This is a genomic window from Pseudomonas mangiferae (genome assembly GCF_007109405.1).
GTDB classification, from domain to species: Bacteria; Pseudomonadota; Gammaproteobacteria; order Pseudomonadales; family Pseudomonadaceae; genus Pseudomonas_T; species Pseudomonas_T mangiferae.
Window position 1 is genome coordinate 1 of the sequence record NZ_VJOY01000002.1, and the last position, 224,271, is coordinate 224,271.

Genomic DNA, 224,271 nt, shown 5'->3' on the forward strand with positions numbered 1-224,271 from the left:
GGGCGGGCGGGGGCGCCTAGCTTCGGTCGCCGACGCCCATCCTGCAAGTTGTGGCGATCAGCCCACCTGGTGCCAGTTGCCGCTCAAGTAGGGCACTTCGTCGGCACCATGCAGGGCGAACTGGCCGTGGGGCGCCGGGGCACTGGCGAACAGCACCGCTTCTCCCGGCAGCAACAGCGGCTTCTGGAAGCGCACGTCCACCACGTAGCCGGCCCGGGGCAGGCGGTCGTTGAGCACCGCCAGGCTGCGGGCCTTGCTCCACAGGCCGTGGGCGATGGCGCGGGGGAAACCGAACAATCGCGCGGTAAGGGCCGAAAGGTGGATCGGGTTGTAGTCGCCGGAGACCCGGGCATAGGCGCGGCCGGTGTCGGCGGGCGCCTGCCAGCGGTCGATCTCGGTGAGTTCCAGCGGGTCTTCGGGGGCCTTCTCCAGGGGCGTGCCGGGGACCTTGGCACCGCGGCAGAGCAGGCGGCTCTCGCCTTCCCAGAGCAGCCCCAGCTGGTCCTCCAGGCGCAGCACCAGGGTGAACAAGGCACCTTTCTCGTGGGGCTGCAGGTGGGCGGCGTGGACGCTGCCGACGAAGGGACCTTCGCCCCCCAGGGGGCGCACCACCCGGATACGGTTGCCCAGGTGCACCAGGCCCACCGGCGGGAACGGGAAGGCCGGGTCGGTGAGCAGCGCCATCTGCAATGGGAACAGCAGCACGTGGGGGTAGGTGGGTGGCAGCAGGCCGTTGTCCGGGTAGCCGCAGACCTTGCGGTAGCGCGCCAATTGCTCGGCCTCCACCCGCACCCGGCTGCGCACGCCGAAGGCCGGCAGCGTGGAGCCGCGGATACCGCGGCGCAGCGCGGCCTGGGCGAACAGGCCGGGGAGGGCGGGTGGGGAAGGCAGGTCGTGCCAATCGGTGGCCATGATCGAACTCCTTGAATACCGCGCCGGCGTCACCGGCGCGCTGAATGCCGAGGGGGCGGAAGGCGAACCGGGTCTGCAACGGCGCCTGGGGCGGTCGCCGGACCGGCAGGCCGCGCGGAGAACGGCCTGCACCGGGATAGGAAGGTCCCTCCGGTGAAGAACGTACTGGCGCCCGCCAGGTGACGGTCGGCCATGGGCTCAGGCGCCGATCAGGCTCTGGCCGCAGACCCGCAGGACCTGGCCGGTCACCGCCCCGGAGGTGGGCTGGGACAGCCAGGCGATGGCCTCGGCCACGTCCTGGGGCAGGCCGCCCTGGCCCATGGCGTTCATCCGCCGCCCGGCTTCCCGCACGGTGAAGGGCATGGCCGCGGTCATGTGGCTCTCGATGAAGCCGGGCGCCACCGCATTGATGGTGATGGCGCGCTTGGCCAGTTCCAGCTCCCAGGCCTGCACCAGGCCGATCAGCCCGGCCTTGCTCACCGCGTAGTTGGTCTGGCCGAAATTGCCGGCGATGCCGCTGGTGGAGGACACCAGCACCACCCGGCCGCCGTCCCGCAGGCGGCCGCTGTCCAGCAGCGCCTGGGTCAGCACCTGGGGCGCCTTGAGGTTGACGTCGATCACCGCGCTCCACTGGGCCTCGCTCATCTTGGCCAGGGTCTTGTCGCGGGTGATGCCGGCGTTGTGCACGACGATGTCGATGCCGTCGGCGAGGGCGTCCACCAGTTGCTGCGGGGCGTCGTCGGTGGAGATGTCCAGGGCCAGCCCGCGCCCGCCCAGGCGCGCCGCCAATGCCTCCAGGTTTTCCTGGGCCTGGGGCACGTCCAGCAGCACCACCTCGGCGCCATCCCGGGCCAGGGTCTCGGCAATGGCCGCGCCGATGCCGCGGGAGGCGCCGGTGACCAGGGCACGGCGGCCCGCCAGGGGCCGGGTCCAGTCGTTCACCTGACTGTCGTCGGCGGCCAGGCGCACCACCTGGCCGGACACATAGGCGCTCTTCGGCGAGAGGAAGAAGCGCAGCGCGCCCTCCAGGCGGTCCTCGGCGCCTTCGCCCACGTACAGCAGCTGCACGCCGCCGCCATGGCGGATTTCCCGGCCCAGGGAGCGGGTGAAGCCCTCCAGGCTGCGCTGGGCGCTGGCGGCGAAGGGATCGGCGAGGGTTTCCGGCGGGCGGCCCAGTACCACCACTCGCGGGCAGGAGGACAGCGCCTTGAGGGTCGGCTGGAAGAAGGTGCGCAACTGGACCAGTTGCTCGACGTCGGTGATGTCGCTGGCGTCGAAGATCATCGCCTTGAGCTTCGGCCCGTGCTCGGCGGTCCAGCGCGGCAGCCCGAAGCGGCCGTCCTCGTCGGCGTAGCTGGCGTCGGTGAGGCGGTTGAGCAGGCCGCTGGCGGCCTTGGCCAGGATGCCGCTGCCGCCGATCAGCAGGGCGCCTTCCACCGGCCGCGTGCGGCCGGCCATCCAGCGTTCGAGGTGGATCGGCGCGGGCAGGCCCAGCGCGCTCACCAGGCGATGGCCGACGGGGGAGGTGGCGAATGCGATGTAGCGATCGGAGGACATGGAACGAGGCTCCCGGGGATAGGCTCCAAGGATTGACCACGCCACGCCGCCACTCGTTTCATGCCGCGGTCCGCCTCGTCGGCGGCCGCGTCCCTGGACGAGGGGCGCGAGGGCCCACCCCCTTCGCGAGGATTCCCCATGACCCCGTTGCGCCGGGTCGCCATCGTCGGCGGCAACCGCATCCCCTTCGCCCGTTCCAACACCGTCTACGCCACCAGCAGCAACCAGGAAATGCTCACCGCGGCCCTGGAGGGCCTGATCGAGCGCTATAACCTGCACGGCCTGCGGCTCGGCGAGGTGGCCGCCGGCGCGGTGCTCAAGCACGCCCGGGACTTCAACCTCACCCGTGAATGCGTGCTGGGTTCGCGACTGGCCCCGGAGACCCCGGCCTACGACATCCAGCAGGCCTGTGGCACCGGCCTGGAGGCGACGCTGCTGGTGGCCAACAAGATCGCCCTGGGGCAGATTGAGTGCGGCATTGCCGGCGGTGTCGACACCGCGTCTGATGCGCCCATCGCGGTCAACGAAGGGCTGCGGCGCATCCTCCTAGAGGCCAACCGTGCCAAGACGCTGCCGGACAAGCTCAAGGTCTTCGCCAAGCTGCGCCCCCACCACTTGGCGCCGGAGCTGCCGCGCAACGGCGAGCCGCGCACCGGTCTGTCCATGGGCCAGCACTGCGAGCGCATGGCGCAGACCTGGGAAATCCCCCGGGACGAGCAGGACCGCCTGGCCTGGGAAAGCCACCGCAAGCTGGCGGCGGCCTATGCCGAAGGCTGGCAGGACGACCTGCTGACCCCCTACCGCGGCCTGACCCGCGACCAGAACCTACGCCCGGACATCGACCTGGAGAAACTCGCCACCCTCAAGCCGGTGTTCGAGAAGGGCGCCCGCGGCACCCTCACCGCGGGCAACTCCACCCCCCTCACCGACGGCGCCTCGGTGGTGCTGCTGGCCAGCGAGGCGTGGGCGCAGGAACGCGGCCTGCCGGTGCTGGCCTACCTGCGGGACGGCGAGACCGCCGCGGTGGACTTCGTCCAGGGCAAGGAGGGCCTGCTGATGGCGCCGGTCTATGCAGTGCCGCGGCTGCTGGCTCGCAACGGCCTGACCCTGCAGGACTTCGACTACTACGAGATCCACGAGGCGTTCGCCGCCCAGGTGCTGTGCACCCTAAAGGCCTGGGAGGACGCCGACTACTGCCGTGAGCGCCTCGGCCTCAGTGCGCCCCTGGGGTCCCTCGATCGCAGCCGGCTGAACGTCAAGGGCAGTTCCCTGGCGGCCGGCCACCCGTTCGCCGCCACGGGGGGGCGCATCGTCGCCAATCTGGCCAAGCTGCTGGACGTGGCCGGCAGCGGCCGTGGGCTGATTTCCATCTGCGCCGCTGGTGGCCAGGGGGTGACGGCAATCCTCGAACGCTGAGGCGGTAGGCGCCGCCGCCCGGGATCGGGCAGACTGCGGCGACCGCCCCCGGAGCGCCCTGGCATGCCGCCGACCGGCCCGTCCACCCTGCAACGTGCGATCCCCGCGCTGACGCGCCTGCCCGGGCCCCTCTACGCCCGGGCGGAGAGCCTGCGCGCTGGCTCCTGGACCGCTCGCCACCGGCACCCCTGGGGCCAGCTGTCCCATGCCATCAGCGGCGTGCTGGGCGTGCACACCGCCGCCGGCAGCTTCTTCGCCCCGCCCCACTGGGCGGTGTGGGTGCCGCCGGGGCTGGAGCACGAGGTGGCCACCTCCACCCAGGCAGAGATGCGCAGCCTCTATGTGCGTGCCGACGCCAGCGCCTGGGCGCCGCCCCGCTGCCAGGTGCTGGAGGTGAGCCCCCTGACCCGCGAGCTGATCAAGCAGTTTTGCCGGCTACCGGCCGACTACCCCCAGGAGGACGGTCCGGCCATGCGCCTGGTGGCGGTGTTGCTGGACCAGTTGGCGGCGGCGCCGGAAGCGGCGTTCTCCCTGCCGATGCCAGCGGAGGCGCGCCTGCGCAGCCTGTGCGGCGAGCTGCTGCAGCAGCCGGACCTGGCCCATACCCTGGGCGACTGGGCGCGGCGCCTGAACACCTCGGAAAAGACCTTGAGCCGTGGCTTCCGCCGGGAGACCGGGCTGACCTTCCGCCACTGGCGCCAGCGCCTGCGGCTGCTGTCGGCCCTGCAGCCCCTGGAGCGCGGTGACAGCGTGACTCAGGTGGCCCTGGCCAGCGGCTATGACTCGCCGTCGGCGTTCATCGCCGCGTTTCGCGGGCTGTTCGGGGTCACCCCGGGCGACCTGTTCCGCTGAATGGCGCGACGCTTCGTCGAAGGATGTACGGCGCCCACCCGCGTAGCCGGCGCGCCGGCTACGCTTCAGGGATCGCCTCGCGCCGGGCGCGGCCCGGGTGTGGGGCGCAGGACCGGCAACGCCGACGGATGGGATCGGGAATGGGCATGAAAACCATCGGCAGGCGCATGCTTGTCGCCCTGTGGCTGTATGCGGGGGTGGTGGCCGCGGACGCCCTGCAGCCACCCCTGAGCGACGGCGAGCGAGCCTTGCTGGCGCGCCAGCCGGTGCTGCGGGTGGGGGTGGTGCAGGACGGCTGGCCGCCGTTCGAGTTCTACCGCGACGGCCGCTTCCAGGGCATCGGTGCCGACTACCTGGCACGCCTCGGCGAGCGCCTGGGCCTGCGTTTCGACGCGGTGCCGGTGGCCGACTGGCAGGCCGCCCAGCAGGCGATGCTGGATGGCCGCCTGGACTTGCTGCCGTCCACCGCCCGGGCGCCGGCACGGGAAGCCTCCTTCGTCTTCAGCGCGCCGTACCTGGTCAGCAGCAACGTGATCTTCGCCCGCCGCGACACCGAGGTGCAGAGCCTTGCCGACCTGGCCGGGCTGCGGGTGGCGGTGGAGCGCGGCTACGCGCTGCGCGAGGTGCTGGCGGTACGGGTGCCGCGCATCCGCCTGGTGACCCGCGAGGACACCGAAGCGGCCTTGCGCGCCCTGGCCGCCGGCGAGGCGGACGCCTACGTCGGCGATGCCATCGTCGCCCGCTACCTGATCGGCGAGTTCAACCTGGGCAACCTGGAAATCCGCGGCGAGAGCGGCTTCGGCCCCAGCGAGCTGCGCTTCGCCCTGCGCCGCGACCTGGCGCCGCTGCTGCCGCTGATCGACCGTGCTCTGCAGAGTCTCGGCCGCGACGAGCGCCAGGCGATCCAGGAGCGCTGGCTGCCGCCCCTCACCGAGTTCAACTGGGGCAAGGCCGCCGAGGTGGCCTGGCCCTACGCGTTGCTGTTGCTGGCGGTGCTGGCGGTGGTGCTGATCTGGAACCGCTGGCTCACCGAGCAGGTGATCGAGCGGCGTCGCGCCGAGGCCGAGGCGCAGCGCCAGCGCAGCATCCTCCTGGCGCTGCTGGACGCGATTCCCGACCCCATCTGGTACAAGGACCCCCAAGGGCGTTACCTGGGGATGAACCAGGCCTTCGCCGAGCTGCTGGGGCGGCCCATCGAGACCCTCATCGGCTGCGACGATCGCCAGCTGTTCGGCGGCTGGCGCGCCCAGGAAGCCATGGCCCGGGACCTGACCGCGATGTCCGCCAGCGCGCCGCTGGAGAACGAGGTGTGGCTGAGCTACCCCAACGGCCGCCGGGTGCTGTTCGACAGCCTGCGCAGCGCCTTCCACGACGAGGGCGGGCGACTCCTGGGCACGGTGGGGGTGAGCCGCGACATCACCGCCCGCAAGCAGAGCGAGGAGGCCATGGAGCAGGCCAAGGAGTTGGCCGAAGAGGCGGCCCGGGTGAAGTCCAACTTCCTCGCCAACATGAGCCATGAGATCCGCACCCCCCTCAACGCCATCCTCGGCATGTCCCACCTGGCCCAGCAGACCGCCTGCGACCCGCGCCAGCGCGACTACCTGGACAAGGTGCGGCAGGCCGGCCAGCACCTGCTGGGCATTCTCGACAACGTGCTGGACTTCTCCCGCATCGAAGCCGGCCGGCTGGCGGTGGAGCGCGTCGAGTTCGACCTCCACGCGGTGCTGGAGAACCTCGTCGGGGTGATCGGCGAGCGAGCGACGGCCAAGGGCCTGGAGCTGCACTTCGACGTCGACCCGCAGCTGCCGCTGCACCTGATCGGCGACCCGTTGCGCCTGGGGCAGATCCTCATCAACTACGTCAACAACGCGGTGAAGTTCACCCCCCGCGGGCAGATCGACGTGATCGCCCGCAGCGAGGGGCGCAACGGTGAACGGCTGCTGCTGTACCTGGCGGTGCGCGACACCGGCATCGGCCTGGACCCGGCGCGGGTGGCGCGGCTGTTCGAGCCGTTCCGCCAGGCGGACAACTCCACCACCCGCCAGTACGGCGGCACCGGGCTGGGCCTGGCCATCTGCCGCAGCCTTGCCGAGGCCATGGGCGGCACGGTTGGCGCCGACGGCCGGCCCGGCGAGGGCAGCCTGTTCTGGTGCCGGCTGCCCCTGGGGGTGGCGCGCCTGCAACCCCGCGAGCGGCCCCTGGCCGACCTGCGCGGGCGCCGCGCCCTGGCGGTGGGGGAGCGCGGCCCGGGCGCCTCGGCGCAGGACCTGCTGGACGCCCTGGGCCTGCGCGCCGACGCGGTCGCCAGCGGCGCCGAGGCGCTGCGGGACACCTGGCAGTCGATCCTGCGGGGCGAGCCCTACCATTTCATCGTGCTGGACCGGCGCATGGCCGACATGGACGGCATCGAGCTGGCGCGACGTATCCGCTCCTTGGAAAGCTACCCACCGCCGTTCCTGTTGCTGGCGGCCGAGGATGGCGAGGACTACACGCCGCTGCGCCAGGCCGAGGTGGACGACATCCTGGCCAAGCCGCTGCGCCCGGCGGCCCTGCGCGCCGCGCTGCTGCGCTGCCTGGGCACGCCGCCCGAGGCGGACGTCCCGGCGGCGGCCGCTCCCGCGGAACGCGGACCGGAGGCCGCCGCGAGCCTGGAGGGTGCCCGCGTCCTGCTGGTGGAGGACAACCCCCTCAACCGCGAAGTGGCCTGCGAGCTGCTGCAGCAACTGGGGCTGGAGGTGGACTGCGCGGAAGACGGCGAACAGGCCTTGGAGCGCCTGCGGGCCGCGCCGGAGGGGGCGTTCGGCGTGGTCCTGATGGACATGCAGATGCCGCGCCTGGACGGCCTCGGTGCCACCCGGGCGCTGCGCCGCGACCCGCGGTTCCGCACCGTGCCGATCATTGCCATGACCGCCAACGCCGGGGTGGCCGACCGCGAGCGCTGCCTGACCGCCGGCATGAACGATCACCTGGCCAAGCCCATCGAGCCGGACCTGCTGCGGCGCACCCTGGCCCGCTGGCTGGCCATGCCCGCCACGCCGTCTGCCCGGTCGGACGCGATGCCCGAGTGGACCCTGCCGGGGGTGGACATCGCCGGGGGCCTGCGCCGCGCCCTGGGTCGCGTGCCGTCCTACCAGCGCCAGTTGCAGCGATTCGCCGCCAGCCACCGGGATTTCCCCGAATGCCTGCGAGCCGCCCTGGCCGCCGACGACCGTGGCAGCGCGGAGCGGCTGGCCCATGGCTTCCGTGGCCTCGCCGGCACCCTGGGCGCGACCGTGCTGCAAGAGCAGGCCGAGGCCCTGGAGCAGGCGCTGAGGGCCGGGGCCGACGCGGCGGCGCTGGAAACCTTGCTGCAGGCGCTGAGTCCTACCCTTCAGGCCCTGTCGCAGGCGATCGACGCCCAGTTCGAGGCGCCGCCGGTACGGCCCGAAGCGGTGGACGAGGCCAGCCTGGCATCCCTGGTGGAGCGCCTGCTGGCGCTGCTGGAGGACGACGACCCGCGGGCCGCCCGCCTGTTCGACACCGAGGCCGGCGCCCTGCGCGGGGCGTTCCCCGCCGACTACCCGGCCCTGGCCGCCGCCGTCCAGGGCTTCGAGTTCCAGGCCGCCCTGGTGCTGCTGCGGACCGCCGCCGAGCACCGCCGGGAGCGGTCGCCAGGCGAGGACGAGGGTGACGGCCAGAGCGGGCGAAGGATGTAGCGACGGACCCGGTTTCGGCCGGGCCCGGTTTTTCAACGTGACGAGGCGCCACGACGGGACATGGACGAAATGCTCGACAGACCCGACCAGCCAGTGATCCTGGTGGTCGACGACACCCCCGAGAACCTGGAGCTGATGAGCGAACTGCTCCTGCTCGACGAGTACCGGGTGAAAGTGGCCAGCAACGGTACCCACGCGTTGCGCATCGCCCTGGACACGCCGCCGCCGGACCTGATCCTGCTGGACATCATGATGCCGGGCATGGATGGCTACGAGGTCTGCCGGATGCTCAAGGGCAACCCGGCCACGGCCGGCATCCCGGTGATCTTCCTCACCGCCAAGAGCTCGGCGGAAGACGAGCAGCTGGGCCTGGACGTGGGCGCGGTGGACTACATCGCCAAGCCCATCAGCCCGCCGGTGGTGCTGGCGCGGGTGAAGAACCACCTGCAGCTCAAGGCCACCGCCGATTTCCTGCGGGACAAGAGCGAGTACCTGGAGCTGGAGGTGAAGCGCCGCACCCGGGAGAACCAGCGCCTGCACGACGCCACCATCGAGGCCATGGCCGCCCTGGTGGACCTGCGGGACAGCCCTGGCGGCCGGCGCCTGCTGCGCATCGAGCGCTACGTCTGCCTGCTGGCCGAGGCGCTGATCCGCCAGGACACCGCGGACGACCTGAGCCTGGAAGACGTGGAGGTGCTGGGCAAGTCGGCGCTGCTCCACGACATCGGCAAGGTGATCCTGCCGGATCGGGTGCTGCTCAACCCCGGCGCCCTGGACGCCGAGGACCTGGCGATCCTGCATCGTCACCCGGTGGCTGGGCGCGATGCGCTGGCCATGGCGGAGCGTCGCTTCGGCGGCTCGGCGGACTTCCTCCACTACGCCAAGGAAATCGCCTACAGTCACCACGAGCACTGGGATGGCAGTGGGTTCCCCGAGGGCTTGAAAGGCGAGGCGATTCCCTTGTCGGCGCGCATCGTCAGCATCGCCTACCACTACGACCGGCTCACCAGCCGCCACCCCTACCACACGCCCCTCACCCCGGAGGAAGCCTCGCTGCAGATCCAGGCCGGCGCCGGCCGCCTGTTCGACCCACAGCTGGTGCAGGTCTTCACCGACGTGGCGGAGCCGTTCGCCGCCATCGCCCGGCGCCTGGCGGATACCGACCGCGCCCTCAGCGGCGAGCTGGAGCGCCTGGAGCAGTCCCTGGCAGAGACCATCGAGCTGGAGCCGCCACCGCCCTCGGAATGACGGCCGAGTGGCGGCGCAGACGCGTCACGCCGCCTGCCAGTTCAGGGTCAGCGCCTCCTGCCAGGCGAAGCGCTCGAAATGGCTGGCCAGGACCTCCTTCAACCGGTCCAGGTCCTCCTCGCGGGCCGCCTCGGCCCGCAGCACCAGGCCATCCTCCTGGGCCTCCAGGGTACCGACGCCAAAGGCAAATTCGATGCGCCCCTGGCGCTCGTCGTAGCGGACCGGGATCTTGTGGGCGAAGTGTTTGCACAGGCGGCCGATGTAGCGGCCGGGGGTGTCGGTGAGGACCTTGGCGCTGGCGCGTATGCTCATGACGTGTTCTCCGGGAAGAAGGGATCGGGCGGTCGGATAGGGCATCCGACCGCGGCTCCGGGCGGACGACTCAGTAGCCGACCGTGAAGCGGCGCCGGCTGTGCTGCGGCCGCTCGGCTTCGTCCAGCAGGGCGACCGCCAGGTCGGCGACGGAAATGTGGGCGGGCGTGTCGCCGTTCATCAGCACCTGGTCCTGGCTCAGGCGGAAGCGTCCGGTGCGTTCGCCCGGCTGCAGCAGCGCCGGCGGCGAGAGGAAGCTCCAGTCCAGTTCGGTTTCCGCCTGCAGCAGGTTCAGCGCCTGGCGCGCGCCCTCGGCGCCTTCCTTGTAGGCGGCCGGGAAGCCCTCGGTGTCGATCAGTTGCAGGCCGGGTGCCACGTACAGGCTGCCGGCGCCGCCGACGCTGAGCAGGCGCACGCCGGCGCGCTTGCTGGCGGCGATGATGGCCTGGCTGCCGCGCACGAACAGCGCGCGGATGTCCGCTTCCTTCCAGCCGGGGTTGAAGGCGTTGAGCAGTACGTCGTGGCCGGCCAGGGCCCGTGCCAGGCCATCGGCCTCGTAGGCGTCGGCCTGCACGGCGGTCAGGCGGTCCCGGGCCGGGAGTTTCTCGGGATGGCGGACCAGGGCGGTCACCTGGTGGCCACGGTTCAGGGCTTCTTCCAACAGGGCGGAACCGACGAAGCCGGTGGCGCCGATCAGGGCGATACGCATGGGATGCTCCTTTGGAGTAGGGTGCGGGGTACGGTGGCGTGCATGATCGCCGCGCCCCGGAGGCGGAAAAAGGGGCTTTGGTGCCTTGCACTCTTAAGCGGAGCTTCACAATGCAGCAGTTGAACCGCATGGTGGTGTTCGCCACGGTGGTGGAGAAGGGCACCATGGCCGCGGCCGCCGAGGCCCTGGGCATGAGCGCCTCGGCGGTGAGCCAGCAGATCCGCCGGCTGGAGGCGGGCACCCAGGTCAGCCTGCTGCACCGCACCACCCGCAAGCTGACCCTGACCGAGGCCGGCGCGGCGTTCTACCGCAGCTGTGCCCAGGTGCTGGAGCTGGCGCGCCAGGCCGAGCAACGCCTGGCGGAGCTGCGGGACGCGCCAGTGGGAGAACTGCGCATCGCGGCGCCGGTGGGCTTCTCCGGGCGGCCGCTGACGGATGCCCTGGCGCCGCTGCTGCAGGCCCATCCGGGCCTGAGCCTGCGGCTGTTCTTCCACGACGAGTCCATCGACCTGATCGAGCAGCGCATCGACCTGGCGATCCGCGTCGGCCACCTGGAAGACTCCAGCCTGGTGGCCCGCCACCTGGGGGATTCGCCGTTGCTGCTGTGCGCGGCGCCGGCCTACCTGGCGCGCCGGGCGCCGCTGCGCCGCCCCGAGCAGCTGCTGGAACTGGACTGGCTGAGCCTGAGCCAGGAGCGCTTCCATACCCTCGACCTGCGCCATGCCGGCAGCGGCGAGCAGCAGCGGCTGCGCATGGAGAGCCGGGTGGTGTGCAACAACATCGTCTCCCTGCGCCACTTCACCCAGGCGGGCATGGGCATCTCGGTGCAGCCGGAGGCCGAGGTCCGCGCGGAGCTGGCGGACGGCCGCCTGCAGGTGCTGCTGCCGGAGTGGAAGCTGCCGCCCCTGGGCATCTACATCGTCACGCCGCGCCGCGACGCGCAACCGAAGGTGCGCTACGCCATCGAGGCACTGCGTCACACGTTGCTGCGGGATTGACCGCGCTGCCGTGCGACGGCCGGCGGATTCCCGTATAAAGACCCCATGAGCCGCCACGAGGACAGCGACGTACACGCATGAAGACACCCAGACGCATCGAACCCCTGGTGGAAGACGGCTTGGTCGACGAGGTCGTGCGGCCGCTGATGAGCGGCAAGGAGGCGGCAGTCTACGTGGTGCGCTGCGGCAGCCAGTTGCGCTGCGCGAAGGTCTACAAGGAGGCCGACAAGCGCGGCTTTCGCCAGGCCGCCGAGTACCAGGAGGGCCGCAAGGTCCGCAACAGCCGCGATGCCCGCGCCATGGCCAAGGGCTCCAAGCATGGCCGCAAGGAGCGCGAGGAAGCCTGGCAGAACGCCGAAGTGGCGGCGCTGTTCCGCCTGGCCGGCGCCGGGGTCAGGGTGCCCAAGCCCTACGACTTCCTCGACGGCGTGCTGCTGATGGAACTGGTCACCGATGGCGACGGCGATGTGGCGCCGCGCCTCAACGACGTGGCGCTGACCCCCGAGGATGCGCGGGAATTCCATGGCTTCATGATCGGCGAGATCGTCAAGATGCTCTGTGCCGGCCTGGTCCATGGCGACCTGTCGGAATTCAATGTGCTGTTGGGGCCGGACGGGCCGGTGATCATCGACCTGCCCCAGGCGGTGGACGCCGCCGGCAACAACCACGCGTTCCGCATGCTGGAACGGGACGTCGGCAACATGGCCGCCTACTTCGGCCAGTTCGCTCCGGAGTTGCTCTATACCCGCTACGCCAAGGAAATGTGGGCGCTCTTCGAGGCCGGCGACCTGACCCCCGACAGCGTACTCACCGGCGAGTACGACGAGCCGGAAGAGGACGCGGACGTCGACGCGGTGATGCGCGAGATCAAGGCCGCCCTGGCCGACCAGGCCCGCCGCGAGGCGGCCCGCGCCGAGGCCGAGGAGGACGCGCCGCCCCGCGAACCGGAGCCGCCCTGGCAGCGCTCCTGACCACCAGCGGACGGGTGGCGCCTGGGTCTATCGGGACCGGGGTGCCCCGCCGTCCCGCGGCCCCGCGGTTTTCCGCTCGCCCGAAGCGCCCGCGGCAGCGTTGCCCATCACGCCCGGCGCTTGACCCGTGTCAGCATGCGCAGGATGCTTTCGCCGTTGAATGATCTTTTTCCCCTTCGAAGGAATCTCCCATGCAAGGCCAGGCGGACGTCGTCGAATACCTCAAGGACCTCCTGCGCGGCGAACTGGCCGCGCGTGACCAGTATTTCCTGCACTCGCGGATGTACGCCGACTGGGGCTTCGAGAAGCTCTACGAGCGGATCAACCACGAGATGGAGGAGGAGACCCAGCACGCCGACGCGCTGTTGCAACGCATCCTGTTCCTGGAAAGCACCCCGGACATGACCCCCAAGGCGCTCAATGCCGGTCGCACGGTGCCGGAGATGCTGCGCAACGACCTGATGCTGGAATACGAGGTGCGCGCCGCCCTGAGCAAGGGCATCGCCCTGTGCGAGCAGCATGGCGACTACCAGAGCCGCGAGATCCTCCGGGTCCAGCTGGAAGACACCGAGGAAGATCACGCCTACTGGCTGGAGCAGCAGCTCGGCCTGATCGACCGCATCGGCCTGGAAAACTACCTGCAATCCCAGGCCTGAGGCCGTCCAACCTTCCCGCACTGCGCGTCCGGTGTCCGCCGGACGCGTCGGCGACGGGCGCGCCGCGCCTGGCGGCATGCCCCGAGGTCCCGTCGTCCGGCCTTGCTGTCGACGACTGTTACTCCCCAGCTGTATCCATTTGTTTCGGCGCCAGCCTGATAGGGTGACCCGGTCATTTCAACCGGGGAGTCTTCGCCGTGCCCGTGCCGCATATCCTTCTAGCCCTGCTGGTCACCCTCATCTGGGGGGTGAACTTCGTCGTCATCAAGGTGGGGTTGCATGACTTCCCTCCGCTGCTGTTCTGCGCCCTGCGCTTCGCCCTGGCGGCGCTGCCGCTGTTGATATTGCGTGGTCCGATGCCGGCGCCGTTCTGGCGCATCGTGCAGATCGGCGTGCTGCTGGGGGTGGTGAAGTTCGGCCTGCTGTTCGTCGGCATGCACCTGGGGATGCCCGCCGGCCTGTCGTCCCTGGTGCTGCAGAGCCAGGTGTTCTTCACCGTGCTGATCGCCGCCGCCCTGCTGGGTGAACGGCCCAGCCCGCGTGCCCTGGCGGGCCTGGCCCTGGCCGCGGCGGGGCTGGTGCTGATCGCCAGCGAGCGACCGATGGGCGACAGCCTGCTGGCGTTCGGGCTGGTGATCGTGGCGGCGCTGGCCTGGGCGTTCGCCAACATCGCCACCAAGCGCTCTGGCGCCCACGACATGCTGCGGCTGATCAGCTGGGTCAGCCTGATCCCGCCCCTGCCGTTGCTGCTGCTGTCGTGGATCTTCGAGGGGCCCGAGGCCATCGGCGCCGCGCTGCACGGGATCACCTGGGGCGGCGTCGGCGCCCTGGCCTACATCGCCTTCCTCGCCACCACCGTGGGCTTCGCCCTGTGGAGCTTCCTGCTGCGGCGCTACCCGGCCAGCCTGGTGACGCCGTTCGCCCTGGCGGTGCCGATCTCCGGCCTGCTGGCGGGCTGGCTGTTCCTCGACGAGAGCCTGAGCGGCCGGGCGTTGTGGGCCTGCGTGCTGGTCTTCGGCGGCCTGGCGGTGACGGTACTGCCGGCACGCCTGTGGCGTCGGCGGGCCGCGGTCGCCTGAGACCGCCGGCGGCCTGAAACCCGGGAACTGCCTGGGCGGCGGGGACGGGGACGGTGGGCGTCGCGCCCATCGTTCCCGCACCGGACCCGCAGGGGGCCGGGAGAGGGGCAGACGGTTCCGAGTGGGTCGTCGCCGTCTCGATGCCGCAGCCGGCATCGCCAGGAAGCGGAACGGCCCGTGCCGGCCGCTCCGCTGTGCGCTACCGGCCGCTTACAGCGACCACTTCACCGTCAGCATGGCGTTGCGCGGTTCGCCATAGATCACGTTGGTGGTGCTGCCGATGCCGGTGTAGTAACGCTTGTCGAACACGTTGTTGAAGTTCAGGCGGGTGTCGACGTGCTCGCTGAGCTTGTAGCCCACCAGCAGGTCCACCAAGGTGTAGGCGTCCTGCTCGATACGCCAGGCGCTGGCGCCGCTGCCCCCTTCGTTGTAGATGGCGTTCTGGGTGTTCAGGCTGCCGCCGACCCGCCAGCGGTTGTAGTCGCCGGGCAGGGTGTAGGTGGTGGCCAGCTTGAACAGATGGCGCGGCTGGTCGGTGTCGAACAGCTTGCCTTCGTTGGCCTTGTTGGTGTCCTTCTTGTACTTGGCTTCCACGTAGGTGTAGCCGGCGCTCAACTGCCAGTCCGGGGTGATGGCGCCGGTCAGCTCCAGGTCGATGCCCTGGCTGCGCACCTTGCCCGCCGCCTCGTAGCAGCTCACGGCCGGGTAGCTGGGGCAGGTGTTCTGGTCGTTGAGCAGCTTGGCGCGGTTCTCCTGGTCCACCTGGAACAGCGCCGCGCTGGCGTTCAGGGCGCCGTCGAAGTAGGCGGCCTTCATGCCGATCTCGTAGTTCTTGCCGGTCATGGGCTGGATCACGGCGCCGCTGGTGTCCTGGTTGTTCTGCGGCTTGAAGATGTCGGTGTAGCTGGCATAGACCGAGTAGGTCTCGTTCAGGTCGTAGATCGCGCCGGCGTACTTGGTCACGTTGCGGGTGATGCTGTACCCGTTCTGCGGCTTGACCACGTTGTTGCTCATGTTCTCGCCTTCGTAGTCGTACCAGTCCAGGCGACCGCCGAGGATCACCTTCAGCGGGTCGGTGACGCTGATGCGCGTGGTGGCGTACACGGCGTTCTGCTCGCTATCGGTCTTCAGGCCCCAGTTGCGCAGGTAATAGTTGGGCTTGGCGACGCTGCCGGAATCCCAGGTGAAGGGGTCGAGGCGGTTCGCGGTGGTGCCCCAGCCGCCGTGGCCATCGAAGGATTCCTCGCGGTTGCTGGCGCCCACCACCAGTTCGTGGGTGCGGCCCAGCAGATGGAACGGGCCGTTGGCGTAGACGTCGTAGCTGTCGTGGTCGTCAGTGTAGATGTAGCGACCGCTGCCCTGGCTCAGGGTGCTGCCGGAGTAGCTCAGGTAGGAACCGAGCATGTCGATCCGACCCCACAGCTTGCTGCCGGCGGCGTGCAGTTTCCAGCCATTGTCGAAGCGGTGCTCCAGCTCGCTGAAGAGGAAGGTGTTGGTGGTGTCCCAGTAGGCCCAGTCGTTGCCCAGGTAGGTGGAGCGCGACAGGTGCAGGTCCCGGCCGTCCGGCGCGGTGGGCAGGCCGCCCCAGTCGGAATTCTTGTTGTCGTTCTGGTACGAGGCGCCGACGGTGAGGGTGGTGTCGTCGGTCAGGTCGGCTTCGCCGATGGCGTAGAACACGCCGCGCTCGGTGCCGGTGACGTCCTGGTAGCTGTCCTTGTCCTGGTAGGCGGTGACCACCCGGCCACGCAGGGTGCCGCTGTCGTTCAGCGCGCTGGAGGCATCCAGCTCGGCGCGGTAGGAATCCCAGCTGCCGGCGCTGCCGGTCAGGCTCACCTGGGGCGTGGCGGTGGGGCGCTTGCGCACCAGGTTGATGGCCGCCGACGGGCTGCCCGCGCCCTGCATCATGCCGGTGGCGCCGCGCACCACTTCCACCCGATCGAAGATCGCCATGTCGGCCGCGGAGATCACGTCCTGGGTGTAGGTGGACAGGGTGATGGGCAGGCCGTCGTACATGATGTTGTCGACGGTGAAGCCGCGGGCGACGAAGCGCTGCCGCTCCGGGCCGTACTTCTGCAGGGTCACCCCGGTGGTGTTCTTCACCACGTCGTTGATGGTGTTGACGCCCTGGTCGTCCATCCGCTGGCGGGTCACCACGGTGACCGATTGCGGGGTCTCGCGGCCGGACAGGTTCAGCTTGGTGGCGGTGTGCATGGCGCCGGTGGTGTAGGACTGGGTGCCCTCGGTGACGCTGCTGCCGGCGACGTCCGCCTGGCTGGTGACGTTCACGCTGTCCAGTTGCAGGGAGCCGGCGGGCGCCGTGCCGGAGACGCTGGCCAGGTTGCCCTGGACGCTGCCGCTGAGCCCGGAACCGGCCAGCAGGCGCGCCAGCGCCTGGTCCGGCTCGAGCTCGCCGCGGACCGCGGCGGAGCGCTTGCCGGCGACGTCGGCGGGGGAGTAGGCGACCTTGACTCCGGTGGCTTCGGCGAAGCGCGACAGCGCGTCGGCCAGGGGCTGGGCCGGCAGGTCGAGGGCCACCGGGGCGGCGAGAACACGGGTGGAAAGGCCGAGGGCGAGGGCGACCGCGACGGAAAGGGAATGAATACGCATGGGGGGTCCTGGGTGTGGGCAGCGCATCCCTGTCATGTCCGGGCCGGCGATCCGCGTCGGCGTGGGGTTCGCTGCGTTTGCTACCAGGAAGAGGGCATCGCCGGAGGAGGGCGTGCCGGGTGTTCGCTCGATGCGCAACCGCAGGGGTGCGCAGAGTAAGGTCTAGGTAAAGGGAAGTAAATAAGAATCTATATCACTTGATATGGAATTCTATCCGTATTGGCTTCTCGTTCGTTTTCAGTCCGATGGTGGCTGCGAGGCGGGTGTGGCGGCGGTGCAGTAGCCGCCGCTTTCCAGGTCCCGCAGGATCGGGCAGTCCGGGCGGTCGTCGCCTTGGCAATGGCCCACCAGCTCGGCCAGGGTGTCCCGCAGGCCGCTGAGTTCGGCGATGCGCTTGTCCAGGGCCTGGATGTGGGCGCCGGCCAGGGCCTTCACGTCGGCGCTGGCGCGCTGGCGGTCCTGCCACAGGGCCAGCAGCCGGCCCACTTCCTCCAGGGCGAAGCCCAGGTCACGGGCGCGCTTGATGAACCCCAGGGTGTGCAGGTCGCGCTCGCCGTACTGGCGGTAGCCGCTATCGCTGCGCCCGGCGGCGGGCAGCAGGCCGATGGCTTCGTAGTAGCGGATCATCTTGGCGCTGAGGCCGGAGCGCCGCGCCGCCTGGCCGATGTTCACGCGACCTCCTCGGGTTTCCAGGTCTTCAGCAGCAGGGCGTTGCTGACCACGCTGACGCTGGACAGCGCCATCGCCGCGCCGGCCAGCACCGGGTCGAGGACGCCGAACGCCGCCAGGGGCAGGCCCACCAGGTTGTAGATGAACGCCCAGAACAGGTTCTGGCGGATCTTGCCGTAGGTGCGCCGGCTGATGTCCAGGGCGGCTGGCACCAGCCGCGGGTCGCCGCGCATCAGGGTGATCCCGGCGGCGTGCATGGCTACGTCGGTGCCGCCGCCCATGGCGATGCCGACGTCGGCGGAGGCCAGGGCCGGTGCGTCGTTCAGGCCGTCGCCCACCATCGCCACGCGACGTCCCGCGGCCTTCAACGCCGCCACCGTGGCCGCCTTGTCGGCGGGCAGCACTTCGGCATGGACATCGTCGATGTGCAGGGCGGACGCCACCACGCCGGCGCTGCCGCGGTTGTCGCCGGTGATCAGGTGGCTGCGGATGCCGCGGGCCTCCAGGGCGGCGACGGCCTCGGCGGCGCCGGGCTTGAGGGAGTCGCCGAAGGCGAACAGCCCCAGCACCCGCGGGGGCGCCAGGTCCAGCAGCCAGGAGAGCGTACGGCCCTCGGCTTCCCAGGCGCGGGCCTGCTCCTCCAGGGCGCCGGGCGCCAGGCCCTGCTCGTCCAGCAGGCGGCGGTTGCCCAGGGCCAGGCTGCGCTCCCCCACCTGCCCGCGGATGCCGCGCCCGGCCAGGGCCTGGCTGTCCGTCACGGTGGCCGGGTGCAGGCCGCGGGCGGCGCAGGCATCCAATACTGCCCGGGCCAGCGGGTGCTCGCTGCCCTGCTGCAACGCACCGGCCAGGGCCAGGGCTTGTTCTTCGTCGGCGGGCGCCGCCAGGTGCACCAGGCGCGGCTCGCCCGAGGTGAGGGTGCCGGTCTTGTCGAAGGCCACGTCGGTCACCCCGTGGGCGATTTCCAGGGCGCTGGCGTCCTTGATGAGGATGCCGTGGCGGGCCGCCACGCCGGTGCCGGCCATGATCGCCGTCGGCGTGGCCAGGCCCAGGGCACAGGGGCAGGCGATCACCAGCACGCTCACGGCGTTGATCATCGCCTGCTCCAGGCCGGCGCCGGCGAACAGCCAGCCGGCCAGGGTCGCCAGGGCGATGAGCAGGACCGCCGGGACGAACACCTCGCTGACCCGGTCCACCAGCTTCTGGATCGGTGCCTTGGCCGCCTGGGCGTCTTCCACCAGGCGGATGATCCGCGCCAGGACGCTTTCCGCGCCCAGGGCGGTGGCCCGCACCAGCAAGCGGCCCTCGCCGTTCAGCGCGCCGCCGGTCACCGCATCGCCCGGCGCCTTCGGCACCGGCAGGCTCTCGCCGCTGATCAGCGCCTCGTCGGCATGGCTCTGGCCGTCCACCACCTCGCCGTCCACCGGGATGCGCTCGCCGGGCTTGACCCGCAGCAGGTCGCCGACCTGCAGGGCGGCGATGGCCACTTCTTCCTCACGGCCATCCACCACCCGCACCGCCCGCTCCGGGCGCAGGGCTTGCAGGGCGCGGATGGCGTCGCCGGTCTGGCGTTTGGCGCGGCTTTCCAGGTATTTGCCCAGGCGTACCAGGGCGATGACCACCGCCGACGCCTCGAAATACAGGTGCGGCATGTCCCCCGGGGCGGCGCGCCACCACAGGTAGAGGCTCAGGCCGTAGCCGGCGCTGGTGCCCAGCGCCACCAGCAGGTCCATGTTGCCGGTGCCGGCGCGCACCGCCTTCCAGGCCGACACGTAGAAGCGCGCGCCGAACACGAACTGCACTGGGGTGGCCAGCAGGAATTGCAGCCAGGCTGGCAGCATCAGGTGTCCGCCGAACCAGCCGGCGATCATCGGCAGCACCAGGGGCGCCGCCAGCAATACCGCGCCGGCCAGGGGCAGGCGCTCGTCCCGGGGCGCCGGCACCGGGGTGTCGCCCGCGACGGGGCGGGCGTCGTAGCCGGCCGCGCGCACCGCCGCCAGCAGCGCCTCGCCCTCGACGCCTTCCAGGGTCTCGACCTGGGCGCGCTCGCTGGCCAGGTTGACGCTGGCCGACAGCACCCCGTCCACCTTGCCCAGGGCACGCTCTACCCGGCCCACGCAGCTGGCGCAGGTCATGCCCTCGATGGCCAGTTCCACCGTCTGCCGCGGCACGTCGTAGCCGGCCTTCTCCACCGCCTGCAACAACGCCGTGGGCTCCGCCTGGCCTTCCACCCGGGCCCGCTCGCTGGCCAGGTTGACGGTGGCGGCGGTGACCCCCGGCACCTGGCGCAGCGCGCGCTCCACGCGCCCCGCGCAGGAGGCGCAGGTCATGCCGCGGATCGGCAGGTCCAGGTCATGGGGGGATGCGGTGAGGGTCGGCATAGGGCGTCCTCCTGGAAGAAGTGCACCCTATGCTCGGGTTTGCCACGGTGGCAAGGTCAAGCCCGCGTGGCCCAACGACGTATCAGTGGCGTGCCGCCGGCAGCATGCCGCGGAGCACGCCGTCGCGGCGCACGTAGTGGTGCCAGAGGGCGATGGCGGCATGACCGAGGATCAAGGCGTAGAGGACGTACTGGGCGGTGAGGTGAAATTGCTTGGCCAGGGCGCGGGTGTCGTCCGACAGCGGCAGCGGGGCGATCTCCACCAGCCAGAACAGGTTCACCGGGCGCTTGCCGAACAGCAGCCCAGTCAGCGGCATCGCCAGCAGCAGGAGGTACAGCAGCGCATGGCCGGCCTTGGCGGCGACCTGCTGGAAGCGGTCTTCGGGCGGCAGCAGCTGCGGCGCGCCATGGCGGGCGCGGACCACCAGGCGCAGCAGGGTGAGCGCCAGCACCGTCAGCCCGATGGACTTGTGCAGGGTGAAGACACCGCCGTCGCCGCCGAGGAACTGGCCGAAGAAGTCGTGGCCGTAGGGCAGGGCGATGTTGGTGAGTACCAGCAGCGCGGTCAGCCAGTGCAGGGCGATCTGTGGGGTCGAGTAACGGTTCATTCCTTGGAACTCCTCATCGGTCTTCAGGCGAATGGCTGACGTGGCGCGGGCGCGCCCGTCGGCTCGTGGGTGGCACAGTGACTGCAACCCGGCGGGCGGAGTTCCATGTCCGCCCGCCGGGTCTCAGGATAGGGGTCAGAGGCTGGCCGGCACCAGGTACAGCCCGGCGGTGTTGGCGGCGATCCGGTACTTGCGGATTTCCCCGGCGCGCAGGGTGATGGTTTCCTGGTTGTACTGCTCGAAGCCCGAGTTGCAGGCGCCCTGGCCGACGATCCCCAGGCGGATCAGGGTTTCCCCCGGCGGCAGGTTGAAGGACACCGACTGGCCCTGGTAGAGGCGGGCGGCCAGGCGGTCCTGCACGTACAGGCCGATTTCGCAGCTGGTGGAGACTTCCAGGCGATCGCGGGTCACCATCACCACGCCGTAGTCGAACGCTCCGGGCGTGTTGACCGGCGCGTAGGGCGCGTTTTCCGCCGCGGCGTGCAGCGAGACGGCGAGCAGCGGTAGCAGCAACCGGCGCATGGCAGGGCTCCGAAACGGGTCGACCCGCTCAGCTTGGGCGAGCGGCGCCGGCTCGGCAACCCCCACCTTGACCTTGACCCGGTGGCAAGGTCGACACTGTCGGAAACCCCGAGGAGGACATCCCCATGCAAGCATTCGACGTTCAAGGTATTTCCTGCGGCCACTGCGTGCGCAGCATCACCCAGGCGGTGCAGGCCCTCGATCCCCAGGCCCAGGTGCGGGTGGATATCCCCAGCGGGCGAGTCGAGGTGGACAGCCAGCGGCTGGAGGCCACCCAGGTGGTGGCGGCGATCGCCGCGGAAGGCTACGAGGCGCGCCCGGCCGCCTGATTCTCTCGGCGCCGCTGCTCGGGCTGCGCCTCCCAGGCCGCGCCTTGCCGGCCACACCTAGCCGGCCGCACCTGGCCGGCCGTGCCGTTCAGGGTGTGGGGGGCGCTGCCTGCCGCCGCCTCGGCCAGTCGCGTACCAGCCCGCGGAAGTGCACGTCGAACAGAGCGGCGGCGTCACGGATCGGGTCGAACAGCCCGGGGTCCCGGGTCCAGTCGGTGAACAGCCCCACCAGCAGGCCATGCAGCGAGCGGGCGCCGATCCGCGGCGTCACGCCGTCCTGAAGGCGATCCAGGCACCCGGGCCGTCCGAACAATTGTTCCACCAGTGCAATGAACTGGTTGATGAACACGGCGTTGCGCTGCTCGGTTTCCCGCAATTCGTCGGTGAATTCGCAACGATGCAGGAGTATGGTGAAAATCCGCCGCTTCTGGTCGTCCTGGGCGAGGCTCTCGATGGCGCCCACGCACAGGTCGCGCAAGGCCCAGAGCGGATCCTCGCCCCCGCATCCCGACAGGCGTTCGGTGAGCTGCTCCAGCGGCAGCCGCACCTGGTCGAGCATGGCGTGGAACAGATGGGCCTTGTTCTGGAAGTGCCAGTAAACCGCGCCGCGGGTGACCCCGGCGGCACGGGCGATCTGCTCCAGCGTGGTATGCGACACCCCTTTTTCCAGGAACAACTGCTCGGCCGCCGCCAGGATCGCGACACGGGTCTGTTCGGCTTGTTCTTTGGTTCGACGCATGTTCGACGGGGGTTTCCGTGTGGAGACAGGTCTGGCGCAGGGAACGCATTGTCTCGCGTTTCGTGCCTTTCCCTGGTTTACAAACGTGAATGTATGTAACAGCATACCGTCCTTTTTCGCAACGCTCGACGCCCCGGGAGATGTACCTATGTTCGCTCGACCCCTTCCCCTCGCGTTCCCGGCCCTGGCCCTGAGCCTGCTGCTGGCCCAGGGCGCGCAGGCCCAGGACGCCGGCAACCCGCCGCCGGCGCAGGTAGTGGTGGAAACCGCCGAGGCCAAGGATTTCCCCCTGGTGATGGAGTATCCCGGCCGGACCGCCGGCTCCCGTGAAGTGGAGGTGCGTGCCCAGGTAAGCGGCATCCTCACGGAGCGCTCCTACGAGGAAGGCAGCAAGGTGAAGAAGGGCCAGGTGCTGTTCCGTATCGACCCGCGTCCCTATCAGGCGGCCCTCGACCGCGCCAAGGGCGCCCTGGCCCAGGAGCAGGCCCGCTACCGCCAGACCGACCGCGACCTCAAGCGCATCCGCCAGCTGCAGGACCGCGGCTTCGCCAGCGGCAGCGAGCTGGACACCGCGGTCTCCAACTACGAGCAGAGCAAGGCCAACATCGAGGCCGCCAAGGCCGAGGTGCAGGCCCGGCAGATCGACCTGGACTACACCACCGTCGAGTCCCCCATCTCCGGCATCACCAGCCGCGAGGTGCGTTCCGAGGGCAGCCTGGTCACGGCCAACGACGCCAGTTCCAGCCTGCTCACCCACGTCACCCAGCTGGACCCGCTGTACGTGAACTTCGCCTACCCGGACCTGGAGATCGAGCGCATGCGCAACGACCTGCAGGACGGCAGCCTGAAGATGCCGGCCGATGGCAAGCTGGTGGCGGAGATCAAGTTCGCCAACGGCAGCGCCTACAGCCACACCGGCCACGTGGATTTCACCGACAGCCTGATCACCCGCGGCACCGGCACCGTGAGCGCCCGCGCCAGCGTGCCCAACCCCGACCAGGCGCTGCTGCCCGGCCAGTTCGTGCGGGTGGTGGTGAAGGGGCTGGTCTACCCGAACGCCGTCACCGTGCCGGAGAAGGCGGTTTCCCAGGGGCCCCAGGGCACCTTCGTGTTCGTTGTCGACGAGCAGGGCAAGGCCCAGGCGCGGCCGGTGCAGACCGGCATCACCGCCAACCATCGCTGGCTGATCAAGGACGGCCTGAAGGGCGGTGACAAGGTGGTGATCGAGGGCATCGCCAAGCTGCGACCGGGCGCCCCGGTGCAGGTGGTCCAGCCCGGCGCGTCCGGTGCGCAACCGGCCAAGGCGGCCGAGGGGGCGGCCTCGTGATCTCGCGTTTCTTCATCGACCGGCCGCGCTTCGCGGCGGTCCTGTCGATCATCATCGCCATCGCCGGCCTGGTGGCCATGCGCGGCCTGCCGATCGCACAGTACCCGGACATCGTGCCGCCCCAGGTGGTGGTGCAGGCCACCTACCCGGGCGCCAGCGCCGAAGTGATCGCCAGCACCGTGGCCGCGCCGCTGGAGCAGCAGATCAACGGCGTGCCCAACATGATCTACCAGAACTCGGTGGCCTCCAGCAGCGGCCAGCTGCGGATCACCGTGTCCTTCGAGGTGGGCACCGACCCCGACCAGGCGACCATCGACGTGAACAACCGGGTCGCCGCCGCCGAGGCCAAGCTGCCCGAGGAAGTGCGGCGCCAGGGCGTGCAGGTGCAGAAGCGCTCCGCGTCGATCCTGCAGGTCGTGACCATGTACTCGCCGGATGGCTCCCGCGACCCGCTGTACCTGAGCAACTACGCGCTGATCAACGTGATCGACGAGATCAAGCGCCTGCCCGGGGTGGGCGATGCCTCGCAGTTCGGCGCCAAGGACTACTCCATGCGCATCTGGCTGCGCCCGGACAAGCTGGCCCAGTACGGCATGACCCCGAGCGACGTGTCCGAGGCCATCGGCGGGCAGAACTCGCAGTTCGCCGCCGGCAGCTTCGGCCAGCAGCCGATGCACGATCCCCAGGACTTCACCTACACGGTGACCACCCAGGGCCGCTTCGCCGACCCGGCGGAGTTCGAGAACATCTTGCTGCGCACCGACTCCGACGGCGCCAGCCTGCGCCTGAAGGACGTCGCCCGAGTCGAACTGGGGGCCAAGGACTACGCCTTCAGCGCCACCTTCAACGGGCGCCCGGCGGCGGCCTTCGGTATCTACCTGCAGCCCGGCGCCAATGCCCTGGACACCGCCGCGGCGGTGCGCGAGGCCATGGACAAGATGTCCAAGCGCTTCCCCGAGGGCGTCGCCTTCCGCATCCCCTACGACACCACCCACTTCGTCCAGGCGTCCATCCACGAGGTGGTGAAGACCTTCTTCGAAGCCATGGGCCTGGTGGTGCTGGTGGTCTTCATCTTCCTGCAGAACTGGCGCGCCACCCTGATCCCGGTGCTGGCGATCCCGGTGTCGCTGGTGGGGACTTTCGCCGGCATGTACATGCTGGGCTTCTCCATCAACCTGCTGACGCTGTTCGGCATGGTGCTGGCCATCGGCATCGTGGTGGACGACGCCATCGTGGTGATCGAGAACGTCGAGCGGGTGATGACCACCGAGCGCCTCAGCCCGCGGGAAGCGGCGATCAAGGCGATGGGCGAGGTGACCGGGCCGATCATCACCATCGTGCTGGTGCTCTGCGCGGTGTTCGTCCCGGTGGCGCTGCTGGGCGGCCTGGCCGGCCAGATGTACCGCCAGTTCGCCATCACCATCGCCATCTCGGTGGTGATCTCCGGCATCGTCGCGCTGACCCTCAGCCCGGCGCTCTGCGCGGTGCTGCTCAAGCCCGGCCACCAGGAGCCGGCGGCGCCGTTCCGCTGGTTCAACCGCCAGTTCGACCGGATCACCCGCGGCTACAGCGCCGGCGTGCGCTTCTTCGTCCGCCGCGCGGTCATCGGCCTGCTGCTGTTCGCCGGGATGATCGCCATCACCGCCTGGGTGTTCGGCCGGGTGCCCGGCTCGCTGGTCCCGGAAGAGGACCAGGGCTATGTCATCAGCGCCTACTACCTGCCCCCGGCGGCGTCCCTGGACCGCACCGCCAAGGTCACGTCCGATATCACCCAGAACCTGATGCAGAACGAGGCGGTCGCCAACGTGGTGACCTTCACCGGCTTCGACGTGCTGAGCTTCGGCCAGCGCTCCAACGCCGGTGTGTCCTTCGTGCCGCTCAAGGACTGGGACGAGCGCACCAAGCCCGAACTGGACGCGCGTAACTTCGTGCACACGGTGATGGGCATGGGTTCTGACGAGACCAAGCGCAACGCCATGGTGCTGGCCTTCAACCCGCCGCCGATCTCCGGCATGAGCACCACCGGCGGCTTCGAGGGCTACCTGCAGGACCGCGCCGACCACGGTATCGCCGGGCTGGCCGAAGTCAGCCGCAAGTTCACCGAGGCGGCGGCCAAGCGGCCGGAGCTGGCCGGCGTGCGGACCACCTTCGATGCCAGCGTGCCGCAGTACTACGTGGATCTGGACCGCAACAAGGCCCGCGCCCTGGGCGTGCCGGTGAACGAAGTGTTCGTCGCCATGCAGAGCACCTTCGGCAGCTTCTACGTCAACGACTTCACCCTCTACGGGCGGACCTTCCAGGTCAGCATGCAGTCGGAGTCGGAGTTCCGCAGCAAGCCCGAGGACCTCAACCAGGTGTTCGTCCGCGCCCAGAGTGGCGAGATGATTCCCCTCAGCGCCCTGGTCACCGTGCGCCGGGTACTGGGCCCGGACACCTTCGAGCGCTTCAACGTCTACCCGTCGGCGAAGATCATGGGCAACCCGGCCCCCGGCTACAGTTCGGGCCAGGCGCTGCAGGCGGCCCAGGAAGTCGCGGACGAGGTGATGGGCGAGGACTACAGCCTGGCCTGGACCGGCTCGGCCTACCAGGAAGTGAAGACCCAGGGTTCGGGCAGCACCGCGTTCATCTTCGGCCTGGTGATGGTGTTCCTGATCCTCGCCGCCCAGTACGAGCGCTGGACCCTGCCGATCGCGGTGATCACCGCGGTGCCGTTCGCGGTGTTCGGCGCGATCCTCGCCATCTGGCTGCGCGGCATCGCCAACGACGTGTACTTCCAGGTGGGCCTGGTGACCCTGATCGGCCTGGGGGCGAAGAACGCCATCCTGGTGGTGGAGTTCGCCGTGCTCTGCCGGCAGCAAGGCATGGGTATCCGCGAGGCGGCCCTGGAGGCGGCGAAGCTGCGCTTCCGGCCCATCGTGATGACCTCCCTGGCGTTCATCCTCGGCGTGCTACCGCTGGCCGTCAGCTCCGGTGCGGGCTCCGCCAGCCGGCACTCCATCGGCACCGGGGTGATCGGCGGGATGCTCGCCGCCACCGCCGTGGCGATGCTGTTCATCCCGATGTTCTACGTGCTGGTGGAGCACCTCGGCGAACGCTTCGGCGGCAAGAAACGCAAGGCCGTCGAGGCGCCCCACGGCGGCCACGTCTGAGAATCGCCGCCGGCCCGGCCGGCGGTGGTAGGCTTCTCCTTCGGTCCGCCTGGTGCGGACCGTTCTTTTTCCCGTCGACGCGCCGTCGGCCCCTCGCCCGTGGCGAGGCGGCCGGCGCGAGTTGTTCCCGCGCTACCGGAAGGCTTCATGAACCTGAGAATCCTGTTGATCCTGGGCGCCCTCAGCGCCTTCGGCCCCATGGCCATCGACTTCTACCTGCCCAGCTTCCCGGCCCTGGCCATCGCCTTCGGCACCGATGTGGAGCACGTGCAGCTGAGCCTCGCCGCCTACTTCATCGGCCTGGCCCTGGGCCAACTGGTCTACGGGCCCCTGGCGGACCGCTACGGCCGGCGCGGGCCGCTGCTGGCCGGGGTCGCGCTGTTCACCCTGGCGTCCCTCGGCTGCACCCTGGCCACCAGCCTGGAAGGGCTGATCGTCGCGCGTTTCATCCAGGCCCTGGGCGGATGCGCCGGGATGGTGGTGTCGCGGGCGGTGGTGCGTGACCTGTGCGACCCGGTGGGCGCGGCCAAGGTGTTCTCGCAGCTGATGCTGGTGATGGGCCTGGCGCCGATCCTCGCGCCTCTGGGCGGCGGCCTGCTGCTGGACAGCTTCGGCTGGCGCTCGATCTTCGTGGTACTGACGCTGTTCAGCGCCCTGTGCGGGCTGGGCGTGGCCGCCTGGCTGCCGGAGACCCTGGACCGCAGCCTGCCGCATCCGCCGCTGCGGGGGGCGTTCCGCGAGTACCGTCGGTTGTTCGGCGACCGGGCGTTCATCGCCTTCTCCCTGGCCGGCGGGGTGGCGATGGCCGGGATGTTCGCCTACATCGCCGGTTCGCCCTTCGTGTTCATCCAGCTCTACGGGGTGCCGGCCGAGCATTATGGCTGGCTGTTCGGCAGCAACGCGGCCGGCTTCATCCTGGTGTCCCAGGTAAATGCCCGGCTGCTGCGCTGGCGCGGCCCGGCCCACCTGCTGCGGCGGGCGATCTGGGTCTACCTGGCCTGCGCCCTGGCCCTGCTGGGGCTGGCTCTGGCCCGTACCGAGGCCCTGTGGCCGCTGCTGATCCCGCTGTTCGGCTGCATCGCCAGTCTGGGCTGCATCATCCCCAACGCCTCGGCCTGCGCCATGGCCGGCCAGGGCCGCCACGCCGGCAGCGCCTCGGCGCTGCTGGGCTGCCTGCAGTTCGGCATCGCCGCCTGCGCCGCCGCCATGGTGGGCGTGCTGCACAACGGCACCGCCATCCCCATGGCCCTGGTGATCAGCGTCTGCGGCGTGGTGGCGGTGCTCTGCGCCCTGGCCACGGCGCGGCTGGCCACGCCGATGCACTGACCGCCGCCGGGCAGGGCGCTCCGGGCGCCCTGCGTGGGATCAGCGGAAGCCTTCCAGGACGATCTTGCCGCGGGAGGTGCCGCTCTCCAGCTGGGCGTGGGCGCGGCGCAGGTTGGCCGCGTCGATGGTGCCGTAGTGCTCGCCCAGGGTGGTCTTCAGCACGCCGTCGTCCACCAGCCCGGCGACCCGCTCCAGCAGCCGGTGCTGCTCGATCATGTCGTCGGTCTGGAACAGCGAGCGGGTGTACATGAACTCCCAGTGCAGGGACAGGCTCTTGCGCTTGAGCAGGCCGATGTCCAGGGCCTTGGGATCGTCGATCAGCGCCAGCCGCCCCTGGGGCGCCAGGGCCTCCACCAGGGCCGCCAGGTGCTGGTCGGTATGGGTCAGGCTGGCGACGTGGGTCACCGAGTCGATGCCGATGCGCCGCAGTTCCTCGTGCAGCGGCCGGCTGTGGTCGATCACTTCGTGGGCGCCCAGGTCGCGCACCCATTGCTGGGTCTCCGGCCGCGAGGCGCTGCCGATCACCGTCAGCCCGGTGAGCTGGCGGGCCAGTTGCACCAGCATCGACCCCACCCCGCCGGCGGCGCCCACCACCAGCAGGCGCTGGCCTGCGGATGCGTCGCCCTCGGCGATGCCCAGGCGCTCGAAGAGCAGTTCCCAGGCGGTGATGGCGGTCAGCGGCAGCGCCGCGCTCTGGGCGAAGTCCAGGGTCTTCGGGCGATGGCCCACCAGGCGCTGGTCCACCACGTGCAGTTGGCTGTTGGCGCCCGGGCGGTCCAGCGCGCCGGCGTAGAACACCTCATCGCCCACGGCGAACAGGTCCACCTCGCGGCCCACCGCTTTCACCACCCCGGCCACGTCCCAGCCGAGCACCTTGGGCTGGCCGTTCTCCGGCTGCACGTTGCGGCGGATCTTGGTATCCACCGGGTTCACGGAAATCGCCCGGACCTCCACCAGCAGGTCGCGGGGCCCGGGGACCGGGTCGGGGAGGTCGAGATCCAGCAGGGCCTGGGGATCGTCGGCGGGCAGGGACTGGCGGTAGGCGATGGCTTTCATGGAACGGCTCCGGAAGGGCCGGCGAGGCCGGCGGGAAGGAATGCCGGACATGCTGGGCTATTCCGTTGCGCGGAAAAACCCGCTATCACGGCAGTCTCTTTCAACGGAATCTTGAAAATGCTGCGTCTCGACGACCTCCAGGTGTTCATCTGCACCGCCGACAGCGGCAGCCTTTCCGCGGCCGCGCGCCGGCTGGAATGTTCGCCGGCGGTGGCCAGCGCCGCCCTCAAGCGCCTGGAGGGCCAGCTGCAGGTACGCCTGCTGGCGCGCTCCACCCGCAGCCTGCGGCTGACCGCCGAGGGTGAACAGTTCCTCGGCCATGCCCGCGCCGCGCTGCGGGCCCTGGAGGAGGGGCGCCAGGCGCTGGAAGGCGGGCGCGCCGGCATCGGCGGCGTGCTGCACCTGTCGGCGCCCTCGGACTTCGGCCGCAACGTGCTGCTGCCCTGGCTGGATGCATTCCAGCGCGACCACCCGCGGCTGACCCTGCGCCTGCACCTGGGGGACCGGGTGGCCGACCTGTTCCGCCAGCCGGTGGACATCGCCCTGCGCTACGGCGAGCCGGAGGACTCCAGCCTGGTGGCGCTGCCCCTGGCCCCGGGCAATCGGCGGGTGCTGTGCGCGGCGCCGGCCTACCTCGCCGCACACGACGCGCCGCAGCGGGTCGATGACCTGGCGGCCCACAACTGCCTGCTCTATGTGCTCGGCGAGCGGGTCCACGATCGCTGGCGCTTCGCCCAGGGCCGGCGCAGCCAGGAGGTGACGGTGAAGGGCGACCGGGTCAGCGACGACGCCGACGCGGTGCGGCGCTGGGCGGTGGCCGGCCATGGCCTGAGCTACAAGTCCTGGCTGGACGTGGCCGGGGACGTGACGGCGGGGCGCCTGGCGCTGCTGCTGGCCGACCACCAGGGCGAGGCCGCGCCGCTGAACCTGATCTGCGCCCACCGGGCCCAGCTGAGCCCGCCGGTGCGGGTGCTCCACGCCTTCTTGCGCGCGCGCTGCGCCGAGTTGCTGGCGAAGGCGCCCTGGCCCGCCTGAGCCTCAGCGCACCAGGCGTGCGTCGAGGCTGTTCTGCGCCAGGCGCCGGGCCTGGGCCTCGGTCATGCCGAGGCTGGCATGCAGGGCGGCGAAGTTCTCCGTGACGTAGCCGCCGAAGTACGCCGGGTCGTCGGAATTCACCGTTACCTTCACGCCGCACTCCAGCAGGTCGAGGATGTTGTGCTGGGCCATGTCGTCGAACACGCAGAGCTTGGTGTTGGACAGCGGGCAGACGGTGAGGGGGATCTGCTCGTCGATCAGCCGCTGCAGCAGGCGCTCGTCCTCGCTGGCCCGCACGCCGTGGTCGATGCGCTGCACCTTGAGCAGGTCCAGGGCTTCCCAGATGTACTCCGGCGGGCCCTCCTCGCCGGCATGGGCGACCGTGAGGAAGCCTTCGGCCCGGGCGCGGTCGAACACTCGCTGGAACTTGCGCGGCGGGTGGCCGACTTCCGAGCTGTCCAGGCCCACCGCGACGAAGTGTTCACGGAACGGCAGGGCCTGGTCCAGGGTGCGCTGGGCCTCTTCTTCCGGCAGGTGCCGGAGGAAGCTCAGGATCAGCCCGCTGCGAATGCCCAGGCGGCGCTCGCCATCGGCCAGGGCCTGGGTGATGCCGCGCACCACGACCTCGAAGGGGATGCCGCGGTCGGTGTGGGTCTGGGGGTCGAAGAACGGCTCGGTGTGGACCACGTTCTGCGCCTTGCACTTCTCCAGGTAGGCCCAGGTCAGGTCGTAGAAGTCCTGCTCGGTGCGCAGCACGTCGGCGCCCCGGTAGTACAGGTCGAGGAATTCCTGCAGGTTGTTGAAGGCGTAGGCCTGGCGCAAGGCGTCCACGTCGGGCCAGGGCAGGGCGATGCCGTTGCGTTCGGCCAGGGCGAACAGCAGCTCCGGCTCCAGGGAACCCTCCAGGTGCAGGTGCAGTTCGGCCTTCGGCAGGGCGTTGAGCCAGTCGTACATGGGGCAGCGGTCTCCGGGGATGCGAGGCGTCCGCCGCCGGGCGCGGGGACGGATCGGCGAATTATGGCACAGGCCCGCGCAGGGCCCGGCGGGCGGCCTTCGCGGCCCGCCCGCGGCAATCCGGGTGGAACTGTCCGGGGCGTTTCGGCGTCCGGTTGATAAGGCCGGATGCCGGTGCGCTCGTCGCGCGCCGTCCGGCGACCGGGCGCCCCGCATGGCCCGGCTCCCCCCGCGATGAAGAAGGAAATGGCGCGCATGCTCAGCCTGGTGAAAGACGAAGCGTTTCTGTTGCTGGCGGCCGCCGCCGCGGTGCTGGCCTACGCCGCCGAGCACTGGCTGCTGGGCCAGGGGCAGGGGGTGGCATTGGTGGCCGCGCTGGCCCTGATCGCCGCCATCGTCTGCGCCTCGCTGCGGGTGGCGCACCATGCCGAGGTACTGGCGGAGAAGGTCGGCGACCCCTACGGCACCATGATCCTGACCCTGTCCGCCGTGCTGGTGGAGGTGGTGGTGCTGGGCATCGTCATGAGCCATGAGCCCTCGCCCACCCTGGCCCGGGACACCATCTACGCCGCGGTGATGCTGGACATCAACGGTATCCTCGGCCTGGCCGCGCTGATGGGCGGGCTGAAGTACGGCGAGCAGGCCTACAACGACGACTCGGCCAAGTCATACGGGGTGATGATCATGACCGCCATGGGCATCTCCATGGTGGTGCCGGAGTTCATCCCCGAGGCCAAGTGGCACCTGTACTCGATGTTCACCATCGGCGCGATGCTCACCCTCTACGCGCTGTTCCTGCGCATGCAGACCGGCCCCCACAGCTATTTCTTCAGCTACAGCTACCCGGAGAAGAAACGCGTGCGGGCCGGCGTGCCCGCCGAGGCCGGCAGCGCCCGCCAGTCCATCGCTTTGCTCGTGGTGGGGGTGGCGCTGATCGGCGCCCTCGCCGAGGTCATGGCCAAGGCCCTGAACCTCGGCCTGCAGGGCAGCGGCGCGCCGCCCATCGTCGCGGCGCTGCTGGTGGCGGCCATCTCCGCCGCCCCGGAAATCCTCACTGCGCTGCGCGCCGCCCTGGCCAACCGCATGCAGTCGGTGGTGAACATCGCCATGGGCGCCTCGTTGTCCACGGTGATCCTCACCGTACCGGTGATGGAAGCCCTGGCGCTGCTCACCGGCCAGCCGTTCCAGATGGCCATGACCCCGGTACAGACGGTGATGGTGGCCATCACCCTGGTGGTGGCGGCCATCAACCTCAACGACGGCCATACCAACGCCATCGAGGGGATGACCCACTTCGTGCTGTTCGCCACCTTCATCATGCTGAGCCTGATCGGCATGTGAGCCAGGCCCGGCGTTTCCCTGGCGAACGCGGCATGCTCTCGTTTTCGATGCCGTGAGGACGCCGGCGATGCGCCACCCTTTCCTCCGACTCGCCGTGAACGGGCTGTGCCTCGGCCTGGTGGCAGTTGCCCTGTTGTTCAGCGCCTTGGCGGTGTGGGACGCCTATGGCCCGGGCGCGCCCTACTACGGGCGCAGCACCAATAGGGACAAATGGAGCGATCCACGCCCGATCCTGCTGGTCGTGGACGGCGGTGTGGTGCTGCTGGTCTTCGGGCTGCGCCGGCTGCTTCGGCGTATGCCCTAGCGAGGGCGTGGCTGCAGCGGGCAGCCGCTGGCGAGGCGCTGGTGGAGTTCGTCGCGCAGGGCGGCCAGCTCCTCCATCCGCTGTTCGATGCGCTGCAGCTTGTCGGTCAGCAGTTCCTGCACCGCCTGGTCGCGATCGGGCGCCGACCACAGGGTCTCCAACTGCTCGCCGATTTCCGCCAGGGCGAAGCCCAGGTGCTGGGCGGTCTTGATGTACAGCAGGGCCTGCAGGCTTTCCTCGGGGTAGTCGCGGTAGCCATTGGCGCTGCGCCGGGCGCGGATCAGGCCGAGGCGTTCGTAGAAGCGCAGGCTGTCGCGACTGACGGCGGCGCGGCTGGCCAGTTCGCCGATGCGCATGGAAAAGGACTCGCGGAAGGGGCTTGACCCTGGAGCATACTCCAGGCCCCAGGATCGGGTTCCCCTTTCCTGCGAGATTTCCCTCATGTGGCATCCCTCCACCTACCGGCGCCTGGTACGCGCCAGCGCCTGGTACGACCTGCTGGTCACCGCACCCTTCGCGACGCCCTGGACCTTCCTCCTGCTGCACGGGGCGCTGTCGGCCGTGGCTAGCGGGCTGGCCTTGCCCGGAGAGCTGCCAACATTCGCTGCGCTGCCGATGCTCATGGCCAACCTGCTGGGCTCACTGGTCTGCATCTGGGCTGTGCTGCGCATCCGTCATCCAGAGCGTCGCCTGGGCCGCTACGACGCCGCCGGGCGGATGGCCTTCGCCCTCTGGCAGGCCTATGCCCTGGCCCAGGGCGCGAGCTGGGTGATCTTGCCGTTCCTGGTGGCGGAATTGGCCTGGGGCATCGCCCAGGCCTGGCCGGTGAGCGACGACGCTATCCGCCGGGATTGAATCCAGAGTTCTGGACGGTACCCGAGTACCCGGGCTGGACATTTTTCGTCCGGCCCGGCGCAGGCCCCGGCGCACCACGGCCCGAGGCGTTCATCCCAGGCTTATCCACAGTGTTTTCCCCGGCTTGCGTGGACAAGCCAGCCTTGCCTTCCTCGCCACGACGGGTGCGGGCCAGGCCCTTCGCCGGACGCTGGAAAAAATCAATGAATCAACAGGTTACCTGCGACAAAGGGGCGCGCCCCGGCCGCCTTGGACAAAATCCGCGCAACCCGGCCCAGGCCCCGTGGCATGCCGTCTGCGCGGCGCTTTCCCAGGGTTTCCCACATTGTTATCCACAGGGATTGTGAGCAGTTTTTTATCGCCACGGCAGACACGGGATTGACCCGCTGGCGCGGACCTGGCGTGGCATCACAGGCGCTGCAGCTGGATGCGGCCGCGGCTCAGGTCGGCCAGCCAGCGCTCCAGGGCGTCGCAGTGGGGCTCTGGCAACGCCAACTGCAGGTCGACGCCGTCCGACTGGTACTGCTGTCGCTCCACGGTGGCGGCGAAATCGGCGAGCCGGGCCTGCAGGCGCGCCCATTCGGCGAACCCGCAGTGGCAGGCCACCCGTACCTGCACCCGGCGGGGCAGGCGTTCCGCGTCCTGCAGGCATTTCGCCGCGCAGCCGCCATAGGCCCGGGCCAGGCCGCCGGTGCCCAGCTGGATGCCGCCGTACCAGCGGGTCACCAGCACCGCCACGCCGTCCCAGCCCTGGCTGTGCAGCGCGGCGAGGATCGGCCGTCCGGCGGTGCCGCCGGGTTCGCCGTCGTCGCTGAAGCGGTAACGCTCGCCCAGCACCCAGGCCCAGCAATTGTGGGAGGCGGCGGGGTCGGCGTGGGCGTCGAGGAAGGCCTGGGCGGCCTCGGCGCTGTCCACCGGGGCCGCGCGGGCGAGGAAGCGGCTCTTGCGGATGTCCTCGCGGTACTCGCAGGGGGCCGCGAGGGTGAAGGCCATGGGCGCGTCGCCTCAGGCGGTGGGCGGCGTCAGGCCGCAGCCCTTGAGGATGATCCGGGTGAGGTTGTCGCAGGCCGCGTCGAAGTCCTGCTTGGTGAGGCGCGTGCGACCGGTGACGCGGCAGATCTGGGTGGCGAAGTCCGCGTAGTGCTGGGTGCTGCCCCAGAGCAGGAAGATCAGGTGCACCGGGTCCACCGGGTCCATCTTGCCCGCGGCGATCCAGGCCTCGAACACTCCCGCGCGGCCGCTGAACCAGGCCCGGTAGTCCTGGTTGAAATGCGCGGTGAGGCACTCGCCGCCGCTGATCACTTCCATGGCGAAGATGCGCGAGGCCTTCGGGTAGCGCCGGGAGAATTCCATCTTCGCGCGGATGTAGCGGGTCAGCGCCTGGGCCGGGTCGTCTTCGGCGCTCAGGGTGTTGAAGGTGCTGTCCCACAGTTCGAGGATGTTGCTGAGCACCGCCATGTACAGGCCCAGCTTGTTGTTGAAGTAGTAGTGCAGGTTGGCCTTCGGCAGCCCGGCGTTCTGCGCGATGGTGTTCATGCTGGTGCCCTTGAAACCGTGGCGGGCGAACTCCTCCTCGGCGGCGGCGATGATCGCTTCTTCGTTCTTCTGGCGGATGCGCCCGGCGGGCTTGGCGCTGGTGCGATGCGCGGGTACGTCGAGAGTCATGGTGCGGTTCCGGGCGGGTCGGGTTGGCGGAGCGACAGCACTGATACCCCAGGGTCGGGTCGGAGACAAGGCCCGCGCCGGGGAAAACCCCGGGCGGGCCCGATATGCCCGCGAATCAGGCGCGATCGACCCGCTCTGGCAGGGCCTCGGCGGGGGCGGTGGCGGGCGTTTCCCGAGGCAGCAGCAGGTCCAGGAGGATGGCGCTGAGCCCGCCGCTGGTGATGGGCGAGTCGAACAGGTTCTGCACCAGGCGCGGCAACTGGTGGAGCAGGGCCGGCTCGGCGCCGACGCCCAGGCCGATGCCGAAGGCGGTGGCGATCACCAGCATGTTGCGGCGATCCAGGCGCACCTGGGCGAGGATGCGGATGCCGGCGGCGGCCACGCTGCCGAACATCACCAGGGTCGCGCCGCCCAGCACCGGCTTGGGAATCTGCTGCAGCAGCGCGCCGAGCACCGGGAACAGGCCCAGGGCCACCAGCAGCGCGCCGATGTAGAGACCGACGTGGCGACTGGCCACGCCGGTCATCTGGATCACCCCGTTGTTCTGGGCGAAGGTGGTGTTGGGGAAGGCGCTGAAGGTGGCTGCCAGCAGGCAGCTGACGCCGTCCCCCAGCACGCCGCCCCTGAGGCGCTGCAGGTAGCCGGGGCCTTCGATGGGCTGCTGCGAGAGCAGGCAGTTGGCGGTCAGGTCGCCCACCGTTTCCAGGGTGCTGATGGCGTAGATCAGCGCCACCGGCAGGAATGCGCTCCAGTCGAAGGCGAACCCGAAGGCGAAAGGCCTTGGCAACGCCACCAGGGGCAGGTCCGGCAGGGGCTCGGGCGCCAGGCGCCCGCCGAGCCAGGCCGCCACGCAGCCGATGGCCAGTCCGAGGACGATGGACGACAGGCGCACCCATGGGTTGGCGGAGCGGTTGAGCAGGATGATGCTCGCCAGGACCAGGCCGCCCAGCGCCAGGTTGACCGGTGCGCCGAAGTCCGCGGCGCCGAAGCCGCCACCCAGGTCGGTGATGCCCACCTTGATCAGGCTGACGCCGATCAGGGTGATGACGATGCCGGTGGCCAGGGGCGTGATCACCCGCCGCAGGTGGCCGATGCAGCGGCTCAGGGCCACCTGGACGAAGGCGCCGAAGAAGCACACGCCGAAGACCATGGCGAGGATGTCCTCGGGGCTGCCGCCGCGCTGCTTCACCAGCAGACCGGCGGACAGGACCGCGCCGAGGAAGGCGAAGCTGGTGCCCTGCAGGCAGATCATCCCCGCGCCGATGCCCAGGGGCCGCCGCGCCTGGATGAAGGTGCCGACCCCGGAGACCATCAGCGCCATGCTGATCAGGTAGGGCAGGTGGGCGCCCAGCCCCAACACCCCGCCGATCACCAGCGGCGGGGTGATGATGCCCACCACGCTGGCCAGTACGTGTTGCAGGGCTGCCAGCAGGGCGGGGAAGGGTGCAGGACGGTCTTCCAGTCCGTAGATCAGGTCGGGAGCGGGAATGTTCTCGGTGTGCATGGCGGCCTCGGGTCGGGCGGGCGCGGTAGGCGCCGCGGGAACAGGCGGACGCTTGCAAGAAGTTGTCCAGGTGAACAGGTTCTGCGGTGAAGCCCGGTCCGACGCGGACGAGGGGCCAGGGCCTTCCCGTCGCCACGCGTCGTGCCGGTGCAGGTGCGCAGGCCGCGCACCAAAAGCGCACCGCCCGCCGGACGGGACGGGCGCCGGGTTGATCGGGCCCAGGCGCTGTATAGACTGAGATTCTCAGTGCATTTTCAGTAACAGGAGCATCGCCCCATGACCCGGCTCACCGTTGACCTGTCCGCCGAGATCGACGCCAAACTTACCGACATCGCCAAGCGTAATGGCATCACCAAGGCCGAGGCCATGCGGCGCGCCTTCGCCCTGCTGGCGGTGGCGGACCAGGAGAAACAGAAGGGCAAGGGCTTCTCCCTGGGCATCGTGCGAGAGAACGACGACAACGAACTGGTGGCGGTCGGCCGCGTGGTAGGGGTCTGACATGGAGAACGGAAAGGGATCTTCCGGCGATATCGACCTGGCCCAGGTGTTCAGCGCCCCCGGGGGCGTGACGGTCAACGAGGGCGAGCGCCTGCGCTTCGCCCGCCAGGTGCTGTTCTGGCTGGCGCTGATCTGCGTCAGCGTCTTCGTCGCCCACGGCGCCTGGCCGCAGAACGACGGCGTGGCGCAGATCTTCGAACTGGTGAAGATCGGCGCACTGCCCCTGGTCACCCTGGTGATTTCCTTCTATTTCCCCAACAGCGCCACCCGCTAGGCGGTATCCGCCAGGGCGGCGAGGAAGCTTTCCAGCACCAGGTGCGGCCGGCGCCCCCGGCGGGTGACCGAAGCCAGGCTGAGGGCGTAGTGGCGGCTCGCTGGCTTCAGCGCCCGCAGCCGGCCCTGGCCGACCCACTGCTGGGCATAGTGGTCCGGCAGGTAGCCGATGTAGCGCCCAGTGAGGATGAGGAAGGCCATGCCCTCGCGGTCCGAGGCGCTCGCCGTGCAGTTCAGGGCCTGGTAGCGCGCCTGGGCCTCCGGCGGCAGGCGGAAGGTGGGGGCGATGGCATCCTGGGCGTCCAGGCGATGGTCCTCGAGGGTGGCGTCGTCCACGTAGAACAGCGGGTGGCCCACTGCGCAGTAGAGCAGCGAGCGCTCGTCGTACAGCGGCTGGTAGTCCAGCCCGGCCAGGGCCGCCGCCTGGGGCACCACGCCGACGTGCAGGCGGCCGTCCAGCACGCCCTGCTCCACTTCGCCGGGCGGCGTCATGCGGATCTGGATGCGCACGTCCGGGCCCTGGGCCTTGAGCCGCGCCAGGGCATGGGTGATGCGCATGTGGGGCACGGTCACCAGGTTGTCGGTGAGGCCGATATTCAGTTCGCCGCGCAGGTGCCGGTGCAGGCCGTTGACCTCGGTGCGGAAGCTCTCCAGCGCCCCCAGCAGGCGCAGGGCCGACTGGTACACCTCGCGGCCTTCCTCGGTCAGGGCAAAGCCGGCGCGACCGCGCTGACACAGGCGCAGGCCGAGGCGCTGCTCCAGGTCGCCCATCTGCTGGCTGATGGCCGAGCGGCCGATGCCCAGGGCGCCCTCGGCGGCGGAAAAGCCGCCACAGTCCACCACCGTGCGGAACAGCCGCAGCAGGCGTACCTCGAAGTCGCTGACCTGGGCCAGGAGATCGCCACGTCGTCCGTTCATTTGTTTAGCGCCAGGTAAACCCAGAATCGGAAAAATCGAATTTTACCGACTCTAGGCCCATGGCACTGTGGCCTGCAACCCACCCGGTCCTCGGTCCCCTGCGCCGTCGCCGGCCAGGGGCCGCCCACTCGACCAGGAGGTCTTCGATGAACATGCCGCAAACCGCTACGCCGCCCCTTGCCAGCACTCTCAAGCTGGACGCCCACTGGATGCCCTTCACCGCCAACCGCGCCTTCCAGCGCGACCCGCGGATCGTCGTCGGCGCCGAAGGCAGCTGGCTGATCGACGACCAGGGCCGGCGCATCTACGACAGCCTGTCCGGCCTGTGGACCTGCGGCGCCGGCCACAGCCGCAAGGAGATTCAGGAGGCGGTGGCCCGCCAGCTGGGCACCCTGGATTACTCCCCCGGCTTCCAGTACGGTCACCCGCTGTCGTTCCAGCTGGCGGAGAAGATCGCCGAGCGCCTGCCGGGCGACCTGGACCACGTGTTCTTCACTGGCTCCGGCTCGGAGTGCGCCGACACCGCGGTGAAGATGGCCCGCGCCTACTGGCGGCTGAAGGGCCAGGCCTCCAAGACCAAGCTGATCGGCCGCGCCCGTGCCTACCACGGGGTGAACATCGCCGGCACCAGCCTCGGCGGCATCAACGGCAACCGCAAGCTCTACGGCCAGCTGATGGACGCCGACCACCTGCCCCACACCCTGCAGCCGGGCCTGGCGTTCACCCGCGGCATGGCCGAGACCGGGGGCGTGGAGCTGGCCAATGAGCTGCTCAAGCTGATCGAATTGCACGACGCGTCCAACATCGCGGCGGTGATCGTCGAGCCCATGTCCGGCTCCGGTGGCGTCATCGTGCCGCCCAAGGGCTACCTGCAGCGCCTGCGGGAAATCTGCGACCAGCACAACATCCTGTTGATCTTCGACGAGGTGATCACCGCCTTCGGCCGCATGGGCGCCTACACCGGGGCCGAGTATTTCGGCGTCACCCCGGACATCATGAACATCGCCAAGCAGGTCACCAACGGCGCGGTGCCCATGGGCGGCGTCATCGCCCGCCGCGAGATCTACCAGACCTTCATGAACCAGGCGACCCCGGACTACGCGGTGGAATTCGCCCACGGCTACACCTACTCGGCCCACCCGGTGGCCTGCGCCGCCGGCCTCGCCGCCCTGGAGCTGCTGGAGAAGGAAAACCTGGTGCAGCGGGCCGCCGAACTGGCGCCCCGTTTCGAGCAGGCGCTGCACGGGGTGAAGGGCGCCGCTCACGTGGTGGATATCCGCAACTGCGGGCTGGCGGGGGCGATCCAGCTGGCGCCCCGCGACGGCGATGCCATCGTGCGGCCCACCGAGGCCGGCATCGCCCTGTGGAAGGCGGGCTTCTATGTGCGTTTCGGCGGCGACACCCTGCAGTTCGGGCCCACCTTCAACGCCCGCCCAGAGGATCTGGACCGACTGTTCGACGCCGTCGGCGAGACCCTCAACGGCCTCGCCTGAGGCCTTTCGTACCCGGGATGCGCTGGCATCCCGGCGCCCCGATCGATTCCTTCGTCTGACCGGTCCACTCACGGCCGGTCAGAGCCTGCTTTCGTCCTGGAGACCCCATGAATACCATCCCCCACCTCATCGACGGCCAGCGCATCGACGACCACGGCCGCAGCACCGAGGTCTTCAACCCGTCCACCGGCCAGGCCGTGCGCCGGGTCGGCCTGGCCAGCCGCGCCACCGTGCAGCAGGCCATCGACGCCGCCCGGGCGGCCTTTCCCGCCTGGCGCGCCACCCCACCGGCCAAGCGCGCCCAGGTGATGTTCCGCTTCAAACAGCTGCTGGAGCAGAACGAAGCCAGGATCGCCGAACTGATCAGCCAGGAGCACGGCAAGACCCTGGAAGATGCCGCTGGCGAGCTCAAGCGCGGCATCGAGAACGTGGAGTTCGCCAGTGCGGCGCCGGAAATCCTCAAGGGTGAATACAGCCGCAATGCGGGCCCCAACATCGATGCCTGGAGCGAATTCCAGCCGTTGGGTGTGGTGGCCGGCATTACCCCGTTCAACTTCCCGGCCATGGTGCCGCTGTGGATGTATCCACTGGCCATCGCCTGCGGCAATACCTTCATCCTCAAGCCCTCCGAGCGCGACCCCAGCTCCACCTTGCTGATCGCCGAACTGCTCCACGAGGCGGGCCTGCCCAAGGGCGTGCTCAACGTGGTGCACGGCGACAAGGAAGCGGTGGATGCGCTGATCGAGGCGCCTGAGGTCAAGGCCCTGAGTTTCGTCGGCTCGACCCCCATCGCCGAGTACATCTACCGGGAAGGAGCGGCGCGGGGCAAACGGGTACAGGCCCTGGGCGGGGCGAAGAACCACGCCGTGCTGATGCCCGACGCCGACCTGGACAACGCGGTGAGCGCCCTGATGGGGGCGGCCTATGGCTCTTGCGGCGAGCGTTGCATGGCCATCTCCGTGGCTGTCTGCGTGGGCGACCCCATCGCCGATGCCCTGGTGGACGCGCTCGTCCCGCAGATCGGGGCACTGAAGATCGGTGCCGGCACCACCTGCGGCCTGGACATGGGTCCGCTGGTGACCGCTGCGGCGCGGGACAAGGTGGTGGGCTACATCGACGACGGCGTCGCCGCTGGCGCCCGGTTGGTGGTGGACGGCCGGGGCCATCGGGTGGCGGGGCACGAGGGGGGCTACTTCGTCGGCGGCACCCTGTTCGACCGGGTGACCCCGGATATGCGAATTTACCGGGAGGAAATCTTCGGCCCGGTGCTGTGCATCGTGCGGGTGGACAGCCTGGAAGCGGCGATGCAATTGATCAACGACCACGAGTACGGCAACGGCACCTGCCTCTTCACCCGGGACGGCGAGGCGGCCCGGCTGTTCTGCGACGAGATCGAAGTGGGGATGGTGGGGGTCAACGTTCCGCTGCCGGTGCCGGTGGCCTACCACAGCTTCGGCGGCTGGAAGCGCTCGCTGTTCGGCGACCTGCACGCCTATGGCCCGGACGGTGTGCGCTTCTACACCCGGCGCAAGGCCGTGACCCAGCGCTGGCCGCAGCGCAAGAGTCACGAGGCCGCGCAGTTCGCCTTCCCCAGCAACGGCTGAGGCCATCGGGTGAAGAAAAGCCGCTCCTTCGAGCGGCTTCTTTGTTTCAGGGCGCTATTTGTTTCAGAGCTAAAGTGGGCTTATCCGCCACGACGCTCGCCATGCCTCGCACGGATAGCCCGCCATACCGCAGCGGTTATCCAGGTTGCCAGCAAAGGAAGCACAGGCCCTACGCCCGCAAATAACAGAAAAATACCCGCCTCTTCCGATTTTGGATCGCTCAGCCAATACCACTGTTCATGAAGATCCAGATTGAACAGCGCCGCATATAGCAATCCGCTCGCCAGGATGGCAATGACGGTGGGCCTCCAGCGGAGAGCGAAGAGAACCCCCGCCCCCAACGCCAGAAGCGGACCCGCCTCAAGGGTCCCGAACAGCACGCTTCCCGCACTGAAGGCGGCGACGCAGCAGGTCGTGTAGAGCACTGCATAGAGAAATGGCTTATTCATGGGGAGCCTTCGATTCTGGTCCTCACAAAAGTGGCCGCACGCACTAATAGCGTAAGAAGACAAAGGTGGGGGCAAGCATGGTTAGACCAGATTGCTTCTTGTAGGCGAACTATCGAGAGGCAGTACGAAGCGATCTACGCACTGGGATTCTTGTATGCCTTGCGCCTCTTTTCACGAGACGCATGACGTCTCCCTAGCAAAGCCCAGGCCTGTTGGCATAACCAAATGAAAGTTAATGGTGCTGCTGAACTGATGCCTACAACCCAATACATCCACTCCACTTCTGCCGATTTTTCATTGCTTATCCAATACCATTCTTGCTGGAGGTCAACGCTGAATAGGAGCGAAGCTAGAGCAGCGCTTAGCAATATCCTGAAGAAGGAAGGCCTCCATAGGATAGGGAAAATCCAACTGATGGCAAAAGCTAAAAAATTCGCTTTTTCATAGTCATTGGAGATGTAATAGACGATAGAGAAGTTAGTTGCTGCCAGTATATTGTAAGCCCCGGCATAAAGCAGGTTTCTTCTCATGGGGTTACGCCCACGGTTATGTTGCCTAGAGAGTTTTGAATAGCGTCTACCCCTTAAGCAATAGCTGAGGCCATCGGGTGAAAAAGAGCCGCTCCTTCGAGCGGCTCTTTATGTCAGCACTCTATTTGTTTCAAAGCTCCAGGCGCTTCGCCCTGCACTTGTGCCCAGCCCAGCCCAGCCCAGCCCAGCCTAGCGGCGAAAGGAAGGTCGAGCCCGCTTGACCAGTACCGAAACCAGGTAACGGCCTGCTTGCCAGCTTTTCTGGAGCAGCCAGACGATCAGCAACGGAAGGACGAAGCCGACACCGGCTAGGTAGAAAATCCAGTCGGATTCATTCGTTTGGTCAGTGCTTATCCAATACCACCCGTGGTGCAGGTCGACGCTGAGTACCAGGCAGAACAGCGCGGCGCTCCATACCATGGCGAGAACGCCGGGTCTCCACAATAGCGCGAACACCAAACCAAATATAAAGGTCGCGATATCGGCGTCCTCAAAGTCCATACCTATCAAGCGTATAATTGTATAAAGAAGCAGTGAAGAAAATGAATATAAGGCTGCGTAAAATACTGAATGTTTCATGGACTTACCTCTACGCTTATGTTGCCCAGAGAGTTGCGAATATGTTCGATAACATATCGGGTGTTGCTATCGCCATCAAGCCCGCCGCCGATATCTATACAGCCAGCTGATCCCTGATAAATGCCACCATGTAAGAAAAAATTATCGCGCCCGTAAGTGACAGTGTTTCTCATAGGGTGTAGGCGCACTCTAAATGAACCCCAATCAGCAAAACGGCGAAAAGTTCTGTACATACTGCCTATGAGCCCCGGCGCTGATAGCTCGTGGGGGTAAATGAAATATACCCCCACAGGAAGGGGGCCAGTGCTCTTGAGCATCTGGCACAGGACATCCGCCTTGTTCATGCAGCTGTTGGGACGGCCACTGGTGGCGCGCATCGTACGGCACTCATGGCGGGACACGACGGTCAGTGTCCCGCTGGATATCTGAAAGGTGAACGAGTCGGTTCCGGCATGCCTTGCCACGCGCAGTTGGCCGTTCTCCAGGCCATAGTGCTCGGGACGTACGTGGCCTTCGCTGAGGACGCCCGGTTTGAACAGGTTCCGGTCGATGAAGGTATCCGCGGGGCAGGAGAGGGGTTGCATACCCGTGGGGCCCGGTATTCTGAATCCAGCCATGATCATCCTTGAGGTGGGCTCCCGACGTCCTGGCGATGAGGCGGGTCAGCCGATTCGATCCGGGCGCGAGAGGGGCCGTCGTCGGGTGCGCACCTTACCCGGACCAGCTATCGTTTCCTGTGAACCGCTCCTCAAGTCCTCTCGGTGACTCGCGAATCGCTTCACAGCTGGACGCGATTCGGTTCACGGTGGGGCGTCGGGGCGTCAACTTGTCCGGGTCGCACGCTTTCTGCTATCTCGAACCGGGGACCTGACGGCTTCTATGCGGTCGATCCCTTGCCGTACCCGCGGTTGACGGCGTATCGGCCCACGGGCTGGCGAAGGCCGTCGTACGCCGCCGTCACACACGCCGTGGCATCAATCTTGTGGAGCGCCTTTTTTGGATAGCACGACAGAGCGGACCCGGGAGGTGGTGGGGCGCTACCACCGCGCCTGGCTCGACCGGGACCTGGACGGCATCCTGAGCCTGTACCACCGGGATATCGAGTACTTCGACTTCTTCAACAACCGGCGGCTGGTCTTCGCCGACATGCCCGACTACGTGCGCACGGCGCTGCCCCGCAGTGCCGAGCATCGCATCGAGCACGTGGACCGTATCCGGGTGGATGGCGACACCGCTTTCATCCAGTACTGCTCGCGGCTCTCCCTGCGGCGCAGCAGTCGCCTGGCGTCCTTTCGCGCCAGCGAGGCGATCACCGTGAAGGACGGGCTGATCGTGCGCGTCCACGAGTACGCCACCATGGTCCGAGACGACTCCCTGGAGCCGGCCGCCAAGGTGTCCCGGCTGGGGCTGTCCCGGCAGCAGCTGAGTATGATGCTGATGGACCTGGAGCAGTACTTCGCCGACGAGCGCGGCTTCCTCGAGGCGGAGTTCGACCTCACCCGGCTGGCCAGCGCCGTCGGCTACACCCGCAACCAGGTGTCCTACCTGCTCAACCAGGTCCTGGGGTTGAGCTTCTACCAATATTTGAACCAGGCCCGCATCGACTGGCTGCTGCGGCGCCTGGCCGAGCAACCGGAGGCGCGGCCCGACGAGCTGGCCTTCACCGCCGGCTTCAACTCGCTTTCGGTGTTCTACCGCTGCTTCCGGGAGCGCACCGGCATGTCGCCCAGGGCCTACCTGAAGCAGCGTCCGGCGAAAAATTCCTGACGGGCACGGAAGCAAGACGCCTGCCTGATCGTTCCCTAGTCTGGCTGCATTCGCCTTCGGGAGTCGCCCATGCAGACCTGGGAACACGTGAGCCTGTGGATGGACCAGTTGAACGGTCCGTTGTACGCCCGCCCCTCGCTCGACCACGCGCGGGACGTCGATGTCGCCATCATCGGCGCCGGCTACACCGGCTTGTGGACCGCGTATTACCTGAAACGCCTGGCGCCGAGCCTGGACATCGTCGTGCTGGAGGCCGAGACCGCCGGCTTCGGCGCCTCCGGGCGCAACGGTGGCTGGCTGATCGGCGGCATGCTCGGCGAGTCCCGCTACCTGCAGCCGCTGTCCCCGGAGCGACGCAAGGCCGCCTATCGCCTGCTGAAGGCGATTCCCGACGAGGTCGAGGGCGTACTGCAGCGGGAAGGGATCGACTGCGACTACCGCAAGGGCGGCATGCTCAACTGCGCCGCGCGCTACCCGGAACAGGCCGAGCGCCTGCGTCGCGAGCTGGAGGCCCTCTACCGCGAGGGCCACGAGGAGAGCGACTACCAGTGGCTCGACCGGCAGGCCCTGGAGCGCCACGTGCGTATCGAGGGCGCCAGCGGGGCGGTGTTCTCGCCCCACTGCGCCACCATCCAGCCGGCGAAGCTGATACGCGGGTTGGCCGAGACCGTCGAGCGCCTGGGCGTGACGATCCACGATCGCAGCCCGGTCATCGAGTGGGGCGCCGGCCAGCTGCGCACCGAGCGGGCGGTGGTCAGGGCGAAATGGATCGTTCCCGCGGTGGAGGGCTACGCGGCGCGCTTCGAGGCGCTGCGGCGCATCCAGATCCCGGTGCAGAGCATGATCGTCGCCACCGAGCCGCTGCCGGACGCCGTCTGGGCGGAGATCGGCCTTGACCAGGGGCAGGCCCTCAGCGAACACAGCCGGCAGGTCACCTACGCCCAGCGTTCCCGGGATGGGCGGCTGGTGTTCGGCGCCCGGGGCGGCTATCGCTTCAAGGGACGGCTGCGTGACGATTTCCGCCTGACCGAGGACGAGATCGGCCTGCGGCGCTACCTGATGGAGTCTCTCTTCCCCCAACTGCGCGGCGTGCGCCTGAGTCACGCCTGGGGCGGCAACCTCGGCATGGCCCGGCGCTTTCGTCCGCACATGCTCTGCGACCCCCGGGCCGGCCTGGCCCTGGCCGGCGGGTTCGGCGGGGAGGGGGTCGGTGCCACCCACCTGGCGGGGCGGACCCTGGCCGACCTGATCCTCGGCCGCGACAGCGAATTGGTCCAGCAACCCTGGGTGTTCAACGGCCGCTCCCTGGACGACCTGGCCACCTGGGAACCGGAGCCGTGCCGCTGGCTGGGTTACAAGGCGATCCTGGCCGCTTTCGCCCGGGAGGACCGGGTCCTCGCCGACCGGCACAGCCCGGCCTGGCGCCGACGCCTGGCCAGCGGCATCGCCGCGGGGCTGGAGGGCCTGATGCAGTAGAACCGACAAATACCCGTCCGCTCGTGCCGAGCGGGCGGTCGACCACCGGCAGCCATAAGCCGGCGTCGTCCCCTTGACCGCTGCCTATCGCGGTCGCCGGAACACCCTCGTGGCCCGGACTGCAACGTGAAACCCACAACACTTAGAAGAGGTTGATATGTCCATGCAGTGCAAGAACCAGAATGCGTCCGGTCGTTTCCCGTCACGGGCGCCCGGTATCGTCAGAGGGATGCTGGCCTCGCTCGTGGTGGCCGGCGCATCGTTGTTGAGTCTGTCCGCCCAGGCGGCCGACTACCGGGTGGGGACCACCACTTCGGGCATGCCCTTCACCTTCCTCGACCTCGGCTCGGAGAAGATCAAGGGCTTCGTGCCGGACCTGATGGACGCCCTGGGCGAGGAGGAGCACTTCAGCTACGACCTGGTGCCCAGCCGCTTCGACGCGCTGATCCCGGCGATCGGCTCCGGCAAGATCGACATCATCGCCGCGCCCATGTACATCACCGACGAGCGCAAGAAGGTGGTGGACTTCACTCAGCCCATCTACACCTACGGCGAGGGGCTGCTGCAGAAGGCCGACGACGCCACCGACTACCGCTCCCTGGATGACCTGAAGGGCAAGACCGTGGGGGTGGAGACCGGCACCACCTTCATCGAGATCCTCCGCCAGCGCGGCGAAGTGAAGGACATCAAGACCTACGGCGCCTCCGCCGACCTGATGCGCGACGTCGCCTTGGGCCGCGTGGACGTCGGCCTCTGGGACGCGCCGATCCTCGCCTACCAGCTGGAGAAGAGCCCGAATCCCAAGCTGAAGATGGCCAAGGACTACCAGGCGCAAATGGCCGGCAGCATCGGCTTCTCGGTGCGCAAGGGCAACGCCGAGACCCTCAAGAAACTGAACGACGGACTGGACGCGCTGCGCCAGGACGGCCGGCTGAAGGCGCTGCTGGAACGCTGGTCGCTCCGGTGAGGCGGGGCTTCATCCACCTGTCCGAGTACCTGCTCCCATGATGGAAAACGTTCTTCAGTTCCTCCCGCTGCTGCTGTCGGGCGCCATCGTCACCGTCGAGGTGTCGGTGCTCGCCCTGCTGGTCAGCAGCCTGCTGGGCTTCGTGCTGGCGCTGCTGAAGCTGTCCCCGAACCGCTGGCTGGCCTACCCGGCCAGCGGCGTGGTCAACGTCATCCGCGGCCTGCCGATCCTCATCGTGTTGTTCTACATGTACTTTGTGCTGCCCGAGCTGGGCATCGACCTGACCGCCTTCCAGGCCGGCGTGCTGGGCCTGGGGATCGGTTACTCCGGCTACCAGGCGGAAATCTTCCGCGGCGGCATTCAGGCGGTGGACCGCGGGCAGACGGAGGCCGCCCAGGCCATCGGCATGAAGCCGGCGATGATCATGCGCCGGGTGACGCTGCCCCAGGCGCTGCGGATCAGCATCCCGCCCTACGCCAACACCTTCACCATGATCCTCAAGGATTCCTCGCTGGTTTCCACCATCACCGTCGCGGAAATGACCCATGCGGGGCAGCTGATCGCCTCGGCGACCTTCCAGAACATGACCGTCTACACCCTGACGGCGCTGCTCTACCTCGCCATGAGCCTGCCGCTGCTGTACCTGGTCAACCGCCTCGAACGGCACCTGCGCAGATGAGGACCCGGCCATGATCAAGATCACCAACGTGAAGAAGCGCTTCGGCAACCTGCACGTGCTCAAGGGAATCAGCCTGGAAGTAGGGTGTGGCGAAGTGGTCTGCCTGATCGGCCCGTCCGGGTCCGGCAAGTCGACGCTGCTGCGCTGCATCAACGCTCTGGAGACCTACGACGACGGCGACATCCACGTGGGCGAGCGCCGGGTGGACGCCGCCAGCCGCACCATCCACGAGCTGCGCTCCGAGGTGGGCATGGTGTTCCAGCGTTTCAACCTCTTTCCCCATCGCACGGTCCTGGAGAACGTGATCGAGGGGGCCGTCCACGTCAGGCGTGAGCCGCGGCAGCAGGCCGTGGCCCACGGGCTGGAGCTGCTGGAGAAGGTGGGCATGGCCGACAAGCGCGACAGCATGCCCGGGCAGCTCTCCGGCGGGCAGCAGCAACGGGTGGCCATCGCCCGGGCCCTGGCCATGCGCCCGCGGGCCCTGCTGTTCGACGAGCCCACCTCCGCTCTCGACCCGGAGCTGGTGGGCGACGTGCTCGCGGTGATGCGCCGCCTGGCGGACGACGGCATGACCATGGTGGTGGTGACCCACGAGATGGGGTTCGCCCGGGACGTCGCCGACCAGGTCTGCTTCCTCCACGACGGCGTCATCGCCGAAAGCGGCCCCGCCCGCCAGGTGCTGGAGGCGCCGCGCCATGCGCGCACCCAGGACTTCCTGCGGCGCGTGCGCTCCGCATGACCTTCCATTGTCCCGACCCGAGGTTTCCATGAGCATCACGCGTATCCAACCCTACGGCGGCCTGCTGAGCCATGCCCTGGTGCACCAGGGCACCGTGTACATCACCGGTCAGGTGGCCGACGACTACAGCCTGGACGTCCGCGGCCAGACCGAGCAGGTCCTGGCGCGCATCGACCGGCTGCTGGACGAGGCCGGCTCGGACCGTTCCCACATCCTCTTCGCCCAGGTCTGGCTCAAGCACGCGGTGGACGATTTCGAGGCCATGAACGACGTCTGGCGCGCCTGGATTCCCCAGGACGCCCTGCCGGCCCGCGCCACCGTCGAGGCCAACCTGGCCGACGCCGACATCCGCGTGGAGATCGCCGTCCAGGCCGCCGTGAAGCGCTGAACGCCCACCGTTTTTCCAGGAGTACTTCCATGACTGTCATTTCGCACCTGATCGACGGCGCGCGCGTCGCCGGCCAGGGCCGCACCGCGGACGTTTTCAACCCTGCCACCGGCCAGGTGAGCGCCCAGGTCGGCCTGGCCGACCGGGCGCAGGTCCGGGCGGCCATCGACGCGGCGCAGGCCGCGTTCCCGGCCTGGCGCCGCACCCCACCGGCCAAGCGCGCCCAGGTGATGTTCCGCTTCAAGCACCTGCTGGAGCAGAACGAAGCCAGGATCGCCGAGCTGATCAGCCAGGAGCACGGCAAGACCCTGGAAGATGCCGCTGGCGAGCTCAAGCGCGGCATCGAGAACGTGGAATTCGCCAGCGCGGCGCCGGAAATCCTCAAGGGCGAGTACAGCCGCAACGCGGGCCCCAACATCGATGCCTGGAGCGAATTCCAGCCCCTGGGGGTGGTGGCCGGCATCACCCCGTTCAACTTCCCGGCCATGGTGCCGCTGTGGATGTACCCGCTGGCCATCGCCTGCGGCAACACCTTCATCCTCAAGCCCTCCGAGCGCGACCCCAGCTCCACCTTGCTGATTGCCGAACTGCTCCACGAGGCGGGCCTGCCCAAGGGCGTGCTCAACGTGGTGCACGGCGACAAGGAAGCGGTGGACGCGCTGATCGAAGCGCCGGAGGTCAAGGCCCTGAGCTTCGTCGGCTCGACCCCCATCGCCGAGTACATCTACCGGGAAGGGGCGGCGCGGGGCAAACGGGTACAGGCCCTGGGCGGGGCGAAGAATCACGCCGTGCTGATGCCCGACGCCGACCTGGACAATGCGGTGAGTGCCCTGATGGGGGCGGCCTACGGCTCCTGTGGTGAGCGTTGCATGGCCATCTCCGTGGCGGTCTGCGTGGGTGACTCGATCGCCGATGCCCTGGTGGACGCGCTCGTCCCGCAGATCGGGGCGCTGAAAATCGGTGCCGGCACCACCTGCGGCCTGGACATGGGGCCGCTGGTGACCGCCGCGGCGCGGGACAAGGTGGTGGGCTACATCGACGACGGCGTCGCCGCTGGCGCTCGGCTGGTGGTGGATGGCCGGGGTCATCGGGTGGCGGGACACGAGGGCGGCTACTTCGTCGGCGGCACCCTGTTCGACCGGGTGACCCCGGACATGCGGATCTACCGGGAGGAAATCTTCGGCCCGGTGCTGTGCATCGTGCGGGTGGACAGCCTGGAAGCGGCGATGCAATTGATCAACGACCACGAGTACGGCAACGGCACCTGCCTCTTCACCCGCGACGGCGAGGCGGCCCGGCTGTTCTGCGACGAGATCGAAGTGGGGATGGTGGGGGTCAACGTTCCGCTGCCGGTGCCGGTGGCCTACCACAGCTTCGGCGGCTGGAAGCGCTCGCTGTTCGGCGACCTGCATGCCTACGGCCCGGACGGCGTGCGCTTCTACACCCGACGCAAGGCCGTGACCCAGCGCTGGCCGCAGCGCAAGAGCCACGAGGCTGCGCAGTTCGCCTTCCCCAGCAACGGGTAGGTTCATTAGGAATGGAGAAACCGCTTTCGAGCGGTTTTTTCAGGGGTGAAAGGTACACAGGCACGGCATGTACAGCGCCGAGGGAAACCGCGGCAGCCGCTCTACCACGGGCCCTCGATGCCGGTGTGCATTTTTGTGAGACCCTTCACGCCATGCCCGTCTCGGGTTGCCAGAGCGCCGCGGGCCCCGCTAGATTCAAACGCTCCATGGCGCGATATCGACGACACGCGAAGGGCCCGTCCCCGTGTTCGCGTCTGCCATGGGCGACACGTAAAGCGTGATTCGTGCCAACCAGGCGACATGGACGCGACACGGAACGCTTTTTCACGATCAGGGAGAGAGGCAGGGATGCGGAATCGGTTTCGAGTCATGAGCTTTTTCGTCGTGCTGGCCTGTGCGTCCTCATATGCCCAGGCAGATGCGAACAGGTCGGTGAGCCAGCTCGTCTGCGGCGAGCGCACCTACACCGCGGAAACCGAACTGGCGGCGGGTTCCCCAGCGCCTGCGCAAGGCGTCCGCAGCCAGACCATCTTCCCGGGAAACGACCGGGCTCGTGCCCTGGCGCTGATGAGTCGCCCGCCGGAAAAAACCTCCCCCGAACAGCCGTTGCTGGAGGTCGCCGTCGACCAGTGGGGCTGCGCCGTGAAGCCCTCGAAAGCCGCCTACCTGCTGTTGTCCTACGCCTGCGCGTCGGGCGACTGCGGGGAAGGCCGCACGCAGTGGTACCAAGCCTTCGATGTGAAGACAGGCCACGACATCACCCACGGCTGCAAGGAGAACGCCCGCTGCGTGCAGCGGCGCCTGCGCGCCTTCGGTTTGTGGCGCCTGCTGGACGACGTCTCGCTGGAGAGTGTTCGGGCATCCGATGAAACCAAGGTCAGAAAAGACGATTCATGATCGGTCGCCCTGAGAGCCCAGGGCCATATTGCTCACACCGCTGCTACGTTGACGTAGTGGGTTTGCCTGATCCAAAGCGCTTCTGGCAGCGCTCGCAGAAGTAGCTCTGCCGCTGGGTCTTGCCCAGTTTCGCCTTGACCAGGGGGATGGCGCAGCGGGGGCAGGTGCGCTGGCGATGGGCCTGCCAGTGTTTCTTCAGTTCGAAGGCTTTCTTCCAGGTGAGGAAGTCGAAGGCGTACTGGCGGGTCTGCGCCACCAGCTCCCGCAGCTTGGCCGGGGGCAGGGCGCCCAGGGGCGAGAGGGGATGGACGCGGATGCGGAACAGCACTTCGTTCTTGAAGATGTTGCCGGCCCCGGCGAATACCTGCTGGTCGAGGAGAGCGTCGCAGGCCAGGGTATCGGGTATGGCGCGCAGCTTGCGCCGGGCGGCGGCGGGGTCCCACTGGTCCGACAGGGTGTCCGCGGACCAGTCGTAGCGCAGCTCCAGCGGCTCCTCGATGAGCTCCACTGAACAGGCATAGACGTTCAGTTCGCCGTTGGCGAAGCCGAGGCTGAGGCGCGGGGACGCGTCCTTGCGTTCGTCGATGCGGTAGCTGCCGAACAGCAGCAGGTGGATGCGCAGGGAAAAGTCCGGCAGCTGGATCAGGAAGTGCTTGCCCCAACTGCGTATCGCCACCACCGGAAGGCCCACCAGGCGCTGGATGTCGATCTTGCTGTTGCCGTCGGCGCGCAGGATGGTCTGGCCGGCGAACTTGGACGCGGCGTCGCGCATGATGGCGATACTGGGCCCTTCGGGCATGGCGCACCTCGGCTGGTGGGATCTCCTGCAGTGGACCCCGCCGGCCTCGCCGGAGTTGCGTTACGCGCTGGCGGCGTCAGACCTTGCGGACGAACTCGGACTTGAGCTTCATGGCACCGATGCCGTCGATCTTGCAGTCGATGTCGTGGTCGCCGTCGCACAGGCGGATGCCCTTGACCTTGGTGCCTACCTTGACCACCAGGGAGGAGCCCTTGACCTTGAGGTCCTTGATCACGGTGACGGTGTCGCCGTCCTGCAGCACATTGCCCACCGAATCCTTGATCACCTTCTCGTCGTCGCCCGCCGTGTCGGCGGCCCCGGCCGTCCATTCGTGGGCGCATTCCGGGCAGACCAGCTGGGTGCCGTCTTCGTAGGTGTATTCGGAGTGGCAGAGGGGGCAGGGCGGCAGCGAATTCACGAGAACTCCTCGGGTCGGCGGTGAAAAACCACGGATTGTATAAGGTTTTGCCCTGCCGGCGGAAATCCCGTGCCCTGCTGCCTCAGGGCACGGGCGTCGCGTCCGGCCATTGCAGGGTGCCGGATTCGCTGAAGCGCACGGTGCCCAGCAGGCCGCCGGCCAGCTTGCCGCGCAGGCTGTAGGGCAGGTTGCGGCGCGGCGGCTGTTCGGCCAGGCCCCAGGCCTGGCGCACCGCCGAGAAGGCCGAGACGGTGACCGGCACGCTGAGCACCCGCTCGCCGAAACGGGGAATCTCGCCCTGCTGGTCGCTGACGCCGCTGGCCAGGGGGCGGCCATTGACGTCCAGTTCCAGGGATACGCCGTTGTAGTCGATGGCGCTGTCGTTGGGGTTCTGCACCCGCAGCTTCACGGCGAAACGCGCCTCCAGGTCCTGGCTCGGCAGCGGCTCCAGGCCGGCCAGGTCGATGCGCAATGGGTCGCGCGGGGCGAGGCTGCTGCAGGCAGCGAGGCCGAGGGCCAGCAGGCAGGCGGACAGGGGGCGTAGAAAGCGGACGGCCATGGCTGAATCCCGAGGGGAGGTCATGGGTGGGACCTGCGGCCCGGCGGTTTTGCTCAGTCGTATTCGGACGCTTCGTGGTCCCCCAGCAGGCGTCGCTGGCGCGGCGTACAGGCGGCCAGCACCGCGGGGTTGAAGCGCCAGTGCAGGTACGGGGAGAACTTCTGCGCCACCATCCGCCGGCCGTAGTGCACCTGCAGCAGGTAGCGGCTGCGGGTGCTGCGGTTGCGGCTGCCGGCGTGCCACAGGTCGCTGCGCAGCATCAGCACGTCGCCGGCGCGGCACAGCACCGGCTCGGGCTGTCGGCCCTGCCAGTGGGTCTCGCCGGGTCGCGGGGGCCGGCCGGCGCGGTGGCTGCCGGGGATCACCCAGGTCGGGCAGAGGGCCTCGTCCAGGTCGTCCAGGTAGCACATGGCGGTGCAGACCTGCATGGGCAGGCGGAACTGCGGGTCCGCCAGCAGGGTGGGCGGCAGTTCCATCACCAGGTAGTCCAGGTGCAGGTCGGCGCCGATGAACCCGGGATGGCTGCGCCAGGCGGTCTGGCCGATTATGTGGCAGTCCGCGCCGAGGGCTGCCTCGGCCAGCTCGATCACCCCGGGCGGGTCGAGGAATTGCAGCCACGACGGATCGCGGTTGAACACGCACTTGTAATGGTCAACCAGGCCGGTGTAGTCCCAGTGTCGGGGCTGCAGGGCGTCGATGGCGTCGCGCAGGTACTGCACCGTGGCGGCATCGAACACGCCGTCCAGGCGCGCGAACCCGTCCTCGTGGAGCGCCTGCAAACGGCGGGCGGTGAGCGGGTCGGTTTGGCTCATGCGGGCAGGCTCCCAGGCGGTGGCTGATCGTCCGACCCCGAGCCCCCGGGTTCGTCGCCGCCGTCAGTGCGGTGCTTCACAAATTCATTGAGCGTCCGGCGCCGCGGCTCCTCGAATCAGGGAAGATACCGGCTTGGCTCCGTGCGCCCGATGACGCACGGCGGTTGGCGCAGCGCCGGCCCAGGCGCGACTCGTGGAGGAGTTCAACGAATGGCTTATCTGGCAAGGAACCCGGCTTCGTACGTGGGGCAGTCGATCGGCACCGGACACTGCGTGCCCTACGTACAGGTGGCGGCCAATGCGCCGCTCACGGCGAACTGGAAGCGCGGCGAGCGGGTCAAGGATATAGCGGAGCTGGCCAGCGGCACGGCCATCGCCACCTTCGACGCGGATGGCCGCTACGGCAGCCGCAAGGACGGCACCAGCCACGCGGCGATCTTCATCCGCAAGAACGAAACCGGCATCGTGGTGCTGGACCAGTGGATCACCAACGGCGTGCGCAAGGCGGTCAGCGAACGGCTCATCCGCTTCAACAACACCGCCGCGAAGAAGATCAACAACGGGGACGAATACTATGTCATCGAGTGAAACCGGTCTGTTCGGCGCCGCCCTGCTGGGCCTGAGCCTGCTGGCGGGCTGTGCCCACGCGGAGATCGCCTGCCCGGCCAAGGCCGCCGGTGGCGGCACCCTCAGCGGCGCCCAGGTCTTCGACGGGCCGCCGGAGGAACTGGCCAGCCTCGCGCCGGATGGCGACGAGGGCGTGTCCTGGGACCTCAAGGGCTACCGTGACAACCCCCGCGAGCTGTACCTGGTCTGCGAGTACGCCGACGGCGCCAAGCAGAACATGCGTTTGCCGAAGGACGTCAGCGAATGCACCGTCGCCGGCAAGGGTGAGGTCACCGCCCGCTGCAACTGACGGCGATCGCCGCCGCGGATCGGGTGCCCCGGGTCATGGGTGACGAAACCGGGGGCCCGTTTTTTTCCGCTTTGGCCGATGCCCCTCGAGGCTGGACGAGCGCGGATGGCCTCGCGGTCTCCTCGCTCTCCGACTCACCCATCGAAGCGCTCACGTCGCCAACACACCCTGCTCACCCGCGCCTTGCCCGCAACGGCGCATGGCGGTTCAGAAATGCACTTTCAGCAGCAGGCTCGCGGTGTTCTGGTCGGTGCCGCCCAGCAGGTCGTGGCCGACGTAGCCCTTGTCGTCGATGCCGTACTTGTTCTTCCAGTAGTCGTATTCCAGCCCCACGTAGACGTGCTTGACCCCCCAGCCCATGGCCTTGCCCAGGTCGTACTTGATCTGCGGGTTGATGTGCAGGTTGGCGTGGTAGCTGTCGTCGTTGTCCACCACCCAGTCGATGTAGCCGTCGATCAGCAGGTTGGAGTTGCCCACCGGAATGGTGTAGCCCCAGGCCGGGGTGATCTGCCAGACGCCCCGGCCGTCGCGGTCGCCGTCGGGGCGACGGTAGTAGGTGTTGAGCTGGAAATAGTCGAAGCCGGGCAGGTCCAGGTCCACCGCCGGCCCCAGCAGGTAGGCATCCACGTCGTCCTCGCCGAACTCGTAGGTGGCGGCCAGCAGCACGTCCTTCACCGGGCCGATGCTCAACGGCCGATCCAGCAGCTTGCCGAAGGACAGGCGCGGGCTGATTTCGCCATAGAAGGTGCGGCTGTCGCCGGCACCGTTGCGCCCGCCGTTGTAGTGGATCGAATCGACGAACAGGAACAGGTCGCCGACGCTCCAGCCGCTGGCGTGTTCGAAGGTAACGGTCTGCTGGATCGCCGGATCGATCTTGAAGTCCTTGCCGTACAGGTAGGTCAGGCTGTTGTCCTGCCATTGCACGAGGTCGGCGGCACCCGCCTGACCGCACAGCAGCGCGCCGAGGCCAAGCAGGGGAAGGGTACGGGTCATCGGAGACTCCTGGTCGGTTAAACCTGTCCGATCGGTCAGGCTCGCCAGCGAAAGCAAGAACGGCGCCAGGCCGGGCCTGGGCCGGAAGAGGCGACCGCGCAGGTGCGGCGGGGCGCGCATTCTAGTCGCCGACGCGGTCCGCGTGGTGGCTATCTGACAGCAGGTTTCGTTCGATTCGGGGGCGTTTCCCGCCGGTGGCGCGCCGTTGCGGGGCACCTCCGGGCGATGTCGTTGTTCGACGAATGCGCGAGCGCTCTGGCCCGGGCCAGGCGCGAGGATGACCACCGGCGAAACCGGCGGAACGAGGGCGAGCGGCGGCGCGTCTACCCCCGGCAGGCCGGACCGGGCCCGATGCCCGGCCGTTCCATCCACCGTTCCACAAGGAGCCGTCATGAACCCGAACGAAATCTCCTCTTCTCGGCGCAGACTCATGCAAGGCGCGGCGGTCACCCTGGCCGCCACCGTGGCCGCCCCGGCGTTCGCCCAGGGCAACCAGCCAGCAACCCTGGGCGCCGGCGCGCCACCCCTGGGCGACCCCCGGTCGAGTTACCCCAAGCCCCCGTTCAAGGAACAGACGCAGCCCTGGCCAGGCCTGGCGGGCAAGATGGAGCCGCGCCCGGACCACGGCGAGACGAGCTACCGGGGCAGCAACCGCCTGGCGGGGCGCAAGGCCCTGATCACCGGGGGCGACTCGGGGATCGGCCGGGCTGCCGCCATCGCCTACGCCCGGGAGGGCGCGGACGTGGCCATCAACTACCTGCCCGACGAAGAGGCCGATGCCCGGGAGGTGATCGACCTGATCCGCAAGGAGGGCCGCCAGGCGGTGGCGATCCCGGGCGATATCCGCGACGAAGCGTTCTGCCGGGACCTGGTGGACAAGGCGGTGAAGGCACTGGGCGGGCTGGACATCCTGGTGAACAACGCCGGGCGCCAGCAGAGCCATGACTCGATCCTCGATATCACCACCGAGCAGTTCGACTGGACACTGAAGACCAACCTCTATGCGCTGTTCTGGATCACCAAGGCGGCGATTCCCCACCTGCCGGAAGGCGCCTCCATCATCAACACCGCCTCGGTGAACGCCTACGACCCCTCGGAGAACCTGGTGGACTACGCCTTGACCAAGGCGGCCATCGTCAACTTCAGCAAGGGCTTGGCCAAGCAGATGGGCAAGCGCGGTATCCGGGTCAACGCCGTGGCGCCGGGGCCGTTCTGGACCGCGCTGCAGGTGTCCGGTGGGCAGACCATGGAAAAGCTCAAGCAGTTCGGCGCCGACACGCCCCTGGAACGCCCGGGCCAGCCGGCAGAGATCGCGCCGGTGTACGTGTTGCTGGCCTCCACCGAATCCAGTTACGTCACCGGCCAGGTGTATGGCGCATCCGGCGGCAAGGGGCAGCCCTGAGAAGGGGCGGTGGGTAAGCCTGGCCGAGCCAGGCCGCCTTCGCGCCACGGTCAGATGCGCGCGCCGTGGCGACCTGGGCAGGGCGCTTCGGTATCAGCGATTCCCCGGTCTTGCCTGCACGGCGCTGCACCGTCAGCCCAGGTGTTCCAGCAGCCGGCGGGCCGCTTCCTGGCCGCTCAGCCAGGCGCCTTCCACCCGGCCGGACAGGCACCAGTCCCCGCAGGCGTAGATGCCCAAGTCGCCGTCAGCCAAGGCGCCCCACTGGTGGCCCTGGGTCGGCCGGGCATAGAGCCAGCGGTGGGCGAGGGTGAAGCGCGGTGCAGGCACCGCGCAGCCGATCAGCTCGGCGAAGGCCCCGTGCAACAGCTCGATCACGTCCTCCTTGGGCAACCCCAGGTGCTGCTTGCTCCAGGCGCTGCTGCCGTGCAGCACCCAGGTGTCCGGCTGGTCCTCGCGGCCGGGCTTGCTGCGGGTACGGGCCAGCCAATCCAGGGGCCCTTCCTGGACGAAGCATCCTTCCACGCGGGTATCCAGGGGCGTATCGAAGGCCAGGGCGACCGCCCAGGTGGGCTCCATCTGCACGCTGGCAGCCGCCGCGGCCAGCTTCGGTGCGGCGCCCAACAGGGCGGCGGCCTGGGGCGCCGGAGCGGCGATCAGAACCCGGCTGAACGGGCCGTGGGTCTCGCCCTCGGCATCCTGCAGGTGCCAGTGGCGGTCGCTGCGGAAGATCTCGGTGATGCGCCGGGTGAAATGGGCCGGCAGTTCCCCCAGCAGGCCGCGGGTGATGGCGCTCATGCGCGGGGTGCCGACCCAGCGCTCCTGCTCGTCGGGGGAGTGGCTGAGCTGGCCGCGGTTGAAGTGGTAGAGATTGGGCGACCATTGGGCGACCCAGCCTTGCTGGCGCCACTGGGCCACGACCTCGGCGAAGCGCCGGTCGCGGACAGTGAAATACTGGGCGCCCAGATCCAGGACGCCGGCTTCGCTGCGCTTGCTGGCCATTCGACCGCCGCTGCCGCGGCTCTTGTCGAACAGCTGGATGTCAAGGCCGGCGGCATGCAGCGCATGGGCGGCGGAAAGGCCCGCGACGCCGGCACCGATGATGGCGATGGGTGTACTCATGGTTTACCTCGGGGTGGCAAGGAGGCCCGTCACGCACGACTTCATACCCTGTCGGACCACGCCGGCGCCGGTTCATTAGCGTCCGGCGGCCGCCCGGTGTCGCGCTCGATGCGACGGACGCAGCCGGTTCGGCGGCGCGGGCGGTAGGTCGAGGATAGCGCATCGAGTCCGCTGCGCCGTCGCAAAAGCTGTACAAATATTTTTATTTGTATAGATTTTATCGGCATAAGCGTGGGAGCGACGGACCCGCCAGCGGCGAATCGTTCGAGCCGGTGGATGTTCCGCGTGCCCACCCCGGTGACCCCTTCCTATACTGCGGCGCAGCGCGGCTCCGCCCTCGGGGAGAGGCCGCCGTTTCGTTTTCCTCGGCCACCGCCGAGCCTGCTTGAGGATGCCCGATGACCGAACACGCCCTGCTGCTGGCCAACCTGGGCTCGCCGGCCTCCCCCGACGTGGCGGACGTGCGCCGCTACCTCGACGAATTCCTCATGGACCCCTGGGTGGTGGACCTGCCCTGGCCGCTGCGCCGGCTGCTGGTGTCGCTGATCCTCGTGCGCCGCCCGGCCCAGTCCGCCCATGCCTACGCGTCCATCTGGTGGCCCGAGGGGTCGCCGCTGATCGTGCTCAGCCGCCGGCTGCAGGCGGAAATGAAGACCCGCTGGACCCACGGCCCGGTGGAACTGGCCATGCGCTACGGCGAGCCGTCCTTCGAGCGGGTGCTGCTGGACCTGGCCAGGCGCGGTGTGCGCGAAGTGACCCTGGCGCCTCTGTACCCGCAGTTCGCCGACAGCACCACCACCACCGCCATCGAGAAGGTCCGCCAAGTCATCAGCGAGCATCGCCTGGACATGCGGTTCTCGGTGCTGGCGCCCTTCTATGACCAGCCCGAGTACCTGGATGCCCTGGTGGCCAGTGCCCGGCCTTACCTGGAGCAGGGCTTCGATCACCTCCTGCTGAGTTTCCACGGGTTGCCGGAGCGGCACATCCGCAAGCTGGTGCGCGACCCCGCCCACGACCTGCGCGCCCGGGACAGTCGCCAGGTGCGCGACGACGTGCTCGCCCTGTGCTACCGCAGCCAGTGCCTGCGGACCGCCGAGGCGTTCGCCGAGCGCGCCGGGCTGCGTCCGGAGCAATGGTCGGTTTCGTTCCAGTCGCGCCTGGGGCGGGATAAGTGGATCGAGCCTTATACCGAGACCCGCCTGGACGAGCTGGGCCGCCAGGGCGTCGGCAAGCTGCTGGTGATGTGCCCGGCGTTCGTCGCCGACTGCATCGAGACCCTGGAGGAGATCGGCCAGCGCGGCGAGGAGCAGTTCCGCGAGGCCGGTGGCGGCGAACTGATGCTGGTGCCCTGCCTGAACACCCACCCGGACTGGGTGGCGGCCCTGGACAGCCTCTGCCGGCGGGCACAGCCCCTGGTCTGAGCCGAACGCCCCGGCCAGGCTGGCGAATGGGGCATAATCGCCAGTCAACCCTTGGTCGCGGAGTTTCGATGAAGATCGCCATCCTGTCCGGTTCGGTGTATGGCACCGCCGAAGAAGTCGCCCGGCATGCTCGCGGCCTGCTGGAGGCCGCCGGCTTCGAGGCCCGCCACGACCCGCGCTTCACCCTCGAGACCCTGGAGGCGTTCGCCCCCGATGCCCTGCTGGCGGTGACCGCCACCACCGGCATGGGCGAGCTGCCGGACAACCTGCTGCCGCTGTACCACGCCTTGCGCGACCGGGTGCCCGACTGGCGCGGCCGCCCCGGCGCGGTGATCGCCCTGGGGGACGCCAGCTACGGCGATACGTTCTGCGGGGGCGGCGAGCAGATGCGCGAGCTGTTCGGCGAGCTGGGCCTGCGCGAGGTGCTGCCGATGCTGCGCCTGGACGCCAGCGAGACCGTCACCCCGGAAGCCGACGCGGAGCCATGGCTGGCCGAACTGGCCGGCCTGTTGCGCGACTGATGCACCCGCGCGCCGCGCAGCTGATCCGGCAGTTGCAGCTGACGCCCCATCCCGAGGGCGGCTTCTACCGCCGTGTCTTCGAGTCCGGCCAGCGCCTGCCGGGCGGCCGGCTGTATGCCTCGGCGATCTTCTTCCTGCTGCCGGCCGGCAAGGCCAGCCGCTGGCACCGCCTGGACGCAGACGAACTCTGGTACTTCCACGAGGGCGACCCCCTGGAGCTGCTGGTGGCGGAGACGCCCGACCAGGTGCGCCGGGAATGCCTGGGCCCGGTGACCGAGCAGGGCCTGCCCCAGCAGGCAGTGCCGGCCTGCGCCTGGCAGGCGGCGCGGGCCCTGGGGGATTACGCGCTGGTCAGTTGCACAGTGACCCCGGCCTTCGAGTTCGCCGGCTTCCGCTTGCTGGCGGACGACCCGTCCGCCCAGGCGGCCTGGCCGCTGCTGGTGGAGCGCTTTCCGGACCTGCTCTGAGGGCGTGCAGCGTTCCATGCCTCCGGCCGCCGCACGCCGGCTCAGTCCGGGCTCACCGGGACCGGGCGCTCCCGCAGCAGCGCCAGCCAGGCGCGGGCCGCACGGGACAGGTAAGCGTCGCGGCGCCAGATGAAGGCGATGTCCCAGCGCAGGTCCGGCGCCTGCAGGGTCAGCCGCACCACCCCCGGCCGCTCCAGGGTGCGCGCCACCAGCCGCGGCAGCAGCACCACGCCCTGGCCGGCGGCCACCAGCGCCACGAGGAAGTCGGCCTGGCCGCTGCGGCCGCCCTCCAGCGGCGTGAAGCCGATCTCCTGGCAGGCCCGCAGCAGGCGATCGTTGAGGGTGAAACTCTGCTGGTAGAGCAGGAACGGCGTATCGGCCAGGCTCGCCAGGGGCAGGCTGCCGGCCCCGGCCAGGGGGTGCTCCGCCGGCAGCAGGATGTCCATGGGTTCGTTGCAGAACGGTTGCCAGTCGAACTGCGGGTCATCCGGAAGCAGGCCGGCGCCCAGTTCCACGTCGCCGCTGAGCACCCATTGCTCGATGTACTTGCTGCCGCCCTCGATCAATTGCACCGAGACATTGGGGTAGCGGCGCCGGTACTCGGCGAAGGGCGCGGCGAAGAGGGCGTCGCTGCCCAGCATCGGCAGGCCTAGGCGCAATTCGCCCCGGGCCAGGCCGCCCAGGTCGTCCAGTTCGGCATGCAGTTCCTGGCGCACCCGCAGCAGGGCCTCGGCGTGGCGCAGCACCACCTGGCCGGCGTCCGTCAGCCGCACCTGGGGGCCGAGCCGTTCCAGCACCGGCACGCCCAGGCTGCGCTCCAGTTGCGCCACCTGCTTGCTGATGGCCGACTGGCTGGCATGCAAGACCCGGGCGGCCTGGGTGAACCCACCCTGGCGGACCACTTCCACGAAACTGCGCAATTGCTTGAATTCCACCCGACTCTACCTCCCGTATTCCGTTCTGGAATCCTGCCCAGTCCAACGATTCGCTTTTGGGATAGCAGCCTCGCCCGTAGACTGCAAGTCCCTGCCGCGGCATTCGCCGAGGGTGAGCGCCATGAACCGAGCCCGCTTCCGTCATCTTTTCCGTCTTTGCCTCGAACTGATCGCCCTGCTGGGCCTGTACGCCATTGGCTGCCAGCTGGCGACCTGGCTGCACTGGCCGCTGCCGGGCGGCGTGGTGGGCTTGGGCTTGCTGCTGGTGGCGTTCGCCAGTGGCTGGCTGAAACCGGCGACCCTGCAACTGGGCGCGGGCCTGCTGATGGCGGAAATGCTGCTGTTCTTCATCCCTGCGCTGATGAGCCTGCTGGACTATGGCGCGCTGCTGCGCAGCGACGGCTGGCGCATCCTGCTGGTGATCGGCAGCTCCACCCTGCTGGTGATGCTGGCCACCGCCCTGACCGTGGAAGCGGTATGCCGCTGGAGGGCTCGCCATGAACCTTGAACCGATGCCGCTTTTCTGGCTGGCGCTGACCTTGGGCGGCTACCTGCTGAGCCGCTGGCTGTACCGGCGCAGTGGCCGCTACCTGCTGTCGCCGCTGCTGCTGGTGCCGGCGCTGCTGCTGGCGGTGGCCGTGCCGCTGCACACCGGCTATGCGGAGTACGCCAGCAACACCCACCTGCTGATGCTGCTGCTGGGGCCGGCGACCGTGGCCTTCGCCGTGCCCATCTGGCAGCAGCGGGGGTTGCTGGCCCGGCACTGGCCGGCGCTGCTGCTGGGCATGCTGGCCGGCAGCACGGTGGCCATCGGCAGCTCCTGGTGGCTGGCCAGCGCGCTGTCCCTGGACGGCACGGTCAGCCGCTCGCTGCTGCCGCGCTCCATCACCACTCCGTTCGCCATGCCGGTGGCACGCGACTTGGGCGGGGTGCCGGAACTCACCGCGGTGTTCGTGATGCTCACCGGCGTATTCGGCGCCCTGGTCGGCGGCCTGCTGCTGAAGTGGCTGCCGCTGCGCAGCAGCCTGGCCCGGGGCGCGCTGTTCGGCGTCGGTGCCCATGGCGCCGGGGTCGCCCGCGCCCAGGAAGTGGGGGGTGAGGAGGGCACCGTGGCCGGCCTGGTGATGGTGCTGATGGGCCTGCTCAACCTGTTCGCCGCGCCGCTGCTGGTGCGCGTGCTCTGACGGCGTGACCCGCTGGGCCATGCGCCTGGCTGCCAGGGCGACTCCCGCCGCGGGAGCGCCCGGCTAGACTCCGGGGCACAACGACAACAGGCCCCGGAGGCCCCATGACCGATCCGCTCGCCGTGAAACAGCAGGTGTCCGCCGAGGAGTGGCGCGCCCGCGTCGACCTCGCCGCCTGCTACCGCCTGATCGCCCTGTACGGCTGGGACGACCTGATCTTCACCCACATCTCCGCCAAGGTGCCCGGCACCGAGGACTTTCTGATCAACCCCTACGGGCTGACCTTCGACGAGATCACCGCGTCCAGCCTGGTGAAGGTGGATTTGGAGGGGGTCAAGCGGATGGACAGCCCCTACGAGATCAACCCGGCCGGTTACACCATCCACAGCGCGGTGCACGAGGTGCGCGAGGACGTCGCCTGCGTGCTGCACATCCACACCCCTGAGGGCATCGCGGTGTCGGCCCAGAAGCAGGGCCTGCTGCCGCTGTCCCAGCAGTCGCTGTTCGTGCTCTCCAGCCTGGCCTACCACGGCTACGAGGGTGTGGCGCTGCATAGCGAGGAGAAGGCGCGCCTGCAGCGGGACCTGGGCGACCGGCACTTCATGATCCTGCCCAACCACGGCCTGCTCACCGCCGCCGGCACCATCCCCGACGCCTTCCTGATGATGTTCACCCTGCAGCGCGCCTGCGAGATCCAGGTGATGGCCCAGGGCGGCGGCGAGCTGATCAGCATTCCCCAGGCGATTCTCGACGGCGCCCGGGCCATGGTGGCCGGGGTCATGAAGACGCCCCAGGGCATGGGCGGCGCGCTGCCCTGGCCGGCCCTGCTGCGCAAGCTGGACCGGCAGAACCCCGGCTACGCGGACTGAGCCGCGGTCGGGCTGGCGTCGCGGGCTTCAACCCGCGCGATCAGCCATGGCGGTGCACCGGCCGGCTTATCGGCCGGTATTCAGCGGCGCCGGCTTCGTTGTGAGGGTGTCCCGGCATGCGGGACACTCGACCGCTCATCCCCAGCCAGGAGTGCCTGCCCCATGAGCGATGCCGTGCGTTTCGAAGACAAGGTCGTGATCGTCACCGGAGCCGGGGGCGGTCTCGGGCGTGCCCACGCGCTGCTGTTCGCCCGCCACGGCGCGCGGGTGGTGGTCAACGACCTGGGCGGCAGCACCCACGGTGAGGGCGCCAGCGCCTCGGCGGCGGACAAGGTGGTGGCGGAAATCCGCGAGGCCGGCGGCACCGCCGTGGCCAGCCACGACTCGGTGACCGACGGCGACAAGATCGTCCAGGCCGCCCTGGATGCCTTCGGCCGCGTCGACGTGGTGGTGAACAACGCCGGCATCCTGCGGGACAAGACCTTCCACAAGATGGAGGATGCCGACTGGGACCAGGTCTACCGGGTCCACGTCGAGGGCGCCTACAAGGTCACCCGTGCCGCCTGGCCGCACCTGCGGGAGCAGAACTACGGGCGGGTGATCTTCACCGCGTCCACCTCGGGCATCTACGGCAACTTCGGCCAGAGCAACTACGGCATGGCCAAGCTCGGGCTCTACGGCCTGACCCGCACCCTGGCGCTGGAAGGGCGCAAGAACGACATCCTGGTCAACGCCATCGCCCCCACCGGCGGCACGCGGATGACCGAGGGGCTGATCCCGGCCCAGGTGTTCGACCAGCTCAAGCCGGAGCTGGTGAGCCCGCTGGTGGTGTACCTGGGCAGCGCCAGCTGCCAGGACACCGGCGGCCTCTACGAAGTGGGCGGCGGCTGGATCGGCAAAGTGCGCTGGGAGCGCAGCCTCGGTGTCGGCTTCGACCCGCAGCAGGGCTTCAGCCCCGACGAGGTGGCCGCCCAGTGGCAGGCCATCGGCGACTTCCAGGACGCGGTCCACCCGGCGGACAACATGGAAGCCCTGCGGGAAATGATGGCCAACCTCCAGCGCTACGCCGGTTGAGCCACCGGGAAGCGGCCGCCCTGGCCGCTTCCTTCAAGGGGCCGGACCGCTCGGGTTCGTCATGCGCCGTGCGCGAAGGGCGAGCGCCCCTCGCCTGCTTCCGGGGCGTGACCGCCCTGCGGCGTTCCGCTGGCCTCCGAGGGATGCCATCATCCCCGGCTCTTCCTGACCCCGGTGCGCCATGCCTGCTGCTTCTCCTGACGTTCATGCCCTGGTGCTGGCCGCCGGCTATGGGCGCCGCTTCGGTGCCGACAAGCGCCAAGCGCGACTGCCCGACGGCACGCCGCTGCTGGCGGCCAGCCTGGCGCGGGCGGCCCGGTGCTTCGCCCGGGTGAGCGTGGTCCTGCGCCCGGAGGACGACCCGGAGGGGCTGGGGGTGCCGGACGGCATGGGTATCGTGCGGTGCGCGGAAGCGGCCCGGGGCATGGGCCACAGCCTGGCGGCGGGCGCCCGCGCCCTGGCCGATGCTGACGGTGTGGCGCTGGCGGTGCTGCTGGGGGACATGCCCTGGCTCGCCGACGCCACCCTGGTGGCGCTGGCCGCCCGGGCCCAGGCCCGGCGCATCGTCTTTCCCCGCTACCAGGGCGAGCGAGGCCACCCCGTGTTGTTCGGCCGGGCGTTCTGGCCCGCCCTGGCGAACCTGAAGGGCGACAACGGTGCCCGCGCGCTATTGCAGGCCCATCCCGAGGCCTGCCTGGACCTGGCGGTGGACGATCCTGGCGTACTGCAGGATGTGGATGCGCCGGCCGACCTGGGCGCCGGCTAGGCGAACTTAGCGGCCTTCAGGCGCGGTAGGACAGTGGCCCGGTCCCGTATGCGTCGTTGGGCCTGGATTTCGGAAAGCTTCCTCACCGCACGTGAACGCCGCGGCCTCACCTGTCCAGGCCGCCCGTGATCCTCGCTCCACGGCCCCTCACCTAGTACAGGCCCATGCCCAGGCGGATCAGGTAGGCCAGGGCCGCCACCGCCAGCACGCCCCCCAGCCACAGCCCGGCGAACCAGGCCAGGCGACGCCACAGCGAGCCCATCAGTGGTAGCCCTCGCCCAGCTTGATCTTGCCGCGGAACACGTAATAGCTGTACGCGGTGTAGATCAGGATGATCGGCACCATGATGGTCACCCCCACCAGGGTGAACGCCTGGCTCTTCTCGGGGGCCGAGGCCTCCCAGATGCTCAGGGACGGCGGCACGATGTTCGGCCAGACGCTGATGGCCAGCCCGGTGTAGGACAGGGCGATCAGCGCCAGGGTGAGCAGGAACGGTTGGCGGTCGGCGCGTATCGCCACCGCCCGCACCAGCCCCAGCACGGTGATCGCCACCAGGGTCGGCACCGGCATGAAGTAGAACAGGTTGGGCAGGCTGAACCAGCGCCGGGCGATGGCCTCGTGGGCCAGGGGCGTCCACAGGCTGACGATGGCGATGAACAGCAGCAGGATGCAGGTCAGGGGCACCACCAGGCGGTACATGTGCCGTTGCAGCCGGCCCTCGGTCTTCATGATCAGCCAGGTGCAGCCCAGCAGCGCGTAGCCGAACAGCAGGGCGGCGCCGCAGAACAGCGGGAACGGCGCCAGCCAGTCGAACGGGCCGCCGGCATAGGTGCGGTTCTCCACCGCGATGCCGTCGATGAACGCGCCGAGTACCACACCCTGGGCGAAGGTGGCGACGATGGAGCCGCCGATGAAGGCCGCGTCCCAGATATAGCGGGTGCGCTTCGCCTTGAAGCGGAACTCGAACGCCACGCCGCGGAAGATCAGCGCGATGAGCATCAGGATAAGCGGCAGGTACAGCGCGGTGAGCACCACCGAGTAGGCCACCGGGAAGGCGGCGAACAGCCCGGCGCCGCCCAGTACCAGCCAAGTCTCGTTGCCGTCCCAGATCGGCGCCACGCTGTTCATCATCACGTCCCGTTCCTCGTGGTCGCGGATGAACGGGAAGAGGATGCCGATGCCCAGGTCGAAGCCGTCCATCACCACGTACATGAAGATGCCGAAGCCGATGATGGCGGTCCAGATCAGCGGAAGATCAATGGTCATCGCCGCGCTCCTTGTCGTCCGGGGTGGTGGGCGTCGGCTGGTCCTGGGGCGAGGGTGCGCCGGGGCCGTCGTCCACGTCGTCGTCGGCCGCCGACAGCGGCCGCGCGGGAGTGCGCTTGTGGCCCGGTCCGCCGTCCGGCCCGCCGGCCTGGCGCGGGTCCACGGTGGCAATGCGCTGCGGGCCCTTGTGCATCATCCGCAGCAGGTAGGCGATACCGACGCCGAACACGGCGAAGTACACCACCACGAACAGCCCCAGGCTCAGGCTCATCTGGCCGACGTCATGGTTGGAGACCGCGTCGGCGGTGCGCAGCAGGCCGTAGATCACCCAGGGCTGGCGGCCCACTTCGGTGGTGATCCAGCCGGCCAGCAGCGCCAGCAGGCCGGCCGGGCCCATGGCCAGTGCCAGCCAGTGGAACGGCCGCGCCTCGTAGAGCCGGCCGCGCCAGCGCAGGTACAGGCTGATGACGCCGCAGGCGATCATCAGCAGGCCCATGCCCACCATCACCCGGAAGCTCCAGAACACGATCAGGGAGTTGGGTCGGTCTTCCTTGGCCCACTCCTTCAGGCCCTTGATCTCGCCGTCGATGTCGTGGGCCAGGATCAGGCTGCCCAGCCGGGGAATGCCCAGGGCGTAGTGGGTTGTCTCGGCCTCCATGTCGGGGATGCCGAACAGCAGCAGCGGCACGCCTCGCTCGGTGTTCCAGTGGCCCTCGATGGCGGCGATCTTCGCCGGCTGGTGATGCAGGGTGTTGAGGCCGTGCATGTCGCCCACCACCGCCTGGATCGGCGCCACCAGCAGCGCCATCCACAGCGCCATGGAAAACATCAGCCGGGTGGCGCCGTCGCGGCGGCCCTTGAGCAGGTGCCAGGCCCCGGTGGCGCCGACGATGAAGGCGGTGCTGAGGAAGGCGGCGATGGCCATGTGGGCCAGGCGATAGGGGAAGGATGGGTTGAAGACGATCTCGAACCAGCTCTCCGGGTAGAACACCCCGTCGACGATGCTGTAGCCCTGGGGCGTGTGCATCCAACTGTTGGAGGACAGAATCCAGAAGGTGGAGATCAGCGTGCCGATGGCCACCATCAGGGTGGCGAAGAAGTGCAGGCCTTTGCCCACCTTGTTCAGACCGAACAGCATGATGCCGAGGAAGCCCGCCTCCAGGAAGAACGCGGTGAGCACTTCGTAGGTCAGCAGCGGCCCCATGATGCTGCCGGCACGAGCCGACAACTCGCTCCAGTTGGTGCCGAACTGGTAGCTCATCACCACCCCGGACACCACCCCCATGCCGAAGGTCACGGCGAAGATCTGCAGCCAGAAGCGGTACAGGTCGTAGTAGGCGGGCTTGCGGGTCTTCAGCCACAACCCTTCCAGCACCGCCAGGTAGCTGGCCATGCCGATGCTGATGGCGGGGAAGATGATGTGGAAGGAGATGGTGAAGGCGAACTGGATTCGAGCCAGTTCGAGGGCGCTCAGGCCAAGCATGCAGATCCCCTTGGGTTCATTGATCTCGATCAATCATCCGCGCTTTTCGAGCGGGCTCGCAGCGGGCCGATTGTCGCAGGCAGGCGTTCCTGCTCGGTCAGGGGATTGATTCGCCTGCCGCGCGTGGAGTTCCCGGCGTTTGGGGACGGCGGTGCCAGGGCTCTCCGCAGGTGAGGGCGAGTGAGGGAGATGGCGCGCGCGCCGCACGAGGCCGGCCCTGCGGCCTGCGGTGCAGCGTACCCGGCCCGGCGCCGCCGGGATGCCCGCGGGCGGGCTTCGAGGTGGTGGCGTGGTTACCGGGCTGGCGTGTTAGCGGGTCGCCTTGAGCACCACGAACTTGGGCGTGGCGGCGACCTGCTCGACGCCGCGGAACAGGCGCTTGAGCTTGGCGTGGTAGCCCAAGTGGCGGTTGCCGACGATCCACAGCTCGCCGCCCTGGACCAGGGCATCCCGCGCCTGGGTGAACATCCGCCAGGCGAGGAAATCCCCCACCACCTGCTGCTGGTGGAACGGCGGGTTGCACAGCACCAGGTCCAGGGAGCCGGCGGGCTGGGTGGCCAGGCCGTCGTCGGCCTGGATGGCCGCCGGCCGCTCGCCGAGGATCGCCCGCCAGTTGGCGGCGGCCGATTGCACGGCCATGTACGACTCGTCCACCAGGGTCAGCGCGGCCTGGGGGTTGCCCAGGGCGTAGGCGATGCCCAGCACGCCGTTGCCGCAGCCCAGGTCGGCCACGCGCACGGCCCCCAGGGCGCGGGGCAGGTGCGGCAGGAAGGCGCGGGTGCCGATGTCCAGCCCTTCGCGGCAGAACAGGTTGGCGTGGTTGAGCAGCTCGATGTCCGGCTGCTCCACCCGGTAGCGGGTCGGGTAGGGCGATACGGGCATCGGCCGGGCCTGGGGCGTGGCGATCAGCAAGCGCGCCTTCTTCACCGCCAGGCTCGCCTGTACCGGCCCGACGTAGCGCTCCAGCAGGTCGCCGGCCGCCCGCGGCAGGTGCTTGAGCATGCCCGCGGCGATCACCCGGGCGCCGGGCGCCAACTGGCCGTGCAGGCGGATCAGCTGTTCCTCCAGCAGGGCCAGGGTCTTCGGGATGCGGATCAGTACCGTGTCGAAGGGGCCGGCGGGCGTCTCGCTGGCCGGCACGAAGGTCGGCGCCTGGGCCAGGCCGTTGCGCGCCAGGTTGCGCTGCAGGGCCAGGTAGGCCAGGTGGGAATCGCCGCTGCTGGTGACCGTGGCGTATCCGACCAGGCTGCAGGCCAGAGCGCCGAAGGCGTCGTTGAGCACCAGCAACCGGTCCGTGGGAGCCAGGCCCTGGTGGTGCAGGTGGTTCAGCAGGTACTCGTCGGCGGCATCGAACGCCTGCAACGGGTCGTCGGCCCGCTCGGGGTGGCGGACCAGGTCGAGGGTGGCCAGCGGGGTGGTCAGAATAGGCATGTGAACTGGTGGTGTTTATCCGGCGAGGTTTACGCGAGACTGACGCGTCCATCCGAGGCGCATGCGCGCCCTGCATCAGGAACGCCCCAGTATGACCGCCAGCGACGAGAAGTTCACCCGACAGACCCTGCTCGAGGTGAGCACCCTGACCCCCAGCCTGTTCACCCTGCGCACCACGCGCGACCCCGGCTTTCGCTTCCGCGCCGGCCAGTTCGCCCGGCTCGGGGTGACCAAGGCGGACGGCAGCACGGTCTGGCGTGCCTACTCCATGGTCTCGGCGCCCCATGACGACGTGCTGGAGTTCTTCTCCATCGTGGTGCCCGGCGGCGAGTTCACCAGCGAGCTGTCGCGGCTGCGGGTCGGCGACGAGCTGCTGGTGGACCGCCAGGCCTTCGGCTTCCTGACCCTCGACCGCTTCGTCGACGGCCGCGACCTGTGGCTGCTGGCCACCGGCACCGGCGTCGCACCGTTCCTGTCGATCCTCCAGGACTTCGAGGCCTGGGAGCGCTTCGAGCGGATCTTCCTGGTCTACAGCGTGCGCGAGGCGAAGGAACTGGCCTATGGCGAGCTGATCGCGGGCCTGGGCCGGCGCGACTACCTCGAGGAACACGCCCACAAGCTGCGCTTCATCCCGGTGGTAACCCGCGAGACCCACCCCGGGGCCCTGCACGGGCGGATCACCGCGTTGATCGAGAACGGCGAGCTGGAGCGCGCCGCCGACCAGGCCCTGGAGCCGGCCCATTCGCGGCTGATGCTTTGCGGCAACCCGCAGATGATCGACGACACCCGGGCGCGGCTGAAGACCCGTGACCTGCAGCTGTCCCTCAGCCGGCGGCCCGGCCAGGTGGCGGTGGAAACCTACTGGTAGCGGCGCGGGAGCGGGCCCGCGCCGGGGCACGGCTCAGGGCGCGGGATCGGCCGGCGGCGTGCGTTTCTCCTGCTCCACCTGCTCCTTGAGCAGGTCGCGGATCTCGGTCAGCAGGACCTGGTCCTTGGTCGGCGCGGTGGCCGCCGGGTGGCTGTGGCGCAGGCGGTTGATGACCTTCACGCCGAGGAAGATGGCGAAGGAAATGATCAGGAAGTCCACCACGGTCTGGATGAACTTGCCGTAGGCCAGCACCACCGCCGGAAGATCGCCCTGGGCCGGCTTGAGCACGACGGCGAGGTCGCTGAAGTCCACCCCGCCGATCAGCAGCCCCAACGGCGGCATGACCACGTCGCCGACGAAGGACGAGACGATCTTGCCGAAGGCGGCGCCGATGATGATGCCGACGGCCATGTCCACCACGTTGCCTTTGACGGCGAATGCCTTGAATTCGTTGATGAAGCTCATCGGTATGAAGTCCCTCTTGCTGCGGTTTTCGGATACGGCCGCCCATGGCGGGGCGCCCGGTGGTTCGGACCTGACGGGGTCCGCGGCGTTCACGCCGGGTAGGCGATCTCCGGCAGGCCCTGGAACTGCGGCCGGGCGAACAGGTAGCCCTGGAACAGGTCGATGCCCATTTCCCGCAGGGTGTCGTATTCGGCCCGGGTCTCGACCCCTTCGGCGATCACCGTGATGCCCAGCCGCCGGCACATGCCAAGGGTACCTTCCACCAGCACCTGGCGCACGTTGTCGCAGTCGATGCCACGCACCAGGGCCATGTCCAGCTTGAGCAGGTCCGGCTGGAAGTCCGCCAGCAGGTTGAGCCCGGCGAAGCCGGCGCCGAAGTCGTCGATGGCGGTGAGGAAGCCGCGGGCGCGGTAGGCGTGGAGGATGCCGCAGAGGTGGTCCAGGTCCAGCACCTGTTCCTGCTCGGTCACCTCGAAGATGATCCGCTCCAGGGGGAAGTTCACCCGCTTAGCGGCCTCCAGGGTGGCGCGGATGCAGGTCTCGGGGCGGTACACCGCGTTGGGCATGAAGTTGATGGAGAGGCGCGCCGGCACGTTGAGCCGTGCTCCCCACTCCACGGCCTTGATCCGGCAGCGCTGGTCGAAACGGTAGCGGTTGTCGGCATCCACCCGCTCCAACTGGCTCGCCGCGCTTTCCCCGGCGATGCCGCGGACCAGCGCCTCGTGGGCGAATACCTGACCCTGGCTGACGTCGATGATGGGCTGGAACGCCATGCTCAGGGCAAAATCGTCCTCGCCCAGGTCGCGGCAGGAGGAGCAGGAGGGCAGGTCGGACATGGCGAGGCTCCAGGCGGGCACGAAAGGAAGCGGCCACCGGGGCGGGAGGGCCGGCGTGAACGCTCTAGCCACAGACCCCGGGTGGGGCCGGTAGTTTGGCAGGAATTCGAGAAACTGTGGCCCCGGGCCATCACTCCTGTGCACCGTCGGGCCGTCTTGCCAAGGGTTGCGGATCGAGGCGGGCTTGATCCGGGTCAATGGCCGCGGATGGGGTCCCCGCTAGGCTGCGGACAACCTATCAAGGAGGGCCTTTCATGCACGTCGAACATCATCCGCTGGTCCAGGACTTTCCCGAACTGCGCGCCGAACTGCACGCCCTGCGCCAGGGCGACGCCGGCTTCGCCCGGCTGGCCGAGGAGTACGAGGCCCTCGACAAGCGCATCTGCCGCATCGAGGACGGGGTGGAAAACCTCAACGACGATGCCTTGGGCATCCTCAAGCAGCAGCGTGTGGTCCTCAAGGACCAGGTGGCGCGGCAACTCAAGCGCTCCGTCGGCCAGTGCTGCGGATGCGGCGGCGGCTGCCGCAACTGATACGTGACGGCCGCCTCCGGGTGGCCGACGCTGCGTGAAACGGGCCGGGCGAGGCATTCCAGTGGGACGCCCGCCCGGCCCGTTTGCGTTTTTCTGTCTGGGCGGGACACAGGCGCTATCATGCCGGCTTTCGTTCGAGGGAGACGCCCCATGGCCAAGGCCAAGCGCATGTACGGCTGCACCGAGTGCGGCGCCACCTTCCCCAAGTGGGCCGGGCAATGCGCCGAATGCGGCGCCTGGAACACCCTGGTGGAAACCCTGGTGGAGGGCGCGCCGGCGGCGGGTTCGGGGCGTGCCGGCTGGACTGGCCAGCAAGCCCAGGTGAAAACCCTGGCGGAAGTCAGCATCGAGGAGATGCCGCGCTTCTCCACCGCGTCCACCGAGCTGGACCGGGTGCTCGGTGGCGGCCTGGTGGACGGATCGGTGGTGCTGATCGGCGGCGACCCCGGCATCGGCAAGTCCACCATCCTGCTGCAGACCCTGTGCAACATCGCCCAGCGCTTCCCGGCGCTCTACGTCACCGGCGAGGAGTCCCAACAGCAGGTGGCCATGCGCGCCCGGCGCCTGGACCTGCCCCAGGACCGGCTGAAGGTCATGACCGAGACCTGCATCGAGAGCATCATCGCCACCGCCCGCCAGGAGCAGCCCAAGGTGATGGTCATCGACTCGATCCAGACCATCTACACCGAGCAGCTGCAATCCGCCCCGGGTGGCGTCGCCCAGGTGCGGGAGAGCGCGGCGCTGCTGGTGCGCTTCGCCAAGCAGAGCGGCACCGCGATCTTCCTGGTGGGCCACGTCACAAAGGAAGGCGCCCTGGCGGGGCCGCGGGTGCTGGAGCACATGGTGGACACCGTGCTGTATTTCGAGGGCGAGTCTGACGGCCGGCTGCGCCTGTTGCGGGCGGTGAAGAACCGCTTCGGCGCGGTCAACGAACTGGGCGTGTTCGGCATGACCGACAAGGGCCTCAAGGAGGTCTCCAATCCCTCGGCGATCTTCCTCACTCGGGCCCAAGAGGCGGTGCCCGGCAGCGTGGTGATGGCTACCTGGGAGGGCTCGCGGCCGATGCTGGTGGAAGTGCAGGCGCTGGTGGACACCAGCCACCTGGCCAACCCGCGGCGGGTGACCCTGGGTCTCGACCAGAACCGCCTGGCGATGCTGCTGGCGGTGCTGCATCGCCACGGTGGCATCCCCACCTATGACCAGGACGTATTCCTCAACGTGGTAGGCGGGGTGAAGGTGCTGGAAACGGCGTCCGACCTGGCGCTGATGGCCGCGGTCATCTCCAGCCTGCGCAACCGGCCGCTGGAGCACGACCTGCTGGTCTTCGGCGAAATCGGTCTGTCGGGTGAGATCCGGCCGGTGCCCAGCGGCCAGGAGCGCTTGAAGGAAGCCGCCAAGCACGGCTTCAAGCGGGCCATCGTGCCCAAGGGCAACGCGCCCAAGGAAGCCCCGGCGGGGCTTCAGGTCATCGCCGTGACCCGGCTGGACCAGGCGCTGGACGCCCTGTTCGGCTGATGCCGGGTCGGGCGGTCACTCGCCGCCCAGGGCCGCCAGTTCCCGTTCCAGCAGCGCCTCGTCGCCCAGGTTGAGTTCCACCAGGCGGCGCAGGTGGCTGATGGAGTCGAGGTCGATGTGCTGGCAGACAAACACCAACTGATCGTCCTGGCTGCGGGTCAGGGCGACCTCCATGGTCACCACCGTGTCCTGGTTCAGCGCGATCTGCGCCTCGAACGGCTGGCTCTCGTCACCGTTCCAGTCAGACGGACGCTTCACCAGCAACCCTTTCAGGGACAGGTCGTGCAGCTCCACCGGCCACTGCCGATCGCCCTGGCGAAGCTGCGTTTCGGCGTCGAACGCGAAGCGGTGGAAACGACGCCGCTCGTGGGAGACATCACTCATCACGGATCACTCCTGTATTGATCCTCCCACTATAGCCAAACCCGCGCGGGGTTACTGCGGCCGACGACGTTCGAGTCGGCGCGATGGCTTCTCCATGCTCGGAGACGGCAGGCCTCAACGAATAGTCGGAACGTCCCGGGCGGGGAGGGCTCTAAACCGCTGCCAGTGGGTGCCGGCGCATTAGGGGCACACGGGAAACGCGCCCGGCGCGGTCGTCCGGTTTCTCCGAAGGAGAACCGCGACGGTGTCGGGCCCCAGGATGGCGTGGCGTATCGGGGCGATCGGCTTCCGGCCCGGATTGACAGTTCGGTGACCATCGCCAAAGCTCCAGTGGCAGCAACAATTCTTCTAATGATTGCGGAGTGCAGATATGGACAACCGACTGCTGAGTAAAGCGCTGTTTGCAGGTCTCCTGAGCGTGGCGAGCGTTGCCGCTCATGCCGATGCCGCCGGCGGCAACGGCTGTGGCTGGGGCAACATGCTGTTCGAAGGCCAGCGCGGCCTTGCCCCCCACATGCTCGCCACCACCACCAACGGTACTTCCGGCAATGCCACCTTCGGCATGACCTCCGGTACCAACGGCTGCGACACCAATGGCCGCCTGGGCTACAACGGCCGCTCGATGCTGGCGATGAACGGCATGCTGGACAACATCGCCGAAGACATGGCCCAAGGCCGTGGCGAAGCGCTGGATGCCTACGCGACCCTGCTGGGCATCGAGAAAACCGACCGCGCCCGTTTCGCCGAGGTCGCTCAGCAGAACTTCGGCGTGATCTTCAGCGCGCCGGACGTGACCGGTGACCAGGTACTGGCCGCCACCCTCAACGTGATGAGTCAGGACCAGCAGCTGGCGCGCTACGCCAAGCAAGCCTGATCCGGCGCTCGCCGCGAACCGAAAAAGCCGGGCCCATGCCCGGCTTTTTCATGGGCGCGTGTCGCGCGGTCGTCGACCAAGGTGGAATAACCGCTCGCGGCAGGACGCGCTAGACTTGGAGCCGCAGCCTGTCTGTCCATTCCGGGGAGTCCTCGATGAATCATAACAATAGCCTGCTGCGCCACCTGCCCTGGGCAGTGCTGGCGATAGTCGGAGCCTGTGCCTTGGGTGTCGTGGCGTTGCGTCGCGGCGAAGTCATCAATGCCTTGTGGATAGTGGTCGCGGCGGTCGCCCTCTATCTGGTTGCCTACCGCTACTACAGCCTGTTCATCGCCAACCGGGTGATGCAGCTGGACCCCGCCCGCGCCACGCCGGCGGTGCTCAACAACGACGGTCTGGACTACGTGCCGACCAATAAGCACATCCTCTTCGGTCACCACTTCGCCGCCATCGCCGGCGCCGGCCCGCTGGTGGGCCCGGTGCTCGCCGCGCAGATGGGCTACCTGCCCGGCACCCTCTGGCTGATCGCCGGGGTGGTGCTGGCCGGCGCGGTGCAGGACTTCATGGTCCTGTTCATCTCCACCCGCCGCAACGGCCGCTCCCTGGGCGAGCTGGTGCGCGAGGAGATGGGCCAGGTGCCCGGCACCATCGCCCTGTTCGGCGCCTTCCTGATCATGATCATCATCCTCGCCGTGCTGGCGCTGATCGTGGTGAAGGCCCTGGCGGCCAGCCCCTGGGGCATGTTCACGGTGCTCGCCACCATCCCGATTGCCATGCTGATGGGCGTCTACATGCGCTACATCCGCCCCGGCCGCATCGGCGAGATCTCGGTGGTGGGCCTGGTGCTGCTGCTGGGCTCGATCTGGCTCGGCGGGCAGGTGGCGGCGAGCCCGGAATGGGCGCCGGCGTTCACCTTCACCGGCACCCAGATCACCTGGATGCTGATCGGCTACGGCGCGGTGGCCTCGGTGCTGCCGGTGTGGCTGCTGCTGGCGCCCCGGGACTACCTGTCCACCTTCCTCAAGATCGGCACCATAATCGCCCTGGCCATCGGCATCCTGATCGTGATGCCCGACCTGAAGATGCCGGCGCTGACCCAGTTCGTCGACGGCAGCGGCCCGGTGTGGAAGGGCGGGCTGTTCCCGTTCCTGTTCATCACCATCGCCTGCGGCGCGGTGTCCGGCTTCCATGCGCTGATTTCCTCGGGAACCACGCCCAAGCTGCTGGCCAACGAGGCGCACGCCCGCTACATCGGCTACGGCGGCATGCTGATGGAGTCCTTCGTGGCGATCATGGCCATGGTGGCCGCCTCGGTGATCGAGCCGGGCGTGTACTTCGCCATGAACAGCCCGCCGGCGGTGGTGGGCACGGATGTGCAGGCGGTGGCCAGCACCATCAGCAGCTGGGGCTTCGCCATCAGCCCCGAGGTGCTGGAAAGCACTGCCCGGGACATCGGCGAGACCACCCTGCTGGCCCGCGCCGGCGGGGCGCCGACCCTGGCGGTGGGCATCGCGCAGATCCTCCACAGCGTGCTGCCCGGCGAGAACACCATGGCCTTCTGGTACCACTTCGCGATCCTCTTCGAGGCGCTGTTCATCCTCACCGCGGTGGACGCGGGTACCCGGGCCGGGCGCTTCATGCTGCAGGACCTGCTGGGCAACTTCGTGCCGGCGCTCAAGCGCACCGATTCCTGGGGCGCCAACCTGGTCGGCACCCTGGGCTGTGTGGCGCTGTGGGGCTGGCTGTTGTACCAGGGCGTGGTGGATCCCCTGGGCGGCATCAACACCCTGTGGCCGCTGTTCGGCATTTCCAACCAGATGCTCGCCGGCATCGCCCTGATGCTGGGCACTGTGGTGCTGATCAAGATGAAGCGCCAGCGCTACGCCTGGGTGACCATCGTGCCGGCCGCCTGGCTGCTGGTCTGCACCACCACCGCCGGGCTGATCAAGCTGTTCGACCCGAACCCGGCGGTGGGCTTCGTCGCCCTCGCCCGCAAGTACAGCGACGCCCTGGCCGCCGGCCAGATCCTGGCGCCGGCCAAGGACGCCGAGCAGATGCAGCACGTGATCTTCAACGCCTGGACCAATAGCGCCCTGACGGTGCTGTTCCTGCTGGTGGTGCTGAGCGTGCTGTTCTACTCGATCAAGGTGGGACGCGCCGCGTTGCGCGAGCCCGCGCGTACCGATCGGGAAACGCCGTTCCAGCCGATCCCCGCTGCCTGACCCGAAGGCGGGGCCCAGAGGCCCCGCCGCTTTCCAGGAGACCGCGATGTTCAACGACCTTGGCCGCATGGGTAAGTACCTCGGGCAGGCCGCGCGCATGCTGGTCGGCATGCCGGACTACGACACCTACGTCGCCCACATGCGTGAGCGGCACCCGGACCAGGCGCCGATGACCTACGAGGCGTTCTTCCGCGAACGCCAGGAAGCCCGCTACGGCGGCGGCAAGGGGCGTCCGATCCGCTGCTGCTGAGCCTCGGACCGGTGTCGCGGAACGTCCGCGGCGCCGGCCGTTCTCAGCGGTAGAGCCCTCGGAGACGCTTCATGTCCCGCGCTACCTATTCCCTCATCCGCGACGCCATCCTCCAGCGCCGCCAGGTGTTCGCCACTTACGGCGGCCTGCCGCGTGCCTTCTGCCCCCACGTGCTGGGTAAGAAGAACGGGCGTGCCCAGGCCCTTGTCTACCAGTTCGACGGCGAGAGCCACCAAGGCGACCTCCACGGCGACGGGCCGGACAACTGGCGCTGCCTCCACCTGGACGACCTGCGGGACGTACGCCTGGAGGACGGCCCCTGGCACAGCGCCGACAACTACGGCCGCCATCCCCAGGCCTGCGTCGACGTGGTGGACGTGGAAGTCTGAGATCACCCCCGTGCTACCCTGCGGGCCGCCCTGCCTGGAGGAACCGTCATGTCCCTGCCCGTCATTCCCGTCACCGTGCTCACCGGTTTCCTCGGCGCCGGCAAGACCACCCTGCTGCGCTATCTGCTGGAGGCCGACCACGGCCTGAAGCTGGCGGTGATCGAGAACGAGTTCAGCGAAGCCGGCATCGACGGTGCGTTGTTGGGCGACGCTCCGGTGGAGGTGGTCACCCTGGCCAACGGCTGTGTCTGCTGCAGCGTCCATGTCGAGCTGGAGAAAGCGCTGTTCCTGCTCCTGGAACGCCTGGACAGCGGCAAGCTGGCCTTCGACCGGCTGGTGATCGAGTGCACCGGCATGGCCGATCCGGGGCCGGTGGCGCAGACCTTCTTCGTCGACGAGGCGCTGCGGGAGCGCTACCTGCTGGACGGCATCATCACCCTGGTGGACGCCGCCCATGCCGGCTTCCAGCTGGACCTGGCCATCGCCCAGGCCCAGGTGGGCTTCGCCGACCGCCTGCTGGTGAGCAAGCGGGACCTGGTGGACGACGCTGCCTTCGACGCCCTCTGCCAGCGCCTGCAGCGAATCAACCGGCGGGCACCGATCCGGGTGGTGGAGCATGGCCGGATCGACCTGGCGGAATTGCTGGACGTGCGCGGCTTCAACCTCAATGCCGATGTCGGCCTGGCGCCGCTGCTGCGGCCAGTGGCGAGCGGGGCGAGCCTCGACCGGATTTCCACCCTGGTGCTGCGCAGCGCCCACCCCCTGGACCTGGAACGCCTCAGTGACTTCATGAACGACCTGCTGGAGCGCCACGGCAATTCGCTGCTGCGCTACAAGGGCGTGCTCAACGTGGCCGGCGAGGACCGGCGCATGGTCTTCCAAGGGGTGCTGCGCCTGTACGGCTTCGACTGGGACACGCCGTGGGGCGAAGACGAGGCGCGGGAGACCGTGATCGTGTTCATCGGCGACGGTCTGCCCGAGGCGGCGATTCGCGAAGGGTTCGCGGCGGTGACCGGCGACGGGGCGGCCTAGGCCTGCTGGAGAGGGCGTCGAGCCACGGTAGGTCGGGCTCGTCTGCCTGGACGGTCGAGCCGTCTTCAATGGCGTGCACCGGGCGCAGGCCGTTCCTATACAGACCGGACTATGGTCAGGCGCGCTGCCGGCCCGCACGAGTGGAACTCAGCCGTTCATGAGCGCGAGCGAATAGTTAGCCCCTGCTTCGTGTAAGCCGGTGGTACGTGAGGCGCTCTTCGGTCACTTTCAGCGCGCCCATGAAAAAGCCCGGCATGAGCCGGGCTTTTTCGTATCGCGGGCGACGCTTCAGCGGCCGTACACCGGCAGGCGCTTGCAGATGGCCTGGACCTGGTCGCGCACCCGGGCCTCGATGCGCTCGTCGCCGAGGTTCTCGAGGATGTCGCAGATCCAGCCGGCCAGCTCGCGGCAGTCCGCCTCGCCGAAGCCACGGGTGGTCACGGCCGGGGTGCCGATGCGCAGGCCCGAGGTGACGAAAGGCGAACGCGGGTCGTTGGGCACGCTGTTCTTGTTGACGGTGATGTGGGCGCGGCCGAGGGCGGCGTCCGCGTCCTTGCCGGTGATGTCCTGCTTGATCAGGGACAGCAGGAACAGGTGGTTCTGGGTGCCGCCGGACACCACGTCGAAGCCGCGCTGGATGAACACCTCGGCCATGGCCTGGGCGTTCGTCACCACCTGCTGCTGGTAGGTCTTGAAGTCCGGCTGCAGGGCTTCCTTGAAGCACACCGCCTTGGCGGCGATCACGTGTTCCAGGGGGCCGCCCTGGGCACCGGGGAAGACCGCGGAGTTGAGCTTCTTCTCGATCTCCTCGTTCTTCTTCGCCAGGATCAGGCCGCCGCGGGGGCCGCGCAGGGTCTTGTGGGTTGTGGTGGTGACCACGTCGGCGTAGGGCACCGGGGTCGGGTAGACGCCAGCGGCCACCAGGCCGGCCACGTGGGCCATGTCGACGAACAGGTAGGCACCCACCTTGTCGGCAATGGCGCGGAAGCGCGGGAAGTCCAGTTTCTGCGAGTAGGCAGAGAAACCGGCGACGATCATCTTCGGCTTGTGCTCGACGGCCAGGCGCTCCACTTCGTCGTAGTCGATCAGGCCGTTCTCGTCGATGCCGTACTGCACCGCGTTGTACAGCTTGCCGGAGGAGGACACGCTGGCGCCGTGGGTCAGGTGGCCGCCGTGGGCCAGGCTCATGCCGAGGATGGTGTCACCGGCGTTCAGCAGCGCCAGGTAGACGGCGGCGTTGGCCTGGGAGCCGGCGTGGGGCTGGACGTTGGCGTAGTCGGCGCCGAACAGCTCCTTGGCGCGGTCAATGGCCAGTTGCTCCACCTTGTCGACGAACTCGCAGCCGCCGTAGTAGCGTTTGCCCGGGTAGCCTTCGGCGTACTTGTTGGTCAGCACCGAACCCTGGGCCTCCATCACCGCCGGGCTGGTGTAGTTCTCCGAGGCGATCAGTTCGATGTGATCTTCCTGGCGCTGGGCTTCTTGCTCCATCGCGGCATACAGGTCGGCATCGAAGCGGGCGAGGGTCGAATCACGGCTGAACATGGCAATCCCCTGGGACGTTGCGGCTGAGAAGGGGCGCGATTCTACCCCATCCATTCCGGGCTGGCACATGAGCGCCGATCATGTGGGGAACGAGGCGGATTCACGGGAAAAACCCGCTCAGTTGAGGACGAATAGCGCCGCGCCGCTGAACTGCGCCTCCAGCTGCCGGGCGGGCATCGGCCGGCCGAACAGGTAGCCCTGCACCTCGTCGCAGTCATGCTCGCGGAGGAAGTCCAGCTGCGCTTGGGTCTCCACGCCCTCGGCGATCACCGCCAGGTTGAGGCTGTGGGCCATGGCGATGATGGCCCGGGCGATCTGCGCGTCCTGCTCGCCCTGGGGCAGGCCGTCGACGAAGCTGCGGTCGATCTTCAGCACGTCGATGGGGAACTGCTTGAGGTAGTTCAGCGACGAGTAGCCGGTGCCGAAGTCGTCCACCGCGATGCACAGCCCGAGCTGCTTGAGGCCGGCGAGGATCTGCAGGGTCTCGCCCACGTCGCGCATCAGGATGCTCTCGGTCAGCTCCAGTTCCAGGCAGGCCGGCGGGATGCCGCTGCGCTCAAGGATCGCGGCGATCCGCGCGCCCAGCTGGCCGTCGGCGAACTGCCGCGCCGAGAGGTTCACCGAGATCTTCGGCACCCGCACCTTGGCGGCGTGCCAGCTGGCGATCTGCCGGCAGGCCTCGGCGAGCACCCAGTCGCCCACCTGGACCACCAGGCCCAGTTCCTCCAGCACCGGGATGAACTCGTTGGGCGGCACCAGCCCGCGGGTGGGGTGGCGCCAGCGCAGCAGCGCCTCCACGCCGGTCAGGCGCTTGCCGTTGCCACTGAACTGCGGCTGGTAGTACAGCACGAACTCATTGCCCTCCAGGGCATGGCGCAGGTCGCCCTCCAGCTCCAGGCGCTCCAGGGCGCGGGCGTTCATGTCGGCCTGGTAGAACTGGAAATTGTTCTTGCCGCGTTCCTTGGCGTGGTACATGGCGGTGTCGGCGTTTTTCATCAGCTGGCTCAGCTCGTGGCCGTCCTGGGGGCTCAGGGCGATGCCGATACTGGCGGTGACGAAGAACTCGCGGTTTTCCAGGATGAACGGCCGGGCCAGGCTGGCGAGGATTTCCTCGGCCACGTGGATCGCCCGGTTCAGCGCGCCCTCGCGGCTGCCCCGGGGCTGCAGCAACAGGGTGAACTCGTCGCCGCCCATGCGCGCCACGGTGTCGTCGTCGGCCACGCAGTCGGTCAGGCGCAGCGCCACGTCCTTGAGCATGCGGTCGCCGGCGGCATGACCCAGGGAGTCGTTGATCGGCTTGAAGCGGTCCAGGTCGAGGAACATCAGCACCACCCACTCCTGGTTGCGCTCGGCGTACTGCAGGGCGGTGTGCAGGCGGTCCTGGAATAGCGTGCGGTTGGGCAGGTGGGTGAGGGCATCGTAGTAGGCCAGGCGGTGGATGCGCTGCTCGCTGGCCTTGCGCTCGCTGATGTCGCTGAAGAAGCACACGTAGCTGACCAGGTCGCCCTCGTCGTCGTGCACCGCGGTGATGCCGACCCAGGACGGGTAGGTGTCGCCCTGGCGGCGCTTCAGCCAGATTTCCCCTTCCCAGCTGCCGCGCTGGTTGAGCTGGGTCATGATGTAGCCCAACTGGCTGGCCTGCTGGCGGTCGGCGGTGAGCATCCCCGGCTGCTGGTCCAGCACCTCGGCGCTGGTGTAGCCGGTGATGCGGGTGAAGGTCTCGTTGACCTGCACGATGTAGCCGGCCGGGTCGGTCACCAGGATCGCCGCGGTGGAGTGCTCGAACACCGTGGCCGCCATGCGCAGGTCCTTCTCCGCGCGGCGCTGTTGGCTGATGTCGCGGCCGACGCCGAGGATGCCCTCGAAGCTGCCGTGCTCGTCCCACATCAGCATCACCCGCAGCTCCACCGGAATCTTGCGGCCGTCGGCCCGCAGGCAGTCGAACAGGAACAGCTGCGCCCCCAGGCTGCGGCGCAGCTCCGCCAGCCGCTGCGGGTCGCCCAGGGCGTTGCGCACCCGCTCCAGCAGCACGAACAGGCCGTTGAGCTGGCGCGGGTTGGCGGCGGTGCCGATGAAGTTGTTGGCGATGATCCAGTCGCTGCTGTAGCCCAGCACCGGTTGCACCGAGGGGCTGACGTAGTTCAGCTGCAGCTGGCGGTCGGAGGTGAAGATCACGTCGCTGATGCTTTCCGCCAGCAGGCGGTAGCGGCGCTCGCTTTCCCGCAGGGACTCGCTGGCCTCGATCTGGTCGGTGACGTCCTTGGCCACGCCGATCAGCCGGTTGACCCGGCCCTGGGCATCGCGGCTCAGGGCCTGCTCGCGGATGTCGAACCAGTGCCAGCTGCCGTCCCGGTGGCGCCAGCGCAGCTGGCACTGCAACAGGTGCCCATCCCCTACCACGTGCTGCAGGTTGCGCATCCGCTCGTAGAGCTCGACGTCGTCCGGGTGCAGGATCTTTTCCCACATCCGCTCGCCCAGGGCCTGCAGGTCGGCCTTGCTGTAGCCCAGGTCCGGGCCCAGGCGGTTGTTGCTGAACAGCAACCGGCGGTTGCTCACGTCATGCACGTAGAGGGTGTCGGGGATCGCCCGGGCCACGTCCGACCAGAAGCGCTCCCGCTCGATCAGCGACAGCTCCACGTGCTTGCGCGCGGTGATGTCGCTCAGGCTCAGGGTCACCGCGTTGAGGTCCTTGGCCTGGGCCGGCAGGCGCAGCACCAGCCACAGGTGGCGCTCCTCGCCCTTGGCGGTGAGCAGGCGGGTTTCCACTTCCACGGTACGCGGGCCTTCCAGCAGCGCGACGATGAGCTGGAAGCGCACGCCGCCGATGCGCAACGGCCGGTGGTCGATGAGGCAGCGCCAGGCTTCGCCGGGGTTCTCCACGTCCAGCAGGCGCAGGGCCACCTGGTTGGCCTCGGTGAGGCGTAGGCGCTGCAGCAGCTCGGGATGCCGCGACGGGTTCGCCTTCAGCCAGGCCACGAGCTCCTCGGCGTTGCCCACCCCGATCGCCTTCAGGTGACTGCGCAGGGCGGTGAGGTCCAGCACGCAGAGGGCCACGCCGCTGCCTTCGAAGATGTCCTGGTAGCGCCGGCGGGTCTCGCTCAGGACCTGGATCGCCTGTTGCTCTTCGGTCACGTCCCGCAGCACCCAGGCGAAGCCTTGGGTGTCCTGGCCCTCCAGGGGGTGGCGGGTCACGGCGAACAGCCGCCGCTGGCCTTCGTCCAGCAATTGCACCAGGTCCGGGCCATCGCCGGTGTCGGCGAGGAACAGGCGCTCGGGGGGCAGCTCCGGCAGCAGCTCCAGCAGGTTATGGCGCGAGGCCGCACCGTGGTCGATGCCGAACAGGGCCTCCGCCTGGGGGTTGAGGTAGATCAGTCGGCCGTCCGGTCCGCTGACCAGCACCCGCTCGTCGATCGCCGCCAGGGCACTGCCGGCCTGATGCAGGGAGCGTCGGGACGCCGCGTTGAGGGCGCGCAGGCCCCGCTGCTCCCGCAGCAGCCCGAACAGCGCCAGCAGGGTGAGCAGGGCGCAGGCGACGATCAGCACCAGCTTGGTCAGCAACCGGGGCAGCACCTCGGCGCGCATCCGCGCGTTGTCGAACGGTGCCCACAGGCGCCAGCTGCTGCCGGACAGCAGCTGCGAATAGCCGTCCTCGTCCACCGTCATCGTGCGGTCTTCGGCGGGGGGCGACTGGGCGATGACCTGCCCGCTGGCCAGGTCCTCCAGCACCCAGCGGTCGACGCTCCCGGGGCCTTCGCGCAGCCAGGCGAGCAGCGCCTGCGGGTCCAGCCGCAGCACCCAGTAGCCGGCCGAGCCGGCGGCGTCGTTGCGCAACAGCAGGTGGAATTCGCCGCTGCGGGGGGCGAACGCGAAGCGGTAGGCCGCGGAGGTCTCGCCCAGGGCCAGGGCGGTGAGGGCCGGCCAGTCCATGGCGTGGCCGGCGGTGTCCTCGCGCACGGTGCCGACGGCATCCAGCCAGGCCAGGCTGCGCAGGCCCGGCAGCACGGCGTGCAGGCTCTCCACCAGCGCGTCGCGGCCTGCCGGCGACAGCGGCGGGTGGTCGTTCTGGCGCAGCAGGGCAAGGCCGGCGCGGGCCTTGAGGTCCATGCCCAGTTCCAGGCGCGTCGCCAGGGCGCGTACCGACTCGATGGCGTGCTGACGGTAGCTGTCCCGGGCTTGCCGGTACTCGTCCCGCACCTGCCACACCAGGAGGCCGAGCATGACCAGCACCAGCGCCACCAGGGCCACCCGCATGCCGCCGCTCAGAGAGCCGCGCAACGGCACGCCCGCGGCATCCCTGGGGGCGCGAGGGCGGAGGCTGGAGGCGGCTCTGGGCACGTGCGTTTCCTTCGATGACCGATGCGAAGGCAGGGCGATGTCCTGACTTTAGACTGCTGACGCGGGGGGCGGGTAGCATGCCCGGAGTCCGGGCAAAGTGCCAGTATCGGTGATCGGGCGGTTTGCCCTGCCAGGAGCATTCCGGTAGCTTTGCCCGACGCGCGTGCCCGCGAGGCGCTATGCTCCGGGGCCGCCGCCCGTGGCGAGGCGCCTCCCGGATGCCAGCCGCCGCGGCCGCCCCTTCTGTCCGAAGACAAGGTAAAACAAGGTCATCATGGCTCAGTACGTCTACACCATGCATCGGGTCAGCAAAGTCGTGCCCCCGAAGCGTGAAATCCTCAAGGACATCTCCCTGTCGTTCTTCCCCGGCGCCAAGATCGGCGTGCTCGGCCTGAACGGTGCGGGCAAATCCACCCTGCTGCGGATCATGGCCGGGGTGGACACCGAGATCGACGGCGAAGCCCGGCCGATGCCCGGCATCAACGTCGGCTACCTGCCCCAGGAACCGAAGCTCGACCCGCAGCAGAGCGTGCGCGAGGCGGTGGAGGAGGCGGTCGGCGTGATCAAGCAGGCCCAGGCTCGCCTGGACGAGGTCTATGCCGCCTACGCCGAGCCGGAGGCCGACTTCGATGCCCTGGCTGCCGAGCAGGCCAAGCTGGAAGCCATCCTCCAGGCCGCCGACGGCCACAACCTGGAGCGCCAGCTGGAAGTCGCCGCCGACGCCCTGCGTCTGCCGCCGTGGGACGCCAAGATCGAACACCTCTCCGGGGGCGAGAAGCGCCGCGTGGCGCTTTGCCGGCTGCTGCTGTCGGCACCGGACATGCTGCTGCTGGACGAACCCACCAACCACCTGGACGCCGACTCGGTGGCCTGGCTGGAGCACTTCCTCCACGACTTCCCCGGCACCGTGGTGGCCATCACCCACGACCGTTACTTCCTCGACAACGTCGCCGGCTGGATCCTCGAACTGGACCGCGGCCACGGCATCCCCTTCGAGGGCAATTACTCCGGCTGGCTGGAATCCAAGGCCGCCCGCCTGGCCCAGGAAGCCAAGCAGGAATCCTCCCACCAGAAGGCCATGAAGGCCGAGCTGGACTGGGTGCGCCAGGGCGCCAAGGGCCGCCAGGCCAAGTCCAAGGCCCGCCTGCAGCGCTTCGAGGAAATGCAGTCCCAGGAATTCCAGAAGCGCAGCGAGACCAACGAGATCTACATCCCCGCCGGCCCGCGCCTGGGGGACAAGGTCATCGAGTTCCACAACGTCAGCAAGGGCTACGGCGACCGCGTGCTGATCGACAACCTGTCGTTCAGCGTGCCCAAGGGCGCCATCGTCGGCGTGATCGGCGGCAACGGCGCCGGCAAGTCCACCCTGTTCCGCATGATCATGGGTAAGGAACAGCCGGACGCGGGCACCATCGAGGTGGGCGACACCGTGCAGCTGGCCAGCGTCGACCAGAGCCGCGACAGCCTGGACGGCGGCAAGACCGTCTGGGAACAGGTCTCCGACGGCCTCGACATGATCCGCATCGGCAACTACGAGGTGCCGTCCCGCGGCTACGTCGGGCGCTTCAACTTCAAGGGCGCCGACCAGCAGAAGTTCGTCAAGGACCTCTCCGGCGGCGAACGCGGGCGCCTGCACCTGGCCCTGACCCTGAAGCAGGGCGGCAACGTGCTGCTGCTGGACGAACCGTCCAACGACCTCGATGTAGAGACCCTGCGTGCGCTGGAAGAGGCGCTGCTGGACTTCCCCGGCGCCGCCATCGTGATTTCTCACGATCGCTGGTTCCTGGACCGCATCGCCACCCACATCCTCGCCTACGAGCACGATTCCCAGGTGGTGTTCTTCGAGGGCAACTACACCGAGTACGAGGCGGATCGCAAGAAACGCCTGGGCGATGCCGCCGCCCAGCCGCACCGGGTGCGCTACAAGAAGCTGGCCTAACCGCCGGCGCGCGGAACGGGGCCTTCGGGCCCCGTTTTCGTTTCAGGGGGCGGCGAGCGATGGGCGAGTCCGCGGCAGTGTCTCACCACCCCGCCCGATCCTCCTACGGGCGCACAGGGATGGCGCCATTTAAGAGGTCGTTCCGTTCGCTGTGCGAAGGCTGGGGAGGGGCCAGCCATCCGGCTCCGCCTGGCGGCACGGTGGTTCGGCGTATCGCCGATCAGGACTTGCCTGGGAGTGGCGGGGCGGGCAGGGCCTCGATGCGCTTCGCCAAGTCGTCCACGATGCGCGCCAGGGGCTGTTGGATGTCGACCCGCCAGGCGTCTTCCGCGGTGGGCGGCTCCAGGGTCGCCAGCTGGCTTTCCAGCAGCCGCGGGTCGAAGAAGTGCCCGCTGCGCCGGGTCAGGCGGTCCGCCAGGACTTCGGGCGGACCGTCGAGGAATACCGTCAGCAGGGACGGATCGTCGCCGCTCAGTGCCTGGCGGTAGGCGCGCTTGAGGGCCGAGCAGGCGAAGACGTGGCGACCGCCCCCTGCCTGGCGCGTCTCGATGGCGGCGCGCATGGCCTGCAGCCAGGGCCTGCGGTCGTCATCGGTGAGGGCGACGCCGCTGGCCATCTTGGCCTTGTTGGCCGCGCTGTGGAATTCGTCGGCATCGGAGAAGCCCCAGCCCAAACGGGCCGCCAGCCGGGCGCCGACGCTGGTCTTGCCGCTGCCGGACACCCCCATCACCAGCACGATCCAGCCGGGGCGCAGGGTTTCGGACGAGCTCATGGCATTCCTCCTGGGACGGTCTCCGGCCGATAGTGGCGACCCTTGGATGCCCGGGTCAACCGGCGTGGCCTGGCGGACGGAGCGTGGGCCGCGCGGCTTGATCAACGCGGCGCGGCCGACTCCCTGGCGTTACCTGGGGGCGGTTGCGCTTTAAAGGACTGGCCGGATGCGCTGGCAGGCTCAGCCTTTCACGCAGACCACCTGGCGCAGCGTATGCACCACTTCCACCAGGTCGCGCTGGGCGGCCATCACCCGGTCGATGTCCTTGTAGGCCATGGGGATCTCATCGATCACCGCGGCATCCTTGCGGCATTCCACGTGGGCGGTGGCGCGGATCTGGTCCTCGACGCTGAACTGCCTCTTCGCCTGGGTGCGGCTCATGGTGCGCCCGGCGCCGTGGCTGCAGGAACAGAACGCGTCGGGGTTGCCGAGGCCGCGGACGATGAAGCTCCGGGTCCCCATGGAGCCGGGGATGATGCCCAGTTCGCCTTTCTGCGCGGAGACCGCGCCCTTGCGGGTCACCAGCACCTCGCGGCCGAAGTGGCGCTCCTTCTGCACGTAGTTGTGGTGGCAGTTGACCGCTTCCAGGTTCGCTTCGAAGGGCTTGGCGATCACCCGGCGCGCCGCGTCGAGGGTCGCCTGCATCATCAGGGCGCGGTTCTGCCGGGCGAAGTCCTGGGCCCAGCCCACGGCCTCCACATAGTCGTCGAAGTGCCGGCTGCCTTCCTCGAAATAGGCCAGGTCGCGGTCCGGCAGGTTGGCCAGGTGCTGGCGCATGTCCGCCTGGGCCAGCTCGATGAACAGGTTGCCGATGGCGTTGCCGACCCCGCGCGAGCCGCTGTGGAGCATGAACCAGATCCGGTCCGCCTCGTCCAGGCAGACCTCGACGAAGTGGTTGCCGGTGCCCAGGGTGCCCAGGTGCTGGCGATTGTTGGTCTTGGCCAGCCTCGGGTACTTGTCGGTGATGGCCTTGAAGCGGCCGCTGAGGGCCTTCCAGGCCTGGTCGGTGGCAGCGGGTACGTGGTTCCAGGCGCCCCGGTCGCGGCCGCCGAAGGTCTTGCCGTGGGGCACCGCCTGCTCGATGGCGCTGCGCAGGCTGTGCAGGTTGTCCGGCAGGTCCGCCGCGGTCAACGAGGTGCGCGCGGCGATCATCCCGCAGCCGATGTCGACGCCCACCGCCGCGGGAATCACTGCGCCGACCGTGGGGATCACGCTGCCGATGGTGGAGCCCTTGCCCAGGTGCACGTCGGGCATCACCGCCAGGTGCTTGAAAATGAACGGCATCCTCGCGGTGTTCATCAGTTGGCGCCGGGCATCCTCTTCCACCGGCACGCCGCGGGTCCAGAGCTTGATGGGCTTGCCACCCTCGACCTCCAGGACTTGGTGAGGGGTAGCGGTCATAAGGGGCTCCTCGATGAAATGACGGTGGGCGGACGGCACGGCAAGTGGCGCGACATCCGGGATAGGGCGCGTCGATCCATGCCAAGGCGCGATGACCACGGTGGCGGGGTGATATCTGCCCGGCGGGCGAGTTGGACCGGTTACCGGAGCCGTCGGCTCGCACGAGCGGGCCAACAGGCCGACGAAGACCTTGCGCCTGGCGTCGTGGCGGTCGCCGTGCCATGCACCGGACCGCCAGGCCCCAGCGCCCCCGGTGCGCCGTTTAGCGCCGGCCCCGGCTCAGTAGTGGTACCACTTCAGTTCGAGGCTGATGTCGTTCAAGGGTTCGCTGAAGTGGGTGAAGGTGCGGTTGGCCGACAGGCGCAGGCCGAGGTTGCGCGACAGCTCCCATTGCTGGTTGAGGGACAGGGTGCGCCGCGCCTCGCCGGTGTTGAAGTAGTCGCCCCGCGCCTCCAGGCCCAGGTTGCCCAGGCGGTTGCGCCATAGCACGCCCCCATTGAAGCCCGCGGCGGCGGCCACGAACGGCGTGAAGTCGCCATTGTGCTCCAGGCGCGCGGTGGCCAGGGCGAAGGCCAGGGTGTCGTTCCCCAGCAACCAACTGGCCCCGGCGCCGCCGCTGATGTGGCTGACCAGGGTTTCGTCACCGTGGCGCCCCGGCACCCGCTCCAGGCCGCCGCCCACCTGCCACGACCAGGGCTTGAGCAGCGCCGAGCGGGGGGTGAGGGAGCGGATGGTGGCCAAGTCCAGGCGCTGCAGCTGCCAGTGGTTGTCCTCGTACTGGCGCAGCTTGAGCTGGGCGATCTCGATCTGCGCGCCCAGAGGGAAGCCGCTGAGGTTGTCCTGCAGGTCGTGGTAGGCCATGCGCAGGCCGTACTCGGCGTAGGCCTCGCCGTCGCGGCTGCCGGCCCCCAATTGCCAGGTGCGCGACTCGTGGCCGTCTTCCGGCAGGTCGGGGCGCGCCACCTGCAGCGGCGGCGGCGGATTGCGGTTGATCGCCTGCAGCAGCCTGTAGCTGCGCAGGCTGCGGGCGCTGTCCCGCTCGGCGCTGCTGGAGCGGTAACGCAGCAGGCGGAACGCGGCGTCCTGGATCAGCGCCCTGCGCGGCGCCGGCAGCGCAGCGAAGGCCGGGTCGTCCAGGGCGCTGGCGTCGTCCGCCAGGCGCAGCACCCAGGCCTGCTCGCCGGGCTCCAGGGGCGCGTCGCGGGCCTGCAGCTCCTTCTCCCGGGACGGCCGGTAGTCGATGCGCTCCACCAGGCCGGCGTCGCCCACCGCGCGCACGGTGTCGGTGGGGATCGCGGTGATGGGGAAGTGGCGGGTCAGCTCGACGCCCGGGCGGGCGATCTCCAGCAGTTCCAGCAGGCGGAACGAGCAGTTCTCGTCGAAGAAGTAATAGTCGAAGCGGATCTGCTTGAGTTCCCAGACGTGCTCCACCATGCGGCCGGTTTCCTCCGGCGTCAGGTTCAGCCGGTATTCCCACAGGTCGCGGTTTTCCAGGCGGCTGTATTCGCTGAGCTTCTCACTGTAGGGCACCAGGGCGAACAGCCCCGGGTAGCCGCCCATCAGGCCTTTCCAGGCGTACAGGATGCTGTTGTCCATGCCTTCGATGAAGGCGCCGAAGTTCAGCGCGTAGCTGAGCATCGCGGTGTTGTGGCTGTCGATGTCCGCCTGGTCGATGCGCAGCAGGGTATGGCCGAACATGGACGACGGGCTGTTCAGGTAGGCGGCGGGGAACACCAGCACGGTGCTGTGGGGGGCGATGTCGGCGTACCAGCGATCGAATTCGGCGCAGGCCGGGCGCGGCAGGTCGCGCAGGTCCAGGCGTTCCCGCAGCCAGCGGGTGCGCGCCGGGTAGACGCACTGGGCGTGGCGGTCGCCGAGGCTGGCCGGCGCCTTCAGCGCCTCCAGGGTGGCTGCCAGCTCCGCCGCCGGGTCATGGTCGCCGTCCTTCGACAGGAAGAAGCGCGGGTCGTCGACGTAGCTGCGCCAGCCGCCCAGCTTGCCGGTCTCGTAATGGCCGAGGGCGATCCAGTAGGGGTCTGCGGCGAGACGGGTAAGGGCCGGGTCGGTCGCTGCGGGGGCGGCGCGCAGGCCGGCGGGCAGCAGGGTGGCGAGGCAGAGCGCGAGGTACGCCGGGGTCCGTTTCAAGGGGTTGTTCTTTTCCAGGGGCGGGCGGCGGAGCTTTGCCAAGCCCCGGTCCGCTGTCAAGCCACGCCGGCCGGCGGCCTTGCCACTGGCGCGCGGGCGGCGCCAGAATGACCCATCGCCGCGAGGCCCGCCCCATCAAGGACACCCGATGCCCAAATCCGTAGCCGCCAGCCTGCGGCTGGCGCCCGATGCGCTGACCCGTCCCTTCGCCCCCACCCAGTTCGACTTCAAGACCACCGAGGACCTGGAACCCTTCCGCGGCGTGCTCGGCCAGGAGCGCGCGGTAGAGGCCCTGCAGTTCGGCGTGGCCATGCCGCGCCCCGGCTACAACGTCTTCGTCATGGGCGAGCCCGGCACCGGGCGCTTCTCCTTCGTCCAGCGCTACCTCAAGGCCGAGGCCAAGCGCTTGGCCACGCCGTCCGACTGGGTCTACGTCAACCATTTCGACGAGCCCCGCGAACCCCGCGCCCTGGAGCTGCCGCCCGGCGAGGCGGACGGCTTCATCGACGACCTCGACGCGCTGATCGACAACCTCATGGCCACCTTCCCGGCGGTCTTCGAGGCGCCCACCTACCAGCAGAAGAAGAGCGCCATCGACCGCGCCTTCAACCAGCGCTACGACCGCGCCCTGGACGTGATCGAGCGCCTGGCCCTGGAAAAGGACGTGGCCCTCTACCGCGACAGCAGCAACATCGCCTTCACCCCCATGAAGGATGGCAAGGCCCTGGACGAGGCGGAGTTCGCCCAGCTGTCCGAGGAGGAGCGGGAGCGTTTCCACCATGACATCTCCAGCCTGGAGGAGCGCCTCAACGAGGAACTGGCGAGCCTGCCGCAGTGGAAGCGCGAGTCCAGCAACCAGATGCGCCAGCTGAACGAGGACACCATCACTCAGGCGCTGCAGCCGCTGCTGACACCGCTCTCGGCGAAATACGCGGAGAACGCCGGGGTAGTCGCCTACCTGCAGGCGATGCAGGTCTACCTGCTCAAGACCGTGGTGGAGCAGTTGGTGGAGGAGAACCGGGTCGACGCCCAGCGTCGCCAGATGCTGGAGGAGCAGTACTGCCCCAGCCTGGTGGTGGGCCATGCCGCCAATGGCGGCGCGCCAGTGGTGTTCGAGCCGCACCCCACCTACGACAACCTGTTCGGCCGCATCGAATACGGCAACGACCAGGGTGCTCTTTACACCAGCTACCGCCAGCTGCGACCGGGCGCCCTGCACCGGGCCAACGGCGGCTTCCTGGTGCTGGAGGCGGAGAAGCTGTTCAGCGAGCCGTTCGTCTGGGAGGCGCTCAAGCGCGCCCTGCAGTCGCGCCAGGTGAAGATGGAATCCCCCCTGGTGGAGCTGGGCCGCCTGGCCACGGTGAGCCTCACACCCCAGGTGATCCCCCTGCAGGTCAAGGTGGTGATCATCGGCTCGCGGCAGCTGTACTACACGCTGCAGGACCTCGATCCGGACTTCCAGGAGATGTTCCGGGTGCTGGTGGACTTCGACGAGGACATCCCCCTGGGCGAAGACAGCCTGGAGCAGTTCGCCCAGTTGATGAAAACCCGCACCTCGGAAGAGGGGATGGCGCCCCTGACCGCCGCGGCGGTGGCGCGCCTGGCCACCTACAGCGCACGCCTGGCGGAGCACCAGGGGCGCCTGTCCGCGCGCATCGGCGATCTGTTCCAGCTGGTCAGCGAGGCCGACTTCATCCGCCAGCTGGCCAGCGACCCGGTGACCGATGCCGGCCACATCGAGCGCGCCCTGCGGGCCAAGGCGACCCGCACCGGGCGGGTCTCGGCGCGGATCTTCGACGACATGCTGGCGGGGATCATCCTGATCGACACCGAGGGCGCGGCCATCGGCAAGTGCAATGGCCTGACCGTGCTGCAGGTGGGCGATTCCGCGTTCGGCGTGCCAGCGCGGATTTCTGCCACGGTCTACCCGGGCGGCAGCGGCATCGTCGACATCGAACGGGAGGTCAACCTGGGCCAGCCGATCCACTCCAAGGGGGTGATGATCCTCACGGGCTACCTGGGCAGCCGCTATGCCCAGGAATTCCCCCTGGCCATCTCCGCCAGCATCGCCCTGGAGCAGTCCTACGGCTACGTCGACGGCGACAGCGCGTCCCTGGGGGAGGTGTGCACGCTGATCTCCGCGCTGTCGCGCACCCCTCTCAAGCAGTGCTTCGCCATCACCGGCTCGATCAACCAGTTCGGCGAAGTGCAGGCGGTGGGCGGGGTCAACGAGAAGATCGAGGGCTTCTTCCGCCTCTGCGAGGCCCGCGGCCTCACCGGCGAGCAGGGGGTGATCATCCCCCACGCCAACGTCGCCACCCTGATGCTGGACGAGAAGGTACTGCAGGCGGTGCGCGGCGGGCAGTTCCATGTCTACGCGGTGCGCCACGCCGACGAGGCGCTGGCGCTGCTGGTGGGCGAGCCGGCCGGTGCGGCGGACGCCAAGGGCCGCTTCGCCAAGGGCAGCGTCAATGCCCGGGTGGTGGAGCGCCTGCGGGAGATCGCCGAGATGGGCGTCGAAGAGGAGCCGGTCAAGGCTCTGGTCGGCGATGCGATACCGGTCGTGGTGACCCCGGCGGAGACGCCGCACCAGGGGCCGCGGCCCAAGGAGCGACCGGCGAAGGAACCGCTGATCGAGCCGCCCATCCCCGAGCCACTGAAGGTCCCCGCCAAGCCACGCAAGACCCCGGTGCGGCGCAAGCCGGAAGGCCCGGTGGAGTGAGCGACCGGCGGTGTCGTCGCACGTTTTCCGAGCAGGGACCGCCGGCCTAGACGGGGCGGCGTCCCGGGGCGTCTGTCCCGGGGTCGCCCACAGGGTTATCCACAGAGGCCGGGGATAAGCCCGACGCTTTTCCCGGGCGTCCGGCGGGTGTAGGGTGGGTCCAGGCTTCCATGGGGACTGCCAGCATGTCGCGCAACCTCATCCTGACCCGTCAATGCCTCGGCCTGACCACGCGGATCGAGTGCCTCATCCGCCCGCTGGGCGGTGAAAACGGGCTGTGGACCCTGCTCTGCGCCGCCGGCATGAATGGCGCGCAGCCCTCGGCGATCAGGGCCCAGGGCCCATTCCACGGGCCTCTGGCGGCGGAATCGGTGCTCGCGGCGATCGTCGAGTGCCTGGCCGAGCTGGGCTACGCCGAAGCCTTCGACCCACCCATCTGGCGCCTGCATCTACTCGGCGAACTGCGCCGCCTCGATCACCACCGCTGCCGTCGGCTCGGCGACTGCCAACTCCACCCGGACCGCTGACGCTCACGGATCGACCGGTCGCGTCCAGCCACCGGCCGGCCTGGCGCCGGGCATTCGCTCCCCGCATCGTCCACAGAATTATCCACAGAAAGCGGGGATAACCTTTGCAACGGTTTTTGTAGCGTTTTGCTCTCGCCTTCGCTGCGATCGGGGGCACGCGCTCGGTATACTCCGCCGCCTTTCGACCGGCAAAGGGTAAGGCCCCATGGAACGTGTTCTGGAAAACCTGATGTATGCCTCGCGCTGGATCCTGGCGCCCATCTACTTCGGCCTGTCCCTGGCGCTCCTGGCGTTGTGCCTGAAGTTCTTCCAGGAGGTGATCCACGTCCTGCCTCATATCTTCGAGAAGACCGAGGCCGAACTGATCCTGGTGTTGCTGTCGCTGATCGACATGTCCCTGGTGGGCGGGCTGCTGGTGATGGTGATGTTCTCCGGGTACGAGAACTTCGTGTCCCAGCTGGACATCGACGAGAGCAAGGAAAAGCTCAGCTGGCTGGGCAAGATGGACTCCAGCTCGCTGAAGATGAAGGTGGCGGCGTCCATCGTGGCGATTTCCTCGATTCACCTGCTGCGGGTCTTCATGGATGCGGTGAACACCTCCAACGACAAGATCTTCTGGTACGTCATCCTGCACATGACCTTCGTGGTGTCCGCCTTCGCCATGGGTTACCTGGACAAGCTCACCAAGCACTGACCCCATGCCCGCCGGTGGCCTGTGCTAGGCTGGCCGGCCTTTTTTCCAGCGGAGCATTCGCCCATGTCCGAATTCGATCTTTCCACCGACGAGGCCCGTGTCAGCTATGGCATCGGCCGTCAACTGGGCGACCAGATCCGCGACAACCCGCCGCCCGGCGTGGTGCTGGACGCGGTGCTGGCCGGCCTGCGCGATGCCTTTCTCGGCCAGCCGGGTCGGGTCGGCGATGCCGAGCTGTCCGCCAGCTTCCAGGTGATCCGCGAGCGCATGCGCGTCGAGGCCCAGGCCAAGGCGGAAGCCGCCGCCGAAGCCGGCAAGGTCTACCTGCAGGAAAACGCCAAGCGCGAAGGGGTGACCCAGTTGCCCTCCGGCCTGCAATACGAAGTGCTGGTGGCCGGCGAAGGGCCGAAGCCCAGCCGCGAGGACCAGGTACGTACCCACTACCACGGGACGCTGATCGACGGCACCGTGTTCGACAGCTCCTACGCCCGTGGCGAGCCGGCGGAGTTCCCGGTGGGTGGGGTAATCGCCGGCTGGGTCGAGGCGCTGCAACTGATGAATGCCGGTAGCAAATGGCGCCTCCACGTGCCCAGCGAGCTGGCTTACGGTGCCCAGGGCGCCGGGAGCATTCCGCCCCACAGCGTGCTGGTGTTTGACGTCGAGCTGCTCGACGTACTCTGAACGCCACCCGTTCCACGCGTCATGCCAGCCGGGCGATGCCCGCCCGGCTGGTTTCGTTTTCAGACCGAGCGCTATATAGCCGTACCGGCCGGCCCTCAGTGGGTCAATCCCTGGGGCCGAAGCGCCCGGGCATAGCAGAACAGGAACAGGCTTCGCACCAGTTCCTTGAGCACCGACGGCTCGCTGGAGCTCAGTCCGGCGAGGTCGAGGTCGCCTTGGTCGCGCAGCTCGTCCAGGGCGTCCTCTTCGAGCACCGCGCAGACCTCCCCGGTTTCCCGGTGCAGGATGCGCAGGTAGGGATGCGGGCGATCCAGCCAGGCATCGATCAGATAGGTCATGGTCTCATCTCCTTGAATGCTCGACGTAGGTAATGAGAATAATTCTTATTTTCAGAATGGCAAGCGCATGCGGGCCCTTTCGTCGCGCCAATGAAAAAAGCCCGTCCAGGGACGGGCTTTCGATCACGCCGTAGGGGCGCCTCAGTGGGTGCGGGCGACGGCGAAGCGGGTGAGTTCGACCAGGGCGTCCCGGTATTCACTGGCGGGCAGGACGTCGAGGCAGCCAATCGCGCGCTCGGCGTAGTCCTGGGCCAGGCTGGCGGTGTAGTCCAGGGCGCCGGCCGCCTCCACCGCCTGGCGAATGCTTTCCAGGTCCTGGCTGCCCCCTTGCTGGATCGCCTGGCGCACCAGCGTCGCCTGGGCGGCATCGCCTTCGCGCATGGTGTAGATGAGGGGCAGGGTAGGCTTGCCTTCGGCCAGGTCGTCACCGACGTTCTTGCCCAGGGTATCGGCATCGCCCTTATAGTCGAGCAGGTCGTCCACCAGTTGGAAGGCGACGCCCAGGTGGTCGCCGAAGCGGCGCAGGGCGTCGCGTTGCTCCGGAGAAGCCTCGGCCAGGGCGGCGGCGCTATGGGTGGACGCCTCGAAGAGCATCGCCGTCTTGCCGCGGATCACCTCCATGTAGGTGTCCTCGGTGGTGCTGGCGTCGCGTATCTTCGACAGTTGCAGCACCTCGCCCTCGGCGATCACCCGAGTGGCTTCCGAGAGGATGCGCATCACCGGCATCGAACCGAGTTCCACCATCATTTCGAAGGAACGCGAATAGAGGAAGTCGCCCACCAGCACGCTGGGTGCGTTGCCCCACAAGGCATTGGCGGTAGAACGGCCCCGGCGCATGCCGGACATGTCCACCACGTCGTCGTGCAGCAGGGTGGCGGTGTGCAGGAACTCGATGGTGGCGGCCAGCAGGCAGAGGTCATCGCCCTCGCGGCCCAGGGCCTTGCCGGAGAGCAGCACCAGCAGCGGGCGAAGGCGCTTGCCCCCCGCGGAAATGATGTAGTCGCCGATTTTTTCGACCAGGGGCACGCGGGATGCGAGCTGACGGCGAATGATGCCGTCGACGGCGGTGAAGTCATCCGCCACCACGCGGTAAAAAGCCTGGGGTTGCATCAGCGACAGGTGCTCCTGAGAGGTTGCGCGGCATGCTAGGTGGCGGGTCGGGGGCTGTCAAGGCAAGCCCGGGCGAGGCTTGCGGAGCGGTCGCGCGTTGCGTACAATCGCGGCCCCTAACTTCCCTTGGGCATTTTCCTGCCTACGCAAATTGCACGCTCCCGTCCGGTTCGTGCAGCCATGCCGACCCCTTCCTACATCTATAAAGCGTCGGGTGAGCAGGTTTAACGGAGAACATCCATGTACGCAGTAATCGTTACCGGTGGCAAGCAATACAAAGTCGCCGAAGGTGAATACCTCAAGATCGAAAAACTGGAAGTCGCCACGGGCGAATCCGTGACCTTCGATCGCGTTCTGCTGGTTGGCAACGGTGATGCCGTGCAGATCGGCGCCCCGGTGGTCGCAGGCGCGACCGTCGTCGCCGAAGTGGTCGCCCAGGGCCGCCACGATAAAGTGCGCATCATCAAGTTCCGCCGCCGCAAGCACCACATGAAGCGCCAGGGCCACCGTCAGTGGTACACCGAGATCAAAATCACCGGTATCCAGGCCTGATTTTCTCGGCCCGGTTCCCTTATTTGGAGGCTTGATTCATGGCACACAAAAAAGCTGGCGGTTCTACCCGCAACGGTCGCGATTCGGAATCTAAACGCCTTGGCGTGAAGATGTACGGCGGCCAGGTCGTCAAGGCCGGCAACATCCTCGTGCGTCAGCGCGGCACCCAGTTCCACGCCGGCTACGGCGTTGGCATCGGCAAGGACCACACCCTCTTCGCCAAAGTCGAAGGCGTGGTTAAGTTCGAAGTCAAGGGCGCCTTCGGTCGTCGCTATGTGAGCGTCGTCGCGGCCTGATCGCGGCGTTGCTGGAAAAGCCCCGTCTCGCGACGGGGCTTTTTTGTTTCTGCTGCAGGGAAACCCGGATGTCCAGGGCTTCCTGTATCCTATGTCTTTTGTTTTTTGACCCGCCGCAGGGTGGGAGGCGCCATGAAATTCGTCGATGAAGTATCCATTCACGTGAAAGCCGGTGACGGCGGCAACGGTCTCATGAGTTTCCGCCGCGAGAAATTCATCGAAAAGGGCGGCCCCAACGGCGGCGATGGGGGGGACGGCGGTTCCGTGTTCCTCGAGGCCGACGAGAACCTCAACACCCTGGTGGATTACCGCTATACCCGTCGTTTCGATGCCCAGCGCGGCGAGAATGGCGGTAGCAAGGACTGCACCGGACGCAAGGGTGACGACCTGACCCTGCCGGTGCCGGTGGGAACCACGGTGATTGATGCGTCGACCCAGGAGATCATCGGCGACCTGACCAAGCCCGGTCAGCGCCTGATGGTGGCCCAGGGTGGCTGGCACGGGCTGGGCAATACCCGGTTCAAGTCCAGTACCAACCGTGCGCCGCGGCAGACCACCAAGGGCAAGCCGGGCGACGCGCGTGATCTGAAACTGGAACTGAAGGTGCTGGCTGACGTGGGCCTGCTGGGCCTGCCCAATGCCGGCAAGAGCACCTTTATCCGTGCCGTTTCAGCGGCGCGTCCCAAGGTGGCCGACTACCCCTTCACCACCCTGGTGCCGAACCTGGGCGTGGTCAGCGTGGGGCGCTACAAGAGCTTCGTGGTCGCCGACATCCCCGGTCTGATCGAGGGGGCGGCGGAAGGCGCGGGTCTCGGAATCCGCTTCCTCAAGCACCTGGCGCGCACTCGTCTGCTGCTGCACCTGGTGGACATGGCGCCCCTGGACGAAAGCGATCCGGCGGCGGCTGCCGAGACCATCATCCAGGAACTGGGGCGCTTCAGCCCGGCGCTGACCGAGCGCGATCGCTGGCTGGTGCTGAACAAGGCCGACCAGTTGCTGGACGAGGAGCGCGAGGCGCGGCTGCAGGCCGTGGTGGATCATTTGCGCTGGGAAGGGCCGGTATTCGTGATTTCCGCCCTGGAGCGCGAAGGCACCGAGGCCCTGAGCCAGGAAATCATGCGCTATCTCGACGAGCGCGCCCTGCGCATGGCCGAGGACCCGGCCTATGCCGAGGAGCTGGCGGAGCTGGATCAGCGCATCGAGGACGAGGCGCGGGCCCGCCTGCAGGCGCTGGACGACCAGCGCGCCCTGCGCCGTGCTGGCCTGAAGAGCGCCGGCACCGAGGATGACGATGATTTCGAGGACGACGAAGACGACGAGGACGGTCCGGAAATCTTCTACGTACCCTGATCTGGCGTCGGGCGCGTGGCGCCCGGCCCGGCGGTGGCGGACGCGCGGCATGCCCTCCGCCGATGACCAATCGGATCGATAAGGCGAGACCATGCGGGACAAGGTGAGCGGCGCGCGGCGCTGGGTGGTGAAGATCGGCAGCGCTCTGCTGACCGCCGATGGGCGCGGCCTGGATCGGGCCTCCATGGCGGTCTGGGTCGAACAGATGGTGGCGTTGCGAGAGGCGGGCATCGAGCTGGTGCTGGTTTCCTCCGGCGCCGTGGCGGCGGGTATGAGCCGCCTGGGCTGGGCGAGCCGGCCAAAGGCCATGCACGCGCTGCAGGCGGCTGCCGCCGTGGGGCAGATGGGCCTGGTGCAGGCCTGGGAGTCGAGCTTCGGCGAGCACGGCCGACACACCGCCCAGGTGCTTCTGACCCACGACGACCTGTCCGACCGCAAGCGCTACCTGAATGCCCGTAGCACCTTGCGGGCGCTGGTGGAGCTGGGCGCGATCCCGGTCATCAACGAAAACGACACCGTGGTCACCGATGAGATCCGCTTCGGCGACAACGACACCCTCGCCGCCCTGGTGGCGAATCTGGTGGAAGCCGATCTGCTGGTGATCCTCACTGATCGCGACGGCATGTTCGATGCCGATCCCCGCAGCAATCCCGATGCACAACTGATCTTCGAAGCACGGGCCGACGACCCCGCTCTGGACGCCGTGGCGGGCGGCACGGGCGGGGCGCTCGGTCGGGGCGGCATGCAGACCAAGCTGCGGGCGGCACGCCTGGCGGCACGCTCCGGTGCCCATACCGTGATCGTCGGCGGGCGCATCGAGCGCGTGCTGGATCGCTTGCGTCAGGGGGAGCGCCTGGGGACGCTGCTGGCGCCCGAGCGCGGCCTGCTGGCGGCGCGCAAGCAGTGGCTCGCCGGGCACCTGCAGACCCGCGGCACGCTGGTGCTGGACCATGGCGCGGTGAAGGCGCTGGTGGAGGATCGCAAGAGTCTGCTGCCGGTCGGGGTCAGGGATGTGCAGGGGGCGTTCCGTCGGGGCGAAATGGTCGTCTGTGTCGCCGAGGATGGTCGTGAGGTCGCCCGGGGGCTGGCCAACTACAGCGCGGTCGAGGCGCAGAAGATCGTCGGCCAGCCATCCGACGCTATCGAGCGCCTGCTGGGCTACGTGAGCGAGCCCGAGCTGGTGCATCGGGATAACCTGGTTCTGGTGTAAGGGGCGATCGATGCTGAAGGCTTATCTGGGTCTGGTGGTGGCGGCCGTGCCGTTCCTGGCGTCGGCGGAGCAGGTGGGTGAGGTCTCCACGGTATTCAAGTGGCTCGGCCCCAACGACAAGGTGGTGGTGGAGGCGTTCGACGATCCCAAGGTGGAGGGAGTGACCTGCTACCTGTCGCGTGCCAAGACCGGTGGCGTCAAGGGTGGGATGGGCCTGGCGGAGGACCGTGCCGAAGCGTCGCTGGCGTGTCGCCAGGTGGGGCCGATCCGCTTCGTCTCCGAGCTCAAGGAGGGCGAGGAGGTGTTCAAGGAGCGCACCTCGCTGGTGTTCAAGACGATGCAGGTGGTGCGGTTCTTCGACAAGAAGCGCAACACCCTAGTGTACCTGGTCTACAGCGACCGGGTCATCGAGGGCAGCCCGCAGAATGCGGTCACGGCCATTCCGATCATGCCCTGGCAGTGAAAAACTGCAGGCAATAAAAAACCGGCCAATGGCCGGTTTTTTATTTCGATCGCTCGATCAGGCAGCAGCGGCTTCGCCGAGGGCCTTGATGTGAGCGTTCAGGCGGCTCTTGTGACGAGCGGCCTTGTTCTTGTGGATGATGCCCTTGTCGGCCATACGGTCGATCACGGGGACAGCCAGGGTGTAGGCGGTCTGGGCCTTCTCGAGGTCTTTGGCGTCGATCGCCTTGACCACGTTCTTGATGTAGGTGCGGACCATGGAGCGCAGGCTGGCGTTATGGCTACGACGCTTCTCAGCCTGTTTAGCGCGTTTTTTGGCAGAAGGTGTATTGGCCACCGTCAAGCTCCTCGAAAACTGGGATACCGGGATAAATAAGGCGGCAGATCATGCCGACCGCTCGTGTCGATGTCAAGCCAATTCGTATCGCTCGGGGTGGTCGGACTGGCGGCCGCTGGGTACACTCCTCGGCGTTCCCCGCCGCGTCGCGTCGACCCGAGGCTTCTGCCGGTCCGCTTCGTCTGTCCCGGCCCCTTCGATGTCGTAACCCAGCATGAATCTACTCAAGTCGCTCGCGGCGGTCAGTTCCCTGACGATGGTGTCCCGCGTGCTCGGTTTCATCCGCGAGACCATCGTGGCGCGCATCTTCGGTGCCGGAATGGCCACGGATGCGTTCTTCATCGCCTTCAAGCTGCCCAACCTGCTGCGGCGCATCTTCGCTGAGGGAGCCTTCTCCCAGGCGTTCGTGCCGATCCTGGCGGAGTACAAGAGCCAGCGGGGCGAAGAGGCAACCCGCACGTTCCTGGCTTACGTGTCCGGGCTGCTGACCCTGATCCTCGCCCTGGTGACGCTACTGGGCGTGCTGGGCGCGCCCTGGGTCATCTGGGCGACCGCGCCGGGGTTCGCCGACAACCCGGAGAAGTTCGAGCTGACCTCTTCGCTGCTGCGCATCACCTTTCCCTACATCCTGCTGATTTCGCTGTCTTCTCTGGCCGGCGCGGTGCTCAACACCTGGAACCGCTTCGCCGTGCCCGCCTTCGTGCCGACCCTGCTCAACGTGGCGATGATCGGCTTCGCGCTGTTCCTCACGCCTTACTTCCACCCGCCCATCGTCGCCCTGGGCTGGGCGGTACTTGCCGGCGGCGTTCTACAGCTGGTCTACCAACTGCCGCACCTGAAGAAGATCGGCATGCTCGTGCTGCCGCGCCTGAACCTGCGGGACACCGGGGTCTGGCGGGTGATGAAGCAGATGCTGCCGGCCATCGTCGGGGTGTCGGTCAGCCAGATCTCGCTGATCATCAACACCATCTTCGCCTCCTTCCTCGCCGCCGGCTCGGTGTCCTGGATGTACTACGCCGACCGGCTGATGGAGCTGCCGTCCGGCGTGCTGGGCGTGGCCCTGGGCACCATTCTGCTACCAGCCCTGTCGCGTACCTATGCCAGCGATGATCGCCAGGAGTACTCGCGGCTGCTGGACTGGGGGCTGCGGCTGTGTTTCCTGCTGGTGCTGCCCTGTTCCCTGGCCCTGGCGATCATCGCCGAGCCGCTGACCGTCGCCCTCTACCAGTACGGCAAGTTCACCGCCTTCGATGCTCAGATGACCCAGCGCGCGCTGGTGGCCTATGCCGTCGGGCTGCTGGGGATCATCTTGGTGAAGGTGCTGGCGCCGGGGTTCTATGCCCGCCAGAACATCCGCACGCCGGTGCGGATCGCGCTGTTCACCCTGGTGGCGACGCAGCTCATGAACCTGGCCTTCATCGGGCCCCTCAAGCATGCCGGCCTGGCCCTGGCTATCGGCCTGGGCGCCTGCCTCAATGCCGCGCTGCTGTACTGGCAGATCCGCCGACACCGGTTGTTCGATCCCCAGCCAGGCTGGCCGGTATTCCTGTGCAAGCTGGTGCTGGCGGCCGGGGCCATGAGCGCGACGCTGCTGGGCCTCATGGCGTTCATGCCGGCCTGGGACGAGGGGGGCATGCTGCTGCGTTTCGGCCGCCTGGGGGTGCTGGTGGCGGCCGGCGTGCTGGTGTACTTCGGCCTGCTGGCGCTGCTCGGCTTCCGCCTCTGGCATTTCGCCCGGCGCGCGCAGCCGTGATCCGCCGGGCGCCTGTCGCACCCGGTCGGGTGTGCGTATAATCGGCCACTTTGTGAGCAAGAAGCGCGTTATGCAGCTGGTCCGAGGCCTTCAGAACCTGCGGCCCGCCCATCGAGGGTGCGTCGCCACCATCGGTAATTTCGACGGCGTGCACCGTGGCCACCAGGCCATTCTCGCGCGGCTGCGCGAGCGCGCCGCGGAGTTGGGGCTGCCCACCTGCGCGGTGATCTTCGAACCGCAACCCCGCGAATACTTTTCCCCGCAGACCGCACCGGTCCGCCTGATGCGCCTGCGGGACAAGGTGGAGCGGCTGGCGGCCGAGGGTGTGGACCGGGTGCTCTGCCTGGCCTTCAACCGCCGCCTGCGCGAGCTGAGCGCCGCGGCCTTCGTGCACCAGGTCCTGGTGGAAGGGCTGGGTGTGCGGCACCTGGAGGTGGGCGATGACTTCCGCTTCGGCTGTGACCGGGCCGGCGATTTCGCCTTCCTGCGGCAGGCCGGGGCGCTGGAGGGCTTCAGCGTCGAGGAAGCTGCCACCGCGGAACGGGATGGCCACCGGGTCAGCTCCACCCGGGTGCGCGAAGCTTTGGCCGACGCCGACTTCTCCCTGGCGGAGCAACTGCTGGGTCGGCCCTTCGCCATCGCCGGCCGGGTGCTGCACGGCCAGAAGCTGGCGCGCCAATTGGGCACGCCGACCGCCAACGTCCAGCTCAAGCGTCGTCGCGTGCCCCTGGCCGGGGTCTACCTGGCCAGCGTCGAGCTGGACGGCCAGCGTTGGCCGGGCGTGGCCAACATCGGAGTACGGCCCACCGTGGAAGGGGACGGCCGCGCGCATCTGGAAGTGCACCTGCTGGATTACGCCGGCGACCTCTACGGCCGCCGGGTGAGCGTCACGTTCCACCATAAGCTGCGCGATGAGCAGCGTTTCGCCTCCCTCGAGGCGTTGAAGTCGGCGATCCACGCGGACATCGCCGCCGCCCGGACCTACTGGCAGGGCGTTACCCCTTGATGACGAGCCTGGACTGACATGAGCGATTACAAAGCGACTCTCAATCTGCCGGAAACGGCGTTTCCGATGAAGGCCGGTCTGCCTCAGCGCGAGCCGGAGACGCTGCAGCGCTGGAACAGCATGAGCCTCTATCAGAAGCTGCGGCAGATCGGCGAGGGTCGCCCGACGTTCATCCTCCACGACGGCCCGCCCTACGCCAACGGCAGCATTCACCTGGGCCACGCGGTCAACAAGGTCCTCAAGGACATGATCGTGCGCTCCAAGACCCTCGCCGGCTTCGATGCGCCCTATGTGCCGGGCTGGGACTGCCACGGGCTGCCCATCGAGCACAAGGTGGAGGTCACCCACGGCAAGGGCCTGCCCGCCGACAAGACCCGTGAGCTGTGCCGCGCCTATGCCAGCGAGCAGATCGAGGAGCAGAAGGCCGGCTTCATCCGCCTGGGGGTACTGGGCGACTGGGACAACCCGTACAAGACCATGGACTTCGCCAACGAGGCCGGCGAGATCCGCGCCCTGGCGGAAATGGTCCGGGGCGGCTTCGTGTTCAAGGGCCTCAAACCGGTGAACTGGTGCTTCGACTGCGGGTCGGCGCTGGCCGAGGCGGAAGTGGAGTACGCCGACAAGAAATCCACTGCCCTGGACGTGGCCTTCCCGGTCGCCGACCAGGCGGCCCTGGCCGATGCCTTCGGCCTGCCGGGCCTGGAGAAGCCTGCTGCCATCGTCATCTGGACCACCACGCCCTGGACCATCCCGGCCAACCAGGCGCTGAACGTGCACCCGGACTTCGTTTATGCCCTGGTGGACACCGGCGAGCGCCTGCTGGTCCTGGCCGAGGAGCTGGTGGAAAGCTGCCTTGCTCGCTATGGCCTCGAAGGCACGGCCATCGCCACCGCCCCGGGCGCTGCCCTGGAGCACATCCATTTCCACCATCCGTTCTACGAGCGGTTGTCCCCGGTCTACCTGGCCGAGTACGTGGAGCTGGGCGCAGGGACCGGTGTGGTGCACTCGGCGCCGGCCTATGGCGAAGACGACTTCGTCACCTGCAAGCGCTACGCCATGAGCAACGACGACATCCTCACTCCGGTGCAGAGCAACGGGGTCTATGTCGACAGCCTGGAGTTCTTCGGCGGCCAGTTCATCTGGAAGGCCGGCCCGGCCATCGTCGAGAAACTGCGTGAGTCCGGCGCGCTGATGCACACCGAGACCATCACCCACAGCTACATGCACTGCTGGCGTCACAAGACGCCGCTGATCTACCGCGCCACCGCCCAGTGGTTCGTCGGCATGGACAAGCAGCCGCTGCAGGGCGATACCCTGCGCCAGCGCTCCCTGGCGGCCATCGAGCAGACGCGCTTCGTGCCGGACTGGGGCCAGGCGCGCCTGCACGCGATGATCGCCAACCGCCCGGACTGGTGCATCTCGCGCCAGCGCAACTGGGGCGTGCCGATTCCGTTCTTCCTGCACAAGCAGACCGGGGAGCTGCACCCGCGCACCGTCGAGCTGATGGAAGACGTGGCCACGCGCGTGGAACAGCAGGGCATCGAGGCGTGGTTCAAGCTGGACGCCGCCGAACTGCTGGGTGACGAAGCTGCCCAGTACGACAAGATTAGCGACACCCTGGACGTCTGGTTCGATTCCGGCACTACCCACTGGCACGTGCTGCGCGGCTCGCATCCCATGGGCCACGCCCAGGGGCCCCGCGCCGACCTCTACCTGGAAGGGTCCGACCAGCACCGCGGCTGGTTCCATTCCTCGCTGCTGACCGGCTGCGCCATCGACGGCCATGCGCCGTATCGCGCTCTGCTCACTCACGGGTTCACCGTGGACGAGAACGGTCGCAAGATGTCCAAGTCCCTGGGTAACGTCATCGCCCCGCAGAAGGTCAACGACACCCTGGGCGCCGATATCCTGCGGCTGTGGATCGCCTCTACCGACTACTCCGGCGAGATGGCGGTCTCCGAGCAGATCCTGCAGCGCAGCGCCGATGCCTACCGGCGCATCCGCAATACCGCGCGCTTCCTGCTCTCCAACCTGAGCGGTTTCGACCCGGCCAGCGACCTGCTGCCGGCGGAGGAGCTGCTGGCCCTCGATCGCTGGGCCGTGGACCGCGCATTGCTCCTGCAGCGGGAGCTGGAGGAGCACTACGACGAGTACCGCTTCTGGAACGTCTACTCCAAGGTGCACAATTTCTGCGTGCAGGAACTGGGCGGCTTCTACCTGGACATCATCAAGGACCGCCAATACACCACGCCGGCCAATAGCGCCGCGCGGCGTTCCTGCCAGACCGCGCTGTTCCACATCGCCGAGGCCCTGGTGCGCTGGATCGCGCCGGTCCTGGCCTTCACCGCCGACGAGATCTGGCAATACCTACCAGGCCCGCGCAACGAGTCGGTGATGCTCAACACCTGGTACACCGGCCTCGCCGAACTGCCGGAAGGCTTCGAGCTGGGACGCGCCTACTGGGATGGCGTCATGGCGGTGAAGGCGGCGGTCAACAAGGAACTGGAGAACCAGCGCGCCGCCAAGGCCATCGGCGGCAACCTGCAGGCCGAGGTTACCCTCTATGCCGATGCCGGGCTGGCAGCCGACCTGGACAAGCTGGGTGACGAGCTGCGCTTCGTGCTGATCACATCCAAGGCCGGCCTCGCGCCGCTCGCCCAGGCGCCGGCCGATGCGGTGGCGACGGAAGTCGAGGGCCTGAAGCTCAAGGTGGTGAAGTCCAGCCACGCCAAATGCGCGCGCTGCTGGCACCATCGCGAAGACATCGGCGTGAGCGCCCAGCATCCGGAGATCTGCGGTCGTTGCGTGGAGAATATCGAAGGGGCGGGTGAGGTTCGTCGGTATGCCTGAGTCCCTCGACACCGCTTTTTTTCAGGAGTGGATGACGCCATGAGCGCACGTTTCGGCAAGCTGGGCTGGCTATGGCTCAGCGCCCTGGTGTTCGTGCTGGACCAGGTGACCAAGAACCTGGTCGTGCAGCACTTGGCCTACCTCGAGCGTATCCAGGTCATCCCGGGCTACTTCGACTGGACCCACATCTACAACACCGGGGCCGCATTCAGTTTCCTCTCGGATGAGTCCGGCTGGCAGCGCTGGCTGTTCGCGCTGATCGCCATTGGCGTCAGCGCCGTGCTGGTGGTCTGGATGAAGCGTCTCAAGCACGACGAAACCTGGCTGGCCCTGGCGCTCGCGCTGGTGCTGGGAGGCGCCCTGGGCAACCTCTACGACCGCATGGCGCTGGGTCACGTGGTGGATTTCGTGCTGGCGCACTGGCAGAACCGTTATTACTTCCCGGCCTTCAATCTGGCCGACTGTGGCATCACCGTCGGTGCGGTAATGCTGGCGCTGGACATGTTCCGTACCAAGAAAACCGGAGAAACCATCCATGGCTGAGCCGCGCATTGGCCAGAACAGTCAGGTCACTTTGCATTTCGCGCTCAAGCTGGAATCCGGTGACGTGGTGGACAGCACGTTCGACAAACAGCCGGCGACCTTCGTCGTCGGCGATGGCAACCTGCTCCCCGGCTTCGAGGCTGCGCTGTTCGGCCTCAAGGCTGGCGACAAGCGCACCCTGCCGATCGCCCCGGAGCAGGGCTTTGGCCAGCCCAACCCGCAGAACGTGCAGGTCATGCCCCGTTCCCAGTTTGAGGGCATGGCGCTGTCCGAAGGCCTGCTGGTGATCTTCAACGATGCCGCCAATACCGAGCTGCCCGGCGTGGTGAAGCACTTCGACGACAGCCACGTCACCGTGGACTTCAACCATCCGCTGGCCGGCAAGCCGTTGACCTTCGAGGTGGATATCCTCGACGTGAAAGCCCTGTAAGCTGTAGCCATCCTCTGCGGAGGCGTTCCGGCCTCCGCTGTCTTTTCGTTTCCCGCGCGCCGTACGAGGTCTCGCATGCACATCAAACTCGCCAACCCCCGCGGCTTCTGCGCGGGCGTCGACCGGGCCATCGAGATCGTCAACCGGGCCCTGGAAGTCTTCGGGCCGCCGATCTACGTGCGCCATGAAGTTGTGCACAACAAGTTCGTGGTGGAGGACCTGCGTGCCCGTGGCGCCCTCTTCGTCGAGGAGCTGGACCAGGTACCGGACAACGTCATCGTCATCTTCAGTGCCCATGGCGTGTCCAAGTCTGTACGGGACGAGGCCGATCGGCGCGGCCTGAAGGTCTTCGACGCCACCTGCCCGCTGGTGACCAAGGTCCACATGGAAGTGGCGCGCTACAGCCGCGACGGGCGCGAGTGCATCCTCATCGGGCATGAGGGCCATCCGGAAGTGGAGGGCACCATGGGCCAGTACGACGACCGCAATGGGGGGGCCATCTACTTGGTGGAGGACGAGGAGGACGTGGAGCGGCTGCAGGTGAACGACCCGCAGACCTTGGCCTTCGTCACCCAGACCACCCTGTCCATGGACGATACCAGCCGGGTGATCGATGCATTGCGTCGGCGCTTCCCCAGCATCGGCGGCCCGCGCAAGGACGACATCTGCTACGCCACCCAGAATCGCCAGGATGCGGTGAAACAGCTCGCCAGCGAGTGCGACCTGGTCCTAGTGGTAGGCAGCCCCAACAGCTCCAACTCCAACCGCCTGCGCGAGCTGTCCGAGCGCATGGGCACGCCGGCCTATCTCATCGATGGCGCCGAAGACATGCAGCGGGGCTGGTTCGACGGGTGTGCCCGTATCGGCATCACCGCCGGCGCATCGGCGCCGGAAGTGCTGGTGCGCGGCGTGGTGGAGCGCCTGCGTAACTGGGGGGCATCGGGTGCCGAAGAGCTGGATGGGCGGCCGGAGAACATCACGTTCTCCATGCCGAAGGAGTTGCGGGTCAAGGCGGTTTAAGGAGCAAGGTCTGTATCGATACAGGCCTTTTCCTTATTTCCAGCACTCTTCCTTACTGGCTGTTCCGGTAACGTCCCTGACGCCTGCAGCGGTGACAGTCAAGCTTCCGCATTTGTCCCTTACTTGGGCGTTCTGGGGAGTTGCCTGCAGTTTATAGTCGGTCGTGGAAGCCGTCGGGATACTCAGCGTATATAGTTTATTGCTCGACTGCGTGTCGAGACGCAGATCGCTTACAGACGACGCATAGACGTTGTTTTGAGCGAAGAAGCGCTCTTGACGGGCCGCTGCATCCATCAGCAGCGCTTTCCCCTCACTTCGATTGCTTCGAATGACGTAATTCGAGTAGCTGGGGATGGCGATGGCACCCATGATGCCCAATACCGTCACTACGATGAGCAACTCGACGAGGGAAAATCCGCGCGATTTCATTGTTGAGGTACCGTTGGATTGCTCGTTATGGGGTTAATTAGCACCGGGGCAGCGGTATTCACGGTTATCGATTCGATAACAGGTTCAGGTTTGTCCACTGTGCCGCTGAAATTGACGACTTGCCCAGGCTTGAGTTGAAAAAGTATCGGGCTGCCATTTTCCTGAAGGCTGTTGGGCAGCTTGTAGCGTTTTCCATCGACCAGCACGATATTTTTCTCGACGAGCACGTCTTGGACGATGCCCACCTCTTCGAAAGTTTCTGCCAGGGCGCTACCCATATGCAGGGCAACGCCACATCCAATTGCCAGCAGAAATCCAGGCTGCCGTTTCATTAGTAGTCCTCGATGGTGCGCCAATTCTGGCGGCCATTGGTTCGCGGTGACGTGTGGAAGTCCTGGCAGCCCTGAGAGGTGCAGACGGTGGGGTCGCCGTTCGCGCCTTGGGTTACGGTGAAGTCTGTACCGGTGCCCTGGCTCATTCCTGAATAGACCGTATTGTTGAAGTTGTCGTTGTTGTCGATGACGCCGTTCTGGCCGAAGTCGAACACCGTGAAAGACGTGGCACCGCCCGTGAAGGGGTCCAGGCCATACAACCGGCCGGTCGAGCCGCTGGCACAGGGGTCGTCATTGGGGGTCAGGCTCGCGGCCAACAGAACGTCGCCAGACACACTCATGTCCTGGACCACCATCTCGCCCTTGGGCGTGCCTGGGTTCAGGTCGAGGTACCAGCCGGATTTCTTCGTCCAGTCGACGGGGTTGGTGGTGAGCTTGTCCACCTCCCGGGTGGAGGTCGTCGTCTTGACCGAACCGTCGGCATTGTAGGAATAGTCCCCGGTAGACGGGTCGATGACCTTGTTGGTGAACGTCACGTTGCTGCGAGTCAACGTCTGGGCCTGCAGGCTGCCGCGAGTCAGGGCCGGCGTGGTGCTGGCGGACTCGCCCAGGGTCTGGGTATCCCAAATGCCATACAGGCTCATGGCACGCGTGGTATCCGCTGTCGCGTCGTCCTGCTCCACGTACTTGCCGGTCCCGAAAATCACGATGTAACCCTTGCGGCTGGGATGACGTACCAGGGAAGGGGCCGCTGTGATGGACTGCCGGGTGCCGTTGGACGCGAGTGCACTGTAGAGCGGCTTGCCGCCGAACGAGACCTGGAAGCCGCCGTAGGTGCCGCGCTCGGGGGTGAATGGAACGTTGCCGATCGCCGCGCCACTGTACAGGTCGAATCGCCACAGGTTGCCCTGCAGATCGCCGGCATAGGCATAGTCGGCGACACCATCGCTGTTGTTGTCGGCGAGCTTCGGCGTCGACAAGCCGTTGGCCACGTTGGCCGTGCCTTGGACCTTCAGCTCCTTGAGCAACGTGCCTTTTTCCAGGTCGATGACCAGCAAGGCGGCTTGGTCGTTCTCGCTTCCGTAGCCATTGCCCGTTACCACTGCCCACTTGCCACCGTGCAGGCGCGCCACGGTGGGTTTGCCGAAGGTATAGCCCAGCTCCGAGTACTTGTCGGTGCCGAACTCCCACAGCAGCTTGACGTTGGCCGGATCAGTGATGTCCAGGGCGAAAAGCCCTTTGCCACCCGCTCGCAGGGTACCGATTAGGATGGTTTTCCACGCGCCATTGATGAGGGCATCGGCCACGACGGGGGTGCCGTCCACGTAGAACTGGTGAGCGCCCCCCACGTATTTCACGGCGCTCAGGCGGTTGAGCTTTTCATGGACCGCGGTAGGAATGAACGCGAAGGTCTCTTCCCCCGTATCAGCGTTGAAGCCGTGCAGCATGCCATCGTTGGCACCAACGTAGATGCGCTTCGCACGGCTTTCCTGATCCTTCACGAACGCGCTGTAGGTGTTGTTCGGGTCGAATGCACTGGACAACAACCAGGGCAGGTATTGCGCCTCGCCAACCAGCACGGGTTTGGAGTTCACGATATCGCCCAGTACGGAGCTGCGGGCCCGGAAGATGCGGGAAGAATCGGAGGCGCCATCCTTCATTTCCAGCGAGCGATCGCCCGACAGGAAATTCAGGCGTTTCTCGCCATTGGTATCGGCCTTGTTATCCTGATCGAAGTCTCGATTCAGCAGGGTACCCAAGGCCGTATTCTTGATATTGCTCCAGGTGAACCGAGTCAGTCCGTTGCCGGAAGTGCTACCGCTGGCAACGTAGATATACCGGCTGCTATAGGTCTTGGCCCCTAGCTTGCTCGCCGCTCGCCAGACTTCGCTCACTACCGGGGAAACCCCCCGCTGGTTGCTCAGTACAGTCTTGGTACGGATCAGGTCACCGCTCCACTGCTTGGAGCTGTCGAACGTGGTCTGGTTGCCGTAGCGAATCAGGCCGGTACCGTCGGAGCTGACCTCGGAGCCCACCGCTGGAGCGGTTGCCGAGGTTTCCTTGGCATTGATGGACGTGAGGATCTTCTCGAATGCGTTGACCAGCGCCTCGGGCGTATCGGCGCTGAAGAACTCGCCACGGGAGTTGACCGCGGCGTGCCACAGGTCATAGACGTTGTTGGCATTGTCGTTACCCACGGCCGGCCAGGCCTTGGTCCCGGCAAGCAGCTCGGCGATATTGGAGTAGGTGCTGCCGCTCCAGGTGGGGGCGGAACCACTGGTCAGCGAATTACCCAGGCCGAGCCCGACAGTAAAGTTCACCAGGTGTTGCCAGGTCGCCGGGTCGTTGCGAGGATCCCAATATTCGCTGTCGCTGAGATCGGACGGATCATCCGTGCTCTTGCTGACATAGTTGAGGTTCATCTTGACCTTGTTTTCGATATTGGTACGCGCATCGGTTGCCCAATAGTAATAGGCCATATCGGCTAGTGTGCCGCTATAACTATCCTTGTAAGGCGCTCGAGGCGTATAACTGCGTCCACCTGGCATGCTGGATGAAACATCATCGCGCGGGCTCAGGACATAGCCTGATCCAGTTACCCCGTTCCACATGCCATCGGTCATCATCACATGATAGCTAGCACGGCATGCGAAGGTTTTCCCTTGAGCATCGACAAACATTGAGCTGTTATTCTTCAAATAATCGCCAGCACGCTTTAGGGCAGCATGTAGCGGAGTGCCTCCGTTTGCATCAATCTTGGCGAGCCAATTAAAGAAGTTGACTCGTTGCTGTTTGCTGAACTCCTTAACGCTAGCGTTACTGCAAGCACTGGATGTGCTGCCAATAGAGCAGGTGTTCAGGTTCTGCCAGTTGATGCGGATGTTCTCCGGGAGGCGGACAAAAGCCAGGTTGGCTGCAGTTTTCGTGGCAAGTAGGCGATTGCGGTAGAAGGAGTACCAAATGGCAAAGTTGGTCTCTTCAGCGCTTGTAACGTATTGAAGGGTGTAACAGCTATTCGAATATGAAGGTGAGTTGGCCGGACAGCCGTTCTTGACGGAATAGGTATAGTAATGTGCACGCCCATTACAGCTGTCTCCAGACGCGCAGTAGTTTAGAAACGCGTCCGTGCCCCATTGAGGCCTGTAACTGCTGGACAGGTTCGTAGAGCCGTCGGAGGTATCGTACCCATTGATCCAGGCGCGCGTGAAACTGGGCGTATCGTAGTCGGTTACAACGATCTGATCCCCCGAGAGCGACACTTTCTTGGGGAGCTGATACGTGTAGTCGGGGTTGTAGTACATCGGGTTATAGGTATTGGACCGCGCCGCCCGATAGGAAGATATGTTGTAGATAGCATCGGGCGCATAGGCCCAGGCCATACTGCCGGAGTCATCGAGGGTCAGCAGCAGGTTTGGAGCAACCCCTTCCGACAACATCAGGGGCTGCTGGCTGATATCCAGCTTGGTGACGGCCGAGGCACTTTGTGCCGACAGGGTCATGGCCACGCCCAGCAGGAAGGCGATCGAACCTTTACCGGCAGAAGCAAAGATAGTGTTCATGTTGTAGTCCATCACGAGCGCGGCGGATAAAAGCGAGCATGGGTCGCTTGCAGGTAAGTCAGGGCATTCGCCTGGTTGACGGCCTTGCTGTTGTTTTCATAGAACAGCGTGACGTTCTCGCCCTTCAGGAAGCTGCCATATTCAGGATTCAGAGCCCTTCCCTGGTTGTAGCCGTCTGGCACTCGCATGGTCATCCAGCTGACCGTTTTACCTGTTTCGGAGCCCGTCGTTACTGCGGGATCGCTGCCCTTGTAGGTCATCAACATGGGGCCTTGGGAAGGCTTGACGTGGATTTTGTTCAGTTCGGTGTAGTCGTCGGTCTGGTAAACGCAAGGTACCTGCCGGTCGCTTTTGGCGCCGGTGCAGTCCTTGGTCTCGATGGGCGGCTTGAAGGAGCCTTTGAGTGTCCAGAAACGCCGCTGCCCTTCCCGCAAGCCGGCTTCCGCGGCGTTGTATAGGCGTTTCTGCTCGAGGAAGCCGCCGGTAATACGGCTTTCCAGCGTGACTTCGCGCATGTTGGACAGCGCGAGCAGGGTTACTACCAACAGGAAGATCAAGCCGATGACCAGGGTGACGCCCCGTTGCCGGCGAGGGGAAAAGGGCTGTTTCATGGCATCAGGTTCCTGAGGGTCTGGTTGCTGCGTGAAAGCTGATAAAGCTGGCGCTTGTCGGCACTGCTGAGGGCCGTCTTGTTGACGTCGCCGATCTCGTACCATTGGTCCAGGACGGGCGCGTCATCACCCATGCGGATGCCGTTTTCGCTGGACGCGAGCACATAGACGCGCAGGCTGCGAATGATATCGGTGTCCTTCAGCTCGGATGCCTTCCGGTAGGCATTCACCACCCGATTGCTCTGGTTGTCGGTTTCGACGCCATACTCGAGCTTGAAGTCGGCCAGGCTGGTCACCAGTTCGCCGGTTTGCCAGCCTTTGCCGTCATCCGAATTCTGACCGCAATAAAGCGCTTTCTTGCTAGGGATATAGCTGATCCGGGTGACCATGACCTTCTCCTCGGAGAAGTCATTGTTCTTGCGGAACGTGTCGCTGTTCACGATGGGGACTTCGTTACCCAGGCAGTCATGTTCGCCACTGAATGCCGTCTGGTAGCGAACGCACACGCCATATTCGCCGGCGTCCTTGGCCTTGGCCTTGACGACGGTTTCGCCTTCGCCGAAAGCCTCGCAATAGGCATCGGCTGCCTTGGTGGTGAAAACCCCGGCGAAATCGTTGTCGGCCAGGCGACGGTAGCCAGCCTTGATGACCTGTTTTTCGATGAGCATGGCGGCGAAGCGGCTGTTTTCCTGGTTGCCGCCCTGACCCTGCTGGAAAAGGTAGCTGCGCTTGTTGTCCAGGTAGATCTGCACGATTCCCAGGATCAGGAAGCTGCTGATAGCCAGGGCAATCATCAGCTCGACGATGGAGAGTCCGCGTTGGGCATTGGTGTTCATCGGGTCATAGCTCGGTGCGGATGGTGTAGGTGCAGGTGGTCTCGTTCTGTTTGTCGGGATTCAGGCATTCCCCTTTTTTCACCGACCACGCCAACTGAATCTCGATGGCCGAGCCCTTCGTGGAGTCGCAGCTCCCGGCGGTCCAGCTGCGACAGACGTAGAACTTGCTTTTCAGCAGGTCCTTGGCGCCCGGCAACGTATCGCTGGCCTGCTTCGCCCAGCAGGCGAGCTGCTTGCCTGGCTCGTCCGAGTACACGTCGGTCGAACTGCAGGTAGCGAAGTCCTCGTTCGGCTGCTTGTAGAAATCCGAGGCGGTCTTGAGCTGGGCCCGGCTGTCGAGGATGGCGTCCGGGTTGCTCCGGATGATTTCCATCAGGTTGCTTGCCAGCAGGGCCGCTGCGTTGCGTTGCACCGAGTCCTGGGTGTACTGCACCGTCTTGCTCTGCAATGCGACCATGCCCAGCACGCCTACGCAGACCAGCAACAGGGTGATCATCACCTCGATCAAGCCCAGGCCTCTCTGATCGTTCATCTTCATCATGGCTAACAGCTACTCATGGTGGCGGCGTTGTCCCTGGTCTTTCCCCGGTTCCACATACGCACGCTGCCGCTGACGTCGACCGTGAGGGTGAAACCGTTGGCGGCGCCATTGCTGCCGCAGAGCACGATGGTGGTGGCAGGAGCCTTGGTGGTGCCGTTGGGGTAGAAGGTGACCACGTTCTGGCTGGAATTGATGGATACCGAGCCCATGTCCACCGCGGTGTTCACGATGCGGAGCGCCTCGCTATCCGCTTTGGTGCAAAGCGTCTTGACGGAGATCTTGCCGGCGTCGAAGCACACCATGAGGGTGCTGCGGTTGGCTGCCGCGGTACTGCGGGCGAACTGCAACAGCCCGTAGATTTCCCCGGCGGCGCCCTGGGTGCGGTTGTTGCTGACCAGCGAGGAGAAGCTTGGTATGGCGATGGCGGAGAAGACGGCCATCAGGGCGACGACGATCATCAATTCCGTCAACGTGAAACCGGAAGAATTCTTTGCGCGTTTCATGGAAACATCCCAGACAACATCGATTGCGATGATGCGGCAAAGCGTCGGGGCCGTCCGCCCTCGTCGGGATGACCGGGCGGATCGGGCGATGGTTGGCGACGCTCAGTGGCAACTGGTGCCGCGGTCCTCGTCGTTCAGGGGCAGCGGTTTCACCCGGCCCTGGCGGTTGATCACCAGTTGGCGGCCGTCGCGGCCTTTCGGATCGCACAGGATGAAGCGGCCGTTCCCGGTCGGCACGGTGCCGTTGCGCTGGAAGCGCAGGCGCGGCGAAAAGCCTTGCCAGGCCAGGACATGCCGGGTTTGTATCCGGAATTGCTGGATCGTTTGATCCGAGTCGGCGTAGCGGACCAGCCAGCCGTGGTTCCATTCCTCGTCGCAGACCAGGCCGTCCGTGGAGCCGCAGACTTCGATGTCCCGGTTGCGCACGACGCTGGTGATGCGGGCGTCCTGCAGGTGCGCATGCAACTGGTCGCGCAGCACGTCCAGGCGTGTGCGGTCGACCCACTGGCCGAAGGCCGGCAGAGCGATGCCGGCGAAGATCGAGAGGAGGGCGAGGCTGATGAGCAGTTCGAGAAGGCTGAAGGCCTTCTGGCGGGCATGACGCATGGGCACAGTCCTTTGCTGAGAGAGAAAAAGAGGCGGCATCCGTGCCGCCTCGTTGGTTCTAGCGCGCGTCGAGCGCCTGTCAACGCGGCGGAGTGATCGGCCGCACAAAGTGAGAAGACATGACGAAAATCGTGGTGGTGGGGGGCGGTGTCATCGGCCTGCTCTCGGCCTGGATGCTGGCCCGGGACGGCGTGGCGGTGGAGCTGATCGAGCGTGGGCAGACCGGGCACGAGGCGTCCTGGGCGGGTGGCGGGATCGTCTCGCCCCTCTATCCGTGGCGCTACGATCCGGCGGTCACGGCCTTGTCGGAGTGGTCCCAGGCCTTTTACCCGGCCCTGGCGGAGCGGCTCCTGGTGGAAGTCGGGGTCGACCCCGAGGTGCACGTGACCGGGCTCTACTGGCTCGACCTGGAGGATGAAGCGAAGGCGCTGGCCTGGGCCCAGGCGCAGGGCTTGCCGCTGGAGGCGGTTTCCCTGGAGCGCGTGCGCGCCGCGGTACCGGTGCTGGGGCACGGGTTTGCCCGGGCCATTCATATGCCGGGCGTGGCCAACGTACGCAATCCGCGCCTGGGGCGGGCCCTGCGAGCGGCCCTGGAAGCGCTGCCGAACGTGCAAGTGCACGAGCATCAGGTAGTGACCGGATTCGTCGAGCACGCCGGGCGGATCGGTGGAGTGCGCACGGCGGCGGGGGCTATCGAGGGCGATGCCGTGGTGGTCGCGGCCGGGGCCTGGAGCGGCGACTTGCTGGCGCCGCTGGGGGTGACGCTGCCGGTGGAGCCGGTCAAGGGGCAGATGATCCTCTATCGCTGTGCGGCGGATTTCCTCGGCAGCATGGTGCTGGCCAAGGGGCGCTACGCTATTCCCCGTCGCGACGGCCATGTGCTGGTGGGTAGTACTCTGGAGCAGGCCGGCTACGACAAGACGCCGACCGACGAGGCCCTGGCCAGCCTGCGCGCCACGGCAGCCGAGCTCATCCCGGCTCTGGCGTCGGCGCCGGTAATTCGCCAATGGGCCGGGCTGCGGCCCGGTTCGCCCGAGGGGATTCCCTTCATCGGCGAGGTGCCGGGGCGGAAAGGCCTGTGGCTGAACTGCGGCCACTACCGCAATGGGCTGGTGCTGGCGCCGGCGTCCTGCCGGTTGCTGGCCGACCTGCTCCAGGGGCGGCGTCTGGAAATCGCCCCGTCACCCTACGCACCCAAAGGGCGACTGGTGCGCTGAGCCAGGAACGCCCGGGCTTCTCGCCCGGGCGTTCGGTTTCAGTCGATGCCCAGCTTCTTTAGGCGGTAGCGCATGGAGCGGAAGGTGAGCCCCAGCCGCTGGGCGGCCGCCGTGCGGTTCCAGCGGGTTTCCTCCAGGGCCTGCATGATCAGCTTGCGCTCGATGTCTTCCAGGTAGTCCTCGATATTGTCCACCTGGGCCAGAGACGCTTCGCCACTATCAGCCGAGCACGGCGCATCGGCCAGGCGCAGGTCCTGCTGCTTGATCGTGTCGTCCTCGCAGAGGGTATAGGCCCGCTCCAGCATGTTCTCCAGCTCCCGGACGTTGCCCGGGAACCGGTAGTTCTTGAGTTTTTCCAGGGCTTCGGGGGCCAGTTCGGCACCGCTCAGCCCGCTCTCCGCCGACAGGCGCCTGAGCACGGCATCGGCCAGCAGCGGAATGTCCTCGCGGCGCTCCCGCAGGGGCGGCACCCGCAACTCGATCACGTTGAGGCGGTAGTAGAGGTCCTGGCGGAAACGCCCCGCGGCGACTTCCGCGGCCAGGTCCTTGTGGGTGGCGCTGAGGATGCGCACGTCCACCACCTGCTCCTGCTGGCCGCCCACGGTGCGCACGGCCTTTTCCTGGATTGCCCGGAGCAGCTTGACTTGCATCGGCAAGGGCAGGTCGGCCACCTCGTCGAGGAACAGGGTGCCGCTGTGGGCCGCCTGGAACAGGCCCTGCTTGTCCTCGATGGCGCCGGTGAAGCTGCCTTTCTTGTGGCCGAAGAACTCGCTTTCCATCAGCTCCGAGGGGATCGCCCCGCAGTTCACCGGCACGAATGCCTGGTCGGCACGCGGCCCCTGCTCGTGGATCAGCCTGGCCACCAGTTCCTTGCCGCTACCCGACTCGCCGCTGATGTACACCGGCGCCTGGCTGCGGGCGAGCTTGTGCACCTGTTTGCGCAGGTCGCGCATCGGCGGCGAGTCGCCCAGCAGGCGGCTGTCCTCGACGCCCTCGGTGCCACCGTTGCTGCGCAGGCGCAGGGCCGTGGCCACCAGCTCCCGCAGGCGCCCCAGGTCCACTGGTTTGGTAAGGAAATCGAAGGCGCCCGCCTTCAACGCGTTGATAGCGGTTTCCAGGCTGCCGTAGGCAGTGATCATCGCCACCGGCACCTGGGGGTGGCGCTGCTGGATGTACTGCACCAGCTCCAGGCCACTGCCGTCAGGCAGGCGCATGTCGGTCAGGCACAGGTCGAAAGGTTCGCGCGCCAGCCACTCGCGGGCTTCCTTGACGTTGCGGGCGCTGCGGGTATCGAGCTTCATGCGTCCGAGGGTGATTTCCAGCAATTCGCGGATATCGGGTTCGTCGTCGACGATCAGGGCTCTCTGGCGAGTGGTCATGGTCAGCTCAACTTGCGCGGGTGGGCGAAGGTGATGCGAAAACAACTGCCGGTTTCGCCTTCGCGGGGTTTGTAATCGAGACGAGCCTGGTTGCTTTCGCACAGCTCTCGGGAAATGTACAGACCCAGCCCGGTTCCCTTATTCTCGGTGGTATGGAAGGGCTCGAACAGATGTTGCAGGTGTTCCTCGGCCACGCCGGGGCCGTCGTCGACGATCTCCAGCACCGGTAGCTCGCTCTCCGGGTCGCGGAACAGCCGCAGCCAGACCTGCCCTTTCGCATTGCGCCGTGCGCTGTAGCGCATGCCGTTGGTCACCAGATTGGTCAGCACCTGGGTCAGTTGGTGCGGGTCCATGCGGGTCTGCACAGTGCCGTTACCGGTTTCTAGGTGCAGCGTCTGGTTCGGCGTGGCGGAGTTGCGGAACTCGCTGGCGAAGCGGTGCAGCCAGTACTTCAGGTCCAGCAACTGCGGCTCGGCCTGGCGGCGCCGGGACAGTTGCAGGACGTTCTCGATGATCAGGTTCATGCGCCGCGAGTGATCCTGGATGATCTGGGCGAGGCGGCGATCCGCCTGGGGCAGCTCTTCCGACTCCTGCAGCAACTGAGCAGCGTGGCTGATGGCCCCCAGCGGGTTGCGGATCTCGTGGGCGATGCCGGCGGTTAGGCGGCCCAGGGACGCCAGCTTGAGTTGCTGGGCATGCTGGGTGACCTGGGACACGTCTTCGAGGAACACCAGGGTGTGCTTCTCATCGCCTCGGTCGAGGGCGATGAAGCTGGGCTGCAGCACCGGCGATTCGGCGTCCATCTGCAGCGATTGCGGGCGCATGGCCGGGTTGTGCAACCAGGACTGCAGGCGCCTGATCAGTTCGGGGCAGTGGGGGTCGAGGATCCGCCCGGCCAGCGCGTCCTGGCCCAGCATGCTTTGGGCGCCTTCGTTGGCCAGCAGCACCCGGTGCTGGTCGTCCAGTACCAGGATGCCGGTGCGCATGCGCTGCAGGATCAGGGCGTTCAGGACCTCCAGGTTGGCCACGTCGGCGGCGCGCTGCTCGGCCAGGTTTTCGCTGTGCTGCAGGCGCTTGGTCAGGCCCTGGATGAACAGCGCGGCGGCGAAGCACAGCGCTCCCAGGGCGCCTGCCTGGAGGTACTGCCCGGCGGCTGCCGGGCGGCTCAGGCTCATGTAGAAGGTCAGGTAGATCAGGCCGATGGCTGCCACTGCGGCGATCAGCAGGCCGACGCGCCCGCGCAGCAGGATGTTGGCGATGGCCACCGCGACGATCATCAGGTTGCCGATGCCGCTGGGTGTGCCCCCGGCGGCATAGAACAGCGCCGACAGCAGGATCATGTCCACCAGGGCCAGGCTGAAGACCTGCAGCAGGCTGCGGGGTCGACGCACCAGCAGCGCCACCACGCCGTTGAAGAGCAGGTAGAACCAGCTGCCATAGCGGAATAGATCCGCCTGCATCAGCTCCAGCAGCTCGCTGTCCAGGTCGCTGGAGATCAGCAGCACCAGCGCCAGCCCGATGGTCAGGCGATACAGGTGGTACAAGCGGATGATCCGCTGCCCCTGGGGGCTGGTCAGGGCCAGTGCGTCAGGGTTCACCGGCGGCATCCCGGGGCAGGTGGGCCTGGCTGCAGTACCAGCGCTGCCGGGAGAGAAGCGCATGGCGCTGGGGCAGGTGAATGCCGCACTGGGCGCAGCGCACCATCGGCTCGGCGTGCTCGGAGGTGGCCTCGGGCGTGGCGGGGCGGGACGCCTTCAGGCGACGCCAGCACCAGACGGCGACGGCGATCAGGGCGAGCCAGAACAATAGGCGGGGCAAAGCGGTGGTCTCGCGTCGGTTTACAGGCGGGCAGTGTAGCCAAGCAGGCCGCGAGCGCCCAGCGGATGCAGCGGGAGGGCGGAATGAAAAAAGGAGGCTTGCGCCTCCTTTTTCCGTGGCCGGCCGATGTCAGTCGAACAGGCCGAAGGTCATGTAGCTGAACCAGGAACGATCGCTGTTGGCGCTGGCCTCGTGTTCCTGTTCCCGGACTTCGTCCTGGTTCTCCGGCAGCAGCTCCGCCGGGATGTCTTCCTGGGCGTCCTCGTACTGGCGGATCACGTCCTGGCTGGCGCGGGTCTGGCCGGGTGGCAGCGGGTCGTCGTTCTCGATCAGGCCGAGGGTGGCCCTGGCCAGCCAGGAACGGTTGTCGTCGTCGGTTTCCCGCGGCACGAACTGGCCATCTTCCAGGCTCGGATTGTCCGGATAGTTGAGCTTGAGGGTTTCCAGGCTGGTGGCGGCCAGGTCATCCATGCCCAAGTGCTGGTAGGCCTCGGTCATCACCGCCAGGCCATCGCCCACGGCCGGGCTTTCCTGGAAGTTTTCCACCACGTAGCGACCGCGGTTGGCGGCGGCGACGTACGCCTGGCGCTTCAGGTAGTAGTGGGCCACGTGCACTTCGTAGGCGGCCAGCAGGTTGCGCAGGTAGACCATGCGTTGCTTGGCATCCGGCGCGTAGCGGCTGTTGGGGTAGCGGCTGGTGAGCTGGGCGAACTCGTTGTAGGAGTCGCGGGCGGCGCCGGGGTCACGCTTGGTCATGTCCAGGGGCAGGAAGCGCGCCACCAGACCACGGTCCTGGTCGAAGGAGGCGAGGCCCTTCAGGTAATAGGCGTAGTCGACGTTGGCGTGCTGCGGGTGTAGGCGGATGAAGCGCTCGGCGGCGGACTTGGCAGCCTCCGGCTCGGCATTCTTGTAGTTGGCGTAGATCAGTTCCAGCTGGGCCTGCTCGGCGTAGCGGCCGAACGGGTAGCGCGACTCGAGCGCCTTGAGCTTGGCGACGGCGCTGGTGTAGCTCTTGCTGTCCAGGTCGGCCTGTGCCTGCTGGTACAGCTCGGCCTCGCTCAGGTTCTCGTCCACCACTTCCTTGGACGAGCACGCGGCGGTAAGGGCGAGGATGGCGATCAGCAGCAGGTGTTTCACATGCATGGCGGCTTGCGTCCTGTGGACGGCTGGCCTGTCTCGGGCGAAGCCGTCCTGTTATGATGGGCGCCCCGGTTCGCCCGGGACAAAGACGCCGTATTTAACCACAAGCGCGCAGCCGAAACCAAAGGCTCCGCCCCGCCTCCCGAGCATGTCGCAGATCAACAAGCAGGCCCTTCACCTTCGCGCCGAAGTCCCCTACGAGCTGGGCGGCCAACGCCTCGACCAGATCGCCGCGCAACTTTTCGACGAGCACTCGCGTTCGCGCCTGTCCGCCTGGATCAAGGAGGGGCATCTCACCGTCGATGGCGCCGTGCTGCGTCCCCGCGACGTGGTCCATGGCGGCGCCGTGCTGGTGCTGGAGACCGAGATCGAGGCCCAGGGCGAGTGGCAGGCCCAGGACATCGCCCTGGAGATCGTCTACGAGGACGACCACCTGCTGGTGCTGGACAAGCCGGCCGGGCTGGTGGTCCACCCCGCCGCCGGGCATGCCGACGGCACCCTGCTGAACGCCCTGCTGCACCACGTCCCGGACGTGGTGAACGTCCCGCGCGCCGGCATCGTCCATCGCCTGGATAAGGACACCACCGGCCTGATGGTGGTGGCCAAGACCCTGGAAGCCCACACCCGTCTGGTGGCGCAGCTCCAGGCCCGCACCGTCAGCCGCATCTACGAGGCCATCGTGATCGGTGTGATCACCGCCGGTGGCAAGATCGACGCGCCCATCGGCCGCAGCTCGCAGCAGCGCCAGCGCATGGCGGTGATCGCCGGCGGCAAGCAGGCGGTGACCCATTACCGGGTGCTGGAGCGCTTCCGCTCCCATACCCACACCCGGGTCAAGCTGGAAACCGGTCGTACCCACCAGATCCGTGTCCACATGAGCCACATCGGCTACCCGCTGGTAGGCGATCCGGTCTATGCCGGCCGCTTCCGCATCCCGCCGGCGGCGAATCCATCGCTGGTTCAGCAACTGAAGGAATTTCCCCGCCAGGCGCTGCACGCCCGTTTCCTGGAGCTGGACCATCCGGCCACCGGTGAGCGGATGAAGTGGGAGTCGCCGCTGCCGGAAGACTTCACCTGGCTGCTCAGCCTGCTGCGCCAGGACCGCGAGGCCTTCGTCGGGTGACGGCGACGGCCGCGCCCCATGAGTGGCCAGGCCACGATTGGCCGGGCCGCGATTGGCTGGTCCCCGACTGGCCGGCCCCGGCCCGGGTCCGGGCCTGCGTCACCACCCGCAGCGGCGGCCTCAGCGAGCCGCCCTTCGACACCTTCAACCTCGGCGACCATGTGGACGACCTGCCCTCGGCGGTGGTCGCCAATCGCGCGCGCCTGGTCGAGGCGTTGGGCTGCCGTCCCGTCTGGCTGCGACAGGTGCACGGCGTTCACGTGGTACAGGCCGATCCTGGCCAGGTGGCCGAGGCCGATGCCAGCTGGAGCGCCACCCCCGGCGTGGCCAGTACTGTACTCACCGCCGACTGCCTGCCAGCATTGTTCTGCGATCGCCAGGGCACCCGCGTCGCGGCCGCCCATGCCGGCTGGCGCGGGCTCGCCGGTGGCGTGCTCGAGGCCACGGTGCAGGCCCTGGACCTGGCACCGGACGACATCCTGGTGTGGCTTGGCCCGGCCATCGGCCCGGCCGCCTTCGAGGTGGGCGCGGACGTGCGCGAGGCCTTCCTCGCCGTCCAGCCCCAGGCCGCCGACGCCTTCTCCCCGAGCCTCAACGCCGGCCGCCACATGGCCGACCTCTATCGCCTGGCGCGTCACCGGCTCGCCGCCCTCGGCGTCACCGCGGTGTATGGTGGCGGGTTGTGCACCTACCAGGACCCGCGCTTCTATTCCTACCGCCGGGCGCCCCGCACGGGCCGCTTCGCCTCCCTGGTCTGGCTGGCCGACCGCTAGTCGCCACCTTCCTGGCCGGGCGGCCTTGAACCGGCCGAAAACGACCTCATCTATCCTGTCATCTCGGCGGGTTTTCGTGTGTGGGACGCTCACCGTCCCGGCCCGCTCTATAAAGGAAGGGTGACCCATGCGAATCGATCGTTTGACCAGCAAGCTGCAACTGGCCCTGTCGGATGCCCAGTCCCTCGCCGTCGGCCACGACCATGCGGCCATCGAACCCCTGCACCTGCTCCAGGCCCTGCTGGACCAACAGGGCGGCTCCATCCGCCCGCTGCTGATGCAGGTGGGCTTCGACATCCCGGCGCTGCGCCAGGCGCTCACCAGCGAAATCGACCAGTTGCCGAAAATCCAGAATCCCACGGGCGACGTCAACCTGTCCCAGGACCTGGCGCGGCTGCTGAACCAGGCCGACCGCCTGGCCCAGCAGAAGGGCGACCAGTTCATTTCCAGCGAGCTGGTGCTGCTGGCCGCGATGGACGAGCAGACCCGCCTGGGCAAGCTGCTGGTGGCCCAGGGCGTATCGAAGAAGGCCCTGGAAAACGCCATCGCCAACCTGCGCGGCGGCCAGGCGGTCAACGACCCCAACGCGGAGGAGTCCCGCCAGGCGCTGGACAAGTACACCGTCGACCTCACCAAGCGTGCCGAAGACGGCAAGCTGGACCCGGTGATCGGCCGTGACGACGAGATCCGCCGCACCATTCAGGTGCTGCAACGCCGGACCAAGAACAACCCGGTGCTGATCGGCGAGCCCGGCGTGGGCAAGACCGCCATCGCCGAGGGCCTGGCCCAGCGCATCGTCAACGGCGAAGTGCCGGATGGCCTCAAGGACAAGCGTCTGCTGGCCCTGGACATGGGCGCGCTGATCGCCGGCGCCAAGTTCCGCGGTGAGTTCGAGGAGCGCCTGAAGGCGGTGCTCAACGAGCTGAGCAAGCAGGAAGGGCGGATCATCCTGTTCATCGACGAGCTGCACACCATGGTGGGCGCCGGCAAAGCCGAGGGCGCCATGGACGCCGGCAACATGCTCAAGCCGGCCCTGGCCCGTGGCGAGCTGCACTGCGTGGGCGCCACCACCCTGGACGAGTACCGCCAGTACATCGAGAAGGATGCCGCCCTGGAGCGGCGTTTCCAGAAGGTGCTGGTGGACGAGCCCAGCGAGGAAGACACCATCGCCATCCTGCGCGGCCTCAAGGAGCGCTACGAGGTGCACCACAAGGTCACCATCACTGATGGCGCCATCATCGCCGCGGCGAAGCTGTCCCACCGCTACATCACCGACCGGCAGCTGCCGGACAAGGCCATCGACCTGATCGACGAGGCCGCCAGCCGCATCCGCATGGAGATCGATTCCAAGCCCGAGGCCCTGGATCGCCTGGACCGGCGTCTGATCCAGCTCAAGGTGGAGCGCGAGGCGCTGAAGAAGGAGGAGGACGAGCCCGCCCGCAAGCGCCTGGCCAAGCTGGAAGAAGACATCGGCAAGCTGCAGAAGGAATACGCCGACCTGGAAGAAATCTGGAAATCCGAGAAGGCCGAGGTTCAGGGTTCGGCACAGCTGCAGCAACAGATCGAGAAGGCCAAGACCGAGCTGGAGGCGGCGCGGCGCAAGGGTGACCTTAACCGCATGGCGGAGCTGCAGTACGGGGTCATCCCGGACCTGGAGCGCAGCCTGCAGATGGTGGACCAGCACGGCAAGCCGGAGAACCAGTTGCTGCGCAACAAGGTGACCGACGAGGAGATCGCCGAGGTGGTCTCCAAGTGGACCGGCATCCCGGTGAGCAAGATGCTCGAAGGCGAGCGCGAGAAGCTGCTGCGCATGGAGGACGCGCTGCACAAGCGGGTCATCGGCCAGCACGAGGCGGTGGTGGCGGTGGCCAACGCGGTGCGGCGGTCCCGCGCCGGCCTGGCCGACCCGAACCGGCCGAGCGGCTCGTTCCTGTTCCTCGGGCCCACCGGGGTCGGCAAGACCGAGCTGTGCAAGGCGCTGGCGGAATTCCTCTTCGACACCGAGGAGGCCATGGTGCGCATCGACATGTCCGAGTTCATGGAGAAGCACTCCGTGGCCCGGCTGATCGGCGCACCTCCGGGCTATGTCGGTTACGAGGAGGGTGGCTACCTGACTGAGGCGGTGCGGCGCCGGCCGTATTCGGTGGTGCTGCTGGATGAGGTGGAGAAGGCCCATCCGGACGTGTTCAACGTCCTCCTGCAGGTGCTGGACGATGGCCGGCTCACCGACAGCCAGGGCCGTACCGTGGACTTCCGCAACGCCGTGGTGGTGATGACCTCCAACCTGGGCTCTGCCCAGATTCAGGAACTGGTGGGAGACCATGAGGCCCAGCGTGCCGCGGTGATGGATGCCTTGAGCAACCACTTCCGCCCGGAATTCATCAACCGCATCGACGAGGTGGTGGTGTTCGAGCCACTGGCCCGGGAGCAGATCGCCGGCATCGCCGACATCCAGCTGCAGCGCCTGCGCAAGCGCCTGGCGGAGCGGGAGCTGAACCTGGAGTTGAGTCCGGAGGCCTTGGACAAGCTGATCGCCGTCGGCTACGACCCGGTGTACGGTGCCCGCCCGTTGAAGCGGGCGATCCAGCGCTGGATCGAGAACCCCCTGGCGCAGTTGATCCTGGCGGGCCAGTTCAACCCGGGCAGCACCATCGCCGCGCGGGTCGAGGACGACGAGATCGTCTTCGGCTGATCGTTACCCCTGAAACGACGGACCCCGCTTCGGCGGGGTCTTTCGTTTCAGGCTCAGAGTGCGTCCAGCAGCGTATCCAGGGAGGCGGCCTGCGGCTCGGTCAGCTCGACGACTTGGAAACCGGCCCAGCAGTGCCGGCCATCGGCGCTGGGGCGAGTCCAGAGGCAATCCACGCGCAGATGGACGGCCGGTGGCGGGTTGGCGGATTCGTCCAGGGCCAGCCGGCAATGGCGGGTCGGGTCGCGCTCCGATACCCCCTCGCCGAACAGCATGAAACCCTCGCCGGTCAGATCGACCACTCGGCCGAGGCGCTGGCCGCTGTCCAGGTCTTGCACCTCCAGGCGCAGGTCGGTGGCGAGCCGGGGATGGTGGCGGCGTTCCTCCATGGCAGGTCCTCAGTGGGGGCGCCGGTTGCGGCCGGCGATGCGCTTGAGGGCGCGGTAAATGGCGTCCAGGGCGCGGTCCACCAGCGGCACGGCGCGCTCCTCGGACAGGCGGCGGACCGTGCCACGGGCCATGTCCAGGGCGAGCCGCTCCACTGACTTGACGGCCACCCGCTGGCCCGCCTGGTCGACGAACATGTAGTTGCGGCTGGTGGGGCTGAACCAGGACAGCTTGAGCAGGCGCGGCGGCTGGCTGTCGTTGAATTCGAACCAGGTGCCGAACTCCACCGCCCGCAGGGATTCCAGCAGGCGTTCGGCATCGGGGGGCAGGGCCTCGGCGGGCGTCTCCTCCAGGGCGTCGTCGTGCCAGTCGCCGGGCACCTCGCCCCGCTCCGGGGCCGGCGGCGCTTCCACAGGCGGGGGGGACGTAAGTGCCTCCTGGCAGCGCTGCAGCTCCTGGAGTTGGCGCCGGATCGCGTCCGCATGGTGACCACCGAGGTTCTCCAGGCCCTGGCCCAGGGCTTCGAACAACGAGGGGCGCAGGGCCTGCAAGCGCGCATCGTCCTCGGCGGCGGCCACGCCACCGCTCCACGCCAGGTCCCAGGCGGCCTGTACCGCCCGGCGCCAGTCGTCCCCCTGTTCGCCGTGGCGCAGGTGGACGAACGCCAGCACGTCGATCCAGGTTCGCTCCAGGAACGTCTGGATCGGTGTCGCCGGCGAATGGGCCTGGAGCGCGTCGCCGATGCAGGTCGCGGCGGCGCGGCGGGCCTCCAGCAGGCGGTCGCGGCCCCTGACCGCCTCCACCGCGCGGCGCTCGCGCAGGGTGACGCGGTGCTCGATCTGCGCCACGTCGGCGTCGAAGTCTGCCAGCAGGCGCTCGAACAGCGACAGGTCGCCCTGAAACTCCTGGATGACCCGGCGGACCGTGGCCCGCATCCGGTCCAGCAGGTCGCGCTCTTCGCCATACAGGGTGCCGGCCTTGGCCATGCCGTTGAGCAGGCGCCGGGCCGGGTGAGCGGGCTCGCTGAACAGCGAGCGATCCTGCAGTGCGAGGCGCAGGTACGGCGTGTGCAGGTGGGACAGGACCGTCTTGCAGCTGTCTGGCAAGCCGTCGTCGTCGAGGATGAAGTCGAACAGCATGCCGATCAGGTCGATCACGTCGGCATCCCGGGGTGCCAGACTCCGGGTGCGTGGCGTCGGGCCGGTCTGTTCCAGCCGCTGATGCAGAGTCTGCTTGAAGCCCTCGACCCGCTGCGGCTGTTGCAAGCTTGGCGGCATTTCCCGAGCGGCATCGCGTTGCAGGCGATTGAGCACGTCCAGAAGTTCGGTGGGGCTGTAGGTACCGCTGGCGCTGGCCGGTGTCAGGCTGGCGATGCTGGGGGCGTGGCCGGGCAGGCACGCGCCGCTGTCCTGGCGGCACTCCTCCAGCAGCTCGGCCAGGCTCTCCAGGAAGCTTTCCCGTGGATCGGCTCCTCCTGTCATGGACGCGGAGCGGCTGGGCCCCGAGGATGCCGGGCGGGGAGGGGTGCTGCGTCCGCTGTATTTAAGGTCCGGCAGGACGCCCGCGTCGATCAGGCGCTGGTTCAGGGCGTCGTACAGGCCGTCCAGCGCTTCCATGACATGGCGGTCGAACAGCATGTAGAGGATGGTCTTGATGCGCAGCGGCAAGGGGTCCAGCGCCAGCGCCTCGCGAAAGGCCTCCGCGATCGCCCGGGGCGAGAAGGGGGTACGGTTTTCATCCGCGGCGCTGCCCTGCACGGCGACCAGGCGCTTATCCAGGCCGAACAGCGCCTGGACGCAACGGGCCTCGACCCGCCCGACCATGCCGTTCACCAGCAGGGTTTCCTCGTAGTCCTCGTCGGCCACCAAGGCCAGGTGCTCGACGTCCGGTTCCGGCAGCGGTTCGCTGGCCGGGCCATCCAGGTAATCGTCAAAACGCCGGGCGATGCCCTGGTGGTAGCTGCGCTCGATCTGCGAACGCTGCCGGCGCAGGTCGCGCATGCTGTCGAAGAACAGCGCCTGGACCTGGTTGTTCTCGGCCTTCTCGGCGCAGTCGAACAAAGTGTCGTCCACCTGGGCGAATACCTCGGCGAGGTGCTCGCCCAACCGGCTCATCAGCAGTTGGCGGCAGGCTTGCAGGCGTTCGTCCGAGCGCGGGCGAATGCTCCGAGCGGCGACGATGGAGGGAGGGCGGGGAGGGGAAGAGGGTTTGTCCTGGTCACTCATGGACTACCGGGCCGGCGCATCGCGCGCGGATACATCCTGTGAGGTGGTGTCGTCGGCGCACGATATAGCAGTCCACCGGGGGACTGCAAAGCGTTGTGATGAATCGTCTTCACAAGGGTTGACAGACGAGCGCGGAACCGTAAAATGGCGCGCCTCTGATGCGGGAATCGGTTCGCCGGTAACGCGAAGAGCATGGAAGGCAGACGTTCCGCGATAGCTCAGTCGGTAGAGCAAATGACTGTTAATCATTGGGTCCCTGGTTCGAGTCCAGGTCGCGGAGCCAACTTCCATCCGGGGTATAGCGCAGTCCGGTAGCGCGCCTGCTTTGGGAGCAGGATGTCGGGAGTTCGAATCTCTCTACCCCGACCATTCAGATCGCCGGGTCGTTAGCTCAGTTGGTAGAGCAGTTGGCTTTTAACCAATTGGTCGTAGGTTCGAATCCTACACGACCCACCATATCCCCTTCCTTCGGAAGGACGTGAAGCCCGGTTGCCTTTGGCGCCGGGCTTTTTCGTTTTCCTCGTTCCATTTTTTCGGCCTGCCCACGTCCCGGTGTCTTCTGGATGCATCGTCTCGTCCGGGCGCTGTTGTCTGGCGCCGGCCGGTGCGTGGCCTGCCCCGGGAAGGGGCGGTGTGCCTCGAGATGTGGGCGCGCGCCTTCAGATGATGCCGCGATCGCGCAGCCCCTGACGCTGGGCTTCGGTGAGGCCAAGGCCGGCCAGCACGTCGTCGGTGTGTTCGCCCAGGTGCGGGCCGCCGGTGCCGAGGCGACCGGGCGTGCGGCTGAGCTTGGGCAGCACGCCGGGCACCTTCAGCGGGCCAGCGAAGGTCTGTACCTGCTCGATCATCTGCCGGGCCAGGTAATGCGGATCGGCGACGATATCGGCGGCGGTGTAGGGGTAGCCCGCCGGGACCCGCGCGCCCTGCAGGGCCTCGATCACCGCGTCGCGGCTGTGGCGCCCGGTCCATTCGGCGATGGCCGCGTCGATGCGCTCGGCCTGGGCGCTGCGGCCATCGTTGTGGGCCAGGGCCGGGTCATCCGCCAGATCGGGGCGGCCGATCAGCTGCATCAGCCGCTTGTAGATGCTGTCGCCGTTGCCCGCCACCAGTACATAGCGCCCGTCGCCGCAGAGGTAGGAGTTCGACGGGGTGATGCCGGGCAGGGCGCTGCCGGCGGGCTCGCGCACGTAGCCGAACACGTCGAACTCCGGCACCAGGCTCTCCATCATGGCGAACACCGACTCGTAGAGCGCCACGTCGATGCACTGGCCCAGGCCGCTGCGCTGGCGTTCCTGCAGGGCCAGCAGCACGCCGATCACCCCGTACAGCGAGGACAGCGAATCGCCGAGGCTGACCCCGACCCGCACCGGGGGCTGGCCGGGGTAGCCGGACAGGTAGCGCAAGCCGCCCATGGCCTCGCCCACCACGCCGAAGCCCGGGCGGTCACGGTAAGGACCGGTCTGGCCGTAGCCGGAGATCCGCAGCATGACCAGCCGCGGGTTCAGCTCCGACAGGGCGTCCCAGCCAAGGCCCCAGTCTTCCAGGGTGCCGGGGCGGAAGTTCTCCACCAGGATGTCCGCCTCGGCCACCAGGCGCCGGACGATGGCCTGGGCCTCCGGGGTCTTCAGGTCGAGGGTGAGGGAGCGCTTGTTGCGGGACTGGACGTGCCACCAGAGAGAGGTCCCGTCTTTCAGCTTGCGCCACTTGCGCAGCGGATCGCCCACGCCTGGCGGCTCGATCTTCAGCACGTCGGCCCCGAACTCTCCCAGCAGCTTGCTGGCGAACGGTCCGGCGATCAGCTGGCCCATCTCGATGACTTTCAGGTCCTGCAACGGCAGGCTGTTCGCTGGCTTCGGCATGTCGGGCTCCCCTGGCGACCGGCCCGCAGCATGGAACAGCGTAAGGCGCGCCCGCAACCCTCGCTGCGGGCGCCGTCCGGGTCAGTGCAGCTTCAGCCGAGGGTCGGTGCTGCGCCCGATGCGGTCGGAGAGCATCAGCAGCCCGGTGCGGAACACTCCATAGAGCGCCACCTGGTGCAGGCGGTAGAGGGAGATATAGAACATCCGGGCCAGCCAGCCTTCCAGCTTCACGCTGCCCATCAGGTTTCCCATGAGGTTACCCACCGCGCTGAAGCGTGACAGGGAGATCAGCGAGCCGTAGTCGCGGTAGGCGTAGGGCTCCAGCGGACGTCCCTCCAGCCGGGCGCGCAGCGAGCGCACCAGCAACGACGCCTGCTGGTGCGCCGCCTGGGCCCGGGGCGGCACGTTGCCCTCGCGGTCGTCGCCAAGGGGGCAGGCCGCGCAGTCGCCCAGGGCGAAGATGGCGTCGTCGCGGGTGGTCTGCAGGGTGCGGCGGACCACCAGCTGGTTCAGCCGGTTGCTCTCCAGGCCATCCAGGTCCTTGAGGAAGGCCGGAGCGCGGATGCCGGCCGCCCAGACCTTGAGACTGGCGGGGATATCGCGGCCATCCGCGGTCTTCAGGCCTTCGGCGCTCACTTCGCTGACCGCCGCCCCGGTGAGCACGGTCACGCCCAGGCGCTCCAGGGTGTCGTGTACCGGCTGGCTGATGCGCTCGGGCAGCGCCGGCAGCACCCGCGGGCCGGCTTCGATCAGAGTGATGCGCATGTTTTCCGGGCGGATGCGATCCAGGCCATAGGCCGCCAGCTCGTGGGCCGCATGGTGCAGCTCCGCGGCCAGCTCCACGCCGGTGGCACCGGCCCCGACGATGGCCACGTCGATCTCCCCGGTGTCCTGACCATTGGCGTGGGCCCGCAGGTAATGGCTGAGGAGTTGCCGGTGGAAGCGCTCGGCCTGTTCCCGGGTGTCGAGGAACAGGCAGTGCTGGGCCGCGCCGAGGGTGCCGAAGTCGTGGGTGGTACTGCCGACCGCGATCACCAGGGTGTCGTAGGCCAGCTCACGGGCGGGCACCAGTTCGCGGCCGTGCTCGTCGAGTGTGGCGGCCAGCTGGATGGCCTGGCGCTCCCGATCCAGGCCGCTCATGCGGCCGAGCTGGAACTCGAAATGATTCCACTTGGCCTGGGCCACGTAGTTGAGTTCGTTCTCGGTGGAATTCAGCGAACCGGCCGCCACCTCATGCAACAGCGGTTTCCAGATATGGGTCAGGTTGGCGTCGGCCAGGATCACCCGGGCCAGGCCACGCCGGCCCAGGGTCCTGCCCAGACGGGTAGCCAACTCCAGGCCGCCGGCGCCGCCGCCGACGATCACGATGCGATGGGTCATGGATTGCACTCACAAGGCTTGGGAAAACCGGCGGGGCCGCGGGCGAGCGCGAGAGGCAGCTCATAGCACCAGGCGGCTGATGAAGCGGCTGAGCAGACCGAGGGCGATGACCACGAAGGTCAGGACCAGCATCAGCCGCCAGGCGCGGAAGGGCGGGCGTTGGACGCGGTGTTGGGGGGCATCCAGGTATTGATCGACCTTGTGCTGGTCTTCCGGGCTCAGGCGACTGGTCATGGGCGACCTCGTTCGACGAATGAGAGGGATTCTAGTCGGGAAGCGGTTCGACGCCTACGTCATCGTCGAGGCGGATGATGCCGCCGGCGATCACCCGGGCGGTGATGCCCCCGTGGCCACGCATCGCCTGGAAGGTGCCTTCGCCCAGGCGGGCCTCGAGGCGCGCGCAGGGCTGGCACCAGCCGGTGGTCTCCAGCACCGCGGTGCCGATGCGGAAGCGCCGGCCCTTGAGGCTGAACAGGTTGATGCCACCGATGGCGAGGTTGCGCCGCAGGTCGGCGGGTGTCACCGGCCGGCCCAACAGGGCGGCGACCACGGCCAGGTGTTCCCACTGGATCAGGGTCACCTGGCGGGCGTTGCGCGGGCCCGGCCGGGCATGGTCGCCGGTGAGCCCGGCCTCGCGCCGCGCCTCCACCGCGTCCAGTTCCAGCATCGGCCCGCGGGACTCGGGACGCACGCCGATCCAGCGCACCCGCCCCCGTTGCGGCACCGTCGCCAGCAGGTCCTGCAGCGGGATCACAGGCTGACTCCGATATCGAAGAGCACCGTGCGCCCCAGGTTCTGCCGCAGGAAGTCCGGAGCGTCAGGATGGGCGAACAGCACCCGGACGAAGGTCGGGCCCACCAGCGACAGCGAGCGCCAGCCCTGGCGAAGGAATTCCGAGGGCGGCGGGAACGGGCTGTTGAAGTCGGGCACCGCGCGCTTGAGGTTGACGAAGGCCACCAGATCCAGCCCGCCCAGGGGGATGTGCCGCTCGCCATAGCGAAGGGCTTTCTTCTGCAGGGTGGGAGCCAGAAGCGCCAGCACCTGATGCGCCGCCAGGCGCCGCGGGCGGCCCTGGCGGCGCACCAGTTGCCGCAGGGAAAAAGCGTTGCGCCGGCGCTCCAGCTCGTCGCGCCATTCGTCGTTGAGGCGACGCCCGGCATCGAGCACGAAGAAGACTTCGAAGGCGGCCTCGCGGAAGCGCACGTCCGGCGGCTCTTCCGCGGCGCGGAATTCGTCGAGCCGATGGCTCAGGTTCAGGGCCTGCAACAAGCGCTGGCAGACCCAGCGCTCACGCTCCCACTTGTGGGCGTTCGAGAGGAACGCGTTGGCCTGTTCGGCCTGGCGGGTCAGCAGGCGCAGGTAGTCGGCTTCATCCATGGCGCCGAGCTTAAGCGCTGGGGAAAGGGGCGTCGAGCCGGAGCACCATGGCGCCCAGGCGACGCGACGTGGATCACCAGGGCGATTTCTTGCCGCCGTCATAGGGCTTGGCCAACCCGGCATCCAGCAGCAGCTGGCCAAGACTGCGACCGTCCACCCAGACGTCGGCCAGCAGGCGGAAGTACTTGTCGCGGCGGAGGTCCCGCAGCTCGATGCGCTTCGCCGCCCGCAGGCGTTCGACGGTGAACTGCTTGGCCTTGCGCGCCAGGTCGCGGACCCGCGGGCGGTTGTCGCGCATCTCCGGGGTGTCGATGCCGTAGAGGCGCACCGGCACGCGCTCGCCCGCCACTGCCGGCCAGCCCTTGATGGTCACCCGGAAGGTATCGCCGTCGTAAATACTGGTGACTTCGTCCACCACGGCGGCGCCGTAGGTATCGCGGGCCAGCGCGGGCGCGCAGAAGGCAATCAGAAAAGCCAGGAAAAACAGGCGCATGGGGCGTCCTCCAGGAAAAAGGCGCGCCACTCTAGCGAAAAGCCCGGCCGCCGTCGCGACATTCGCGCGCACGATGAGCGCGGCGAGGCAGGTGTACACTGCGGGCTTTGCCGAGTAGCCGCCGTGCGCATCCGCTCCGTCGTTCCCGCCGACCATTCCGCGCTGATCGAACTCTGGCGTCACACCGAGGGTCTGCGTCTACGCCCTGAGGACGAGGCCGCCCCCTTCGCCGCCTACCTGGCCCGCAATCCCGGTCTGAGCCTGGCCCTCGATCACGAGGGTGTCCTGGTGGGCAGCCTGATGGCGGGCCATGACGGGCGTCGGGGTTACCTGCAGCACCTGGCGGTGGCCAGGCCCTACCGGCGGCAGGGGGGGGCGCGGCGCCTGCTGGACGAGGCGCGGCGACGGCTGGCGGAGCAGGGGATCGAGAAATGCCACGTCTTCGTCCTGCGCGACGCGGACACGTCCCAGGCGTTCTGGACGCAGCTGGAGGGATGGGCGCCGCGAACGGATATCACGGTGTATTCCACAGGAGGCAGTCGATGAGACTCATGGCGTTGCTGGCGGGCGTGCTGCTATGCGGCCTGGCCCAGGCGATGGAGCCGGGCGAGCGCCTGGCGCCCTGGACGTTGCTGGACCAGTATGACCGGCCCTACAGCCTCGACGGCCGTCTGCGGCTGTTGCTGGTCACCCGCGACATGGCGGGCGCGAAGCAGGTGAAGGCCGCCCTGGCGGGCCGCCCGTACGGCTATCTGGAGTCGCGTCAGGCAGTCCTGGTTGCCGACATCAGCCGCATGCCGGCCCTGGTCTCCCGCTTGTTCGCGGTGCCGGCGATGCGCGATTACCCCTATCGGGTGCTGCTGGACCGCGAGTCCCGGGTCGCGCCCCGTTACATGGCGGACGAGCAAGGCGTGGTCTGCCTGTGGCTGCGGGACGGCGTGTTGCAGGCGCGGCGCCTGCTGGTGGATGAGAACGACCTCCGCCAGGTGCTGGAAAACCCCGAGGCGGAGACCACCGGTCCGTGATCGCCGCGGCACTGCTGTCCGAGGAAAGCCTGACGCTGGGCTGGGCGATCTACCTGCCGGCGCTGGCCTGGGCCACTTGGCGCGCGCCCTGGCTGGAGCTGTTCAGCGACCTGCGTCGCCAGCATCTGCTGTTCGGTACGGTGGTAGCGCTGTTCCTGCTGTGGATGGTGCGGCGCGACTTCGATTCGGGTGTTTCCTTCCACTTCATCGGCATGACTGCGGTGACCCTGCTGCTGGACTGGCCACTGGCGATCCTGGGCGGGTGCGTCGCCCAGATTGGCCTGGTCATCCTGGGGCGCCAGGACTTGGCCGCGGTGGGCCTGAACGGCGCGTTGCTGGTGCTGCTGCCGGTGCTGGTGACCGAGTCCTGCGCGCTCTGGGTGGAGCGCTACCAGCCCCGCAACCTGTTCGTGTACATCTTCTGCTGCGGCTTCTTCCCGGCGGCCCTGACGGCGCTGGTGTGCACCCTGGTGGGCCTGGGCGTGCTGTGGGTCGACGGGCTTTTCCCCATGCCGCCCTGGCTGGAGGACTTCGCCGGTTATCTGTGGCTGGTGATGTTCCCCGAGGCCTTCATCAACGGCACCGCGATCACCGCCCTGGTGGTCTTCTGTCCGGACTGGCTGGAGACCTTCAATCGCTCCCGCTACCTGCAGGCGCCCTGGAAGGACGACGACAAGCCCCGCTGATGCACCACGATTCAGCCGATCCATAGCCGGGATGGTGTTGACCTGGGTCACCTCGATGCGCGCCGTCCCGACGAACCATGGTCACTCGATCACGCGAGGAACAGGCAATGGATGTCTATGGGTGGGCGGCACGGGTGCTGGAGCAGGCCCTGGAGCAAGGGCAGGCGGAAGGGTTCGAGGCGGCCTTGGCTGTGAGGGCGCTGTTGAGCGGCGCGGTGGCCTTGAGCAAGGCGCACCGCAGCGCGGAAGACCTGGCGCAGGAACTGGCGTTTCTGGCGGACAATCTGGATGACGAACGCGACTACACCTTCATGCGACCCTGACCGGCTCAGTGCTCCCGGGGCGGAAGGTCGCCGGAGAACAGGTCGTCCTCCAGTTCATTGCCGGGAATCGCATGTTCCTCGGCGGCCCAGGCGCCCAGGTCGATGAGTTTGCAGCGCTCCGAGCAGAAGGGCCGGAAGGCGCTGGCGGAGGTCCATTCCACGGGGGCGCCGCAAGTCGGGCACTCGACATTCAGCGGTTTGGTCATGGACGGTCTTGGTCTCCACGGGAAGAGGGCTGGAGGTTCAGGTAGACGTGGTGCAGACGCTCCACTTCGTCCTGCAGCCAGGCCAGGTCGCGGTCGTTCACCAGCACATCGTCAGCGTGTGCGAGGCGGTCGGCCCGGCTGGCCTGGGCCTTGAGGATGGCATGGACTTGGTCTTCGGGCACCCCGTCGCGGGTCACGGTCCGTTGCACCTGCAGGTGCTCCGGAGTATCCACCAGGAGGATGCGTTGGGTGAGCCGGTATTGGCCTGACTCGATGAGCAGGGGCGAGACCAGGATGGCATAGGGCGACTGGGCCTGGGCGAGGTTCGCCACCAATTCGTCGCCGATCAGCGGGTGCAGCAGTTTCTCCAGCCACCGGCGTTCGTCGGGAACATCGAAGATCAGGGCGCGCAGGGCGGCCCGGTCCAGATGCCCCTCGGCGGTGATCACCCGTGGCCCGAAGTGCTCGGCGATGCGTTGCAGGGCCGGGCGACCGGGTTCCACGACCCAGCGCGCCGCGTGATCGGCATCGACCACATGGACGCCCAGGGACGCGAAATGCGCAGCGGCAGCGCTCTTGCCGCTGCCGATGCCCCCGGTAAGGCCAAGAATCCAGGCGGCGCTCATTTGAACCCGGCGAACTGCAGGTACGTACCGGTGATCTGATCGCCCCACAGCAGAGCGATCCAGCCGGCGATGGCCAGGTAGGGACCAAAGGGAATGGGGGTGCCGAACTCGTCCTCCCGCAGGCGCAGCATCAGGGTGCCAATGATGGCGCCCACCAGCGACGACAGCAGGATGGTCAGGGGCAGCACCTGCCATCCCCCCCATGCGCCCAGCATGGCCAACAGCTTGAAGTCGCCGTGGCCCATGCCTTCCTTGCCCGTGATCAGCTTGAACAGCCAGTACACCGACCAGAGGATGAGGTAACCAGCCACCGCGCCCCACAGGGCGTCGTCGAGGCTGGCGAACAACTGGTAATGATTGACCAGCAGGCCCATCCACAGCAGCGGCAGCACCAGGGCGTCCGGCAGCAGCTGGTGGTCCGCATCGATCAGGCTCATGGCCAGTAAGCCCCAGGTCAGCGGCAGCATCGCCGCGGTCTGCCAGGTGAACCCGAAATGCCAGGCGACCCAGGCCGACAGCAGCGCGCAAGCCAGTTCCACCAGCGGGTAGCGTGTGCTGATGGGCGCCTTGCAGGCCGAGCACCGGCCCCGCAGCGCCAGCCAGCTCACTACCGGCACGTTTTCCCAAGGGCGGATTTCATGGCCGCAGTGCGGGCAGGACGAATTGGGCAGGATCAGGTTGAAGGTGTCCCGCCGTTCCGGTGCAGGTAGATCGAGGAATTCATGGGCCTGAGAGCGCCACTCCGCCTGCATCATCAGCGGCAACCGATACACCACGACGTTGAGGAAGCTGCCGACGAGCAAGCCGATGAAGAAAACCAGAAAAACAAAGGCCAGCGGATGGCTGGCCATGAACTCAAAGATGGACATGTAGTTAGACGACTGCGCCGAGTTGGAAGATGGGCAGGTACATGGCGATGATCAGGCCCCCGACGAGCACGCCGAGCACCGCCATGATCATGGGCTCCATCAATGCCGTGAGGCCGTCCACTTTGTTGTCCACTTCTTCTTCGTAGAATGTCGCCACCTTATCCAGCATAGCGTCGAGCGCGCCTGATTCCTCGCCGATAGCGGTCATCTGAACTGCCATAGCCGGAAACACCCCAGTGGTGCGCATGGAGAAATTAAGTTGCATGCCGGTGGAGACGTCTTGCTTGATGCGGTTGACGGCATTCTTGAAGACGACGTTGCCAGTGGCGCCGGCTACCGAGTCCAGTGCGTCCACCAAGGGAACACCCGCGGCGAAGGTGGTAGAGAGTGTGCGGGCATAACGGGCCAGTGACGACTTGTACAGAATGTCCCCCACGATGGGCAGCTTGAGCACGGTACGGTCGACACTATCCCTGAATTTCTGCGAGCGTTTGTGGGTTTCCTTGAAGGCGAAGCCGATGCCTATGAGCGCCACCACGACCGCGAGCCACCAGTCCTGCATTATGCGTGAGATACCGATGACCATCTGGGTAAAGGCAGGCAATTCGGCACCGAAGTTTTCGAAAACGGACTCGAATTGAGGCACCACCTTGATCAAAAGGATACCCGAGACGATGACCGCCACCACGATGACCGCGATCGGGTAGTTCATCGCCTTCTTGATCTTTTTCTTCAGCAGTTCGGTCTTTTCCTTGTAGGTAGCGACCCGGTCGAGCAAGGTCTCCAGGGCGCCCGACTGCTCCCCGGAGTTCACCAGGTTGCAATACAGGTCATCGAAATACTGGGGCTTCTTGCGCAGGGAGTTGGCGAAACTGTTACCGGCGGCAACCTCCTGTTTTACCTCATCCACCAGTTTGCGCATGTTGGGATTTTCGAAGCCTTCGCCGATGATGTCGAAGGAGGCCAGCAGCGGTACGCCGGCCTTCATCATGGTGGCCATCTGGCGGGTGAACAAAGCGATGTCCAAGGGCTTGATGCGCTTGCCCTTGCCGAACGAAAAACCTTTCTTACGGACTTTGGTGGGGTTGATCCCCTGCTTGCGCAGCTGCGCCTTGACCAAGGCGGGATTCTGGCCGCTGAGCTCGCCCTTGACCTTGGTACCCTTTCGATCGGTACCCTCCCAAGTGAAGAGCGTATTTTTTACTGCGGTCTGTGCCATGGTCAGTCCTTGGTCACGCGGTTGACTTCTTCCAGACTGGTCACACCCTGCATGGCCTTGAGCAGGCCCGAGGTACGAAGGTCGTTGAAGCCGTCTTTGCGCATCTGGTTATCGATATCGATGGAGTTGCCTTCCTCCATGATAATCCGCTGCAGCGCAGGCGTGATTTTAACTACTTCATAAATACCGACACGGCCCTTGTACCCGCCTTTGCAATTGTCGCAGCCCACCGGGGCGTAAATCTTGAAGGTGCCGATCTTGTCCGCAGGGAAACCCTCCTGCAGCAGCACCTCTTGAGGTACCTCCACTTCTTTCTTGCAGGTGCCGCAGAGCTTGCGTGCCAGGCGCTGGGCGATGATCAAGTTGACCGAGGTGGCAATGTTGAACGAGGGCACCCCCATGTTGCGCAGGCGGGTCAGGGTTTCGGCCGCGCTGTTGGTATGGAGGGTAGACATGACCATGTGGCCGGTCTGGGCGGCCTTCACGGCGATGGAGGCGGTATCCAGATCGCGGATCTCGCCCACCATGATGATATCGGGGTCTTGACGCAGGAAGGCCCGCAGCGCCTGGGTGAAGTCCATACCCTGGCGTGGATTGACGTTGACTTGGTTGATGCCTTCCAGGTTGATCTCGACCGGATCCTCGGCCGTGGAAATATTCACGTCTGGCGTGTTGAGGATGTTCAGACCGGTGTAGAGGGAGACCGTCTTGCCGGAACCGGTGGGGCCGGTCACCAGGATCATGCCTTGGGGCTGTTTCAGCGCGCTCATGTAGAGCGCTTTCTGGTCTTCCTCGTAGCCCAGAGCGTCGATACCCATCTGCGCACTAGTGGGGTCGAGAATTCGCATGACGATCTTTTCGCCCCACAAGGTGGGCAGAGTATTGACCCGGAAATCGATCGACTTGCTCTTGGATATCTTCATCTTGATGCGGCCATCCTGGGGCTTGCGCCTTTCGGAGATATCCAGGGCCGCCATGACCTTCAAGCGTGCCGACAGCCGGGAAGCCAGTTGGATCGGCGGGCGCGCTACTTCATGGAGGATGCCATCGGTGCGAAAACGTACGCGATAGGTCTGTTCATAGGGCTCGAAGTGCAAATCGGAGGAGCCCCCCTTGATCGCATCGAGCAGCATCTTGTTGACGAAACGCACCACCGGCGCATCGTCGGCGTCAGAGGCTTCAGCGTCGTTTTCCTTGGCACCATCTCCAACTCCCTCGACATCCACTCCATCCAGGTCGACATCCGAAAGGCCATCCAGTCCGCTCGTGGCCGACTCGAAGTACTTGTCGATGGCGTCGCCCAGCTTGTCATCCTCCACGAGGATGGCTTCGGTGTTCAGGCCGGTGCTGAACTGAATATCGGTAACTGCCTGGTGATTCGACGGATCGGAGACCGCCAGGAACAGTTTGTTGCCGCGTTTCCAGAGAGGAAGGGCCCGGTGCTGCCGCACCAGCTTCTCGCTGACCAGTTCCTTTGGCAGGCTCTCCTTGTCCAGCGACGAAAGATCGAAGAACGCCACCCCGAACTGATCCGCCGCCAACTCGACCATGGCCCGGCTCTTCACCAAGCGGTTCTGTACCAGGTAGGTCACGAGGGACAGCTTGTTTCGCTGGGCTTGTAGCTGTGCCTGCTGAGCGGTCTTGTCATCCAAGAGGCCAGCCAGGACCATCTGTTTGGCCAAGCCAGAAAGGGTTACGGTGTCGTTCATCGTCGGCTCCGGTAAGCAATCGCTGCCTTATAACGTAGTTGCTTCTGGCTGCCAAACACGGGCAACGCCAGTGACAAAAAAAGGCACATCTTGCCAGGATGCCGTGGCGGCTATGGGCTCGAGAAAGCCATTAATGCGGTTCTTTGGGGGAATTCTGAGTTGGCACGCTTTCTGCTGACTAGCCTGTCAGGCCAATGGCCTAAACACATCTAAGGAGAAAAGTATGAAGGCTCAAAAAGGTTTTACCCTCATTGAATTGATGATCGTGGTTGCGATCATCGGTATTCTGGCTGCCGTTGCCCTGCCGGCCTACCAAGACTACACCGTACGTGCCCGTGTTTCTGAAGGCCTGGGCATGGCTGCAGCTGCCAAGTCGGCTGTTGCCGAGAACGCCGTGAACGGTGCTACCAACCTGGGTAATGGCTGGAGCTTCACCTCTGCCACCAAGAACGTTTCTGCTGTAACCATCGCTCCGAGCACCGGTGCCATTAATGTCGTAATGACTTCCGCCGCTCGTAACGTGAACCTCACCCTGACGCCGAGAACTCCTTCCGGTAACCTGAGTGCTAACGTGGTGCCCGAAGGCCCCATTTCTTGGACCTGCACCACCAGCACCGACACCAAGTACGTTCCTTCCGAATGCCGTTAATTTAAGTTGTAAAAAGAAAGCCCTCGTGAGAGGGCTTTCTTTTTGAAGGAAATAATATGATCAATAGGGTATGGGGCCTGGCGCCATTCGCAATAATAGTTGCATTGACTGCTTTGTACTGGCCTGTCACGAATTTTGACTATGTCTGGGACGATACGTCCTTGTTCTTGGATAGCCCGCTGTTGCGCAGTCCGTCTGATTTGTGGCGGTCCATTTCTACTGCTGTTTTGCCGGGGTCTACCTATTTCAGGCCGGGTGTGCTGTTAAGTTTTATCGTAGAATTTCAGCTATTCGGGGTGGATTCAAAGGTTTCCCATTCAATTAATTTATTGATTTATCTGGCCAACTGCACGCTTGTATATGGCCTAGCATATCAATTTAATTTTTCGTCTGCTCCTAAGCAGAGGTTGATTCGCAGTCTTTTGGCGATGTCCTTATATGGCTTTCACCCCGTACTTATGGAGTCCACGGTATGGGTTGCGTGTCGTTTTGACCTGATGGTTACCTTTTTTACGCTACTTGGGCTTTGGCTAGGAAGGCGCTATCAGGAGCGGCTTGGTTTGTTTCTGGTTTGTGCATGTTTTGCTGCCGCCGCCGCTTCCAAAGAAATGGCTGTAGTTTTTCCTGTATTGATAGTGATGTGGCTTTGGCTTAATCCGGAAAATAAGGGAGTACCCACTTTTATTCGTCACCATAAAACTCTATTTTTATGTCTTTTGTTGGTTGGTTTTGTTTATCTATGGGTTAGGCATTTGGCTCAGCCTGCTCTATATGCAGCAGACTATTCGATTTATGAGCAGCGGAGCATTTTTGAGAAAATTGGTTATGTTGGGCAAACTTTGCTTTTCTACGCAAAAATGGTGGTTTTCCCCTTCTCTGATCTCAATCCGCTTCACCCATTCGAGGTAGCGAAAATAACGCAAAAGCAGGTGGGTGTAGGCATGTTGACCCTGTTTTTTGCAATGATCTTTTCCGTATGGGGTTTCTATAAAAGGATTCCCTGTTTCTATTTCTTGGCTATGGGGCTGGTTGCACTGCTTCCTGTGCTCAATATACTGCCTCTAGTTATATCCGGGAATATAGGGCATGAGCGTTTTCTGGCATTGCCATTATCATTTTTTGCATTGGGGGCTAGCTCTATAAGTATTAGCCTCAACATGTCTGAAGCCATGAAACGGACGTTTCCGTTTCTTGTTTCTGCGTGTCTGGTTGGGTGGGCGGTTTTATGTGTGGCTAACATCAGAATAACGCTGCCACTGTGGTCTAACGAAATATCGCTTTGGGGTTGGGGTTATGAGAGAAATCCTGATTTCGAGTTTGTCAGGTTCAATTACGTTGCTGCTCTGTTGTTTTCCAGTCAGAGCGATTTGGCTGATGAAGTACTGAAGAAAGTAGAAGAAAGGGATGGTGGTTTGTCTTATAAGTTGACAGCTTTAAAAGGGCAGCTCACCAGTCAGCGGGGAGATTATGCTGAAGCCACTAAGTATCTGGAGAAATCAATTGAAGGGCTTTATAAACCTCACGAAGAAGTTTTGAGCCGTAAAATCGATATTAACAAAGCAATGGCTGTGAGAGATAACGTTGGTGAAGCTTGGCTTTTACGATTTGTCTATGGGGCTCTTGCGGAGTCTTATATGTGGATGGGGCAGTACACCAAGGCTCTTGATAATGTGAATTACATGATTTTCTACCAGCGTGATTATGCACCGGCTTATATGCTAAAAGCATTTGTTTATTACGCTATGGGGGATAAGGAAAAGGGGGATGAATTTTCACGCGTCGCGGACACAATGTTTCCTGATGAATCGAAGGTGGGCGTTAAAAATGTAAGGAAGCTTTTCTTTACAAAGCTTTGCGAGAATGAGGGCGGGCCAAAAAATGTTTGCCAAGCCTACAAAGAAATTTAATAGTTAGGAAAGTAGTGGTGAGCTTCGAATATAAGGTGAGTGTTCCTGGAAAAGTTTCGGCTGCTGCCTTGGTGGCAGCTATACTGCTATTTTTCCTGGCTGGAAATTTCGTCTACCCTTATTTCGAAGACACCGCTCTGTATGCAGCCATCGCGCGCCGTATCTTGCATGGTGCCACGCTGTACCGTGACGTTTTTGATCACAAGACCCCGGGCATTTTCTTGCTCGAAAGCATCCGCTTGACGCTTCTGGGCTACAGCTCGTTATCGGCAAGATTATTCGAAACGGCAGGAGTAGTGCTCCTCGCGGGGCTCGCGGTATTTGCTTTGGAGCGCCGTGGATATAAAGGTGAATTGCTCTTGAAGTGCTCGGTCCTGGCCTCAAGCCTAGGGCTATTTTATTCGGGTGTTTTTTGGGGTTTACCGGAGCGTGGGCAGGTCGAGATCTACCAAGCTATATTCATTAGTGCAAGTTTCTGCTGTTATGTGCTGTCTGAAAGAAAAGAAAATATCGTCTATCCTGTAGCTGTCGGTATTTGCATAGGATGGGTAATGTGGCTGAAGCCTACTTTCTTGCCTGCCGTATTTGTTTATCTGCTCGCCTATCTTTGGCGTAACCGGAGCGGAGGTCGAGCGTGGCTTTGCTATCTGGTCGGTGTGTCAATTACATCCATCTTCATGCTCCTTTTCTTGTTCGTATGCGGAGATGTTGATGGTTTTGTATGGTTGCTGACCGCTCATCACGAAGCTTACTTGCACAGTGTGAATAGCACCAACCTGGAAACCTTATTAAGGCTGTTAGACTTTGTCTCTCTGTTTCCAGCCTACAAGTATGCCGGCTTCATAGTGGTCTTGTGTTTGATAAGCGTATTGTTCGGTTATAGAAATTCAAGGTTTTTACGGCAGAATTTGATTGCGTTTTTGCTTTTCTTGACAGCAGTTTACGCCTATATGCTGTCAGGGTATGGCTTCAATTATCACTCCATACCAGTTGTGTGTTCGATTTTCATACTGATTTTCAGTGTCTTGGTTAATGGCGAAGCTGAAGGGAGTGTTCGGTTTCATAAAATTTTTGGAATTGTCACGCTCTTTGTGATTGGCGCAGCAGTGTTAGGGTCCGATAAATTCTCGGGCGAGCAGCGTATGGCAATCGCGATGATGGTAGGAGATTCAAGTTTAAAGGAGGCCTACCATGTGATGGGAGCTGAAATGCATTACTACAGGTACGACGATGAGGAAGAAGCTGCCCATTATCTGAATGATAGATATGGAAATCAGTACAAATTTTATATTCTTGGGCTTGGCGCCGTGACGTATCTCGAGGCAAACGGGGAAAATGCCAGCCGTCATCTCGTGACTATCTTCGGGCAAATGCCAACTTATTCATTAGCAGAGCCAATCATGAGTGAGATCAGGGCCGACTTGGCAAAAGAAGTGCCGCAAGCCATCCTGGTGAGAATAAATGACCAATTCCCTTGGTTTGGCGTACCTGCTTCATCTTATGATCGGATGTTGTCGGATTCTATCCTGTCTAGTTGGGTTGAAAAAAATTACTACCTTCGCGGTAAGCTGAACTCTTCATTTATAGCTTATGAGCGAAAACCCATCGGGGCTAAGCCATGAAGAAAGTCACGTTGGTAGTTCCTGTTTATAATGAAGTTGAGTCTATTGGCCCTTTCCTCGATCGCACGGAGAAGGTTTTCGAGGAATTGCCCTATAGGCTTGATTATCTTTTTGTTGACGATGGGAGTACCGATTCTACGCTGGAGGTGATTCAGGAGCAGGCTCAGACCAGACGAATAAGCTGGATTTCTCTTTCCCGAAACCATGGAAAGGAAATCGCTCTGACTGCTGGTTTGGAACATGCTGCGGGTGACTGTGCCATTCCTATCGATGTCGACTTGCAGGACCCTCCTGAGGTCATCCCTCTCATGCTGGAAAAGTGGGAAGAGGGGTATGAAGTTGTGTTTGGTGTTCGGTCATCACGAGCATCCGATACGTTTTGGAAGAAAATGACGGCGGGGTTCTTCTACAAGATATTCAATGCCATGTCAGACACTTACATCCCTCCAGATGTAGGTGACTTCAGGCTTCTTGATCGGAAAGTATTGATAGCGCTGGCGCAGCTGAAAGAGCGTAATCGCTTCATGAAGGGACTTTTTTCATGGGTCGGGTACAAGCAGGCTTCAGTCTCCTTCACCCGTGAAAAACGTCATGCTGGAAGCACAAAGTGGAACTACTGGAAACTTTGGAATTTCGCCTTGGATGGCTTGGTGGCATTTGGTTCATGGCCCCTTCGGGTGTGGACCTATACAGGCCTGCTGATCGTATTGTTCAGCTCCTTGTATGGATTCTTTCTGATCGGGCGGACCCTTTTTGCAGGGGTTGACGTTCCAGGCTATACGTCCACGCTGGTTGTAATCTTATTCATGGGTGGCGTTCAGTTATTGACCTTGGGCCTCATCGGCGAATACGTGGGGCGTATTTACATTGAAGTGAAGCAGCGGCCTCTCTATCTCATCGGAAGCCAATCGCTTAACGAGGTTCGTGATGGAGAATGACGTTTACCTCACCATGGATCGCATTGAAAGAGATCATTGGTGGTTTCGTGGGAGACGAGTCATCGTAGAAAGTCTGCTCAAAAGAACCCATTTGCCTGGTCGGAGAATACTTGATGTAGGCTGTGGAACGGGTGGAAACCTTGCTTTGCTTTCAGGGTTTGGAGACGTACTAGGTATTGAGCCTAATCCGTTGGCCAGAGAACGTGCGAAGACGAAAGCTCATTGCCAGGTGAAGGATGGGTATCTGCCTGATGGGCTTGATGTCGAAGATGGCTCCATGGCACTTATCAGTATGTTCGATGTGTTGGAGCATATAAAAGAGGATAAACTCACCCTGGAGTCGCTCCATCGCAAACTGTCAGGCGAAGGGGTCTTGTTTCTGACAATACCTGCCTATGGATTCTTGTTCAGTGAGCATGATCGACGGCATCATCATGTTCGTCGTTACACTAGAGCGCAAGTCAAGGAGCTACTGCGTTCGTCAGGTTTTACGTTGGAGTACATTTCGTACTTCAATACACTCTTGTTTCCGCTCGCCGTTTTCCAACGTATTTTTCTGGAAAAAATATTCAAGAAGAAGTTGGCGGCCGACGAATTACCCTCTCGGCCGGTGAATATGTTTTTTTTCAATATCATGGCATTTGAGCGTCATGTGCTACCTTGGCTTCGCTTCCCTTTCGGCCTTTCGATTGTGGCCGTCGCACGAAAAAAATGATCATTTTTCTTCGCTTTCTTGCAGTCGGTGGTCTGGCGACTGCACTGCATTTGGCTCTTTTCTTTTTCCTGATCAATCTGGAGTTAAGCAAACCCTTGGCCAATAGTTTGGCTTTCATAGGGGCGTTCGTGTGGTCTTTCTTGGCGAATAACTACTATACGTTTTCAGCAGGAAACTTCAGTCGAGCCATTCTTCTCAAGTATGCGGCGGTCGCTACTCTTGGCGCCACGCTCAATTACATCTTTGTTTGGGTAATTTGTTCCTGGCTAGAACTTTCTTACTATCTGGCGCTTTTATTGATTTTGGTCGTAAATCCGCCGCTTGTCTTTGTCTTGCAGAAGATATGGGTTTTTAAAGCCACCGCCTGATCAAAGCTTCAAACGCATGGAAAGGTCGATAGCCTTTATATCCTTGGTAAGAGTACCCAAGGAAATGAAGTCGACCCCCGTAGCCGCAATGCCCTGAAGAGTTTCTTCATTCACGCCCCCGGACGCTTCCAGTTTGGCGCGGCCCGCGGTGAGCTGCACGGCAGTTCGCATATCGTCGAGGTTGAGTTCGTCCAGCATGATGATGTCTGCGCCAGCTTCTAGCGCTTCCTGCAGTTCTTCCAGGCTTTCCACTTCCACCTCCACCGGTTTGCCCGGGGCAATGGTGTGGGCGGTGGCGATGGCCTTGGCGATTCCACCGCAGGCGGCGATATGGTTTTCCTTGATGAGGAAGGCGTCATAGAGGCCGATGCGGTGGTTGTGGCAGCCGCCACAGGTAACGGCATACTTCTGGGCCAGCCGCAGCCCTGGTAACGTCTTGCGGGTGTCCAGCAGCTTCACCCCGGTGTTCGCCACCAAGTCCGCGTAACGACGGCAGCGAGTGGCCACGCCGGAAAGGGATTGCAGGAAATTCAGCGCAGTGCGCTCCCCGGTGAGCAGTGCCCGGGCCGGGCCTTCCACGTGGAACAGCGGCTGGTTGGCCACTACCTGATCGCCATCCTTTACCTGCCAATGCACCGCGGCCCGCGGATCCACCTGACGAAACACCGCATCCACCCAGGCTGTGCCGCAGACTACCGCGTCTTCGCGGGTGATCACGGTGGCATGGGCCAGGCGTTCTTCTGGAATCAGGCGGGCAGTGATGTCGCCGCCGCCGATGTCTTCGGCGAGCGCGCGGCGGACGGAGGCGTCGATTTCAGCGGTAAGGTCGGCGAGGGTCAGGTTCGGCATGGTCGGCTCCGGTGAGATCGGGGCGATTATACGGATGCGCCGTAGACGCGGAACTGCCCGGGTGAGATAACCTGCCTAGGCGTTTCGGTTCGTGTGTCGGACGAGTGAATCTGTGACGCGCGTCATATCCCGGCAATGCCAACTTTGTGGACGTGGCACTGTCCCTATAATGGACATGGAAATTTCTATTTGACGCCAGAAGGCTGACGTTGCCGAAACGTTGCCCCGCCAGACCCGCTCCCGCGCTCTGGCCGTCTGCGGGAGAAACTCGAGATGCAGACCGACGCGAATGTGGTGCACATCAACAAGGGCACCCCAGAGCAAACGCCAACTTCGCCGTTAGGAAGGCTGCCCGTGGCGCTTATCCAGGTGCGCGACAAGGCTGCTCAGCAGCTGAAACAGGCGCTGCAGGCCCTGTTCGACAATGCGGACGATACGCTGTTCGAGATGGCGGATCGCGCCACCAGCAATGCCGAGCAGAACACTTTTTTCGAGGCGATGCGCGACCTGCGGCTGAAGCGCAAAAGCATCGAGCGAACCTTCCTGCAGAAGGTCTTCGAATCCTTCTCCCTCCTCAATCAGTACGAAATCGGCAAGCCGCCGCAACTGGACGCCGTGTCGTTCGAAAGCCTGTCCCTAGTGCAGAACGACGAACTGGAGGAGTCCGTGGCGGTGGATGCCATGGTGGCCAAGGTCAATAACCGCGACGGCGTCGCCCTCGGTCATCTCACCACGCGCCTCAATACCCTGGTCACCAAGAAGGTCGATGATCGCGCCAACCCCCTGGGGCCCCGCGTTCTTTGCGAGTCTTTCCTGGATGCCTGCCGCACCCTCGGGGTGGAAATCCGCGTCAAGCTGATCATCCTCAAGCTGTTCGAGAAATACGTCCTCAGCGAGTTCGGCGAACTCTATGCCGAGGCCAACGAGGTCCTGGTGGCGGCCGGTGTACTGCCGGAGCTGAAATCCGCCGCGCCGGCGCCCCGTCCCCAGGGGCGTAGTCCAGCTACCCGTGCAAGTGGTTTATCAGCCTCGGGTCAGGCGTCCGGCGTTCCAGCGGGGAGTTACGCCGAGGGCGACATGCAGGAAGTCTTCGGTGTGCTCCAGGACCTGCTGTCCCAGGTGCGCGGCACGGCGTTGCCACAGCGCGAGTTGCCGGCCGATGCCATCCCAATCTCCAGCAACGACCTGATGCGCCTCCTGTCTCACCTGCAGCAGCATCTGCCGACGCAGCAGTACGACGAGTTCGACGTTCGCGACAAACTGGAAAACCTCCTCACCCGGGTCAGCGCCAAGAGCGGCAAGTCCCGGGTGGTGGGGCAGATGGATGATGACGTCATCAACCTGGTGTCGATGCTGTTCGAATTCATCCTCGACGACCGCACCCTGCCGGATTCCCTGAAGGCGCTGATCGGCCGGCTGCAGATCCCCATGCTGAAGGTGGCGGTGCTGGACAAGACGTTCTTCAGCCGCGGCAGCCACCCGGCCCGGCGCCTGCTCAACGAGATCGCCTCGGCCGCCATGGGCTGGAGCGAGCAGGACGATGCTCAGCGCGACAGCCTTTACCAGAAGATCGAGCAGGTGGTGCAGCGCCTGCTCAACGATTTCGTCGACGACCCGGCGCTGTTCTCCGACCTGCTGGCCGATTTCCTCGCCTTCACCGGCGACGAGCGGCGGCGCAGTGAACTGCTGGAGCAGCGCACACGGGATGCCGAGGAAGGCCGGGCCAAGGCAATCCTGGCCCGCCAGCAAGTGGAGCAGGCACTCAATGAGCGTTTGCTGGGCCGCACGTTGCCCGAGGTGGTGGTGCGTTTGCTGGAGGAAGCCTGGAGCAAGGTGCTGCTGCTGACCCGCCTGAAGCACGGCCAGGATTCCGCCGAGTGGCGCGCGGCGCTGGCCACCATGGACGACCTCATCTGGAGCGTCGAGTCCCATGACGAACCGGAAGACCGGCTGCGTTTGCTGGAACTGGTGCCCGGCCTGCTGAAGTCCCTGCGCGACGGGCTGTCCAGCGCGGCGTTTGACCCGTTCTCCACCGGCAATTTCTTCAGCCAGCTGGAGGCCCTGCACGTGCAGGCCTTCCAGCGCTTCAAGCGTCCGCTGGACGACGAGCCGGTGGCGGAACCCTCCGCCGATGAGACGACGCCGGGCAATGGCCTGCCGGTGCTCGACCTGCCCCTGGCCTTGGACATCCCGGCGGAGCCGCCGGCCATGGTCGAGGTGGTGGAGGAAATCGTCCTGCTGGCTCCTGGCGAAGTGCCGGTGGTGGAGCCTGAGACGGTGCTGGCGGAGGGTGACAGCGCTTTGAAGCAGGTGGACAGCCTGCGGGTCGGCAGCTGGGTCGAGTTCCAGGAGGATGCCGAGCACAAGGTGCGCTGCAAGCTGGCCGCGGTGATCAAGCCCACCGGCAAGTACATCTTCGTCAACCGGACCGGCATGAAGGTACTGGAAAAGACCCGCATGGGGCTGGCGGTGGAGTTCCGCCGTGGCGCGGTCCGTCTGCTAGACGACGCCTTGCTGTTCGACCGTGCCCTGGAGTCGGTGATCGGCAACCTCCGGCGCCTCAAGGGCGCCTGATCCGAATGAAAAACGCCCGGTTCGCCGGGCGTTTTTCATTCCGGCTTGGCCCCATGGACGGACTGCTCTAGAGTGAGGCCCACGCCTGAGGAGCCCCCATGGAGCTGGACCCTGCCAGCGGCTGGTGCGATGGCATCCGCCATTGCCCCTCGCCGAACTTCAATACCCGTCCCGACGGCGAAATCTCGCTGCTGGTGATCCACAACATCAGCCTGCCTCCCGGCCGTTTCGGCACCGGGAACGTGGAAGCGCTGTTCCAGAATCGCCTGGACCCCACCGAGCACCCGTATTTCGTCGACATTGCCGAGCTGCGGGTCTCGGCGCACTTCCTCATCGAGCGGGACGGTAGGGTGATCCAGTTCGTCTCCTGCCGCGACCGTGCCTGGCACGCCGGGCAATCCCGCTTCGACGGGCGGGAGGGGTGCAACGATTTTTCCCTGGGCATCGAGCTGGAGGGGACCGACACCCTGGCGTACACCGACGCCCAGTACGCGGCGCTGGTCGACCTGACCAGCCAGCTCCTGCGTGCCTACCCGGACATCGGCGAGCGTATCTGTGGCCACAGCGACATCGCCCCGGGTCGCAAGACCGACCCCGGTCCGGCCTTCGATTGGCCTCGCCTGCGAACGACGCTTCGCGAACAAGGAGGGTCGGCATGAAATTCCTGGTCCTGCTGCTATTGGTGGGGGTAGAGAAATTCTCCGCCTGGCGCCGGCGCATCCAGAACGACGGCCCCTGGCTGCGCATGCTGGCATGGGTGGAGGCCCGTCCGACGGTCCGTCCCCGGGCGGCGCTGGCGCTCCTGGTTCTGCTGCCGGTGGCGCTGCTGGGCCTGGTGCTGGCGCTGTTGCAGCCGCTGGCCTACGGCTGGCTGGCGTTGCCGCTGCACCTGTGGGTGATGATCTACAGCCTGGGCCGTGGCGACGTGCTGGCGGAGCTGGGCGCCTTCCGCGATGCCTGGCGACGCGGTGACGGCGAGGCGGCATTGCGGGCGGCGGAGCGTGACCTGGGGGTGAGTGGCGAGACGCCGCCGGCGTTGCTGGAAAACGTCCAGGGCTACTTGCTCTGGCACGGCTACCAGCGCTTCTTCGCGGTGATCTTCTGGTACGCCCTGCTCGGGCCGCTGGTTCCCCTGGCCTACCGGCTGCTGGCGCTGGCGGCCGAGCGGGCGGGCGACCCGGCGCTGCAACGGCGGGCCGGCCAGTGGCGGCATGCCCTGGATTGGCTGCCGGCGCGGGTCCTGGCGGCCAGCTTCGCCCTGGTAGGGGATTTCGTCGCGGTCAGCCGCGTCCTGCTCCACGACCTGCTGGCCTGGGACCTGCCAGCCGCCCAGCTCATCGCCCATGCCGGACGGGCCGCTGGCGACGTGCAGGCTGCCCCCTTGGGGGAGGGCGGCGTCGCCGGGCTCGACGCCCTCTGGCAATTGCTGGTGCGGGCGGCGCTGCTCTGGTACGTGGCCTTCGCCGCGTGGATCCTGCTGGTCTGAGCCGCCATCTCCCGGTGGCGGGCCGCAGGTTTTTAACCTTAATTTACAGAAGGCCGGTGCGGGATCGGTTACATAGTCCCAGGGGCGCTGCTGCCACGCCCCGGGCAACCGTCGTCCAGAACGAAGACGCGGTGCTTCCATAACAAAAATGAAAAGCGGGAGGCCTCTGTGAAGACCCTGGTGTATCCGGCCATCGCGCTGATGAACCGGTTGAGCTTCGGCATGAAGTTCAGCCTGATCAGCGTTCTGTTCTTCCTGCCGATGATCGTCACCGACGCGGTCCTGGTGCGCGATTCCTATCAACAGTACGGGGCCACCCGCGCCGAGCTGGAGAGCATCGACCTGCTCGGCGCCAGCCTGGGCCTGCGGCGGGACATCGAGTCCCTCAACGACTTGGTGCAGATCGACACGGTGCTGGGCCAGTCGGGCCAGGCCGGCGACGTGGAGACCCGGCTCAAGCGCCTGGAAGAACAGGCCATCGCCACCCTGCAGGAGTTGCAGACGCCGAGCAACGACCCCCAGCAGGTGCAGGAATTCGCCGAGAAGCGCGACGAGCTGCTGGCCGAGCTGAAGGCGGTCCAGGCCGAGAATGCCCTGCAGAACAAGAGCCCCATGGCGGCCAAGCTGGTGGGGTCGGCCCAGGTCTTCAGCCGCTTCGTCGCCACCCAGTCCGGGCTGAGCCAGGACGGCCAGCGCGACGTGCGGCAGCTCACCGAACTCATCACCACGGCCACCGCCCAGGTCTCCGCGACCCTCGCCCGGGCGCGGGCCATCGGCTCCTACTCTCTGGGCCAGGGCTTCCTGGCTTCCGCCGCCAGCAATCAGCTGGATGATCTGCTGCTGGGCCTGGAACGCCTGGAAGCGGAGTACGCCCTGCACGTGCGCGAAGCCCTGGACGGCAGTCCGCGGGCGCGGGACGCCCTGCAGGCCCAGGCCGATGCCAGCCTGGCGACCCTTAAGGCGGCCGCCGCCCTGCTGGACGAGAAGGTGGTGGTGGCCGATACCCTGGACACGCCCTGGCCGACCTTCTACGACCAGTTCAGCGGTTACCTGGACGCCACCCATCGCCTGGATGACGCCGCCCTTGGCTTCATCAAGACCCAGCTGGAGGGACGCCTGGCCGACAAGCGTGCCCAGACCGTGCTGCTGGTGGCGGCGCTGCTGGTGATCCTGCTGGCGATCCTCTACCTCTATGGCGGTTTCTACGCCTCGGTGCGGGACACCGTGCGCAGCCTGGGCAAGGTGATGGACCGGGTCGCCGCCGGCGACATGACCGCCGGCTTCACGGTGCGCAGCCGCGACGAGCTGGGCGAGCTGGGCCAGGCCTTCAACGAGACGGTGCGCCGGGTGCACGACCTGATCGAGCGGGTCGGCATGACGGTCAATGAGGTCCAGGGCCAGGCGCGGCGGGTGGAAAGCATCTCCGCCGAGAGCAACCAGGCGGTGGGCAGCCAGCGCGGGCAGATCGAGCAGGTGGCAACCGCCATGAACCAGATGGCCGCCACCGCCCAGGAGGTGGCCCGCAGCGCCGCCACCGCGGTGGAGGGCGCCGAACGGGTCAACCGCGAGAGCGTCGAGGGTCGCACCCTGGTGCAGTCCCAGCGCGGCAGCATCGAGCGGCTCGCGGAAGAGCTGAACCGGTCGGTCCAGGTGATCGACCAACTGGCCGAGGACAGCGCTTCCATCAGCCGGGTGCTGGAGGTGATCAAGGGCATCGCCGAGCAGACCAACCTGCTGGCGCTGAACGCCGCCATCGAGGCAGCCCGGGCAGGCGAGCAGGGCCGCGGCTTCGCCGTGGTGGCCGACGAGGTGCGCACCCTGGCCAAGCGCACCCAGCAATCCACCGAGGAAATCGAGCAGATGATCGCCCGGCTGCAGGGCGGCGTGGGCGCGGCTGTGAAGGCCATGGACGCCAGCCACCAGCGGGCCGGCGCCACGGTGGACGAGTCCGGGCAGGTGCAGCAGGCCCTGGAAAACATCCTCGGCGCCATGGGCGCCATCGTCGACCAGAACCAGCAGATCGCCGCGGCCGCCGAGCAGCAGACCGCGGTCGCCCATGACATCGACCGCAACATCGTGGCGATCAATCAGGCCGGCGAGCGCACCGCTGAGGGCGCCGGCCAGGCCGAGCAGGCCAGCCGCGACCTGTCCGAGCTGGTGCTGCGCCTGCAGACCTTGATCGGCGCCTTCAAGGTGTAGCCGGGGTCGCCGGGTGCCGCGGGCGGAAGGTCCGCGGCACCGTGTCGACCCCCGGCTGGTACGCACCGCCTTCCACTGCCGCCAGCACCCGTTCCAGCACCTGCTCGGCGATGCGCCCGTGCTGCTGCTGCAGGCTATCCACCCGCAGCGGCAGGAAATCCAGCAGTTGGGTATCGCCGAACGTTCCCAGGCGCAGGGCGGGGAAGGCCGGCGCCTGGGCCTGCAGCACGTCCAGGACGCCTTCCAGCAGCACATAGGCGGTAGTGAGCAGCGCGTCCGGCAGGTAGCCCAGGTCCGCTAGCAGGTCGTCCATCAGGCGCCGCCCGCAGGCGCGGCTGAAGGCTTCGCCGTGGCGGACCCGGCGCTCCCCGGCGAAGCCGGCCAGGGCGTCGTCGAAGCCGGCGGCGCGGGCCTGGCTGATGGCCAGTTCCGGCCGCGCGCCCAGCAGGGCGATGTGCCGCGGGCGTGGCTGCAACAGGCTGGCGGTGAGGCGGCGGCCGGCCTCGCGGTCGTCGCTGACCACCGAGCGAAAGCGGGACGGGTCCAACTGGCGGTCCACCGCCACCACCGGCACACCATCGTCCAGCAAGCGCCGGTAGCTGTCGTCGTCCGCCGGCAGGCAACTGGCGACGATCAGGCCGTCGCAGCGGCGGGCGCGGAACAGCTGCAGCAGCTGCCGCTCGCTGTCCGGGCTGTCGTCGGAACTGGCGATCAGCAACTGGTAGCCTCGGGCCCGGGCGCCCTGTTCCAGGCACTTGGCCAGGCGGGCATAGCTGGGGTTCTCCAGGTCGGGAAGGATGAAGCCGAGGCTGCGGGTCTGCCCGCGGCGCAGGCCGGCGGCCTGGGGATCGGGACGGTAGCCGTGCTGCTCGACGATGGCGCGGACCCGTTCGACGGTGGCGGCGCTGATGCGTCGCTGGGTCGCCTGGCCGTTGATCACGTAGCTGGCGGTGGTGACGGAAACGCCGGCGAGGCGGGCGATGTCGCTGAGTTTCAACGGCGTATTCCTGGCGCGGGCGCGCGGCGGGCGGGGTTCAAGGATCGACGATTATCGGTTACCGTGCCACGCTTTGATAGATGAAACGTTTCAGCTTTTAGTTTGCGCAGGATTTCGTCGGCCTGGACGGGAATCCGACGCCGTGCCGGCACTCGCTGCCCGCGCCGCCGCCTAATCGTAATCACCCCACCCATAAGGTGCGTACCCTGGCGGGGCCGCCCCGGAGAACACCATGCTCGAACTCGACGAAGGGCAGATCCAGATGGGCCTGGCGGCCGCCGGCAAGCGTCAGGCACTGGAAGCGATGGCCGCCGCGCTGGTCGCCGATGGCCTGGTGACCGAGGGCTACCTGGACGGCCTGCTGGCCCGGGAGGCGCAGGGCTCTACATATCTCGGCCAGGGCCTCGCCATTCCCCATGGCACCCCGGAGACCCGGCCGCTGGTGTACCGCACCGGCGTGCGCCTGCTGCACTTTCCCGAGGGCGTCGACTGGGGCGATGGCCAGCGGGTGCACCTGGCCATCGGCATCGCCGCCAAGTCCGACGAGCACCTGCGCCTCTTGCAGATGCTGACCCGCGCCCTGGGCGATGCCGACCTGGCGCCCGCCCTGCGGGGGGCCCGCAGCGCCGGGGAAATCCTCGCCCTGTTGCAGGGCACCCCGCCGGCGCTGGCGCTGGACGAGCAACTGATCGGCCTCGGGGTGCCGGCGGAAGACGCCGACGAACTGATCTGGCGCGGCGCGCGCCTGCTGCGCCGGGCCGACTGCGTGGACAACGGCTTCGCGGCGATCCTCCCGCAGCGCGAGGCACTGCCCCTGGGCGATGGCCTCTGGTGGCTGCACAGCGACCAGGCGGTGCAGCGCCCCGGGCTAGCCTTCGTCACCCCCAGCCAGCCATTGCGTCACCTGGGCCAGCCCCTGCTGGGCCTGTTCTGCCTGGCCAGCCGCGGGGACGCCCACCAGGCGTTGCTGGAGCGGGTCTGCGCGGTGCTCATCGAAGGCCGCGGACGGGTGCTGACGGAGGCTGGCAGCCGCGCCGCGGTGCTGGCCGCCCTCGGCGCCGGCCAGGCGGTGGGCTGGCCCAGCGCCCAGGTGCGCCTGGCCAACCCCCACGGCCTGCACGCGCGACCCGCGCAGGTGCTGGCGCAACTGGCCCAGCGCTTCGCCGGCGACATCCACGTGCGCCTGGCCAACGAAGGGGCGGCGGTGTCGGCGAAGAGCCTGAGCAAGTTGCTCAGCCTCGGCGCCCGGTGTGGCCAGGCCCTGGAGTTCGTCGCCGAGCCGGCGATCGCCGACGAGGCTTTGCCGGCGTTGGTGGAGGCTGTGCGCGACGGGCTCGGCGAGGCCGTGACCACGCCCCTGGACCAGGTGGAGACCCTGGTGATGGTGGAGACCGCAGAGGCCTCGGTGACCGTGGCCACGCCCGAGCTGCCGCCCCAGGCGCCGGCGGCCGGCAGCCTGCTGCAGGCGGTGGCCGCGGCCCCGGGCTTCGCCAGCGGGCCGGCCTATCGGCGGCTGACGCCCCGCTTCGACTACGCCCCCCACGGCGAGTCCTCGGCGGTGGAACGTCAGCGGCTGGAGGGCGCCCTGGCCCGGGTGCGCGCCGACCTGGACAGCCTGGTCAGCGGCAGCCAGGCCGCCGCCATCCGCGACATCTTCGCCATGCACCGGGAAATCCTCGACGACCCCGGCATCGCCGAGGACGTGACCGTCCACCTGCACCGCGGGCACAGCGCCGAGGCGGCCTGGCACCAGGTGCTGGAAGCGGCGGCACGCCAGCAGGAACGCCTCTGCGACGCGCTGCTGGCGGAGCGCGCCGCTGACCTGCGGGACCTGGCCCGGCGGGTGCTGGCGCGGCTCTGCGGGCTGGAGGAGCAGGCCGAACCGGAGCAGCCGTACATCCTTGTGATGGAGGAGGTGGCGCCCTCGGACCTGGCGCGCCTCGATCCTTCGCGGGTGGCCGGCATCCTCACCGCTCGTGGCGGCGCCACCTCTCACAGCGCCATCATCGCCCGCACCCTGGGCATCCCGGCCCTGGTGGGGGCGGGGGACACGGTGCTGGGCCTGGCGCCCAATACCCCGTTGCTGCTGGACGGCGAGCGCGGTCGCCTGTACGTCGACCCCGACCCGGCGACCCGGGCGCGCCTGGAGGACGAGCGCCGCCGGCGCGCCGAGCGGCTGGAGCGGGCCCATGCCCAGCGCTACGAGCCGGCGGTGACCCGCGACGGGCACCGCGTGGAGGTCTGCGCCAACCTGGGGGATACCCACGAGACCGCCGCCGCGGTGGAGCAGGGCGCCGAAGGCATCGGCCTGCTGCGCACCGAACTGGTGTTCATGGCCCATTCGCAACTGCCGGACCTGGCCGCCCAGCGCACCGAGTACCGCCGTGTCCTTGATGCCCTGGCGGGGCGGCCGCTGGTGGTGCGTACTCTGGACGTGGGCGGCGACAAGCCGTTGCCCTACTGGCCGATGCCGGCCGAGGAGAACCCGTTCCTCGGTTTGCGCGGCATCCGTCTGACCCTGCAGCGCCCGGACGTCATGGAGACCCAGCTGAGGGCATTGCTGCTGGCCGCCGGCGACCGGCCCCTGCGCATCATGTTCCCCATGGTCGGCACCCTCGCCGAATGGCGCGCCGCCCGGGACATGGTGCAGCGCCTGCGGGAGGAGATCGAGGTGACCGACCTGCAGCTGGGGATCATGGTGGAGGTGCCGTCGGCGGCCCTCACCGCGCCGGTGCTGGCGAAGGAGGTGGATTTCTTCAGCATCGGCACCAACGACCTGACCCAGTACACCCTGGCCATCGACCGCGGCCACCCGACCCTCTCGGCCCAGGCGGACGGCCTGCACCCGGCGGTGTTGCAGCTCATCGACCTCACCGTGCGCGCGGCCCATGCCGAAGGCAAGTGGGTCGGGGTGTGCGGCGAGCTGGCCGCCGATCCCCTGGCGGTGCCGCTGCTGGTGGGGCTGGGGGTGGACGAGTTGAGCGTGTCGGCCCGCAGCGTCGCCGAGGTCAAGGCCGCCGTGCGCGAGCTGGACCTGGCAGGCGCGCGTTCTCTGGCGCAGCGGGCGCTGGGCCTGGCGGACGCCGAGGCGGTGCGCGCCTTCGTGGAGGCGGGCTGATGGCGCGCGTCCTCTGCCTGACCCTGAACCCGGCCCTGGACCTCACCGTGCGCCTGCCGTCGCTGCGCCTGGGCGAGGTGAACCGCAGCGAGGCCTTGCTGGTGCACGCCGCCGGCAAGGGCCTGAACGTGGCCCAGGTGCTGGCCGACCTGGGGCACCGGATCAGCGTCGCTGGCTTTCTCGGGGCCGATAACGCCCAGGCCTTCGACACCCTGTTCGCGCGGCGGGGCTTCCACGATGCCTTCGTGCGGGTGGCGGGGGAGACCCGCAGCAACCTCAAGCTGGCCGAGGCCGGTGGGCGCGTCACCGACCTCAATGGCCCCGGGCCGCAGGTGGAGGCCGCCGCCCAGGACGCGCTGCTGGAGCGCCTGGACCACCTGGCTGCCGGCCACGACCTGGCGGTGGTGGCCGGCAGCCTGCCGCGCGGGGTCGAGCCGGCCTGGCTGGGAGCGCTGCTGCGGCGCCTGGACCGCCTTGGCCTGCGGGTCGCCCTGGACAGCAGCGGCGCCGCCCTGCGCGCCGGCCTGGAGGCGGCGCCCTGGCTGATCAAGCCCAATGTCGAGGAGCTGGCCGAGGCCCTCGGCGCCCCGGCCGAAGACCTTGCCGCCCAGCGCGAGGTCGCCGGTCGCCTGCACGCGCGGGGTATCCGCCACGTGGTGGTGTCCCAGGGCGCCGACGGCGTGCGCTGGTTCGCCGAGGCGGGCGCCTGGCAGGCGCGGCCGCCGCGGGTGGCGGTGGCCAGCACCGTGGGCGCCGGCGATTCGCTGCTGGCCGGCCTGCTCCATGGCCTGCTGGAAGGCGCGCCGCCGGCGGACGCGTTGCGCCTGGCCACCGCCATCGCCGCCCAGGCGGTGACCCGGATCGGCTTCGGCATCGATGACCGCGAACACCTGGAACGGCTGCGGCAGAGCGTGCAGGTCGACGCCCTGGACGCTCATCACTGAGAGGGACCCCATGAACCTAGCCATCGTCACCGCCTGCCCCAACGGGCTGGTCACCAGCGTGCTCTGCGCCCGCCTGCTGGAGGCCGCCGCCCAGCGCCTGGGCTGGAGCACCCAGGTAGAAATCCACGGGCGCGCGGATGCGCCACGCCTGAGCGAGGCCGAGTTGGCGGCGGCGGACTGGGTGCTGCTGGTGGCCAGCGGGCCCTTCGACGCGTCGCGCTTCGCCGGCAAACGCCTGTACCGCACCCGCCCAGCGGAGGCCCTGGCCGAACCGGAGGCCTTCCTGCAGCGCGCCGAGGCCCTGGCCGCGCCGGCTTCGGTGGACGCGCTTGCCACCAGCGCTTCGGCAGGGGAAACAGCCCCGGCTGATGCGTCCGCGCCGGGCACGTCCATGCCCGGCACGTTCACGCCGGACCCCGCCCAGACGGGCGCTCCGCGCCTGGTGGCGGTCACCGCCTGTCCCACCGGGGTCGCCCATACCTTCATGGCCGCCGAGGCCCTGCAGCAGGCGGCGAACCGTCTCGGCTACCGGCTGCAGGTGGAGACCCGCGGCTCGGTGGGGGCGCGCAACACCCTGGACGAGGCGGCCATCGCCGAGGCGGAGGTGGTGCTGCTGGCCGCCGACATCGAAGTGGACACCGCCCGATTCGCCGGCAAGCGGGTATTCCGCTGCGGCACCGGCGCGGCCCTCAAGCAGCCGGACGAGACCCTGCGCCGTGCCCTGGCGGAAGCCCGGCCCCTGGCCGCGGCCGCCCCAGGAGGACCGCCGGGTGCCGCCGTAGGCACCGGCGAGAAGCGCGGGGCTTACAAGCACCTGCTCACCGGCGTGTCCTTCATGCTGCCCATGGTGGTGGCCGGCGGCCTGCTGATCGCCCTGTCGTTCGTCTTCGGCATCGAGGCCTACAAGACCCCCGGGACCCTGGCGGCGGCGCTGATGCAGATCGGCGGCGATACCGCCTTCAAGCTGATGGTGCCGATGCTCGCCGGCTACATCGCCTATTCCATCGCCGACCGGCCGGGGCTCGCCCCGGGCATGATCGGTGGGCTGCTGGCGGGCAGCCTGGGGGCGGGCTTCATCGGGGGCATCGTCGCCGGGTTCCTCGCCGGCTACAGCGCCCTGCTGATCGCCCGCTACGTGCGCCTGCCGGCCAGCCTGGACGCCCTCAAGCCGATCCTGATCATCCCGTTGCTCGCCAGCCTGTTCACCGGCCTGGTGATGATCTACGTGGTGGGCACGCCGGTGGCGGCGATGCTGGTGGCGCTCACCGGGTTCCTCGACGGCATGGGCAGCACCAACGCGCTGCTGTTGGGCATGCTCCTGGGCGGGATGATGTGCGTCGACCTGGGCGGGCCCATCAACAAGGCGGCCTACGCGTTTTCCGTGGGGCTGCTGGCGTCCCAGAGCTACGCCCCCATGGCGGCGACCATGGCCGCCGGGATGGTGCCGCCCATCGGCATGGGCCTGGCGACCGTCTTCGCCCGCCGGCGCTTCGCCCAGGCCGAGCGGGAAGCGGGCAAGGCGGCCCTGGCCCTGGGGTTGTGCTTCATCTCCGAGGGGGCGATCCCGTTCGCTGCCCGCGACCCGCTGCGGGTGATCCCCGCCAGCATCGCCGGTGGCGCCCTCACCGGGGCCCTGAGCATGTACCTGGGCTGCAAGCTGATGGCGCCCCATGGCGGGCTGTTCGTACTGTTGATCCCCAACGCCATCAACCACGCCCTGGCCTACCTGCTGGCCATCGGCGCCGGCAGCCTGCTTACCGGCGTGCTCTATGCACTGTTGCGCCGGCCACTGCCGGTCGAGCCCGCGGCGGCGCCCGCCTGAGGGTCAGTCCAGGGACCAGCCGAACAGCGCGCAGGCGGTGCGGGTGCTGGCGGCCGCCAGGTCCTCCGGGGCCATGCCGCGCAGCTCCGCCAGGCGCACGCAGATGTCCGGTAGGTATTCCGGGCTGTTGCGCTGGTGGGGGTGCATGGCTGGCGCCATGTCCGGCGAGTCGGTCTCCAGCACCAGGGAGTCCAGGGGCAGTCGCGCCACCACCTTGTGCAGGCGATGCGCCTGTTCCCAGGTGGGGGCGCCGCCCAGGCCCAGCCTGAACCCGAGGCGGATGTACTCGCGGGCCTCCTCGTAGCTGCCGGCGAAGGCGTGGACGATGCCCCCCCGGGGCGGGCGGAAGCGCTTCAGGGTAGCGATGCAGGCGGCGTGGGCGCGGCGCACGTGGAGCAGGGCGGGCAGGTGGAATTCCACCGCCAGGGCCAGCTGCGCCTCGAACAGCCGTTGCTGGCGCGCCGGGTCCAGCCCTTCCACGTAGCGGTCCAGGCCGAACTCGCCGAGGGCGCACAGGCGCGGGTCGCCGGCCAGGCGCTGCAGCCAGTCCCGCAGCTCGTCCAGGTGCGCGTCGTGGTGCTGTTCCAGGTACACCGGGTGCAGGCCCAGGGCGGCGTAGACCCCCGGCTCGGCGCAGGCCAGGTCCCACAGGCGCGCCCAGTTGTCCCGGTAGACCCCCATCACCAGCAACCGCCGCACCCCGCGGGCGCGGCTGCGGGCCAGCACGGCGGCGCGATCGGCGTCGAAAACTGGGAAATCCAGGTGGGTGTGGGTGTCGATCAACTGCACGGCGGTGTCCTCGGAACGATCGGGCGAGGATGGCTCATCCGACCCCGAGCCGCCAGCGAAGCGGTTTTTCGGGAGTCATCGCGGCCCTTTGCCAGTCGATAGCACACGACCTCGAAAAAATCGGGCCGCGAGGGCGGCCGCCAAGGGAGACCAACCGGATGCCCATGACCCGTGGACGCAAGATCGTAGCCTGGATCGTCGCCGGCCTGCTGCTGGTGATCATCGCCCTGGTGGTGTTCGTCGCCACCTTCGACTGGAACCGCCTCAAGCCCACCCTCAATGAAAAAGTCTCGGCCGCCCTCAACCGGCCGTTCGCCATCGAGGGCGACCTGGCGGTGCACTGGGGGCGCGAGCCCGACGAGCCGGGCTGGCGCGCCTGGGTGCCCTGGCCCCACGTGTCCGCCGAGCGCCTGACCCTGGGCAACCCCGACTGGGCCAAGGGCGAGCGCTTCGTCGGCCTGGACAGGGTTGCGTTCAGCCTGTCGCCGGTGCCGCTGCTGTGGAAGCAGGTGGTGATCCCGCACATCCAGCTCACCGCGCCCCAGGCGGGCCTGGAGCGCCTGGCGGACGGTCGCAACAACTGGACCTTCGACCTGGGTGAGCAGTCCCAGGACCCCCAGGAGCCGTCGCCGTGGAAGCTGGATATCGGTGCCATCGGTTTCGACCAGGGCCACGTGGCCCTGGACGACCAGCAACTGAAGACCCGCCTGCAGCTGCAGGTGGACCCCCTGGGCAAGCCCATCGCCTTCAACGAGCTAGTGGGCAAGCGCCCCGCGGACAAGGCCGCTGACGGCAAGGCGCCCGCCGCTCCAGCCGCTCCGGCCGATCAACCCGCCTCGCCCCCCGAGTTCGCCTTCGGCTGGACCCTCAAGGGGGTCTACCGTGACCAGCCCCTGAGCGGCACCGGCAAGGTGGGCGGGCTGCTGGCGCTGCAGGACAGCCAGCGGCCGTTCCCGGTGCAGGCGGACGTCAAGGTGGGCGGCACCCGGGTCGCCGTGGCCGGCACCCTCACCGACCCGAAGAACCTCGGCGCCCTGGACCTGCGCCTGCGCCTGGCGGGCGACAGCCTGGGCAATCTCTACCCCCTCACCGGCGTCACCCTGCCGGACACGCCGCCCTACGGCACCGACGGCCGCCTGGTGGCGCGCCTGCACGACCCGGACGGCGCCACCTATCGTTACGAGAACTTCAACGGCAAGATCGGCGACAGCGACATCCATGGCGAACTCACCTACGTGGCGCGCCAGCCGCGGCCCAAGCTGTCCGGGTCGCTGACCTCCAACCAGCTGCTGTTCGCCGACCTGGCGCCGCTGATCGGCGCCGACTCCAACGACGAGAAGAAGGCCCGCGGCGCCCCCAGCAACCAGCCGGCGGACAAGGCCTTGCCGGTGGAGGAATTCCGCACCGATCGCTGGCGCGCCATGGATGCCGACGTCAGCTTCACCGGCAAGCGCATCGTCAAGAGCGAGAAGCTGCCCTTCAGCGACCTGTTCACCCACGTGGTGCTCAACGACGGCGACCTGTCCCTGGAACCGCTGCGCTTCAGCGTCGCCGGCGGCACCCTGGATACCCAGGTGGGGCTCAACGGCCGTGCCACGCCGCTGCAAGGCCGCGCCAAGCTGGCCGCCCGGGGCATGAAGCTCAAGCAGCTGTTCCCGGATTTTTCGCCCATGCAGACCAGCTTCGGCGAGCTGAACGGCGATGCCGAGATACGCGGCACCGGCAATTCGGTAGCGGCCCTGCTGGGCACTTCCAACGGCCAGGTGAAGATGCTGATCAACGATGGCGCGGTCAGCCGCGGGCTGATGGAGATCGCCGGGCTGAACGTCGGCAACTACCTGGTGGGGGAGCTGTTCGGCGACAAGGACGTGAAGATCAACTGCGCCGCCGCTGACGTGGGCATCACCCAGGGCGTGCTGGGCACCCGCCTGGTGATCTTCGACACGGAGAACGCGGTGATCCGTATCGACGGCTCTGCCGATTTCCGCCAGGAGCGCCTGGACCTGACCATCGACCCCGAGTCCAAGGGCCTGCGGGTGTTCTCCCTGCGCTCGCCGCTGTACGTGCGCGGCACCTTCAAGAAGCCGGACGCGGGGGTCAAGAGTGGGCCGCTGCTGGCCCGTGGCGCCGGCATGCTGGCCCTGGGGGCGCTGGTAGCACCGGCCGCCGGGCTGCTGGCCCTGGTAGCCCCCAGCGAAGAGCAGCCAAACCAGTGCGAGCCGCTGCTCAAGCAGATGCAGGCCTCCAGCAAGAAGGCCCGCTGAGCGGTTCGTCCGCCGCCTGGGATCGTCTCGTCTAGAGTGTCCCGGGCGGGTCGACCGGCGCCTTCGGCGTGACAGGCGCGTGACGCGGGGGCCTCGCCCAGGGCTCCCGCGGTGACCGTCCGGCGCCCGCCGCGGTCCTGTCATTCGCCTGTCAGATTCTCCGGTTAAACCGGTTCCCCGTGCGCCCGCCGAGGCGCGTCCGGCCCGGTGCGTGATCCGCGCACCGGGCCATTCCTTGTTTTCCCCGCTATTCCATACAGGCACCCGTCGCGCGCGGCGGGTCGAGACAGGAGAGTCCGATGACCTGTTCCTTGCGTTCCATGCGTTTCTTCCCCACATCCACCGCCTTCGCCCTGGCCGGCGTGGCGTCGCTTTTCGCCCTGCAGGCCTGCGCCGCGTACCTGCCCGAATCCGTAGCGACGCCGGTAGCGGATGCCGGCGTGCGCGCCATCCATGAGGTTCAGGGGCGCGGCGACAGCAGCCCGCTGCTGGGCCAGGCCGTCACCGTCGAAGGCATCGTGGTCGCCGATTTCCAGGGCGCCGGCGAACTGAAGGGCTTCTTCCTGCAACAACCCGACGACAGCGTCGACGCCGACCCGCAGACCTCCGAGGGGCTGTTCGTCTATGACGGCGGCAGTGGGCCGGCGGTGGCGGTGGGCGACCGGGTCCGGGTCAGCGGGACGGTACGCGAGTACAACGGCCTCACCGAACTGGCCGGCACCCTCAAGGTAACGGTGCTGGGCAGCCAGACCGCCTTGCCCCAGGCGGTGGCCGTGCAGCTGCCGCTGGCCGCCGACGCCTCCCTGGAGCGCTACGAGGGCATGCGTGTGCGCCTGCCCCAGACCCTGACCGTCAGCGAGACCTACGACCTGGGCCGCTACGGCCAGGTACTGCTGTCCTCCCAGCGGCTGATCACCCCCACCGAAGTGGCCGCTCCGGGTGACGCCGCCCGCGCCCTGCAGGCCCGCAACGACCTGGACCGGATCCTGCTCGACGACGCCCGTGCCCAGCAGAACCCCGACCCGATCCGCTACCCGGCGCCGGAACTGAGCGCCTTCAACAGCCTGCGGGTGGGCGACCGGGTGGCCGGGGTCAGCGGCGTGCTGGACCAATCCACCGAGGGCTACCGCGTGCAGCCGGACGTGGCGCCGCGCATCGAGGTGGCCAACCCGCGCACCGAGCAGCCCAAGGCCGCCGGTCGCATGCGGGTCGCCAGCTTCAACGTGCTCAACTACTTCAACGGCGACGGCCGCGGCGCCGGCTTTCCCACCGCGCGGGGCGCCAGTACCGCGGAGGAATTCCAGCGCCAGCGCGCCAAGGTGATCGCGGCGATCCTCGCCTCCCGTGCCTCGGTGGTCGGGCTGATGGAAATCGAGAACGACGGTTACGGCGCCGACAGCGCCATCGCCGACCTGGTGAAGGGGCTGAATGCCGGCGCCCGTCGCGGCGAGCGCTATGCGTACATCGACCCCGCCAGGGCGAAGCTGGGCAGCGATGCCATCGCCGTCGGCCTGGTCTACCGCAGTGACGTGGTGCGGCCGCTGAACGCCGCCGCCGTGCTGGACAGCACGGTGGACCCCAGCTTCGACGACACCCGCAACCGCCCGAGCCTGGCCCAGAGCTTCCGCGAGATCGCCAGCTATCACGTGTTCACCGTGGCGATCAATCACCTGAAGTCCAAGGGGTCCGCCTGCGACGGCGACCCGGACACCGGCGACGGCCAGGGCAACTGCAACCTGACCCGGGTGCGCGCCGCCAACGCCCTGGTGAAATGGCTGGCCAAGGACCCCACCGGCTCCGGCGACCCGGACTACCTGATCCTCGGCGACCTCAACGCCTACACCCAGGAAGACCCGGTCACCCTGATCCGCGCGGCCGGCTACACCGACTTGGCCGAGCGCTTCGTCGGCCTCGGCAAGGCCTATTCGTTCGTCTTCGCCGGCCAGTCGGGTGCCCTCGACCATGCCCTGGCCAGCCCGAGCATGCTGCCCCAGGTGCGCAGCACCGAGGAATGGCACATCAACGCGGACGAACCGCGGGTGCTGGACTACAACGTGGAGTTCAAGAGCGCCCGGCAGCAGGGCACCCTGTACAACGCCGACCCCTACCGGGCGTCGGACCATGACCCGCTGGTGGTGGGCGTGGACCTGGGCGCCCGCTGAGGCCCTACGACGCGCAAATGAAAAACGCCGGGAAGTCCCGGCGTTTTTTTTCCGATCGCGATCAGTGGTGTTCGCGGGTGGCGCGGAAATTCACCTCTGGCCAGCGCTCTTCCATCAGGCTCAGGTTGACCCGGGTCGGCGCCAGGTAGGTGAGGTGGCCGCCGCCATCCACGGCCAGGTTCTCGTAGGCCTTGGCCTTGAAGTCTTCCAGCTTTTTCTTGTCGTCGCACTCGATCCAGCGTGCCGACCAGACGTTGATCGCCTCGTAGGCGCATTCCACCTTGTATTCCTCCTTCAGGCGGCTGGCGACCACGTCGAACTGCAGCACGCCCACCGCGCCGAGGATGATGTCGTTGTTGCGCTCGGGGAAGAACACCTGGGTAGCGCCTTCCTCGGCCAGCTCCTGCAGGCCCTGGCGCAGCTGCTTGGATTTCAGCGGGTCCTTCAGGCGTACCCGGCGGAACAGCTCCGGGGCGAAGTGGGGGATGCCGGTGAAGCCCAGCACCTCGCCTTCGGTGAAGGTGTCGCCGATCTGGATGGTGCCGTGGTTGTGCAGGCCGATGATGTCGCCGGCCCAGGCTTCCTCCAGCATTTCCCGCTCGCTGGAGAAGAAGGTCAGGGCGTCGGCGATCTTCAGGTCCTTCTTGATCCGCACGTGGCGCATCTTCATACCTTTCTCGTAGCGCCCCGAGCAGATGCGCATGAAGGCGATGCGGTCGCGGTGCTTGGGGTCCATGTTCGCCTGGATCTTGAACACGAAGCCGCTGAATTTTTCCTCGGTGGGCGCCACGCTGCGCTCGTGGGCGGTGCGCGGCAGCGGGCGCGGGGCCCAGTCGACGATGCTGTCGAGCACGTGATCGACGCCGAAGTTGCCCAGGGCAGTGCCGAAGAACACCGGGGTCATCTCGCCGCGCAGGAAGGCATCGTTATCGAAGGTGTGGCAGGCGCCCTGGACCAACTCCAGCTGCTCGACGAAATCGTCGTAGAGGTCGCCCAGGTGGGTACGGGCCTCGTCGGAGTCCAGCTTGTCGATCACCCGCGCCTCGATGCGCTCGTGGCCGTGGCCGGGCACATAAACGAAGATCTTGTCCTCGGCCAGGTGGTAGACGCCCTTGAAGTCGCGGTACGAGCCGATCGGCCAGGTGATGGGCGCCGCCTTGATCTTCAGCACCGCCTCGATCTCGTCCAGCAGCTCTATGGGGTCGCGGATGTCACGGTCCAGCTTGTTGATGAAGCTGACGATGGGGGTGTCGCGCAGGCGGCAGACGTCCATCAGGGCGATGGTGCGGGGTTCGACGCCCTTGCCGCCGTCCAGCACCATCAGGGCGCTGTCCACCGCGGTGAGGGTCCGGTAGGTGTCTTCCGAGAAGTCTTCGTGGCCGGGGGTGTCCAGCAGGTTGACCATGTGCTCCCGGTAGGGGAACTGCATCACCGAGGTGGTGATGGAGATGCCGCGCTGCTTCTCCATCTCCATCCAGTCGGAGGTGGCGTGGCGGTCGGACTTGCGCGACTTCACGGTACCGGCCACGGCGATCGCCTTGCCCATCAGCAGGAGCTTCTCGGTGATGGTGGTCTTGCCCGCGTCGGGGTGGGAAATGATGGCGAACGTGCGGCGTTTCGCGACTTCGGCAGCCTGCTGGGTCATGGGGTCCTGCCTTCAAAGGCGATCCGGAAAAAGCCGGCGATTATAGCCGATGCCGCCGCCCGCGGCAGCGCGCCGGCCGGGCGGCGGGCGAACGAAGCGGCAATCCGGTGGAACCTCGGGCGACCGACGGGCGTCCATTCCAGCGTGCCATCGTTTCGCCAGGCCCGTGGCGAGGTGCGATGGCCGTCGAGGTCCGTCGTTTCGTCCGCCCCGTGCGGTGCGCCTGTCGGTCCGCCCATGCGAACGGCGAGCCCGCGGGCTCGCGTCCGTCGAATCTCCACGAAGGGAGTCCGCCCATGGCCGAACGCTATGGCAAGGGCCTGCTCGGCGCGCTGGCCGCCGCCGCGCTGCTGGCCCTGCTGGTCCACTGGATTGGCCTGAACGTCATCCGCCACTACCGCGACGACCTGCAGTTCTACCTGCAGGCGCACCTGTTCCTGGTCGCCGTTTCGATGCTCGCCGCCCTGGCGGTGGGCGTGCCGGTGGGCATCCTGCTCAGCCGGCCGTTCATGGCGCGCCGCGCCGAACGCTTCATGCAGCTGTTCAACGTCGGCAACACCGTGCCGCCCCTGGCCGTGCTGGCGCTGTCCCTGGGCATCCTGGGGATCGGCGACGGGCCGGCGATCTTCGCCTTGTTCCTCGCCTCGCTGCTGCCCATCGTGCGCAACACCTACGAAGGCCTGCGCAACGTGCCCGCGTCGCTCAAGGAGGCCGCCACCGGCATCGGCATGACCCCGCGCCAGGTGCTGCTCAAGGTGGAACTGCCCAACGCGGTGCCGATCCTCATCGGCGGCGTGCGCATCGCCCTGGCGCTGAACGTGGGCACCGCGCCCCTGGCGTTCCTCATCGGCGCCAACAGCCTGGGCAGCCTGATCTTTCCCGCCATCGCCCTGAACAACCAGCCGATGCTGCTGCTGGGCGCCGCCGCCACCGCGCTGCTGGCGCTGCTGCTGGACGGCGCGGTGACCCTGTTCAGCCGCCTGTGCCTGGAGCGCGGGCTGGCCCGCTAGAGGATTCGTCATGAAGAAATTTCTATTGGCCGGCCTGCTGCTGGCCGTCGCCGCCGGGTTCGCCGGGGCGGGCCAGGCCGCGGAGAAACCGCTGCTGCGGATCGGCGCCAAGGTGTTCTCCGAGCAGCGCATCCTCGCCCAGCTCACCGCCCAGTACCTGCGCACCAAGGGCTACCGGGCGCGGGTGATCGCCGGCCTGGGCAGCAGCGTGTCGCGCAGCGCCCAGGAGAACAACGAGCTGGACCTGGCCTGGGAATACACTGGCACCTCGCTGTTCGCCTTCAACCACCAGACCGAGGTGCTCGACCGCGAGGCGTCCCTGAAGCGGGTGCGCGAACTGGATGGCGCCAAGGGCCTGGTCTGGCTGGAGCCGTCGCGGTTCAGCAACACCTACGCCCTGGCCGTACCGCGGGAGATCGCCGAGCGCGACGGCCTGCGCAGCATCAGCGACCTGGCGCGGGTGGTGAACGGCACCGACGAGCCGCACCTGATCGCCCTGGACATCGAGTTCGCCAACCGCCCGGACGGCCTCACCCCGCTGATGGAGCGCTACGACCTGCAACTGACCCGCAACGAGGCGCGGCAGATGGACCCCGGGCTGGTCTACACCGCGCTGCGCAACGCCCAGGTCTACGCTGGGCTGGTCTACACCACCGACGGGCGCCTGGACGCCTTCGACCTGACCCTGCTGGAGGACGACCGGCATTTCTTCCCGGACTACACCGCCGCACCGGTGGTCCGCCGCGACGTGCTCGACGCCCATCCGGACCTGGCCGGGCTGCTGGCGCCCCTGGCGCGGTTGCTGGACGACGACACCATGCGCGCGCTCAACGCCCGCGTCGACATCGGCCACGAGACGCCGGCGGCGGTGGCCGCCGACTTCCTGCGCCAGCACGCACTGATCTGAGGCTCCCATGGACTGGCTATCGCACTTTTCCTACATCGACTGGGCACGGGTCGGCGAGCTGACCCTGCAACACATCACCCTGGTGGCCATCGCGGTCGGCCTGGCGATCCTCATCGGCGTGCCCCTGGGCCTGCTGATGACCCGTTTCCGCTGGCTCGCCGGGCCGCTGCAGGGCGCCGCCACGGTGGTGCTGACGCTGCCCTCCATCGCCCTGTTCGGCCTGATGCTGCCGCTCTACTCGAAGATCGGCCAGGGCCTCGGGCCGCTGCCGGCCATCAGCGCGGCGTTCCTCTATTCGCTGCTGCCGGTGTTGCGCAACACCTACCTGGCGCTGACCGGGGTCGAGCCCGGCATCCGCGAGGCGGGGCGGGGCATCGGCATGACCTTCTGGCAGCGCCTGTACATGGTGGACATCCCCCTGGCGGTCCCGGTGATCCTCGCCGGGGTCCGCACCGCGGTGGTGATGAACATCGGCGTGATGACCATTGCCGCGGTGATCGGCGCCGGCGGCCTCGGCGAGCTGATCCTCACCGCCATCAGCCGCAGCGACATGGGCCAGCTGATCATCGGCGCGCTGCTGGTGAGCGCCCTGGCCATCGTCGCCGACCTCCTGCTGCAAGGGCTGCAGCGCCTGCTCACGCCCAAGGGACTGCGCCCCTGAGCGCCCAAGGATAATCACATGATCGAACTCGACCGACTCAGCAAGACCTTCAAGCAGAAGAACGGCAAGGACGTCACCGCGGTGGACGCGGTGAGCCTGACGGTGAACGAAGGGGAAATCTGCGTGTTCCTCGGCCCCTCCGGCTGCGGCAAGACCACCACCCTGAAGATGATCAACCGGCTGATCCCGCCCAGCTCCGGGCGGGTGCTGATCAATGGCGAGGACACCGCCGACCTGGACGCGGTGACCCTGCGCCGGCGCATCGGCTACGTGATCCAGCAGATCGGCCTGTTCCCCAACATGACCATCGAGGAGAACATCACCGTGGTCCCGCGCCTGCTGGGCTGGGACCGCAAGGCATGCCACGCGCGGGCGCTGGAGCTGATGAACATGGTCCAGCTGGAACCGCGGCACTACCTCAAGCGCTACCCGCGGGAGCTGTCCGGCGGCCAGCAGCAGCGCATCGGGGTGATCCGCGCCCTGGCGGCCGACGCGCCGCTGCTGCTGATGGACGAGCCGTTCGGCGCGGTGGACCCGATCAACCGCGACGCCATCCAGAACGAGTTCTTCCAGATGCAGCGGGCGCTGAACAAGACCGTGATCATGGTCAGCCACGACATCGACGAGGCGCTCAAGCTGGGCGACAAGATCGCCGTGTTCCGCGGCGGTAGGCTGATCCAGTTCGATCACCCGGACACCCTGCTGGCGCACCCGGCCGACGAGTTCGTCAGCCAGTTCGTCGGCCAGGACAGCACCCTCAAGCGGCTGCTGCTGATCCGCGCCGAGGACGCCGCCGACGATGCCCCCAGCATCGCCCCGGATACCCCGGTGGAACAGGCCCTGGAGGCCATGGAGGAGCAGGACCGGCGCTACGTGGTGGTCACCGATGCCGAGCGCAAGGCCCTGGGCTACGTGAAGCGCCGCGACCTGCGCCGCCAGCAGGGCGCCTGCGGGCAGTTCCTGCAACCGTTCAAGGTCACCGCCGCCCATGACGAGAACCTGCGCATCCTGCTGTCGCGGATGTATGAGTTCAACAGCTCCTGGCTGCCGGTGCTGGGCGCCGACGGCCTGTTCCTCGGCGAAGTGACCCAGGAATCCATCGCCGACTACCTGAGCTCCGGGCGGTCCCGCGGCAAGACCTCCATCGTCTCGCCCGCGGCCAACGCCGGTGCGCCGGCCGCCTAGGGCCCATAGGGCGCCTCGGCCGCGTTTGCAGCGCAGCCGAGGCCTCTCGCCGCGATGCGACGTCGCGGCGAGGATTCCCCTGTGACGCGTTAGCCCCTAGGATGGGCGCCGCTGGCCTACAAGGAACGAAGTCCATGACGCCTACCGCACCTGGTGCGACCCTGATCGCCGCGATGCAACGAACCGCCTCCGGCCGAGGCTACACCCTCGATCCCTTCCAGCTCGCCGCCATCGACCGCCTCGGGCGCATGGCCGACGAGCTACTGGTCCCGCCCCGCCGGGACACGCCCCGCAGCCTCTACCTCTGGGGGCCGGTGGGGCGCGGCAAGAGCTTCCTCCTCGACGGTTTCTTCGACGCCATGCCCCTGGCGCAGAAGCGCCGCGTGCATTTCCACGCGTTCTTCCGCGAACTGCACCAGCGGATGTTCGAGCACGCCGACAGCGGCAACGCCATGGAGGCGGCTCTGGAGCAGATGCTGGGCGACTGCCGGCTGCTCTGCTTCGACGAGTTCCACCTCCACGACATCGGCGATGCGATGCTCATCAGCCGGCTGTTCAAGGCTATCTTCGCCCGTGGCGTGGTGCTGCTGACCACCTCCAACTACCCGCCTGACGGCCTGCTGCCCAACCCGCTCTACCACGAGCGGTTCCTGCCCACCATCGAGCTGATCGAACAGCGCATGGACATCCTCTCCATTGCCGGGGAGGTGGACTACCGGGGGCTGGAGAGCGCCGAGCCGGACCCGTTCCACCAGGGCGCCTACCTGTGCCCGGGCAACGAGGCGCAGCGCGAGGCTTTGGGCCTGCCGCGGCGGCCCACGGGCGGCCAGGACCTGCAGGTGGGGCATCGCCTGTTGCGGGTGCTGAGCGTGGACGGGCAGACCCTGCAGTTCTCCTTCAAGCACCTCTGCGAGGGACCGACCGCCACCATGGACTACCTGGCCCTGGTGGCCGAGCACGACCGCTGGATCCTCGAGGACCTGCCACGCCTGTCCAGCGCCTCGCCGGCCGCGCAGCAGCGGTTCATCAACCTCATCGACGTGCTTTACGACCGGCGCTGCCAGCTGTTCCTGATCAGCGCGTTGCCGTTGCAGGAGGCCTTGAACTCCGCGGAAGTTGCGGATATCTCGCGTACCCGGAGTCGCCTGTCACAACTTCGACAAATCCCGGTAATTGAAGATTCGCTTACCACATCGGATATGTGATGTATATTGGACCTTGGTCGGCTTGTTGCGAACTAAATAGTTTCTAGAGTGGGCTCTGCGTGTGAAGCAGGCCAAGTAAGGCCTGATATCAATAAGAATGGACTCTGATGTAATGAACGAAGTTCTGGTATTTGGCCTATCCGGCTACGCAGTTATTTTCATTACGCTGCTGTGTGCCTACATCATATTCGGGATCGCCGGCTTCGGCACCGCCCTGGTGGCCAGCCCGGTCCTCGCCCTCTACGTTCCCATCGCCAAGATCGTGCCGCTGCTGGCCCTGATGGACATGTGCGCGGCGTTCGTCAACGTCAGCCGCGACGGCCGCAAGGCCGACTGGCGCGAACTGCGCCGGCTGGTGCCGCTGATGGTGATGGGCAGCCTGATCGGCGCGGCGATCCTGCTCAAGGCTCGACCCGACATCCTCCTGCTGGCCCTGGGCGTGTTCGTGGTTGGCTATTCTCTCTACTCCCTCAGCGGGCTCAAGCCCCAGCGCCGCTTCGCGCCGGCCGCTTCGGTGCCGTTCGGCTCCATTGGCGGCATCTTCAGCGCGCTGTTCGGCAGCGGCGGCTTCATCTACGCGATCTACCTGAGCGGCCGCATCGACAACAAGGAGTCGATGCGCATCACCCAGACCACCCTCATCGGCCTCAGCACCCTGACCCGGGTCGTGCTGTTCGCCCTGGCCGGGGTCTACCTGGACACCTCGCTGCTGTGGCTGGCCTTGTTGCTGGCGCCGGGCATGCTGCTGGGCATCGCCCTGGGACGTCGCATCACCCTGAAGATGTCCCGCGAACAATTCCTGAAATTGATCAACGTGGTGGTGCTGGCCTCCGGCGTCATGTTGATCGTCCGTTATTTTTCCTGATTCACCCGTAACTACAATAAATGCAGGGACGATTATGGAAGAGTTGCATCGCAATGAGATGATGACGGGTCGTGAATACCTGGAAAGTTTGAACGACGGCCGCGAAGTTTATATATATGGCGAGCGCGTCGCGGATGTCACCCAACATCCGGCCCTGCGCAACAGTGCGTATTCCGTCTCGCGTCTTTATGACGCACTGCATGACCCGGCGACCCGTGACCTGATGACGTGCGCGGACCCCGATGGATATCTGACCCATCGTTACTTCATCCCGGCACGTTCGGCGGACGACCTGCTCAAGGCCCGCGATGCCATCGCCCACTGGTCGCGGCTGTCCTATGGCTTCATGGGGCGCACGCCGGACTACAAGGCCGGCTTCACCGCCACCCTGCGCTCGGACCCCAACCTCTACGCGCCCTACCACGACAACGCCCTCAGCTGGTACCAGAAGAGCGCCCGCAAGGTGCTGTTCCTCAACCACGTGCTGGTCAACCCGCCGGTGGGCAAGGCCCGGCAGATCGCCGACATGCGCGACATCTACCTGCACGTGGAGAAGGAGACCGACCAGGGCATCATCGTCCGCGGGGTGAAGATGGTGGCCACCAGCGCCGCCCTGTCCAACGCCACCTTCGTCGCCCAGAACAGCGCCACCCAGTACCGCACCGGTGCCGAGGAAGACTTCGCCCTGTGCTTCATCCTGCCGATGAACGCACCGAATCTGAAGATCATGTGCCGGCGCTCCTACGAGGCGTCTTCCATCAGCCCGTTCGACCATCCGCTGTCCAGCCGCTTCGACGAGAACGACTCGGTGCTGATCTTCGACGGCGTGCTGGTGCCCTGGGAGAACGTGCTGATCTACCGCGACATCGAGCGCGCCCGCAGCTTCTACGCGGCCTCGGGGTTCCTCAACCGCTACCCGCTGCAGTCGGGCACCCGCCTGGCGGTGAAGATGGACTTCATCTGCGGCCTGCTGGCCAAGGTGCTGGAGTCCAACGGCTCGGCGGAATTCCGCGGCATCCGCACCCGGCTGGCGGACATCGTCGCCCTGCGCAACCTGATGTGGTCGCTGACCGAGAACCTCTGCCTCAACCCGGAATCGCGCAGCGACGGCTCCGTGGTGCCGCGCCTGGAGGCGGCGGCCACCGTGCGCTACTTCGGCACCCAGATGATGAGCCAGCTCAAGCCGGTGTTTAACACCATCCTCGGCGGCTCGCCGATCATGCAGGTGTCCAGCTGGCTGGACATGCAGAACCCCGACGTGCAGCCGCTGATCGACTGCTACTACCAGGGCACCGATCAGAGCGCCGGCGACCGCATGAAGCTGATCAAGCTGCTCTGGGACGCCCTGGGCAGCGAGTTCGCCGGGCGTCACGAGCTCTACGAGCACAACTACGCCGGCAACAACGAGCAGGTCCGCCTGGACATGCTGCGCCACTGCGAGAGCGCCGGGGTGCTGCAGCAGTGCACCGGCCTGGTCGACCAGTGCCTGGCCGACTACGACCTGCAGGGGTGGAAGAACCCCGGCTGGCGCTTCGAGCCGAATCAGCCGGAAATCCGCTGACGCCAACCGTGTGCCGATGGGCAGCCGCGCGCTGCCCCGGCATCCCTTTGCCTGAAAGATGGGAGAGACCGATGTTATACAACGGTGAATGGAAGCGAGAGGAGCTCGATTACCGGGCCCTGGTGAACCAGTGGCACGTGGTGGCCCGCAGCGAGGACGTGGATCGCGACACGCCTCTTGCCGTCCGCCTGCTGGGCGAGGAGCTGGTGCTCTGGCGCGACGCCGAGGGCGTGGTGCACGCCTGGAAGGACTACTGCGGCCACCGCGGCGCGCGGCTGTCCCTGGGGGCGGTGAAGGGTGGTGAGATCGAGTGTCCGTACCATGGCTGGCGCTACGACGCCCAGGGCGACTGCACCCGGGTCCCGGCCCACCCTGATCGCGCCTGCCCGTCGTCCAAGCGCCTGGTGTTCCGTCACCATGCCCAGGAGCGCTACGGCCTGATCTGGGCTAGCCTGGAGGCGCCACAGCGACCGCTGCCGGAATTCCCCCAGTGGGAGGACGGCGCCTACCGCAAGGTCCACGCCGGCCCGTATCGCTACAAGGCCAATGCGCTGCGCTCCCTGGAAAATTTCATCGACGCTTCGCACTTCCCCTTCGTCCACGCCAACCTCAACGGCCTGCCGGACGCCCCGGAGCCGCTGAAGAAGTACACCGTCAGCGAGGACGAGCGAGGCCTGCATTCCTCGGAAATCTGCGTGTTCCAGCCCTACGGCGACCACCGCGGCATTCCGGTGAACGCCCGCTACACCTATTCGGTGCTCAACCCCACCACCGCCTACTTCATAAAGAAGACCGGCGAGACCGAGCGCTTCTGCACCTTCTTCAACGCCACCCCGGTGGACGAGGCCGAGTGCGTGATCTGGTTGATCGTGGCGATCAACTTCGGCCCGGAGCTGACCCTGGAGCAGATCCTCTCCCGGCAGAACATCGTCTTCGAGCAGGACCGCCACATCGTCGAGTCCCAGCGGCCGGCGCGCCTGCCCCTGGACCCGAAGGCCGAGATGCACGTCAGCAGCGACCGCATGGGCTTCGAGTACCGGCGCTGGCTGCGAGCGCTGGGCGAGACCCGGCAGTGCCAGGACCTGCCCGGTCTGGACACGATCCGCACGTTATCCCTGTAGCCAGGAAGGTGATCCGATGAACAGCGAGACGCTTGAATACCTCGATCGGCGGGAATCCAACGCGCGGACCTATTCGCGCAACGTCCAGCGCGTGCTGAGCTGGGGCTCCCTGGCCCAGGTGCAGGACGACGAGGGCCGCCGCTACATCGACTGCCTGGCCTGCGCGGGTGCGCTGCCCCTGGGCCACAACCACCCCTACGTGCAGCAGCGGGTGATCGATTTTCTCCAGTCCGGCCAGCTGCAGCAGGCCCTGGACTTGGCCACCCCGGCCAAGCTGCGCTTCATGGACGCGTTGTTCGCCGCGCTGCCGGAGGCGCTGTCCCGGCAAGCCAAGGTGCAGTTCTGCGGGCCCTCCGGGGCGGACGCCGTGGAAGCCGCGCTGAAGCTGTTCAAGACCGCCACCGGGCGCCGCTCGGTGCTGGTGTTCCAGGGCGCCTACCACGGCATGACCCACGCCACCCTGGGGATGATGGGCAACCTGGCGCCCAAGCAGGCCATCAGCGGCATGCCCGGCGAGGTGCAGTTCCTGCCATTCCCGTACACCTACCGCAGCCCGTTCGGCGCCCAGGTGGACGCGCGGGAGACCGAGCGCCTGAGCCTGGCGCACCTGGAGAACCTGCTGAGCGACCCGGAGAGCGGCGTGAACAAGCCGGCGATGCTGCTGGTGGAGCCGATCCAGGGCGAGGGCGGCTGCATTCCGGCCAGCGCCGAGTGGCTGCGTCGGGTGCGGGAGATCACCGCCCGCCACGACGTGCCCATGGTGGTGGACGAGGTGCAGTGCGGCGTCGGCCGCAGCGGCGACATGTTCGCCTTCGAGTACGCCGGGATCGTGCCGGACGCGGTGCTGCTGTCCAAGGCCATCGGCGGCGGCTACCCGCTGTCGCTGCTGGTCTACCGCAAGGACTACGACCGCTGGCAGCCGGGCGCCCATGCCGGCACCTTCCGCGGCAACCAGATCGCCCTGGTCAGCGGGGCGGCGACCCTGGACTTCCTGCACGAGGAAAACCTGCTGGAACAGGTGCGGCGCAACGGCGAGCGCCTGCGCCAGGGCCTGCTGGCATTGCAGGAACGCTACCGCTGCATCGGCGACGTGCGCGGGCGCGGGTTGATGCTGGGGGTGGAACTGATCGACCCGGACGGCGCTCCCGACACCCTGGGCCACCCGCCCGCCGCCGGCGAGCTGGCGCGGGCGGTGAAGCGTCGCTGCCTGGAAGAAGGGCTGATCATCGAGAGCGGCGGCCGGCACGGCGCGGTCCTGCGCTTCCTGCCGCCGCTGACCATCAGCGAGAGCGAGATCGACGCGGTCCTGGAACGCCTGGAGCGGGCCCTGGCCGCCCAGCAGCCGGCGGCGCGCGCAGTATCGCGGCGGGCGGTCGGGGAGGTGCAGGCATGAGCGCCGCGACCCCCTTGCTGGACGTACTGGGCATCGGCTTCGGCCCAGCCAACCTGGCCCTGGCCATCGCCCTGGAAGAACTGGCGCCTGACCTCTCGGTGCGCTTCATCGAGCGCCGCGACGGCCCCCACTGGCAGCCGGGCATGCTGCTGCCGGGCTCGGACATCCAGAACCACCCGCTGCGCGACCTGGTGACCCCGCGCAACCCGCGCAGCCGCTACTCCTTCACCAATTTCCTGTTCGAGAACCAGCGTCTCTACGAACACCTGAACCTGCCGCTGCACTACCCGCTGCGGCTGGAGTACGCCCAGTACGTCAAGTGGGTGGCGCAGTTCTTCACCCACCAGGTGGACTACCAGCGCGAGGCGGTGGCCATCGACGCGGTGGAGGAGGGCGGCGCCCACTACCGGGTGCGCACCGCCGACGGCAGCGTCTACCGCGCCCGCAGCCTGGTCTTCGCCCCGGGCCGCACGCCCCACGTGCCGGCGCCGTTCGCCGGCCTGGAGGATGCCCGCATCCGCCACCTGAACCACTACCTGCCGAGCCTCGCCGCGACCCTGGAACAGCACCCGGAGGCGCGGGTGGCGGTGATCGGCGGCAGCCAGAGCGCGGTGGAGATCCTCCTCCATGCCAGCGAACAGGTGGGCGTCGCGAGCCTGGTGGGCTACACCCGCAACTTCGGCTACCGGCAGAAGGACACCAGCCCGTTCTCCGACGAGGTGTACTTCCCCGGCTTCGTCGACGCGTTCCACGCCGCCAGCCCGGAGAACAAGGCGCGGCTGCGGCGGGAGCTGGTGTACACCAACTACTCGGCCTCGGACATCGACGTGCTCAACCAGCTGTATGTCCGTCGCTACGAGGATCACCTGCGCCAGCACCAGCGGATCGACCTGCGCACCTGCCAGGAGATCCTCGCCTGCCGGCCCGGCCCCGACGGGGTGGAACTGGAGAGCCGGCACTTCCTCAGCGGCGAGGTAAGCCGCCAGCGCTTCGACCTGGTGGTGCTGGCCACCGGTTTCCTCGACCTGGGCAACGGCGACCGCCAGGAACCCTGGCCGCCGCTGCTGGCGCCCCTGGCGGACGGGCACGACGACCTGCTGATCGCCCGGGACTACCGGGTCGAGCTCGGCGGACGCCCGCCGGTGTACTTCAACGGGCTATGCGAGTCGAGCCACGGCATGGGCGATGCCGGCTCGTTCAGCCTGCTGGCGCTGCGTTCCCAGACCATCGTCGAGTCCCTGCAGCGGCAGCCCGTGGCGGCGCCGGTGGAGTACCCGCGCTATGCCTGACGACGGCCTGAAGCAGTGGCTGGCGGCGCCTTCGGTCTGGCAACTGGACGCCGGCGAGGCGCCGCGGCAGGACACGCCGCTGCCGCGCCGGGTGGACCTGGCGGTGCTGGGCGCCGGCCTCGGCGGCCTGTCGGCGGCCCTGCACGGGCTGGAGGCCGGCTGCTCGGTCTGCGTGCTGGAGGCGCAGCGGGTCGGCGCCGGCGCCAGCGGACGCAACTCCGGCTTCGTGGTGCCGGCGCCCTCCCGGCAGACCCCGGCCAGCCTGGAACGCCTGCTGGGTGAGGCGGCCGGCCCCTTCGTCCGCGGCTTGCAGGAGGCCGGTACGCGGCTGCTGCAGGGCCCGGGCGCCAGCGCGGTCCAGGGCTGGGCGCAGCCCTGGGACGGTGAGGTCGACCCGGCCGCCGTGGTGCGCTTGGCCGACGACTGGCGGCGGCTGGGGGTGGAGGCCCGGGCCGCCGACCGCGACGCCCTGCAGGCGCGGATCGGCACCGATCGCTATGCCGGTGGGTTGTGCTTCGAGCGGGGCGGGCAGATCGACCCCTATGCCGCCGCCCAGGGCCTGGCCGAGCGGGTGCGCCAGGCCGGCGGCAGCCTGGTGGAAGGCTGCCCGGCCCTGACCCTGCGGCCCCGGGGCGAGGGCTACCTGATCCGCACGCCCCAGGGCGACCTGCTGGCGGACCGGGTGCTGGTGGCCGGCAACGCCTACGGCCGCGAGGCCAGCGCCACCACCCGGCGTGCGATCAGCCCCCTGGCGCTGGTGCTGGCCACCTTCGCCGGCGACGTGCCGGGCGAGCCGTTGCCGTTCTCCGATAACCGCAAGGACATATGGTTCTTCCGCCGCCTGGCCGATGGCCGCCTGCTCACCGGCTGCTTCGCCCTGCCGGGCCTGGACCGCCGCCAGTGCGAGGCGCTGCTGGGGCAGCGCATCCGCCACCTTTACGGGGTCGAGCCGGGCCCATTGCAGCACGTCTGGGCCGGCTGGGTCGGGCTGACCCTGAATGCCCTGCCCCGGATCGAGTCCCGGGACGCGCGCCTGCTCCACTGGAGCGGCTGCAACGGGCGTGGCCTGGCCCTGTCGAGCCTGATGGGGCGGCTGCTGGTGGAGCGCCTGCTGGGCGGCGACGGCCTCGGCCTGCCGCCGGCGGCGCCCAGTCCCTGGCAGGGGATGCCGCTGCTGGGCTGGCTCGGCCGCCTGGCCATCGCCCTGGACCGTCGCCAGCGCCACCGTGGCTTGCCGGCTCCCGTCGTTTCCCTTTCCGCCTCGTGAGGCCCGTATGAGCCAGTGCCCGTTCCACTACACCGATTACCGCTGCACCGATGAGGCCGCCATCGGCCGTTTCGTCGATGCCTTCCCCCTGGCGCTGATCACCTCCGTCGCCGACGGTCGCTTCTGCAGCAGCCACATCCCGCTGCTGCGCAACCCGGACGGCAGCCTGTTCGGCCACGTCGACCGGCGCAACCCGCAGTTCGAGGGGCGGAGCGCGTTCGACGCCCACATCGTGTTCATGGGGCCGTCCAGCTACGTGCCGCCGGAAGGCTACCGCAACCGCCAGTTGCCCACCTGGAACTACCTGGCGGTGCACATGGACGCGCGAATCGAGGTCATCGACCGCGAGCCCGAGGCCCTGGCGATCCTCGAACGGACCGCCGAGCGCCTGGCCCACTATGGCTCCGCCTACCGGGTGGACCCGCAAGACCCGCGGGTGGTGGCGAACCTGCCCCACATCCTCGGCCTGGCCATCGACCCGCTGCGGGTGGAGGGGCGCTTCAAGCTGTCCCAGGACAAGCGCGAGGAAGACCGCGACGCCGCCCTGGACTGGTTCATCGAGGCCCAGGGCCGCGACCTGCGGGGGCTGCTGGACGCTCTCAAGGATTTCGCCAAGCCCGACGCCCCGCGCTGAGGAGAACGCTGATGCCCATCGTCCGGATCGAGGAAAGCGTGCACCGCAGCGCGGCCCAGAAGCACGCCGTGGTGGAAACCGTCTACGCCTGCCTGCGGGAGGTGTTCGGGGTCAGCGACGAGGAATTGCAGGCGCGCTACCAGTGCTTCGCGCCCGAGGACTTCCGCAGCCCCGGGGACCGCGCGCATTACCTGCACGTGCAGATCACCGTGTTCGAGGGGCGCACGCTGCCCACCAAGCGGCGGCTCTACCGGCTGCTCAGCGAGCGCCTGGGGGCGCTGCTGGACCTGCCGGAGGACGCGGTGCTGGTGCTGCTGGACGAGCACCCCGCGCAGAACTGGGGGATGCGCGGCGGCCTGGCCGCCTGCGACATCGACTTCGGCTACGCGGTGAACGTCTAGGCCGCGGCGACGGCCCGGCCTCGGCGATCCCGCCCGTAGGCCGGGCGGGTTCACAGGGGCTGGCTCAGGACGACAGGGCGCGTTTCGCCGCGGGCGCCGCAGGGGCCGGCGTCGTGCGCTGCGGGCGGATCTGGCTGGCGGCGATCACCCCCAGCAGCACGCAGGCGGCGATGAAGTACCAGCCGTAGGAGTAGTCCTTCATGCCGGCGCCATCCACCACCACCAGGGCCGCGAAGATCTTCGCGGAGAAGGCCGCCACGGTGTAGCCGGCCCCGTTCACGAAGCCCATGGCCTTGCCATACACCTCGGGGGTGAAGATTTCCGCCGGTACCGCCAGGAACGGGCCCCAGGCCATGTTGCCGAAGAACCCCATGCCGCATAGGGCCACCAGCAGCAGGGCGTGGTCGGCGTGTTGCAGGCTGGCCAGCAGGGCGATGAAGGGCACCAGGCCGATGAAGCAGGTGAGGATCATCACCCGGCGGTTGCCGTGGAACACCTTGTCCGACAGGTACGACGAAGTGAAGCTGCCGACCGCCCCGGCGATGAAGTAGGCGGCGCTCCACAGGCCCATTTCCTTCAGGCTGAAGCCGAACACGTCGGACAGGTACAGCGGAATCCAGGTGAGGGCGCCGTACAGGGTGATCTGCATGACGATGTCGACGAACACCACGGCGACGTAGGAGCGGTTGCGGAAGAAGTCCCGGAAGCGCAGGCCCTCGTGGCTGAGGATCTCCCCCTGGGCGTTGGCGTACTGGCCCTGCCGGAGGGTGCCGGCGGCCAGTTCGTCGCGGTAGGCATATTCCAGGTCGGCCTCGGTGATCTTCGGGTACTGCTCGGGCCGGTCGAAGACCCAGGTGACGATCATCAGCAGCGGGATCACCCCCAGGGCGCCGGTGATGTAGAACACCAGGCGCCAGCTGTCGGCGTGGGCGGCCAGCTGGGTGGCCAGGACGCTGGCCCAGGCCGGGGTGAGAATCCACGCCCAGGACAGCAGGGCCTGGGCCCGGGCGCGGCCTTCCTTGTTGAACCAGCGCATCAGGATGCGCGCCGACGGCACGTACTCGGTGCCCACCATCATGCCGAACAGCGCCATTCGCCAGAGGTATTCCTCGCGGGTCTGAATGTGGCCCATCCACACCGTCATGATCGACCAGGCGATCACCGAGAAGATCAGGATGCGCTTGGCGCCGAAGCGGTCGGTGAGCAACCCGGACACGTACTGGGACGGCCCGTAGAACAGCAGCATGAGGAAAGCCCCGGTGCCGATGTCACTGGTGGTCAGGCCGATGTCGTGGACCATGGACGGGGTGAGCACCGAGCTTTTCACCCGGTCGAGGTACTGGATGCTGTAGGCGGCGAACAGCACGAGGGCGATCCACCAGCGGTAGGGCATGAGCGCTTTCATCATCGGTCTCCGTCATTGTTCTTGTAATGGGCCGGCATGGGTATGCGGCTGACATATCAGTCGAAGCGACACAGGTCGGCCGTGCGCGGGGGCTCGCACGGTCAGCGTTCGGGTCGGTCGGCCGCGCTCAGTCCAGGGTGGCGCGGGTGAAGGTTTCCACGTTGTCCAGCAGCCGGTCGAGGTCTTCCATGGCCGCCTCCGGTTGGTTGGCGGCGATGTGCCGGGCAATGCAGGCGTGCAACTGCGCCGCTTCCGGCAAGTTGGCCGCCTGCTTGTAGTGGGCGAACCAGAAGCGACGCGAGAGGCCCTGCATGAGCTTCATCACCGCGGTCGCGTACTCGTTGCGCCCGGCCTGCAGGAGCAGGCGGTTGAAGGTGCGGTCGAGCACCAGGAAGGCCTCGCCGTCGTTGGTCTCGCCCACTGCGTCCAGGCGCTGGGCGAGGGCGGCGAAGGCGTCCCGCTCCGGCTCTTCCGCCCGTCGCGCCGCCGAACCCACCAGGTAGCGCTCCACTTCCCGGCGTACCTCCAGCAGCCGCAGCTGCTTGCGCACGTCCATGCCGGAGACCACGATCCCGCGCTTGGGCATGATCACCACCAGGCCTTCCCGGGCCAGTTGCTGCAGGGCCTCGCGCACCGGGGTGCGGCCCAGGCCCAGCAGGGTCGCCAGCATGTTCTCCGACACCACCTGCCCGGGCGCCAGCTGCAGGGTGACGATGCGCTCTTCGATCTGCGCATAGGCCTGGTCCACCAGGCTTTCCTCGGCTGGCTGCGGGAGGCGGGTAGGGGTGTCGAGCGTGACCATCGGGTGTCATCCGTCCTGATTGAATGCGCGCGCGCCGAGCACGGCGCCTTTGGACAAGGGTTGCACGAGTCGCTGGTACATCGCCAGCCAGCCTTTCTCGGTGGTGGCCGGGCGCGGCGGCAGGGCGTCCAGGCGCGCCTGCAGCTCGCCGTCCGGCAGGTCCAGGGCGATCTGCCGGCGGCTCAGGTCGATGACGATGCGGTCGCCGTCGCGCACCGCCGCCAGGGGGCCGCCCTCGGCGGCCTCGGGCATGACCTGGCCGATGGTGATGCCGCTGTTGAGCCCGGACAGCTCGCCATCGGTGACCACCGCCACCTCGCTGCCGAAGCCGGCGCCCACCAGAGCCGCCATGAAGCTCGCCGCGAACACCGTGCCGGGGCCGCCCTTCGGCCCGAGCATGCGCAGCACCACCACGTCGCCGTTGCGGATGCCGCCATTCTCCAGGCCGGCGATGGCCAGGTTCTCGTCCTCGAAGACTACCGCGCGGCCGCTGAACTGGCGCACGTGGGCGGGTACCGCGGAGAGCTTGACCACCGCGCCGTCGGGCGCCAGGTTGCCGCGGATGACGATCAGGCCCGGCTCGTCCCGCAACGGCGCGGCGACGGGGGCGATGACGGCCGGGTCCGGCATGGGGCGCGCCGCGAGGTTGTCCCCCAGGGAGTGGCCGGTGACCGTCAGCACCTGGGCGTCCAGTTCCGGCAGCAGTTGCTTCATGGCCCCGGCGCAGCCGCCGGCGGCGGCGAAGTCCTCGATCCGGTCGGGGCCGTTGGGGCGCACCTGGGTGATCTGCCCCAGGCGTTCGGCGGCTGCCTCGAACTCGCCGATGATGTCCACCGGGCACTCGCTTTCCTGGGCGATGGCGGTGAGGTGGCGAACCACGTTGACCGATGCGCCGATGGCCACCGCGGTGCGCACGGCGTTGCGGAACGCCGCGGCGGTCATGATCTGTCGCGGCCGCAGGTCGGTTTCCACCAGCCGCACGATGGCCCGCCCGGCGTCCTCGGCCAGGGCATACAGCGCGTCGCTGCCGGCGCGGATCGGGGCGTTGCCGGTGAGGCTCATGCCCAGGGCCTCGGCCATGCAGTGCATGGAGTTGGCGGTGGCCATGCCGGCGCAGACCCCCGGTCCCTTGATGGCGTGGCGGGTCATCTCGGTCAGGTCGGTGAGGGCGATGCGCTCGGCCTTGAGGGCGCCCACCGCCTTGTAGACCTCCTCGATGTCCACGTCGCGGCCGCCGCAACTGGAGCCCAACTGGTAGCCGCAGGTGAGTACCAGGCTCGGTACGTTCAGGCGGCCGGCGGCCATCAGCTGCGCCGGAGTGGTCTTGTCGCACGAGGCCAGCAGGATCATGCCGTCCAGCTCTGCGCCTTCCACCTGGACTTCCACGTCGTTCACCAGCAGGTCACGGGTGGGCATCAGGTAGCGGCCCTGCTTGCCGGCGCTGGTGACGAAGTCCGACGGGGCGACGGTACGCACCTCGAAGGGCAGCGCGCCGGCGGCGCGGATCGCCTGCTGCACCCGCTGGGAGACCTGGTCCAGGTGCTGGTAGCACACCGACAGCTGGCTGGAGGAATTGACCACGGCGATCTTCGGCTTCTCGAAGTCTTCCTCGGGGATGCCCATGGCGATCCATTGCGAGCGGCGGACCGCCCAGCGCGTGGTTCCGGGGGTGAAGTTGCTGCGCAGTTTGCGTGTCATCGGGTTTTCCTTATCGGGCGACTCAGTCGAGCCGGGCGCCATCACGGTTGAGCAGGGTGCGGATCTCGCGGCCGTCGAGGGCGCCGCAGGCCAGGCCCTCGCGCGCCACCAGGGCGGCGGCATGGCCCAGGGCATGGCCGTAGGAGAAGCACTGGGCGGTGACCCGGGCCGAGGCGACCGCCTCGTGCTCGGCCGACAGACAGCGGCCGGCGGCCAGCAGGCCGTCGCCGCGCTCGGGGACGAAGCAGCCCAGGGGGATTTCGTAGACGTCGTTGAGCAGCCACTCCACCTTCGGCCGCTCGCCGCTGTGCAGCTCGATGGGCCAGGGCGAGCGGGCAATGCCATCGGCGAACTTGTCGCCGGCGAGGACCGCCGCGTTGCTCAGGGTGGCGCGGCCGACGATCTGCCGGGTCTGGCGCACCCCCACCTGGGGTGCGGTGTCGTCCACCCAGCTGGCCTCGCAACCGGCGATGTAGGCCTTGAAGAAGCGCGCGTACTCGCGCACCTGCAGGCGGCCCTCGATCTCGGCGTCGGTGAAATCCTGGTGGAACAGCGGGTTCAGCTCGCGCCCGTCGGCGCCGGTGACCCGGGTGCAGTTGCACAGCAGCTCGCCGGGACGGGGCGTGGGGAACAGCCAGATCTTGCTGCGTGGCAGGCGGTAGCCCCGGCCGTTGGCCTCGCCGATCATCTCCGAGACGGCGGGCGGCATGATGGTGTCGGCGCCGTACTGGCGGGCGAAGCGCGCGAGATCGACGCCGGCGAGCCGGAAGATCATGGTGGGGTTTTGCACCCGGCCGTGGTCGCCGATGGTCTCCGGCAGGCCGGCCATGGCGACCAGGTCGGCGTCGCCGCTGGCGTCCACGGTCACCGGGGCCATGACCCGCAGCTTGCCCTGCTTGGTGTACAGCTGGGCGCCCAGGGTGCGCTCGCCCTCGCGGATCACGTCGGTCACCACCGCGTGGTAGACGATGCGCACGCCGGCCTCCCGCAGCAGCGCGTCGGCCACCTCGCGCCAGACCAGCGGATCGTGCACCCGGGTGTAGGTCTTGCCGTAGCGCAGCGGTTCGGTCAGGCCGTGGCGCCGCTCCATCGCCTCGACGAAGGTGTCGACGAACCCGTGCACCACCTGCACCGGCGGGGCAGCGCCCTCGGCGGCTTCGTAGAGCCCGCAGATCGTGCCGGACAGACCGGCCACCGCGCCGCCCCCACAGAAGCCGTACTTTTCCACCAGCACCACGGAGCAGCCGTTGCGGGCGGCGGTGTTGGCGGTGGCGATCCCGGCGGCACCGCCGCCGACCACTAGCACGTCGGTTTCCAGTACCTCGACCGGACGGGCATCGCCGATCCGGGCCGTGAGCGTATTCATGGGCAGGTCCGCCTTGCTTGTTGTTATGGGCATTACCTTGGGACAGACTTCGTATGTTGTCAATATTCAACTGACATATTAGATGAGGAGGAAGGCGAGAATCAGTCAGGCGCGAGGCAGGGGCGGCAAGAAAGAACGCCCGCGGCAGGGCCGCGGGCGGGAGGGGGGTGCGGTCAGAGGACCTTGAGGTATTCCAGCAGGGCGGATTTCTCGGCGTTTTTCAGGGACGTGCCGAATTCGTGGCCACAGCGGCTGTTGCCGGAGTTGCGGGCACTGCAGTCGGTGGTTTGCTGGATAAAGTCGAAGCGCTCCTGCTGGGCGGCGAGGCCCACGGCCTGGATGTCGTAGGTCGGCCCGACGGCGAAGGACGCCGCCCGCTGTGAGGCCGGCTTGAGCAGGTCGGCGAGGCTCGCCACCGAGCCGTTGTGCAGGTAGGGCGCGGTGGCCCAGATGCCTTGCAGCACCCGCGACTCGTAGGGGAACTGGGTGTCCGTGGCGAGCACCTCGTAGCGGTAGGCATCCCGCAGGGGCGGGGTGCGGGCCGTGGTGATCTGGGCGAAGGCCTTCTGGCCCTGGGACGACGGCTTGAAAGCGTGCTGCACGATGGAGCCCAGCACCGCGGTGCCCAGCACGTTGAACGCCAGGTCACGCTGCTTCAACGGGCCCTTGATCAGGGGGATGCGTGCGCCGGCCAGCACGCCGGTGTCTACCTCCCGCTGCAGCACGCTGTATTCCAGGCTGTCGGTGCCCACGTCCACCATCTTCGTGGCCCAGGTCTGTTCGTCCTCGGCGAGGCCGCGGAACTCGCCTTTACGGATGCCATGGCACTCGACGCAGCCGCCCTGGTCGGTGCTGCGGTTGTAGATGGCCTTGCCCTGCTCGGCGAGCGCCATGTCCACCTTCCACGGCCATTTCGGCGGGCCGATGCGGCGGATCAGCGTCTCGAATTTCTCCAGGCCGTGGAAGTTCGCCGAGTTGTCACCCAGGTAGTTCACCTTCAGCAGGGACTTGTCCTTCTTCGGGTGGAAGATGGCGAACACGCCGTACACCTCGCCCAGGTTGCGCGCCAGGGAGAACAGCGCGTCGCCGTTCTTCGAGAAGCCCGGCCACTGGGTGTAGTCCTGCTTCGAGGCGTTCCATAGGAATGGGTAGCGCACCGGGGCGTTGGCCTCGGCGATGTTGTCGGGAATCAGGTGGGTGGGCGCCGGGCCGATGTCCAGACCGGCCAGGCGGTTGAAGATCATCGACACCGCGTCCAGGCGCGCCGGGCCCCAGGGCTCCTTGGGCAGGGCGCGGGTCATCAGGGTGTGGTAGGGCAGGTACCAGTCCTTCACCTGCTGGTGCAGCGTGGCCCGCTGCAGGTCGTTGGCGCCGCTGCCCAGCACCTCGACGGCGAAGGTGTCGAACGCGCCCGGCTGTTCCAGCACCCGGCCGACGGCGGCGTCCAGGTCGGAGAGGAAGGCCTGGAAGTCGGCGATGGCCGGGCCGCCATCGACCCGGTAGGCCTGGCCCTGCACGTCGATCTGCCGGGTGTGGCAGGCCGCGCAGTTCATGCCGATGGACTGGCCGGACGGGTCGTTGCTCAGGGCGAAGCCCACCGGCAGTCCTTCCACCGGGCTGCCGGGGTTGGGCAGGTAGCCGTAGCGGGACAGGCTGTTGGCCATGAATGGCGAGCCGTCCGGCTGCTTGAGGGCGATGATCCAGGCGGCCGGCATGATCCGCGCGCCCTGGTCGATGGAGTAGTACTCCTGGCGATTGTGGTCGCCCCAGTGGCTGCCCTGGTCAAGGTAGACCGGTTCGGCAGCGGCGTGAGCGGAGGCGGTCCAGGTGGCGGGGAGCAGCGCGCAGGCGAGCAGGCTCGCGCGCAGGGGCAGAGGAGGCGTGCGCATGTCGACGTCCTTGTGGTGGGGAGGGAGTTCCTTTGCCTGGATTTAAGCAGCCGCCGGGCCGATTGCAATAGTAAAAGTAAGGGTATTGCGCCCTTCGATCGGTCCATCCCGGCCGCCCGGGAACGTTGTCCCGGCAGGCCGGTCACTCACCCAGGCGGCCCGCAGCAGGCCGCGGCGCGACCCCGCCGGGCACGGCGGCAGTTTTTGATTGATCTGCGACTCCCTTGGTCCTAAAGTTCGCGGCCGAACGTCCATGCTGGAAACGATCCATCCGGCTCAAGTACTGACGACGAGAGGTTGCCGCCGGCAATCCTCGGCGACATGCCTTGGGAAGTAGGCGAACCAAAGTGGGGAAACGGATTAGACGTTCACATTCACCCCTGATTGTTCCCGTTTGTCTTGCCACATGGAGTCTTCCCGCATGTCGATCCAGGTCGAAGATTATTTCGCGCGCGATACCTTCCAACGCATGAAGGCGTTCGCCGACCAGCACGAAACCCCGTTCGTACTCATCGATACCCCGACCATCGCCCGCGCCTACGACGATCTGGTCACCTATTTCCCGTTCGCCAAGATCTACTACGCGGTCAAGGCCAACCCGGCGGTGGAAATCACCGAGTTGCTGCGGGACAAGGGCTCCAACTTCGACATCGCCTCCATCTACGAGCTGGACAAGGTGCTGGCCACCGGCGTCGGTCCGGAGCGCATCAGTTACGGCAACACCATCAAGAAAGCCAAGGACATCCGCTACTTCTACGAGAAGGGCGTGCGGATGTTCGCCACTGACTCCGAGGCCGACCTGCGCAACATCGCCAAGGCGGCCCCCGGCGCGCGGGTCTACGTGCGCATCCTCACCGAAGGCTCCACCACCGCCGACTGGCCGCTGTCGCGCAAGTTCGGCTGCCAGACCGACATGGCCATGGACCTGCTGATCCTGGCCCGGGAGCTGGGCCTGGAGCCCTACGGCGTGTCCTTCCACGTGGGCTCGCAACAGCGCGACATCTCCGTCTGGGACGCGGCCATCGCCAAGGTCAAGGTGATCTTCGAGCGGTTGAAGACCGAGGACGGCATCACCCTGAAGATGATCAACATGGGCGGCGGCTTCCCGGCCAACTACATCACCCGCACCAACAGCCTGGAAACCTACGCCGAGGAGATCATCCGTTTCCTCAAGGAAGACTTCGGCGACGACCTGCCGGAAATCATCCTGGAGCCGGGTCGCTCGCTGATCGCCAACGCCGGCATCCTGGTCAGCGAAGTGGTGCTGGTGGCGCGCAAGTCGCGGACCGCCGTGGAACGCTGGGTCTACACCGACGTGGGCAAGTTCTCCGGCCTGATCGAAACCATGGACGAATCCATCAAGTTTCCCATCTGGGTGGAGAAGAAGGGCGAGATGGAGGAAGTGGTGATCGCCGGGCCCACCTGCGACAGCGCCGACATCATGTACGAGCACTACAAGTACGGCCTGCCGCTGAACCTGTCCATCGGCGACCGCCTGTACTGGCTGTCCACCGGCGCCTACACCACCAGCTACAGCGCGGTGGAATTCAACGGCTTCCCGCCGCTGAAGGCCTACTACCTGTAACGCCCTCGCCGCGCCGGTTCCTTCCGGCGCGGCCTCTCCCCGGCGCTAGGCTCCTGCCTTTTTTCTCTCCGCCTCACGCTTCCCCCGGGTGTACGACGCGCTCGCCGGCCACCTTTCGGGCCGTGCCAGGTGCACCGCCGGGACACATTTCGACAAGGTGCCGCCGATCCCGGCGTCCCGCTCGCCGCGTCGAGGGGGTATCGTTCGCCGCCATGGGGCGCGAGTCGGGTCCGTCCGCGACTCGCTGCCGGGATGTCCATCGAACGGAAAGCGACGTGTTCAAGAAAGCGATCTTCCAGCTGCACTGGTTCCTCGGGATCGCCGCCGGCCTGGTGCTGGCGGTGATGGGGGTATCCGGCGCGGCCTACACCTTCCAGGACGAGATTCTCGACCTGCTCAACCCGCACCTGACGGTGGACGCCGGTGGCGCCCCGCCGCTGCCCCTGGGGGAGCTGCTGGCCCGGGCCGAGGCCCAGCAGGGCACGGCGGTCACCGGCATCTGGCAGAAGACCGATGCGGAGGCGCCCACCTGGCTGTTCTTCGCGCCACGCGCCGGCGAGTCGCGCGGTGCGTCCCGCTATGCCAACCGCTACACCGGCGAGCTCCTCGCCGAGCGCCGCGGCACCGCGTTCTTCGCCCTGATGCTGAAAGTGCACCGCTATCTGGCCCTGGACGCGGTGGGCAAGCAGATCACCGCGGCCAGCACCCTGGGGCTGGTCTACCTCTGTCTGTCCGGCCTCTATCTGCGCTGGCCGCGCCGCGGCGCCCACTGGCGGGCCTGGCTGGCCCTGAACCCGTCGCGCAAGGGCCGCGCCTTCCTCTGGGACCTGCACGCCGTGGCGGGCACCTGGTGCCTGGCCATCTACCTGCTGGTGGCCGTCACCGGCCTGTACTGGTCCTATGACTGGTACCGCGAGGGCCTCACCCGCCTGCTGGACGATGCCCCGGTGGAGGGATCCAGCGTGCCGGAGCCGACCGGCACCGGGCCGGCGCGGGTCGACATGGAGGCCGTACGGCGCGGTCTGGAGGCGGCGGCCGGGCCAGGCCTCGGGCTGTACAGCCTGCGCCTGCCGGAGCGCGCCGGGGAGCCGCTGACGGTGTTCGTCCTGGACCGCGACGCGGACCACCCGCGGGCCTTCGACGAGCTGACCCTCGACCCCGTCAGCGGTGCGCTGCTGCACCACGACCGCTACGCCGACAAGTCCTTCGGCGCCCGGCTGCTGGCCAGCGTCTACGCCCTCCACGTGGGCGAGTACTTCGGCCTGCCGGGGCGCGTGCTGATCATGCTGGCCAGCCTGGGGATGCCGCTGTTCTTCGTCACCGGCTGGCTGCTCTACCTGGACCGCCGGCGCAAGCGCTGGGCCGCCGACGCCGCCCGGGGCGAACCGGCGCCCGCCGTGGCCGGCGAGGACGCCTGGCTGGTCGGCTTCGCCAGCCAGAGCGGTTTCGCCGAGCAACTGGCCTGGCAGGCCGCCCGCCAGTTGCGCGCGGCCGGGCTGGCGGCGGAGGTGCTGCCCGTGGCGCGCATCGACGCCCCGCGCCTGCAGACGGCCTCCCACGCGCTGTTCGTCGCCAGCACCTTCGGCGACGGCGACGCGCCGGACAGCGCCCGGGGCTTCGAGCGCGGCGTGCTGGCGCAGCGCCTGGACCTGGCTCACCTGCATTACGCGGTGCTGGCCCTGGGGGACCGCCAGTACGCCCGCTACTGCGCCTTCGCCCAGCGCCTCGACGGCTGGCTCGGCAGCAGCGGCGCCCGCAGCCTGTTCGACCCGGTGGAGGTGGACAACGGCGATGCCCTGGCCCTGGACCGCTGGCAGCGGCAACTGGCCGACCTCACCGGCGCCCAGCCGCTGCAGCACGCCGAGGAACCGTACCTGGCCTGGCGCCTGGCGGCGCGGGAATGCCTGAACCCTGGCAGCCAGGGTCGCCCCACTTACCGCGTTGCGCTGCGGGCGGAGACACCGGTGGCCTGGAGCGCCGGCGACATCCTCGAAGTGCTGCCGCGCCATGGCGAGGCGCGGGTGCGGGACTGGCTGCAGCGCCACGGCATCGACGGGTCCACCTGGATCAACGTCGGCGAGCTGGCCCAGCCGCTCCACGAAGCCCTGGCCACCCGGCAACTGCCGGACCGTCAGGTCCACCTGGTGGGCCTGCACCCCCAGGGCCTGTACGACGCCCTGGTGCCCCTGGGCAGCCGGGAATATTCCATCGCCTCGCTGCCGGCGGATGGCGTGCTGGAACTGATCGTGCGCCAGGAGCAGGGGCCGGATGGCTGGCCGGGCCTGGGCTCCGGCTGGCTGACCCTTCATGCACCCCTGGAGGGCCGGGTGCTGGCCCGGGTCCGCCGCAACAGCGGCTTCCACCCGCCGGAGGACGACCGTCCGCTGGTGCTGATCGGCAATGGCACGGGTCTCGCCGGGCTGCGCAGCCTGCTCAAGGCGCGCATCGCCGAAGGCCACACCCGCAACTGGCTGATCTTCGGCGAGCGCAACGCCGCCCACGATTTCTACTGCCGCGAGGAGTTGCGCGGCTGGCAGCGGGACGGCGGGCTGGCGCGCCTGGACCTGGCCTTTTCCCGGGACCAGGCCGAGCGGGTCTACGTCCAGCACCGCCTGCGCGACGCCGCCGACGACCTGCGCCACTGGCTGGCGGATGGCGCCGCGCTGTACGTCTGCGGCAGCCTGGCCGGCATGGCGGAGGAGGTGGACCGTACCCTGGTGGAGCTGCTGGGCGCCGCGGCGGTGGACCGCCTGAGCGAGACCGGGCGTTACCGCCGGGACGTGTATTAGGCCTCCGCTTGGGTGAGCGTGCCGGCCCTCCCGACAGGCGACGATGCGAGGCGTAGCCGCGTGGGGTGCCGCCTCTTCGATGCTTTCCGCCGGCTGTGACGGCCGGTCAGCCCGGCCCGTCCTCTCCGGCCATTTCGCCATACACCACACGGCTGGTGTTCGCGATGGCGTTGGGTCGCGGGGCGAATTGCCAGTGCTCCCACATGTCCCGCTCGAAGTCGTAGGTGGCGGCTTCGTCCAGCGGCATGCCCCAGCGCCCCACCGTGGCGATGCGGGTTTCCGGCCGCGAATTGACCGAGCCGGAATGCATCAGCAGCGAGTGCCAGATCAGCAGGTCGCCGGCCTTGCCCAGAAAGGCCGTGGGCTCGCTGGGCAGTTCTTGCAGGAGCAGGGCGAAGGTCTGGTCCTGGCTGCGCTCGCCCCGTGCCATGTAGTCCCGGGGATTGCGGCGGAAGAAGTCCCAGGCGTTGCGATGGCTGCCCGGCCAGTAGAGGAACTCGCCGCCGCCCTGGTGCACGTCGGTGTAGTAGATGACGTTGTTCGCCAGGGTGCGCAGCGGGCTCGCCACGGGGAAGTCGAGGTGGGCGGGCATGCCCAGGCCGCAGGGGCTGCGCTCCCCCGGGCGGATCATCAGGTCGTCCTCGCCGTGCCACTCGAGGCTCCCGTGGAGCGACCGGTAGAGCGCGGTGAGCCGGGGGTGGACCCCGGGCGACAGCGGGACCTGGAGGTGGAACTGGCTGCTGCTGTACCGGCCCAGGGCGAGCTGCCAATCGTCGCCGGAGTCGGGGTGGCCGAAATAGGCCCGCACCTCTTCGCGACCGCGAAGGATTTCCTCGTGGTCGAAGAACTCACGGAGGATCAGTACCCCGTCGGTCTTGAAGCGTTCGATCTGTCCCGGGGTCAGCATCCTGGCCGGCCTCCTTCCCGCAGCAGGCCTGTGCTTCCGAACGCGCGGCCCAACAGGTGGAACGCGGGGCGCTCCAGCTCGGCCATGGTCCACAACGCCTGGAGGGTCACCGGCAATCTCAAGGGAAGGTCGGCATCCTGGCTCGGCGTCTGCGCGGCCATGCGCGCGATGACCGCGTCGTAGTCGCCGAACCCGCCATCCTCGCCTTGGCTCAGGCGGAGGAACTCGAACCCGGCGGCCAGGCCCGCGGAGTGGCCCTTGTCCAGGTAGCGGACCGCGCGCAGCAGGCGCATGCCGAAGGGCAGCTCATACCCGCGCAGGGTGGCCACCGCCGCCCCCTCGAGCAACCGGGCGAAATGCAGCGAGTCGGTCGGCCAGGCCCTGGCGCCGAAGGCGGACCATTGCTCGATGAAGCACAGTACCCCCTTGAGCGCATCCAGGCGGTCGAAGCGCAGCGGCAGGGCCTGCTCCAGCGCCACCGGCTGGCTGGAATCGAATGCGCCGGCGGTTCCATCCAGCGCCTGGTTCAGCAGGGCGTCCTGCCGGCCCTGGCGCTCGGCGTTCACGTCCCGCAGCAGGACCAGGTAGTTCGCGGCGTCGTCGCCGATGGCATCCTCGCCACGGATGACGCCGGAGAGGGCCAGCAGGGTGGCGAACAGGTCGGAGGCGGCCCAGTTCAGCGCGGTGCGCCCCTTCAGGATGTGCGGTACGAGCGCCTGCGCGGCGTCCGTCAGGTCATCGTTGATCAGCGAGCAGACCCGGGTGATGGCCAGACCGTCGATGGCGAGACGATCGCTATCGAAGCGCCCGGCGCCTGCCGCCGTGTCCAGCCAGTCGAGCGCATGCGCGGCGGCCGTGCGCGTAGCCTGGAAGGTGCCGAACACCAGCGCTTCGGTCACGGGTCTCTCGCCAGCATGAACATCCATAGGTCCTTCCTTGAGCGCGTGCGTGCTGCAGGTGATCGGTGCGTCAGCCATGGCCAACGGCGGCCTGGCTCGAGGTGTCGATGTCGCAGGCCACGAGCAGCAGCATCACCAGGGTGGGGTGGTAGACGGCGAAGAACTCGTCCTCCCGCGAGGGGCGCTTGCCCTCGGCCTGGGCCTCGTTCAGCCACATGCGGTCGGGGATGAAGCCGCCGGGCTGTTGGATCTTCTGCAGTTCGTCGGTCACCGCCCAGTGCAGGTCCCGGTCGTGGGAGCGCAGGCAGATGAGGTTCATCAACAGTTCGGCGGAGAGGTCGAAGTCCCGCTCGAACAGGCAGACCCGCAGCGCCAGGGACACGTAGTCGCGGGTGGCATCGAGCTGTTCGCCGGCCAGGCGCGTGAGGTCGCTGCGGCCGAAATCGGAGAAATGGAAGATCAGGTGGGTGATGCCGTAGAGGTCCATGGTGCTGGCGTAGGACAGGGAGGGCGGATGGCGGAGGCTGCTCTGGGCATAGAGCGCGGCGTCGTCGGGCATCCGGTAGCGCAGGCGGGCGACGTCGAAGTAGTACTTGAGGTCCAGTTTGTGCCAGGGGCTGCGTTCGATGCGGTCCAGCATGCCGCGGTCCAGCACGTTCTGCAGCACGCGTTTCGCCTCGACCGGTTCGTCGCCGAGGTCCTCCAGTACGGCCAGGGCGACGGCCAGCAGGGGAAACAACTGCACCCGGCGGCGGGCGTCGAAGAAGATATTGCGTTGCTTCACCTTTTCCAGCCAGAAGCTGCGCAGGCGAACGGCGTCGTCCATGGACCGCAGCTGCGGGACACGCTGCACGATGCGCAGCGCCACGCCCAGCTCGCCGAAGGCCTTGCGCACGCGCCCGCCTTCGATCTGCTCGGGCAATTGATCGAACAGCAGGTCTTCCTGGGGCGGATCGAAGAACGAGAGGTTGTCCGTCAGCCACGCGAGGAGCCGCTGCGCGATCTGATTCCGGTCACCGGCACTGCGAAATACGCTTTGCATGGGAGGGCCCGAGAGGATGTCCAGGGTTATCCGCAAAGAGCGATTGCGCGCTCGATACCGCCACTCCTTGCGGACGCTTACGCGTTGGAACTGATCAGTGGGAAACGAAGCCGTGCCCGTAGACGATGGCACTGGCCACGATGGGTTGGCTCGGATCGCCATCGCGGTGGACTTTCTTGATCAGGAAGTCGGCGAACTGATTCAGGTCGGTCACACCCTCTTTCTTGAGCTGATCGAGGATTTCTTCCTTGGTGATGGTTTTCTTGGCCTGGGTCATGGGTATTACTCCTTGAGTGGGTATCTGTCGGAACACGACCGTTTCATCGCTTCCCGGTAGGCCCTGCGCGCCGAAGCGTGAAAGGACGAACCTGGAAGGGACTCGCGCGTCATGTTCGGAGATGGACTTCGCGCGACAGACAAGTCCATCTCCGAACATCACTCCTCCCGGGGGCCGTCCTGGCCGTACCCGGGCGTATCCAGTGCGGACGTCAGCGGTCCGCTGCGACAGGCCGGATGCTGCCCTTCAAGTAGGGCGCGCCACCTTGCAGCGGCCTGCACGAAAACAGACTAGATAGGCCCTCGACCGGTCGTGCCTGTCATTTCTGATAGTTTTTCGTGGGCATCCGGGGACGCCCCGAAGCGGAAACTTCGGGGGAACCCTGATTTGCGAGGAACGAAGGGTGGGCGGCCAGCGCGGCCCCGTGCGGGACGTCGCGGGCGCCACCGCTACGCCGCCAGGGCGTCGCGAGAGGCGTGGGGGCGGCTGAAACCGCCCCCGGAAGGGTCAGGCGTTGATCTGCTCCGCGTGGTGGCAGGCCACGTGGCGGCCGTCCAGGGGACGCAGGGGCGGGATCTCCACCGAGCAGCGCTCGGTGGCGTAGGGGCAGCGCTTGTGGAAGGCGCAGCCGGAGGGCGGGTTGAGGGGGTTGGGCAGCTCGCCGGCGATCTTGATCTTCGGCTTCGCCGGGTCCGGGTGGATGGTGGGCGTGGCCGACAGCAGCGCCTTGGTATACGGGTGCAGCGGGCGCGCGTAGATCAACTCGTTGGGCCCCATCTCCGCGGGGCGGCCCAGGTACATCACCAGCACGTCGTCGGCCACGTGCTGGACCACCGCCAGGTTGTGGGAGATGAACACGTAGGCGGTGTTGAAGGCCTCCTGCAGGTCCATGAACAGGTTCAGCACCTGGGCCTGGATCGACACGTCCAGGGCCGAGGTAGGCTCGTCCGCCACCAGCACCTTGGGGTTGAGCATCATGGCCCGGGCCAGGGCGATGCGCTGGCGCTGGCCGCCGGAGAACATGTGCGGGTAGCGCTGGTAGTGCTCCGGGCGCAGGCCCACCTTCTGCATCATGGTCTGGACTTTCTCGCGGCGCTCGCCGCGGGATTCCGAGGTGTTGATGGTCAGCGGCTCGGCCAGTTGGTCGCCGATCTTCTGCCGCGGGTTGAGGGAGGCGTAGGGGTTCTGGAAGACCATCTGCACGTCGCGGCGCAGCTGCTTGCGTTCCTGGCGGTCGGCCCCGGCGACTTCCTGCCCGGCGATCTGCAGCGAGCCGGCGGTGGGCTCCTCGATCAGGGTCAGAGCGCGGGCCAGGGTCGACTTGCCGCAGCCGGATTCGCCCACCACCGCCAGGGTCTTGCCCGCCTCCAGCTCGAAGGACACGCCGTTGAGCGCCTGGACCGTGGCATAGCCCTTGAACAGGCCGCGATAGACCAGGTAGTGACGGGTCAGGTCGCGGGCATTGAGTACGGCGGTCATCGGGTCACCTCGGTCAGGTTCAGCGGGTAGAAGCAGCGCACGGCGCCGAAGGGGTGCGGGTCGAGGGTCGGCCGCTGGGCGCGGCAGTGATCGGTGACATAGGGGCAGCGGGGCGACAGCAGACAGCCCTGGGGCCGGTCGTAGCGACCGGGAACGATGCCCGGCAGGGTCGACAGGCGGCGGGCGCCCTGGCTGTGTTCGGGGATCGCCTTGAGCAGGGCCTCGGTGTAGGGGTGGGTGGGGGCGTTGAACAGCCGCGGCACCTGGCCCAGCTCCACCGCCTCGCCGGCGTACATCACGCAGACCCGGTTGGCGGTTTCCGCCACCACCGCCAGGTCGTGGGTGATCAGCACCAGCCCCATGCCCTGATCGCGCTGCAGGTCCAGCAGCAGGTCCATGATCTGCGCCTGGATGGTTACGTCCAGGGCGGTGGTGGGTTCGTCGGCGATCAGCAGCTTGGGCTCGGCGGCGATGGCCATGGCGATGGCCACCCGCTGGCTCATGCCTCCGGAGAGCTGGTGCGGGTAGGCGTCCAGGCGGCTGGCGGCACCGGGGATCTCCACCCGCTCCAGCAACTGCTGGGCCCGTTGCCGGGCGGCGCGGCCGCGCAGGCCGAGGTGCTGGCGCAGCACTTCCTCGATCTGGTAGCCGATGGTGAAGCTGGGGTTCAGGGCGGTCATCGGGTCCTGGAAGATCATCGCCAGATCCTTGCCGACGATGTGCCGGCGCTGGCGGCCCTTGAGGGTGAGCATGTCGGTGCCGTCGAATTCCAGGCGGTCGGCGGTGACGATGCCGGGGGCTTCCACCAGGCCCATCAGGGCCATCATGGTCACCGACTTGCCGGAGCCGGATTCGCCGACGATGGCCAGCACTTCTCCGGCATTCACCGTCAGGTCGAGGCCGTCCACCACCGGCACGGCGTCGCGGCCGCCGAAGCGGACGCTGAGGTTCTTGATGCTGAGGAGGCTCATGGCGGGCTCCTGTCGGGCGTCGGTGCCGTCGTGGACGGCGGGGACGGGGGCGGGCGGCGCCCGGTGGGAGTGGGCGAGTACGGCAACGGGACTGTTCATCGTCATCTCCTCAGGCGGCGTTCTTCAGTTTCGGGTCAAGGGCGTCGCGCAGCCCGTCGCCCATCAGGTTGATGGCCACCACGCTGAGCAGGATGGTCAGGCCGGGCAGCGAGACCACCCACCAGGCGCGTTCGATGTAGTCCCGAGCGGAGGCCAGCATGGTGCCCCACTCGGGGGTCGGCGGTTGCACGCCGAGGCCGAGGAAGCCCAGGGCCGCAGCGTCGAGGATCGCCGAGGAGAAGCTCAGGGTGGCCTGGACGATCAGCGGCGCCATGCAGTTGGGCAGCACGGTGATGAACATCAGCCGCGGCAGGCCGGCGCCGGCCAGGCGCGCGGCGGTGACGTAGTCGCGGTTCAGTTCGCCGATCACCGCGGCGCGGGTCAGGCGCACGTAGGACGGCAGGGACACCACGGCGATGGCGATCACCGTGTTGATCAGGCCTGGGCCGAGGATGGCGACGATGGCCACCGCCAGCAGCAGCGAGGGCAGCGCCAGCATGATGTCCATCAGGCGCATGATCGCCGGGCCGATCAGCCGCGGGAAGAAGCCGGCCACCAGGCCCAGGACGATCCCCGGGATCAGCGACATGACCACCGAGGACAGGCCGATGATCAGCGACAGCCGCGAACCGTGGATCAGCCGTGAGAGCAGGTCGCGGCCCAGTTCGTCGGTGCCCAGCAGGAAGCGCCCCTGGCCACCTTCGAGCCAGGCCGGCGGGGTGAGCAGGAAGTCGCGGAACTGCTCGCTGGGGCTATAGGGCGCCACCCAGGGGGCGAACAGCGCGCAGAAGACGATCACCAGCATGAACAGCAGGCCGGCGAGGGCGCCCTTGTTGTGGGAAAAGGCGCGCCAGAATTCCTTCAGCGGCGACGGGTAGAGCAGGCTCTGGTCGACGGGCAGGGGGGTGGTCAGGCTGGTCATGGGCGGACCTCGGCGAAAACGGTGGAAGCGCGGGTCGCGGCGGGGCGCCGGGACGACGGGAAACGGATGCGGGGCATGGCGGCGTCCTCAGCTCTGGTGGCGGATGCGCGGGTTGGCCAGTCCGTAGAAGACGTCCACCGCGAAGTTGACCAGGATCACCAGGCAGGCGATCAGCAGAATGCCGTTCTGCACCACCGGGTAGTCCCGGGCGCCGATCGACTCGATCAGCCACTTGCCGATGCCCGGCCAGGAGAAGATGGTCTCGGTCAGCACGGCACCGGCCAGCAGCGTGCCCACCTGCAGGCCGAACACCGTCAGCACCGGGATCAGCGCGTTGCGCAGACCGTGGATGAACACCACCCGGGACGGCGACAGGCCCTTGGCCTTGGCGGTGCGCACGTAGTCCTCGCGCAGCACCTCGAGCATCGCCGAGCGGGTCATCCGGGCGATCACAGCGAGGGGGATGGTGCCCAGCACGATGGCGGGCAGGATCAGGTGGCGCAGGGCGTCGAGGAAGGCGCCTTCCTCGTCCCCCAGCAGGGTGTCGATGAGCATGAAGCCGGTTACCGGCTCGACGTCGTAGAGCAGGTCGATGCGCCCGGAGACGGGCGTCCAGCCCAGGCTCACCGAGAAGAACATGATGAGGATCAGGCCCCACCAGAAGATCGGCATGGAGTAGCCGGCCAGGGACAGGCCCATCACCCCATGGTCGAACAGCGAGCCGCGCTTGAGGGCGGCGATCACCCCGGCCAGCAGGCCCAGGGTCCCGGCGAACAGCAGGGCGGCGATGGCCAGCTCCAGGGTCGCCGGGAACAGGGTGAGGAATTCGTGCCAGACGCTCTCGCGGGTGCGCAGCGACTCGCCCAGATCGCCCTTGGCGAGTTTGCCGATGTAGTCGAGGTACTGCTGCGGCAGCGGCTTGTCGAGGCCCAGGCGGTGCATCGCGGCCGCATGCATCTGCGGGTCGACGCGACGTTCGCCCATCATCACTTCCACCGGGTCGCCGGGGATCAGCCGGATCAGGGCGAAGGTCAGCAGGGTGACGCCGAAGAAGGTCGGGATCAGCAGACCAAAGCGTCGAACGATAAAGGACAACATTGTTCGGGGGTACTCCGCATCATCAGGTGGCATGGCCTCCCGCGTGCCCGCGCAGGGGCGCGGGCACGGGGCGTACTCTTCTTATTTCCGTTTCGTCTTGGCGAAGTTGTTGGAGCCCAGGGGGCTCTGCACGAAGCCGTCGACGTCCTTGCTCAGCGCGGTGAACTGCCGCGGGTGCGCCTGGGGAATCCACGGCGCCTGCTCGTGGAAGATCGCCAGGGACTTGCGGTAGAGCGCCGCGCGCTGTTCCGGGTCGTTGTTCTCCCGGGCCTGGGTGATCAGCGAATCGAAGGCCTTGTCGCACCAGCGCGAGTAGTTCTCGCCGCTGGTGACCGCGGCGCAGGAGAGATTCGGCGACAGGAAGTTGTCCGGGTCGCCGTTGTCGCCTGCCCAGCCCATGAACACCAGGTCGTGCTCACCGGCCTTCGCCCGCTTGATCATCTCGCCCCATTCGATCACCCGGATCTCCGCTTCGATCCCCACGGCCTTCAGGTCGGCCTGGAGCATCTGCGCGCCCAAGGCCGGGTTGGGGTTGGTGGGGCCGCCGCCGGGACGGGTGAAGATGGTCAGCTTGAAGCCGTCCTTGTGGCCCGCTTCTTCCAGCAGCTTCTTCGCCCGCTCCGGGTCGTGGGGCCAGGGCGTGATGCTGTCATCGTAGCCCAGCATGGTGGACGGGTAGGGGTTGACCGCCTGGGTGGCGGCGTCCGGGCCGAACACCGCGTCGATGTAGGCCTTGCCGTCCACCGCCAGGTTGATCGCCTGGCGCACCCGCACGTCGTCCAGGGGCGGGTGGGCGGCGTTGATGCCGACGTAGGAGGTGAGCAGCGAGTCCATCTCCAGCACCGCCAGCTTGTCGTCCTTGCGCAGCCCCGGCACGTCGAACGGCCGCGGGTAGAGGGCGATCTGGCAGGCGCCGGCGCGCAGTTGCTGCAGGCGCACGTTGGAGTCGGGGGTGATGGAGAACAGCAGCTTCTCGCTGGGAGGCACGCCGTCCCAGTAGTCCGGGTTGGCCTTGAAGCGGATCTGCGCGTCCTTGGCGTAGCGCTGGAAGACGAACGGCCCGGTGCCCACCGGCTGGCTGTTGAGCTTGTCGAGGGTATCGGCCTTGAGCAGCGCGTCGGCGTATTCCGCCGAGTAGATCGAGGTGAAGCCCATGGCCAGGTCGGCGAGGAACGGCGCCTGGGGCTTGGTCAGGGTGAAGCGCACGGTGTACGGGTCGAGCTTCTCGATGTTGCCGATCAGGCTGCCGAACTCCATCGACTCGAAGAACGGGAAGCCGCGCGCCGCCTGGTCGTGCCAGGGGTGCTTGGCATCGCGCTGGCGCTCGAAGCTCCAGAGCACGTCGTCGGCATTGAATTCCCGGGTCGGCTTGAAGTACTCGGTGGTGTGGAACTTGACCCCCTTGCGCAGGAAGAAGGTGTAGGTGAGCCCGTCCGGGCTGATTTCCCAGCGCTCGGCCAGGCCCGGCTCCACCTGGGTGGTGCCGCGGGTGAAGCGCACCAGACGGTCGTAGAGGGTCTCGGCCGAGGCGTCGGCGGTGACGGCGGTGGTGTACTGGGCGATATCGAAGCCATCCGGCGACGCTTCGGTGCACACCACCAGGGGCTTGGCCTGGGCGACGCAGGCGCCGGCGGCGAGCAGGGCGATGCTCAGGGCATTGCGGAAAAACGGCATGGAAGGTGACCTCCTTGGTCGGCCGCGGCGTGCGGCGGGTTCGGCGCTCACAGCAGTTCGAAGGGCAGGGTGGTGGTCACGCGGATCTCGTCGAAGCTGCCGTCCACCTGGTTCTGCGTGGCACGGTGGGAGAAGTAGCCCACCTTGAACTGGCTGTTCTTCAGGGTGCCTTCGGGCACCTTGTAGACCGTCACCAGGGCGTACTCGTGGTGCTTCTCGCCGTCCTGCTGCAGGACTTCCGCATAGTTGGCGTACTTGCCGTTGCGGCCGCCGTCGTAGTGGGTGCCGTCGATGTCCCAGCCGCGGGCGTACCACAGGGAGGTGCTCAGGCCCGGCACGCCGAACTGGCCCCAGTCGGTCTCGTAGCGCACCTGCCAGGACTTCTCGTTCGGCCCGTTGTAGTCGGAGAACAGGGAGTTGGCCAGGTAGATCGCCGCGGTCTCGTGGACGTAGTCGAAGTACTCGTCGCCGTCGATCTGCTGCCAGCCCAGGGTCAGGCTGTGGGCGCCGTGGGTCGCGGTCACCGCCAGGCTCCAGGCGTCGTTGTCGATGTAACCGGACTTGCGGCTGCCTTCGTCGTCGGTGTGATACCAGTTGAAGCTGGTCTTGAAGGCCAGGTCCTTGGCGTCGCCGGCTTCGTGGGTGAGGCTGCCGTAGTACTGGTTCCAGACGTCCTCGAAGCGCGAGTAGTAGGCGCTGGCCTGCAGGCTGTCGAAGAACCGGTAGTTGGCGCCGACGTAGCTCAGGCGGTCGGCGTCCACCTCGCGGGTGCCGTACTCAGTGGTGAAGTGCTCGTCGCCGGCGCCGGTCCGCGGGCTGACCCGGGTGAAGGTGCCCGCCTGCACCTGGAGGTCCTTGAGTTCCTCGCTGGTCAGGCCGAACCCGGTGAAGCTGGAGGGCATGGCGCGGTTGTCGAAGTAGCTGAACACCGGGGTGTCCACCAGGAAGCGACCCGCCTTCAGCTCGGTGTTGGAGACGCGGAAGCGTACGTCGGCGACCCCCAGCTTGGACCACATCGGGATGGCGTCGCCGTCGCTGTCGGCCAGGGTGCGGTTGCCGCCACCGGCGATGCGCCCGTGGCCCCGCTCCAGGGCGATCTCGGCGAAGCCGGCCACGTCGATGCCAAAGCCCACCGGGCCCTGGGTATAGCCCGAGCTGTACTTCAGCACGTTACCCTCGACCCAGGTGTAGCGGCGGCGGGTCGGCTCGATCACGCCGCCATCCTTCCTGATCTTGAAGCCATTGCCGCGATAACCGGTTTCCCGCGCGAACAGGTTGCGAGTGGTGAAGGTGAGGTGGTCGTCCTCGAAGAAGCCCTTGGCGCCTTCCTGGCCGGTGATCGGCTTCTCGACGCTGGGGATGGTCTGCAGCTGGTTGGTGTAGTTGGGGTCTTCGGGTTGTGGAGACTGGCCGGTGTCGTCGGCGTGGGCGAGGCCCAGGGCGACGTTGGCGAACGCAATGGCAAGGGTCAGGCTGGTTTTTCTCATTTTTTTGCTCCTTCCTTGGTATGTCCGGCTGCGATCCAGGCCCAAGGCCGCACATGGATGCGCGACTGCCGATCGGACGGGTTGGGGTTCGGTTCTTGTGGTGTCGTGACGCGGACCGCTAGGCCAGGAGCCGTGACGGACCGGGGGGCGTGACGGGCGAACCGGCGCCGGCGAGGGGCCGCGAAAGGTTCGGGTAGAGGCGGTATCTGGCTGATCGCACGGTTGCTTCCCTTCATGCTGTGGACGGATGGATCGCATCGCGTCCGGTTCTGCGCCGCCACCGGGCTTGTGGCCCGGCGCGAAACGCGGGTACGGGTCGCCGCAGATCGCGCCGGACGGATCGCGTCCGGCGCATCTGGGCGGGTGGTTCAGTGGTGGGTGGTTACTTCCCGACGCTCACGCCGTAGAAGGAATTGAGGGCGAACGGGCTGATCTTGAAGTCCTGCACGTTCTTGCGCATCGGCTGGTAGACGGTGGAGTGGGCGATCGGGGTGATCGGCACTTCGCGCTTGATGATCTGTTGGGCCTGCTTGTACAGCTCGGTGCGCTGGGCCTGGTCGGTGGTGCGCTTGGCCGACTTGATCAGCTTGTCGTAGGGGGCGTCGCACCACTTGGAGAAGTTGTTGCCGTTGATGGCATCGCAGCCGTACAGAGTGCCCAGCCAGTTGTCCGGGTCACCGTTGTCGCCGCTCCAGCCGATCAGCATGGCGTCATGCTCGCCGGCCTTGGAGCGCTTGATGTACTCGCCCCACTCGTAGCTGACGATCTTCGCCTTGATGCCCACCTTGGCCCAGTCGGACTGGATCATCTCGGCCATCAGCTTGGCGTTGGGGTTGTACGGGCGCTGCACCGGCATGGCCCACAGGGTGATCTCGGTGCCTTCGGCGATGCCGGCGGCCTTGAGCAGCTCCTTGGCCTTCTCCGGGTCGTAGGCGGTGCCCTTGATGGTGTCGTCGTAGGACCACTGGGTCGGCGGCATGGCGTTCACCGCCAGCTGGCCGGCGCCCTGGTAGACCGCCTTGATGATGGCTTCCTTGTTCACCGCCATGTCCAGGGCCTCGCGCACGTCGCGCTTGTCCAGAGGCTTGTGGGTGACGTTGTAGGCCAGGTAGCCCAGGTTGAAGCCGGCCTGGGACGGCATGCTCAGGTTGGCGTCGTTCTTCAGGGAATCCAGGTCGGCCGGGCGGGGGAAGAGGGTGACCTGGCATTCGCCGGCCTTGAGCTTCTGCATGCGCACCGAGGCATCGGCGTTGATGGAGAAGATCAGGTTGTCGACCTTCACGTCCTCCGGCTTCCAGTAGTCCTTGTTGCCCTTGAAGCGGATCTGGGCGTCCTTCTGGTAGCGGCTGAACACGAACGGGCCGGTGCCGATGGGCTTCTGGTTGATCTCCTGGGGCTTGCCCTTCTTCAGCAGCGCGTCGGCGTACTCGGCGGACTGGATGGAGGCGAAGCTCATGGCCAGGTTCTGGATGAACGCGGCGTCCACTTCGTTGAGCACGAAGCGCACGGTGTGGTCGTCGACCTTCTCCACCTTGGCGATGTTGCTGTCCATGCTCATGTCGGTGAAGTAGGGGAATTCGGTGGGGTACGCCTTGCGGAACGGGTGTTCCTTGTCGAGCATGCGCTGGAAGGTGAACAGCACGTCGTCGGCGTTGAAGTCCCGGGTCGGCTTGAAGTAGTCCGTGGTGTGGAACTTCACGCCTTCGCGCAGGTGGAAGGTGTAGGTGAGGCCGTCTTCGGAGACATCCCAGGTGGTAGCCAGGCCGGGGATCACCTGGGTGCCGCCGCGCTCGAACTGGGTCAATCGGTTGAAGAGGGTTTCCGCCGAGGCATCGAAGTCGGTTCCGGTGGTGTATTGGCCGGGATCGAAGCCGGCGGGGCTGCCTTCGGAACAGTAGACCAGATTGCCAGCGGCGTGGGTAAGGGGTGCGCTGGCGATCAGCCCTGCGGTCAGCAGGGCCTGGATGACGGCGTTTTTACGCATGTGAGCCTCAGGTATTTTTGTGGTTGTCATCTTGAGGGGCCCCCTCGTGGGGGTGCCTTGCGTGAAACTATGCATGCGATATGCCCTGTGCAAGCGCTAAGCGATGCTGTGCCGGGTCGCTGTGGCTAACTTGTACGGACGTGTCGCATTTATGAAAAAGTGTTTCGGGAAGGTGGCGAAGCGCCGCCATGACTGCCCACGGCGGCGCACCGGATCAGGGCATCTGCACCTCGATGATCCCCTCGGCATTCACCGTCACTTCGCTGGTACCGGCTTCGATTTCCGGCGAAGGTGCGGCATCCATGGCGCCCATGGACTTCATCGCCGCCATGCGCATGCGCGGCATGGGCTCGAAGCCGCTGGCGTTGAGGTTCAGGCTCACCAGCTTGTAGCCGTTGCCGCCCAGGGCCTCGGTGGCCAGTTGCGCCCTTGCCTTGAAGGCGTTCACCGCGTCCTTCATCAGCCCGTCCTCGTTCTGCTTGCGGGTGGCGTCGGCGATGTCGAAGTTCATCCCGCCCATCTTCAACTGCTGCAGCAGTTCCGCGGTGAGTTTCGCCAGGGCGGCGAAATCGGCGCTCTCCAGGCGGATGTCGGCACGTTCGCGCCAGCCGGTGATGTGCTGGCCCTTGTCGTCGTAGACCGGGTAGCTGTTGCGGCTGCCCTGGGTGATCTTCACCCCCTGGACCTTGCGCGCGCGTTCGATGGCGGCGTTGAGGCCGGTGGTGACGCGCTCGGCCAGCTTGGCCGGGTCGCTGTCCTGTTCTTCGCTGTAGAGGGTGACGTTCATCAAGTCCCGCGGCACGTCCTGGCTGACCCGCGCGCTCAGCGCGACCTGGTTGTAGCGGGGCTCGTCGGCCTGGGCGTGGAGGCTGGCCACGGAGGCGGCGAGCAGGGTGGCGGTGGCGGCGAAGCGGATCGAGGCAAGCATGGCGACTCCTTGTGGGATCGAGCGAACGGGCGCGCCGGCCCGGTGACGCTGCTATTGACCCGGCCGGGCCGCCCCTGTTCAGCCGCGCACCCCGCGGCGTGCGGCGAGTTGCCGCAGCGCAGCAGGCGCTGGCGGCCACTGGTTATACTCGCCGGGCGCTGAGAGGGCATCCCGGAGTCTTATGCACACACCCGTCCAATTGCTGTCGGCGAGCCGGCAGAACCTGTGGCGCCTGACCCTGATCCGTGTGCTGGTGCTGGCCGCCCAGGCCGGCTCCGTGGGCATCGCCTACCGTGCCGACCTGCTGCCGCTGCCGTGGCTGCAACTGGGCATCACCCTGGGAGTGTCGGCGGTGGTCTGCCTGGTCACCGCGCTGCGCCTGCGCGGCCCCTGGCCGGTCACCGAGCTGGAATACGCCGGGCAACTGGCCTGCGACCTGATTATCCACAGCGTCCTGCTCTACTATTCCGGCGGCTCCACCAACCCCTTCGTCTCCTACTACCTGGTGCCCCTGACCATCGCTGCGGCGACCCTGCCGTGGTTCTACTCGATGATGCTCTCGGGGCTGGCCCTGGCCGCCTACACCGGGCTGCTGGTCTGGTACCACCCCCTGGAAATGCACACCCGGCCCCGGGAGACGATGCTGATCTACGGCATGTGGCTGAGCTTCGCCATGGCTGCCGCGCTGATCACCTTCTTCGCCGCGAAGATGGCCGAGGAACTGCGCCGCCAGGAACAGCTGCGCGCCCAGCGTCGCGAGGAAGACATGCGCGACCAGCAGTTGCTGGCCGTGGCCACCCAGGCCGCCGGCGCCGCCCATGAGCTGGGTACGCCTCTGGCCACCATGAGCGTGCTGCTCAAGGAATTGCGTCAGGAGCACCGCGACACCCCGGCACTGCAGGACGACCTGGCGCTGCTGCAGGAGCAGGTCAAGCTGTGCAAGGACACCCTGCAGCAGCTGGTGCGTGCCGCCGAGGCCGACCGGCGCCAGGCGGTGGCGGAGCAGACCGCGGTGGAGTGGCTGGAAACCACCCTCAACCGCTGGCACCTGATGCGCCCCGAGGCCACCTACCGCTACCAGTGCCTGGGCCGCGGCACCCCGCCGCGGCTGATGCCGCCGGCGGACCTCACCCAGGCCCTGCTGAACCTGCTCAACAACGCGGCCGACGCCTGCCCCGACGAGCTGGACATCCGCCTCGACTGGGACCCCCAGTGGCTGGTGCTGAGCATCCGCGACCACGGTGCTGGGGTGCCCCTGGCCATCGCCGAGCAACTGGGCCGGCCGTTCTTCACCACCAAGGGCAAGGGCTTCGGCCTCGGCCTGTTCCTCAGCCAGGCCAGCGTCACCCGTGCCGGTGGCACAGTTAAGCTGTATAACCACGAAGAGGGCGGCACGCTCACCGAGCTGCGCCTGCCGAGAGCCTACGGTGTCCGCTGAGGCCGCCGGGGCATCCGCCCTGCAAGGAGTCGATATGAGCGAAGAGTCGCTGTTCGAAGGCGAAGAGCATCCCCACCTGCTGCTGGTGGATGACGACGCCACGTTCACCCGGGTGATGGCCCGCGCCATGAGTCGTCGCGGCCTGCGGGTGTCGGTCGCCGGATCGGCGGACGAAGGCCTGCGCCTGGCCCGGGACGACCTGCCGGACTACGCCGTGGTGGACCTGAAGATGGACGGCGACTCCGGCCTGGTGCTGCTGCCCAAGCTGCTGGAGCTGGACGCGGAGATGCGGGTGGTGATCCTCACTGGCTACTCCAGCATTGCCACAGCCGTTGAGGCCATCAAGCGCGGCGCCTGCAATTACCTGTGCAAGCCGGCGGACGCCGACGACGTGCTCACCGCACTGCTCTCCGAGCATGCCGACCTGGACAGCCTGGTGCCGGAGAACCCCATGTCGGTGGATCGCCTGCAGTGGGAGCACATCCAGCGGGTGCTGGCCGAGCACGACGGCAACATCTCCGCCACCGCCCGGGCCCTGGGCATGCACCGCCGTACCCTGCAGCGCAAGCTGCAGAAGCGGCCGGTACGGCGCTGAGGCCATGCAGGCCGCCCCGCGCTTCCTCCAGCTCGGCCCGGTCAACGACCGCTTCGATGCGCGCCTGGCACAGAGCCATGGCGGGGTGCCGTTGTGGCGCCAGCCGGACCCGGCGGCCTGGCTACGGGCCCACGGCGCCGCGGTCGAGGTGCTGGTCACCTCGTCCCGCCATGGCTGCGACCAGGCACTGCTGGACGCGCTGCCCGGCCTGCGGGCGATCTGCAGCTTTGGCGTGGGCTACGACGCCATCGACGTGGACGCGGCCCGGCGCCGCGGCATCGTCATCAGCAACACCCCCGACGTGCTCAACGACTGCGTGGCCGACCTGGCCCTGGGGCTAATCCTCGACTGCGCCCGGCGCATGAGCGCGAGCGACCGTTTCGTCCGCGCCGGCGGCTGGCTGTCCGGCAGCTTTCCCCTGGGGCGGCAGGTCAGCGGCAAGCGCCTGGGCATCGTCGGCCTGGGCCGCATCGGCCGGGCCGTGGCGCACCGCGCCCTGGGCTTCGCCATGGCCGTGCAATACCACAACGCGCGGCCGGCGCCGGAAGCGGCGTTCCGCTACGAGCCGTCCCTGCTGGAGCTGGCCCGCTGGGCCGACTTCCTGGTGCTGACCTGCCCCGGCGGGCCGCGCACCCACCACCTGGTATCCGCCGAGGTGCTGGATGCCCTGGGCCCCGAGGGCATCCTGATCAACATCGCCCGGGGCTCAGTGGTGGACGAAGCGGCCCTGGTCCGTGCCCTCGAGGAAGGCCGCCTGGGCGGTGCCGGGCTGGACGTGTATGCCGACGAGCCGAACGTACCGGACGCCCTGCGGACCCGGGACGACGTGGTGCTGCTGCCCCACATCGGCAGCGGCACGCTGGAGACCCGCCTGGCCATGGAGAACCTGGTGTTCGACAACCTGGCGGCGTTCCTGGGCCGTGGCCGCCTGCTGACGCCGGTCTGATCCTCGCCTGCATCCCTTTTCGCCGCCGCTCCCGCTGAACGCCGGGCTTCCCTGCGGCGGGCCCGACGTGGTTATGATTAGCTCCCTACCCATTTAGCAGTCGGGCCGGCATGTTTCCTCTGTTCCTGCAAAGCCTGGACATCACCGCGCCGGTGTTCGCCATGCTGTTCCTCGGCGTGGCCCTCAAGCGCGTCGGCTGGATCGATACGGCCTTCATCAACACCGCCTCGGCCCTGGTGTTCAACGCTACCATGCCGGTGATGCTGTTCCTCGGCATCGTCCACGCCGACCTCACGGCCGCCCTGCAGCCGGCAGTGCTGGGCTATTTCGTCTGCGCCACCGTGGCGGGGTTCCTGCTGGCCTGGGGCTGGGCCTGCTGGCGCTGCCCCCACGCCGACCGCGGCGTCTACACCCAGGGCTCGTTCCGCGGCAACAACGGCATCGTCGGCCTGGCCCTGGCCACCAGCATGTACGGCGACTACGGGCTGTCCCTGGGCGGCATCCTCGCCGGGGTGGTGATCCTCGCCTACAACACACTGTCCGCCATTGTCCTGGCCCTCTATAGCCCGACGGTGAAGTCCGACGCCTGGAGCATCTCCAAGAGCATCCTGAAGAACCCGCTGATCATCGGCGTCGTCAGCGCGATCCCCTTCGCCTACTGGAAGATCCACCTGCCCGCCTGGCTCAACACCTCGGGGGAGTACTTCGCCCAGATGAGCCTGCCCCTGGCGCTGATCTGCATCGGCGGCACCCTGTCCCTGGCGTCGCTGCGGGAAAGCAGCGGCCTGGCCATCAGCGCCAGCCTGATGAAAATGGTCTGGCTGCCGGCGCTGGCGACCTTCGGCGCCTGGCTGTGGGGGTTCCGCAACGCGGAACTGGCGATCCTCTTCCTCTACTTCGGCAGCCCCACCGCCGCCGCCAGCTTCGTCATGGCGCGAGCCGCGGGCGGCAACCACCAACTGGCGGCCACCATCATCGTGCTGACCACCCTGGCGGCGGTGGTCACCACCAACGTCGGGCTGTTCGTGCTGAAGTGGAGTGGGGTGATCTGACGCCACGGGCGGGCGCGGGGACGGGGCGGTGCGCGGAGAGGGCACGCGCCCGCCGCCCTCGTGGACGGCGGACGCGACCCGGGATCAGCCTTCCAGCTTCTTCTTCAGCAACTGGTTGACCTGGCCGGGGTTGGCCTTGCCTTTCGAGGCCTTCATCGCCTGGCCGACGAAGAAGCCGAACATCTTGCCGCGCTTGGCCTCGTCGGCGGCGCGGTACTGGTCCACCTGCTCGGCGTTGGCCGCCAGCACCTCGTCCAGCATCGCCTCGATGGCACCGGCGTCGGTGACCTGCTTGAGGCCTTTCTTCTCGATGATCTCGTCGGCGCTGGCGCCTTCGCCGGCGGCCAGGGCCTCGAAGACCATCTTGGCGATCTTGCCGGAGATGGTGTCGTCCTTGATCCGCAGGATCATCCCGCCCAGCTGCCCGGCGCTGACCGGCGACTGCTCGATCTCCAGGCCTTCGCGGTTGAGCAGGCTGGACAGCTCCACCATCACCCAGTTGGCGGCCAGCTTGGCGTCGCCGCAGGCCTGCTGGACCTGCTCGAAGTAGTCGGCCATCTCGCGGCTGGCGGAGAGCACGCTGGCGTCGTAGGCGGACAGGCCGAACTGCGACTGGAAGCGCTCGCGCTTCTCCGTGGGCAGTTCCGGCAGGCTGGCGCGCACGGTGTCCAGGAAGGCGTCTTCGATGACCACCGGCAGCAGGTCGGGGCAGGGGAAGTAACGGTAGTCGTTGGCTTCCTCCTTGCTGCGCATGGAACGGGTCTCGTCCTTGTTGGGGTCGTACAGGCGGGTCTCCTGGACTACCTTGCCGCCGTCCTCGATGAGTTCGATCTGGCGCTGGACTTCGTGGTTGATGGCCTTCTCGATGAAGCGGAAGGAGTTGACGTTCTTGATCTCGGCACGGGTGCCGAAGGCTTCCTGGCCCTTGGGCCGTACCGAGACGTTGCAGTCGCAGCGCAGGGAGCCTTCGGCCATGTTGCCGTCGCAGATGCCCAGGTAGCGCACCAGGGCGTGGATCGCCTTGACGTAGGCCACGGCCTCCTTGGCGCTGCGGATGTCCGGCTCGGAGACGATCTCCAGCAGCGGCGTGCCGGCGCGGTTGAGGTCGATGCCGCTCATGCCCTGGAAGTCCTCGTGCAGGCTCTTGCCGGCGTCTTCCTCCAGGTGCGCGCGGGTGATGCCGATGCGCTTGACCGTACCGTCGTCCAGGGTGATGTCCAGGAAGCCCTTGCCCACCACCGGGTGGTCCATCTGGCTGGTCTGGTAGCCCTTGGGCAGGTCGGGGTAGAAGTAGTTCTTGCGGGCGAAGACGTTGCGCCGGCCGATCTCGGCCTCGATGGCCAGGCCGAACGTGACCGCCATGCGCACCGCTTCCTCGTTGAGCACCGGCAGCACCCCGGGCATGCCCAGGTCCACCAGGCTGGCCTGGGTGTTGGGTTCGGCGCCGAAGGTGGTAGCGCTGGCGGAGAAAATCTTCGAGCGGGTGGCGAGCTGGGCGTGGATTTCCAGCCCGATCACGGTTTCCCATTGCATGTGCGTGTCCTCCGAGCCCGCTCGATCCGCCCTGTATGCCCAGGCGGCGTCGACGACAGGCTCAATGCTCGTGTGCTGCGCGTGAGCCGCGCTTTTCGCCCGCCTCGATCCGGCCCGGAAAGTGCCCGGCCGGATCGCCGGCAGGCGCTCAGAATCCGGCCGGGGTGCGGGTGTGCCAGTCGCTGACCTGCTGGTACTGGTGCGCGACGTTGAGCAGGCGGCCTTCCTGGAAATAAGGCGCCAGCAATTGCACGCCCACCGGCAGCCCGTCGACGAACCCGGCGGGCATGGACAGCCCGGGGATGCCGGCGAGGTTGGCGGTGATGGTGTAGATGTCTTCCAGGTACGCCGACACCGGGTCGCCGCCTTTCTCGCCCAGCTTCCAGGCGGGGTTCGGCGTGGTCGGGCCGAGGATCACGTCCACCGCGTCGAAGGCCGCGACGAAGTCGTTCTTGATCAGCCGGCGGATCTTCTGCGCCTTCAGGTAGTAGGCGTCGTAGTAGCCGGCGGACAGGGCATAGGTGCCCACCATGATGCGCCGCTTCACTTCCTCGCCGAAGCCTTCGGCGCGGGAGCGCTTGTACAGGTCGGTAAGGTCCTTGGGGTCTTCGCAGCGGTAGCCAAAGCGCACGCCATCGAAGCGCGACAGGTTGGAGCTGGCCTCGGCCGGGGCGATCACGTAGTAGGCGGGGATCGCATGCTGCAGGTTCGGCAGGCTGACGTCCCTGACCGTGGCACCGAGCGCCTTCAGGGCGTCTACCACCGCCATCACCGCGTCGGCGATGCGCGCGTCCAGGCCGGCGCCGAAGTACTCCTTCGGCAGGCCGATGCGCAGGCCCGCGAGGGGCTTGTCCAGGGCGGCCAGGTAGTCGTCCACCGGCTGGTCGACGCTGGTGGAGTCCTTGGGATCGAAGCCCGCCATGGCGCCCAGCAGCAGGGCGCAGTCCTCGGCGGTGCGGGCCAGCGGGCCGCCCTGATCGAGGCTGGAGGCGTAGGCGATCATGCCCCAGCGCGAGACGCGGCCGTAGGTGGGCTTGATCCCGGTGAGGTTGGTCAGCGCGGCTGGCTGGCGGATCGAGCCGCCGGTGTCGGTGCCGGTGGCGGCCGGCAGCAGGCGCGCGGCCACCGCGGCGGCGCTGCCGCCCGACGAGCCGCCGGGCACCCGTTCCAGGTCCCAGGGGTTCTTCACCGCGCCGTAGTGGCTGGACTCGTTGGCCGAGCCCATGGCGAACTCGTCCATGTTCAGCTTGCCCAGGGTGACGGTGCCGGCGGCCTTGAGCTTCGCCACCACGGTGGCGTCGTAGGGCGCCTTGAAGTTGTGGAGGATCTTCGAGGCGCAGGTGGTCAGCACACCGTCGGTGCAGAACAGGTCCTTGTGGCCGATGGGCGCGCCCAGCAGCGCGCCGGTCTCGCCGGCGGCGCGACGGGCGTCGGCGTCACGGGCCGCAGCCAGGGCCTGCTCGTCGGTCACGGTGATGAAGCTGTTGAGCTGCGGGTCGAGCTGGCGGATGCGCGCCAGCAGCGCGCCGGTGAGTTCTTCCGAGGAAAACGTCTTGGCGGCGAGGCCGCGGGCGATCTCGGCCAGGGTCAGTCGGTGCATGGGAAACCCTTTCCTTTATTCGATTACTTTCGGCACGAGGTAGAGGCCGTTTTCCACGGCCGGCGCGATGGCCTGGTAGTCGTCGCGGTGGTTCGCTTCGGTGACGGCGTCGGGGCGCAGGCGCTGGGTGGCTTCCAGGGGATGGGCGAGAGGCTCGATGCCGTCGGTGTCCACCGCCTGCATGGCGTCGACCAGGCCGAGGATGCTGTTGAGGGTGTCGGTGGTGCGCGGAATCTCGGCTTCATTCAGGCCCAGGCGGGCCAGATGGGCGATCTTCTCCACGTCGGAGCGTTCAAGCGCCATCGGGGTTCTCCTGCGGATAGCGGCGGCATGACCGGAGCGTGCGGCGACCGGCTCGCGCGTCGGCGGCCGGGGCGGTCATGGCCGCGATGGAAGGCCTGCGAGGGGCCCGGAAAAAACCGGCAATTTAGCACGTCGGCCGGTCCCCTCGGTAGATGGCCACGGGCCACGTCCGCCGGGGTGCCCGGGTGGCCGGCGCCCCAGGCGTGGCGCGGTCGGGGGCAGCCTGCGGCGATCGGGCGCCATCCACCGGGAAAGCCGCCCTTCGCCTTGCCCAAAGGGAGCGTCGTTGTTAGAGTTTGCCGCACTTTTTACCCAGCGTTTTTCCCCACGCTCTGTCTAGGGTTTTTTCCCCATGTTCAAAAAACTGCGTGGCATGTTCTCCAGCGATCTGTCGATCGACCTGGGTACGGCCAACACCCTGATTTATGTGCGCGAGCGCGGCATTGTGCTGAACGAGCCGTCCGTGGTCGCCATCCGGACCCACGGCACGCAGAAAAGCGTCGTCGCGGTGGGCACCGAAGCCAAACGCATGCTCGGCCGTACCCCTGGCAACATCGCCGCGATCCGCCCCATGAAGGACGGCGTGATCGCCGACTTCAGCGTCTGCGAGAAGATGCTGCAGTACTTCATCAACAAGGTTCACGAGAACAGCTTCCTGCAGCCCAGCCCCCGCGTGCTGATCTGCGTCCCCTGCAAGTCGACCCAGGTCGAGCGTCGCGCCATCCGTGAATCGGCCCTGGGCGCCGGCGCCCGCGAAGTGTTCCTCATCGAAGAGCCCATGGCCGCCGCCATCGGCGCCGGCCTGCCGGTGGAAGAGGCCCGCGGCTCCATGGTCGTCGACATCGGCGGCGGCACCACCGAGATCGCCCTGATCTCCCTCAACGGCGTGGTTTACGCCGAATCCGTGCGGGTCGGCGGCGACCGCTTCGACGAAGCCATCGTCACCTACGTGCGCCGCAACTACGGCAGCCTGATCGGCGAATCCACCGCCGAGCGCATCAAGCAGGAGATCGGTACCGCCTTCCCGGGCGCCGAGATCCGCGAGATCGACGTGCGCGGTCGCAACCTGGCGGAAGGCGTGCCGCGCAGCTTCACCCTGAACTCCAACGAAGTCCTCGAAGCGCTGCAGGAATCCCTGGCCACCATCGTCCAGGCGGTGAAGAGCGCCCTGGAGCAATCCCCGCCGGAACTGGCCTCGGACATCGCCGAGCGCGGCCTGGTGCTGACCGGTGGCGGCGCGCTGCTGCGCGACCTGGACAAGCTGCTGTCCCAGGAGACCGGCCTGCCGGTGATCGTCGCCGAGGACCCGCTGACCTGCGTGGCTCGCGGCGGTGGCCGGGCGCTGGAAATGATGGACCGTCACGCGATGGACCTGTTGTCGACGGAATAAGAGCCGCTTACGCTCGGGACGGCTGACAGACAGCGCGCGGACCGGCGTCCGCGCGCTGTCCGGGTATCCCGTTCCGCCGCCGCGAGGAACACGCCATCAAACCGCTATTCGCCAAGGGTCCTTCGCTCAGCGTCCGCATGCTGGTGCTGACCGTCCTGTCAGTCGTGCTGATGGTGGTGGATGCGCGCTTCGACACCCTGAAGCCGATGCGCAGCCAGATGGGCCTGGTGCTCACGCCGTTCTACTGGCTGGCGGACCTGCCCGTGCGCGCCTGGGAAGGCATCAGCGACCAGTTCAACAGCCGCAGCGTGCTGATCGCCGAGAACGAGAAGCTCAAGGCCGAGTCCCTGCTGCTGCAGCGCCGCCTGCAGAAGCTGGCCACCCTTACTGAACAGAACGTACGCCTGCGGGAGCTGCTCAATTCCTCTGCCCTGGTGGACGAGAAGGTACTGGTGGGCGAGCTGATCGGCGTCGACCCCAACCCCTTCACCCACCGCATCCTCATCGACAAGGGGGGCAAGGACGGCGTGTTCCTCGGCCAGCCGGTACTGGATGCCCGCGGCCTGATGGGCCAGGTGGTGGAGGTCATGCCCTACACCTCGCGGGTGCTGCTGCTCACCGACACCACCCACAGCATCCCGGTGCAGGTCAACCGCAACGGCCTGCGCGCCATCGCCAGCGGTACCGGCAACCCGGAGCGCCTGGAACTGCGCCACGTGGCCGACACCGCGGACATCAAGGAGGGCGACCTGCTGGTGAGTTCCGGCCTCGGCCAGCGCTTCCCTGCCGGTTATCCGGTGGCCACGGTCAAGGAAGTCATCCACGACTCCGGCCAGCCGTTCGCCATCGTCCGCGCCGTGCCCACCGCCGCCCTGAACCGCAGCCGCTACCTGCTGCTTGTGTTCAGCGACAACCGCTCCCCCGAGCAGCGCGCCAACGATGCCGCCCAGGCCCAGGAAGAAGCCGACCGCAAGGCCGCCGGCCAGCAGGCGACTCCGGCCGAGTCATCGACCGCCCCGGCCAGCGGCACCCCCGCTGCCGCCGCGCCGGGAGCAGGGGCATCCGGTACCGGAACGCCGGCCACTGGCGCGGCAACCTCGGTGCCGGCGGCCAAGCCTGGCGCGGCGCCGGCCCCCGGAGCGTCGGCCGCCAAGCCTACAGCCAGCACGCCGGCCACCGGAGTGCCGGCCACCGGAATGCCGGCCACCGGAACGCCGGCCAAACCGGGCGCTCCCAAACCCGCGGCGACTCCGTCGTCCAAGCCCCCGAGGGACCACTGATGGTCGGTCTGCGTCCGCGCAACGGCTGGGTGATCTGGTTCACCCTGGTGCTGGCGCTGCTGCTCAGCGTGGCGCCCCTGCCGAGCTTCATGGAGATCGGCCGCCCGCTGTGGCCGGCGCTGTTCCTCGCCTACTGGGTGCTGGCGCTGCCCCACCGCATCGGCATGACCGGCGCCTGGCTGCTGGGCCTGGCCGAGGACGTGCTGTACGGCTCGCTGCTGGGGCAGAACGCCCTGGTGCTGACCCTCATCACCTTCCTGGTGCTGGCCCTGCACCAGCGGCTGCGACTGTTCCCCATCTGGCAGCAATGCCTGGTGCTGATGGTGGTATTCGGCATCGCCCAACTGGTGCAGCTGTGGCTCAACGCCCTCACCGGCAACCGCCCGCCGACCCTGGTATTCCTGCTACCGGCGCTGATCAGCGCCTTGCTCTGGCCGTGGATCTTCGCGGTACTGCGCAGCCTGCGGCTGCGCCTGAACGTCAACTGAGCGGGCGCGGCGCAGGCCGCGGCCCGTCACCTCGACAGGGAGATGTCCCCATGGCCACGCTCTACCTGGCCTCCGCCTCACCGCGCCGGCGCGAATTGCTGGCGCAGATCGCCGTCCCCTGCACCGTGATCGCCGCGGCGATCGACGAAACGCCCCTGACCGACGAAGCGCCCGCTGCCTACGTGGAACGCCTCGCCCGGGGCAAGGCCCTGGCTGGTCGCGCCACTCTCGGCGCGGCCGATGGCTGCGTGCTGGGCGCCGACACCGCGGTGGTGCTGGATGGCCGCATCCTCGGCAAGCCCCGCGACCGCGCCGACGGGTTGGCCATGCTGCAGGCGCTGTCCGGGCGCACCCACGATGTGCTTACCGCCGTCGCCGTGGCCGGCGAAGGCCGCTGCGTGGCGCGGGTGGTCCGCAGCCGGGTGAGCTTCCGCGCCTTGCGCCCGGGGGAGGCCGAGGCCTACTGGGACACCGGCGAGCCGCGGGACAAGGCGGGTGGCTATGGCATCCAGGGGCTTGCCGCGGTCTTCGTCCTGGGCCTGGAAGGCAGCTACTCCGCGGTGGTCGGCCTGCCGTTGTGCGAAACGGCGGAACTGCTGGCAGACTTCGGTATCCGTTGTTGGGGTCCGACCAGCGCCTGATCCCCTCGCGCCTCCCCCAGCCGTTCCAGGGAATCCCCATGAGCGAAGAAATCCTGATCAACATCACGCCGATGGAGTCCCGTGTGGCGGTGGTGGAAAACGGTGTCCTGCAGGAGGTGCACGTCGAGCGTACCCAGCGCCGCGGCATCGTCGGCAACATCTACAAGGGCAAGGTGGTGCGGGTGCTGCCGGGGATGCAGGCGGCGTTCGTCGACATCGGCCTGGAGCGGGCGGCGTTCATTCACGCCTCGGAGATTTCTAGCCGCGAAGGCAGCGCCGTGGAGAGCATCAGCGCCCTGGTGCACGAAGGGCAGGCCCTGGTGGTGCAGGTGACCAAGGACCCCATCGGCAGCAAGGGCGCGCGGCTGACCACCCAGCTGTCGATTCCCTCCCGCTACCTGGTGTACATGCCGCGCACCAGCCACGTGGGGATTTCCCTGAAGATCGAGGACGAGGCCGAGCGCGAGCGCCTCAAGCAGGTGGTGGCCGACTGCATCGGCGCCGAGGGCATCGAGGAGGCCGGCGGCTTCATCCTGCGCACCGCCGCCGATGGCGCCCGGTCCGAGGACATCCTCGCCGACATCCGCTACCTGCGCCGCCTGTGGGACCAGATCGCCGCGCAGATGCAGACCGCCGGGGCGCCCTCGGTGATCTACGAGGACCTGGTGCTGGCCCTGCGCACCCTGCGCGACCTGGTGCACTCGCGGATCGAGAAAATCCGCATCGATTCCCGGGAAACCTTCCAGAAGGTCGGGCAGTTCGTCGACGAGCTGATGCCGGAAGTGGCCGACCGCCTCGAACACTACCCCGGCGAGCGGCCGATCTTCGACCTCTATGGCGTCGAGGACGAGATCCAGAAGGCCCTGGAGCGCAAGGTGCTGCTCAAGTCCGGTGGCTACCTGATCATCGACCCCACCGAGGCGATGACCACCGTCGACGTCAACACCGGCGCCTTCGTCGGCCACCGCAACCTGGAAGAGACCATCTTCAAGACCAACCTGGAGGCGGCCACCGCCATCGCCCGCCAGCTGCGCCTGCGCAACCTGGGCGGGATCATCATCATCGACTTCATCGACATGGAGGACGAGGAGCACCAGCGCCAGGTGCTGCGCACCCTGGAGAAGCAGCTGGAGCGCGACCACGCCAAGACCAACATCATCGGCATCACCGAGCTGGGCCTGGTGCAGATGACCCGCAAGCGCACCCGCGAGAGCCTCATGCAGAACCTCTGCGAGCCCTGTCCGAGCTGCCAGGGGCGCGGCATGCTGAAGACCGCGGAGACCGTCTGCTACGAGATCTTCCGGGAAATCCTGCGGGAGGCCCGGGCCTACCAGGCGGTGGGCTACATGGTACTGGCGAACCAGAAGGTCATTGATCGCCTGCTGGACGAAGAGTCGGGGAACGTCGCCGATCTGGAGGCGTTCATCGGCAGGACCATCAAGTTCCAGGTGGAGGGCATGTATTCCCAGGAGCAGTATGACGTCGTCCTGCTCTGAGGCCCGCCAGGCGGTCTTCCGCCCGGACAAGAGCCCATGACCCGCGCCGGCCGCCTGGCCCTGGGCGGGGTGCGCCTGAGCGTCGAGCTGGCGGCTCTGGCGCTGATCCTGCTGGCGCTCTATGTCAGCCTCGGCCGCGAGCTGGTGCCCCTGGTGGCCGGCTACCGCGACGACCTGCAGCAGGCCGCCCGCGATGCCCTGGACCAGCCGGTCGCCCTGGGTGAGTTGGAAGGACGCTGGAGCGGCCTGTCCCCCCTGCTGATTGCCCACGACGTGCAGGTGGGGGAGGGCGAGGACAGCGTGCGCCTGGAGCGGGTACGCCTGGTGCCGGCGCTGTGGGACAGCCTGCTGGCGTGGGAGCCGCGCATCGCCTCCCTGGAGCTGGAGGGGCTGCGCCTGCGGCTGCGGGAAAGCGCCGACGGCCGCTGGACCCTGGAAGGCCTGCCGCTCCACGACGACCAGCCGCCTCCGGACCCGGCCCGGGTGCTGCAGGCCCTGCGCAGCGTGGAGCGGGCATCGCTGCTGGACAGCCAGGTGACCCTGCTGCCCCACGACCGCGAGCTCGCTACCCTGACCTACGTCGACCTGACCCTCCACGGGGGCAGCGCCCGCCAGCGCCTCGATGGCCGCCTGACCCTGCCCGATGGTCAGCCCCTGGCGTTCAGCCTGCAGGCCAAGCTCGATCCCTCGGCCTGGAGCGACAGCGAGGCCGCCTTCTACCTGAGCCTGCCCCAGAGCGACTGGGCGCGCTGGCTACCGGCGCGTCTGAGTCGCGACTGGCAGGTGGAGCGGCTGCAGGCGGGCGGCGAGTTCTGGCTCGACTGGAAGGCCGGCGAGGTGCAGCGGGCGGTGGCGCGCCTGCATGCGCCGGACCTGCGCGGCGCCAAGGCCGGCCGGCCGTTGCAGGCGCTGCAGGACGTGGCGGTGACCGCCTACCTGGAGCGGGCCCCGGACGGCTACCAGTTACTGCTGGATTCCCTCGCCGCCAGCCTCGGCGACACCCGCTGGGGACCGGTGCGGGTCGCCCTGCGGGAACAGCGAGAGACGCCCGAGGTACAGGGCGAATGGCAGGTCAGCGCCGACCGCCTGGACCTGCAACCCCTGTTGCCCCTGGTGCTGGCCCTGGCACCCCTGCCGGACGCCGCCGCCCAGGCCCTGTCAGCGCTGTCGCCCCGGGGCGGCCTGCGCAACCTCGACCTGAAATACCGGCCGCAACGGGACGGCGATCAGCGCCTGGCGTTCTCCGCCAACCTGGAGCGGGTCGGCTTCGCCGCCTACCACGGCGCCCCGGCGGCGGAAAACGTCAGTGGCAGCATCACCGGCGACCTGGGCCGCGGCGAACTGCGCCTGGACAGCCAGGACTTCGGCCTGCACCTGAGCGAGCTGTTCCCCGCCCTGTGGCGCTACCGCGAGGCCCACGCGCGTCTGACCTGGCGCCTCGACGAGCAGGCCTTCACCCTTGTCAGCCCCTACCTGCAAGTGGTGGGCGACGAGGGCAAGGTGGCCGGCGACTTCCTGATCCGGCTGATGTTCGACCCAGCCGCCGAAGACTACATGGACCTGCGGGTCGGCCTGCGGGACGGCGATGCGCGCTACACCGAGAAGTACCTGCCCACCGTGTCCGGCGCCCTCAGTCCGGCCCTGGCCGACTGGCTGAAGGGCGCCATCAAGGGCGGGACGGTGGACCAGGGGTTCTTCCAGTACCAGGGCTCGCTGAACAAGGGCGCGCCGGAAACGGCCCGCTCCATCAGCCTGTTCTTCAAGGTGCACGACGCCGAACTGGCCTACCAGCCGGGCTGGCCCGCGCTGCGCGAGGCCCGGGGCGACGTGTTCGTCGAGGACAGCGGCGTGCGGGTGCGGGTACCGGAGGGGCGTATCCTGGACAGCCGCGTGCGGGACGGCCGCGCCGACGTGCCCCTGGCGGGCGCCGGCGCGACGCCCCACCTGCTGCTGGACGCCGGCCTGGACAGCAGCGTCGGCGACGGCCTGAAGATCCTCCGGGAAGCGCCCCTGGGCCTCGCCGAGACGTTCGGTGGCTGGCAGGGGGACGGCGCCCTGGACGGCCGCCTGCGCCTGGACATTCCCCTCGGCGCCGGCCCGCCACCGGGCGTGGTGGTGGACTTCAAGGCGCAGAACGCCCGCCTCGCCCTCAGCACGCCGGACCTGGAGCTCAAGCAGATCAAGGGGGCCTTCCGCTACGACCTGGCCAGCGGCCTGAGTGCCCCGGATATCCGCGCCAAGGTGTTCGGCCGCGACGTGCGCGGCAAGGCCCTGGCCGAGGGCCGCGACGGCCAGGCCAAGACCCGGGTGCTGGCGGAGGGCACGGTGCCGCTGCCGACCCTCACCGCCTGGCTCGGCGTCGACCCGGCGCGGCCGCTGCCGGCGTCCGGCCTGTTGCCCTATCGCCTCGACCTGGTGCTGGGCGCCACCGGCAGCAATGCCTTGCAGGTGGACTCGGATCTCCATGGCATCGCCATCGACCTGCCAGCGCCCTTCGGCAAGCCCACCGACGAACGCCGACCCAGCCAATGGCGGATGACCCTGGACGGCCCCGAGCGGCGTTACGGCCTGGACTACCAGGGCCTCGCCAGCCTGGCCCTGGCGGCGCCGCCCGATCGCCTCGACGGCGCCCGCGGCGAGCTGCGCCTGGGGGGCGAGCCCGCCCGGCTGCCGGCGGACGGGCGCGGTATCTGGCTGCGCGGCCCCCTCAGTGAATTCGACCTGGACGCCTGGCAGGCGGCGCGCCAGCGCTACCTGGGTGCTGCCGCCGGCGGCGACACCGGCGGCAGCGGCCTCGCCAGCGATGGCCAGCCCCTGGCCGGCGTGCAGGTGCAGATCGCCCATTTCAAGGGCTTCGGCCAGGACCTGGACAACCTCGGCATCGACCTCACCCGCGCCCAGGCGGGCTGGCGCCTGGGGGTGGACAGCGCCTTCCTGCAGGGCCGTATCCAGTTGCCCGACGCCCGCAGCACGCCCATCGACGTGGACCTGCAGCACCTGCGCCTGCCCAAGCCCCCCAGCGACGACGCCGCGGCAGACGCCACCCCCGACCCGCTGCAGCACGTCGATCCCCACGACCTGCCACCGCTGAACGTGCGCATCGCCGAGGTGGCCCTGGGCGACGAATCCCTGGGCGCCTGGGCATTCAAGTCGCGGCCCATCGCCAAGGGCGCGCTGTTCAGCGACATCGACCTGCTGCTCAAAGGCATGCACCTGACCGGCAGTGCCGGCTGGGAGGGCAGCCCCGGCGCCACCGCGTCCTGGTATCAGGGGCGGCTGGACGGCAAGAACCTGGCCGACGTGCTGCTGGCCTGGAAATTCGCGCCCTCGGCCACCAGCGAGCGCTTCCGCCTGGACGTGGACGGCCGCTGGCCCGGCTCGCCGGCCTGGGTGAGTCTGAAGCGTTTCTCCGGCTCCCTGGACGCCACCCTGCACAACGGCCGCTTCGTCGAGGTAGAGGGCGGCGCCCAGGCCCTGCGGGTGTTCGGCCTGCTCAATTTCAACTCCATCGGCCGCCGCCTGCGACTGGACTTCTCCGACCTGCTGAACCGGGGCCTGGCCTACGACCGGGTCAAGGGCTTGCTGGTGGGCAGCGAGGGGGTCTACGTGACCCGCTCGCCCATCGTCCTGGAAGGCCCCTCCAGCGGGCTGGAAATGGACGGCACCCTGGACCTGGCCAACGACCGGATCGACGCCAAGCTGCGGGTGAGCCTGCCTATCACCAACAACCTGCCCATCGCTGCGTTGATCGTCGGCGCCCCTGCCATCGGCGGGGCGTTGTTCGTGGTGGACAAGCTGCTGGGCGACAAGGTGGCCCGTTTCGCCAGTGTGCAGTACCGTGTGGAAGGGCCCTGGCAGAGCCCGGAAATCCAGCTGATCAAACCCTTCGACCGGGGCCGCTGAGCGGCTTCGGTATCCCCGCCGCGCGGGTACCGGTTCTCCCGGCGCCGCGCGGCCCTCGTCGGAGCGCCTCCATGAATATCGCCGTGATCCAGATGGTCAGCCAGGACGACGTGACTGCCAATCTCGCCCGCGCCGGCCAATTGCTGGAGCGCGCGGCCGCCGAGGGCGCGCGCCTGGCGGTGCTGCCGGAAAACTTCGCCGCCATGGGCCGGCGCGACCTCGCCGACCTGGGCCGCGCCGAGGCCCGGGGCGAGGGACCGATCCTGCCCTGGTTGAAACAGCGCGCCCGCGACCTCAGGTTATGGATCGTGGCCGGCACGTTGCCGCTGCCGCCGGACGGGCAACCGGAGGCCCGCGCCCACGCTTGCTCCCTGCTGGTGGACGACCGGGGCGAGCGGGTGGCGCGCTACGACAAGCTGCACCTGTTCGACGTGGACGTCGCCG

At 67.5% G+C, this 224,271-nt stretch carries 202 protein-coding genes, 3 tRNA genes and 2 pseudogenes (1 of these 207 only partly in view); 116 read left to right on the forward strand and 91 right to left on the reverse strand.

Features of this window, described 5'->3' with window-relative positions; translation table 11 throughout:
- Positions 1-57 precede the first annotated feature (57 nt).
- A complete protein-coding gene (locus tag FM069_RS02245) occupies positions 58-912 on the reverse strand; it encodes a MaoC family dehydratase (RefSeq protein ID WP_143486656.1) in 855 nt (284 codons plus the stop codon).
- 198 nt (positions 913-1,110) lie between these two features.
- The gene (locus tag FM069_RS02250; RefSeq protein WP_143486657.1) at positions 1,111-2,469 is read right to left on the reverse strand and encodes a 3-oxoacyl-ACP reductase; all 1,359 of its coding nucleotides are present in this window, start codon (positions 2,467-2,469) and stop codon (positions 1,111-1,113) included.
- Positions 2,470-2,607: 138 nt separating this feature from the next.
- Here FM069_RS02250 and FM069_RS02255 point away from each other — a divergent pair, with 138 nt between their 5' ends.
- The 4 genes from FM069_RS02255 to FM069_RS02270 all read left to right on the forward strand — a co-directional run bounded on the left by FM069_RS02255 (position 2,608) and on the right by FM069_RS02270 (position 9,680).
- Positions 2,608-3,885 (forward strand): acetyl-CoA C-acetyltransferase, encoded by a 1,278-nt coding sequence (locus tag FM069_RS02255; RefSeq protein WP_143486658.1) that lies wholly within the window; start codon positions 2,608-2,610, stop codon positions 3,883-3,885.
- A gap of 63 nt (positions 3,886-3,948) precedes the next feature.
- The gene (locus FM069_RS02260; RefSeq protein ID WP_143486659.1) at positions 3,949-4,737 is read left to right on the forward strand and encodes an AraC family transcriptional regulator; all 789 of its coding nucleotides are present in this window, start codon (positions 3,949-3,951) and stop codon (positions 4,735-4,737) included.
- A 146-nt stretch (positions 4,738-4,883) separates the two neighbouring features.
- A complete protein-coding gene (locus tag FM069_RS02265; RefSeq protein ID WP_233281968.1) occupies positions 4,884-8,432 on the forward strand; it encodes a response regulator in 3,549 nt (1,182 codons plus the stop codon).
- A gap of 60 nt (positions 8,433-8,492) precedes the next feature.
- Positions 8,493-9,680 (forward strand): response regulator, encoded by a 1,188-nt coding sequence (locus tag FM069_RS02270; protein ID WP_143486660.1) that lies wholly within the window; start codon positions 8,493-8,495, stop codon positions 9,678-9,680.
- A gap of 24 nt (positions 9,681-9,704) precedes the next feature.
- On the opposite strand, the gene FM069_RS02275 is transcribed toward FM069_RS02270, so the two are convergent.
- The gene (locus FM069_RS02275; RefSeq protein WP_143486661.1) at positions 9,705-9,992 is read right to left on the reverse strand and encodes a DUF2218 domain-containing protein; all 288 of its coding nucleotides are present in this window, start codon (positions 9,990-9,992) and stop codon (positions 9,705-9,707) included.
- A gap of 70 nt (positions 9,993-10,062) precedes the next feature.
- Positions 10,063-10,701 carry an NAD(P)-dependent oxidoreductase gene (locus tag FM069_RS02280; protein ID WP_143486662.1) on the reverse strand — a complete coding sequence of 213 codons (639 nt, stop codon included), beginning with the start codon at positions 10,699-10,701 and terminating at the stop codon, positions 10,063-10,065.
- 110 nt (positions 10,702-10,811) lie between these two features.
- Here FM069_RS02280 and FM069_RS02285 point away from each other — a divergent pair, with 110 nt between their 5' ends.
- From FM069_RS02285 to FM069_RS02300, 4 genes are all read left to right on the forward strand, one after another.
- Positions 10,812-11,699 carry a LysR family transcriptional regulator gene (locus tag FM069_RS02285; protein WP_143486663.1) on the forward strand — a complete coding sequence of 296 codons (888 nt, stop codon included), beginning with the start codon at positions 10,812-10,814 and terminating at the stop codon, positions 11,697-11,699.
- A 77-nt stretch (positions 11,700-11,776) separates the two neighbouring features.
- Complete coding sequence (locus tag FM069_RS02290) at positions 11,777-12,670, forward strand: PA4780 family RIO1-like protein kinase (protein WP_143486664.1); 894 nt, start codon at positions 11,777-11,779, stop codon at positions 12,668-12,670.
- Positions 12,671-12,861: 191 nt separating this feature from the next.
- Entirely contained in the window at positions 12,862-13,326 is a 465-nt protein-coding gene (gene bfr, locus FM069_RS02295; protein WP_143486665.1) for a bacterioferritin, read from the forward strand.
- A 197-nt stretch (positions 13,327-13,523) separates the two neighbouring features.
- Entirely contained in the window at positions 13,524-14,405 is an 882-nt protein-coding gene (locus tag FM069_RS02300; RefSeq protein ID WP_143486666.1) for an EamA family transporter, read from the forward strand.
- Positions 14,406-14,615: 210 nt separating this feature from the next.
- Here FM069_RS02300 and FM069_RS02305 read toward each other — a convergent pair whose 3' ends face one another.
- The 5 genes from FM069_RS02305 to FM069_RS02325 all read right to left on the reverse strand — a co-directional run bounded on the left by FM069_RS02305 (position 14,616) and on the right by FM069_RS02325 (position 21,188).
- A complete protein-coding gene (locus FM069_RS02305) occupies positions 14,616-17,012 on the reverse strand; it encodes a TonB-dependent siderophore receptor (protein ID WP_143486667.1) in 2,397 nt (798 codons plus the stop codon).
- A gap of 237 nt (positions 17,013-17,249) precedes the next feature.
- Complete coding sequence (gene cueR / locus FM069_RS02310; RefSeq protein WP_143486668.1) at positions 17,250-17,684, reverse strand: Cu(I)-responsive transcriptional regulator; 435 nt, start codon at positions 17,682-17,684, stop codon at positions 17,250-17,252.
- Entirely contained in the window at positions 17,681-20,059 is a 2,379-nt protein-coding gene (locus tag FM069_RS02315; RefSeq protein ID WP_143486669.1) for a heavy metal translocating P-type ATPase, read from the reverse strand. Before FM069_RS02315 ends, cueR begins: the two co-directional genes overlap by 4 nt.
- Before the next feature lie 82 nt (positions 20,060-20,141).
- Positions 20,142-20,666 (reverse strand): cytochrome b, encoded by a 525-nt coding sequence (locus FM069_RS02320; protein ID WP_143486670.1) that lies wholly within the window; start codon positions 20,664-20,666, stop codon positions 20,142-20,144.
- A 135-nt stretch (positions 20,667-20,801) separates the two neighbouring features.
- Positions 20,802-21,188, reverse strand: a complete 387-nt coding sequence (locus tag FM069_RS02325) for a hypothetical protein (protein ID WP_143486671.1) — start codon at positions 21,186-21,188, stop codon at positions 20,802-20,804.
- A 125-nt stretch (positions 21,189-21,313) separates the two neighbouring features.
- Here FM069_RS02325 and FM069_RS02330 point away from each other — a divergent pair, with 125 nt between their 5' ends.
- Positions 21,314-21,517 (forward strand): heavy-metal-associated domain-containing protein, encoded by a 204-nt coding sequence (locus tag FM069_RS02330; RefSeq protein WP_143486672.1) that lies wholly within the window; start codon positions 21,314-21,316, stop codon positions 21,515-21,517.
- A gap of 88 nt (positions 21,518-21,605) precedes the next feature.
- Here the strand turns inward: FM069_RS02330 and FM069_RS02335 are convergent, their stop codons facing one another.
- Positions 21,606-22,256 (reverse strand): TetR family transcriptional regulator, encoded by a 651-nt coding sequence (locus FM069_RS02335; RefSeq protein WP_143486673.1) that lies wholly within the window; start codon positions 22,254-22,256, stop codon positions 21,606-21,608.
- Positions 22,257-22,404: 148 nt separating this feature from the next.
- Between FM069_RS02335 and FM069_RS02340 the strand changes: the two genes are divergently transcribed.
- The 3 genes from FM069_RS02340 to FM069_RS02350 all read left to right on the forward strand — a co-directional run bounded on the left by FM069_RS02340 (position 22,405) and on the right by FM069_RS02350 (position 28,058).
- Positions 22,405-23,583, forward strand: coding sequence for an efflux RND transporter periplasmic adaptor subunit (locus tag FM069_RS02340; protein WP_143486674.1), 1,179 nt, complete (start codon positions 22,405-22,407; stop codon positions 23,581-23,583).
- Positions 23,580-26,732, forward strand: coding sequence for an efflux RND transporter permease subunit (locus FM069_RS02345; protein ID WP_143486675.1), 3,153 nt, complete (start codon positions 23,580-23,582; stop codon positions 26,730-26,732). The genes FM069_RS02340 and FM069_RS02345 overlap by 4 nt, the downstream gene beginning before the upstream one ends.
- 147 nt (positions 26,733-26,879) lie before the next feature.
- Positions 26,880-28,058, forward strand: a complete 1,179-nt coding sequence (locus FM069_RS02350) for a multidrug effflux MFS transporter (RefSeq protein WP_143486676.1) — start codon at positions 26,880-26,882, stop codon at positions 28,056-28,058.
- A 39-nt stretch (positions 28,059-28,097) separates the two neighbouring features.
- Here FM069_RS02350 and FM069_RS02355 read toward each other — a convergent pair whose 3' ends face one another.
- On the reverse strand, positions 28,098-29,114 hold the full coding sequence (locus FM069_RS02355; protein WP_143486677.1) for a zinc-binding alcohol dehydrogenase family protein: 1,017 nt from the start codon (positions 29,112-29,114) through the stop codon (positions 28,098-28,100).
- A gap of 117 nt (positions 29,115-29,231) precedes the next feature.
- Between FM069_RS02355 and FM069_RS02360 the strand changes: the two genes are divergently transcribed.
- Positions 29,232-30,149: a LysR family transcriptional regulator gene (locus tag FM069_RS02360; RefSeq protein WP_143486678.1), complete on the forward strand. Its 918-nt coding sequence runs from the start codon at positions 29,232-29,234 to the stop codon at positions 30,147-30,149.
- A gap of 3 nt (positions 30,150-30,152) precedes the next feature.
- Here FM069_RS02360 and FM069_RS02365 read toward each other — a convergent pair whose 3' ends face one another.
- The gene (locus FM069_RS02365) at positions 30,153-31,103 is read right to left on the reverse strand and encodes an adenosine deaminase (protein WP_143486679.1); all 951 of its coding nucleotides are present in this window, start codon (positions 31,101-31,103) and stop codon (positions 30,153-30,155) included.
- A gap of 255 nt (positions 31,104-31,358) precedes the next feature.
- Between FM069_RS02365 and FM069_RS02370 the strand changes: the two genes are divergently transcribed.
- Together FM069_RS02370 and FM069_RS02375 are read left to right on the forward strand one after the other, a co-directional pair.
- Complete coding sequence (locus FM069_RS02370; protein ID WP_143486680.1) at positions 31,359-32,444, forward strand: calcium:proton antiporter; 1,086 nt, start codon at positions 31,359-31,361, stop codon at positions 32,442-32,444.
- A gap of 67 nt (positions 32,445-32,511) precedes the next feature.
- Positions 32,512-32,748, forward strand: coding sequence for a hypothetical protein (locus FM069_RS02375; protein WP_143486681.1), 237 nt, complete (start codon positions 32,512-32,514; stop codon positions 32,746-32,748).
- Here the strand turns inward: FM069_RS02375 and FM069_RS02380 are convergent.
- Positions 32,745-33,104, reverse strand: a complete 360-nt coding sequence (locus FM069_RS02380) for a MerR family transcriptional regulator (RefSeq protein WP_143486682.1) — start codon at positions 33,102-33,104, stop codon at positions 32,745-32,747. The genes FM069_RS02375 and FM069_RS02380 overlap by 4 nt on opposite strands.
- Positions 33,105-33,189: 85 nt before the next feature.
- Between FM069_RS02380 and FM069_RS02385 the strand changes: the two genes are divergently transcribed.
- Complete coding sequence (locus FM069_RS02385) at positions 33,190-33,603, forward strand: hypothetical protein (RefSeq protein ID WP_143486683.1); 414 nt, start codon at positions 33,190-33,192, stop codon at positions 33,601-33,603.
- Between the two features lie 408 nt (positions 33,604-34,011).
- Here the strand turns inward: FM069_RS02385 and FM069_RS02390 are convergent, their stop codons facing one another.
- The 3 genes from FM069_RS02390 to FM069_RS02400 form a co-directional block, all read right to left on the reverse strand.
- On the reverse strand, positions 34,012-34,596 hold the full coding sequence (locus FM069_RS02390; protein WP_143486684.1) for an IMPACT family protein: 585 nt from the start codon (positions 34,594-34,596) through the stop codon (positions 34,012-34,014).
- A gap of 12 nt (positions 34,597-34,608) precedes the next feature.
- A complete protein-coding gene (locus FM069_RS02395) occupies positions 34,609-35,268 on the reverse strand; it encodes a TetR family transcriptional regulator C-terminal domain-containing protein (protein WP_143486685.1) in 660 nt (219 codons plus the stop codon).
- Between the two features lie 115 nt (positions 35,269-35,383).
- Positions 35,384-36,772, reverse strand: coding sequence for a uracil-xanthine permease family protein (locus FM069_RS02400; RefSeq protein WP_143486686.1), 1,389 nt, complete (start codon positions 36,770-36,772; stop codon positions 35,384-35,386).
- A 276-nt stretch (positions 36,773-37,048) separates the two neighbouring features.
- On the opposite strand from FM069_RS02400, the gene FM069_RS02405 reads away from it, so the two are divergent.
- Positions 37,049-37,270: a ribbon-helix-helix protein, CopG family gene (locus tag FM069_RS02405; protein ID WP_143486687.1), complete on the forward strand. Its 222-nt coding sequence runs from the start codon at positions 37,049-37,051 to the stop codon at positions 37,268-37,270.
- A gap of 1 nt (position 37,271) precedes the next feature.
- A complete protein-coding gene (locus FM069_RS02410) occupies positions 37,272-37,544 on the forward strand; it encodes a hypothetical protein (RefSeq protein ID WP_143486688.1) in 273 nt (90 codons plus the stop codon).
- Here the strand turns inward: FM069_RS02410 and FM069_RS02415 are convergent.
- Positions 37,541-38,461, reverse strand: a complete 921-nt coding sequence (locus FM069_RS02415) for a LysR family transcriptional regulator (RefSeq protein ID WP_143486689.1) — start codon at positions 38,459-38,461, stop codon at positions 37,541-37,543. The two genes, FM069_RS02410 and FM069_RS02415, sit on opposite strands and share 4 nt — an antisense overlap.
- Before the next feature lie 146 nt (positions 38,462-38,607).
- Here FM069_RS02415 and FM069_RS02420 point away from each other — a divergent pair, with 146 nt between their 5' ends.
- Positions 38,608-39,954, forward strand: coding sequence for an aspartate aminotransferase family protein (locus FM069_RS02420; protein WP_143486690.1), 1,347 nt, complete (start codon positions 38,608-38,610; stop codon positions 39,952-39,954).
- 107 nt (positions 39,955-40,061) lie between these two features.
- Positions 40,062-41,558, forward strand: coding sequence for a CoA-acylating methylmalonate-semialdehyde dehydrogenase (locus FM069_RS02425; protein WP_143486691.1), 1,497 nt, complete (start codon positions 40,062-40,064; stop codon positions 41,556-41,558).
- A gap of 80 nt (positions 41,559-41,638) precedes the next feature.
- On the opposite strand, the gene FM069_RS02430 is transcribed toward FM069_RS02425, so the two are convergent.
- From FM069_RS02430 to FM069_RS02440, 3 genes are all read right to left on the reverse strand, one after another.
- Entirely contained in the window at positions 41,639-42,007 is a 369-nt protein-coding gene (locus tag FM069_RS02430) for a hypothetical protein (RefSeq protein ID WP_143486692.1), read from the reverse strand.
- Positions 42,008-42,141: 134 nt separating this feature from the next.
- Complete coding sequence (locus FM069_RS02435) at positions 42,142-42,537, reverse strand: hypothetical protein (protein WP_143486693.1); 396 nt, start codon at positions 42,535-42,537, stop codon at positions 42,142-42,144.
- A 189-nt stretch (positions 42,538-42,726) separates the two neighbouring features.
- Complete coding sequence (locus FM069_RS02440) at positions 42,727-43,116, reverse strand: hypothetical protein (protein WP_143486694.1); 390 nt, start codon at positions 43,114-43,116, stop codon at positions 42,727-42,729.
- A gap of 996 nt (positions 43,117-44,112) precedes the next feature.
- On the opposite strand from FM069_RS02440, the gene FM069_RS02450 reads away from it, so the two are divergent.
- The 8 genes from FM069_RS02450 to FM069_RS02485 all read left to right on the forward strand — a co-directional run bounded on the left by FM069_RS02450 (position 44,113) and on the right by FM069_RS02485 (position 51,555).
- Positions 44,113-44,883, forward strand: a complete 771-nt coding sequence (locus FM069_RS02450) for an AraC family transcriptional regulator (protein ID WP_143486696.1) — start codon at positions 44,113-44,115, stop codon at positions 44,881-44,883.
- A gap of 69 nt (positions 44,884-44,952) precedes the next feature.
- Positions 44,953-46,359, forward strand: coding sequence for an NAD(P)/FAD-dependent oxidoreductase (locus tag FM069_RS02455; protein ID WP_143486697.1), 1,407 nt, complete (start codon positions 44,953-44,955; stop codon positions 46,357-46,359).
- A gap of 229 nt (positions 46,360-46,588) precedes the next feature.
- Positions 46,589-47,326, forward strand: coding sequence for a substrate-binding periplasmic protein (locus tag FM069_RS02460; protein ID WP_178106649.1), 738 nt, complete (start codon positions 46,589-46,591; stop codon positions 47,324-47,326).
- Positions 47,327-47,363: 37 nt separating this feature from the next.
- Positions 47,364-48,005: an amino acid ABC transporter permease gene (locus FM069_RS02465; RefSeq protein ID WP_218570275.1), complete on the forward strand. Its 642-nt coding sequence runs from the start codon at positions 47,364-47,366 to the stop codon at positions 48,003-48,005.
- Positions 48,006-48,015: 10 nt separating this feature from the next.
- Positions 48,016-48,744, forward strand: a complete 729-nt coding sequence (locus FM069_RS02470; protein ID WP_143486699.1) for an amino acid ABC transporter ATP-binding protein — start codon at positions 48,016-48,018, stop codon at positions 48,742-48,744.
- Between the two features lie 28 nt (positions 48,745-48,772).
- Complete coding sequence (locus FM069_RS02475; RefSeq protein ID WP_143486700.1) at positions 48,773-49,132, forward strand: RidA family protein; 360 nt, start codon at positions 48,773-48,775, stop codon at positions 49,130-49,132.
- Between the two features lie 29 nt (positions 49,133-49,161).
- Positions 49,162-50,658 carry a CoA-acylating methylmalonate-semialdehyde dehydrogenase gene (locus tag FM069_RS02480; RefSeq protein WP_143486701.1) on the forward strand — a complete coding sequence of 499 codons (1,497 nt, stop codon included), beginning with the start codon at positions 49,162-49,164 and terminating at the stop codon, positions 50,656-50,658.
- Positions 50,659-51,027: 369 nt separating this feature from the next.
- Positions 51,028-51,555, forward strand: coding sequence for a hypothetical protein (locus FM069_RS02485; RefSeq protein WP_143486702.1), 528 nt, complete (start codon positions 51,028-51,030; stop codon positions 51,553-51,555).
- Between the two features lie 43 nt (positions 51,556-51,598).
- On the opposite strand, the gene FM069_RS02490 is transcribed toward FM069_RS02485, so the two are convergent.
- The 4 genes from FM069_RS02490 to FM069_RS02505 all read right to left on the reverse strand — a co-directional run bounded on the left by FM069_RS02490 (position 51,599) and on the right by FM069_RS02505 (position 54,143).
- Entirely contained in the window at positions 51,599-52,354 is a 756-nt protein-coding gene (locus tag FM069_RS02490; RefSeq protein ID WP_143486703.1) for a DNA-formamidopyrimidine glycosylase family protein, read from the reverse strand.
- 76 nt (positions 52,355-52,430) lie between these two features.
- Positions 52,431-52,772, reverse strand: coding sequence for a zinc ribbon domain-containing protein YjdM (locus FM069_RS02495; RefSeq protein ID WP_143486704.1), 342 nt, complete (start codon positions 52,770-52,772; stop codon positions 52,431-52,433).
- 82 nt (positions 52,773-52,854) lie between these two features.
- On the reverse strand, positions 52,855-53,331 hold the full coding sequence (locus FM069_RS02500) for an LEA type 2 family protein (RefSeq protein WP_143486705.1): 477 nt from the start codon (positions 53,329-53,331) through the stop codon (positions 52,855-52,857).
- A 53-nt stretch (positions 53,332-53,384) separates the two neighbouring features.
- Positions 53,385-54,143, reverse strand: a complete 759-nt coding sequence (locus tag FM069_RS02505) for a phytanoyl-CoA dioxygenase family protein (RefSeq protein ID WP_143486706.1) — start codon at positions 54,141-54,143, stop codon at positions 53,385-53,387.
- Between the two features lie 210 nt (positions 54,144-54,353).
- Between FM069_RS02505 and FM069_RS02510 the strand changes: the two genes are divergently transcribed.
- Together FM069_RS02510 and FM069_RS02515 are read left to right on the forward strand one after the other, a co-directional pair.
- On the forward strand, positions 54,354-54,731 hold the full coding sequence (locus FM069_RS02510; RefSeq protein ID WP_143486707.1) for a BPSL0067 family protein: 378 nt from the start codon (positions 54,354-54,356) through the stop codon (positions 54,729-54,731).
- Complete coding sequence (locus FM069_RS02515; protein WP_143486708.1) at positions 54,718-55,059, forward strand: STY0301 family protein; 342 nt, start codon at positions 54,718-54,720, stop codon at positions 55,057-55,059. Before FM069_RS02510 ends, FM069_RS02515 begins: the two co-directional genes overlap by 14 nt.
- Positions 55,060-55,266: 207 nt before the next feature.
- Here the strand turns inward: FM069_RS02515 and FM069_RS02520 are convergent, their stop codons facing one another.
- Entirely contained in the window at positions 55,267-56,052 is a 786-nt protein-coding gene (locus FM069_RS02520) for an outer membrane protein OmpK (RefSeq protein WP_143486709.1), read from the reverse strand.
- 391 nt (positions 56,053-56,443) lie between these two features.
- On the opposite strand from FM069_RS02520, the gene FM069_RS02525 reads away from it, so the two are divergent.
- Positions 56,444-57,454, forward strand: coding sequence for an SDR family oxidoreductase (locus tag FM069_RS02525; protein ID WP_143486710.1), 1,011 nt, complete (start codon positions 56,444-56,446; stop codon positions 57,452-57,454).
- Positions 57,455-57,586: 132 nt separating this feature from the next.
- Here FM069_RS02525 and FM069_RS02530 read toward each other — a convergent pair whose 3' ends face one another.
- Entirely contained in the window at positions 57,587-58,573 is a 987-nt protein-coding gene (locus FM069_RS02530; RefSeq protein WP_143486711.1) for an NAD(P)/FAD-dependent oxidoreductase, read from the reverse strand.
- 398 nt (positions 58,574-58,971) lie between these two features.
- On the opposite strand from FM069_RS02530, the gene FM069_RS02535 reads away from it, so the two are divergent.
- The 3 genes from FM069_RS02535 (at position 58,972) to FM069_RS02545 (ending at position 60,982) form a co-directional block, all read left to right on the forward strand.
- Entirely contained in the window at positions 58,972-59,994 is a 1,023-nt protein-coding gene (locus FM069_RS02535; protein ID WP_143486712.1) for a ferrochelatase, read from the forward strand.
- 68 nt (positions 59,995-60,062) lie between these two features.
- On the forward strand, positions 60,063-60,515 hold the full coding sequence (locus FM069_RS02540; protein WP_143486713.1) for a flavodoxin: 453 nt from the start codon (positions 60,063-60,065) through the stop codon (positions 60,513-60,515).
- Positions 60,515-60,982 (forward strand): cupin domain-containing protein, encoded by a 468-nt coding sequence (locus tag FM069_RS02545; protein ID WP_143486714.1) that lies wholly within the window; start codon positions 60,515-60,517, stop codon positions 60,980-60,982. The genes FM069_RS02540 and FM069_RS02545 overlap by 1 nt, the downstream gene beginning before the upstream one ends.
- Before the next feature lie 41 nt (positions 60,983-61,023).
- On the opposite strand, the gene FM069_RS02550 is transcribed toward FM069_RS02545, so the two are convergent.
- Positions 61,024-61,917, reverse strand: coding sequence for a LysR family transcriptional regulator (locus tag FM069_RS02550; protein WP_143486715.1), 894 nt, complete (start codon positions 61,915-61,917; stop codon positions 61,024-61,026).
- 121 nt (positions 61,918-62,038) lie between these two features.
- Here FM069_RS02550 and FM069_RS02555 point away from each other — a divergent pair, with 121 nt between their 5' ends.
- The 5 genes from FM069_RS02555 (at position 62,039) to FM069_RS02575 (ending at position 65,810) form a co-directional block, all read left to right on the forward strand.
- Positions 62,039-62,425 (forward strand): CidA/LrgA family protein, encoded by a 387-nt coding sequence (locus tag FM069_RS02555; RefSeq protein ID WP_143486716.1) that lies wholly within the window; start codon positions 62,039-62,041, stop codon positions 62,423-62,425.
- A complete protein-coding gene (locus FM069_RS02560; protein ID WP_143486717.1) occupies positions 62,415-63,101 on the forward strand; it encodes an LrgB family protein in 687 nt (228 codons plus the stop codon). Before FM069_RS02555 ends, FM069_RS02560 begins: the two co-directional genes overlap by 11 nt.
- 104 nt (positions 63,102-63,205) lie before the next feature.
- A complete protein-coding gene (locus FM069_RS02565) occupies positions 63,206-63,970 on the forward strand; it encodes a class II aldolase/adducin family protein (RefSeq protein WP_143486718.1) in 765 nt (254 codons plus the stop codon).
- A gap of 162 nt (positions 63,971-64,132) precedes the next feature.
- Complete coding sequence (locus FM069_RS02570) at positions 64,133-65,044, forward strand: SDR family oxidoreductase (RefSeq protein WP_143486719.1); 912 nt, start codon at positions 64,133-64,135, stop codon at positions 65,042-65,044.
- A 181-nt stretch (positions 65,045-65,225) separates the two neighbouring features.
- Entirely contained in the window at positions 65,226-65,810 is a 585-nt protein-coding gene (locus FM069_RS02575; RefSeq protein WP_143486720.1) for a nucleotidyltransferase family protein, read from the forward strand.
- Between the two features lie 151 nt (positions 65,811-65,961).
- Here FM069_RS02575 and FM069_RS02580 read toward each other — a convergent pair whose 3' ends face one another.
- The 4 genes from FM069_RS02580 to FM069_RS02595 all read right to left on the reverse strand — a co-directional run bounded on the left by FM069_RS02580 (position 65,962) and on the right by FM069_RS02595 (position 69,990).
- Positions 65,962-66,072 (reverse strand): DUF2474 family protein, encoded by a 111-nt coding sequence (locus tag FM069_RS02580; RefSeq protein WP_143486721.1) that lies wholly within the window; start codon positions 66,070-66,072, stop codon positions 65,962-65,964.
- Complete coding sequence (gene cydB / locus FM069_RS02585) at positions 66,072-67,076, reverse strand: cytochrome d ubiquinol oxidase subunit II (protein WP_143486722.1); 1,005 nt, start codon at positions 67,074-67,076, stop codon at positions 66,072-66,074. Before cydB ends, FM069_RS02580 begins: the two co-directional genes overlap by 1 nt.
- Positions 67,066-68,559 carry a cytochrome ubiquinol oxidase subunit I gene (locus FM069_RS02590; RefSeq protein WP_143486723.1) on the reverse strand — a complete coding sequence of 498 codons (1,494 nt, stop codon included), beginning with the start codon at positions 68,557-68,559 and terminating at the stop codon, positions 67,066-67,068. The genes cydB and FM069_RS02590 overlap by 11 nt, the downstream gene beginning before the upstream one ends.
- Before the next feature lie 309 nt (positions 68,560-68,868).
- Positions 68,869-69,990: a methyltransferase gene (locus FM069_RS02595; RefSeq protein WP_143486724.1), complete on the reverse strand. Its 1,122-nt coding sequence runs from the start codon at positions 69,988-69,990 to the stop codon at positions 68,869-68,871.
- Positions 69,991-70,081: 91 nt separating this feature from the next.
- On the opposite strand from FM069_RS02595, the gene FM069_RS02600 reads away from it, so the two are divergent.
- Entirely contained in the window at positions 70,082-70,858 is a 777-nt protein-coding gene (locus FM069_RS02600) for a ferredoxin--NADP reductase (protein WP_143486725.1), read from the forward strand.
- Between the two features lie 33 nt (positions 70,859-70,891).
- Here the strand turns inward: FM069_RS02600 and mscL are convergent, their stop codons facing one another.
- Positions 70,892-71,323 (reverse strand): large-conductance mechanosensitive channel protein MscL, encoded by a 432-nt coding sequence (gene mscL / locus FM069_RS02605; RefSeq protein ID WP_143486726.1) that lies wholly within the window; start codon positions 71,321-71,323, stop codon positions 70,892-70,894.
- Positions 71,324-71,412: 89 nt separating this feature from the next.
- Positions 71,413-72,159, reverse strand: coding sequence for an EAL domain-containing protein (locus tag FM069_RS02610; protein WP_143486727.1), 747 nt, complete (start codon positions 72,157-72,159; stop codon positions 71,413-71,415).
- A gap of 254 nt (positions 72,160-72,413) precedes the next feature.
- Here FM069_RS02610 and FM069_RS02615 point away from each other — a divergent pair, with 254 nt between their 5' ends.
- Together FM069_RS02615 and radA are read left to right on the forward strand one after the other, a co-directional pair.
- Entirely contained in the window at positions 72,414-72,692 is a 279-nt protein-coding gene (locus FM069_RS02615) for a YdcH family protein (RefSeq protein ID WP_143486728.1), read from the forward strand.
- 150 nt (positions 72,693-72,842) lie between these two features.
- Entirely contained in the window at positions 72,843-74,207 is a 1,365-nt protein-coding gene (radA, locus tag FM069_RS02620; RefSeq protein WP_143486729.1) for a DNA repair protein RadA, read from the forward strand.
- 15 nt (positions 74,208-74,222) lie between these two features.
- Here the strand turns inward: radA and FM069_RS02625 are convergent, their stop codons facing one another.
- Positions 74,223-74,591, reverse strand: a complete 369-nt coding sequence (locus FM069_RS02625) for a PilZ domain-containing protein (protein ID WP_143486730.1) — start codon at positions 74,589-74,591, stop codon at positions 74,223-74,225.
- Between the two features lie 370 nt (positions 74,592-74,961).
- Between FM069_RS02625 and FM069_RS02630 the strand changes: the two genes are divergently transcribed.
- The 5 genes from FM069_RS02630 (at position 74,962) to yjiA (ending at position 79,358) form a co-directional block, all read left to right on the forward strand.
- Positions 74,962-75,465 carry a DUF3015 domain-containing protein gene (locus tag FM069_RS02630; protein ID WP_143486731.1) on the forward strand — a complete coding sequence of 168 codons (504 nt, stop codon included), beginning with the start codon at positions 74,962-74,964 and terminating at the stop codon, positions 75,463-75,465.
- A 155-nt stretch (positions 75,466-75,620) separates the two neighbouring features.
- Entirely contained in the window at positions 75,621-77,687 is a 2,067-nt protein-coding gene (locus FM069_RS02635; RefSeq protein ID WP_143486732.1) for a carbon starvation CstA family protein, read from the forward strand.
- Between the two features lie 46 nt (positions 77,688-77,733).
- Positions 77,734-77,937: a YbdD/YjiX family protein gene (locus FM069_RS02640; protein WP_143486733.1), complete on the forward strand. Its 204-nt coding sequence runs from the start codon at positions 77,734-77,736 to the stop codon at positions 77,935-77,937.
- Between the two features lie 71 nt (positions 77,938-78,008).
- The gene (locus tag FM069_RS02650; RefSeq protein ID WP_143486735.1) at positions 78,009-78,326 is read left to right on the forward strand and encodes a hypothetical protein; all 318 of its coding nucleotides are present in this window, start codon (positions 78,009-78,011) and stop codon (positions 78,324-78,326) included.
- Between the two features lie 48 nt (positions 78,327-78,374).
- On the forward strand, positions 78,375-79,358 hold the full coding sequence (yjiA, locus tag FM069_RS02655) for a GTPase (RefSeq protein ID WP_143486736.1): 984 nt from the start codon (positions 78,375-78,377) through the stop codon (positions 79,356-79,358).
- A 288-nt stretch (positions 79,359-79,646) separates the two neighbouring features.
- On the opposite strand, the gene glyA is transcribed toward yjiA, so the two are convergent.
- Entirely contained in the window at positions 79,647-80,900 is a 1,254-nt protein-coding gene (gene glyA, locus FM069_RS02660) for a serine hydroxymethyltransferase (protein WP_143486737.1), read from the reverse strand.
- Between the two features lie 117 nt (positions 80,901-81,017).
- Complete coding sequence (locus FM069_RS02665) at positions 81,018-85,151, reverse strand: EAL domain-containing protein (RefSeq protein ID WP_143487058.1); 4,134 nt, start codon at positions 85,149-85,151, stop codon at positions 81,018-81,020.
- Between the two features lie 358 nt (positions 85,152-85,509).
- On the opposite strand from FM069_RS02665, the gene ettA reads away from it, so the two are divergent.
- The gene (gene ettA, locus FM069_RS02670; protein ID WP_143486738.1) at positions 85,510-87,174 is read left to right on the forward strand and encodes an energy-dependent translational throttle protein EttA; all 1,665 of its coding nucleotides are present in this window, start codon (positions 85,510-85,512) and stop codon (positions 87,172-87,174) included.
- 220 nt (positions 87,175-87,394) lie between these two features.
- Here the strand turns inward: ettA and FM069_RS02675 are convergent, their stop codons facing one another.
- The 3 genes from FM069_RS02675 to FM069_RS02685 form a co-directional block, all read right to left on the reverse strand.
- Complete coding sequence (locus FM069_RS02675; protein ID WP_143486739.1) at positions 87,395-87,946, reverse strand: gluconokinase; 552 nt, start codon at positions 87,944-87,946, stop codon at positions 87,395-87,397.
- 180 nt (positions 87,947-88,126) lie between these two features.
- A complete protein-coding gene (locus tag FM069_RS02680; protein WP_143486740.1) occupies positions 88,127-89,347 on the reverse strand; it encodes an RtcB family protein in 1,221 nt (406 codons plus the stop codon).
- Between the two features lie 279 nt (positions 89,348-89,626).
- Positions 89,627-91,492 carry an Lnb N-terminal periplasmic domain-containing protein gene (locus tag FM069_RS02685; protein ID WP_407681554.1) on the reverse strand — a complete coding sequence of 622 codons (1,866 nt, stop codon included), beginning with the start codon at positions 91,490-91,492 and terminating at the stop codon, positions 89,627-89,629.
- A 148-nt stretch (positions 91,493-91,640) separates the two neighbouring features.
- Here FM069_RS02685 and FM069_RS02690 point away from each other — a divergent pair, with 148 nt between their 5' ends.
- The 4 genes from FM069_RS02690 to FM069_RS02705 all read left to right on the forward strand — a co-directional run bounded on the left by FM069_RS02690 (position 91,641) and on the right by FM069_RS02705 (position 96,116).
- Entirely contained in the window at positions 91,641-94,214 is a 2,574-nt protein-coding gene (locus tag FM069_RS02690) for a Lon protease family protein (RefSeq protein WP_143486741.1), read from the forward strand.
- 185 nt (positions 94,215-94,399) lie between these two features.
- Positions 94,400-94,741, forward strand: coding sequence for a PA4575 family protein (locus tag FM069_RS02695; RefSeq protein ID WP_143486742.1), 342 nt, complete (start codon positions 94,400-94,402; stop codon positions 94,739-94,741).
- Between the two features lie 205 nt (positions 94,742-94,946).
- Positions 94,947-95,435, forward strand: coding sequence for a TIGR00645 family protein (locus FM069_RS02700; RefSeq protein ID WP_143486743.1), 489 nt, complete (start codon positions 94,947-94,949; stop codon positions 95,433-95,435).
- A gap of 63 nt (positions 95,436-95,498) precedes the next feature.
- A complete protein-coding gene (locus FM069_RS02705; protein ID WP_143486744.1) occupies positions 95,499-96,116 on the forward strand; it encodes an FKBP-type peptidyl-prolyl cis-trans isomerase in 618 nt (205 codons plus the stop codon).
- A gap of 95 nt (positions 96,117-96,211) precedes the next feature.
- On the opposite strand, the gene FM069_RS02710 is transcribed toward FM069_RS02705, so the two are convergent.
- On the reverse strand, positions 96,212-96,454 hold the full coding sequence (locus FM069_RS02710) for a PA4570 family protein (RefSeq protein WP_143486745.1): 243 nt from the start codon (positions 96,452-96,454) through the stop codon (positions 96,212-96,214).
- Positions 96,455-96,595: 141 nt separating this feature from the next.
- The gene (locus FM069_RS02715; protein WP_143486746.1) at positions 96,596-97,564 is read right to left on the reverse strand and encodes a polyprenyl synthetase family protein; all 969 of its coding nucleotides are present in this window, start codon (positions 97,562-97,564) and stop codon (positions 96,596-96,598) included.
- Positions 97,565-97,804: 240 nt separating this feature from the next.
- Between FM069_RS02715 and rplU the strand changes: the two genes are divergently transcribed.
- From rplU to FM069_RS02740, 5 genes are all read left to right on the forward strand, one after another.
- Entirely contained in the window at positions 97,805-98,116 is a 312-nt protein-coding gene (rplU, locus tag FM069_RS02720; protein ID WP_143486747.1) for a 50S ribosomal protein L21, read from the forward strand.
- 38 nt (positions 98,117-98,154) lie between these two features.
- Positions 98,155-98,412: a 50S ribosomal protein L27 gene (gene rpmA, locus FM069_RS02725; protein WP_143486748.1), complete on the forward strand. Its 258-nt coding sequence runs from the start codon at positions 98,155-98,157 to the stop codon at positions 98,410-98,412.
- A gap of 132 nt (positions 98,413-98,544) precedes the next feature.
- The gene (gene cgtA, locus FM069_RS02730; RefSeq protein ID WP_143486749.1) at positions 98,545-99,762 is read left to right on the forward strand and encodes an Obg family GTPase CgtA; all 1,218 of its coding nucleotides are present in this window, start codon (positions 98,545-98,547) and stop codon (positions 99,760-99,762) included.
- Between the two features lie 91 nt (positions 99,763-99,853).
- A complete protein-coding gene (gene proB, locus FM069_RS02735) occupies positions 99,854-100,972 on the forward strand; it encodes a glutamate 5-kinase (RefSeq protein WP_143486750.1) in 1,119 nt (372 codons plus the stop codon).
- 10 nt (positions 100,973-100,982) lie between these two features.
- Positions 100,983-101,435: a CreA family protein gene (locus FM069_RS02740; protein ID WP_143486751.1), complete on the forward strand. Its 453-nt coding sequence runs from the start codon at positions 100,983-100,985 to the stop codon at positions 101,433-101,435.
- 57 nt (positions 101,436-101,492) lie between these two features.
- Here the strand turns inward: FM069_RS02740 and rpsT are convergent, their stop codons facing one another.
- The gene (gene rpsT / locus FM069_RS02745; RefSeq protein WP_143486752.1) at positions 101,493-101,771 is read right to left on the reverse strand and encodes a 30S ribosomal protein S20; all 279 of its coding nucleotides are present in this window, start codon (positions 101,769-101,771) and stop codon (positions 101,493-101,495) included.
- Positions 101,772-101,985: 214 nt separating this feature from the next.
- On the opposite strand from rpsT, the gene murJ reads away from it, so the two are divergent.
- From murJ to ispH, 6 genes are all read left to right on the forward strand, one after another.
- Positions 101,986-103,524 (forward strand): murein biosynthesis integral membrane protein MurJ, encoded by a 1,539-nt coding sequence (gene murJ / locus FM069_RS02750; protein WP_143486753.1) that lies wholly within the window; start codon positions 101,986-101,988, stop codon positions 103,522-103,524.
- Positions 103,525-103,594: 70 nt separating this feature from the next.
- Entirely contained in the window at positions 103,595-104,530 is a 936-nt protein-coding gene (gene ribF / locus FM069_RS02755) for a bifunctional riboflavin kinase/FAD synthetase (RefSeq protein WP_143486754.1), read from the forward strand.
- Positions 104,531-104,548: 18 nt separating this feature from the next.
- Positions 104,549-107,380 carry an isoleucine--tRNA ligase gene (gene ileS / locus FM069_RS02760; protein WP_143486755.1) on the forward strand — a complete coding sequence of 944 codons (2,832 nt, stop codon included), beginning with the start codon at positions 104,549-104,551 and terminating at the stop codon, positions 107,378-107,380.
- A gap of 39 nt (positions 107,381-107,419) precedes the next feature.
- On the forward strand, positions 107,420-107,923 hold the full coding sequence (lspA, locus tag FM069_RS02765) for a signal peptidase II (protein ID WP_143486756.1): 504 nt from the start codon (positions 107,420-107,422) through the stop codon (positions 107,921-107,923).
- Positions 107,916-108,353: an FKBP-type peptidyl-prolyl cis-trans isomerase gene (locus tag FM069_RS02770; protein WP_143486757.1), complete on the forward strand. Its 438-nt coding sequence runs from the start codon at positions 107,916-107,918 to the stop codon at positions 108,351-108,353. The genes lspA and FM069_RS02770 overlap by 8 nt, the downstream gene beginning before the upstream one ends.
- 75 nt (positions 108,354-108,428) lie before the next feature.
- Positions 108,429-109,373, forward strand: coding sequence for a 4-hydroxy-3-methylbut-2-enyl diphosphate reductase (gene ispH, locus FM069_RS02775; RefSeq protein WP_143486758.1), 945 nt, complete (start codon positions 108,429-108,431; stop codon positions 109,371-109,373).
- 33 nt (positions 109,374-109,406) lie between these two features.
- On the opposite strand, the gene FM069_RS02780 is transcribed toward ispH, so the two are convergent.
- The 8 genes from FM069_RS02780 to FM069_RS02815 form a co-directional block, all read right to left on the reverse strand.
- Positions 109,407-109,802: a type IV pilin protein gene (locus FM069_RS02780; protein ID WP_143486759.1), complete on the reverse strand. Its 396-nt coding sequence runs from the start codon at positions 109,800-109,802 to the stop codon at positions 109,407-109,409.
- A complete protein-coding gene (locus FM069_RS02785; protein WP_143486760.1) occupies positions 109,799-110,134 on the reverse strand; it encodes a PilY2 family type 4a fimbrial biogenesis protein in 336 nt (111 codons plus the stop codon). Before FM069_RS02785 ends, FM069_RS02780 begins: the two co-directional genes overlap by 4 nt.
- Positions 110,134-113,694, reverse strand: a complete 3,561-nt coding sequence (locus FM069_RS02790; RefSeq protein ID WP_143486761.1) for a pilus assembly protein — start codon at positions 113,692-113,694, stop codon at positions 110,134-110,136. The genes FM069_RS02785 and FM069_RS02790 overlap by 1 nt, the downstream gene beginning before the upstream one ends.
- An 11-nt stretch (positions 113,695-113,705) precedes the next feature.
- The gene (locus FM069_RS02795) at positions 113,706-114,305 is read right to left on the reverse strand and encodes a pilus assembly PilX family protein (protein WP_178106650.1); all 600 of its coding nucleotides are present in this window, start codon (positions 114,303-114,305) and stop codon (positions 113,706-113,708) included.
- A complete protein-coding gene (locus FM069_RS02800; protein WP_143486763.1) occupies positions 114,302-115,141 on the reverse strand; it encodes a PilW family protein in 840 nt (279 codons plus the stop codon). Before FM069_RS02800 ends, FM069_RS02795 begins: the two co-directional genes overlap by 4 nt.
- Before the next feature lie 4 nt (positions 115,142-115,145).
- Positions 115,146-115,673 carry a type IV pilus modification protein PilV gene (gene pilV, locus FM069_RS02805; protein ID WP_143486764.1) on the reverse strand — a complete coding sequence of 176 codons (528 nt, stop codon included), beginning with the start codon at positions 115,671-115,673 and terminating at the stop codon, positions 115,146-115,148.
- An 11-nt stretch (positions 115,674-115,684) separates the two neighbouring features.
- On the reverse strand, positions 115,685-116,185 hold the full coding sequence (locus FM069_RS02810) for a GspH/FimT family pseudopilin (protein WP_143486765.1): 501 nt from the start codon (positions 116,183-116,185) through the stop codon (positions 115,685-115,687).
- Positions 116,186-116,287: 102 nt separating this feature from the next.
- On the reverse strand, positions 116,288-116,791 hold the full coding sequence (locus FM069_RS02815; RefSeq protein ID WP_178106658.1) for a GspH/FimT family pseudopilin: 504 nt from the start codon (positions 116,789-116,791) through the stop codon (positions 116,288-116,290).
- Positions 116,792-116,910: 119 nt separating this feature from the next.
- Here FM069_RS02815 and thiO point away from each other — a divergent pair, with 119 nt between their 5' ends.
- Complete coding sequence (gene thiO, locus FM069_RS02820) at positions 116,911-118,008, forward strand: glycine oxidase ThiO (RefSeq protein WP_143486767.1); 1,098 nt, start codon at positions 116,911-116,913, stop codon at positions 118,006-118,008.
- 38 nt (positions 118,009-118,046) lie between these two features.
- Here the strand turns inward: thiO and FM069_RS02825 are convergent, their stop codons facing one another.
- The 4 genes from FM069_RS02825 to FM069_RS02840 form a co-directional block, all read right to left on the reverse strand.
- Entirely contained in the window at positions 118,047-119,387 is a 1,341-nt protein-coding gene (locus FM069_RS02825) for a sigma-54-dependent transcriptional regulator (protein ID WP_143486768.1), read from the reverse strand.
- A 2-nt stretch (positions 119,388-119,389) separates the two neighbouring features.
- Positions 119,390-120,994 carry a two-component system sensor histidine kinase NtrB gene (locus FM069_RS02830; RefSeq protein WP_143486769.1) on the reverse strand — a complete coding sequence of 535 codons (1,605 nt, stop codon included), beginning with the start codon at positions 120,992-120,994 and terminating at the stop codon, positions 119,390-119,392.
- On the reverse strand, positions 120,975-121,205 hold the full coding sequence (locus FM069_RS02835; protein ID WP_143486770.1) for a PP0621 family protein: 231 nt from the start codon (positions 121,203-121,205) through the stop codon (positions 120,975-120,977). Before FM069_RS02835 ends, FM069_RS02830 begins: the two co-directional genes overlap by 20 nt.
- Positions 121,206-121,334: 129 nt before the next feature.
- Positions 121,335-122,348 carry an outer membrane protein assembly factor BamD gene (locus FM069_RS02840; RefSeq protein ID WP_143486771.1) on the reverse strand — a complete coding sequence of 338 codons (1,014 nt, stop codon included), beginning with the start codon at positions 122,346-122,348 and terminating at the stop codon, positions 121,335-121,337.
- Positions 122,349-122,493: 145 nt separating this feature from the next.
- Here FM069_RS02840 and rluD point away from each other — a divergent pair, with 145 nt between their 5' ends.
- From rluD to clpB, 3 genes are all read left to right on the forward strand, one after another.
- The gene (rluD, locus tag FM069_RS02845) at positions 122,494-123,468 is read left to right on the forward strand and encodes a 23S rRNA pseudouridine(1911/1915/1917) synthase RluD (protein ID WP_143486772.1); all 975 of its coding nucleotides are present in this window, start codon (positions 122,494-122,496) and stop codon (positions 123,466-123,468) included.
- Positions 123,465-124,241 carry a peptidoglycan editing factor PgeF gene (gene pgeF, locus FM069_RS02850; RefSeq protein WP_143486773.1) on the forward strand — a complete coding sequence of 259 codons (777 nt, stop codon included), beginning with the start codon at positions 123,465-123,467 and terminating at the stop codon, positions 124,239-124,241. Before rluD ends, pgeF begins: the two co-directional genes overlap by 4 nt.
- Before the next feature lie 127 nt (positions 124,242-124,368).
- The gene (clpB, locus tag FM069_RS02855) at positions 124,369-126,933 is read left to right on the forward strand and encodes an ATP-dependent chaperone ClpB (protein WP_143486774.1); all 2,565 of its coding nucleotides are present in this window, start codon (positions 124,369-124,371) and stop codon (positions 126,931-126,933) included.
- Between the two features lie 53 nt (positions 126,934-126,986).
- On the opposite strand, the gene FM069_RS02860 is transcribed toward clpB, so the two are convergent.
- The gene (locus FM069_RS02860) at positions 126,987-127,319 is read right to left on the reverse strand and encodes a PilZ domain-containing protein (RefSeq protein ID WP_143486775.1); all 333 of its coding nucleotides are present in this window, start codon (positions 127,317-127,319) and stop codon (positions 126,987-126,989) included.
- Between the two features lie 9 nt (positions 127,320-127,328).
- Positions 127,329-129,542, reverse strand: coding sequence for a DUF1631 domain-containing protein (locus FM069_RS02865; protein WP_143486776.1), 2,214 nt, complete (start codon positions 129,540-129,542; stop codon positions 127,329-127,331).
- Between the two features lie 207 nt (positions 129,543-129,749).
- Between FM069_RS02865 and FM069_RS02870 the strand changes: the two genes are divergently transcribed.
- The 3 genes from FM069_RS02870 (at position 129,750) to FM069_RS02880 (ending at position 129,998) form a co-directional block, all read left to right on the forward strand.
- A tRNA-Asn gene (locus FM069_RS02870) sits at positions 129,750-129,825 on the forward strand.
- 9 nt (positions 129,826-129,834) lie between these two features.
- Positions 129,835-129,911 (forward strand) — tRNA-Pro (locus FM069_RS02875).
- A gap of 11 nt (positions 129,912-129,922) precedes the next feature.
- A tRNA-Lys gene (locus tag FM069_RS02880) sits at positions 129,923-129,998 on the forward strand.
- A gap of 203 nt (positions 129,999-130,201) precedes the next feature.
- Here FM069_RS02880 and FM069_RS02885 read toward each other — a convergent pair.
- From FM069_RS02885 to FM069_RS02910, 6 genes are all read right to left on the reverse strand, one after another.
- Complete coding sequence (locus tag FM069_RS02885) at positions 130,202-131,401, reverse strand: CaiB/BaiF CoA transferase family protein (RefSeq protein ID WP_143486777.1); 1,200 nt, start codon at positions 131,399-131,401, stop codon at positions 130,202-130,204.
- An 81-nt stretch (positions 131,402-131,482) separates the two neighbouring features.
- Positions 131,483-132,781, reverse strand: coding sequence for an NAD(P)/FAD-dependent oxidoreductase (locus FM069_RS02890; protein WP_143486778.1), 1,299 nt, complete (start codon positions 132,779-132,781; stop codon positions 131,483-131,485).
- A gap of 60 nt (positions 132,782-132,841) precedes the next feature.
- Entirely contained in the window at positions 132,842-133,015 is a 174-nt protein-coding gene (locus FM069_RS02895; RefSeq protein ID WP_143486779.1) for a DUF3094 family protein, read from the reverse strand.
- 31 nt (positions 133,016-133,046) lie between these two features.
- Positions 133,047-133,535 carry an MOSC domain-containing protein gene (locus FM069_RS02900; RefSeq protein ID WP_143486780.1) on the reverse strand — a complete coding sequence of 163 codons (489 nt, stop codon included), beginning with the start codon at positions 133,533-133,535 and terminating at the stop codon, positions 133,047-133,049.
- A complete protein-coding gene (locus FM069_RS02905) occupies positions 133,532-134,158 on the reverse strand; it encodes a DUF1780 domain-containing protein (RefSeq protein ID WP_143486781.1) in 627 nt (208 codons plus the stop codon). The genes FM069_RS02900 and FM069_RS02905 overlap by 4 nt, the downstream gene beginning before the upstream one ends.
- A gap of 73 nt (positions 134,159-134,231) precedes the next feature.
- Positions 134,232-134,651 (reverse strand): thermonuclease family protein, encoded by a 420-nt coding sequence (locus FM069_RS02910; protein ID WP_143486782.1) that lies wholly within the window; start codon positions 134,649-134,651, stop codon positions 134,232-134,234.
- Positions 134,652-134,774: 123 nt separating this feature from the next.
- Here FM069_RS02910 and FM069_RS02915 point away from each other — a divergent pair, with 123 nt between their 5' ends.
- The 4 genes from FM069_RS02915 (at position 134,775) to FM069_RS02930 (ending at position 136,685) form a co-directional block, all read left to right on the forward strand.
- A complete protein-coding gene (locus tag FM069_RS02915) occupies positions 134,775-135,197 on the forward strand; it encodes a GNAT family N-acetyltransferase (RefSeq protein ID WP_143486783.1) in 423 nt (140 codons plus the stop codon).
- On the forward strand, positions 135,194-135,676 hold the full coding sequence (locus FM069_RS02920) for an FAD/FMN-containing dehydrogenase (protein ID WP_143486784.1): 483 nt from the start codon (positions 135,194-135,196) through the stop codon (positions 135,674-135,676). Before FM069_RS02915 ends, FM069_RS02920 begins: the two co-directional genes overlap by 4 nt.
- Complete coding sequence (locus FM069_RS02925; protein ID WP_143486785.1) at positions 135,673-136,362, forward strand: energy-coupling factor ABC transporter permease; 690 nt, start codon at positions 135,673-135,675, stop codon at positions 136,360-136,362. The genes FM069_RS02920 and FM069_RS02925 overlap by 4 nt, the downstream gene beginning before the upstream one ends.
- A 107-nt stretch (positions 136,363-136,469) precedes the next feature.
- Positions 136,470-136,685: a hypothetical protein gene (locus FM069_RS02930; protein WP_143486786.1), complete on the forward strand. Its 216-nt coding sequence runs from the start codon at positions 136,470-136,472 to the stop codon at positions 136,683-136,685.
- 5 nt (positions 136,686-136,690) lie between these two features.
- Here the strand turns inward: FM069_RS02930 and yacG are convergent, their stop codons facing one another.
- From yacG to pilB, 5 genes are read right to left on the reverse strand one after another with little or no spacing between them, the layout of a single operon-like run.
- Entirely contained in the window at positions 136,691-136,891 is a 201-nt protein-coding gene (yacG, locus tag FM069_RS02935; protein ID WP_143486787.1) for a DNA gyrase inhibitor YacG, read from the reverse strand.
- Positions 136,888-137,517, reverse strand: a complete 630-nt coding sequence (gene coaE, locus FM069_RS02940; RefSeq protein ID WP_143486788.1) for a dephospho-CoA kinase — start codon at positions 137,515-137,517, stop codon at positions 136,888-136,890. Before coaE ends, yacG begins: the two co-directional genes overlap by 4 nt.
- Positions 137,514-138,386, reverse strand: a complete 873-nt coding sequence (locus FM069_RS02945; protein ID WP_143486789.1) for a prepilin peptidase — start codon at positions 138,384-138,386, stop codon at positions 137,514-137,516. Before FM069_RS02945 ends, coaE begins: the two co-directional genes overlap by 4 nt.
- A 4-nt stretch (positions 138,387-138,390) precedes the next feature.
- Positions 138,391-139,605, reverse strand: coding sequence for a type II secretion system F family protein (locus tag FM069_RS02950; protein WP_143486790.1), 1,215 nt, complete (start codon positions 139,603-139,605; stop codon positions 138,391-138,393).
- Positions 139,606-139,607: 2 nt separating this feature from the next.
- Positions 139,608-141,314 (reverse strand): type IV-A pilus assembly ATPase PilB, encoded by a 1,707-nt coding sequence (gene pilB, locus FM069_RS02955; protein ID WP_143486791.1) that lies wholly within the window; start codon positions 141,312-141,314, stop codon positions 139,608-139,610.
- Between the two features lie 223 nt (positions 141,315-141,537).
- On the opposite strand from pilB, the gene FM069_RS02960 reads away from it, so the two are divergent.
- From FM069_RS02960 to FM069_RS02985, 6 genes are read left to right on the forward strand one after another with little or no spacing between them, the layout of a single operon-like run.
- On the forward strand, positions 141,538-141,963 hold the full coding sequence (locus tag FM069_RS02960; RefSeq protein WP_143486792.1) for a pilin: 426 nt from the start codon (positions 141,538-141,540) through the stop codon (positions 141,961-141,963).
- Between the two features lie 56 nt (positions 141,964-142,019).
- A complete protein-coding gene (locus FM069_RS02965) occupies positions 142,020-143,870 on the forward strand; it encodes a tetratricopeptide repeat protein (protein ID WP_143486793.1) in 1,851 nt (616 codons plus the stop codon).
- A gap of 17 nt (positions 143,871-143,887) precedes the next feature.
- Positions 143,888-145,492: an ArnT family glycosyltransferase gene (locus FM069_RS02970; protein ID WP_143486794.1), complete on the forward strand. Its 1,605-nt coding sequence runs from the start codon at positions 143,888-143,890 to the stop codon at positions 145,490-145,492.
- A complete protein-coding gene (locus FM069_RS02975) occupies positions 145,489-146,430 on the forward strand; it encodes a glycosyltransferase family 2 protein (protein WP_143486795.1) in 942 nt (313 codons plus the stop codon). Before FM069_RS02970 ends, FM069_RS02975 begins: the two co-directional genes overlap by 4 nt.
- Positions 146,420-147,145: a class I SAM-dependent methyltransferase gene (locus FM069_RS02980; RefSeq protein ID WP_143486796.1), complete on the forward strand. Its 726-nt coding sequence runs from the start codon at positions 146,420-146,422 to the stop codon at positions 147,143-147,145. Before FM069_RS02975 ends, FM069_RS02980 begins: the two co-directional genes overlap by 11 nt.
- Positions 147,142-147,513: a GtrA family protein gene (locus FM069_RS02985; protein ID WP_143486797.1), complete on the forward strand. Its 372-nt coding sequence runs from the start codon at positions 147,142-147,144 to the stop codon at positions 147,511-147,513. Before FM069_RS02980 ends, FM069_RS02985 begins: the two co-directional genes overlap by 4 nt.
- On the opposite strand, the gene nadC is transcribed toward FM069_RS02985, so the two are convergent.
- Complete coding sequence (gene nadC / locus FM069_RS02990; protein WP_143486798.1) at positions 147,514-148,362, reverse strand: carboxylating nicotinate-nucleotide diphosphorylase; 849 nt, start codon at positions 148,360-148,362, stop codon at positions 147,514-147,516.
- A gap of 273 nt (positions 148,363-148,635) precedes the next feature.
- Here nadC and FM069_RS02995 point away from each other — a divergent pair, with 273 nt between their 5' ends.
- From FM069_RS02995 to FM069_RS22225, 5 genes and pseudogenes are all read left to right on the forward strand, one after another.
- Entirely contained in the window at positions 148,636-150,936 is a 2,301-nt protein-coding gene (locus tag FM069_RS02995) for a DUF1631 domain-containing protein (RefSeq protein WP_143486799.1), read from the forward strand.
- 98 nt (positions 150,937-151,034) lie between these two features.
- Complete coding sequence (ampD, locus tag FM069_RS03000; protein WP_143486800.1) at positions 151,035-151,595, forward strand: 1,6-anhydro-N-acetylmuramyl-L-alanine amidase AmpD; 561 nt, start codon at positions 151,035-151,037, stop codon at positions 151,593-151,595.
- Positions 151,592-152,422 (forward strand): regulatory signaling modulator protein AmpE, encoded by an 831-nt coding sequence (gene ampE / locus FM069_RS03005; RefSeq protein WP_143486801.1) that lies wholly within the window; start codon positions 151,592-151,594, stop codon positions 152,420-152,422. Before ampD ends, ampE begins: the two co-directional genes overlap by 4 nt.
- 612 nt (positions 152,423-153,034) lie before the next feature.
- Positions 153,035-153,763 (forward strand): annotated as a pseudogene (locus FM069_RS22220) (HAMP domain-containing protein); the annotation flags it as partial.
- Positions 153,764-154,066: 303 nt separating this feature from the next.
- A pseudogene (locus FM069_RS22225) lies at positions 154,067-154,621 on the forward strand (methyl-accepting chemotaxis protein); the annotation flags it as partial.
- Here FM069_RS22225 and cra read toward each other — a convergent pair.
- Positions 154,611-155,618, reverse strand: coding sequence for a catabolite repressor/activator (gene cra / locus FM069_RS03015; RefSeq protein ID WP_143486802.1), 1,008 nt, complete (start codon positions 155,616-155,618; stop codon positions 154,611-154,613). The pseudogene FM069_RS22225 and the gene cra sit on opposite strands and share 11 nt — an antisense overlap.
- 232 nt (positions 155,619-155,850) lie before the next feature.
- On the opposite strand from cra, the gene ptsP reads away from it, so the two are divergent.
- From ptsP to FM069_RS03030, 3 genes are read left to right on the forward strand one after another with little or no spacing between them, the layout of a single operon-like run.
- On the forward strand, positions 155,851-158,736 hold the full coding sequence (ptsP, locus tag FM069_RS03020) for a phosphoenolpyruvate--protein phosphotransferase (protein ID WP_143486803.1): 2,886 nt from the start codon (positions 155,851-155,853) through the stop codon (positions 158,734-158,736).
- Positions 158,736-159,680 (forward strand): 1-phosphofructokinase, encoded by a 945-nt coding sequence (gene pfkB, locus FM069_RS03025; RefSeq protein WP_143486804.1) that lies wholly within the window; start codon positions 158,736-158,738, stop codon positions 159,678-159,680. The genes ptsP and pfkB overlap by 1 nt, the downstream gene beginning before the upstream one ends.
- Before the next feature lie 10 nt (positions 159,681-159,690).
- Positions 159,691-161,502, forward strand: a complete 1,812-nt coding sequence (locus FM069_RS03030) for a fructose-specific PTS transporter subunit EIIC (RefSeq protein ID WP_143486805.1) — start codon at positions 159,691-159,693, stop codon at positions 161,500-161,502.
- Between the two features lie 3 nt (positions 161,503-161,505).
- Here FM069_RS03030 and FM069_RS03035 read toward each other — a convergent pair whose 3' ends face one another.
- Positions 161,506-162,291, reverse strand: a complete 786-nt coding sequence (locus tag FM069_RS03035; RefSeq protein WP_143486806.1) for a TatD family hydrolase — start codon at positions 162,289-162,291, stop codon at positions 161,506-161,508.
- A 164-nt stretch (positions 162,292-162,455) separates the two neighbouring features.
- On the opposite strand from FM069_RS03035, the gene FM069_RS03040 reads away from it, so the two are divergent.
- Positions 162,456-164,555 carry an AsmA family protein gene (locus FM069_RS03040; protein ID WP_143487061.1) on the forward strand — a complete coding sequence of 700 codons (2,100 nt, stop codon included), beginning with the start codon at positions 162,456-162,458 and terminating at the stop codon, positions 164,553-164,555.
- 299 nt (positions 164,556-164,854) lie between these two features.
- A complete protein-coding gene (locus tag FM069_RS03045; protein WP_143486807.1) occupies positions 164,855-166,717 on the forward strand; it encodes an ExeM/NucH family extracellular endonuclease in 1,863 nt (620 codons plus the stop codon).
- A gap of 61 nt (positions 166,718-166,778) precedes the next feature.
- Here FM069_RS03045 and FM069_RS03050 read toward each other — a convergent pair whose 3' ends face one another.
- Complete coding sequence (locus tag FM069_RS03050) at positions 166,779-168,362, reverse strand: peptide chain release factor 3 (protein WP_143486808.1); 1,584 nt, start codon at positions 168,360-168,362, stop codon at positions 166,779-166,781.
- Between the two features lie 296 nt (positions 168,363-168,658).
- Between FM069_RS03050 and FM069_RS03055 the strand changes: the two genes are divergently transcribed.
- The 13 genes from FM069_RS03055 (at position 168,659) to FM069_RS03115 (ending at position 181,861) form a co-directional block, all read left to right on the forward strand.
- Positions 168,659-169,372: an ABC transporter permease gene (locus FM069_RS03055; protein ID WP_143486809.1), complete on the forward strand. Its 714-nt coding sequence runs from the start codon at positions 168,659-168,661 to the stop codon at positions 169,370-169,372.
- A gap of 10 nt (positions 169,373-169,382) precedes the next feature.
- Positions 169,383-170,279 (forward strand): glycine betaine ABC transporter substrate-binding protein, encoded by an 897-nt coding sequence (locus tag FM069_RS03060; protein ID WP_143486810.1) that lies wholly within the window; start codon positions 169,383-169,385, stop codon positions 170,277-170,279.
- Between the two features lie 7 nt (positions 170,280-170,286).
- Positions 170,287-170,940, forward strand: coding sequence for an ABC transporter permease (locus FM069_RS03065; protein ID WP_143486811.1), 654 nt, complete (start codon positions 170,287-170,289; stop codon positions 170,938-170,940).
- An 18-nt stretch (positions 170,941-170,958) separates the two neighbouring features.
- Positions 170,959-172,125: an osmoprotectant ABC transporter ATP-binding protein OsmV gene (locus FM069_RS03070; protein ID WP_143486812.1), complete on the forward strand. Its 1,167-nt coding sequence runs from the start codon at positions 170,959-170,961 to the stop codon at positions 172,123-172,125.
- A 134-nt stretch (positions 172,126-172,259) separates the two neighbouring features.
- Positions 172,260-173,330 (forward strand): cell division protein ZapE, encoded by a 1,071-nt coding sequence (gene zapE, locus FM069_RS03075; RefSeq protein ID WP_143486813.1) that lies wholly within the window; start codon positions 172,260-172,262, stop codon positions 173,328-173,330.
- Between the two features lie 112 nt (positions 173,331-173,442).
- A complete protein-coding gene (locus FM069_RS03080) occupies positions 173,443-174,195 on the forward strand; it encodes a sulfite exporter TauE/SafE family protein (protein ID WP_143486814.1) in 753 nt (250 codons plus the stop codon).
- A gap of 34 nt (positions 174,196-174,229) precedes the next feature.
- Positions 174,230-175,756, forward strand: a complete 1,527-nt coding sequence (locus FM069_RS03085; protein WP_143486815.1) for a 4-hydroxyphenylacetate 3-hydroxylase family protein — start codon at positions 174,230-174,232, stop codon at positions 175,754-175,756.
- A 71-nt stretch (positions 175,757-175,827) separates the two neighbouring features.
- Positions 175,828-176,877, forward strand: a complete 1,050-nt coding sequence (locus tag FM069_RS03090; protein WP_143486816.1) for an aromatic ring-hydroxylating dioxygenase subunit alpha — start codon at positions 175,828-175,830, stop codon at positions 176,875-176,877.
- A gap of 16 nt (positions 176,878-176,893) precedes the next feature.
- Positions 176,894-178,270 (forward strand): diaminobutyrate--2-oxoglutarate transaminase family protein, encoded by a 1,377-nt coding sequence (locus tag FM069_RS03095; protein ID WP_143486817.1) that lies wholly within the window; start codon positions 176,894-176,896, stop codon positions 178,268-178,270.
- Positions 178,267-179,559, forward strand: coding sequence for a lysine N(6)-hydroxylase/L-ornithine N(5)-oxygenase family protein (locus FM069_RS03100; protein ID WP_143486818.1), 1,293 nt, complete (start codon positions 178,267-178,269; stop codon positions 179,557-179,559). Before FM069_RS03095 ends, FM069_RS03100 begins: the two co-directional genes overlap by 4 nt.
- Positions 179,552-180,826 carry an NAD(P)/FAD-dependent oxidoreductase gene (locus FM069_RS03105; protein WP_178106652.1) on the forward strand — a complete coding sequence of 425 codons (1,275 nt, stop codon included), beginning with the start codon at positions 179,552-179,554 and terminating at the stop codon, positions 180,824-180,826. The genes FM069_RS03100 and FM069_RS03105 overlap by 8 nt, the downstream gene beginning before the upstream one ends.
- A 7-nt stretch (positions 180,827-180,833) precedes the next feature.
- A complete protein-coding gene (locus FM069_RS03110; protein ID WP_143486820.1) occupies positions 180,834-181,460 on the forward strand; it encodes an FMN-binding negative transcriptional regulator in 627 nt (208 codons plus the stop codon).
- Positions 181,461-181,471: 11 nt separating this feature from the next.
- Positions 181,472-181,861 (forward strand): tautomerase family protein, encoded by a 390-nt coding sequence (locus FM069_RS03115; RefSeq protein ID WP_143486821.1) that lies wholly within the window; start codon positions 181,472-181,474, stop codon positions 181,859-181,861.
- Positions 181,862-181,925: 64 nt separating this feature from the next.
- On the opposite strand, the gene FM069_RS03120 is transcribed toward FM069_RS03115, so the two are convergent.
- From FM069_RS03120 to FM069_RS03140, 5 genes are all read right to left on the reverse strand, one after another.
- Positions 181,926-183,266, reverse strand: coding sequence for an MFS transporter (locus FM069_RS03120; RefSeq protein ID WP_143486822.1), 1,341 nt, complete (start codon positions 183,264-183,266; stop codon positions 181,926-181,928).
- Between the two features lie 127 nt (positions 183,267-183,393).
- Positions 183,394-184,068 carry a GntR family transcriptional regulator gene (locus FM069_RS03125; RefSeq protein WP_143486823.1) on the reverse strand — a complete coding sequence of 225 codons (675 nt, stop codon included), beginning with the start codon at positions 184,066-184,068 and terminating at the stop codon, positions 183,394-183,396.
- A gap of 6 nt (positions 184,069-184,074) precedes the next feature.
- Positions 184,075-185,766: a dihydroxy-acid dehydratase gene (ilvD, locus tag FM069_RS03130; RefSeq protein ID WP_143486824.1), complete on the reverse strand. Its 1,692-nt coding sequence runs from the start codon at positions 185,764-185,766 to the stop codon at positions 184,075-184,077.
- A 22-nt stretch (positions 185,767-185,788) separates the two neighbouring features.
- Positions 185,789-187,132 carry an FAD-dependent oxidoreductase gene (locus tag FM069_RS03135; protein WP_143486825.1) on the reverse strand — a complete coding sequence of 448 codons (1,344 nt, stop codon included), beginning with the start codon at positions 187,130-187,132 and terminating at the stop codon, positions 185,789-185,791.
- Positions 187,133-187,305: 173 nt separating this feature from the next.
- Positions 187,306-189,021 (reverse strand): di-heme-cytochrome C peroxidase, encoded by a 1,716-nt coding sequence (locus tag FM069_RS03140; RefSeq protein WP_233281969.1) that lies wholly within the window; start codon positions 189,019-189,021, stop codon positions 187,306-187,308.
- 421 nt (positions 189,022-189,442) lie between these two features.
- On the opposite strand from FM069_RS03140, the gene FM069_RS03145 reads away from it, so the two are divergent.
- Together FM069_RS03145 and FM069_RS03150 are read left to right on the forward strand one after the other, a co-directional pair.
- Complete coding sequence (locus tag FM069_RS03145; RefSeq protein ID WP_143486826.1) at positions 189,443-190,606, forward strand: type III PLP-dependent enzyme; 1,164 nt, start codon at positions 189,443-189,445, stop codon at positions 190,604-190,606.
- Positions 190,607-190,881: 275 nt separating this feature from the next.
- Positions 190,882-193,395, forward strand: a complete 2,514-nt coding sequence (locus FM069_RS03150; protein WP_233281970.1) for a PepSY domain-containing protein — start codon at positions 190,882-190,884, stop codon at positions 193,393-193,395.
- A gap of 106 nt (positions 193,396-193,501) precedes the next feature.
- On the opposite strand, the gene FM069_RS03155 is transcribed toward FM069_RS03150, so the two are convergent.
- The 12 genes from FM069_RS03155 to FM069_RS03210 form a co-directional block, all read right to left on the reverse strand.
- Entirely contained in the window at positions 193,502-194,302 is an 801-nt protein-coding gene (locus FM069_RS03155; RefSeq protein ID WP_143486828.1) for a phytanoyl-CoA dioxygenase family protein, read from the reverse strand.
- On the reverse strand, positions 194,296-195,228 hold the full coding sequence (locus FM069_RS03160; protein ID WP_143486829.1) for a hypothetical protein: 933 nt from the start codon (positions 195,226-195,228) through the stop codon (positions 194,296-194,298). Before FM069_RS03160 ends, FM069_RS03155 begins: the two co-directional genes overlap by 7 nt.
- A 43-nt stretch (positions 195,229-195,271) precedes the next feature.
- Positions 195,272-196,243 carry a DUF6895 family protein gene (locus tag FM069_RS03165; protein ID WP_143486830.1) on the reverse strand — a complete coding sequence of 324 codons (972 nt, stop codon included), beginning with the start codon at positions 196,241-196,243 and terminating at the stop codon, positions 195,272-195,274.
- A gap of 94 nt (positions 196,244-196,337) precedes the next feature.
- Positions 196,338-196,520, reverse strand: a complete 183-nt coding sequence (locus FM069_RS03170; protein ID WP_143486831.1) for a hypothetical protein — start codon at positions 196,518-196,520, stop codon at positions 196,338-196,340.
- A gap of 507 nt (positions 196,521-197,027) precedes the next feature.
- On the reverse strand, positions 197,028-197,999 hold the full coding sequence (locus tag FM069_RS03175) for a peptide ABC transporter ATP-binding protein (protein WP_143486832.1): 972 nt from the start codon (positions 197,997-197,999) through the stop codon (positions 197,028-197,030).
- Entirely contained in the window at positions 197,996-198,970 is a 975-nt protein-coding gene (locus FM069_RS03180) for an ABC transporter ATP-binding protein (RefSeq protein WP_143486833.1), read from the reverse strand. Before FM069_RS03180 ends, FM069_RS03175 begins: the two co-directional genes overlap by 4 nt.
- A gap of 109 nt (positions 198,971-199,079) precedes the next feature.
- On the reverse strand, positions 199,080-199,991 hold the full coding sequence (locus tag FM069_RS03185) for an ABC transporter permease subunit (RefSeq protein WP_178106653.1): 912 nt from the start codon (positions 199,989-199,991) through the stop codon (positions 199,080-199,082).
- Positions 199,992-200,078: 87 nt separating this feature from the next.
- The gene (locus tag FM069_RS03190) at positions 200,079-201,089 is read right to left on the reverse strand and encodes an ABC transporter permease subunit (RefSeq protein WP_143486834.1); all 1,011 of its coding nucleotides are present in this window, start codon (positions 201,087-201,089) and stop codon (positions 200,079-200,081) included.
- An 81-nt stretch (positions 201,090-201,170) separates the two neighbouring features.
- A complete protein-coding gene (locus tag FM069_RS03195) occupies positions 201,171-202,763 on the reverse strand; it encodes an ABC transporter substrate-binding protein (RefSeq protein ID WP_143486835.1) in 1,593 nt (530 codons plus the stop codon).
- 47 nt (positions 202,764-202,810) lie between these two features.
- Entirely contained in the window at positions 202,811-204,250 is a 1,440-nt protein-coding gene (locus FM069_RS03200; protein WP_143486836.1) for an OprD family outer membrane porin, read from the reverse strand.
- 382 nt (positions 204,251-204,632) lie between these two features.
- Positions 204,633-206,234, reverse strand: a complete 1,602-nt coding sequence (locus FM069_RS03205; protein ID WP_143486837.1) for an ABC transporter substrate-binding protein — start codon at positions 206,232-206,234, stop codon at positions 204,633-204,635.
- Between the two features lie 214 nt (positions 206,235-206,448).
- Positions 206,449-207,162: an SIMPL domain-containing protein gene (locus FM069_RS03210; protein WP_143486838.1), complete on the reverse strand. Its 714-nt coding sequence runs from the start codon at positions 207,160-207,162 to the stop codon at positions 206,449-206,451.
- A 181-nt stretch (positions 207,163-207,343) separates the two neighbouring features.
- Between FM069_RS03210 and FM069_RS03215 the strand changes: the two genes are divergently transcribed.
- From FM069_RS03215 to FM069_RS03230, 4 genes are all read left to right on the forward strand, one after another.
- Positions 207,344-208,600, forward strand: coding sequence for an ATP-binding protein (locus FM069_RS03215; protein ID WP_143486839.1), 1,257 nt, complete (start codon positions 207,344-207,346; stop codon positions 208,598-208,600).
- 34 nt (positions 208,601-208,634) lie between these two features.
- Positions 208,635-209,195 carry a response regulator transcription factor gene (locus FM069_RS03220; protein ID WP_143486840.1) on the forward strand — a complete coding sequence of 187 codons (561 nt, stop codon included), beginning with the start codon at positions 208,635-208,637 and terminating at the stop codon, positions 209,193-209,195.
- Positions 209,196-209,199: 4 nt separating this feature from the next.
- The gene (locus FM069_RS03225) at positions 209,200-210,141 is read left to right on the forward strand and encodes a 2-hydroxyacid dehydrogenase (RefSeq protein WP_143486841.1); all 942 of its coding nucleotides are present in this window, start codon (positions 209,200-209,202) and stop codon (positions 210,139-210,141) included.
- A gap of 110 nt (positions 210,142-210,251) precedes the next feature.
- A complete protein-coding gene (locus tag FM069_RS03230; protein ID WP_143486842.1) occupies positions 210,252-211,193 on the forward strand; it encodes an AEC family transporter in 942 nt (313 codons plus the stop codon).
- Between the two features lie 84 nt (positions 211,194-211,277).
- Here FM069_RS03230 and gatB read toward each other — a convergent pair whose 3' ends face one another.
- The 3 genes from gatB to gatC form a co-directional block, all read right to left on the reverse strand.
- Positions 211,278-212,726: an Asp-tRNA(Asn)/Glu-tRNA(Gln) amidotransferase subunit GatB gene (gatB, locus tag FM069_RS03235; RefSeq protein WP_143486843.1), complete on the reverse strand. Its 1,449-nt coding sequence runs from the start codon at positions 212,724-212,726 to the stop codon at positions 211,278-211,280.
- A gap of 148 nt (positions 212,727-212,874) precedes the next feature.
- Positions 212,875-214,326 (reverse strand): Asp-tRNA(Asn)/Glu-tRNA(Gln) amidotransferase subunit GatA, encoded by a 1,452-nt coding sequence (gene gatA, locus FM069_RS03240; RefSeq protein ID WP_143486844.1) that lies wholly within the window; start codon positions 214,324-214,326, stop codon positions 212,875-212,877.
- 15 nt (positions 214,327-214,341) lie between these two features.
- Entirely contained in the window at positions 214,342-214,629 is a 288-nt protein-coding gene (gatC, locus tag FM069_RS03245; RefSeq protein WP_143486845.1) for an Asp-tRNA(Asn)/Glu-tRNA(Gln) amidotransferase subunit GatC, read from the reverse strand.
- Between the two features lie 352 nt (positions 214,630-214,981).
- Between gatC and mreB the strand changes: the two genes are divergently transcribed.
- From mreB to FM069_RS03280, 7 genes are all read left to right on the forward strand, one after another.
- Positions 214,982-216,019 (forward strand): rod shape-determining protein MreB, encoded by a 1,038-nt coding sequence (mreB, locus tag FM069_RS03250; protein ID WP_143486846.1) that lies wholly within the window; start codon positions 214,982-214,984, stop codon positions 216,017-216,019.
- A 143-nt stretch (positions 216,020-216,162) separates the two neighbouring features.
- Complete coding sequence (gene mreC, locus FM069_RS03255) at positions 216,163-217,299, forward strand: rod shape-determining protein MreC (protein WP_233281978.1); 1,137 nt, start codon at positions 216,163-216,165, stop codon at positions 217,297-217,299.
- Positions 217,299-217,787 carry a rod shape-determining protein MreD gene (gene mreD, locus FM069_RS03260; RefSeq protein ID WP_143486848.1) on the forward strand — a complete coding sequence of 163 codons (489 nt, stop codon included), beginning with the start codon at positions 217,299-217,301 and terminating at the stop codon, positions 217,785-217,787. The genes mreC and mreD overlap by 1 nt, the downstream gene beginning before the upstream one ends.
- A 50-nt stretch (positions 217,788-217,837) precedes the next feature.
- A complete protein-coding gene (locus FM069_RS03265) occupies positions 217,838-218,428 on the forward strand; it encodes a Maf family protein (RefSeq protein WP_143486849.1) in 591 nt (196 codons plus the stop codon).
- 38 nt (positions 218,429-218,466) lie between these two features.
- Positions 218,467-219,924: a ribonuclease G gene (gene rng / locus FM069_RS03270; protein WP_143486850.1), complete on the forward strand. Its 1,458-nt coding sequence runs from the start codon at positions 218,467-218,469 to the stop codon at positions 219,922-219,924.
- A gap of 36 nt (positions 219,925-219,960) precedes the next feature.
- The gene (locus FM069_RS03275) at positions 219,961-223,827 is read left to right on the forward strand and encodes a YhdP family protein (RefSeq protein WP_143486851.1); all 3,867 of its coding nucleotides are present in this window, start codon (positions 219,961-219,963) and stop codon (positions 223,825-223,827) included.
- Between the two features lie 71 nt (positions 223,828-223,898).
- Positions 223,899-224,271, forward strand: partial view of a carbon-nitrogen hydrolase family protein gene (locus tag FM069_RS03280; RefSeq protein WP_143486852.1) — the 5' end (the start) only. The gene runs 491 nt beyond the window's last position; the window shows 373 of its 864 coding nt (coding positions 1-373); the start codon lies at positions 223,899-223,901; the stop codon falls past the right edge of the window.

What these genes read in the sequence shown, in the direction of transcription:
- FM069_RS02430 (WP_143486692.1), bottom strand. Translation starts at nt 42,007, where the DNA reads ATGAATAAGCCATTTCTCTATGCAGTGCTCTACACGACCTGCTGCGTC.
- FM069_RS02570 (WP_143486719.1), top strand. Translation starts at nt 64,133, where the DNA reads ATGAGCGATGCCGTGCGTTTCGAAGACAAGGTCGTGATCGTCACCGGA.
- FM069_RS03050 (WP_143486808.1), bottom strand. Translation starts at nt 168,362, where the DNA reads ATGACCCAGCAGGCTGCCGAAGTCGCGAAACGCCGCACGTTCGCCATC.
- FM069_RS02540 (WP_143486713.1), top strand. Translation starts at nt 60,063, where the DNA reads ATGAAGATCGCCATCCTGTCCGGTTCGGTGTATGGCACCGCCGAAGAA.
- FM069_RS02250 (WP_143486657.1), bottom strand. Translation starts at nt 2,469, where the DNA reads ATGTCCTCCGATCGCTACATCGCATTCGCCACCTCCCCCGTCGGCCAT.
- FM069_RS02635 (WP_143486732.1), top strand. Translation starts at nt 75,621, where the DNA reads ATGAATCATAACAATAGCCTGCTGCGCCACCTGCCCTGGGCAGTGCTG.
- FM069_RS03220 (WP_143486840.1), top strand. Translation starts at nt 208,635, where the DNA reads ATGAGCGAAGAGTCGCTGTTCGAAGGCGAAGAGCATCCCCACCTGCTG.
- FM069_RS02565 (WP_143486718.1), top strand. Translation starts at nt 63,206, where the DNA reads ATGACCGATCCGCTCGCCGTGAAACAGCAGGTGTCCGCCGAGGAGTGG.
- FM069_RS02590 (WP_143486723.1), bottom strand. Translation starts at nt 68,559, where the DNA reads ATGCTTGGCCTGAGCGCCCTCGAACTGGCTCGAATCCAGTTCGCCTTC.
- FM069_RS02285 (WP_143486663.1), top strand. Translation starts at nt 10,812, where the DNA reads ATGCAGCAGTTGAACCGCATGGTGGTGTTCGCCACGGTGGTGGAGAAG.
- FM069_RS02290 (WP_143486664.1), top strand. Translation starts at nt 11,777, where the DNA reads ATGAAGACACCCAGACGCATCGAACCCCTGGTGGAAGACGGCTTGGTC.
- FM069_RS02975 (WP_143486795.1), top strand. Translation starts at nt 145,489, where the DNA reads ATGAAGAAAGTCACGTTGGTAGTTCCTGTTTATAATGAAGTTGAGTCT.
- FM069_RS03095 (WP_143486817.1), top strand. Translation starts at nt 176,894, where the DNA reads ATGAACAGCGAGACGCTTGAATACCTCGATCGGCGGGAATCCAACGCG.
- FM069_RS03120 (WP_143486822.1), bottom strand. Translation starts at nt 183,266, where the DNA reads ATGAAAGCGCTCATGCCCTACCGCTGGTGGATCGCCCTCGTGCTGTTC.
- FM069_RS02600 (WP_143486725.1), top strand. Translation starts at nt 70,082, where the DNA reads ATGACCGCCAGCGACGAGAAGTTCACCCGACAGACCCTGCTCGAGGTG.
- FM069_RS03105 (WP_178106652.1), top strand. Translation starts at nt 179,552, where the DNA reads ATGCCTGACGACGGCCTGAAGCAGTGGCTGGCGGCGCCTTCGGTCTGG.
- gatA (WP_143486844.1), bottom strand. Translation starts at nt 214,326, where the DNA reads ATGCACCGACTGACCCTGGCCGAGATCGCCCGCGGCCTCGCCGCCAAG.
- FM069_RS02475 (WP_143486700.1), top strand. Translation starts at nt 48,773, where the DNA reads ATGAGCATCACGCGTATCCAACCCTACGGCGGCCTGCTGAGCCATGCC.
- FM069_RS03060 (WP_143486810.1), top strand. Translation starts at nt 169,383, where the DNA reads ATGAAGAAATTTCTATTGGCCGGCCTGCTGCTGGCCGTCGCCGCCGGG.
- FM069_RS02350 (WP_143486676.1), top strand. Translation starts at nt 26,880, where the DNA reads ATGAACCTGAGAATCCTGTTGATCCTGGGCGCCCTCAGCGCCTTCGGC.
- FM069_RS02710 (WP_143486745.1), bottom strand. Translation starts at nt 96,454, where the DNA reads ATGACCTATCTGATCGATGCCTGGCTGGATCGCCCGCATCCCTACCTG.
- ampE (WP_143486801.1), top strand. Translation starts at nt 151,592, where the DNA reads ATGAAATTCCTGGTCCTGCTGCTATTGGTGGGGGTAGAGAAATTCTCC.
- glyA (WP_143486737.1), bottom strand. Translation starts at nt 80,900, where the DNA reads ATGTTCAGCCGTGATTCGACCCTCGCCCGCTTCGATGCCGACCTGTAT.
- FM069_RS02365 (WP_143486679.1), bottom strand. Translation starts at nt 31,103, where the DNA reads ATGTACGACTGGCTCAACGCCCTGCCGAAGGCCGAACTGCACCTGCAC.
- FM069_RS03275 (WP_143486851.1), top strand. Translation starts at nt 219,961, where the DNA reads ATGACCCGCGCCGGCCGCCTGGCCCTGGGCGGGGTGCGCCTGAGCGTC.
- FM069_RS02280 (WP_143486662.1), bottom strand. Translation starts at nt 10,701, where the DNA reads ATGCGTATCGCCCTGATCGGCGCCACCGGCTTCGTCGGTTCCGCCCTG.
- FM069_RS03265 (WP_143486849.1), top strand. Translation starts at nt 217,838, where the DNA reads ATGGCCACGCTCTACCTGGCCTCCGCCTCACCGCGCCGGCGCGAATTG.
- FM069_RS02580 (WP_143486721.1), bottom strand. Translation starts at nt 66,072, where the DNA reads ATGGGCTCGCTGTGGCGTCGCCTGGCCTGGTTCGCCGGGCTGTGGCTG.
- FM069_RS02410 (WP_143486688.1), top strand. Translation starts at nt 37,272, where the DNA reads ATGGAGAACGGAAAGGGATCTTCCGGCGATATCGACCTGGCCCAGGTG.
- FM069_RS02700 (WP_143486743.1), top strand. Translation starts at nt 94,947, where the DNA reads ATGGAACGTGTTCTGGAAAACCTGATGTATGCCTCGCGCTGGATCCTG.
- FM069_RS02325 (WP_143486671.1), bottom strand. Translation starts at nt 21,188, where the DNA reads ATGCGCCGGTTGCTGCTACCGCTGCTCGCCGTCTCGCTGCACGCCGCG.
- FM069_RS02885 (WP_143486777.1), bottom strand. Translation starts at nt 131,401, where the DNA reads ATGCCGAAGCCAGCGAACAGCCTGCCGTTGCAGGACCTGAAAGTCATC.
- FM069_RS02705 (WP_143486744.1), top strand. Translation starts at nt 95,499, where the DNA reads ATGTCCGAATTCGATCTTTCCACCGACGAGGCCCGTGTCAGCTATGGC.
- FM069_RS02525 (WP_143486710.1), top strand. Translation starts at nt 56,444, where the DNA reads ATGAACCCGAACGAAATCTCCTCTTCTCGGCGCAGACTCATGCAAGGC.
- nadC (WP_143486798.1), bottom strand. Translation starts at nt 148,362, where the DNA reads ATGCCGAACCTGACCCTCGCCGACCTTACCGCTGAAATCGACGCCTCC.
- FM069_RS02985 (WP_143486797.1), top strand. Translation starts at nt 147,142, where the DNA reads ATGATCATTTTTCTTCGCTTTCTTGCAGTCGGTGGTCTGGCGACTGCA.
- FM069_RS02415 (WP_143486689.1), bottom strand. Translation starts at nt 38,461, where the DNA reads ATGAACGGACGACGTGGCGATCTCCTGGCCCAGGTCAGCGACTTCGAG.
- FM069_RS02330 (WP_143486672.1), top strand. Translation starts at nt 21,314, where the DNA reads ATGCAAGCATTCGACGTTCAAGGTATTTCCTGCGGCCACTGCGTGCGC.
- FM069_RS02515 (WP_143486708.1), top strand. Translation starts at nt 54,718, where the DNA reads ATGTCATCGAGTGAAACCGGTCTGTTCGGCGCCGCCCTGCTGGGCCTG.
- coaE (WP_143486788.1), bottom strand. Translation starts at nt 137,517, where the DNA reads ATGAGCGCCGCCTGGATTCTTGGCCTTACCGGGGGCATCGGCAGCGGC.
- FM069_RS02425 (WP_143486691.1), top strand. Translation starts at nt 40,062, where the DNA reads ATGAATACCATCCCCCACCTCATCGACGGCCAGCGCATCGACGACCAC.
- FM069_RS03100 (WP_143486818.1), top strand. Translation starts at nt 178,267, where the DNA reads ATGAGCGCCGCGACCCCCTTGCTGGACGTACTGGGCATCGGCTTCGGC.
- FM069_RS02500 (WP_143486705.1), bottom strand. Translation starts at nt 53,331, where the DNA reads ATGGCCGTCCGCTTTCTACGCCCCCTGTCCGCCTGCCTGCTGGCCCTC.
- thiO (WP_143486767.1), top strand. Translation starts at nt 116,911, where the DNA reads ATGACGAAAATCGTGGTGGTGGGGGGCGGTGTCATCGGCCTGCTCTCG.
- FM069_RS02930 (WP_143486786.1), top strand. Translation starts at nt 136,470, where the DNA reads ATGGATGTCTATGGGTGGGCGGCACGGGTGCTGGAGCAGGCCCTGGAG.
- FM069_RS02470 (WP_143486699.1), top strand. Translation starts at nt 48,016, where the DNA reads ATGATCAAGATCACCAACGTGAAGAAGCGCTTCGGCAACCTGCACGTG.
- FM069_RS02315 (WP_143486669.1), bottom strand. Translation starts at nt 20,059, where the DNA reads ATGCCGACCCTCACCGCATCCCCCCATGACCTGGACCTGCCGATCCGC.
- FM069_RS02815 (WP_178106658.1), bottom strand. Translation starts at nt 116,791, where the DNA reads ATGCGTCATGCCCGCCAGAAGGCCTTCAGCCTTCTCGAACTGCTCATC.
- FM069_RS02355 (WP_143486677.1), bottom strand. Translation starts at nt 29,114, where the DNA reads ATGAAAGCCATCGCCTACCGCCAGTCCCTGCCCGCCGACGATCCCCAG.
- FM069_RS02610 (WP_143486727.1), bottom strand. Translation starts at nt 72,159, where the DNA reads ATGTCCGACCTGCCCTCCTGCTCCTCCTGCCGCGACCTGGGCGAGGAC.
- FM069_RS02305 (WP_143486667.1), bottom strand. Translation starts at nt 17,012, where the DNA reads ATGCGTATTCATTCCCTTTCCGTCGCGGTCGCCCTCGCCCTCGGCCTT.
- yjiA (WP_143486736.1), top strand. Translation starts at nt 78,375, where the DNA reads ATGTCCCTGCCCGTCATTCCCGTCACCGTGCTCACCGGTTTCCTCGGC.
- FM069_RS02770 (WP_143486757.1), top strand. Translation starts at nt 107,916, where the DNA reads ATGGCTGAGCCGCGCATTGGCCAGAACAGTCAGGTCACTTTGCATTTC.
- FM069_RS03085 (WP_143486815.1), top strand. Translation starts at nt 174,230, where the DNA reads ATGGAAGAGTTGCATCGCAATGAGATGATGACGGGTCGTGAATACCTG.
- ribF (WP_143486754.1), top strand. Translation starts at nt 103,595, where the DNA reads ATGCAGCTGGTCCGAGGCCTTCAGAACCTGCGGCCCGCCCATCGAGGG.
- FM069_RS02560 (WP_143486717.1), top strand. Translation starts at nt 62,415, where the DNA reads ATGAACCTTGAACCGATGCCGCTTTTCTGGCTGGCGCTGACCTTGGGC.
- FM069_RS02980 (WP_143486796.1), top strand. Translation starts at nt 146,420, where the DNA reads ATGGAGAATGACGTTTACCTCACCATGGATCGCATTGAAAGAGATCAT.
- FM069_RS03165 (WP_143486830.1), bottom strand. Translation starts at nt 196,243, where the DNA reads ATGCAAAGCGTATTTCGCAGTGCCGGTGACCGGAATCAGATCGCGCAG.
- pilB (WP_143486791.1), bottom strand. Translation starts at nt 141,314, where the DNA reads ATGAACGACACCGTAACCCTTTCTGGCTTGGCCAAACAGATGGTCCTG.
- FM069_RS03070 (WP_143486812.1), top strand. Translation starts at nt 170,959, where the DNA reads ATGATCGAACTCGACCGACTCAGCAAGACCTTCAAGCAGAAGAACGGC.
- FM069_RS02395 (WP_143486685.1), bottom strand. Translation starts at nt 35,268, where the DNA reads ATGACTCTCGACGTACCCGCGCATCGCACCAGCGCCAAGCCCGCCGGG.
- FM069_RS02265 (WP_233281968.1), top strand. Translation starts at nt 4,884, where the DNA reads ATGAAAACCATCGGCAGGCGCATGCTTGTCGCCCTGTGGCTGTATGCG.
- FM069_RS02695 (WP_143486742.1), top strand. Translation starts at nt 94,400, where the DNA reads ATGTCGCGCAACCTCATCCTGACCCGTCAATGCCTCGGCCTGACCACG.
- cgtA (WP_143486749.1), top strand. Translation starts at nt 98,545, where the DNA reads ATGAAATTCGTCGATGAAGTATCCATTCACGTGAAAGCCGGTGACGGC.
- FM069_RS02275 (WP_143486661.1), bottom strand. Translation starts at nt 9,992, where the DNA reads ATGAGCATACGCGCCAGCGCCAAGGTCCTCACCGACACCCCCGGCCGC.
- FM069_RS02785 (WP_143486760.1), bottom strand. Translation starts at nt 110,134, where the DNA reads ATGAAACGGCAGCCTGGATTTCTGCTGGCAATTGGATGTGGCGTTGCC.
- FM069_RS02375 (WP_143486681.1), top strand. Translation starts at nt 32,512, where the DNA reads ATGCGCCACCCTTTCCTCCGACTCGCCGTGAACGGGCTGTGCCTCGGC.
- FM069_RS02455 (WP_143486697.1), top strand. Translation starts at nt 44,953, where the DNA reads ATGCAGACCTGGGAACACGTGAGCCTGTGGATGGACCAGTTGAACGGT.
- FM069_RS02255 (WP_143486658.1), top strand. Translation starts at nt 2,608, where the DNA reads ATGACCCCGTTGCGCCGGGTCGCCATCGTCGGCGGCAACCGCATCCCC.
- FM069_RS02625 (WP_143486730.1), bottom strand. Translation starts at nt 74,591, where the DNA reads ATGAGTGATGTCTCCCACGAGCGGCGTCGTTTCCACCGCTTCGCGTTC.
- yacG (WP_143486787.1), bottom strand. Translation starts at nt 136,891, where the DNA reads ATGACCAAACCGCTGAATGTCGAGTGCCCGACTTGCGGCGCCCCCGTG.
- FM069_RS02335 (WP_143486673.1), bottom strand. Translation starts at nt 22,256, where the DNA reads ATGCGTCGAACCAAAGAACAAGCCGAACAGACCCGTGTCGCGATCCTG.
- FM069_RS02505 (WP_143486706.1), bottom strand. Translation starts at nt 54,143, where the DNA reads ATGAGCCAAACCGACCCGCTCACCGCCCGCCGTTTGCAGGCGCTCCAC.
- FM069_RS02740 (WP_143486751.1), top strand. Translation starts at nt 100,983, where the DNA reads ATGCTGAAGGCTTATCTGGGTCTGGTGGTGGCGGCCGTGCCGTTCCTG.
- pilV (WP_143486764.1), bottom strand. Translation starts at nt 115,673, where the DNA reads ATGAACGATCAGAGAGGCCTGGGCTTGATCGAGGTGATGATCACCCTG.
- clpB (WP_143486774.1), top strand. Translation starts at nt 124,369, where the DNA reads ATGCGAATCGATCGTTTGACCAGCAAGCTGCAACTGGCCCTGTCGGAT.
- FM069_RS02895 (WP_143486779.1), bottom strand. Translation starts at nt 133,015, where the DNA reads ATGACCAGTCGCCTGAGCCCGGAAGACCAGCACAAGGTCGATCAATAC.
- FM069_RS02405 (WP_143486687.1), top strand. Translation starts at nt 37,049, where the DNA reads ATGACCCGGCTCACCGTTGACCTGTCCGCCGAGATCGACGCCAAACTT.
- FM069_RS02360 (WP_143486678.1), top strand. Translation starts at nt 29,232, where the DNA reads ATGCTGCGTCTCGACGACCTCCAGGTGTTCATCTGCACCGCCGACAGC.
- FM069_RS02465 (WP_218570275.1), top strand. Translation starts at nt 47,364, where the DNA reads ATGATGGAAAACGTTCTTCAGTTCCTCCCGCTGCTGCTGTCGGGCGCC.
- FM069_RS02435 (WP_143486693.1), bottom strand. Translation starts at nt 42,537, where the DNA reads ATGAGAAGAAACCTGCTTTATGCCGGGGCTTACAATATACTGGCAGCA.
- FM069_RS02675 (WP_143486739.1), bottom strand. Translation starts at nt 87,946, where the DNA reads ATGAGCTCGTCCGAAACCCTGCGCCCCGGCTGGATCGTGCTGGTGATG.
- FM069_RS02630 (WP_143486731.1), top strand. Translation starts at nt 74,962, where the DNA reads ATGGACAACCGACTGCTGAGTAAAGCGCTGTTTGCAGGTCTCCTGAGC.
- bfr (WP_143486665.1), top strand. Translation starts at nt 12,862, where the DNA reads ATGCAAGGCCAGGCGGACGTCGTCGAATACCTCAAGGACCTCCTGCGC.
- FM069_RS03195 (WP_143486835.1), bottom strand. Translation starts at nt 202,763, where the DNA reads ATGCCGTTTTTCCGCAATGCCCTGAGCATCGCCCTGCTCGCCGCCGGC.
- FM069_RS03145 (WP_143486826.1), top strand. Translation starts at nt 189,443, where the DNA reads ATGTCGATCCAGGTCGAAGATTATTTCGCGCGCGATACCTTCCAACGC.
- ispH (WP_143486758.1), top strand. Translation starts at nt 108,429, where the DNA reads ATGCACATCAAACTCGCCAACCCCCGCGGCTTCTGCGCGGGCGTCGAC.
- FM069_RS03030 (WP_143486805.1), top strand. Translation starts at nt 159,691, where the DNA reads ATGAACCTAGCCATCGTCACCGCCTGCCCCAACGGGCTGGTCACCAGC.
- FM069_RS02800 (WP_143486763.1), bottom strand. Translation starts at nt 115,141, where the DNA reads ATGAACACCAATGCCCAACGCGGACTCTCCATCGTCGAGCTGATGATT.
- FM069_RS02795 (WP_178106650.1), bottom strand. Translation starts at nt 114,305, where the DNA reads ATGAAACAGCCCTTTTCCCCTCGCCGGCAACGGGGCGTCACCCTGGTC.
- FM069_RS03215 (WP_143486839.1), top strand. Translation starts at nt 207,344, where the DNA reads ATGCACACACCCGTCCAATTGCTGTCGGCGAGCCGGCAGAACCTGTGG.
- FM069_RS03180 (WP_143486833.1), bottom strand. Translation starts at nt 198,970, where the DNA reads ATGAGCCTCCTCAGCATCAAGAACCTCAGCGTCCGCTTCGGCGGCCGC.
- zapE (WP_143486813.1), top strand. Translation starts at nt 172,260, where the DNA reads ATGACGCCTACCGCACCTGGTGCGACCCTGATCGCCGCGATGCAACGA.
- proB (WP_143486750.1), top strand. Translation starts at nt 99,854, where the DNA reads ATGCGGGACAAGGTGAGCGGCGCGCGGCGCTGGGTGGTGAAGATCGGC.
- ampD (WP_143486800.1), top strand. Translation starts at nt 151,035, where the DNA reads ATGGAGCTGGACCCTGCCAGCGGCTGGTGCGATGGCATCCGCCATTGC.
- FM069_RS02575 (WP_143486720.1), top strand. Translation starts at nt 65,226, where the DNA reads ATGCCTGCTGCTTCTCCTGACGTTCATGCCCTGGTGCTGGCCGCCGGC.
- gatB (WP_143486843.1), bottom strand. Translation starts at nt 212,726, where the DNA reads ATGCAATGGGAAACCGTGATCGGGCTGGAAATCCACGCCCAGCTCGCC.
- pfkB (WP_143486804.1), top strand. Translation starts at nt 158,736, where the DNA reads ATGGCGCGCGTCCTCTGCCTGACCCTGAACCCGGCCCTGGACCTCACC.
- FM069_RS02920 (WP_143486784.1), top strand. Translation starts at nt 135,194, where the DNA reads ATGAGACTCATGGCGTTGCTGGCGGGCGTGCTGCTATGCGGCCTGGCC.
- FM069_RS02555 (WP_143486716.1), top strand. Translation starts at nt 62,039, where the DNA reads ATGAACCGAGCCCGCTTCCGTCATCTTTTCCGTCTTTGCCTCGAACTG.
- FM069_RS02460 (WP_178106649.1), top strand. Translation starts at nt 46,589, where the DNA reads ATGCTGGCCTCGCTCGTGGTGGCCGGCGCATCGTTGTTGAGTCTGTCC.
- FM069_RS02485 (WP_143486702.1), top strand. Translation starts at nt 51,028, where the DNA reads ATGAGCTTTTTCGTCGTGCTGGCCTGTGCGTCCTCATATGCCCAGGCA.
- FM069_RS02400 (WP_143486686.1), bottom strand. Translation starts at nt 36,772, where the DNA reads ATGCACACCGAGAACATTCCCGCTCCCGACCTGATCTACGGACTGGAA.
- FM069_RS02545 (WP_143486714.1), top strand. Translation starts at nt 60,515, where the DNA reads ATGCACCCGCGCGCCGCGCAGCTGATCCGGCAGTTGCAGCTGACGCCC.
- FM069_RS02480 (WP_143486701.1), top strand. Translation starts at nt 49,162, where the DNA reads ATGACTGTCATTTCGCACCTGATCGACGGCGCGCGCGTCGCCGGCCAG.
- FM069_RS02245 (WP_143486656.1), bottom strand. Translation starts at nt 912, where the DNA reads ATGGCCACCGATTGGCACGACCTGCCTTCCCCACCCGCCCTCCCCGGC.
- FM069_RS02910 (WP_143486782.1), bottom strand. Translation starts at nt 134,651, where the DNA reads ATGCGCCTGTTTTTCCTGGCTTTTCTGATTGCCTTCTGCGCGCCCGCG.
- FM069_RS02865 (WP_143486776.1), bottom strand. Translation starts at nt 129,542, where the DNA reads ATGAGTGACCAGGACAAACCCTCTTCCCCTCCCCGCCCTCCCTCCATC.
- FM069_RS02510 (WP_143486707.1), top strand. Translation starts at nt 54,354, where the DNA reads ATGGCTTATCTGGCAAGGAACCCGGCTTCGTACGTGGGGCAGTCGATC.
- FM069_RS02715 (WP_143486746.1), bottom strand. Translation starts at nt 97,564, where the DNA reads ATGCAACCCCAGGCTTTTTACCGCGTGGTGGCGGATGACTTCACCGCC.
- ileS (WP_143486755.1), top strand. Translation starts at nt 104,549, where the DNA reads ATGAGCGATTACAAAGCGACTCTCAATCTGCCGGAAACGGCGTTTCCG.
- FM069_RS02825 (WP_143486768.1), bottom strand. Translation starts at nt 119,387, where the DNA reads ATGACCACTCGCCAGAGAGCCCTGATCGTCGACGACGAACCCGATATC.
- FM069_RS02650 (WP_143486735.1), top strand. Translation starts at nt 78,009, where the DNA reads ATGTCCCGCGCTACCTATTCCCTCATCCGCGACGCCATCCTCCAGCGC.
- FM069_RS02440 (WP_143486694.1), bottom strand. Translation starts at nt 43,116, where the DNA reads ATGAAACATTCAGTATTTTACGCAGCCTTATATTCATTTTCTTCACTG.
- radA (WP_143486729.1), top strand. Translation starts at nt 72,843, where the DNA reads ATGGCCAAGGCCAAGCGCATGTACGGCTGCACCGAGTGCGGCGCCACC.
- mreB (WP_143486846.1), top strand. Translation starts at nt 214,982, where the DNA reads ATGTTCAAAAAACTGCGTGGCATGTTCTCCAGCGATCTGTCGATCGAC.
- FM069_RS03040 (WP_143487061.1), top strand. Translation starts at nt 162,456, where the DNA reads ATGACCCGTGGACGCAAGATCGTAGCCTGGATCGTCGCCGGCCTGCTG.
- ptsP (WP_143486803.1), top strand. Translation starts at nt 155,851, where the DNA reads ATGCTCGAACTCGACGAAGGGCAGATCCAGATGGGCCTGGCGGCCGCC.
- FM069_RS02595 (WP_143486724.1), bottom strand. Translation starts at nt 69,990, where the DNA reads ATGCCTATTCTGACCACCCCGCTGGCCACCCTCGACCTGGTCCGCCAC.
- rpmA (WP_143486748.1), top strand. Translation starts at nt 98,155, where the DNA reads ATGGCACACAAAAAAGCTGGCGGTTCTACCCGCAACGGTCGCGATTCG.
- FM069_RS02995 (WP_143486799.1), top strand. Translation starts at nt 148,636, where the DNA reads ATGCAGACCGACGCGAATGTGGTGCACATCAACAAGGGCACCCCAGAG.
- FM069_RS03065 (WP_143486811.1), top strand. Translation starts at nt 170,287, where the DNA reads ATGGACTGGCTATCGCACTTTTCCTACATCGACTGGGCACGGGTCGGC.
- FM069_RS02380 (WP_143486682.1), bottom strand. Translation starts at nt 33,104, where the DNA reads ATGCGCATCGGCGAACTGGCCAGCCGCGCCGCCGTCAGTCGCGACAGC.
- FM069_RS02780 (WP_143486759.1), bottom strand. Translation starts at nt 109,802, where the DNA reads ATGAAATCGCGCGGATTTTCCCTCGTCGAGTTGCTCATCGTAGTGACG.
- FM069_RS02860 (WP_143486775.1), bottom strand. Translation starts at nt 127,319, where the DNA reads ATGGAGGAACGCCGCCACCATCCCCGGCTCGCCACCGACCTGCGCCTG.
- FM069_RS02320 (WP_143486670.1), bottom strand. Translation starts at nt 20,666, where the DNA reads ATGAACCGTTACTCGACCCCACAGATCGCCCTGCACTGGCTGACCGCG.
- FM069_RS03080 (WP_143486814.1), top strand. Translation starts at nt 173,443, where the DNA reads ATGAACGAAGTTCTGGTATTTGGCCTATCCGGCTACGCAGTTATTTTC.
- cydB (WP_143486722.1), bottom strand. Translation starts at nt 67,076, where the DNA reads ATGACCATTGATCTTCCGCTGATCTGGACCGCCATCATCGGCTTCGGC.
- FM069_RS02790 (WP_143486761.1), bottom strand. Translation starts at nt 113,694, where the DNA reads ATGAACACTATCTTTGCTTCTGCCGGTAAAGGTTCGATCGCCTTCCTG.
- FM069_RS03055 (WP_143486809.1), top strand. Translation starts at nt 168,659, where the DNA reads ATGGCCGAACGCTATGGCAAGGGCCTGCTCGGCGCGCTGGCCGCCGCC.
- FM069_RS03155 (WP_143486828.1), bottom strand. Translation starts at nt 194,302, where the DNA reads ATGCTGACCCCGGGACAGATCGAACGCTTCAAGACCGACGGGGTACTG.
- lspA (WP_143486756.1), top strand. Translation starts at nt 107,420, where the DNA reads ATGAGCGCACGTTTCGGCAAGCTGGGCTGGCTATGGCTCAGCGCCCTG.
- FM069_RS02340 (WP_143486674.1), top strand. Translation starts at nt 22,405, where the DNA reads ATGTTCGCTCGACCCCTTCCCCTCGCGTTCCCGGCCCTGGCCCTGAGC.
- gatC (WP_143486845.1), bottom strand. Translation starts at nt 214,629, where the DNA reads ATGGCGCTTGAACGCTCCGACGTGGAGAAGATCGCCCATCTGGCCCGC.
- rplU (WP_143486747.1), top strand. Translation starts at nt 97,805, where the DNA reads ATGTACGCAGTAATCGTTACCGGTGGCAAGCAATACAAAGTCGCCGAA.
- ilvD (WP_143486824.1), bottom strand. Translation starts at nt 185,766, where the DNA reads ATGACACGCAAACTGCGCAGCAACTTCACCCCCGGAACCACGCGCTGG.
- FM069_RS02390 (WP_143486684.1), bottom strand. Translation starts at nt 34,596, where the DNA reads ATGGCCTTCACCCTCGCGGCCCCCTGCGAGTACCGCGAGGACATCCGC.
- FM069_RS03200 (WP_143486836.1), bottom strand. Translation starts at nt 204,250, where the DNA reads ATGAGAAAAACCAGCCTGACCCTTGCCATTGCGTTCGCCAACGTCGCC.
- FM069_RS02420 (WP_143486690.1), top strand. Translation starts at nt 38,608, where the DNA reads ATGAACATGCCGCAAACCGCTACGCCGCCCCTTGCCAGCACTCTCAAG.
- FM069_RS03135 (WP_143486825.1), bottom strand. Translation starts at nt 187,132, where the DNA reads ATGAATACGCTCACGGCCCGGATCGGCGATGCCCGTCCGGTCGAGGTA.
- rluD (WP_143486772.1), top strand. Translation starts at nt 122,494, where the DNA reads ATGTCGCAGATCAACAAGCAGGCCCTTCACCTTCGCGCCGAAGTCCCC.
- FM069_RS02385 (WP_143486683.1), top strand. Translation starts at nt 33,190, where the DNA reads ATGTGGCATCCCTCCACCTACCGGCGCCTGGTACGCGCCAGCGCCTGG.
- FM069_RS02520 (WP_143486709.1), bottom strand. Translation starts at nt 56,052, where the DNA reads ATGACCCGTACCCTTCCCCTGCTTGGCCTCGGCGCGCTGCTGTGCGGT.
- FM069_RS02665 (WP_143487058.1), bottom strand. Translation starts at nt 85,151, where the DNA reads ATGCGGGTGGCCCTGGTGGCGCTGGTGCTGGTCATGCTCGGCCTCCTG.
- FM069_RS03125 (WP_143486823.1), bottom strand. Translation starts at nt 184,068, where the DNA reads ATGGTCACGCTCGACACCCCTACCCGCCTCCCGCAGCCAGCCGAGGAA.
- FM069_RS02615 (WP_143486728.1), top strand. Translation starts at nt 72,414, where the DNA reads ATGCACGTCGAACATCATCCGCTGGTCCAGGACTTTCCCGAACTGCGC.
- FM069_RS03175 (WP_143486832.1), bottom strand. Translation starts at nt 197,999, where the DNA reads ATGACCGCCGTACTCAATGCCCGCGACCTGACCCGTCACTACCTGGTC.
- FM069_RS02530 (WP_143486711.1), bottom strand. Translation starts at nt 58,573, where the DNA reads ATGAGTACACCCATCGCCATCATCGGTGCCGGCGTCGCGGGCCTTTCC.
- FM069_RS03090 (WP_143486816.1), top strand. Translation starts at nt 175,828, where the DNA reads ATGTTATACAACGGTGAATGGAAGCGAGAGGAGCTCGATTACCGGGCC.
- FM069_RS02490 (WP_143486703.1), bottom strand. Translation starts at nt 52,354, where the DNA reads ATGCCCGAAGGGCCCAGTATCGCCATCATGCGCGACGCCGCGTCCAAG.
- rng (WP_143486850.1), top strand. Translation starts at nt 218,467, where the DNA reads ATGAGCGAAGAAATCCTGATCAACATCACGCCGATGGAGTCCCGTGTG.
- FM069_RS02960 (WP_143486792.1), top strand. Translation starts at nt 141,538, where the DNA reads ATGAAGGCTCAAAAAGGTTTTACCCTCATTGAATTGATGATCGTGGTT.
- FM069_RS02690 (WP_143486741.1), top strand. Translation starts at nt 91,641, where the DNA reads ATGCCCAAATCCGTAGCCGCCAGCCTGCGGCTGGCGCCCGATGCGCTG.
- mreD (WP_143486848.1), top strand. Translation starts at nt 217,299, where the DNA reads ATGGTCGGTCTGCGTCCGCGCAACGGCTGGGTGATCTGGTTCACCCTG.
- ettA (WP_143486738.1), top strand. Translation starts at nt 85,510, where the DNA reads ATGGCTCAGTACGTCTACACCATGCATCGGGTCAGCAAAGTCGTGCCC.
- FM069_RS03185 (WP_178106653.1), bottom strand. Translation starts at nt 199,991, where the DNA reads ATGACCAGCCTGACCACCCCCCTGCCCGTCGACCAGAGCCTGCTCTAC.
- mscL (WP_143486726.1), bottom strand. Translation starts at nt 71,323, where the DNA reads ATGAGCTTCATCAACGAATTCAAGGCATTCGCCGTCAAAGGCAACGTG.
- FM069_RS02535 (WP_143486712.1), top strand. Translation starts at nt 58,972, where the DNA reads ATGACCGAACACGCCCTGCTGCTGGCCAACCTGGGCTCGCCGGCCTCC.
- FM069_RS02260 (WP_143486659.1), top strand. Translation starts at nt 3,949, where the DNA reads ATGCCGCCGACCGGCCCGTCCACCCTGCAACGTGCGATCCCCGCGCTG.
- FM069_RS03225 (WP_143486841.1), top strand. Translation starts at nt 209,200, where the DNA reads ATGCAGGCCGCCCCGCGCTTCCTCCAGCTCGGCCCGGTCAACGACCGC.
- FM069_RS02840 (WP_143486771.1), bottom strand. Translation starts at nt 122,348, where the DNA reads ATGCATGTGAAACACCTGCTGCTGATCGCCATCCTCGCCCTTACCGCC.
- FM069_RS03045 (WP_143486807.1), top strand. Translation starts at nt 164,855, where the DNA reads ATGACCTGTTCCTTGCGTTCCATGCGTTTCTTCCCCACATCCACCGCC.
- FM069_RS03140 (WP_233281969.1), bottom strand. Translation starts at nt 189,021, where the DNA reads ATGCGCACGCCTCCTCTGCCCCTGCGCGCGAGCCTGCTCGCCTGCGCG.
- FM069_RS02945 (WP_143486789.1), bottom strand. Translation starts at nt 138,386, where the DNA reads ATGTCCATCTTTGAGTTCATGGCCAGCCATCCGCTGGCCTTTGTTTTT.
- FM069_RS02810 (WP_143486765.1), bottom strand. Translation starts at nt 116,185, where the DNA reads ATGAAACGCGCAAAGAATTCTTCCGGTTTCACGTTGACGGAATTGATG.
- FM069_RS03190 (WP_143486834.1), bottom strand. Translation starts at nt 201,089, where the DNA reads ATGTTGTCCTTTATCGTTCGACGCTTTGGTCTGCTGATCCCGACCTTC.
- FM069_RS02905 (WP_143486781.1), bottom strand. Translation starts at nt 134,158, where the DNA reads ATGGATGAAGCCGACTACCTGCGCCTGCTGACCCGCCAGGCCGAACAG.
- FM069_RS03230 (WP_143486842.1), top strand. Translation starts at nt 210,252, where the DNA reads ATGTTTCCTCTGTTCCTGCAAAGCCTGGACATCACCGCGCCGGTGTTC.
- FM069_RS02830 (WP_143486769.1), bottom strand. Translation starts at nt 120,994, where the DNA reads ATGCCGCCGGTGAACCCTGACGCACTGGCCCTGACCAGCCCCCAGGGG.
- FM069_RS03205 (WP_143486837.1), bottom strand. Translation starts at nt 206,234, where the DNA reads ATGCGTAAAAACGCCGTCATCCAGGCCCTGCTGACCGCAGGGCTGATC.
- FM069_RS03210 (WP_143486838.1), bottom strand. Translation starts at nt 207,162, where the DNA reads ATGCTTGCCTCGATCCGCTTCGCCGCCACCGCCACCCTGCTCGCCGCC.
- FM069_RS02270 (WP_143486660.1), top strand. Translation starts at nt 8,493, where the DNA reads ATGGACGAAATGCTCGACAGACCCGACCAGCCAGTGATCCTGGTGGTC.
- FM069_RS02680 (WP_143486740.1), bottom strand. Translation starts at nt 89,347, where the DNA reads ATGACCGCTACCCCTCACCAAGTCCTGGAGGTCGAGGGTGGCAAGCCC.
- FM069_RS02965 (WP_143486793.1), top strand. Translation starts at nt 142,020, where the DNA reads ATGATCAATAGGGTATGGGGCCTGGCGCCATTCGCAATAATAGTTGCA.
- FM069_RS02640 (WP_143486733.1), top strand. Translation starts at nt 77,734, where the DNA reads ATGTTCAACGACCTTGGCCGCATGGGTAAGTACCTCGGGCAGGCCGCG.
- FM069_RS03110 (WP_143486820.1), top strand. Translation starts at nt 180,834, where the DNA reads ATGAGCCAGTGCCCGTTCCACTACACCGATTACCGCTGCACCGATGAG.
- FM069_RS02370 (WP_143486680.1), top strand. Translation starts at nt 31,359, where the DNA reads ATGCTCAGCCTGGTGAAAGACGAAGCGTTTCTGTTGCTGGCGGCCGCC.
- FM069_RS02950 (WP_143486790.1), bottom strand. Translation starts at nt 139,605, where the DNA reads ATGGCACAGACCGCAGTAAAAAATACGCTCTTCACTTGGGAGGGTACC.
- FM069_RS03170 (WP_143486831.1), bottom strand. Translation starts at nt 196,520, where the DNA reads ATGACCCAGGCCAAGAAAACCATCACCAAGGAAGAAATCCTCGATCAG.
- FM069_RS03115 (WP_143486821.1), top strand. Translation starts at nt 181,472, where the DNA reads ATGCCCATCGTCCGGATCGAGGAAAGCGTGCACCGCAGCGCGGCCCAG.
- FM069_RS02890 (WP_143486778.1), bottom strand. Translation starts at nt 132,781, where the DNA reads ATGACCCATCGCATCGTGATCGTCGGCGGCGGCGCCGGCGGCCTGGAG.
- FM069_RS03160 (WP_143486829.1), bottom strand. Translation starts at nt 195,228, where the DNA reads ATGGATGTTCATGCTGGCGAGAGACCCGTGACCGAAGCGCTGGTGTTC.
- murJ (WP_143486753.1), top strand. Translation starts at nt 101,986, where the DNA reads ATGAATCTACTCAAGTCGCTCGCGGCGGTCAGTTCCCTGACGATGGTG.